The sequence below is a fragment of the Mesorhizobium sp. WSM4904 genome (assembly GCF_029674545.1).
In the GTDB taxonomy this organism is placed as follows: Bacteria; Pseudomonadota; Alphaproteobacteria; order Rhizobiales; family Rhizobiaceae; genus Mesorhizobium.
Genome location: NZ_CP121354.1, coordinates 3409090 through 3635572 on the forward strand (window position 1 = coordinate 3409090; position 226483 = coordinate 3635572).

At 64.3% G+C, this 226483-nt stretch carries 213 protein-coding genes, 2 tRNA genes, 2 other RNA genes, 1 pseudogene and 2 riboswitches (2 of these 220 running past the window's edge); of the genes and pseudogenes, 137 read left to right on the plus strand and 81 right to left on the minus strand.

Features of this window, described 5'->3' with window-relative positions; genetic code table 11:
* The 4 genes from QAZ47_RS16220 to QAZ47_RS16235 all read left to right on the plus strand — a co-directional run.
* Positions 1–6, plus strand: partial view of an ABC transporter permease gene (locus QAZ47_RS16220; protein WP_278201746.1) — the 3' end only. It extends 873 nt beyond the left edge of the window; the window shows 6 of its 879 coding nt (coding positions 874–879); its start codon lies off the left edge, out of view; the stop codon is at positions 4–6.
* Positions 3–1157 carry an ABC transporter permease gene (locus QAZ47_RS16225; protein WP_278201747.1) on the plus strand — a complete coding sequence of 385 codons (1155 nt, stop codon included), beginning with the start codon at positions 3–5 and terminating at the stop codon, positions 1155–1157. Before QAZ47_RS16220 ends, QAZ47_RS16225 begins: the two co-directional genes overlap by 4 nt.
* 39 nt (positions 1158–1196) lie before the next feature.
* On the plus strand, positions 1197–2168 hold the full coding sequence (locus QAZ47_RS16230) for an ABC transporter substrate-binding protein (protein WP_192243255.1): 972 nt from the start codon (positions 1197–1199) through the stop codon (positions 2166–2168).
* Positions 2169–2337: 169 nt separating this feature from the next.
* Positions 2338–2787, plus strand: a complete 450-nt coding sequence (locus QAZ47_RS16235; protein WP_278230021.1) for a CHRD domain-containing protein — start codon at positions 2338–2340, stop codon at positions 2785–2787.
* Positions 2788–2893: 106 nt separating this feature from the next.
* Here the strand turns inward: QAZ47_RS16235 and QAZ47_RS16240 are convergent, their stop codons facing one another.
* From QAZ47_RS16240 to QAZ47_RS16250, 3 genes are all read right to left on the minus strand, one after another.
* Positions 2894–4543, minus strand: a complete 1650-nt coding sequence (locus tag QAZ47_RS16240; protein ID WP_278230022.1) for a thiamine pyrophosphate-binding protein — start codon at positions 4541–4543, stop codon at positions 2894–2896.
* Positions 4540–5715, minus strand: a complete 1176-nt coding sequence (locus QAZ47_RS16245) for a CaiB/BaiF CoA-transferase family protein (protein WP_278230023.1) — start codon at positions 5713–5715, stop codon at positions 4540–4542. Before QAZ47_RS16245 ends, QAZ47_RS16240 begins: the two co-directional genes overlap by 4 nt.
* An 80-nt stretch (positions 5716–5795) precedes the next feature.
* A complete protein-coding gene (locus QAZ47_RS16250) occupies positions 5796–6728 on the minus strand; it encodes an alpha/beta hydrolase (RefSeq protein WP_278230024.1) in 933 nt (310 codons plus the stop codon).
* A gap of 195 nt (positions 6729–6923) precedes the next feature.
* Here QAZ47_RS16250 and QAZ47_RS16255 point away from each other — a divergent pair, with 195 nt between their 5' ends.
* Positions 6924–7934 carry a ribonuclease gene (locus QAZ47_RS16255; RefSeq protein ID WP_278230025.1) on the plus strand — a complete coding sequence of 337 codons (1011 nt, stop codon included), beginning with the start codon at positions 6924–6926 and terminating at the stop codon, positions 7932–7934.
* A gap of 31 nt (positions 7935–7965) precedes the next feature.
* Here QAZ47_RS16255 and QAZ47_RS16260 read toward each other — a convergent pair whose 3' ends face one another.
* A complete protein-coding gene (locus QAZ47_RS16260) occupies positions 7966–9243 on the minus strand; it encodes a GGDEF domain-containing protein (RefSeq protein ID WP_278230026.1) in 1278 nt (425 codons plus the stop codon).
* A gap of 262 nt (positions 9244–9505) precedes the next feature.
* On the opposite strand from QAZ47_RS16260, the gene ettA reads away from it, so the two are divergent.
* From ettA to QAZ47_RS16275, 3 genes are all read left to right on the plus strand, one after another.
* The gene (gene ettA, locus QAZ47_RS16265) at positions 9506–11155 is read left to right on the plus strand and encodes an energy-dependent translational throttle protein EttA (protein WP_278201755.1); all 1650 of its coding nucleotides are present in this window, start codon (positions 9506–9508) and stop codon (positions 11153–11155) included.
* Between the two features lie 38 nt (positions 11156–11193).
* Complete coding sequence (tam, locus tag QAZ47_RS16270) at positions 11194–11961, plus strand: trans-aconitate 2-methyltransferase (RefSeq protein ID WP_278230027.1); 768 nt, start codon at positions 11194–11196, stop codon at positions 11959–11961.
* A gap of 129 nt (positions 11962–12090) precedes the next feature.
* The gene (locus tag QAZ47_RS16275) at positions 12091–13212 is read left to right on the plus strand and encodes a beta-ketoacyl-ACP synthase III (RefSeq protein WP_278230028.1); all 1122 of its coding nucleotides are present in this window, start codon (positions 12091–12093) and stop codon (positions 13210–13212) included.
* Here the strand turns inward: QAZ47_RS16275 and QAZ47_RS16280 are convergent.
* The 3 genes from QAZ47_RS16280 to QAZ47_RS16290 form a co-directional block, all read right to left on the minus strand.
* Positions 13199–13780 (minus strand): isoprenylcysteine carboxylmethyltransferase family protein, encoded by a 582-nt coding sequence (locus QAZ47_RS16280; RefSeq protein ID WP_278230029.1) that lies wholly within the window; start codon positions 13778–13780, stop codon positions 13199–13201. The two genes, QAZ47_RS16275 and QAZ47_RS16280, sit on opposite strands and share 14 nt — an antisense overlap.
* Positions 13781–13891: 111 nt before the next feature.
* Positions 13892–14290, minus strand: coding sequence for a glyoxalase/bleomycin resistance/extradiol dioxygenase family protein (locus QAZ47_RS16285; protein WP_278207862.1), 399 nt, complete (start codon positions 14288–14290; stop codon positions 13892–13894).
* A 29-nt stretch (positions 14291–14319) separates the two neighbouring features.
* On the minus strand, positions 14320–14541 hold the full coding sequence (locus tag QAZ47_RS16290) for a hypothetical protein (RefSeq protein ID WP_278201759.1): 222 nt from the start codon (positions 14539–14541) through the stop codon (positions 14320–14322).
* A gap of 51 nt (positions 14542–14592) precedes the next feature.
* On the opposite strand from QAZ47_RS16290, the gene QAZ47_RS16295 reads away from it, so the two are divergent.
* Positions 14593–15531, plus strand: a complete 939-nt coding sequence (locus tag QAZ47_RS16295) for a TetR/AcrR family transcriptional regulator (RefSeq protein WP_278230030.1) — start codon at positions 14593–14595, stop codon at positions 15529–15531.
* Complete coding sequence (locus tag QAZ47_RS16300; protein WP_278230031.1) at positions 15506–16123, plus strand: MOSC domain-containing protein; 618 nt, start codon at positions 15506–15508, stop codon at positions 16121–16123. Before QAZ47_RS16295 ends, QAZ47_RS16300 begins: the two co-directional genes overlap by 26 nt.
* 97 nt (positions 16124–16220) lie before the next feature.
* Here the strand turns inward: QAZ47_RS16300 and QAZ47_RS16305 are convergent, their stop codons facing one another.
* The 3 genes from QAZ47_RS16305 to tsaA form a co-directional block, all read right to left on the minus strand.
* Positions 16221–17177: an aminotransferase class IV gene (locus tag QAZ47_RS16305; protein ID WP_278230033.1), complete on the minus strand. Its 957-nt coding sequence runs from the start codon at positions 17175–17177 to the stop codon at positions 16221–16223.
* Between the two features lie 105 nt (positions 17178–17282).
* Complete coding sequence (locus tag QAZ47_RS16310; RefSeq protein ID WP_278230034.1) at positions 17283–17597, minus strand: DUF2293 domain-containing protein; 315 nt, start codon at positions 17595–17597, stop codon at positions 17283–17285.
* The gene (gene tsaA, locus QAZ47_RS16315) at positions 17594–18100 is read right to left on the minus strand and encodes a tRNA (N6-threonylcarbamoyladenosine(37)-N6)-methyltransferase TrmO (protein ID WP_278230035.1); all 507 of its coding nucleotides are present in this window, start codon (positions 18098–18100) and stop codon (positions 17594–17596) included. Before tsaA ends, QAZ47_RS16310 begins: the two co-directional genes overlap by 4 nt.
* A gap of 136 nt (positions 18101–18236) precedes the next feature.
* Here tsaA and QAZ47_RS16320 point away from each other — a divergent pair, with 136 nt between their 5' ends.
* Both QAZ47_RS16320 and metF read left to right on the plus strand, forming a co-directional pair.
* Complete coding sequence (locus QAZ47_RS16320) at positions 18237–19244, plus strand: metalloregulator ArsR/SmtB family transcription factor (protein ID WP_278072707.1); 1008 nt, start codon at positions 18237–18239, stop codon at positions 19242–19244.
* Positions 19244–20161, plus strand: coding sequence for a methylenetetrahydrofolate reductase [NAD(P)H] (gene metF, locus QAZ47_RS16325; protein ID WP_278230036.1), 918 nt, complete (start codon positions 19244–19246; stop codon positions 20159–20161). The genes QAZ47_RS16320 and metF overlap by 1 nt, the downstream gene beginning before the upstream one ends.
* 360 nt (positions 20162–20521) lie before the next feature.
* On the opposite strand, the gene QAZ47_RS16330 is transcribed toward metF, so the two are convergent.
* Positions 20522–21442: a DMT family transporter gene (locus QAZ47_RS16330; protein WP_278230037.1), complete on the minus strand. Its 921-nt coding sequence runs from the start codon at positions 21440–21442 to the stop codon at positions 20522–20524.
* A gap of 212 nt (positions 21443–21654) precedes the next feature.
* On the opposite strand from QAZ47_RS16330, the gene QAZ47_RS16335 reads away from it, so the two are divergent.
* Positions 21655–22875, plus strand: coding sequence for an alanine racemase (locus tag QAZ47_RS16335; protein WP_278230038.1), 1221 nt, complete (start codon positions 21655–21657; stop codon positions 22873–22875).
* On the opposite strand, the gene QAZ47_RS16340 is transcribed toward QAZ47_RS16335, so the two are convergent.
* A complete protein-coding gene (locus QAZ47_RS16340; RefSeq protein ID WP_278230039.1) occupies positions 22872–23603 on the minus strand; it encodes an SDR family oxidoreductase in 732 nt (243 codons plus the stop codon). The genes QAZ47_RS16335 and QAZ47_RS16340 overlap by 4 nt on opposite strands.
* A gap of 118 nt (positions 23604–23721) precedes the next feature.
* Between QAZ47_RS16340 and QAZ47_RS16345 the strand changes: the two genes are divergently transcribed.
* Positions 23722–24618, plus strand: a complete 897-nt coding sequence (locus QAZ47_RS16345) for a LysR family transcriptional regulator (protein WP_278230040.1) — start codon at positions 23722–23724, stop codon at positions 24616–24618.
* 17 nt (positions 24619–24635) lie between these two features.
* Here the strand turns inward: QAZ47_RS16345 and QAZ47_RS16350 are convergent, their stop codons facing one another.
* The 3 genes from QAZ47_RS16350 to QAZ47_RS16360 all read right to left on the minus strand — a co-directional run bounded on the left by QAZ47_RS16350 (position 24636) and on the right by QAZ47_RS16360 (position 27090).
* Complete coding sequence (locus tag QAZ47_RS16350) at positions 24636–25814, minus strand: lytic murein transglycosylase (RefSeq protein WP_278230041.1); 1179 nt, start codon at positions 25812–25814, stop codon at positions 24636–24638.
* A gap of 181 nt (positions 25815–25995) precedes the next feature.
* Positions 25996–26787, minus strand: coding sequence for a GH25 family lysozyme (locus QAZ47_RS16355; protein WP_278201770.1), 792 nt, complete (start codon positions 26785–26787; stop codon positions 25996–25998).
* 42 nt (positions 26788–26829) lie between these two features.
* Positions 26830–27090 (minus strand): hypothetical protein, encoded by a 261-nt coding sequence (locus QAZ47_RS16360; protein ID WP_278230042.1) that lies wholly within the window; start codon positions 27088–27090, stop codon positions 26830–26832.
* Between QAZ47_RS16360 and QAZ47_RS16365 the strand changes: the two genes are divergently transcribed.
* The gene (locus QAZ47_RS16365; RefSeq protein ID WP_278230043.1) at positions 27068–28456 is read left to right on the plus strand and encodes a serine hydrolase; all 1389 of its coding nucleotides are present in this window, start codon (positions 27068–27070) and stop codon (positions 28454–28456) included. The two genes, QAZ47_RS16360 and QAZ47_RS16365, sit on opposite strands and share 23 nt — an antisense overlap.
* 7 nt (positions 28457–28463) lie before the next feature.
* Here QAZ47_RS16365 and QAZ47_RS16370 read toward each other — a convergent pair whose 3' ends face one another.
* From QAZ47_RS16370 to QAZ47_RS16380, 3 genes are read right to left on the minus strand one after another with little or no spacing between them, the layout of a single operon-like run.
* Positions 28464–29129, minus strand: a complete 666-nt coding sequence (locus tag QAZ47_RS16370) for a class I SAM-dependent methyltransferase (RefSeq protein WP_278201772.1) — start codon at positions 29127–29129, stop codon at positions 28464–28466.
* Entirely contained in the window at positions 29126–30424 is a 1299-nt protein-coding gene (locus QAZ47_RS16375) for a DUF3419 family protein (protein ID WP_278230044.1), read from the minus strand. Before QAZ47_RS16375 ends, QAZ47_RS16370 begins: the two co-directional genes overlap by 4 nt.
* A 43-nt stretch (positions 30425–30467) precedes the next feature.
* Entirely contained in the window at positions 30468–34217 is a 3750-nt protein-coding gene (locus QAZ47_RS16380) for a hydantoinase B/oxoprolinase family protein (RefSeq protein WP_278230045.1), read from the minus strand.
* A 174-nt stretch (positions 34218–34391) separates the two neighbouring features.
* Between QAZ47_RS16380 and QAZ47_RS16385 the strand changes: the two genes are divergently transcribed.
* From QAZ47_RS16385 to QAZ47_RS16415, 7 genes are all read left to right on the plus strand, one after another.
* Positions 34392–34595, plus strand: a complete 204-nt coding sequence (locus QAZ47_RS16385; protein WP_278201775.1) for a hypothetical protein — start codon at positions 34392–34394, stop codon at positions 34593–34595.
* Positions 34596–34728: 133 nt separating this feature from the next.
* Positions 34729–35448: a DnaJ family molecular chaperone gene (locus QAZ47_RS16390; RefSeq protein ID WP_278201776.1), complete on the plus strand. Its 720-nt coding sequence runs from the start codon at positions 34729–34731 to the stop codon at positions 35446–35448.
* The gene (locus QAZ47_RS16395; RefSeq protein WP_278201777.1) at positions 35445–36212 is read left to right on the plus strand and encodes an N-acetylmuramoyl-L-alanine amidase; all 768 of its coding nucleotides are present in this window, start codon (positions 35445–35447) and stop codon (positions 36210–36212) included. Before QAZ47_RS16390 ends, QAZ47_RS16395 begins: the two co-directional genes overlap by 4 nt.
* A gap of 186 nt (positions 36213–36398) precedes the next feature.
* A complete protein-coding gene (locus QAZ47_RS16400; RefSeq protein WP_278230046.1) occupies positions 36399–37109 on the plus strand; it encodes a lytic transglycosylase domain-containing protein in 711 nt (236 codons plus the stop codon).
* Between the two features lie 161 nt (positions 37110–37270).
* An RNA gene (gene rnpB / locus QAZ47_RS16405) (RNase P RNA component class A) lies at positions 37271–37671 on the plus strand.
* A 165-nt stretch (positions 37672–37836) separates the two neighbouring features.
* Positions 37837–38121: a type II toxin-antitoxin system ParD family antitoxin gene (locus QAZ47_RS16410; protein ID WP_278201779.1), complete on the plus strand. Its 285-nt coding sequence runs from the start codon at positions 37837–37839 to the stop codon at positions 38119–38121.
* On the plus strand, positions 38118–38411 hold the full coding sequence (locus QAZ47_RS16415; RefSeq protein WP_278230047.1) for a type II toxin-antitoxin system RelE/ParE family toxin: 294 nt from the start codon (positions 38118–38120) through the stop codon (positions 38409–38411). Before QAZ47_RS16410 ends, QAZ47_RS16415 begins: the two co-directional genes overlap by 4 nt.
* A gap of 20 nt (positions 38412–38431) precedes the next feature.
* Here QAZ47_RS16415 and QAZ47_RS16420 read toward each other — a convergent pair whose 3' ends face one another.
* A complete protein-coding gene (locus QAZ47_RS16420) occupies positions 38432–39547 on the minus strand; it encodes a cystathionine gamma-lyase (RefSeq protein ID WP_278230048.1) in 1116 nt (371 codons plus the stop codon).
* A gap of 398 nt (positions 39548–39945) precedes the next feature.
* On the opposite strand from QAZ47_RS16420, the gene mraZ reads away from it, so the two are divergent.
* From mraZ to QAZ47_RS16535, 23 genes are all read left to right on the plus strand, one after another.
* Positions 39946–40404, plus strand: a complete 459-nt coding sequence (gene mraZ / locus QAZ47_RS16425) for a division/cell wall cluster transcriptional repressor MraZ (RefSeq protein ID WP_278207863.1) — start codon at positions 39946–39948, stop codon at positions 40402–40404.
* Entirely contained in the window at positions 40401–41417 is a 1017-nt protein-coding gene (gene rsmH, locus QAZ47_RS16430; RefSeq protein ID WP_278230049.1) for a 16S rRNA (cytosine(1402)-N(4))-methyltransferase RsmH, read from the plus strand. The genes mraZ and rsmH overlap by 4 nt, the downstream gene beginning before the upstream one ends.
* Positions 41418–41421: 4 nt before the next feature.
* Positions 41422–41817 (plus strand): hypothetical protein, encoded by a 396-nt coding sequence (locus QAZ47_RS16435; RefSeq protein ID WP_278230050.1) that lies wholly within the window; start codon positions 41422–41424, stop codon positions 41815–41817.
* Positions 41814–43538 carry a penicillin-binding protein 2 gene (locus tag QAZ47_RS16440; protein WP_278230051.1) on the plus strand — a complete coding sequence of 575 codons (1725 nt, stop codon included), beginning with the start codon at positions 41814–41816 and terminating at the stop codon, positions 43536–43538. Before QAZ47_RS16435 ends, QAZ47_RS16440 begins: the two co-directional genes overlap by 4 nt.
* A gap of 54 nt (positions 43539–43592) precedes the next feature.
* Entirely contained in the window at positions 43593–45047 is a 1455-nt protein-coding gene (locus QAZ47_RS16445) for a UDP-N-acetylmuramoyl-L-alanyl-D-glutamate--2,6-diaminopimelate ligase (RefSeq protein WP_278230052.1), read from the plus strand.
* Positions 45044–46477, plus strand: coding sequence for a UDP-N-acetylmuramoylalanyl-D-glutamyl-2,6-diaminopimelate--D-alanyl-D-alanine ligase (locus tag QAZ47_RS16450; protein ID WP_278230053.1), 1434 nt, complete (start codon positions 45044–45046; stop codon positions 46475–46477). Before QAZ47_RS16445 ends, QAZ47_RS16450 begins: the two co-directional genes overlap by 4 nt.
* A gap of 19 nt (positions 46478–46496) precedes the next feature.
* Positions 46497–47579, plus strand: coding sequence for a phospho-N-acetylmuramoyl-pentapeptide-transferase (gene mraY, locus QAZ47_RS16455; RefSeq protein ID WP_278230055.1), 1083 nt, complete (start codon positions 46497–46499; stop codon positions 47577–47579).
* An 8-nt stretch (positions 47580–47587) separates the two neighbouring features.
* Positions 47588–48988 (plus strand): UDP-N-acetylmuramoyl-L-alanine--D-glutamate ligase, encoded by a 1401-nt coding sequence (gene murD / locus QAZ47_RS16460; RefSeq protein ID WP_278230056.1) that lies wholly within the window; start codon positions 47588–47590, stop codon positions 48986–48988.
* Positions 48988–50139 (plus strand): putative lipid II flippase FtsW, encoded by a 1152-nt coding sequence (ftsW, locus tag QAZ47_RS16465; protein WP_278230057.1) that lies wholly within the window; start codon positions 48988–48990, stop codon positions 50137–50139. The genes murD and ftsW overlap by 1 nt, the downstream gene beginning before the upstream one ends.
* Before the next feature lie 6 nt (positions 50140–50145).
* Entirely contained in the window at positions 50146–51270 is a 1125-nt protein-coding gene (murG, locus tag QAZ47_RS16470; protein ID WP_278230058.1) for an undecaprenyldiphospho-muramoylpentapeptide beta-N-acetylglucosaminyltransferase, read from the plus strand.
* Positions 51267–52673, plus strand: a complete 1407-nt coding sequence (gene murC / locus QAZ47_RS16475) for a UDP-N-acetylmuramate--L-alanine ligase (RefSeq protein WP_278230059.1) — start codon at positions 51267–51269, stop codon at positions 52671–52673. Before murG ends, murC begins: the two co-directional genes overlap by 4 nt.
* Positions 52670–53635, plus strand: coding sequence for a UDP-N-acetylmuramate dehydrogenase (gene murB, locus QAZ47_RS16480; protein ID WP_278230060.1), 966 nt, complete (start codon positions 52670–52672; stop codon positions 53633–53635). The genes murC and murB overlap by 4 nt, the downstream gene beginning before the upstream one ends.
* A gap of 310 nt (positions 53636–53945) precedes the next feature.
* On the plus strand, positions 53946–54872 hold the full coding sequence (locus tag QAZ47_RS16485; RefSeq protein WP_278230061.1) for a D-alanine--D-alanine ligase: 927 nt from the start codon (positions 53946–53948) through the stop codon (positions 54870–54872).
* Positions 54860–55801, plus strand: coding sequence for a cell division protein FtsQ/DivIB (locus QAZ47_RS16490; RefSeq protein ID WP_278230062.1), 942 nt, complete (start codon positions 54860–54862; stop codon positions 55799–55801). The genes QAZ47_RS16485 and QAZ47_RS16490 overlap by 13 nt, the downstream gene beginning before the upstream one ends.
* Positions 55798–57105, plus strand: coding sequence for a cell division protein FtsA (gene ftsA, locus QAZ47_RS16495; protein WP_278072738.1), 1308 nt, complete (start codon positions 55798–55800; stop codon positions 57103–57105). The genes QAZ47_RS16490 and ftsA overlap by 4 nt, the downstream gene beginning before the upstream one ends.
* Positions 57106–57172: 67 nt before the next feature.
* Positions 57173–58828, plus strand: coding sequence for a cell division protein FtsZ (gene ftsZ, locus QAZ47_RS16500; RefSeq protein ID WP_278230063.1), 1656 nt, complete (start codon positions 57173–57175; stop codon positions 58826–58828).
* Positions 58829–59186: 358 nt separating this feature from the next.
* Entirely contained in the window at positions 59187–60134 is a 948-nt protein-coding gene (gene lpxC / locus QAZ47_RS16505; protein WP_278230064.1) for a UDP-3-O-acyl-N-acetylglucosamine deacetylase, read from the plus strand.
* Between the two features lie 203 nt (positions 60135–60337).
* On the plus strand, positions 60338–61207 hold the full coding sequence (locus QAZ47_RS16510; RefSeq protein WP_278201795.1) for an outer membrane protein assembly factor BamD: 870 nt from the start codon (positions 60338–60340) through the stop codon (positions 61205–61207).
* 10 nt (positions 61208–61217) lie between these two features.
* A complete protein-coding gene (recN, locus tag QAZ47_RS16515; protein WP_278230065.1) occupies positions 61218–62891 on the plus strand; it encodes a DNA repair protein RecN in 1674 nt (557 codons plus the stop codon).
* A gap of 246 nt (positions 62892–63137) precedes the next feature.
* Positions 63138–65345, plus strand: a complete 2208-nt coding sequence (ligA, locus tag QAZ47_RS16520; protein WP_278230066.1) for an NAD-dependent DNA ligase LigA — start codon at positions 63138–63140, stop codon at positions 65343–65345.
* Entirely contained in the window at positions 65345–66031 is a 687-nt protein-coding gene (locus tag QAZ47_RS16525; RefSeq protein ID WP_278230067.1) for a TIGR02453 family protein, read from the plus strand. Before ligA ends, QAZ47_RS16525 begins: the two co-directional genes overlap by 1 nt.
* A 208-nt stretch (positions 66032–66239) precedes the next feature.
* Positions 66240–66968, plus strand: a complete 729-nt coding sequence (locus QAZ47_RS16530) for an AzlC family ABC transporter permease (protein WP_278230068.1) — start codon at positions 66240–66242, stop codon at positions 66966–66968.
* Positions 66965–67261: an AzlD family protein gene (locus QAZ47_RS16535; protein ID WP_278230069.1), complete on the plus strand. Its 297-nt coding sequence runs from the start codon at positions 66965–66967 to the stop codon at positions 67259–67261. Before QAZ47_RS16530 ends, QAZ47_RS16535 begins: the two co-directional genes overlap by 4 nt.
* Position 67262: 1 nt before the next feature.
* On the opposite strand, the gene QAZ47_RS16540 is transcribed toward QAZ47_RS16535, so the two are convergent.
* The 3 genes from QAZ47_RS16540 to QAZ47_RS16550 all read right to left on the minus strand — a co-directional run bounded on the left by QAZ47_RS16540 (position 67263) and on the right by QAZ47_RS16550 (position 70837).
* Positions 67263–69107, minus strand: coding sequence for an aminopeptidase P family protein (locus tag QAZ47_RS16540; RefSeq protein ID WP_278230070.1), 1845 nt, complete (start codon positions 69105–69107; stop codon positions 67263–67265).
* Positions 69108–69301: 194 nt separating this feature from the next.
* The gene (locus tag QAZ47_RS16545; protein ID WP_278230071.1) at positions 69302–70174 is read right to left on the minus strand and encodes a 50S ribosomal protein L11 methyltransferase; all 873 of its coding nucleotides are present in this window, start codon (positions 70172–70174) and stop codon (positions 69302–69304) included.
* Positions 70175–70252: 78 nt separating this feature from the next.
* The gene (locus QAZ47_RS16550; protein ID WP_278201803.1) at positions 70253–70837 is read right to left on the minus strand and encodes an SCO family protein; all 585 of its coding nucleotides are present in this window, start codon (positions 70835–70837) and stop codon (positions 70253–70255) included.
* Positions 70838–71060: 223 nt separating this feature from the next.
* Between QAZ47_RS16550 and QAZ47_RS16555 the strand changes: the two genes are divergently transcribed.
* The 3 genes from QAZ47_RS16555 to QAZ47_RS16565 all read left to right on the plus strand — a co-directional run bounded on the left by QAZ47_RS16555 (position 71061) and on the right by QAZ47_RS16565 (position 72973).
* A complete protein-coding gene (locus QAZ47_RS16555; protein WP_278201804.1) occupies positions 71061–71546 on the plus strand; it encodes a CreA family protein in 486 nt (161 codons plus the stop codon).
* Between the two features lie 52 nt (positions 71547–71598).
* Positions 71599–72240: a DapH/DapD/GlmU-related protein gene (locus QAZ47_RS16560; RefSeq protein WP_278201805.1), complete on the plus strand. Its 642-nt coding sequence runs from the start codon at positions 71599–71601 to the stop codon at positions 72238–72240.
* Between the two features lie 304 nt (positions 72241–72544).
* Positions 72545–72973: a low affinity iron permease family protein gene (locus QAZ47_RS16565; RefSeq protein WP_278207864.1), complete on the plus strand. Its 429-nt coding sequence runs from the start codon at positions 72545–72547 to the stop codon at positions 72971–72973.
* A 39-nt stretch (positions 72974–73012) separates the two neighbouring features.
* On the opposite strand, the gene QAZ47_RS16570 is transcribed toward QAZ47_RS16565, so the two are convergent.
* Complete coding sequence (locus QAZ47_RS16570; protein WP_278201806.1) at positions 73013–73879, minus strand: SDR family NAD(P)-dependent oxidoreductase; 867 nt, start codon at positions 73877–73879, stop codon at positions 73013–73015.
* Between the two features lie 196 nt (positions 73880–74075).
* Here QAZ47_RS16570 and QAZ47_RS16575 point away from each other — a divergent pair, with 196 nt between their 5' ends.
* Complete coding sequence (locus QAZ47_RS16575; protein WP_278201807.1) at positions 74076–74357, plus strand: hypothetical protein; 282 nt, start codon at positions 74076–74078, stop codon at positions 74355–74357.
* 63 nt (positions 74358–74420) lie between these two features.
* Here the strand turns inward: QAZ47_RS16575 and QAZ47_RS16580 are convergent, their stop codons facing one another.
* Positions 74421–74996 carry a TMEM175 family protein gene (locus QAZ47_RS16580; RefSeq protein ID WP_278201808.1) on the minus strand — a complete coding sequence of 192 codons (576 nt, stop codon included), beginning with the start codon at positions 74994–74996 and terminating at the stop codon, positions 74421–74423.
* A gap of 142 nt (positions 74997–75138) precedes the next feature.
* Here QAZ47_RS16580 and QAZ47_RS16585 point away from each other — a divergent pair, with 142 nt between their 5' ends.
* Complete coding sequence (locus tag QAZ47_RS16585; protein ID WP_278230072.1) at positions 75139–76347, plus strand: MFS transporter; 1209 nt, start codon at positions 75139–75141, stop codon at positions 76345–76347.
* Positions 76348–76369: 22 nt separating this feature from the next.
* Here the strand turns inward: QAZ47_RS16585 and QAZ47_RS16590 are convergent, their stop codons facing one another.
* The 3 genes from QAZ47_RS16590 to QAZ47_RS16600 all read right to left on the minus strand — a co-directional run bounded on the left by QAZ47_RS16590 (position 76370) and on the right by QAZ47_RS16600 (position 80626).
* Positions 76370–77842: an MATE family efflux transporter gene (locus tag QAZ47_RS16590; RefSeq protein ID WP_278230073.1), complete on the minus strand. Its 1473-nt coding sequence runs from the start codon at positions 77840–77842 to the stop codon at positions 76370–76372.
* A gap of 122 nt (positions 77843–77964) precedes the next feature.
* Positions 77965–79446: an esterase-like activity of phytase family protein gene (locus QAZ47_RS16595; protein ID WP_278230074.1), complete on the minus strand. Its 1482-nt coding sequence runs from the start codon at positions 79444–79446 to the stop codon at positions 77965–77967.
* Positions 79447–79600: 154 nt separating this feature from the next.
* Positions 79601–80626: a LacI family DNA-binding transcriptional regulator gene (locus QAZ47_RS16600; RefSeq protein WP_278230075.1), complete on the minus strand. Its 1026-nt coding sequence runs from the start codon at positions 80624–80626 to the stop codon at positions 79601–79603.
* Between the two features lie 193 nt (positions 80627–80819).
* Here QAZ47_RS16600 and QAZ47_RS16605 point away from each other — a divergent pair, with 193 nt between their 5' ends.
* The 5 genes from QAZ47_RS16605 (at position 80820) to QAZ47_RS16625 (ending at position 85791) form a co-directional block, all read left to right on the plus strand.
* Complete coding sequence (locus QAZ47_RS16605; protein ID WP_278230076.1) at positions 80820–81851, plus strand: Gfo/Idh/MocA family oxidoreductase; 1032 nt, start codon at positions 80820–80822, stop codon at positions 81849–81851.
* Positions 81851–82759: a sugar phosphate isomerase/epimerase gene (locus QAZ47_RS16610; protein WP_278230077.1), complete on the plus strand. Its 909-nt coding sequence runs from the start codon at positions 81851–81853 to the stop codon at positions 82757–82759. The genes QAZ47_RS16605 and QAZ47_RS16610 overlap by 1 nt, the downstream gene beginning before the upstream one ends.
* Positions 82760–82856: 97 nt before the next feature.
* Entirely contained in the window at positions 82857–83870 is a 1014-nt protein-coding gene (locus QAZ47_RS16615; RefSeq protein ID WP_278230078.1) for a substrate-binding domain-containing protein, read from the plus strand.
* An 86-nt stretch (positions 83871–83956) separates the two neighbouring features.
* Positions 83957–84745: an ATP-binding cassette domain-containing protein gene (locus tag QAZ47_RS16620; protein ID WP_278230079.1), complete on the plus strand. Its 789-nt coding sequence runs from the start codon at positions 83957–83959 to the stop codon at positions 84743–84745.
* On the plus strand, positions 84745–85791 hold the full coding sequence (locus QAZ47_RS16625; RefSeq protein WP_278201818.1) for an ABC transporter permease: 1047 nt from the start codon (positions 84745–84747) through the stop codon (positions 85789–85791). The genes QAZ47_RS16620 and QAZ47_RS16625 overlap by 1 nt, the downstream gene beginning before the upstream one ends.
* Before the next feature lie 9 nt (positions 85792–85800).
* Here QAZ47_RS16625 and QAZ47_RS16630 read toward each other — a convergent pair whose 3' ends face one another.
* Positions 85801–88437 (minus strand): UvrD-helicase domain-containing protein, encoded by a 2637-nt coding sequence (locus QAZ47_RS16630; protein ID WP_278230080.1) that lies wholly within the window; start codon positions 88435–88437, stop codon positions 85801–85803.
* A 179-nt stretch (positions 88438–88616) separates the two neighbouring features.
* Here QAZ47_RS16630 and QAZ47_RS16635 point away from each other — a divergent pair, with 179 nt between their 5' ends.
* Complete coding sequence (locus QAZ47_RS16635) at positions 88617–90935, plus strand: glucose/quinate/shikimate family membrane-bound PQQ-dependent dehydrogenase (RefSeq protein ID WP_278230081.1); 2319 nt, start codon at positions 88617–88619, stop codon at positions 90933–90935.
* Between the two features lie 227 nt (positions 90936–91162).
* Entirely contained in the window at positions 91163–92050 is an 888-nt protein-coding gene (locus tag QAZ47_RS16640; protein ID WP_278230082.1) for a dienelactone hydrolase family protein, read from the plus strand.
* A gap of 39 nt (positions 92051–92089) precedes the next feature.
* Here QAZ47_RS16640 and QAZ47_RS16645 read toward each other — a convergent pair whose 3' ends face one another.
* Positions 92090–93004: a DMT family transporter gene (locus tag QAZ47_RS16645; protein WP_278230083.1), complete on the minus strand. Its 915-nt coding sequence runs from the start codon at positions 93002–93004 to the stop codon at positions 92090–92092.
* Between the two features lie 88 nt (positions 93005–93092).
* On the opposite strand from QAZ47_RS16645, the gene QAZ47_RS16650 reads away from it, so the two are divergent.
* A complete protein-coding gene (locus QAZ47_RS16650) occupies positions 93093–93587 on the plus strand; it encodes an Lrp/AsnC family transcriptional regulator (RefSeq protein ID WP_278201823.1) in 495 nt (164 codons plus the stop codon).
* A gap of 69 nt (positions 93588–93656) precedes the next feature.
* On the opposite strand, the gene QAZ47_RS16655 is transcribed toward QAZ47_RS16650, so the two are convergent.
* Both QAZ47_RS16655 and QAZ47_RS16660 read right to left on the minus strand, forming a co-directional pair.
* Entirely contained in the window at positions 93657–93872 is a 216-nt protein-coding gene (locus QAZ47_RS16655; RefSeq protein ID WP_278201824.1) for a hypothetical protein, read from the minus strand.
* Positions 93873–94016: 144 nt separating this feature from the next.
* Positions 94017–94502, minus strand: coding sequence for a thioesterase family protein (locus tag QAZ47_RS16660; protein ID WP_278230084.1), 486 nt, complete (start codon positions 94500–94502; stop codon positions 94017–94019).
* A 164-nt stretch (positions 94503–94666) separates the two neighbouring features.
* On the opposite strand from QAZ47_RS16660, the gene QAZ47_RS16665 reads away from it, so the two are divergent.
* Positions 94667–96082 (plus strand): FAD-linked oxidase C-terminal domain-containing protein, encoded by a 1416-nt coding sequence (locus QAZ47_RS16665; RefSeq protein WP_278230085.1) that lies wholly within the window; start codon positions 94667–94669, stop codon positions 96080–96082.
* 13 nt (positions 96083–96095) lie between these two features.
* On the opposite strand, the gene QAZ47_RS16670 is transcribed toward QAZ47_RS16665, so the two are convergent.
* Positions 96096–97064, minus strand: a complete 969-nt coding sequence (locus tag QAZ47_RS16670; RefSeq protein ID WP_278230086.1) for a Dyp-type peroxidase — start codon at positions 97062–97064, stop codon at positions 96096–96098.
* Between the two features lie 203 nt (positions 97065–97267).
* Here QAZ47_RS16670 and QAZ47_RS16675 point away from each other — a divergent pair, with 203 nt between their 5' ends.
* The gene (locus QAZ47_RS16675; protein ID WP_278230087.1) at positions 97268–101338 is read left to right on the plus strand and encodes an AsmA family protein; all 4071 of its coding nucleotides are present in this window, start codon (positions 97268–97270) and stop codon (positions 101336–101338) included.
* A gap of 50 nt (positions 101339–101388) precedes the next feature.
* Here QAZ47_RS16675 and QAZ47_RS16680 read toward each other — a convergent pair whose 3' ends face one another.
* The 5 genes from QAZ47_RS16680 to QAZ47_RS16700 form a co-directional block, all read right to left on the minus strand.
* Positions 101389–101820: a helix-turn-helix domain-containing protein gene (locus tag QAZ47_RS16680; protein WP_278201832.1), complete on the minus strand. Its 432-nt coding sequence runs from the start codon at positions 101818–101820 to the stop codon at positions 101389–101391.
* A gap of 210 nt (positions 101821–102030) precedes the next feature.
* Positions 102031–102258, minus strand: a complete 228-nt coding sequence (locus tag QAZ47_RS16685; protein ID WP_278230088.1) for a ribbon-helix-helix domain-containing protein — start codon at positions 102256–102258, stop codon at positions 102031–102033.
* A gap of 9 nt (positions 102259–102267) precedes the next feature.
* Positions 102268–102465, minus strand: coding sequence for a DUF4169 family protein (locus QAZ47_RS16690; protein ID WP_278230089.1), 198 nt, complete (start codon positions 102463–102465; stop codon positions 102268–102270).
* Positions 102466–102473: 8 nt separating this feature from the next.
* On the minus strand, positions 102474–103007 hold the full coding sequence (locus QAZ47_RS16695; RefSeq protein ID WP_278201834.1) for an SspB family protein: 534 nt from the start codon (positions 103005–103007) through the stop codon (positions 102474–102476).
* Positions 103008–103124: 117 nt separating this feature from the next.
* Positions 103125–103808, minus strand: a complete 684-nt coding sequence (locus QAZ47_RS16700) for a TetR/AcrR family transcriptional regulator (protein ID WP_278230090.1) — start codon at positions 103806–103808, stop codon at positions 103125–103127.
* A gap of 208 nt (positions 103809–104016) precedes the next feature.
* Here QAZ47_RS16700 and QAZ47_RS16705 point away from each other — a divergent pair, with 208 nt between their 5' ends.
* The gene (locus QAZ47_RS16705; protein WP_278201836.1) at positions 104017–105222 is read left to right on the plus strand and encodes a multidrug effflux MFS transporter; all 1206 of its coding nucleotides are present in this window, start codon (positions 104017–104019) and stop codon (positions 105220–105222) included.
* 46 nt (positions 105223–105268) lie between these two features.
* On the opposite strand, the gene QAZ47_RS16710 is transcribed toward QAZ47_RS16705, so the two are convergent.
* Positions 105269–105826, minus strand: a complete 558-nt coding sequence (locus tag QAZ47_RS16710) for an AAA family ATPase (RefSeq protein WP_278201837.1) — start codon at positions 105824–105826, stop codon at positions 105269–105271.
* A 95-nt stretch (positions 105827–105921) separates the two neighbouring features.
* Positions 105922–106282, minus strand: a transfer-messenger RNA (tmRNA) gene (gene ssrA, locus QAZ47_RS16715).
* 168 nt (positions 106283–106450) lie between these two features.
* On the opposite strand from ssrA, the gene QAZ47_RS16720 reads away from it, so the two are divergent.
* The gene (locus QAZ47_RS16720) at positions 106451–106762 is read left to right on the plus strand and encodes a DUF2853 family protein (protein WP_278072782.1); all 312 of its coding nucleotides are present in this window, start codon (positions 106451–106453) and stop codon (positions 106760–106762) included.
* Between the two features lie 139 nt (positions 106763–106901).
* The gene (locus tag QAZ47_RS16725; RefSeq protein ID WP_278201838.1) at positions 106902–107696 is read left to right on the plus strand and encodes a thymidylate synthase; all 795 of its coding nucleotides are present in this window, start codon (positions 106902–106904) and stop codon (positions 107694–107696) included.
* A 178-nt stretch (positions 107697–107874) separates the two neighbouring features.
* Here the strand turns inward: QAZ47_RS16725 and QAZ47_RS16730 are convergent, their stop codons facing one another.
* Positions 107875–108081 (minus strand): molybdopterin-binding protein, encoded by a 207-nt coding sequence (locus QAZ47_RS16730; RefSeq protein ID WP_278201839.1) that lies wholly within the window; start codon positions 108079–108081, stop codon positions 107875–107877.
* Positions 108082–108246: 165 nt separating this feature from the next.
* On the opposite strand from QAZ47_RS16730, the gene modA reads away from it, so the two are divergent.
* From modA to QAZ47_RS16750, 4 genes are all read left to right on the plus strand, one after another.
* Complete coding sequence (gene modA, locus QAZ47_RS16735; RefSeq protein WP_278230091.1) at positions 108247–109041, plus strand: molybdate ABC transporter substrate-binding protein; 795 nt, start codon at positions 108247–108249, stop codon at positions 109039–109041.
* Positions 109042–109060: 19 nt separating this feature from the next.
* Positions 109061–109765: a molybdate ABC transporter permease subunit gene (gene modB, locus QAZ47_RS16740; protein ID WP_278230092.1), complete on the plus strand. Its 705-nt coding sequence runs from the start codon at positions 109061–109063 to the stop codon at positions 109763–109765.
* Positions 109762–110874: a molybdenum ABC transporter ATP-binding protein gene (gene modC, locus QAZ47_RS16745; protein WP_278201841.1), complete on the plus strand. Its 1113-nt coding sequence runs from the start codon at positions 109762–109764 to the stop codon at positions 110872–110874. The genes modB and modC overlap by 4 nt, the downstream gene beginning before the upstream one ends.
* A gap of 84 nt (positions 110875–110958) precedes the next feature.
* The gene (locus QAZ47_RS16750) at positions 110959–111300 is read left to right on the plus strand and encodes a winged helix-turn-helix domain-containing protein (RefSeq protein ID WP_278072787.1); all 342 of its coding nucleotides are present in this window, start codon (positions 110959–110961) and stop codon (positions 111298–111300) included.
* Between the two features lie 150 nt (positions 111301–111450).
* Here the strand turns inward: QAZ47_RS16750 and cobF are convergent, their stop codons facing one another.
* Positions 111451–112215: a precorrin-6A synthase (deacetylating) gene (gene cobF / locus QAZ47_RS16755; RefSeq protein ID WP_278230093.1), complete on the minus strand. Its 765-nt coding sequence runs from the start codon at positions 112213–112215 to the stop codon at positions 111451–111453.
* Between the two features lie 249 nt (positions 112216–112464).
* Between cobF and QAZ47_RS16760 the strand changes: the two genes are divergently transcribed.
* The 8 genes from QAZ47_RS16760 to QAZ47_RS16795 all read left to right on the plus strand — a co-directional run bounded on the left by QAZ47_RS16760 (position 112465) and on the right by QAZ47_RS16795 (position 118905).
* Complete coding sequence (locus QAZ47_RS16760) at positions 112465–113478, plus strand: DUF4424 domain-containing protein (protein ID WP_278230094.1); 1014 nt, start codon at positions 112465–112467, stop codon at positions 113476–113478.
* Complete coding sequence (locus QAZ47_RS16765) at positions 113478–113996, plus strand: dihydrofolate reductase (protein ID WP_278230095.1); 519 nt, start codon at positions 113478–113480, stop codon at positions 113994–113996. The genes QAZ47_RS16760 and QAZ47_RS16765 overlap by 1 nt, the downstream gene beginning before the upstream one ends.
* A gap of 246 nt (positions 113997–114242) precedes the next feature.
* Positions 114243–115340 carry an FtsH protease activity modulator HflK gene (gene hflK / locus QAZ47_RS16770; protein WP_278201845.1) on the plus strand — a complete coding sequence of 366 codons (1098 nt, stop codon included), beginning with the start codon at positions 114243–114245 and terminating at the stop codon, positions 115338–115340.
* Positions 115340–116314, plus strand: coding sequence for a protease modulator HflC (locus tag QAZ47_RS16775; protein WP_278233815.1), 975 nt, complete (start codon positions 115340–115342; stop codon positions 116312–116314). Before hflK ends, QAZ47_RS16775 begins: the two co-directional genes overlap by 1 nt.
* A gap of 5 nt (positions 116315–116319) precedes the next feature.
* Positions 116320–116505, plus strand: a complete 186-nt coding sequence (locus QAZ47_RS16780; protein ID WP_278201846.1) for a DUF2065 domain-containing protein — start codon at positions 116320–116322, stop codon at positions 116503–116505.
* Between the two features lie 147 nt (positions 116506–116652).
* Entirely contained in the window at positions 116653–118167 is a 1515-nt protein-coding gene (locus tag QAZ47_RS16785) for a DegQ family serine endoprotease (protein ID WP_278230096.1), read from the plus strand.
* Between the two features lie 67 nt (positions 118168–118234).
* Positions 118235–118648, plus strand: a complete 414-nt coding sequence (locus tag QAZ47_RS16790; protein WP_278201848.1) for a putative toxin-antitoxin system toxin component, PIN family — start codon at positions 118235–118237, stop codon at positions 118646–118648.
* Entirely contained in the window at positions 118645–118905 is a 261-nt protein-coding gene (locus QAZ47_RS16795) for a pilus assembly protein HicB (protein WP_278201849.1), read from the plus strand. The genes QAZ47_RS16790 and QAZ47_RS16795 overlap by 4 nt, the downstream gene beginning before the upstream one ends.
* Here QAZ47_RS16795 and QAZ47_RS16800 read toward each other — a convergent pair whose 3' ends face one another.
* Positions 118906–119469, minus strand: coding sequence for a GNAT family N-acetyltransferase (locus tag QAZ47_RS16800; RefSeq protein WP_278230097.1), 564 nt, complete (start codon positions 119467–119469; stop codon positions 118906–118908).
* Positions 119466–120353, minus strand: a complete 888-nt coding sequence (gene serB / locus QAZ47_RS16805; protein WP_278230098.1) for a phosphoserine phosphatase SerB — start codon at positions 120351–120353, stop codon at positions 119466–119468. Before serB ends, QAZ47_RS16800 begins: the two co-directional genes overlap by 4 nt.
* On the opposite strand from serB, the gene miaA reads away from it, so the two are divergent.
* Both miaA and QAZ47_RS16815 read left to right on the plus strand, forming a co-directional pair.
* Positions 120343–121290, plus strand: coding sequence for a tRNA (adenosine(37)-N6)-dimethylallyltransferase MiaA (gene miaA, locus QAZ47_RS16810; RefSeq protein WP_278233816.1), 948 nt, complete (start codon positions 120343–120345; stop codon positions 121288–121290). The two genes, serB and miaA, sit on opposite strands and share 11 nt — an antisense overlap.
* A 120-nt stretch (positions 121291–121410) precedes the next feature.
* Complete coding sequence (locus QAZ47_RS16815) at positions 121411–122202, plus strand: GGDEF domain-containing protein (RefSeq protein WP_278201852.1); 792 nt, start codon at positions 121411–121413, stop codon at positions 122200–122202.
* Between the two features lie 236 nt (positions 122203–122438).
* Here the strand turns inward: QAZ47_RS16815 and QAZ47_RS16820 are convergent, their stop codons facing one another.
* Positions 122439–124268 carry an ATP-binding protein gene (locus QAZ47_RS16820; protein ID WP_278201853.1) on the minus strand — a complete coding sequence of 610 codons (1830 nt, stop codon included), beginning with the start codon at positions 124266–124268 and terminating at the stop codon, positions 122439–122441.
* 152 nt (positions 124269–124420) lie between these two features.
* On the opposite strand from QAZ47_RS16820, the gene QAZ47_RS16825 reads away from it, so the two are divergent.
* The 3 genes from QAZ47_RS16825 to QAZ47_RS16835 are packed head-to-tail and all read left to right on the plus strand — an operon-like array spanning position 124421 to position 125857.
* On the plus strand, positions 124421–124987 hold the full coding sequence (locus QAZ47_RS16825; protein WP_278201854.1) for an XRE family transcriptional regulator: 567 nt from the start codon (positions 124421–124423) through the stop codon (positions 124985–124987).
* Positions 124988–124991: 4 nt separating this feature from the next.
* Positions 124992–125300: a hypothetical protein gene (locus tag QAZ47_RS16830; RefSeq protein WP_278201855.1), complete on the plus strand. Its 309-nt coding sequence runs from the start codon at positions 124992–124994 to the stop codon at positions 125298–125300.
* A 32-nt stretch (positions 125301–125332) separates the two neighbouring features.
* A complete protein-coding gene (locus tag QAZ47_RS16835) occupies positions 125333–125857 on the plus strand; it encodes a GNAT family N-acetyltransferase (RefSeq protein WP_278201856.1) in 525 nt (174 codons plus the stop codon).
* Between the two features lie 123 nt (positions 125858–125980).
* Here QAZ47_RS16835 and QAZ47_RS16840 read toward each other — a convergent pair whose 3' ends face one another.
* Together QAZ47_RS16840 and QAZ47_RS16845 are read right to left on the minus strand one after the other, a co-directional pair.
* The gene (locus QAZ47_RS16840) at positions 125981–127789 is read right to left on the minus strand and encodes an NAD(P)/FAD-dependent oxidoreductase (RefSeq protein WP_278230099.1); all 1809 of its coding nucleotides are present in this window, start codon (positions 127787–127789) and stop codon (positions 125981–125983) included.
* Positions 127790–128061: 272 nt separating this feature from the next.
* Positions 128062–129984 (minus strand): sigma-54-dependent Fis family transcriptional regulator, encoded by a 1923-nt coding sequence (locus QAZ47_RS16845; RefSeq protein ID WP_278230100.1) that lies wholly within the window; start codon positions 129982–129984, stop codon positions 128062–128064.
* Positions 129985–130320: 336 nt separating this feature from the next.
* Between QAZ47_RS16845 and QAZ47_RS16850 the strand changes: the two genes are divergently transcribed.
* From QAZ47_RS16850 to QAZ47_RS16890, 9 genes are all read left to right on the plus strand, one after another.
* The gene (locus tag QAZ47_RS16850) at positions 130321–132102 is read left to right on the plus strand and encodes an acetolactate synthase 3 large subunit (protein WP_278230101.1); all 1782 of its coding nucleotides are present in this window, start codon (positions 130321–130323) and stop codon (positions 132100–132102) included.
* Between the two features lie 79 nt (positions 132103–132181).
* The gene (gene ilvN / locus QAZ47_RS16855; protein WP_059185300.1) at positions 132182–132754 is read left to right on the plus strand and encodes an acetolactate synthase small subunit; all 573 of its coding nucleotides are present in this window, start codon (positions 132182–132184) and stop codon (positions 132752–132754) included.
* Between the two features lie 121 nt (positions 132755–132875).
* Positions 132876–133472 carry a LysE family translocator gene (locus tag QAZ47_RS16860; RefSeq protein ID WP_278230102.1) on the plus strand — a complete coding sequence of 199 codons (597 nt, stop codon included), beginning with the start codon at positions 132876–132878 and terminating at the stop codon, positions 133470–133472.
* A gap of 214 nt (positions 133473–133686) precedes the next feature.
* Positions 133687–134979: an efflux RND transporter periplasmic adaptor subunit gene (locus QAZ47_RS16865; RefSeq protein ID WP_278230103.1), complete on the plus strand. Its 1293-nt coding sequence runs from the start codon at positions 133687–133689 to the stop codon at positions 134977–134979.
* Positions 134976–138134 carry an efflux RND transporter permease subunit gene (locus tag QAZ47_RS16870; RefSeq protein ID WP_278230104.1) on the plus strand — a complete coding sequence of 1053 codons (3159 nt, stop codon included), beginning with the start codon at positions 134976–134978 and terminating at the stop codon, positions 138132–138134. Before QAZ47_RS16865 ends, QAZ47_RS16870 begins: the two co-directional genes overlap by 4 nt.
* 64 nt (positions 138135–138198) lie before the next feature.
* Complete coding sequence (nthA, locus tag QAZ47_RS16875) at positions 138199–138804, plus strand: nitrile hydratase subunit alpha (protein ID WP_278230105.1); 606 nt, start codon at positions 138199–138201, stop codon at positions 138802–138804.
* A 13-nt stretch (positions 138805–138817) separates the two neighbouring features.
* Positions 138818–139477 (plus strand): nitrile hydratase subunit beta, encoded by a 660-nt coding sequence (gene nthB / locus QAZ47_RS16880; RefSeq protein WP_278230106.1) that lies wholly within the window; start codon positions 138818–138820, stop codon positions 139475–139477.
* Entirely contained in the window at positions 139446–139814 is a 369-nt protein-coding gene (locus QAZ47_RS16885; protein WP_278230107.1) for a nitrile hydratase accessory protein, read from the plus strand. Before nthB ends, QAZ47_RS16885 begins: the two co-directional genes overlap by 32 nt.
* 147 nt (positions 139815–139961) lie before the next feature.
* The gene (locus tag QAZ47_RS16890) at positions 139962–141089 is read left to right on the plus strand and encodes an ATP-dependent RecD-like DNA helicase (RefSeq protein ID WP_278201866.1); all 1128 of its coding nucleotides are present in this window, start codon (positions 139962–139964) and stop codon (positions 141087–141089) included.
* A 9-nt stretch (positions 141090–141098) separates the two neighbouring features.
* Here QAZ47_RS16890 and QAZ47_RS16895 read toward each other — a convergent pair whose 3' ends face one another.
* Positions 141099–141494: an STAS/SEC14 domain-containing protein gene (locus QAZ47_RS16895; protein ID WP_278230108.1), complete on the minus strand. Its 396-nt coding sequence runs from the start codon at positions 141492–141494 to the stop codon at positions 141099–141101.
* Between the two features lie 160 nt (positions 141495–141654).
* Here QAZ47_RS16895 and QAZ47_RS16900 point away from each other — a divergent pair, with 160 nt between their 5' ends.
* From QAZ47_RS16900 to QAZ47_RS16915, 4 genes are all read left to right on the plus strand, one after another.
* The gene (locus QAZ47_RS16900) at positions 141655–142395 is read left to right on the plus strand and encodes a pyridoxine 5'-phosphate synthase (RefSeq protein WP_278230109.1); all 741 of its coding nucleotides are present in this window, start codon (positions 141655–141657) and stop codon (positions 142393–142395) included.
* Positions 142396–142486: 91 nt separating this feature from the next.
* A complete protein-coding gene (locus tag QAZ47_RS16905; protein WP_278201869.1) occupies positions 142487–144403 on the plus strand; it encodes a potassium transporter Kup in 1917 nt (638 codons plus the stop codon).
* A gap of 149 nt (positions 144404–144552) precedes the next feature.
* Positions 144553–146469 carry a potassium transporter Kup gene (locus QAZ47_RS16910; RefSeq protein WP_278072816.1) on the plus strand — a complete coding sequence of 639 codons (1917 nt, stop codon included), beginning with the start codon at positions 144553–144555 and terminating at the stop codon, positions 146467–146469.
* A 34-nt stretch (positions 146470–146503) separates the two neighbouring features.
* Positions 146504–147544: an aldehyde reductase gene (locus tag QAZ47_RS16915; protein ID WP_278230110.1), complete on the plus strand. Its 1041-nt coding sequence runs from the start codon at positions 146504–146506 to the stop codon at positions 147542–147544.
* A 37-nt stretch (positions 147545–147581) separates the two neighbouring features.
* Here the strand turns inward: QAZ47_RS16915 and QAZ47_RS16920 are convergent, their stop codons facing one another.
* Positions 147582–148475, minus strand: a complete 894-nt coding sequence (locus QAZ47_RS16920; RefSeq protein ID WP_278230111.1) for an SDR family oxidoreductase — start codon at positions 148473–148475, stop codon at positions 147582–147584.
* A 165-nt stretch (positions 148476–148640) separates the two neighbouring features.
* Between QAZ47_RS16920 and QAZ47_RS16925 the strand changes: the two genes are divergently transcribed.
* Entirely contained in the window at positions 148641–149051 is a 411-nt protein-coding gene (locus tag QAZ47_RS16925) for a helix-turn-helix domain-containing protein (protein WP_278201872.1), read from the plus strand.
* Positions 149052–149102: 51 nt separating this feature from the next.
* On the opposite strand, the gene QAZ47_RS16930 is transcribed toward QAZ47_RS16925, so the two are convergent.
* Together QAZ47_RS16930 and QAZ47_RS16935 are read right to left on the minus strand one after the other, a co-directional pair.
* Positions 149103–149822 carry a glutathione S-transferase family protein gene (locus tag QAZ47_RS16930; protein WP_278230112.1) on the minus strand — a complete coding sequence of 240 codons (720 nt, stop codon included), beginning with the start codon at positions 149820–149822 and terminating at the stop codon, positions 149103–149105.
* Position 149823: 1 nt separating this feature from the next.
* A complete protein-coding gene (locus QAZ47_RS16935) occupies positions 149824–150129 on the minus strand; it encodes a Rieske (2Fe-2S) protein (RefSeq protein ID WP_278230113.1) in 306 nt (101 codons plus the stop codon).
* A gap of 96 nt (positions 150130–150225) precedes the next feature.
* Here QAZ47_RS16935 and QAZ47_RS16940 point away from each other — a divergent pair, with 96 nt between their 5' ends.
* Positions 150226–150681 carry a MarR family winged helix-turn-helix transcriptional regulator gene (locus QAZ47_RS16940; RefSeq protein ID WP_278230114.1) on the plus strand — a complete coding sequence of 152 codons (456 nt, stop codon included), beginning with the start codon at positions 150226–150228 and terminating at the stop codon, positions 150679–150681.
* Between the two features lie 21 nt (positions 150682–150702).
* On the opposite strand, the gene QAZ47_RS16945 is transcribed toward QAZ47_RS16940, so the two are convergent.
* On the minus strand, positions 150703–151137 hold the full coding sequence (locus QAZ47_RS16945; RefSeq protein ID WP_278230115.1) for a DUF1772 domain-containing protein: 435 nt from the start codon (positions 151135–151137) through the stop codon (positions 150703–150705).
* 126 nt (positions 151138–151263) lie between these two features.
* Here QAZ47_RS16945 and QAZ47_RS16950 point away from each other — a divergent pair, with 126 nt between their 5' ends.
* Together QAZ47_RS16950 and ilvC are read left to right on the plus strand one after the other, a co-directional pair.
* The gene (locus tag QAZ47_RS16950; protein WP_278230116.1) at positions 151264–151941 is read left to right on the plus strand and encodes a TetR/AcrR family transcriptional regulator; all 678 of its coding nucleotides are present in this window, start codon (positions 151264–151266) and stop codon (positions 151939–151941) included.
* A gap of 129 nt (positions 151942–152070) precedes the next feature.
* Positions 152071–153090: a ketol-acid reductoisomerase gene (ilvC, locus tag QAZ47_RS16955; protein WP_278201878.1), complete on the plus strand. Its 1020-nt coding sequence runs from the start codon at positions 152071–152073 to the stop codon at positions 153088–153090.
* 318 nt (positions 153091–153408) lie between these two features.
* On the opposite strand, the gene QAZ47_RS16960 is transcribed toward ilvC, so the two are convergent.
* Positions 153409–153693 carry a PilZ domain-containing protein gene (locus QAZ47_RS16960; protein WP_278230117.1) on the minus strand — a complete coding sequence of 95 codons (285 nt, stop codon included), beginning with the start codon at positions 153691–153693 and terminating at the stop codon, positions 153409–153411.
* 176 nt (positions 153694–153869) lie between these two features.
* Positions 153870–154442, minus strand: coding sequence for a BA14K family protein (locus tag QAZ47_RS16965; protein WP_278230118.1), 573 nt, complete (start codon positions 154440–154442; stop codon positions 153870–153872).
* A gap of 165 nt (positions 154443–154607) precedes the next feature.
* On the opposite strand from QAZ47_RS16965, the gene QAZ47_RS16970 reads away from it, so the two are divergent.
* Both QAZ47_RS16970 and QAZ47_RS16975 read left to right on the plus strand, forming a co-directional pair.
* Positions 154608–155720 carry an endonuclease/exonuclease/phosphatase family protein gene (locus tag QAZ47_RS16970; protein WP_278230119.1) on the plus strand — a complete coding sequence of 371 codons (1113 nt, stop codon included), beginning with the start codon at positions 154608–154610 and terminating at the stop codon, positions 155718–155720.
* A gap of 4 nt (positions 155721–155724) precedes the next feature.
* Positions 155725–156444: a hypothetical protein gene (locus tag QAZ47_RS16975; RefSeq protein WP_278201883.1), complete on the plus strand. Its 720-nt coding sequence runs from the start codon at positions 155725–155727 to the stop codon at positions 156442–156444.
* A 33-nt stretch (positions 156445–156477) separates the two neighbouring features.
* On the opposite strand, the gene QAZ47_RS16980 is transcribed toward QAZ47_RS16975, so the two are convergent.
* The 3 genes and pseudogenes from QAZ47_RS16980 to QAZ47_RS16990 all read right to left on the minus strand — a co-directional run bounded on the left by QAZ47_RS16980 (position 156478) and on the right by QAZ47_RS16990 (position 159685).
* Entirely contained in the window at positions 156478–157695 is a 1218-nt protein-coding gene (locus QAZ47_RS16980) for an ABC transporter permease (protein ID WP_278230120.1), read from the minus strand.
* Positions 157692–158396: an ABC transporter ATP-binding protein gene (locus QAZ47_RS16985; RefSeq protein WP_278230121.1), complete on the minus strand. Its 705-nt coding sequence runs from the start codon at positions 158394–158396 to the stop codon at positions 157692–157694. Before QAZ47_RS16985 ends, QAZ47_RS16980 begins: the two co-directional genes overlap by 4 nt.
* Positions 158397–158399: 3 nt before the next feature.
* Positions 158400–159685, minus strand: a pseudogene (locus QAZ47_RS16990) (efflux RND transporter periplasmic adaptor subunit).
* A gap of 134 nt (positions 159686–159819) precedes the next feature.
* Between QAZ47_RS16990 and QAZ47_RS16995 the strand changes: the two are divergent.
* From QAZ47_RS16995 to QAZ47_RS17015, 5 genes are all read left to right on the plus strand, one after another.
* A complete protein-coding gene (locus tag QAZ47_RS16995) occupies positions 159820–160722 on the plus strand; it encodes a PhzF family phenazine biosynthesis protein (protein WP_278230123.1) in 903 nt (300 codons plus the stop codon).
* 106 nt (positions 160723–160828) lie between these two features.
* Positions 160829–160904, plus strand: a tRNA-Lys gene (locus QAZ47_RS17000).
* A 467-nt stretch (positions 160905–161371) separates the two neighbouring features.
* Positions 161372–162601: an HlyD family efflux transporter periplasmic adaptor subunit gene (locus QAZ47_RS17005; protein WP_278201888.1), complete on the plus strand. Its 1230-nt coding sequence runs from the start codon at positions 161372–161374 to the stop codon at positions 162599–162601.
* The gene (locus QAZ47_RS17010; protein WP_278233817.1) at positions 162583–164583 is read left to right on the plus strand and encodes a glycosyltransferase; all 2001 of its coding nucleotides are present in this window, start codon (positions 162583–162585) and stop codon (positions 164581–164583) included. Before QAZ47_RS17005 ends, QAZ47_RS17010 begins: the two co-directional genes overlap by 19 nt.
* Positions 164584–164616: 33 nt before the next feature.
* Positions 164617–165867 (plus strand): diguanylate cyclase, encoded by a 1251-nt coding sequence (locus QAZ47_RS17015; RefSeq protein ID WP_278230124.1) that lies wholly within the window; start codon positions 164617–164619, stop codon positions 165865–165867.
* 311 nt (positions 165868–166178) lie between these two features.
* Here the strand turns inward: QAZ47_RS17015 and cobT are convergent, their stop codons facing one another.
* The 7 genes from cobT to cbiE are packed head-to-tail and all read right to left on the minus strand — an operon-like array spanning position 166179 to position 172491.
* Positions 166179–167189 (minus strand): nicotinate-nucleotide--dimethylbenzimidazole phosphoribosyltransferase, encoded by a 1011-nt coding sequence (gene cobT, locus QAZ47_RS17020; RefSeq protein WP_278230125.1) that lies wholly within the window; start codon positions 167187–167189, stop codon positions 166179–166181.
* A 24-nt stretch (positions 167190–167213) separates the two neighbouring features.
* Entirely contained in the window at positions 167214–167984 is a 771-nt protein-coding gene (locus QAZ47_RS17025; protein WP_278230126.1) for an adenosylcobinamide-GDP ribazoletransferase, read from the minus strand.
* A complete protein-coding gene (locus QAZ47_RS17030) occupies positions 167981–169297 on the minus strand; it encodes a cobyrinate a,c-diamide synthase (protein WP_278230127.1) in 1317 nt (438 codons plus the stop codon). The genes QAZ47_RS17025 and QAZ47_RS17030 overlap by 4 nt, the downstream gene beginning before the upstream one ends.
* Positions 169294–170109: a uroporphyrinogen-III C-methyltransferase gene (gene cobA / locus QAZ47_RS17035; protein WP_278230128.1), complete on the minus strand. Its 816-nt coding sequence runs from the start codon at positions 170107–170109 to the stop codon at positions 169294–169296. The genes QAZ47_RS17030 and cobA overlap by 4 nt, the downstream gene beginning before the upstream one ends.
* Positions 170106–170870, minus strand: a complete 765-nt coding sequence (gene cobM / locus QAZ47_RS17040; RefSeq protein WP_278230129.1) for a precorrin-4 C(11)-methyltransferase — start codon at positions 170868–170870, stop codon at positions 170106–170108. The genes cobA and cobM overlap by 4 nt, the downstream gene beginning before the upstream one ends.
* Entirely contained in the window at positions 170867–171253 is a 387-nt protein-coding gene (locus tag QAZ47_RS17045; RefSeq protein WP_278230130.1) for a cobalamin biosynthesis protein, read from the minus strand. Before QAZ47_RS17045 ends, cobM begins: the two co-directional genes overlap by 4 nt.
* Positions 171250–172491 (minus strand): precorrin-6y C5,15-methyltransferase (decarboxylating) subunit CbiE, encoded by a 1242-nt coding sequence (gene cbiE, locus QAZ47_RS17050; RefSeq protein ID WP_278230131.1) that lies wholly within the window; start codon positions 172489–172491, stop codon positions 171250–171252. Before cbiE ends, QAZ47_RS17045 begins: the two co-directional genes overlap by 4 nt.
* Before the next feature lies 1 nt (position 172492).
* Here cbiE and QAZ47_RS17055 point away from each other — a divergent pair, with 1 nt between their 5' ends.
* Positions 172493–173260: a cobalt-precorrin-6A reductase gene (locus tag QAZ47_RS17055; RefSeq protein ID WP_278230132.1), complete on the plus strand. Its 768-nt coding sequence runs from the start codon at positions 172493–172495 to the stop codon at positions 173258–173260.
* Here the strand turns inward: QAZ47_RS17055 and QAZ47_RS17060 are convergent.
* The 8 genes from QAZ47_RS17060 to QAZ47_RS17095 form a co-directional block, all read right to left on the minus strand.
* Positions 173224–173988, minus strand: a complete 765-nt coding sequence (locus QAZ47_RS17060) for a precorrin-3B C(17)-methyltransferase (RefSeq protein ID WP_278230133.1) — start codon at positions 173986–173988, stop codon at positions 173224–173226. The two genes, QAZ47_RS17055 and QAZ47_RS17060, sit on opposite strands and share 37 nt — an antisense overlap.
* The gene (locus tag QAZ47_RS17065) at positions 173985–174743 is read right to left on the minus strand and encodes a precorrin-2 C(20)-methyltransferase (protein WP_278201899.1); all 759 of its coding nucleotides are present in this window, start codon (positions 174741–174743) and stop codon (positions 173985–173987) included. Before QAZ47_RS17065 ends, QAZ47_RS17060 begins: the two co-directional genes overlap by 4 nt.
* Positions 174740–175372 carry a precorrin-8X methylmutase gene (locus QAZ47_RS17070; protein ID WP_278230134.1) on the minus strand — a complete coding sequence of 211 codons (633 nt, stop codon included), beginning with the start codon at positions 175370–175372 and terminating at the stop codon, positions 174740–174742. Before QAZ47_RS17070 ends, QAZ47_RS17065 begins: the two co-directional genes overlap by 4 nt.
* 2 nt (positions 175373–175374) lie before the next feature.
* Positions 175375–176865, minus strand: a complete 1491-nt coding sequence (gene cobG, locus QAZ47_RS17075) for a precorrin-3B synthase (protein WP_278230135.1) — start codon at positions 176863–176865, stop codon at positions 175375–175377.
* Positions 176862–180626, minus strand: coding sequence for a cobaltochelatase subunit CobN (gene cobN / locus QAZ47_RS17080; protein WP_278230136.1), 3765 nt, complete (start codon positions 180624–180626; stop codon positions 176862–176864). Before cobN ends, cobG begins: the two co-directional genes overlap by 4 nt.
* A gap of 31 nt (positions 180627–180657) precedes the next feature.
* Positions 180658–181695 carry a cobalamin biosynthesis protein CobW gene (gene cobW / locus QAZ47_RS17085; protein ID WP_278230137.1) on the minus strand — a complete coding sequence of 346 codons (1038 nt, stop codon included), beginning with the start codon at positions 181693–181695 and terminating at the stop codon, positions 180658–180660.
* 2 nt (positions 181696–181697) lie between these two features.
* The gene (locus tag QAZ47_RS17090) at positions 181698–182123 is read right to left on the minus strand and encodes a DUF1636 family protein (RefSeq protein ID WP_278230138.1); all 426 of its coding nucleotides are present in this window, start codon (positions 182121–182123) and stop codon (positions 181698–181700) included.
* A gap of 39 nt (positions 182124–182162) precedes the next feature.
* Positions 182163–182371, minus strand: a riboswitch (cobalamin riboswitch).
* A 30-nt stretch (positions 182372–182401) separates the two neighbouring features.
* Positions 182402–183601, minus strand: a complete 1200-nt coding sequence (locus QAZ47_RS17095) for a winged helix-turn-helix domain-containing protein (RefSeq protein WP_278230139.1) — start codon at positions 183599–183601, stop codon at positions 182402–182404.
* A gap of 335 nt (positions 183602–183936) precedes the next feature.
* On the opposite strand from QAZ47_RS17095, the gene QAZ47_RS17100 reads away from it, so the two are divergent.
* The 23 genes from QAZ47_RS17100 to QAZ47_RS17210 all read left to right on the plus strand — a co-directional run bounded on the left by QAZ47_RS17100 (position 183937) and on the right by QAZ47_RS17210 (position 209109).
* Positions 183937–184302, plus strand: a complete 366-nt coding sequence (locus tag QAZ47_RS17100) for an NADH-quinone oxidoreductase subunit A (RefSeq protein ID WP_149791214.1) — start codon at positions 183937–183939, stop codon at positions 184300–184302.
* Positions 184293–184874 carry an NADH-quinone oxidoreductase subunit B gene (locus QAZ47_RS17105; protein WP_013531090.1) on the plus strand — a complete coding sequence of 194 codons (582 nt, stop codon included), beginning with the start codon at positions 184293–184295 and terminating at the stop codon, positions 184872–184874. Before QAZ47_RS17100 ends, QAZ47_RS17105 begins: the two co-directional genes overlap by 10 nt.
* Positions 184875–184878: 4 nt before the next feature.
* Positions 184879–185484, plus strand: a complete 606-nt coding sequence (locus tag QAZ47_RS17110) for an NADH-quinone oxidoreductase subunit C (protein ID WP_278201906.1) — start codon at positions 184879–184881, stop codon at positions 185482–185484.
* Between the two features lie 9 nt (positions 185485–185493).
* Positions 185494–186684: an NADH-quinone oxidoreductase subunit D gene (locus tag QAZ47_RS17115; protein ID WP_278072853.1), complete on the plus strand. Its 1191-nt coding sequence runs from the start codon at positions 185494–185496 to the stop codon at positions 186682–186684.
* A complete protein-coding gene (locus tag QAZ47_RS17120; protein WP_278230140.1) occupies positions 186685–188004 on the plus strand; it encodes an NADH-quinone oxidoreductase subunit E in 1320 nt (439 codons plus the stop codon). It abuts the gene before it with no gap.
* Positions 188005–188014: 10 nt separating this feature from the next.
* Entirely contained in the window at positions 188015–189319 is a 1305-nt protein-coding gene (gene nuoF, locus QAZ47_RS17125; protein ID WP_278201909.1) for an NADH-quinone oxidoreductase subunit NuoF, read from the plus strand.
* A gap of 76 nt (positions 189320–189395) precedes the next feature.
* Positions 189396–190076 carry an NADH-ubiquinone dehydrogenase gene (locus QAZ47_RS17130; protein WP_278230141.1) on the plus strand — a complete coding sequence of 227 codons (681 nt, stop codon included), beginning with the start codon at positions 189396–189398 and terminating at the stop codon, positions 190074–190076.
* Positions 190077–190154: 78 nt separating this feature from the next.
* The gene (nuoG, locus tag QAZ47_RS17135) at positions 190155–192236 is read left to right on the plus strand and encodes an NADH-quinone oxidoreductase subunit NuoG (RefSeq protein WP_278230142.1); all 2082 of its coding nucleotides are present in this window, start codon (positions 190155–190157) and stop codon (positions 192234–192236) included.
* A 2-nt stretch (positions 192237–192238) separates the two neighbouring features.
* Complete coding sequence (nuoH, locus tag QAZ47_RS17140) at positions 192239–193282, plus strand: NADH-quinone oxidoreductase subunit NuoH (protein WP_278230143.1); 1044 nt, start codon at positions 192239–192241, stop codon at positions 193280–193282.
* On the plus strand, positions 193282–193773 hold the full coding sequence (nuoI, locus tag QAZ47_RS17145; protein WP_278201916.1) for an NADH-quinone oxidoreductase subunit NuoI: 492 nt from the start codon (positions 193282–193284) through the stop codon (positions 193771–193773). The genes nuoH and nuoI overlap by 1 nt, the downstream gene beginning before the upstream one ends.
* Before the next feature lie 239 nt (positions 193774–194012).
* Positions 194013–194633 carry an NADH-quinone oxidoreductase subunit J gene (locus QAZ47_RS17150; RefSeq protein WP_278072859.1) on the plus strand — a complete coding sequence of 207 codons (621 nt, stop codon included), beginning with the start codon at positions 194013–194015 and terminating at the stop codon, positions 194631–194633.
* A gap of 1 nt (position 194634) precedes the next feature.
* A complete protein-coding gene (nuoK, locus tag QAZ47_RS17155) occupies positions 194635–194943 on the plus strand; it encodes an NADH-quinone oxidoreductase subunit NuoK (RefSeq protein ID WP_066998791.1) in 309 nt (102 codons plus the stop codon).
* Positions 194944–194954: 11 nt separating this feature from the next.
* Positions 194955–196928: an NADH-quinone oxidoreductase subunit L gene (gene nuoL, locus QAZ47_RS17160; RefSeq protein ID WP_278230144.1), complete on the plus strand. Its 1974-nt coding sequence runs from the start codon at positions 194955–194957 to the stop codon at positions 196926–196928.
* Complete coding sequence (locus QAZ47_RS17165; RefSeq protein WP_278230145.1) at positions 196928–198433, plus strand: NADH-quinone oxidoreductase subunit M; 1506 nt, start codon at positions 196928–196930, stop codon at positions 198431–198433. Before nuoL ends, QAZ47_RS17165 begins: the two co-directional genes overlap by 1 nt.
* 13 nt (positions 198434–198446) lie before the next feature.
* The gene (nuoN, locus tag QAZ47_RS17170) at positions 198447–199880 is read left to right on the plus strand and encodes an NADH-quinone oxidoreductase subunit NuoN (protein ID WP_278230146.1); all 1434 of its coding nucleotides are present in this window, start codon (positions 198447–198449) and stop codon (positions 199878–199880) included.
* A gap of 4 nt (positions 199881–199884) precedes the next feature.
* On the plus strand, positions 199885–200706 hold the full coding sequence (locus QAZ47_RS17175; protein WP_278230147.1) for a biotin--[acetyl-CoA-carboxylase] ligase: 822 nt from the start codon (positions 199885–199887) through the stop codon (positions 200704–200706).
* A gap of 94 nt (positions 200707–200800) precedes the next feature.
* Positions 200801–202471 (plus strand): ribonuclease J, encoded by a 1671-nt coding sequence (locus tag QAZ47_RS17180; RefSeq protein WP_278201922.1) that lies wholly within the window; start codon positions 200801–200803, stop codon positions 202469–202471.
* 113 nt (positions 202472–202584) lie between these two features.
* Positions 202585–202989: a methylmalonyl-CoA epimerase gene (gene mce, locus QAZ47_RS17185; protein WP_278201923.1), complete on the plus strand. Its 405-nt coding sequence runs from the start codon at positions 202585–202587 to the stop codon at positions 202987–202989.
* Positions 202986–203270, plus strand: a complete 285-nt coding sequence (locus QAZ47_RS17190; protein WP_278230148.1) for a DUF1467 family protein — start codon at positions 202986–202988, stop codon at positions 203268–203270. Before mce ends, QAZ47_RS17190 begins: the two co-directional genes overlap by 4 nt.
* Positions 203271–203916: 646 nt before the next feature.
* Complete coding sequence (proS, locus tag QAZ47_RS17195; RefSeq protein WP_278230149.1) at positions 203917–205242, plus strand: proline--tRNA ligase; 1326 nt, start codon at positions 203917–203919, stop codon at positions 205240–205242.
* Positions 205242–206525: a lipoprotein-releasing ABC transporter permease subunit gene (locus tag QAZ47_RS17200; protein ID WP_278230150.1), complete on the plus strand. Its 1284-nt coding sequence runs from the start codon at positions 205242–205244 to the stop codon at positions 206523–206525. The genes proS and QAZ47_RS17200 overlap by 1 nt, the downstream gene beginning before the upstream one ends.
* Positions 206522–207205 (plus strand): ABC transporter ATP-binding protein, encoded by a 684-nt coding sequence (locus QAZ47_RS17205; RefSeq protein ID WP_278072869.1) that lies wholly within the window; start codon positions 206522–206524, stop codon positions 207203–207205. The genes QAZ47_RS17200 and QAZ47_RS17205 overlap by 4 nt, the downstream gene beginning before the upstream one ends.
* 653 nt (positions 207206–207858) lie before the next feature.
* A complete protein-coding gene (locus tag QAZ47_RS17210) occupies positions 207859–209109 on the plus strand; it encodes an SRPBCC family protein (RefSeq protein ID WP_278230151.1) in 1251 nt (416 codons plus the stop codon).
* 6 nt (positions 209110–209115) lie between these two features.
* On the opposite strand, the gene lipB is transcribed toward QAZ47_RS17210, so the two are convergent.
* Positions 209116–209859, minus strand: a complete 744-nt coding sequence (lipB, locus tag QAZ47_RS17215) for a lipoyl(octanoyl) transferase LipB (protein ID WP_278230152.1) — start codon at positions 209857–209859, stop codon at positions 209116–209118.
* A gap of 330 nt (positions 209860–210189) precedes the next feature.
* Here lipB and QAZ47_RS17220 point away from each other — a divergent pair.
* Positions 210190–210274 (plus strand) — tRNA-Leu (locus tag QAZ47_RS17220).
* Positions 210275–210428: 154 nt separating this feature from the next.
* Here the strand turns inward: QAZ47_RS17220 and sucD are convergent.
* The 5 genes from sucD to QAZ47_RS17245 all read right to left on the minus strand — a co-directional run bounded on the left by sucD (position 210429) and on the right by QAZ47_RS17245 (position 215457).
* Entirely contained in the window at positions 210429–211328 is a 900-nt protein-coding gene (gene sucD / locus QAZ47_RS17225; RefSeq protein WP_095814361.1) for a succinate--CoA ligase subunit alpha, read from the minus strand.
* Between the two features lie 13 nt (positions 211329–211341).
* Positions 211342–212529, minus strand: a complete 1188-nt coding sequence (locus QAZ47_RS17230; protein ID WP_278230153.1) for a malate--CoA ligase subunit beta — start codon at positions 212527–212529, stop codon at positions 211342–211344.
* A gap of 20 nt (positions 212530–212549) precedes the next feature.
* Positions 212550–213512, minus strand: coding sequence for a CoA ester lyase (locus QAZ47_RS17235; RefSeq protein WP_278230154.1), 963 nt, complete (start codon positions 213510–213512; stop codon positions 212550–212552).
* 10 nt (positions 213513–213522) lie between these two features.
* Complete coding sequence (locus QAZ47_RS17240) at positions 213523–214713, minus strand: aminotransferase class V-fold PLP-dependent enzyme (protein ID WP_278230155.1); 1191 nt, start codon at positions 214711–214713, stop codon at positions 213523–213525.
* A gap of 120 nt (positions 214714–214833) precedes the next feature.
* A complete protein-coding gene (locus QAZ47_RS17245; RefSeq protein ID WP_278201937.1) occupies positions 214834–215457 on the minus strand; it encodes a response regulator transcription factor in 624 nt (207 codons plus the stop codon).
* Between the two features lie 395 nt (positions 215458–215852).
* On the opposite strand from QAZ47_RS17245, the gene mgtE reads away from it, so the two are divergent.
* Both mgtE and QAZ47_RS17255 read left to right on the plus strand, forming a co-directional pair.
* Positions 215853–217271 (plus strand): magnesium transporter, encoded by a 1419-nt coding sequence (gene mgtE, locus QAZ47_RS17250; RefSeq protein WP_278201938.1) that lies wholly within the window; start codon positions 215853–215855, stop codon positions 217269–217271.
* A 152-nt stretch (positions 217272–217423) separates the two neighbouring features.
* A complete protein-coding gene (locus QAZ47_RS17255; protein WP_126088626.1) occupies positions 217424–217810 on the plus strand; it encodes a MerR family DNA-binding transcriptional regulator in 387 nt (128 codons plus the stop codon).
* A 324-nt stretch (positions 217811–218134) separates the two neighbouring features.
* On the opposite strand, the gene QAZ47_RS17260 is transcribed toward QAZ47_RS17255, so the two are convergent.
* Both QAZ47_RS17260 and QAZ47_RS17265 read right to left on the minus strand, forming a co-directional pair.
* A complete protein-coding gene (locus QAZ47_RS17260; protein WP_278201939.1) occupies positions 218135–218611 on the minus strand; it encodes an isoprenylcysteine carboxylmethyltransferase family protein in 477 nt (158 codons plus the stop codon).
* Positions 218608–219609 carry a DUF1624 domain-containing protein gene (locus QAZ47_RS17265; RefSeq protein WP_278207869.1) on the minus strand — a complete coding sequence of 334 codons (1002 nt, stop codon included), beginning with the start codon at positions 219607–219609 and terminating at the stop codon, positions 218608–218610. Before QAZ47_RS17265 ends, QAZ47_RS17260 begins: the two co-directional genes overlap by 4 nt.
* A 215-nt stretch (positions 219610–219824) precedes the next feature.
* Between QAZ47_RS17265 and QAZ47_RS17270 the strand changes: the two genes are divergently transcribed.
* Positions 219825–221024 carry an MFS transporter gene (locus QAZ47_RS17270; protein WP_278201940.1) on the plus strand — a complete coding sequence of 400 codons (1200 nt, stop codon included), beginning with the start codon at positions 219825–219827 and terminating at the stop codon, positions 221022–221024.
* Here QAZ47_RS17270 and QAZ47_RS17275 read toward each other — a convergent pair.
* Positions 220993–222195 (minus strand): aromatic ring-hydroxylating dioxygenase subunit alpha, encoded by a 1203-nt coding sequence (locus QAZ47_RS17275; protein ID WP_278201942.1) that lies wholly within the window; start codon positions 222193–222195, stop codon positions 220993–220995. The genes QAZ47_RS17270 and QAZ47_RS17275 overlap by 32 nt on opposite strands.
* A gap of 133 nt (positions 222196–222328) precedes the next feature.
* On the opposite strand from QAZ47_RS17275, the gene QAZ47_RS17280 reads away from it, so the two are divergent.
* From QAZ47_RS17280 to cobO, 5 genes are all read left to right on the plus strand, one after another.
* On the plus strand, positions 222329–223015 hold the full coding sequence (locus QAZ47_RS17280) for a gamma-glutamylcyclotransferase (RefSeq protein ID WP_278201943.1): 687 nt from the start codon (positions 222329–222331) through the stop codon (positions 223013–223015).
* Positions 223016–223143: 128 nt separating this feature from the next.
* Positions 223144–223342, plus strand: a riboswitch (cobalamin riboswitch).
* Between the two features lie 36 nt (positions 223343–223378).
* A complete protein-coding gene (locus tag QAZ47_RS17285) occupies positions 223379–223558 on the plus strand; it encodes a CbtB domain-containing protein (protein ID WP_095780832.1) in 180 nt (59 codons plus the stop codon).
* A 15-nt stretch (positions 223559–223573) separates the two neighbouring features.
* Positions 223574–224371: a CbtA family protein gene (locus QAZ47_RS17290; RefSeq protein WP_278201945.1), complete on the plus strand. Its 798-nt coding sequence runs from the start codon at positions 223574–223576 to the stop codon at positions 224369–224371.
* Positions 224364–224885, plus strand: a complete 522-nt coding sequence (gene cobU, locus QAZ47_RS17295) for a bifunctional adenosylcobinamide kinase/adenosylcobinamide-phosphate guanylyltransferase (protein WP_278230156.1) — start codon at positions 224364–224366, stop codon at positions 224883–224885. The genes QAZ47_RS17290 and cobU overlap by 8 nt, the downstream gene beginning before the upstream one ends.
* Before the next feature lies 1 nt (position 224886).
* Positions 224887–225531, plus strand: a complete 645-nt coding sequence (cobO, locus tag QAZ47_RS17300) for a cob(I)yrinic acid a,c-diamide adenosyltransferase (protein WP_278201948.1) — start codon at positions 224887–224889, stop codon at positions 225529–225531.
* On the opposite strand, the gene cbiB is transcribed toward cobO, so the two are convergent.
* Positions 225528–226483: the 3' portion of an adenosylcobinamide-phosphate synthase CbiB gene (gene cbiB, locus QAZ47_RS17305; protein ID WP_278201950.1), read on the minus strand. Its footprint extends 34 nt past the window's final position; only the last 956 of its 990 coding nucleotides appear in the window; its start codon lies off the right edge, out of view — the gene reads right to left on this strand; the stop codon is at positions 225528–225530. The two genes, cobO and cbiB, sit on opposite strands and share 4 nt — an antisense overlap.

The window sequence follows — 226483 nt, forward strand, 5'->3', positions numbered from 1 at the left end:
GCATGACCAGGCTGAAACCGTCCTGGCAATCGGTGCTGGCGATCCTCTTTTGCCTCATTGCCTTCGCGCTTGGCGCAATGTCGAAACCGGAAGCGGCCGCGCTCGCGCAGCCCACGGCAACGATCGCCTACCCGTATATGGGCACGAAGGGGCTGATCCTCGGCTTGCTGCTGATCGCGGCGCTGGTATCGGCGGTCAGGCTCGCGCCTATCGTCGAGGCTGTGATCCTGTTCATCGGCGCCCATGTCGCCGCCTGGCTTCTGATCAAAGGCATCGCCGGTTTCGAGGGCACGGCGTTGGCGCCCTATTTCCTGGCTCTCGCCGCGGCCTGGCTGCTCGCCTGGCGCTGCGCGGCCCTGTTATCCTCCCTGCGACCCACTGCGAGTGGGGCGAAGACTGGACTGCGCCTGATCATCCCGGCGATCTTTGGCGCCTGGATCCTGATCATCTGGGAGGCGGTGACACGCGGCGCCGGTATCCCCTTCATTCTGCTGCCGCCGCCGAGCGCCATTGGCGCGCGCATTGCCAACGCGCTGCCGATCCTGGGCGAGGATGTGCGGCAGACGATCTTCAAGGCGGTTCTGGTCGGCTATATCGTCGGCAACCTCGCCGGCTTCGTCGTCGCCATCCTTGCCGACCGCGTACCGTTCCTCAGGCGCGGGCTGCTGCCGATCGGCAACATGGTTTCGGCACTGCCGATCATCGGCGTCGCGCCGATCATGGTGATGTGGTTCGGCTTCGACTGGCCGTCCAAGGCGGCGGTCGTCATTATCATGACCTTCTTCCCGATGCTGGTGAACACGGTCGCCGGGCTTGCCGCATCCGGCCACATGGAGCGCGACTTGATGCGCACTTATGCCTCGGGTTATTGGCCGACGCTTCTGAAGCTCAGGCTGCCGGCGGCGATGCCGTTCATCTTCAACGCGCTGAAGATCAATTCGACGCTGGCGCTGATCGGCGCCATCGTCGCGGAGTTCTTCGGCACGCCTGTCGTCGGCATGGGATTCCGCATTTCGACCGAAGTCGGACGGATGAACATCGACATGGTTTGGGCCGAAATCGCAGTTGCAGCACTGGCGGGTTCGGTCTTTTATGGCGTGGTCGCTCTTATCGAGAGAGCCGTCACGTTTTGGCATCCCTCTGTCCGTGGTGGATAGGGGCGGTGGGTTTGGGTGCTAACTTCAGAGGGTAAAAATATGAAAAGACTGGTAATTTCTGCTCTAGCCGGCGCGATGTCGCTGGCCGCTTTCCAGGCTATGGCCGCCGACAAGGTGACGCTGCAGCTGAAATGGGTCACGCAGGCGCAGTTCGCCGGTTACTATGTCGCCAAGGCCAAGGGCTTCTATGATGCCGAGGGCCTCGATGTCGACATCAAGCCGGGCGGTCCGGACATCGCGCCGGAGCAGGTGATCGCCGGCGGCGGCGCCGATGTCATCGTCGACTGGATGGGTGGCGCGCTGGCGGCTCGCGAAAAGGGCGTGCCGCTGGTCAACATCGCGCAGCCGTTCAAGAAGGCCGGCATGGAGCTGGTCTGCCCGAAGGACGGCCCGATCAAGACCGAAGCCGACTTCAAGGGTCATACGCTCGGCGTCTGGTTCTTCGGCAACGAATATCCATTCTACGCCTGGATGAACAAACTCGGCCTCAAGACCGACGGCGGCAAGGACGGCGTCACCGTGCTGAAGCAGAGCTTCGACGTGCAGCCGTTGATCCAGAAGCAGGCGGACTGCATCTCGGTCATGACCTATAACGAGTACTGGCAGCTGATCGACGCCGGCTACAAGCCGGAGCAGCTCACCGTCTTCAACTATTCGGCCATGGGCAACGACCTGCTCGAGGACGGGCTCTACGCGCTTGAGGACAAGCTGAAGGACCCGGCCTTCGAGGACAAGATGGTGCGTTTCGTGCGCGCCTCGATGAAGGGCTGGAAATACGCCGTCGACAATTCGGACGAAGCGGCCGGTATCGTCATGGACAATGGCGGCCAGGACGAGAACCACCAGAAGCGCATGATGGGCGAGGTCGCCAAGCTGATCGACAATGCCGACGGCAAGCTCGACCCGGCGACCTACGAGCGCACTGCCAAGGCGCTGCTCGACCAGAAGATCATCGCCAAGGAGCCTTCGGGCGCCTACACGACCGCGATCACCGACAAGGCGATCAAGTAAAGGTCAGGCTTCTGCAACGGAGTTGAAAGGGGCGGGCGACCGCCCCTTTTTGGTTGGCGCCGGTAAAATATGCGTGCGCAGGGATACAAAGCGCCGGCCAACCGTTGCTGTAAGTGCATCCGCGCGCCGGGGGAGCCGTGGCGGACGCGTCAGCAAACGGAGGTCCTCAATGCGTATCTACTCCTTGCCGCTGCTTTCGGCGCTCGCGGTTTCGACCGCCTTCCTGCTCGCCTCGCCGGCCATGGCCGAGACGATGAAATTCAAGGCGACGCTCGATGGCAGCCAGCAGAACCCGCCCGTCACGACCAAGGGCAAGGGAACTGCCACGCTCACATTCAACACCACCAGCAAGAAGCTCAGCTGGAACGTCAAATATTCCGGTCTCAGCGGGCCGGCGTCGGCCGGTCACATTCACGGTCCGGCGGCAAAGGGTGAAAACGCGGATCCCGTAATCCCGTTCAAGAAGGTCAAGAGCCCGATCAAGGGCTCGGCGACGCTGACGGATGCCCAGGCCACCGACCTGGACGCCGGCAAATACTACGTCAACATCCACACCGCCGCTAACCCGGACGGCGAGATCCGAGGACAGATCGAGAAATCAACAGGCGCATCGATGTAGCAGCCTTCCGCAGCAGAAACGAGGCGGGCAACCGCCTCTTTTCCTGTTTGTGTTTTGCATGTCGTTTTCCCAAAAATTGCTCTGCCTTTTTGGGCGACGTCGTTGATCACGACTTGTGGCGGATCTGCGTCAGCGTGCGGGTCGGCGTGATCGCTTCGGGGTCGAGCCTGATCTCGACGATCGCGGGCTTGCCGCTGCCGCGCGCGCTTTCGAAGGCGGCAGCGAAATCCCCGGTCTTTTCGACCGTCTCGCCATGGCCGCCATAGGCGCGGGCGAGAGCGGCGAAGTCCGGGTTCTTGAGGTCGGTGGCGACGACGCGGTTCGGATACTCCCGCTCCTGATGCATGCGGATCGTGCCGTAGATGCCATTGTTGACCACCACGACGATGATCGGCAGGCCGTATTGCACGGCGGTCGCGAATTCCTGCCCGTTCATCAGGAAGCAGCCGTCGCCGGCAAAGGCGACAATGGTGCGATCCGGGAACAACGCCTTGGCGGCAACGGCCGCCGGTGTGCCATAGCCCATCGAGCCGGAGGTCGGGGCGGCCTGCGTGGCGAAGCGGCGGAAGCGGTGGAAGCGGTGCACCCAGGTGGCGTAATTACCGGCGCCGTTGGTGAGGATGGCGTCCTCCGGCAGCACCTTTTCCAGATAGTTCATGATCGGCCCCATCTGGACGGCGCCGGGCCCGGTCTCGGGCGGCGTCGACCACTCGAGGTAGGCGGCGTGAGCTTTCGCCGTCTCGTCCGCCCATGACGGCGTGCCGGCCGGCTTGCGCTTGGCGAAAGCCTCGACGAAAGCCGCGGGCGAGGCGTTGATCGCCAGCGTCGGCCGGTAGACGCGGCCGAGCTCGCCGGCATCGGCGTGGACATGCACCAGCGCCTGGTCGGGGTAGGGGCTCTTCAGCAGCGTGTAATCCGAGGACGGCATCTCGCCCAGGCGACCGCCGATCAGCAATACGACATCGGCCTGCTTGATCTGCGCCGCCAGCTTCGGATTGATGCCGATCCCGACATCGCCGGCGTAGTTCGGGTGCAAATGATCGAACAGCATCTGGCGGCGGAAGGAGCAGCCGACGGGCAGTGCCCATGCCTCGGCGATCAAGCGCATATGCGCCACCGCTTCTTCATTCCAGCGCGTGCCGCCGAGGATGACAAATGGGCGCTTCGCGTTGCTCAACAGCATTTCAAGCGCGTCGAGCTCGGTCTCGCCGGGATGCGTCTCGACCGGCGTGTGCGGAAGCGCCTCCGGCGCCTCGACCTCGCTGGTCAGCATGTCCTCGGGCAGCGAGATGACGACCGGGCCGGGGCGGCCGGATGTCGCGACGGCAAAGGCGCGGGTGACGAATTCCGGGATGCGCGCGGCATCGTCGATCTCGACCACCCATTTGGCGATGTCGCCGAAGAAGCGCTTGTAGTCGACCTCCTGAAAAGCCTCGCGCTCCTTGGCGTGACTGGCGACCTGGCCGATGAACAGGATCAGCGGCACCGAATCCTGCATGGCGATGTGGATGCCGGCGGAAGCGTTGGTGGCGCCGGGGCCGCGGGTGACGAAGCAGATGCCGGGCTTGCCGGTCAGGCGCCCCTGACAGTCGGCCATCATCGCTGCACCCCCTTCCTGGCGGCAGACGATGGTGCGGATCGAGGAGTCGTGCAGCGCGTCGAGCACAGCCAGATAAGATTCGCCGGGCACGCAGAAGATGCGGTCGGTGCCGTTCGCTTCGAGCGCCTCGACGATCAGTTGTCCGCCGGTCTTCATTTTGCTGATCTCTCCAGTTCGGCAAGGATTTCTGCAGTGTGCTCGCCAAGACGCGGCGAGGGGCGCTCGTAGACGAGCGGCGTGCCCGACATCACCATCGGTGCGCGCACGGAAGGCAGCAAATTGCCATGCCCGTCGTCGAGGTCGAGCCGCATGCCGCGCGCGATCGTCTGCGGATCGGCGAACATCTGGCCGATCGTGTTGATCGGGCTCGCCGGAACGCCGGCCGCTTCGAGCTTGGCCAAAAGCGGATCGCGATCCCAGGTGCTCAATACCTCGATGATCAGCTCGCGCAGTTTCGCGCGGTTGGCGACGCGGGCGGGATTGGTGGCGAAATCCGGATTGGCGGGCAGGTCGGTGAGGCCAACTACCGCACAGAACTTGGCGAACTGGCCGTCATTGCCGACGGCAAGGATGATATGGCCATCCTTCACCGGCAGCACCTCGTAAGGCGCTATATTCATATGCGCGTTGCCCATCTGCACCGGCGATTTGCCGGAAACCAGATAGTTGAGGTTCTGGTTGCCGAGCGCCGAGATCTGGCTGTCGTAGAGCGCCATGTCGATGTGCTGGCCTTCGCCGGTCTTCTCGGCATGGCGCAGCGCCGCCTGGATGGCGATCACGGAATAGAGGCCGGTGAACAGGTCGGAGATGGCGACGCCAGCCTTCTGCGGCTCGCGGCCGGCCTCGCCGGTGATCGACATCATGCCGGCCATCGCCTGGATGATGAAGTCGTAGCCGGCGCGTGGCGCATACGGGCCATCCTGGCCGAAGCCGGTGATCGAGCAATAGACGAGGCGCGGGTTGGTCTTCTTCAGGCTCTCGTAATCGAGGCCGTATTTCTTCAACCCGCCGAGCTTGAAGTTCTCGATCAGCACGTCGGCCGTGGCGATGAGGCGGCGCAGCGGGTCGGCGCCCTCGGGCTTGGAGAAATCGATGGCGATCGAGCGCTTGCCGCGATTGCAGGAATGATAATAGGCGGCCGACAGGTTCTCGCCGTCATGGCTCATGACGAAGGGCGGCCCCCATTTGCGGGTGTCGTCGCCGCCGTCCGGGCTCTCGACCTTGATGACATCGGCGCCGAGGTCGGCGAGCAACTGGCCGGCCCAAGGTCCCGCCAGGATGCGGGCCAGTTCGATAACGCGGATGCCTTTCAGCGGAGGTTCAGCCATGGATCACCGTGGTTTGACGAAGCGCAGCCTCTATCAATCGTAGCAGGCTGTGTCACGACTCATGCTGTAGGCCACGCCGATCACGACTTCAGCACGTTGTCTGCCCAGGCGGAGAAATCGTTCATGACGAGATCTCGATTGACCTCGTTCAGGCTTTCGTGCCGCGTCTCCGCGTAAACCTTTGAAACCAGATTCGAAAAGCCCATTCGGTCCATGCGCCGGGCGAGGTGGCTAACCGCCTTACCATAGTCCGAAGCCGGGTCCCTCTCGCCGCCGACCAGGTTGACGGGAAGGTCGCGCCGCACGCCGGTAAAGCTGGAATCCTTGCCGGCGTAAAGCGCCATCTCGACAACATCGCGCCACATCGAGATGGAGGCATCCCAGCCGCAGAGCGGATCGGCGATGTATTTGTCGACCTCGACCGGATCGCGCGACAGCCAGTCGAACAGGGTCCTGTGGTTGGGCACGGCCTTGCCCCAGGCCTGGAAGGTGAGCCTCGGCAGCAGGCGCGACGGCACGTCCGATCCCAGCCGCATCCGCTCCCAGCCGAGGATGCCCAGCGCCAGCTGGCCGAGCAGGCCTTGCGAGAAATTGCCGTTCCAGATCGCGGCGGCATGGATGCGCCCGGAATGGCGCAGGATGAAATTCAGCGCGATCGAGGCGCCGAGCGAATGTCCAAAAGCGATCACCGGCAATCCTGGATGCTCTGCGGCGATCAGATCATGCACCGCGCCGACATCGGCGATCACCTTGGCGATGCCGTCGACGTCGGCGAACCTGCCGAGCGGCGCGTCGGGCGCCTTTGTCGCGCCATGGCCGCGATGGTCATGGGCGTAAACATGAAAGCCGCGTTCGGCGAGGAAATCGGCAAAGCGGGCGTAACGCGCCGCATGCTCGGCCAGGCCGTGATTGATCTGGATGACGGCGCGCGGAGATGTCCGCGCTTGTCTCACATAGAGGTTGAGGTCGGCCCCGGTCGGTGAGGCCAGCCTGGTCTTCCTGTCAAATGGCATGTCTCGCTCCCTTCGCGACTGATGGGCGAGGGTTTCGACGGCGTCAAGAGAGCGCGGTCCTTTCGACCGGATCGGGCGCGCCCATCGCTCTCCTGGGGATTATTTTCGCGCGACGAAAAAGATCGTAATTCTGACACTTCGCCTGTTCTAGTGTGACGAATTCAATACGGTTCAATGATCGCCGGGAGAGCGGGAATGCGGGCTTGGGCATTGTGGGGTTCGGTTGTTCTGGCTCTGGTTGGCGCCGACGCGGCGCATGCCGATGTGAAGATGAGCGGCACCTTCGTGGCCGACAGCGCCTGTCCTGCGACGCAAGCCATCAAGAGCGGCAAGAATCCCGGCGACGTGTCCACTCAAACAGGACAGAGCTACCAGCTTTTGGCCGGCAACAAGGACGAACCCACCCACTACCTCATCCAGGTTCCGGGAGCCGATCCGGAACGGCGTTGGGTGAGGATCGGCTGCGGCCATGTCACCGGCGGCGGCGCCGCGGCCGCACCGGCATCCGCCGGCCAGGCCAAGCCGTCGCAGCCCGCCTCCGGCAAGCCTGAATATGTCTTCGCTCTGAGCTGGCAGCCCGCCTTCTGCGAGACCAAGGGCAGCAAGCCCGAATGCAAGGCACAGAGCCCCAGCGAGTTCGATGCTTCCCACTTCACCCTGCATGGGCTGTGGCCGCAGCCGAACGGCAATTTCTATTGCCAGGTGTCGGCCGGCGACAAGGCCAACGACAACCCCGCGCATTGGGGGGACCTGCCGCCCGTCAATCTCGATGCCGGCACGCGCGCCGAGCTCGACCAGGTTATGCCGGGCACGGCTTCCAAGCTCGAACGCCATGAGTGGATCAAGCACGGCACCTGCTACGGCAAGAGCCAGCAGGACTATTTCTCCGACGCGCTCAATCTGATGCGCGCGGTGAATGCCTCGCCGGTGCGCGACCTCTTCACCAAGAACATCGGCAAGCAGTTGACGTCGGAGCAGATCCGCAATGCCTTCGACAAGGCCTTCGGCGCCGGCGCCGGCGACCGGGTGCGCGTTTCCTGCCTGGTCGATCCGTCGAGCGGCCGGCGGCTGATCGGCGAGCTGACGCTCGGCCTCTCCGGCCCGATCGGTCCCGACAGCAAGCTCGCCGACCTGCTCATGGCTTCGGCGCCGACGGGCAAGGCCGGTTGCCCGAAGGGCACGGTCGACGCGATCGGGTTTCAGTAAGAGCTCGGCAGCCGGGTTTTGGCTGTCGAAGTCAGGCGGTCTTCGGAGCTGCCCGTCGGTTGTTGGCGTCGCTGCCCGGCTCGCCGACCACCCTGTCGCGGCCGCTCGACTTGGCCTTGTAGAGGCGCTGGTCGGCCAATGCGAAAATGTCGGCCAGGCAGCGCGTCGTCTCGCCGACCGTCGAGACGCCGGCGCTGACGGTTATGTTGAAACGGCTGGTATGGCCTGAGGTCTTGACTGCGTTCCTGATGCTTTCGCCGAGCAGCTTTGCCAGCGAATGCGGCCGAGGGCACAGGATCGCGAACTCCTCGCCACCGATCCTGAACACCTGGTCCTCGCTTCCGACAGTCTCGATCAGCGCGGCGGTTATCGATTTCAGCACCTTGTCGCCCTCGGCATGGCCGAACCGGTCGTTGATCGATTTGAAATGGTCGACATCGACGATCAGCAGACTGAGCGGCTTGGCGGTCCGGATGCACGCCGCGACAGCCGCCTCGCCGTCGGCATCGAAGCTGCCGCGATGCAGCAGTCCTGTCAGGCCGTCGCGGCCGACATGCTTGACCAGCGCCTCGTAGCGTTCGCGATAGGTGAGGGTGTCGAAAATGTCGGAGAGGCCGCGCGGCACGGCAATCTCGTGGTCTTCCACCCATTCGAGGTAGGCGACAAGCATGCCGCTGTAGACGAGTGCCGCGGCCATCTTGGCGAACCAGCCGCCGAAGAAGACCTCGATCGGCGCACCGGCGACGAAATGCAGCGCCGTGAAGAAGCCGGCCTGGTCGAATGTCAGCACGCAGGCGACCGAAGCCAGGATGCGTGCAAGAGGCAAATGGCGCAGATAGGCGCCGAGCTTTTCGTAGAGCAGGATGATCAGGATGGCGTCGACGAAGAGCAGCGAGGTGCCCCACGCCATCAGCCAGCCCATCTCGTCGATGAAGCCGATATCCGGCATCTTGCCGTCCGGAAGCGGCGAGATCGCGTGCAAACGCAGGACGAGCACGAGAGCGATCATCAGCGCATTGCCGAGCAGCAGGCCGTAGATCGGCTGGCGGACGGTCGCGGCGTCCTCCTTCATATACAGAAGAAGCAGCATCACCAGCTTGCCGGAGAACATCACGGCGGAGCCGGGCGAGACCATGCCGAAGGGCAGCGCGACATAGAAGGTGCTGGCGAGGTAGGTTTCGAGGAAATGCATGACGCCGAGCGCGCAGATGAACACGCCGAGCCCGATGCGGCGCCGGAAGCGGAAGAGCGTCACCATGGCGCCGAAGTACAGAACCGCTTCGGCAAGCAGCAAGGAACCGTTCAGCACGTCGTCGATCCGATCTCTCCCGAAAATCGCGGCCTTGCCGCGATTCCCCAACCTTCTTCGTTCTGAAGGGGAATGGTTAACCGCTGCTTTCACCGGCTCGGGCCGTGCAAGGATTTGATCGACTACGCATGGCTGCCTCCAACCCAGCGAAAGCCTCAGGAAGGTCCGGGATGCTGAAAGCGATTGCCGTTAGGCGCTTCATCGCCTACATAGCGCGCAACCCCCATCCAATGTGACACCTCAGTTTCCAGGGAAAGCGCGCGTGGCTCGCCAGTTCATCTATCACATGTCCGGCCTGTCGAAGGCCTACGGCACCAAGAAGGTGCTCGACAACATCCACCTGTCCTTCTACCCGGATGCCAAGATCGGCATCCTCGGCCCCAACGGTTCGGGTAAGTCGACGATCCTGCGCATCATGGCCGGGCTCGACAAGGAGTATCAGGGCGAGGCGTGGCTGGCCGAGGGCGCGACCGTGGGCTACCTCGCGCAGGAGCCGCAGCTCGACCCCAGCAAGACCGTGCGTGAAAACGTCATGGACGGCGTCGCCAGGAAGACCGCCATCATCGAGCGCTACAACGAGCTGATGATGAACTATTCCGACGAGACGGCCGACGAGTCCGCCAAGCTGCAGGACGAGATGGATCGCCTCAACCTGTGGGATCTCGAGCAGCAGGTCGAGATGGCGATGGACGCGCTGCAGTGCCCGCCCGCAGATTCCGAGGTGACCAACCTGTCGGGCGGCGAGCGCCGCCGCGTGGCGCTCTGCCGGCTGCTGCTCGAGCAGCCCGACCTGCTGCTGCTCGACGAGCCGACCAACCACCTCGACGCCGAGACCACGCAATGGCTGGAAAAGCACCTGCGCGACTATCCGGGCTCGGTGCTGATCATCACCCACGACCGCTACTTTCTCGACAATGTCACCGGCTGGATCCTCGAGCTCGACCGCGGCCGCGGCATTCCGTACGAGGGCAACTACACCAAGTATCTCGACGCCAAGGCCAAGCGCCTGATCCAGGAAGGCCGCGAGGACGATGCCCGCCAGAAGGCGATCTGGCGCGAGCGCGAGTGGATCCAGTCCTCGCCGAAGGCGCGCCAGACCAAGTCCAAGGCGCGCATCAAGGCCTATGAGGAGCTGGTCGAGCAGTCGCAGAACCGCAGGCCTACCGACACGCAGATCGTCATCCCGTCGAGCGAGCGCCTCGGCAATGTCGTCATCGAGGTCGAGGGCCTCAACAAGGGCTTCGGCGACGAGCTTCTGATCGAGGACCTGTCGTTCAAGCTGCCGCCGGGCGGCATCGTCGGCGTCATCGGCCCGAACGGCGCCGGCAAGACGACGCTGTTCAAGATGATCACCGGCCAGGAAACGCCGGATGCGGGCTCGATCCGCAAGGGCGAAACCGTGAGGCTCGGCTATGTCGACCAGAGCCGCGACGCGCTCGACCCGAACAAGACGGTCTGGGAAGAGATCTCCGGCGGCGCCGAGGTCATCAAGCTCGGCAAGCACGAGGTCAACAGCCGCGCCTACTGCTCGTCGTTCAACTTCCGCGGCGGCGACCAGCAGCAGAAGGTCGGCAACCTCTCGGGCGGCCAGCGCAACCGCGTGCATCTGGCCAAGATGCTGAAGGGCGGCGGCAATGTGCTGCTGCTCGACGAACCGACCAACGACCTCGACACCGAGACGCTGAGCGCGCTGGAAGATGCGCTCGAAGCCTATGCCGGCTGCGCCGTCATCATCAGCCACGACCGCATGTTCCTCGACCGCATGGCGACCCACATGCTCGCCTTCGAGGGGGACGCGCATGTCGAATGGTTCGAAGGCAATTTCGAGGAATATGAGAAGGACAAGCTGCGCCGCCTGGGCGCCGAAGCGGCAACCCCGCACCGCATGACGCACAAGCGGCTGACGCGGTAGGACAGTCCACGGGCGGCGAACAAATACGAGGTTCTGAAATGGCTGACTGGTCCGCCGCCCAATATCTGAAATTCGAGGACGAGCGCACGCGGCCGGCGCGGGACTTGGCGGCACAAGTTCCCGTCGACTTTCCGCGCCGCGTCGTCGATATCGGCTGCGGTCCGGGCAACTCGACGGAGCTTCTGGTCGAGCGCTGGCCGGATGCCGAAGTCCGCGGCTTCGACACTTCGCCCGACATGATCGAGAAGGCGCGGGCGCGGCTGCCCAACGTCAATTTCGAACTTGCGGATGCTTCCACCTGGCAGCCGCAGAAGCCGGTCGACGTGATCTTCGCCAACGCCGTTTTCCAGTGGCTGCCAGAGCATCCGGCGGTGTTCCAGCGGCTGATGGGACTGCTTGCGCCCGGCGGCGCTCTGGCCATCCAGATGCCCGACAATCTCGCCGAACCCTCGCATCAGCTGATGCGCGACACGGCGGCCGAGATGCCGTTCTCGGCGAAGCTGAAAGGCGCCGCGCGCGCGCCGCTGCCGCCGGTTTCCTTCTACTACGATCTCCTGTCGCCGCTCGCGGATCGGGTGGATATCTGGCACACGATCTACAACCATCCGCTGGCCGATGCTGAAGCAATCGTGGAGTGGGTCAAGTCAACGGGGCTGAAGCCCTTCCTCGATCCGCTCGACGGGGACGAGAAGAAGACTTTCCTCGAAAGCTATACCGCCAAGATCGCAAAGGCCTATCCGAAGACGGCGAACGGCAAGGTGCTGCTGCGCTTCCCGCGCATCTTCATCATCGCCAAGCGCGCCTGACCGCGTCCGGTCAACTCATCGCGATAGCCGCGCGCAACAGAGATTTAAGCTGGCATAAACCGGCCAAATGCGACAAGGGTGGCCCGCCCCGCTTCGGCACCAAAAGGTTGCGCCTCGGACGGATTGGACATGCATCGCGTCATCATCAGCGGCATCGGCGCCGAAATCCCCGAGCCAGTCATCACCAATGAAGAGCTGGTCGGAAGCTTCAACAGCTGGGTCGATACCGAAAATGCGCGCCGTGCCGTCACCGGCGAGACGCTGCTGCAGAAGTCGGACAGCGACTTCATCGTCCATGCATCGGGGGTGCAGACCCGCCATGTGATCGAGCGCGAAGGCATCCTCGATCCCACCCGCATGGCGCCACGGATTCCGGCGCGGCCGGATGACGCGCTGTCGCTGCAGGCGGAGTTCGGCATCGCATCCGCCAGGAAAGCGATCGCTCATGCCGGCGTGAAAGCGTCGGATATCGATCTGGTGATCTGCTCGGCCTCGCATCACCAGCGGCCTTATCCGGCGATCGCCATCGAGATGCAGGAGGCGCTGGGCACCAAGGGCGCCGGCTTCGACATGGGGCTGGGCTGCTCTTCCGCCGCGGCGGCGCTGCACATCGCGGTCAACCTGGTCAGGGCAGGGGCGCACAGGCGCATTCTGGTGTCGACGCCGGAAATCATCACCGGCCATCTCAATTTTCGCGACCGGCAGACGCATTTCATCTTCGGCGACGCTTCGGTCGCGATGATCGTCGAAGGGCTCAACCAGGGCGAGAAGCGGCCGGGGCGCTTCGAGGTGCTGGACACGCGCACCTGGACGCAGATGTCGAACAACATCCGCACCAATCTCGGCTACCACACCCGCACCGCCCAGGACGATCCCTACCAGATCAAGCTCGAAGGCAACCTGATCAAGCAGGTCGGCAACAAGGTGTTCAAGGAAGTCACCGTCGCGGGCCATAAATTCATCGTCGAGTTCCTGGCCGAGCATGGGCTGACGCCGAAAGGCATCCGCCGCTTCTGGCTGCATCAGGCCAATGCGCGCATGAACGCGATGATCCTGAAACTCGCCTTCGGCCACGATGTCGACCATGACCGCGCGCCGATGGTGCTGGAGCGGCTCGGCAACACGGCGGGCGCCGGCGCGATCGTGGCGCTGTCCGAAAACCATGCGGACATGAAGGCCGGCGATTTCGGCCTGCTCTGCGCCTTCGGCGCCGGCTATTCGATCGGTGGCGCGCTGCTCAGGATGCTCTGAAAGCCACGGGCGCGAAGGGCACCAGCATCGGCACGCGCCTGGCATAGTCGTCATAGGCGGGGCCGAGCTCGCCGCGCAGGAAGCTCTCTTCCAGTCGCGCCTTGACGACGATGCCGACAAGCAGAAGGCCGGCGCCGGCGATGCCCCAGACCGTGCCCTTCGCAGCCATGGTGGCCAGGATCGACAGCAGCAGGCCCGTGTAGATCGGGTGGCGGACCAGCCGATAGGGACCGGTCTCGACCACGCGATGATCGGCCTTGGCTGTGATGGTGCCGGACCACAGCCTGCCGAGATGCAGGCGCGCCCACCAGGCGAAGGCGATGCCGATGGCGATCAGGGCGACGCAGATCCACGCCTCGGCAAGCGTCGGCGTCCACAGCCGCAGCCTGCCGGCATAGCCGTGCGCCGGCACGAACAGCAGGATGGTGCCGGCGAGCCACAGTACCCGATATTGCGCCTCAGCCCTGAAGCCTGCGCGCTTTTGCGCGGGGTCGGCCCAGAAGGAGGCCAAAGCCCAGGATACGATCCAAGCCAGCCACAAGGCAGCGATTGCGGGTCCGGGATGCATGATCAACCTTTCGTCTTGGCGCCGCCATGAAAGCGACGCCGCGGGGCCAAAGATAGTGGCGGCCAGTAAGAACGTCGTGATCGCAAGGCGGGCGGCGGGCAGACACCGCTCCTATTCGCTCGAACAGCTAAACATCCACTGTACGCCAAAGGCATCGACGAGCATCCCGAAGCTCGTCCCCCAATATCGACGCGCCAGAGGCACGGTGATCCCGCCGCCCTCGGCCATGTTACCGAACAGCGCCCGCATCGTGATGAGGTCGTCGAACTCCAACATCAGCGCCGAGCCTTTCATGGGCTCGGCGTCGTCATTGTCGGATGCGTGAAAAAGGATGCCCGGCCCCTCGAAACGGGCATGCAGCACTTTCCCTCGCATGGCCTCGGTTCGCACGGGCATATTGTTTTCACCCCAGCGCAGCAGGACTGTTCCCCGGCCGAGGCCGCAACATTCGTAAAAGGCGAGAGCCTCCTCGCAGTTGGTCGTGAAGAACAGCGAGGGAGAAAACCGCATCCCGTGTCCTTGCTTCTGAACCGTGGTCGTCATGCGGCGGCCATCGCCGCCGCGACCAGCGCCTCGCCTGAATATTGCCGGCCGCCGATACCCCAGCCGCCGTCGGGCGCATTGAGAATGTTGATCCAGGTATTTTCGGGCCTGTGACCCGGCACGCAAAGGTCGGTGACGATGCTTGCGGCGGCCATGATGAATGCCTCTCGTGCCTCGATGGAGGCAAGGCCTATGTTCGGCAGTTTCAATTCCACCATGACGACAGGCCGGTTGGCACCGCCCGCATAGATGCGATGATTCGGCAGGACATGGACCGTTCCGCCGACGATTGCAGTGAAAAATGCATTCCCGGTGGCTCCGGAGGCCTCGATGAGCGCGGCGCTCAGGCGGGGAAGGATTTCGCGCTCTCCAGCGGCTGTCAGCACGCCTTCGGGCGCGGTCACGGTGATCGGCATGATGGTTTTCCCTTGCTTGCTGCGGATGGCCCTGACGGCTCTGGTGCTTTGCGCTTGTCAGGTTACGTATTGATTGTTACGTTACATCAAATCGGCAAGTCAATAGGTTTCGTATCGATCACTATGGAAAATCTCGAGAAGTCACGCGGCGGCAGGCCGCGTGCATTCGACCCGGAGGTTGCGCTCGACGCCGCGATGCATTTGTTCTGGGAGCATGGCTATGAAGCGACCTCGCTTGCCATGTTGCGCGAGGCCATGGGCCTGACGCCGCCGCAGATCTACAACGCCTTCACCGACAAGGAGACGCTGTTCCGTCGGGCGCTGGCGCGCTACCACGAAAGGGAGATCGGCTTTGCGCTCGACGCGCTTAGCGCGGCGGTGCCCGTCAAGGAGGCGATCCGTTTGCTTCTGATGGGCGCGGCTGAGACCTACACGCGGCCGGGCAAGCCCGGCGGCTGCCTTTTCATTAGCGGTGCGCTGGCGACCTCGCCGCAGGCGCAAGCCGTCGCGGACGAGCTCAAGACATATCGCAAGGCGACCGAAGCGGCGATCGCGGCGCGGCTGGGTACGGGCCAAGAGGCCGGCGAATTGCCGGCGAATCTGTCCGTCGAGCGATTGGCCAAATACCTGACCGGCGTCATGCACGGAATGTCGATCCAGGCGCGCGACGGCGCTTCGGCGGAAGACCTCAGGGCTATGGCCGAGATCGCTCTTGCCGCTTGGGCAGCCGAAGTGCGAAAAGCGGCCGACTCAAATGGCGAAACCGATGCCGGACCTGTTCTTCACGACTGAAACGCCCGTCGAGATCGTGCCGGGCCGCAAGCTCGCGGCGATGGCCGCGGCGCTTTACACGGCGCCTTCCGATCATTTCGAGACAAGACGGGTGGAGGAATTGCGGCTCGGCTTCGACGGCATCGAGGGCGATTTCCATGCCGGCGCGACGCGGCGTTCGGGCGGGCGCGAGCCCTGGTATCCGCGTGGCACCGAGATGCGCAACGAGCGGCAGTTGTCTCTGGTCGCCGCCGACGAACTGGCCATCGTCGCCGAGCGCATGGGCATCGCGGAGATCAAGCCGGAGTGGATCGGCGCCAACCTGCTTATCGAAGGCGTGCCGCATCTTTCCATGCTGCCGGCGGGATCGCTGCTGTTTTTCAAGGGCGGCGTGACCGTCAAGGTCGACGCCCAGAACGGGCCCTGCCGCTTTTCCGGCCGCTCGGTGGCCGAGCATGCCGGCATGACTGATCACGAGGCTGGGGCATTGCTGTTTCCGAAAGCAGCCAAGCGCCTGCGCGGTCTCGTCGCCTGGGTCGAGAAGCCGGGCGTCATCAGGACAGGCGAGGAGATATCGGTACGGGTGCCGGAGCAGTGGATCTATCGCGCCTAAAGCGCATCGCGCTGAAGCGGATTCAGGCGACGCGCTTCAAGTCTTTGTTTGATGCATGCCGTTCTCCCAAACCGCCGCGCACTGTGGGCGACATGCATTAGTAGCGCACCGGGCTCGACCAGGCCGGATCGTCGTGCTTGTTCCAATAGAGTGCCATCAGACGCTCAGTGATCACCCCGACCTTGCCGTCGGCGACAGGCGCGCCGTCGATCGTCGTGACGGGCATGATGCCGCCGGCAGTCGAGGTGATGAAGACTTCGTCGGCTGTCTTGAGCGCGGCCACGCTGACATCCGCCGCCACCGCAGGGAGCTCCGCCTCGGCGCATAAGTCAAACACGGTGCGGCGCGTGATGCCGGGCAGAACGCCAACGGCGGGCGTCGACAGTTTGCCCGCCTTGACGCAGAACACGTTAAAGCCCGGACCTTCGGCGACGTTGCCGTTGAAGTCGAGGATCAGCGCGGTGTCGGCGCGGCGATCATAGGCGTCGTAGAGCCCACGCACCAGGTCCAGCCAATGGTAGTTCTTGATCGAGGGATCGATCGAGGCGGGTGGGATGCGGACCTTGTCGCTGATCGCGACATGCAGGCCGCGACGCAGCTGCTCGGCATTGGCGACGGAGCCAAAGGGGACGGCGAAAGCCATGAACCGGTTGACCGCCTGACGCGGATCGCGACTGAAGGTCGGCGATGCACCGCGCGTGCACAGCATCTCGACATAGGCTGCTCGATGGCCGGACAGCGCAACGCAGTTGTGAAGGATTTCGGCGACGCCGTCGCGGTCGAACGGGATCGCCATGCGGAGCTTTTCCAACCCGCCGAAGAAACGCTCGAGATGCAGATCGAGACGGAAAAAGTGGCCATCCCAGACATGGACCGTGTCGTAGGTGGCGTCGGAGTGCAGAAAGCCCCAGTCGAGCACCGAGACCTTGGCCTGCGACATCGGCAGGTATTGTCCGTCTAGGTAGGCGACGCCGTCCGGATAGGCGTGCGGGTCGACATGACGATCTGAAAGAATGGGCAGCGGCGCAGCGGGCTTGGGGGCGGCCTGGCTCATTTCATTCCTCCTTCGTCGTTCCGGGAAGGCAGGCTAGCGTCCGGCCCCGAATGAAGTAGAGCCAGGCCGCTGGCGCTGCTTGGCCGATCGGGTGGCTGGACGACCTCATTCGTCCTCGTCGTCCTCTTCCAACAAGCGCGTCGCGCGCCAGCGGGTCAGCACCTCATTGGTCTGCTCGATGACGAAGAAGCGCGCCGAATCCCGGTCATAGCCTTCGGCCAGCAGCTTCTCGTAGTCGGTATGGGCGTGGCGGACATGGGCGATGGTTGCCAGCCACACCGCGATCGTCGGCGGCAAGGTCTTCATATGCACGGCCCCAGCATCGGCGCGGATCTTTTCCATGTCCGCGTAAGGGCCGAGCGGCAAGAGCGCGGTCAGCGCCTTGGCAATGGCGCGGCGGCGGCCGGTCGGCGTGCTCATTTCTCGTCACGCCCGGCAATGGTCGCTTCCGGGAAGGCGTCGATCGAGGCGTAGTAGGGCTTGACGTCGATGACCGGCGTGCCATCGAGCACGTCGATAGCATCGATCTCGATCCGGCCTTCCTCGATATCGAGCGCGACGAGCTTCGCGACATGCAGCCCGACGGGGTTTGGCCGGGCAGGGGAGCGTAGCGAGAAAACGCCTTTCGGTTCAGCGGCATGGCGCGGTTTCTGCACAATCAGATTCCGCGGCGCATGATCGAGCCAGGACAGGATGACGATGTGGCTGGCGCGGTCGAGATTCTGCAGCCCCGGACGATAGCGCTCGTCGATCAGGACGGCTGCCGTCCGTCCGGTGTCGCGGGCAGCGCGCATGTTCTTCGGACAGTCCTCGCGGCTCGTCCAGGGCGAGACTATGCGGCCGATGAAGACGACATGGCCGTCGGGCGGCATATCCGCCGGGTCGGTTTCAAGGAGCTTCTCACCCTCGCGTGGCTCGAACATCGCCTTCGTCCGCTCAATCGTTCGCGGCGCGAGGGTCACGGCTGCGCCATTTTCTTGTCCGGAAGCGACATAGTGCTTGCCAGGGTTTCAAATTCGACATAAACATATCTTTATATCTTTCAGCGAGTACCCGTTCATGCATGTCACGCTCGACACGATGGTAGATACATTGAAGGCGGCAGCCGAATCCAGCCGCCTGCGCATCCTGGTGCTGCTGTCGCGTGGGGATCTCACGGTCTCCGACCTCACTGAAATCCTTGGCCAGTCGCAGCCGCGCGTCTCGCGACATCTGAAGCTCCTGCTCGACGCGGGGCTGATCGGCCGCTACCAGGAAGGGTCCTGGGCCTTCTTCAGGCTGTCCGATACGGACAGCTCGCGCGATTTCGTGCAACGTCTGGTTTCTGGCGTGCGCGAGGCCGATGCGCAGGTGGTGCGCGATCTGGAGCGGCTGACCGCGGTCAAGCGCAAGCGGCAGGACCGGGCCGCCGAGTATTTTTCCGTGAACGCCGCGAGCTGGGACCGCATTCGCTCGCTGCATGTGCCCGATCGAGCGGTGGAAGCCGCATTGCTCAAGCTCGTCGGCAAACGGCCGTTCCAGTCGATGCTCGACCTCGGTACGGGCACGGGCAGGCTGCTGGAAATCTTCGCGCCGCTCTACAGGCGCGGCGTCGGCATCGACATGTCACGCGAGATGCTGACGGTGGCGCGCGCCAATCTCGACAGAGCGGGGGTCGCCAATGCGCAGGTGCGCCAGGGCGACATCTTTTCGCCGCCCGTCGAACGCAACGCCTTCGATCTCGTCACCATCCACCAGGTGCTGCACTATCTCGACGATCCGGCACGGGCCATCGGCGAGGCGGCGAGGCTGCTGCGTCCGGCGGGCAGGCTGGTCATCGTCGACTTCGCGCCCCATAATCTGGAGTTCCTGCGCGACCAGCACGCCCATATGCGGCTCGGCTTCTCCGATCGGCAGATCGCCGACTGGTTCGAGGAGGCAGGGCTCGATCTCGAGGACAGCCAGGAATTCGAGCCGCGCGGCCAGGCCGAGGCAAAACTCACCGTCAAGCTCTGGCTCGGCCGCGATCGCCGGCTGCTGATCGCCGACCCGTCCAATGATGCGCTACCAGCAAGGGAAACAGCCTGATGAACCAATTCCGCTTTTCCCGCCGCCCCGACATTGGCGACAAGGTCCGGGTCTCGTTCGAGTTCTTCCCGCCGAAGACGGACGAGATGGAGGCAAGGTTGTGGGACACTGTCACCCGGCTGGAGCCGCTCAAGCCGAAATTCGTCTCGGTGACCTACGGCGCCGGCGGTTCGACGCGGGAGCGCACGGCGCGGACGGTGAAGCGCATCCTCAACGAGACGACGCTGACGCCGGCGGCGCATATGACCTGTGTCGACGCGGCCCGCCATCAGGTCGACGCCGTCATCCGGGAATTCGCCGGCTTCGGCGTGACCCGTTTCGTCGCCCTGCGCGGCGACCCGGCGGCGGGGGTGGGAACCGCGTACCGCCCGCATCCCGATGGCTATGCCAACGGCGCCGAACTGGTCGGAGCGCTGAAGAGCGTCGGCGATTTCGACATCTCGGTTTCGGCCTATCCGGAAAAGCATCCGGAAAGCCCGGATTTCGCCACCGACATCGACATGCTGAAGCGCAAGGTCGACAATGGCGCGACGCGGGCGATCACCCAGTTCTTCTTCGACAATGATCTCTACGAGCGCTATGTCGAGCGGGCGCGCCGCGCCGGCATCTATATCCCGATCGTGCCCGGCATACTGCCGGTGCATAATTTCACGCAGGTCGCCAATTTCTCCTTGCGCTGCGGCGCGCTGGTGCCGGCATGGCTGGCCGAGCGCTTCGAGGGGCTGGAGAACGATGCGCAGACGCATGCGCTGGTGGCGTCAGCCGTAGCGGCCGAGCAGGTGCACGATCTCGTCGAGCGCGGCGTCGGCGATTTTCATTTCTACACGATGAACCGCGCCGATCTGGTCTTTGCCGTCTGCCACATGATCGGCATCCGCTCGCATGAATCGGAGGCTGCTGGGTCGGCTGCAGCCTGAATGGAAAAGGCCGGGTGGAACCCGGCCTTCTCGAATTGATTTGGACTATTTGCGGTGCTGGTCTTCCCGGCTTTGGCGGGTCAGGGAAGAACGCCTATGATAAGGGCACCGATGAATGCGAATGCGGCACAAATCATCAAAGCGTTGATTGGCCTCGTCAGTCCCATGCCATAGCCTCCTCTTCAGAGCTATGGCCGGAATCTAGAGTCATTTGGGTCACAGGCAAGCGGAAAATATGCTGCATTGCGACGTGATTGTGGAATTTGCGACCGCTGATTTGTCGTTAGCCGTTGAAACTCTTCGGCAAAAATCGATCCAAAAGTTGTGAAAAAATTATGGCGAAGCCGTGGCATGGCACCGCTACCATCGGCCGAACAGGCGGCCGTCGATGGTGATCAGGCCGAGTCCGATCAGCGCCATGCCGCCGATCTCGAAAGCCGCCAACCTCTCGCCGAGGAACAGGAATCCGAGCAGCACGGCGCTGACAGGCACGATCAAAGTGACCAGCGAGGCGTTGGTGGCGCCGGCCGAGGCGACGAGGTTGAAATAGAGAATGTAGGCAAAGGCGGTGGAAAGCAGCGCCAGTCCGAGCACCGCGGCCCAGACCGGCGACGAGACCGAAAACAGCCCGGCCGGGCCGTAGGTGAGGAGCACGACGGGGATCATGATGATGGTCGACGCCGTCAACTGCCCGGTGGCGATCACCGGCGAGGGGACACCCTTGAAGCGGCGCGCGATCATCAGGGCGACCGCGTATGATAGCGAGGCGCCGATCAGCGCGAACTTGGCCCAGACCGGCCCGCCGAGGCCGGCAATCAAACCCGGACCGATCATGACAGCCGTTCCAGCAACGCCGAGCGCGATGCCGGCCAGCTTGTTCCAGGAGAGCTTTTCGTCCGTGGTGAGCGCATTGGCGAGGATCAGCGTCCAGAACGGCGTCGTGGCGTTGAGCACGGAGGCGACGCCGGCGCCAAGCTCGGTCTGGCCGGCGAAGATGAGTGAAAAGGGAACGACATTGTTGGTCAGCGCCAGCAGGAAGAACAGCCCGGCATAGGGAAAGGCGAAGCGGAAAGACGGACCGCGGACCGCCAGATAGAGCTGAAGCGCTGCCGCGGCGATCGCGACGCGAAACAGCACCAGCGCCAGCGGATGGATCTCGGACACGGCGATGCGGGCAAAGAAGAACGAGCCGCCCCAGATTGCGCCGAGCAAAAGCAGCTGAGTCCAGTCCTTGAGCGTCATCGGTCCGCGCGTCGCGGTGGCGCCAGCCGTAATCGTCATCTCGTCAACCCTCCCAGGCCGGTCGCAATCTCAAGCCCGCCGAACAGCTGCAACCGATATCCGGTCTGGCGGCAAGGGCCACCCGAAACCTGACCAGTGGTTTAGCGTTGGCGAAAGGGTGCGGCCGGCCGCGCGGGAAGGCGAGACACAGAACTGTTTTCTTTGGCGGCTAGCTAGGATTAATTGTGCGCGGCCAGATCAAGGATTCGTCCATGCAACTATTCGAAAATGCCCGCGAGGCGGCACTGGCGCTTCGCCCGGACGATCCGGTCTACTGCTTCCGCCCGCAGGTGCTGAAGGCCGATGCCTTACAGTTCATGGGCATGTTTCCCGGCAAGACCGCCTACGCGGTCAAGACCAACGGCGAGCAGATCGTGCTGAGGACGCTGGTCGAGGCTGGCGTCAGCGCCTTCGACGTCGCTTCGCCCGGCGAGTTCGCCGCCGTGCGCGCCGTCTCGCCGGATGCCGAGATGCTCTACATGCATCCGGTCAAGGCGCAGTCGGACATCAAGCTGGCGCTGGAGAAATACGGCATCAGGGTGATCTCGCTCGACCATGAGGACGAGATCACCAAGCTGACGCGCGTGGTGCGGGCGCTCGATATCGACCCCGGCGCGCTCACCGTGTTCGTGCGCATCCAGACCAAGGGGCACGCCGCCTATGAGCTGTCGAAGAAGTTCGGCGCCGGGCCTGCCAATGCGGTCGAGCTTGCCGAGCGGCTCAACCGCACCGGCTACAAGGTCGGCCTTTGCTTTCATGTCGGCAGCCAGATCGAGGACCCCGACACTTATGAGCGGGCGCTGGCCTCGGCCGACTGGGTGCGCAACCGGCTGACCTTCGACATTGCCGGGCTCGACGTCGGCGGCGGCTTTCCCGCCGAATACGGCCACGACCCCAATCGCAGGCACATCGAGATGCCGTCGCTCGGCCAGCTGATGTCGCGGCTGGCCGGCGACCTCAAGGAATACCAATTCGACGAGATGCCGCTGGTCGCCGAGCCCGGCCGCGTGATCGTGGCGCGCAGCCTGTCGCTGATCGTGCGCGTGCTCTTGCGCAAGGGCAAAAGGCTCTACATCAATGACGGCATTTGGGCGTCGCTCTCCGATTCATGGACCGGCAAGATCACGCTGCCGGCGCGCTTCATCCCCGACCCCGCGATCCGCACGCGCAACGGCAGCGAGAAGACCATCGTGCCGTTCAAGGTCTGCGGCGCGACCTGCGATTCCGTCGACATCCTGTCCAGGCCGTTCTGGCTGCCGGAAACGGTCGACACCGGCGACTGGATCGAGATCGGCCATATCGGCGCCTATTCGCTGTCGCTGAGGACCCGCTTCAACGGCTTCTTTCCCGATACGTTTGTGGAAGTGACGACGCCGTTCGACGAAGGCGACGCTCCGCAGGGGTTTGCAAGCCTGGAGACGATGGCGGATTAGGCAACTCCGCCGCCGGCCTGGATGTTCTCGCCGGTAAGCCAGCGGGCTGCGTCGCTGGCCAGGAAGACTGCAACATCGGCAACATCGCGTGGCGCGCCTATCCGGCCGAACGGCGACATGCCGGCGGCCACCGCGCGATCGCGCTCCGGCAGCAGGTCGGTGTCGGTGAAGCCCGGCGACAGCGCATTCACGGTGACGCCGCGCGGCCCTAGCTCGCGCGAGAGCACGCGAACGAATTGTTCGACCGCACCTTTGCTGCCGAGATAGAGCGCCGTCTGTGTGAAGAACATCTTGGTGCCGCCGGTCGAGACGGCGATGATGCGACCGCCGTCGCGAACACGCTTGGCCGCTTCCTGAAGCGTGAAGAACGTGCCTTTGGCGTTGGTGCAGAAGACGAGGTCGAAATCGACCTCGCTTGCTTCGGCGAGCGGTTTGATGACGGCGACGCCGACATTGGCAACGACAATGTCGATGGCGCCCAATTGGTCCTCGGTTTCGTCGAATAGCCTGCGGACATTGGCTGGAATGGAGATATCGGCCTGAATTGCCACCGCTTTGCCGCCGTTGGCCGAAATGGCGGCCACCACGTCATCGGCGGCTTTCCTGTTGCCGACATAGTTGACGACGACCGAAGCGCCTTTGGCGGCGAGACCCTCGGCAATGGCACGGCCGATACCGCGTGAACTGCCTGTAATGATTGCGGTTTTGCCCTGCAGCGATTGAGACATGGTCGATTTCCTTCAACTCTTCACGGCTGCGCCGATGTGACCGGTTGAGAAATAGCGACATGCAATTGATCGGATAATTACCTGTTATCTAACTGTCTTGTTAATCTAGGAATACATAATGCGCGGGTCTGAATTCACCGAGCTCAAAGCGTTCGCGGCCATCGTGGAAGAGGGCAGTTTCGTACGTGCGGCCGCGCGGTTGCGGGTATCGCCGCCGGCGCTCAGCCAATCGATCCGACTGTTGGAGGCGCGGATCGGCGTGAGATTGCTCAACCGCACGACGCGCAGTGTCTCGCCGACCGTGGCTGGCGAGACACTGTTCGCGCGCCTTGGTGTTGCGTTCGGAGAGCTGGATGACGCTATCGCCGAGGTGCAGGCCGCGCGTGACAGTCCGGCCGGTTCGCTGCGCATCAATGCTCCGCGCATCGCCGCGATGCGCTTCATCGCGCCGATCCTTGGCGATTTCCAGCGCGCCTATCCCGACGTCGCGCTGACAGTCATCGTCGATGACCTGTTGACCGACATTGTCGGGGGTCGTTTCGACGCCGGTATCCGCCTTGGCGAGCGGCTGGAAAAAGACATGGTCGCGGTGAAGCTCAGCGACGATCTGCAAATGGCAGCCGTGGCTGCTCCTGCTTATCTGGAGGGCCGCGCAGTCCCACGTCATCCACAGGACTTGCACCGGCAACGCTGCATCAACTTCCAATGGCCCGGCGGCGGCAACGTCTACCGATGGGAGTTTTCGCGAGGCAAGCGATCGCTGGAAATCGCGGTCGAGGGAAGTCTTACCGTCAATGACACGGAGCTGATGCTCAAGGCGGCACTGGATGGGGCCGGTGTGGCCTACATGATGGATTATCAGGTCCAGCCATGGATCGAGAGGGGCAGGCTGGTCCGCTTTCTCGAAACCTGGTCGCCCCGCTTTCCGGGTTTCTATCTATACCATCCGAGCCGCCGCCTCGTGCCGCCGGCGTTGCGTGCATTCATCGATTTCGTGCGGTCGAGGCGAGGTTAGCGGAATCGCGCCGCCATTCACAATTTCGCCAGCAGCTCCGGCGTCGGCCAGCCGTCCACCGGAAGACCGAGCCGCATCTGCTCCTTGCGGATCGCTTCGCGTGTGTTGGTGCCCAGGATGCCGTCGACGGTGCCGACATCGTAGCCCTTGGCTTCGAGCTTGGTCTGCAGCGCCTTCATCTGGTCGCCGTTGAGGCCGGGCTCCGGCGTTCGCGGATCGAATTGCGGCGCGCCGGCCAGACGGGTCGCGAGCACCGCTGCAGTGAGCGCGTAGGTGAAGGACTGGTTCCATTCCAGATAAACGTCGAAATTGTCGTAGGTCAGGAAGGCGGGGCCCTTGCGGCCCATCGGCAAGGCCAGACCGGCCTTCAAGCCGTTGTCGACCAGCGGCGTGCCGTTCGGATTGGTGACGCCCCACGCGGCCCATTGCGACAATGGCAGCTTGTTGGTGCGGCCGGTCTGGTCCCACGGCATTTCGTCAGGAACGCGCACCTCCTCGACCCAGGGCTGGTCGCGCTTCCAGCCGCGCGACACGATCTTGTCGGCCGTGGTCATAATGACGTCCGGCGCACTGTTCCTGAGATCGACCTTGCCGTCGCCGTCGCCGTCGACACCGCGGGCGAGGTAGTCGGTGGGCAGGATCTGCGTCTGGCCGATCTCGCCGGCCCAGGCGCCCTTGACGTCGGCCGGCAGCACGCCGCGGTCGATCAAGGTCAACAGCGGTATCAGCTGCGGCCGGAAGAGCTGGGGCCGGCGGCAATCGTGCGAGAGCGTGACCAGCGCATCGAGCGTATGGAAATCGCCCTGAACGGCGCCGAAATCGGTCTCAAGTCCCCAGAAAGCGGTGATGACGGCCGGCTGGACGCCGAACTCCGTTTCGGCGCGCGCGAAGACGTCGGCATATTTCTTCAGATTGGCCGCGCCCTGCTTCAGGCGGTAGCCGGAGATCATGCGGTTCGAGAATTCGGTGAAGGTCTGGGTGAACACACCCTGGGCGCGGTCGCGCGCCAGCACCTTCTGGTCGATCGTGGCATCTTCCAGCGCATCCAGGCCAACGTCTCCGACGCCGGCCGCCTTGGCTTCGGCCGCGACGCCCTGTTTCCAGTTTTCGAAATCGCCGCCGCATTCCTGCGCCGCCACAGGCCAGGCCAGAGCGCCGAGAACCAGCGCCGCCAAGATATCAACGCGCAATCGCATCGCTTCCCTTTCGAGACCGCCGCATGATCGCCAGCACCCGGCCGGGTTTGAATAGGATCATGCGTAGATTTCAAAGCCCAGGAGCGCCATTCGGCACCCTGGTGGGGTGCGCCGCTCCGCATCACCAGCGGTTGCAACTATCGCCGCCCGCCGTGTCGAAAAGCAGGCACGGGGGCCGATGTCAACGGGTGTTCTGCCGCAGCCACTTGTTCCAGGCGGCTTCCGAGCCGTTGAAAACGTTGATGTCGGACTTGCCGGTCATGCCGGGTACGATGCCGGTGCCGGTGTATTGCCAGAAGGTGAAGGGATGGCTGCCATACTTCTGACGCGGATGACCGGCGACCGAGCGCAGCCAATAGGGATAGCCGCGGAATGTCGCCAGTTGGTTGTCGTCGAAGAAGTCGAGCGAGGTGTAGATGATCGGCTTCTTGCCGTAATGGCGCTCGACGATCTCGAGGAAGGTGGTCATCTCGGTGCGCACGGTCGCGGGATCTGGGCGCAGCCTGCAGGTCGGCGACTTGGGGTTCCATTCCATGTCGAGCACCGGCGGCATTGCCGACGCATCTCTTGGAACGTTGGCGATGAACCATCTCGCCTGGGTGGCGGCCGGCGTGCAGAAATAGAAGAAATGATAGGCCGCGCGCGGGATTCCGGCGGCCTTGGTGCGTGCCCAGTGTTCGTTGAAATAGTCGTCGAACCGGTCGCCGCCCTCGGTCGCCTTGATGAAGGCGAAGGAAATACCGTTGGCCTTGGCCGTCGGCCAGTCGACCGAGGTCTGGTATTTGGAGACGTCGGTGCCGTGGATGGCATAGTTCCATGGCGCGCCGCTGTCCCATTCATGCGGCTTAGAATCTTCGAAGCGCGGCGCGCGCACCGCGACTGCCTGCGACGACGGCGACAGCGGCGAAAGATCGTCGACGGTCGAGCAGGCGCCCAACAGCGTAAGCATCAGGATGGCCGCAAGACGGCGCATGGTATCCCCCGAGCCGGGATCAGCCGGCCGCTGATGGGTCCTTCACTGATGGTGGTCGCTTACGCGGGCCCCCTCCGGACGATCGCCCCACAGGACCGCCCTTCTTTCATGCATGTCGGTGTCCCAAAGCAGCTTGGCGCTTTTGGGCGTCATCCCTCCGTGTTCGCCGAACATGGTTGATAATCCATTGACGGCGCTCGACATCGGTCGTGATTTTGCGGAAGCAATGGCGGCAAATCGATGACATAAAGCGTGCCGGAAATCCAAGGGCGGGAAAAAGATGCGGGCTGTCGTGAAATTCATCAAGTGGCTGCTGGGCCTCGTGGTGCTGGCGGTGGTCGCGCTCTTCGCCTGGCTTTATCTTGCGCCGCCCGAATTGATCCGCGTCGGCTCCGGCTATTCGGCCAAGATCGTCTGCTCGAACGTGTTCATCGCCGGCCGCGACCCGAATGAAGTGCTGGCGGTCGACGTTCAGGCGCCAGGCCATCCGCTGCTTCGCCTGATGAAGGTTTCGGTCGACAAGGAAAGAGGGCTGGTTTCGGCTGGTCTGTTCTGGGTGCTGGGCAAGAGCGTCGCCGTCGAGCGCGACGGAGTCGGCTGCGCGTCGGTTCCCGATGGCGACACCGGCAAGGCAAGGCAGGCCGTCCTGCATGTGGCGCCGGCCGCTCCGACGACGCTGCCAGATGCGCTCTGGCCCGATGGCGAGCGCGTGGATGCGTCGCAAAATCCGGAGGTTTCAAAGATCATCGACGATGCCGCCATGGCCGGGACCGGCATGCGTGCGGTCGTGGTGGTGAAAAACGGCCGCGTCGTCGCGGAACGCTATGGCGACGGCTTTTCGCTCAAGACGCCGCTGCTCGGATGGTCGATGACCAAGACGGTGAATGCGGCGATCGTCGGCACGCTGGTGAAGGACGGCAAGATGGCGCTCGGCAACAAGGGCCTGTTCGCGCCGTGGAAGGCCGATGGGCGGGCGGCGATCAGCCTTGCCGACATGATGGCGATGTCGAGCGGGCTGGAGTTCAACGAGGACTACGGCGATGTCGCCGACGTGACGCGTATGCTCTATCTCGAGCCGGACATGGCGGGCTTCGCGGATGCCAAACCGCTCAGCGGCGAAGTGGGCAAGGTGTTTTCCTATTCGAGCGGCACGGCCGTCATGCTCTCGCGGCTGTGGCAGGACGCGATCGGCGACAAGGCGAAGGCGCTGGCATGGCCGCGGACCGCGCTGTTCGAGCCGCTCGGCATGCACAGCGCCGTGCTCGAGACCGACGAGCAGGGCACCTTCGTCGGCTCGTCCTACCTCTACGCCACGGCGCATGACTGGGCGCGCTTCGGCCAGTTCCTGCTGCAGGGCGGCGTCTGGAACGGCGCACAGATCCTGCCGGCTGGCTTCGTCGATTGGATGCGGCAACCCGCGCCGGCATCGAAAGTCTACGGCAAGGGCCAGGTCTGGATCGAGGGTCCGGGCGACGAGGGTAGTCCCGGCGCGGGCGCCGCGGCCGGGCTGCCCAAAGACACCTATTGGATGGAAGGCCATGACGGCCAGACAGCGGCCATCATCCCATCGGAGCAATTGGTGGTGGTGCGTCTTGGGCTGACGCCGGCCAAGCTCGGCTACCGGCCGCAGACGATGGTGGCCGCATTGGTGAAGGCCCTGCATCAGTGAGGGCAGGCTACTTTCGGGGGCCGATCACGCCAAGCCAGGCATAGCCGCGATAAAGCGTTCTGAAATGGAAGGTTGCGCCGATCCGTTCGGATTCCGATACAAGCACGTCGCGCAACGAGGCGCGCGGCTCGACATGGAATTTCCGCAGCCAGCCGCGGAGCAAGGTCCTGAACCAGCGCGGCAGGCCTTCCTGCTGGCCGAAATCGACGACATGCAGCGAACCGCCGGGTGCAAGCGCGGCGAGCGCCGCCGAAACCGTCTTTTCCCAGCCGGGGATCATCGACAGCGAATAGGATACGAAGACGCGGTCGAAATGCGAGGTGCCGAAAAGCGCCCTGGCATCGAAATCCGTGGCGTCGCCGCGCGCCAGGTCGACCCTTGCCGCAAGTCCTTCGCGGGCCATTGCGGCCTTGGCCGTTTCCAGCATTTCGGCCGAGATATCGAGGCCGAAGAATCGGGCGTCCGGATAGCGGCGGGCGGCAAGAACGATGTTGCGGCCGGTGCCGCAGCCGAGCTCGAGCACGGTGCCGCCTCGCGGCACGTCGAGCCCCGCGATCAGCCGATCGCGGCCGAGCAGGTAGTATTTACGGGTGAGGTCGTAGATGTGGCGCTGCCAGCGATAGACGCCATCCATCAGCTCGGCATGGCTGGCCGGCAGCTCCGTCGTACTCATGCGTCGCGCTTCACGTAGAGATGGAAGCCGCCATAGATTGCCGAGCGGTCCTTGGCCGAGAATTCGCGCGAGGCCTCGCTGTCATAGCGCCACTGGTCGAGCAGGGAGTTGGAGACGCGGCCGGGCAGCAGGCTGGGCTCGGCCGCGGTGCGGAAGATCACGCGCGCGCCAACCGAGGCCGTGCGGGTGATCTCTGTCCACAGATCGTTGAGCAGGTCGTCTGTCATCCAGTCCTGCGCGTCGAGCAGGACGAAACGGTCGACCGAGCCCGCATCCTTGCCGGCCAGGAATTTGATCAGGTTGGCATGATGGATGGCGACGCGATCGATGTTGGCGCGGATCGTCTCGTAATTGCGCTTTTCCAGATAGGCGGGAAGCGCAGCCTCGCCGGGTTCCGGGTAGCGGCGAGCAAAGGCCTGCCAGGCGAAATAGTTGTTCTTCAGCGGGAAATCGCAGGCGAGCTTTTCCAGCCGCGCCTTCAGGACGCTCGCCATCGAGCCGTCGCCGGAGGTGATCAGCGAATCGTACTGTGCCGGCGGGATGCCGAGGCCGAACAGCGAGGCCTTGCGCGACATCGCCCAGCGCAGGAGCTTCTTGTCGAAGATCGGCGCCAACTCCTCGTTGAAGAAGCGGCGCTGCTCGCCGATGTTTTCGGCCCTCATGATGCCGGCCGGATCGACGCCGAACAGCTTGCCGACGCGATGGCCCATGGCGATAAACAGGCCAAGCAGGCCAGTTTGGTAGAAGTTGCGGTCGAAGACCGAGATGCGGCGTCGGCCGCGCCAGTTCCTACGCTCCCAGTAGTGGCGGCTGACCGGATCGAGATGCGGCGCGATGAAACGGTCGTAGGCTTCAGAATTGTGGCTGGTGTCGGCGGCGCCGAAGAAGCGGAACAGGTCACCCTGCGATGGCAGATGGCGCACGGCTTCCAGCTTCATGCGGTTCAGCGCGATATGCGCGGCGTTGAGGTCGACGGCGTCGACCCGGGCCGGCGAGCGGGTCAGGTAAGCCAGAATGTTGCAGCCGCCTGACGCGATTGTGACGATGCGATGGCCGGCCCCGAGCTGCATGGCCTCGATGTCGACATCCGGGTCCTCCCAGATCTGCGGATAGACGAGGCCGGAAAACAGGAAGGCGAAGAGCCGCTCGGAAATGCCGTCCTTCGACAATGCCCGGTTCTGGTAGACCGCTTTCCCAACCTCCTTGCCGCGCCGAAAAACGAGTTCTCCCGAAACATCCGACATGGCAAGGTGATTCCCCGTTTGCGTTGGCGCAAGCGGGTAGCGCAGCGTCATGACAGACAGGTGACAGCCTGTTGACGTTAAGTTCACGCTTCCCTCACGCCTTGCCGAATCCGCCGGGCGTCGGCGTGACGACGATGACGGCCTCGCCGGCATCGAGCGTGGTCTGGTCGCAGGCCTTCAGCACATCGACCGACCCATCGTTGCGCCTGATCTTGGTCGAGCCGGCCTCGCCGTCGCCGCCGCCGTTCAGACCCTGGGGCGGGCGGTTGCGGTGCGAGGAGAGGATCGCGCATTCCATTCTTTCAAGGAAGCGGATGGTGCGCTTGGTGCCGTCTCCGGCGTTCCACTTGCCCTTGCCGCCGGAGCCCCCGCGGATGTGGAAATCCTCCAGCACGACCGGGAAGCGCAGTTCCAGCACTTCGGGGTCGGTGAGCCGCGAATTGGTCATGTGCGTGTGGACGCCGGAGGTGCCGGCGAAGCCGCGGCCCGAATTCATCCGGCCGGCCGGGGAGCCCGAGCAGATCGTCTCGTAGTACTGGTATTGCTTGTTGCCGAAGGTGAGGTTGTTCATCGTGCCTTGCGCGTTGGCCATCGCGCCCATGGCGCCGAACAGCGCATTGGTGACGTGCTGCGAGGTCTCGACATTGCCGGCGACGACGGCGGCAGGGTAGGACGGTTTGAGCATGCAGCCGTCGGGAATGACGATGTTGATCGGCCGCAGACATCCGGCATTCATTGGGATCATGTCCTCGACCATGACGCGGAAGGCGTAGAGCACGGCGGCCCGGGCGACCGGCTCCGGCGCGTTGAAATTGTTCTTCTCGACCTTCGAGGTGCCGGTGAAGTCGACCGTCGCCTCGCGCTTTTCCCGGTCGACGGTAATCCTGACCTTGATCACCTGGCCGGTGTCGGTCAGGTATTCGTAGTCGGAGCTGTCGGGCAGCCGTTCCAGCACGCGGCGCACGCTCTCGGCGGCATTGTCCTGGACATGGCCCATATAGGCCTCAACGACATCAAGGCCGAAATGCGCGACCATCTTGCGCAGCTCCGCCACGCCCTTTTCGTTGGCGGCGATCTGCGCCTTGAGGTCGGCGATGTTCTGGGCGGGATTGCGGGCTGGGTAGGGATGGTCGGTCAGCAGCGTTTCCAGCTCCTTCTCGCGGAAACGGCCGCGATCGACGATGCGGAAATTGTCGAACAGCACGCCTTCCTCGTCGACGGTGGTAGCCAAAGGCGTCATCGAGCCGGGCGCCGTGCCGCCGACATCGGCGTGGTGGCCGCGGGAGGCGACGTAGAACAATATCTCCTCCCCCCTTGAGGGGGAGGTGCCGCCGAAGGCGGCGGAGGGGGTCGTTGCGGCAGTGCTCGACGCTTCGGCTGTGCCTTCTGAGGCGACCCCACCCGACCGCTTCGCGGCCACCCTCCCCTCAAGGGGGAGGGAAAAAACCGGCGTCACCACGGTGATATCGGGCAAATGCGTGCCGCCATTGTAAGGCGCATTGAGCGCGAAGACGTCGCCCGGGTGGATGTCGCCTGAGTTCAGGCGGATGACGGTTTCGACCGAGCGGTCCATGGACCCGAGATGCACCGGCATGTGCGGCGCGTTGGCGACCAGCGCGCCGTTGCGGTCGAACACGGCGCAGGAAAAGTCCAGCCGTTCCTTGATGTTGACCGAATAGGCGGTGTTCTGCAGCGTCACGCCCATCTGCTCGGCGATCGACATGAAAAGGTTGTTGAAGACCTCCAGCATCACGGGATCGGCTTCGGTGCCGAGCGCCGCTTGCCGGCGCTTCCTTTCGACACGACGCAGGAGCACATGGTTCCTGGCCGTGATCTCGGCCTGCCAGCCCGGCTCGACGACGATGGTCTGGTTCGGCTCGATGACGAGCGCGGGGCCGGCCACCTTATGGCCGGGCTTCAGATCCTCGCGCCGGAAGATGCCGGCATCGCGCCAGGCGCCGTCGGCGAAGAATTGTCGGTTCTGGCAGGGACTTGCCGTTCTGTCTTCGAGTTCTGATTCACTTTCTCCGCGTCTGTCGGTTCCGGCATCACTGCCTTCGACGCCGACCGCCTCGACGATCATCGGCTTGTTCTCGTAGACGAAGCCGAACTGTGCCTTGTGGGCTGCTTCGAAATCGCCTCTCGCGCGGAAGATCGAGCCATGCTCGAAATTCACCGGCAACGCCGTATCGGTGCCGTCATAGCGGATTTGCAGGATCGACTTGGAGGCGATGGCGGCTTCCGCAATGCCTTGCGCGGCAAGCTCGGCGATGACGTCTTGGCGCAGTGTCGCAATCAGGTCCTCGATCGAGGAGCGGGACTCTTCGGCGAGCGGTTTGAGCAAGGCCTGCTGGCGCGAGGCGAAAACCGTCGACAGCCCGATGCCGTAAGCCGAAAGCAGGCCCGAGAACGGGTGGATGAGCACCGCTTCCATGCCGAGCGCATCTGCGACCAGGCAGGCATGCTGGCCGCCGGCGCCGCCAAAGCAGTTCAAGAGGTATTCGGTGACATCGTAGCCGCGCTGCACCGAGATCTTCTTGATGGCGTTGGCCATGTTCTCGACGGCGATGGTGACGAAGCCCTCAGCTGCCGCTTCCGGCGAGCGCCCATCGCCGATCTCGGCGGCCAAAGCCGTGAATTTTTCGCGCACGGCGTCGACGTCGAGCGGCTGGTCCTGGCTGGGGCCGAAGATCGCCGGGAAGACATCGGGCTGCAGCTTGCCGAGCATGACATTGGCGTCGGTGACGGCGAGCGGCCCACCACGTCGGTAGGCGGCGGGGCCAGGATTGGCGCCGGCGGAGTCAGGGCCGACGCGAAAGCGGCCGGCCTCATAATGCAGGATCGAGCCGCCGCCTGCAGCGACGGTGTGGATGCGCATCATCGGCGCGCGGATGCGCACGCCGGCGACTTCGGTGTCGAAGGCGCGCTCGTATTCGCCGTCATAATGGGCGACGTCGGTCGAGGTGCCGCCCATGTCGAAGCCGATGACCTTGTCGAAGCCGGCGAGCTTCGCCGTCTCAACCATGCCGACGACGCCGCCTGCCGGACCCGACAGCAGCGCGTCCTTGCCCTGGAACATGTCGGCGGCGGTCAGCCCGCCCGACGACATCATGAACGTCAGGCGGGGGCCGGCACCCAACTCTCCCGCAACCTTCTGCACGTAGCGCGACAGGATCGGCGACAGATAGGCATCGACCACCGTGGTGTCGCCGCGGCCGACCAGCTTGATGAGCGGCGAGACCTCGTGGCTGACCGAGATCTGGCTGAAGCCGACCTTGCGGCAGACCTTGGCCACGGCCTTTTCGTGGTCCGGGTATTTCCAGGCATGCATGAAGACGATGGCGACCGCGTCGATGCCGTCGACCTTGGCCTGCTCGATCGCCGGGCGGCAGGCGGCGATGTCGAGCAGGTGCTCGACGCAGCCATCGGCGCGCACACGTTCGTCGATCTCGATGACGCGCTCGTAGAGCTGCTCCGGCAGGATGATTTCCTTGGCGAAAATATCTGGTCGCGCCTGATAGGCGATGCGCAGCGCGTCGCGAAAACCCTTGGTGGTGAGCAGGAGCACGCGGTCGCCCTTGCGCTCGAGCAGCGCGTTGGTGGCGACAGTGGTACCCATCTTGACGTCGCCGATCCGGTCCGCGGGAATGGCGCCGCCGGATTTGAGCCCAAGCAGATCGCGGATGCCCTGGATGGCGGCATCGGCATAGGCTTCAGGATTCTCAGACAGGAGCTTGCGCGGATGCAATTGGCCGTGCGGATCGCGGCCGATGATGTCGGTGAAGGTACCGCCCCGGTCGACCCAGAAATCCCATTTCTCATTGGTGGCTGCGGCGTCCGACATCTGACTATCCAATGTATGCGAGCTAAGGCCTTGTTAGTTCGCCTTTTTAGCCCCGGCAATCGCCCGTTGATGTTACATATGGAAACGCAACGTTACGAAACCCGTGGGGCGCCTGATGCATTTCTTCTGCGACCCGTTCACCGAAACGTGAACGTTTACTGAAGGAGAGATACCATGAAGAAGCTCATTCTGGCGTCTGTTTCGGCGGTCGCCCTGCTGGGGGTCGCGGCTTGTAGCAACAGTGGTACCGGTACAGACAATACAACCACCCAGAGCACCAATCCGCCGGCTGCCGAGCAGCCGATGAAGCCGGCTACGCCTGATGCTACAAAGCCCGCCGAACCGGCTCCGGCAAAACCTGCTGCACCCGCGCAGTAAACGTCAATCTGCTCAAATCGGGAGGCCGGCCAAAGGCCGGCCTTCTTTTTGTCGGTACTGCGGCCAGCAATCTGCGGACCTGCGGCATCGTCCCGGCTTGATAGCGGTGGCCGGTTCGCACTAAGAAGCCGGCATGTCGATTTGGGACCGCCTCGGCGACTTCATCGCTCGTGTTTCGTCGTCGGCGTCCTCGGGCGTCGCCGATGTCGTCGAGGCCGTGCGGACAGTGTTCTCCGGCGATGCGGATCTGCGCCGGCGCGTTGCCTTCTCGGTGGCGATGATCGCGCTCTCGGCCAAGATGGCCAAGGCCGACGGCATCGTCACCCAGGACGAGGTGCGCGCCTTCCAGGAAATCTTCGAGGTGCCGCCGAGCGAAACGCGCAACGTGGCGCGTCTCTACGATCTCGCCAAGCGCGATGTTGCCGGATTCGAAATCTATGCCCAGCGCATGGCGCAGCTTTGTGGTTCGGGTCATCCGAATTGCATGATGCTGGAGGACATACTCGACGGGCTGTTCCACATCGCCAAGGCGGACGGGCTGATCCACGAGCGGGAAGGGCAATTCCTGCATCGCATCGCCGAGATTTTCCGGATCGACGAGGCGCATTACCAGGCGATCCTGTCGCGTCACGTCAATCTCGGTGCCGCAGATCCTTATGTCGTTCTCGGCATCGAGCGCGGCAAGCCGCTCGAGGAGGTCAGGAAGCGCTACCGCAAGCTGATCTCCGACAATCACCCGGACAGGCTGATCGCCCGCGGCCTGCCGCAGGAGTTCATCAAGATCGCCACGACAAGGGTCGCCGCGATCAATGCCGCCTATGAGATGATCGAACGGGGTCTCAGGCACGTATGAGCGGTTTCCTGCCCGACCAGCCGGGTGCCGAGGTCAGGGTGTCGCCGAATTTCGGCCCGCGACGCGAGACGTTCAGACCCGACATGATCGTACTGCACTATACCGGCATGGCAACAGGCGCCGGCGCCGAGGCTTGGCTGTGCGATCCGGCGAGCGAGGTGTCCTCGCACTATCTTGTCCATGAGGACGGCCGGATCGTGCAGATGGTGCGCGAGAGCGACCGCGCCTGGCATGCCGGCAAGAGCTCGTGGTTCGGGCGTACCGACATCAACTCCTGCTCGGTCGGTATCGAGATCGTCAATCCCGGGCATTCGCTCGGCTACAAAGCCTTTCCGAAGCGGCAGATCGATGCCGTCATCGGCCTATGCGCGGGGATCTCCGACCGGCATTCCATTGCGCCGCAAAGGGTGCTGGCACACTCTGATGTGGCGCCGGGGCGCAAGGTCGATCCGGGCGAGAAGTTTCCCTGGAAAGCGCTTTTCGCGGCCGGCGTCGGCCATCTCGTTCCCGCGGCTCCGATCAGGCAGGGAGCGGCGCTGAAGGCGGGTGACACCGGCGCCGAAGTCGAGGCACTGCAGTCGATGCTGGCGCTCTATGGCTATGGCGTCGAGATAACGGGGGTCTTCGATCGCCAGACGGAAATCGTCGTGGCGGCGTTTCAGCGGCATTTCCGGAGGCGGCTCGTTGATGGCGTGGCGGATGGCTCGACGATCCGCACGCTGCAACGGTTGCTGGCTGCCGTAAAGGCAACCTCATCCAAATAGTCTGGCCAGGCTGCCTAAATTACAATTTGTCATACAAAGTGAATTGCCTCGCCTTCATTGGCGCCAAATCGCTCTCCAAACGCATCTCCCGCAAGTTGTCGGACATCTATCCCCCAATGATGCTCCGATGTTGAATTGGCCAAGCTGCGCGAAGTTCTTCGCGCGGTTCTAACAGAACAGGACTACATGCAGAGATTGACCGTTTTAGCGGCAGCCGTTGCTGCCGGAGTGATGACTTTTGCCTTCAGCCCGGCGAATGGCGCGCCCCTTAGCCTGCGGGCGGCCGACAACGGGTTCGCGGCAACCCCCGCGACGCCGAAGGCGACCCAAGATCGCAAAACCGCAAAATCCGACAAAGCTGCCGAGGCAAAAGTGCAGAAAGCCGCCACATCGAAGCCGGCGAAATCGACGGCCAAACGCAGTGCAAGGCGCGGCAGGCAAACGATCGATCTGACGGCGACAGCCTCCATCCGTCCCGAAAAGACCGCCCTTTCGTCCCCCGCTCCCGGCGACGACCAGTATTCGGCAATCATCGCCCGTTATGCGGCGAGCTATGGCGTTCCGGTGTCGCTCGCCAAGGCCGTCATCAAGATCGAGAGCAACTACCGCCCGAACATGGTCGGCAGCGCCGGCGAGATCGGCCTGATGCAGATCAAGCCGGCGACGGCGCGGATGATGGGCTATACCGGTTCGGCCAAGGGACTGTTCGATCCCGACACCAACATCAAATACGGCATGAAGTACCTCGCCATGGCGCAGGGCCTCGGCGGCGGCACGACCTGCGGCACGATCCTCAAATACAATGCAGGCCATGGCGCGAGGCGGATGAACCCGGTTTCCGCCGCCTATTGCAGCAAGGTGAAGGTGCAGATGGCGGCGCTCGGTTCGCCTGCCTAACGTATGTCGCCCAAAAGTGCGCAGCGGTTTTGGGAGAACGACATGCATAAATACAAGACTTAAAGCGCGTGGCCCGAATTCGCTTCGGCGCGACGCGCTTTAAAAGCGGACAGCTGCTTTTTTGTTTGCGTTTTCAGGTGCGAACCCCTTTATACGCGCTGCCAGCTGGCCGGGCGGCCGCGCCCGCGAGAGCCGAAAGGCTGCGGGTGAGGAAAGTCCGGGCTCCATGGAGACACGGTGCCGGCTAACGGCCGGCGGGGGAAACCCCAGGGAAAGTGCCACAGAAAGCAAACCGCCGCGGCATTTGCCGCGGCAAGGGTGAAAGGGTGGGGTAAGAGCCCACCGCGCGACTGGCAACAGGAGCGGCACGGCAAACCCCACCGGGAGCAAGACCGAATAGGGGCGGTGCGAGGGGAAACCTTCGAGGGCTGTTTCCGGCCCACCGCCCGGGTAGGTTGCGTGAGGCGCGTGGCAACACGCGCCCAAGATGAATGGCCGCCACGTTCTCGCGCCGCAAGGCGCGAGGGCCATACAGAACCCGGCTTACAGGCCAGCTGGCATTTTCCGATATCGACAATGCCCTTGATATCAACAGGTTGCAGCCATGGGCGTGCCTGCTGATTCAAGCGCCTGGAGTTGGCTCGGTTCCACGGCTCTACCGATGCGTTCCTTGAAACCGGTACGATTAAATCGTACCTTGGTTACAGGGAAGGCATCGGAGCGCGTCATGGGCCAGGTCGACAAACGCAGCATCACACTTTCGCCCGAGCTGGCGCGGGCGGTCGACGACGTGGTCGCCGCCGGCGAGTACGCTTCGGCGAGCGAAGTGATCCGGGATGCGCTCAGGCAATGGAAGGACCGGCGCGACCTGCTCGGCTATACGGTCGAGGAACTGCGCAAGCTGGTGCAAGAGGGGATCGACAGCGGGCCGGGCCGGGACGGCCAGCCAATCATGGAGCGTTTGCGCGCCAAATATGCAAAGATGGCCGACGCCCGAGGCTTCGAGGAGTGAAATACCGGCTGCTTCCCCGGGCAGAATCCGACGTTGAAGCTATCGGCGACTATATCGCCGAACGAAATCCCAGTGCTGCGGTCCGCCTCGTCCACGCGCTGGAGAGGCGATGGGATTTGTTGACCTTGCATCCTTTCTCCGGCGCTCCCCGTGACGAGATCGGGCCAGGCATCCGCCACCTGATCGTGGGCGAATATCTTACTCTTTATCGCGTTACCGAGGATGCGATCGAAATCATCCGCGTGCCGCACGGGCGGCGTACCATAGAAGCTGGCGACGTGAGTTTGTAATCGACTGGACTGGGCGACAGTCAACCGCCAAGCCGGTCCAGAGACGCCTCGATCGCCTGCCACAATACCTCCACCGGCTCGCAGCCGATGGCCAGCCTTACGAAGCCGGGCGGCACGGCATCGCCGCGCTTCGATCGCCGTTCGGCCGATGTATGCACGCCGCCGAAGGACGTCGCCGATTCAATCAGCGGGCAGTTGTCGATGAAATCCTCGGCCTTTTGCTCGGAGGCCAGCTCGAACGAGATGAGGAAGCCGAAGCGTTCCATCTGCGCTCGCGCCAGATTGTGCGAGGGGTCGCCCTCGAGGCCCGGAAAGCGCAGGCCGCTCACGGCGCGATGCCCCTTGAGACGACGGGCGATCGTTTCCGCCGAAGAGCACATGCGGTCGAAGCGCACCTCCAGTGTTTCGAGGCCGCGATGCACGAGCCAGGCCTCGAACGGGCCGGGGATGCCGCCAGCCGTCTCGCGCCAGTCCTTGACCCTCGCGACGATATCCGGATCGCGGCTGGCGACATGGCCGAACAGCACATCCGAGTGACCATTGATCGCCTTGGTATCGGCCGACACGACGATGTCGGCGCCGAGGTCGAGCGGGCGCTGGCCGAAGGGCGTCATCGTGGTGTTGTCGACGATGAGGAGCGCGCCTTGCTCGTGGGCGGCCTTGGCGACGGCGGCGATGTCGCAGATGTCCAGCCGCGGGTTGGACGGGGTTTCGACGAAGACCAGCCGGTAGCCGGCGAAACCGCTGTCTAACATGTTGGACGTCGCTCTCACGTCATAGGTGACGCCGAGCGGTTTCAGGAAACGCTCCGCCAGCGCGCGTGTCGTGTGGTAGCCGTCCGAGGGCAGGAGGATGCGGTCGCCCGATTTGACGAGCGCGAAAAATGCCGCCGAAATCGCGGCCATTCCTGATGGAAAGGCGACGCACTGAGCATCTTCGAGGTGGGCCAACATATGCTCGACAGCATGCCAGGTCGGATTGCTGAAGCGGCCATATTGATCGAAGCCGGTCGCGTCGCCCGGCGAATGAAAGATCGAGGCCATGATCAGCGGCAAGGGGATCGGATCGCCCTTGGCGAAATCGCCGCTGCGCAGATGGGCAAGTGTCGCGGCGCGTGACTTCGCGGTTTCGGACATGGGCTCATTCCTTCGCTGAACTGGGGTTCGACGCTAGGCGCGTCGGCTGTTCCCAGCAAGCCGCGTCTTTTTGGGCCAGATCGTTCTAAACGCTTCGTTAGGCTTAATGGACGATAAAGACGGGACGTGCCGTCAGCCTGCTCCTTCTGGTTGTGGCGCGTGCGTTTGTGATGCCTCTTCCCGTTGACGCCCATAGTGCCCCATGATATCCCATTCGCATCATCAAGCCTTCGTTCCGCGTCAGGGTGAAGCGTGCGCCAATCGGGCAGTCGCGGCGGCTGCGCGTTTGCCGGTTTTCGCCTTGGTGAATGAAGCGATTTGTCGCGAGGCGATGCGCGGCGGCGGCGCGGAGAAAAACATGGGAAGGGGTGCGGCGGCGACAGCGGCTGTAACGTGTGGTGGACCGATTTCTGTCGAACGCAGTGAACAGGATCGATGCGAAGGGGCGGGTGTCCGTCCCGGCGCATTTCCGCGCGGTCGTGCAGAAACGTGGCTATGCGGAGCTCTATGCGCTACGCTGCCTGGACCTTCCGGCGATGGACGTCGGCGGGCTCGATCTGCTCGACCGCTACGAGCAGCGGATCGCGCTCGAGGATCCCTTCCTGCAGACGGCGGACGATATGTCCTTCTTCTGCCATGGCGACGGGACGTTCCTGAAACTCGACCAGGACGGCCGCATCACGATGACCGATTTCATCCGCGAGCACACGGGCATCTCGAACGAGGTGGCGTTTGTCGGCCGCGGCAATTTCTTTCAGATCTGGGAACCGGGCCGGCTTGCCGCCTATGGCGCGCAGGCGCGGGCCAGGCTTTTGCAGCTTCGGCAGGGGACGAAGCCTGGGGAGCGACCGGAATGATGGCTGGCCACGGCGATGATCCTCACGCCGTTGGCGGACTGGTCCGTCACATTCCGGTCCTCCTTGCCGAAGTGCTGGAGGCGCTTCAGCCCAAGGCGGGCGAGACGATCATCGACGGGACGTTCGGCGCCGGCGGTTACACCGGCGCCATCCTCGATCGCGGCGCCTCGGTCGTGGCCATCGACCGCGACCCGGATGCGATTGCCGCGGGCAGGGCTCTTGAGCGGCAGGCCGGCGGCAGGCTGACGCTCGTGCAGGCGCCGTTCTCGACGCTGGACGAAGACGTCGATAGCGCTGACGGCGTCGTGCTCGACATCGGCGTTTCTTCCATGCAGCTCGACCAGGCCGAGCGCGGCTTTTCCTTTCGCGCCGACGGACCGCTCGACATGCGCATGGCGCAGGCGGGCCTGAGCGCCGCCGACGTCGTCAACACATTCAAGGCGGGTGACCTTGCCCGCATCTTCGGTTTTCTCGGCGAGGAGCGGCATGCCGGCCGCATCGCCCGCATGATCGAGAGCCGGCGCGAGAAGCGGCCTTTCGAGCGCACGCTCGACCTCGCGGACGCCATCGCCACCCATATCGGCCGAGCGCCGAAGGACAAGATCCATCCGGCCACACGCGTCTTCCAGGCGCTGCGCATCTTCGTCAACGACGAGCTTGGCGAGCTGGCGAGCGCGCTGTTTGCCGCCGAGCGCGTGCTCAAGCCTGGCGGGCGGCTTGCGGTGGTCACCTTCCACTCGCTGGAGGACCGCATCGTCAAGCGCTTCATCGCCGATCGCGCCGATGCGGCATCGGGCTCGCGCCACATGCCCGACGCGCCGGCGCGGCTGGCAACCTTCCGCAAATCCGGCGGCGGGGTCACGCCGGGAGAGGCCGAGATCGCCGCCAATCCGCGGGCGCGCTCGGCCAGGCTGCGCGCGGCGATCCGCACCGACGTGCCGGCGCGCGCCGGCGATTTTTCGATTTTCGGCCTTCCAAAGCTTCCCGCCGTCGAGCGGCCGGGGGAGAGGTAAGCACGTGTTTCGTACCAGCGACATAGTCCTGATCGCCGTCATGGTCTCGGCGGCGGCGTTGACCTACAAGACCAAGCGCGAAGCCGAGAACCAGCTGGCTGCGGTGCAGAAGATCCAGGCGTCGATCCGCTACGAGGAAGACACGATCGATCTTCTGAAGGCCGACTGGAGCCTGCTCACCCAGCCGGCGCGGCTGCAGAAGCTTGCCGAAATTTACAAGTCGCAGCTCGGGCTCGAGCCGCTCAATGCCCGCCAGATCGGCGGCCTCGACGACGTGCCCGTGAAGCCGGTCAACATCGAGGACCTGTCCTCGCAGCGGCTTGGCGGCATGGCCGACAATTCCGGCAAAGGGCCCTCGGGCGGCAAGGATCCGGTGGTGACGGGGAGCACCGTTCAATGATCAGCAGGCTTCCAAGGATCGGTAACCTGCTGAAACGTCGAAAGAAGGTGGCTGAGGACGGCTCGATCGTCGTCGACGCCGCCCGTAAGGCGACTGGCGGCAAGGCCAAAACCCGCATCGTCATGACGATGGCGGTGTTCTTCACCATCTATTCGACGATTGCCGGCCGGCTGGTCTATCTCGGCCTGCAGAATCCGGACATGTCCGGCGGCCCGCAAAGCCGCGTCACGGCCTCACGGCCGGATATCGTCGATCGCAATGGCGAGGTGCTGGCGACCGACATCAAGACCGCATCGCTGTTCGCCGAGCCGCGCCGCATCGTCGATGCCGACGAGGCGATCGAGAAGCTCTCGACGGTGCTTCCCGAGATCGACTATGAGCAGACCTATCACAAGCTCAAGAGCGGCGCCGGCTTCGTCTGGTTGCAGCGGCAGCTGACGCCGAAGCAGCAGGCCGACATCATGGCGCTCGGCATTCCCGGCCTTGGCTTCCGCACCGAAAAGCGCCGCTTCTATCCGAGCGGCGAGACGTCTTCCTACGTTGTCGGGCTCACCAACATCGACAATCAGGGCATCTCCGGCATGGAGAAATATATCGACGACCAGGGTCTGACCGACCTGCAGGCGTCGGGACTGGCGGTGGCCAGAGACCTGAAGCCGGTGAAGCTGTCGATCGATCTGCGCGTCCAGCACGTGGTGCGCGACGAGGTAGCGACCGGCATGGAGCGGTTCCACGCGATAGCTGCGGGCGCGGTCGTCCTCAACATCAAGACCGGCGAAGTGCTGGCCATGGCCTCGGTGCCGGATTTCGATCCCAACAATCCCTACAACGCCCAGGACAAGGACCGGCTGAACCGCATGTCGGCCGGCCTCTACGAGATGGGCTCGACCTTCAAGAGCTTCACCACAGGCATGGCGCTCGACTCGGGCAAGGTGACGCTGGAGAGCCGCTTCGACGCGTCGCGTCCGATCAGGATCGGCCGGCAGACCATCCATGACTTCCACAGCAAGGGCCGTGTGCTTTCGGTGCCTGAAGTGTTCATCTATTCGTCCAACATCGGCTCGGCCAAGGAAGCCGAGGCTGTCGGCATCGAAGGGCATCGCGAGTTCCTGCATCGGCTTGGCGTGCTCGAAAAGATGCAGACGGAATTGCCGGAAGTGGCGCGCCCGACCGAGCCAAAAGTCTGGAAGCAGGTCAATTCGATCACCATCGCCTTCGGCCATGGCGTCTCGACGACGCCGCTGCAGACCGCCGTCGGCTGCGCCGCGCTGATGAGCGGCTACCTGATCGAGCCGACCTTCTTGCCGCGCACGGCAGAACAGGCGATGGAAGTGGCCAAAAGGGTGGTCAAGGACAAGACCGTCGAAGGGATGCGCTATCTCTACGCGCTCAACGCCGAGAAGGGTTCCGGCAAGAACGCCAGGGTTCCGGGCTACCGTGTCGGCGGCAAGACCGGCACAGCGGAGAAGGTCGTCAACGGACGCTACTCGAAGGACAAGAACTTCAATGCCTTCGTCGCCGCTTTCCCGATGGACGATCCACAATATATCGTGCTGACGATCGCCGACGAGCCGAAGCCGGAAAAGCCCGGCATGGGGGCCACCGCCGCCTCGAACGCGGGCATCATGGCAGCCAACATCATCAGGCGTGCGGCTTCCATGCTTGGCGTGAAGCCAGATTTCAGCCATGAAAATGGTGCAACGCTGGTTTCCTATCAGTGATTCTTGGGGCGCGCCGGCAACTGCGCGCTATTTTGTTGCGATGAACGGGACTCGATGCATCTGAAAGATCTAGCCGGTATCCTGCCTGTCGAGGGGACAGCTTCCCGCGATCTGGAGGTTACCGGAATTTCCTCCGATTCCCGCCAGGTAAGACCGGGCGTCGTCTTCTTCGCGCTTGCCGGCAGCAAGGCCGATGGCGCGGCCTACGCGGCTGACGCCGCCGGCCGCGGTGCTGCGGCGATCGTCGCCGGCCGCGGCAACGCGATCTCGGCACTGCCGATTCCGGTTCTTGCCGTGGACGATCCGCGCCTGGCATTGGCGCTGAGCGCCGCGCGCTTCTTCGGCAAGCAACCCGGGACGATGGTCGCCGTCACCGGCACCAGCGGCAAGACGTCGGTTGCCGCGTTCACCCGTCAGATCTGGGAGCAGGCGGGTTTTGCCGCCGCGTCGATCGGGACGACGGGCGTGGTGGCGCCAGGGCGCAACGAGTATGGTTCTCTGACCACGCCGGATCCGGTGGCGCTGCACAGACTGCTCAAGGAATTGGCGGATGCAGGCGTCACCCACGCTTCGATGGAAGCCTCCAGTCACGGCCTCGATCAGCGCCGTCTCGACGGCGTAAAACTGGCAGCCGGGGGTTTCACCAATCTCGGTCGCGACCACATGGACTACCATCCGACGGTCGAGGACTATCATCGCGCCAAGCTGCGGCTGTTCGACACGCTGCTGCCGAAGGGCGCGCCGGCAGTGATCTTCGCCGACGATCCCTGGTCGGAGCCGACGATTCATGCCGCGCGAACATCTGGCCTGAACGTGCTGACCGTCGGCCGCCATGGCGAATTCCTCACGCTCAAGCGCGTCGAGCATGAGCGGCGGCGCCAGCGTGCCGAGGTCGAGGCCGACGGCGTGCTTTACGAGATCGACCTGCCACTGGCCGGCGATTTCCAGATCGCCAATGCGCTGGTTTCGGCCGGTCTTGCGATCTCGACTGGAACATCGGCCGGCAAAGCCTTGGCAGCATTGGAGAAACTGAAAGGCGCGCCCGGCCGGCTCGACCTTGTCGGTACGACGGCAGCCGGCGCTCCGGTCTATGTCGACTACGCGCATAAGCCCGACGCGCTGGAGAACGTGCTCTCTTCGGTGCGTCCCTTCACCACGGGCCGCGTCGTCGTCGTGTTCGGCTGCGGCGGCGATCGCGACCGCGGCAAGCGGCCGATCATGGGCGAGATCGCCACCCGGCTCGCCGACGTCGTTATCGTCACCGACGACAATCCGCGCACCGAAATTCCGGAAACCATTCGCGCGGCAATCCTTGCCGCCGCTCCCGGCGCCATCGAGATCGGCGACCGCCGCAAGGCGATCCATGAGGCGGTCGCCATGCTTCATGCCGGCGACACGCTGATCGTTGCCGGCAAGGGGCATGAAGAAGGCCAGACGATCGGCACCGAGACTTTCCACTTCTCCGACCATGAGGAAGTGCGCGAGGCGCTCCAGGAGCGCGTCGCATGAGCTTGCTCTGGACGTCGGAGGCACTCGTCGAGGCCATGGGAGGCAGGCCGATAGGCTCGCTGCCGGCATGCATCACCGGCATCTCCATCGACAGTCGCAGCCTCGAGCCCGGGAACGCCTTCTTCGCCATCAAGGGCGAGACGATGGACGGCCACGATTTCGCGACCGCAGCGGTGAAGGCGGGTGCTGCCGTGCTGGTCGTCGCCGAGGGCAAGCTGCCTTCGCTCGGAAGGCTTACGGCACCGATGATCGTGGTGCAGGACGTACTCGCAGCCCTTGAAAAGCTCGGCGTTGCGGCTCGCGCGCGGTCACGGTCCAAGATCATCGCGGTGACCGGTTCCGCCGGCAAGACGACGACGAAGGAAGCGCTGCGCCATGTGCTGTCGGCGGTCGGCAAAGTGCATGCCTCCGCGCAATCATTCAACAACCACTGGGGCGTGCCGCTGACCTTGGCGCGCATGCCGCAAGACTGCGACTACGCGGTTTTCGAGATCGGCATGAACCATCCGGGCGAGATCAGGCCGCTCGTCAGGATGGTCAGACCGCATGTCGCGATCGTGACGCTGATTGCCGCCGCGCATCTCGGCTTCTTCAAGAATCTCGACGAGATCGCCATGGCCAAGGCCGAGATTTTCGAGGGCATAGAGCCCGGCGGCGCAGCACTGCTCAACCGCGACGATCCGCGCTGGAAGCTGCTCGGGAAAATGGCGAGAGAGGCCGGCGTCGAGCATGTCTTCGGCTTCGGCGAAAACGTCCGCTCGGCCTTCCGCCTTGTCGGCTGCGAGCTTCATGCCGACCATTCCGACATCGCCGTCAAAATCGGCAAGAAGGACGTGACGGCCCGTGTCGGGGCGCCTGGCCGACACATCGTACAGAATGTGCTGGCCGTGTTGGGGGCCGCGCAACTGGTCGGCGCCAACCTCGACAAGGTGGCAGCAGCGCTTGCCGACCTCTCTGCCGAGCGCGGGCGCGGCAGGCGCCACATATTGCGTCATCCGAACGGCCCGATCACGCTGATCGACGAGAGCTACAATGCCAACCCGGCGTCGATGGCGGCAGCCATGGCGCTGCTGAACGCCACGCCTGTCTCAGGCGAGGGCAGGCGCATCGCCGTGCTTGGCGACATGCTGGAACTCGGCAGCCATTCGGCGAAACTCCATGCGGCACTGGCCGAGCTCATCGTCGGTACCGGGACGCGCAACGTCTTTCTCGGCGGTCCGGAGATGCGGGCGCTGGCCGACGTTCTGCCCTCCGATGTCGAAACCGAATACCGGTCAGGCGCGGAAGAGCTGAAACCGGTCGTGATGTCGGCAATCAGGCCGGGCGACGTGGTCATGGTCAAGTCGTCGAAAGGCATCGGATTTTCAAAGCTGGTCGAGGCATTGCTCGGCAAATTTCCGGCGGAAGCCACAACCATCGAACCGACCTGAGGTCGGATCCGGGGGACGGATGCTCACTTTACTCGTTGATTTCGCGGACAAGATCTCGGCCTTCAATGTCTTCCGCTACATCACTTTTCGCACCGGCGGCGCGCTGATCACGTCGGCGCTGATCGTCTTCATATTCGGGCCGACGATCATCAATTCGCTGCGGCTTCGCCAAGGCAAGGGCCAGCCGATCCGCGCCGACGGACCGCAGACGCATTTCAAGAAGGCGGGAACGCCGACCATGGGCGGGCTGATGATCCTGTCCGGCATCATCGGCTCTTCGCTCCTGTGGGCGAACCTTTCCAGCATCTATGTCTGGGTGGTGCTTCTGGTCACCGTCGGCTTCGGCTCGATCGGCTTCTACGACGATTATCTCAAGGTCACCAAGCAGTCGCATCTGGGCTTTTCCGGCAAGGCGCGGCTGGCGATCGAATTCGTCGTCGCCGGCATCGCCGCCTGGGTGATCATGCATAATGGTCAGGCGCCGTTCTCGTCCTCGCTGACCTTCCCCTTCGCCAAGGAATTCCTGATCAATCTCGGCTGGTTCTTCGTGCCGTTCTCCTGCTTCGTCATCGTCGGCGCGGGCAATGCGGTGAACCTGACCGACGGCCTCGACGGCCTGGCGATCGTGCCCATCATGATCGCGGCGGCATCCTTCGGCGTCATCGCCTATCTTTCCGGTAACGCGGTCTTCGCCGAATACCTGCAGATCCACTTCGTTCCCGGCACCGGCGAACTCGCCGTCGTGCTCGGCGCGGTGATCGGCGCCGGCCTCGGCTTCCTGTGGTTCAACGCCCCGCCGGCCGCGATCTTCATGGGCGACACCGGCTCGCTGGCGATGGGTGGCCTGATCGGCACCATCGCGGTCGCCACCAAGCACGAGATCGTGCTGGTCATCGTCGGCGGCCTGTTCGTGGTGGAGATCTTGTCGGTCATCGTCCAGGTCGGCTACTTCAAGATGACCGGCAAGCGCGTCTTCCTGATGGCGCCAATCCATCACCATTTCGAAAAGCTGGGCTGGACCGAGAGCCAGGTGGTGATCCGCTTCTGGATCATCGCCGTCATCCTGGCGCTGGTCGGCCTCTCCACCCTCAAGCTCAGATAGGATACCGCTTGATCGCCGCCGCTTCCTTCGCAGGCAAACGCGTTTCGCTCTTCGGGCTCGGCGGTTCGGGGATTGCCACCGCGCATGCGCTGATCGCCGGCGGCGCCGAGATCCTCGCCTGGGACGACAATCCCGACAGCGTCGCCAAGGCGGCCGCCGCCGGCATTGCGACCGGCGACCTGCGCGCCGCCGACTGGTCGCGCTTCGCGGCCTTCGTCCTGTCCCCCGGCGTGCCGCTCACGCATCCGAAGCCGCATTGGGCGGTGGAGCTGGCGCGCGGCGCCGGCGTCGAGGTGATCGGCGACATCGAGCTGTTCTGCCGCGAGCGCATCCAGCGCGCGCCGAGCGCGCCCTTCATCGCCATCACCGGCACCAACGGCAAATCGACGACAACGGCGCTGACGGCGCACATCCTGAGGTCGGCCGGACGTGATACCCAAATGGGCGGCAATATCGGCCGCGCCATCATGACGCTCGATCCACCGGAACCCGAGCGGCACTATGTGGTGGAGTGCTCCTCCTACCAGATCGATCTCGCGCCCTCGATCAATCCGACTGCCGGCATCCTGCTCAACCTGACGCCCGACCATCTCGACCGTCACGGCACGATGGCGCATTACGCCTCGATCAAGGAAAGGCTGGTCGCCGGCAGCGACGCCGCGATCATCGGCGTCGACGATTCCTGGTGCGCCCAGATCGCCGACCGGCTGGAACGAGCCGGAAAGCAAGTGATCCGCATCTCCAAGCGCCTGCCGCTGACCGACGGCTATTTCGCCGACGGCACCAATCTGATGGAGGCCGTGAACGGCCGTTACAGCCGTGTCGCTTTCCTCGAAGGCATCGGCTCGCTGCGCGGCCAGCACAATGCGCAGAACGCGCTCGCCGCGGTCGCGGCCTGCCTCAGGGTCGGTCTCGAGCTCGGCGAGATCCAGGCGGGGCTGGAAAGCTTCCCCGGGTTGGCGCACCGCATGGAGCAGGTAGGCCGCAAGGACCATGTTCTGTTCGTCAACGATTCCAAGGCGACCAATGCCGACGCGGCGGCACCCGCGCTGTCGAGCTTCAACCGCATCTACTGGATCGCCGGCGGCCTGCCCAAGGAAGGCGGCATCGAGCCGCTGCGCGGCTTCTTCCCGCGCATCGCCAAGGCTTATCTGATCGGCGAGGCAGCACCTGCTTTCTCCGCCACTCTCGGCGAGGCGGTGCCTTACGAAATCTCCGGAACGCTGGCGGCCGCGGTCGAGCACGCCGCCCATGACGCCGCGGGCGACACCGGTGGCGAAGCGGTGGTGCTGCTTTCGCCGGCCTGCGCCAGTTTCGACCAGTTCAAGAATTTCGAGGTTCGCGGCGAAGCCTTCAGGCAAGCTGCGACTGCTATTGATGGAGTGAAACCCATCGGAGGGCCACGTTGATGCAAAGCCGTCTCGACAAAAGTCCAGTCGCAACCTGGTGGTGGACGATCGATCGCTGGTTCCTGGCGGCATTCCTGTCGCTGATGGGGCTGGGCATCGTCCTGTCCTTCGCGGCAAGCCCAGCGGTCGCCGAGCGCATCGGCCTCGACAGCTTCCACTTCGCCACAAGGCAGATCATCTTCACCATCCCGGCGCTTGTCGTGATGTTGGCCGTTTCCTTCCTGGAAGCGCGGCAAATCAGGCGCATGTCGCTGGTGATGATCTGCATCATGCTGGTGCTGATGGTGGCGGTGCTCTATATCGGCGTCGAGGTGAAGGGTGCGCGGCGCTGGGTGTCGCTGGCCGGGCTTTCGATCCAGCCATCCGAATTCCTGAAGCCTGCCTTCGTCATCATCTGCGCCTGGCTGTTCGCCGAGCACAAGCGCCAGCCCGACATCCCCGGCAATCTCTTCGCCATGCTCTTGCTTGCGCTGGTGATCTCACTGCTCGTGGCACAGCCCGATCTCGGCCAGACGATGCTGGTGCTGGGCACGTGGGGTGTGATGTTCTTCATGGCCGGCTTGCCCTGGTTCTGGATCGTCGCACTGGGTGCCGCCGGCGTCGGCGGCGTGTTCGCTGCCTATACCGTCTTCCCGCACGTCGCCGCCCGCATCGACAAGTTCCTCACCGGCGAAGGCGACACATTCCAGGTCGACATGGGCCGCGAAGCGCTGATCAATGGCGGCTGGTTCGGCGTCGGCCCGGGCGAGGGCACGGTGAAGCGGGTCATTCCGGACAGTCACGCCGACTTCGTCTTCTCGGTCGCGGGCGAGGAATTCGGGCTGATCATGTGCTTCTTCATCATGTCGATCTTCGCCTTCATTGTGCTGCGCGGATTGAGCATCGCGCTCAAGGAGCATGACGATTTCACCCGCTACGCCGTTGGTGGGCTGGTCACCGTCTTCGGCCTGCAATCGGCCATCAACATGTGCGTGAACCTGCAGCTGATGCCCGCCAAAGGCATGACGCTGCCCTTCATCTCCTATGGCGGCTCCTCGCAGATCGCGATTGCCGTCTCGATGGGCATGGTGCTGGCGCTGACGCGCAGACATCCCGAAAAGCGCAAGCAGATGGGCTATGCTTTCTCGCAGCGCACTATCGCGGCGGAATGAGGCTGGATGTCGAAGGGTGTTATCCTGCTTGCGGCCGGCGGAACGGGCGGGCATCTGTTCCCGGCCGAGGCGCTTGCGCACGAACTGATCGAGCGCGGCTGGAAGGTGCATCTTGCCACCGACCACCGCGCCGAACGCTATTCGCGCCAGTTTCCCGCCGTCGAAGTCCACTCGATCGCGTCGGCGACATTAGGCTCGAAAAATCCGATTGCCATGCTCTCGGCCTTCTGGCGCATCTGGCAAGGCGTGCGGCAAGCGGGGCGGGTGATCGCCAGGATCAAGCCCGAGGCCGTCGTCGGCTTCGGCGGCTATCCGACGCTGCCGCCGCTCTATGCGGCGACCCGGCGCAAGGTGCCGACGCTGATCCATGAGCAGAACGCCGTCATGGGCCGCGCCAACAAGGCGTTGTCGAGCCGGGTCGACGCGATTGCCGGCGGCTTCCTGCCGGAAGGGGCAAGTGCCGCCGGCGCCAAGACGGTGACCACAGGCAACCCGGTCAGGCCGCAGATCCTCCAAGCGGCGAAAACTCTTTACGCAGCGCCGAGCGACGGCGAACCGTTCCGCTTCCTGGTGTTCGGCGGCAGCCAGGGCGCGCAGTTCTTTTCCGACGCCGTGCCGGCGGCGATCGCGCTCCTGCCCGAAGCGCAGCGCAAACGGCTGGCGATCACGCAGCAAGCGCGCGCCGAAGACGTGGCGCGGGTAAAGGCGGCGTACGCCAGTCTCGGCGTCGACGCGCAGGTCTCGCCCTTCTTCACCGACATGGCGGCGCGCATGACGGCGGCGCATCTGGTGATGTCGCGCTCCGGCGCCTCGACCGTGTCGGAAATCGCCGTCATTGGCCGCCCGGCGCTGCTGGTGCCGTATCCGCATGCCCTCGATCACGACCAGGCGGCGAATGCCGCGGCACTCGCTGCCGCCGGCGGCGCCGAGCTCCATTCGCAGTCGACGCTCTCGGCCGAGCGGATTGCCGAGCTGGTCAGCGGGCTGATGCAGGACCCCGGCCGGCTGACGGCGATGGCCGCGGCCGCCCGTTCGGCCGGAAAACCGGACGCAGCGCGGTTGCTCGCCGATCTGACAGAGGCTATTGCGTCCGGCAAAACGGTTTCGGACTATAGGAGGACGCGCGCATGAAGATGCCGCAGACGATCGGCCTCGTGCATTTCATCGGCATCGGCGGCATCGGCATGAGCGGCATCGCCGAGGTGCTGCACAATCTCGGCTACAAGGTGCAGGGCTCCGACCAGGCGGACGGCGCCAATGTGCAGCGGCTGCGCGACAAAGGTATCGAATGCTTCGTCGGCCACAAGGCCGAGAATATAGGCGACGCCGAGGTGGTCGTCGTGTCGACGGCCATCAAGAAGTCCAATCCCGAGCTCAAGGCGGCGCGCGAAAAACTGCTGCCGATCGTGCGGCGTGCGGAAATGCTCGCCGAGCTGATGCGCTTCCGCCAGGCGGTCGCCATCGGCGGCACGCATGGCAAGACGACGACCACTTCGATGGTGGCGACGCTGCTCGAGGCCGGCGGGCTCGATCCGACCGTCATCAATGGCGGCATCATCAACGCCTATGGCACCAATGCGCGCATGGGCGACGGCGAATGGATGGTGGTCGAAGCCGACGAGAGCGACGGCACCTTCCTGAAGCTGCCGGCCGACATCGCGGTCGTCACCAACATCGATCCCGAGCACCTTGACCACTATGGCAGCTTCGACAAGGTGCGCGAGGCCTTCCGCCAGTTCGTCGAGAACGTGCCGTTCTACGGCTTCGGCGTGATGTGCACCGACCATCCGGAGGTGCAAGCGCTGGTCGGCCGCATCGAGGATCGGCGCGTCATCACCTATGGCGAGAACGCCCAGGCCGACGTGCGCTTCACCAATCACCGCATGGACGGAGCGGCGTCGGAGTTCGACGTGGTGATCCGCGACCGCAAGGGCCGCGGCTCGACGACGATCAAGGACCTGCGGCTGCCGATGCCTGGCCGGCACAATGTCTCCAACGCGACGGCGGCGATTGCGGTCGCGCATGAGCTTGGCCTGTCGGCCGAGGCGATCAAGAAGGGCCTGTCGTCCTTTGCCGGCGTCAAGCGGCGCTTCACCCACACCGGCTCCTGGAACGGGGTCGAGGTTTTCGACGACTACGGCCACCATCCGGTCGAGATCGCGGCGGTGCTCAAGGCCGCACGCGGTGCCACCAAGGGCCGCGTCATCGCGATCGCGCAGCCGCACCGTTTCACCCGGCTGCACGACCTGTTCAACGAGTTTTCCGTCTGCTTCAACGACGCCGACACGGTGATGGTGGCGCCGGTCTACCCGGCCGGCGAGGAGCCGATCGAAGGTGTCTCCTCGGACGCGCTGGTGTCGCGTATCCGCGCCGGCGGCCACCGCGACGCGCGCTATATCGAAGGCCCGGCGGCGATCGCGTCGGCCATCCGCGACCTGGCCAAGCCCGGCGACTTCGTCGTCTTCCTCGGCGCGGGCAACATCACGCAGTGGGCTTATGCGCTGCCCAAGGAACTTGGGGGAACGCCCTCATGATGCGCGGCCAGGCCCTGATAGACAAACTCGGCGACAAGCTTACCGGCCTGCGCGGCCGCATCACGCCCAACGCCGAGATGGACAAGATCACCTGGTTCCGTGCCGGCGGACAGGCGGAAGCGCTGTTCCAGCCGGCTGACGAGGAGGATCTCGCCGCCTTCCTGCGCGCCGTGCCGGAAGAGGTGCCGATCACGGTCGTCGGCGTCGGCTCGAACCTTCTGGTGCGCGACGGCGGCATCCCCGGCTTCGTGGTCAGGCTGTCGGCCAAGGGCTTTGGCGAGGCCGAAGTCACTGGACCGACCACCATCGAGGCCGGCGCCGCGACACCGGACAAGCGCCTGGCGGCGGTGGCTTACGAAGCCGGCATCGGCGGGTTCCATTTCTATCACGGGATTCCAGGCGCCGTCGGCGGGGCACTGCGGATGAATGCCGGCGCCAATGGCGTCGAGACGCGCGAGCGCGTGGTCGAGGTGCGGGCGCTCGACCGCGCGGGCAATGTCCATACGCTGAGCAATGCCGACATGGGCTATGCCTATCGTCATTCGTCGGCGCCTGGCGGACTGATCTTCACCTCCGCCATCTTCGAGGGCATCCCGGAAGACAAGGCGGTCATCAAGGCGGCGATGGATGCCGTGCAGAACCATCGCGAGACGGTGCAGCCGATCCGCGAGAAGACCGGCGGCTCTACCTTCAAGAATCCCGAGGGCACTTCCGCCTGGAAGGAGATCGACAAGGCCGGCTGCCGCGGACTGATGATCGGCGGCGCGCAGATGTCGCCGATGCACTGCAACTTCATGATCAACACCGGCACCGCGACCGGCTACGACCTCGAATATCTCGGCGAGACGGTGCGAGCAAGGGTGCTGGAGAATTCCGGCATCCGGCTGCACTGGGAGATCAAGCGGCTGGGCGATTTTCGCCCCGGCCATGCCGTGCAGGAATTCCTGGGGCAGCTTCTTTAGCTCGCTGCGATCTTCAAGTAATGCTTGAACATGCGCGGTCGGCGACGACGTCAAGCGTTGCTGCAAAGACTCAACAACACACTTTTTTCGCCCGTTTTCGCGGAAAGTGAATCTCTCGGAATCATAGGCACTTGTCAGGGAATCAACTCTCTGATTCTCTGCCCTAAAGCGTTTCCTGATTTGAGTCGTTTGACGCGTTACCCGCGTTTTCCGTCTGGGGGGCAACCTGCCGGAAGACTCGGACTCAATGTGCGGAAATGTTGCGTGCGGAAATAGCGGTTGCGGACCCGGCGTGAGAGGGAATGACGGGATGAAGAAGAAGCATGTGGCTGTTCTTCTGGGGGGATTCTCCTCGGAGCGGCCCGTGTCTCTGTCCTCGGGGAAGGCATGTGCGGATGCGCTCGAGAATGAAGGCTATCAGGTCACCCGTGTCGATGTTTCGCGCGATGTCGGGACTGTGCTTGCCGAGCTCAGGCCCGATGTCGCCTTCAATGCGCTGCATGGCCCGTTCGGTGAGGATGGCACCATCCAGGGAATTCTCGAATATCTCGGAATTCCCTACACCCATTCGGGCGTGCTCGCTTCGGCGCTGGCCATGAACAAGGAACAGGCCAAGAAAGTCGCCAAGGCGTCCGGCATCCCGGTCGCGGAATCGAAGGTGGTCAACCGTTTTGCAGTCCAGAACAAGCATCCGATGAAGCCGCCTTACGTGGTGAAGCCGGTCAACGAGGGTTCGAGCTTCGGCGTCGTCATCGTGCATGAGGGGCAGTCGCATCCTCCGCAGGTGATCGGTTCGTCCGAGTGGCAATATGGCGAGATCGTCATGGTCGAGCGCTACGTCCATGGGCGCGAACTGACCTGCGCGGTGATGGGCGACGTGGCGCTCGGGGTCTGCGAGATCATTCCGACCGGCCATTCCTTCTACGACTACGATTCAAAGTACGTGCCCGGCGGATCAAAACACGAAACCCCTGCAAAAATTTCACCGAATATTTACCAAAAAATACAGACACTGGCCCTCAAGGCTCATCTTGCTATCGGTTGCCGGGGCGTTTCCCGGTCGGACTTCCGTTACGACGACCGTCACTCCGAAAACGGCGAGGTTGTCTGGCTCGAGATCAACACCCAGCCGGGCATGACGCCGACGTCTCTGGTGCCTGAAATCGCCGCGCAAGCGGGACACTCGTTCGGCGATTTGTTGAGTTGGATGGTGGAGGACGCTTCGTGTCTGCGTTGAGGTGGGGACAGGGCAAAGGCGGCGGGGCTGGGCCTGCGCTGTTTGGTGTGTCGCTGTCGTTCGACCATTTCGTCTTGCCGCGCCAGCTTCGCCGGCCGGTGCGCTTGCTTGCTCGCCTCTGTGATGGCGAGTATGAGGCGCCGCGCTTTTCCGCCGCGATCCTCTCGGCTGCCTTGCTGGCTTCGGCTGGAGCCTATGGCGCTTATCTCGGCGGCTATAGCGACACCATCGTGCAGGGTGTGACCGCCCGGACCGGGTTCGCCGTCGACCAGATCAAGGTCGTCGGCAATCGCCAGACTTCGGAGATCGACATACTGGGCCAGCTCGGCCTCGACGGCTGGACGTCGCTGATCGGCTTCGATGCCGAGGCCGCGCGCGAGCGCATCGCGACCTTGCCTTGGGTCGAGGTTGCCGCGGTGCGCAAGATCTATCCGCACACGCTGGAAGTGCGTGTCGAGGAGCGCGAGCCTTTCGCGCTCTGGCAGCAGGGCAATTCGGTTTCGGTCATCGAGCGCTCGGGCGAGGTGATCGCGCCGTTCTCGGGTGGCAAGGAGGCTTTGCTGCCGCTGATCATCGGCACCGGCGCGCCGGCCAAGGCGCCGGAGTTTCTCGGCAAGATCAAGCGCTATCCCGAGCTTGCGGCTCGGGTCAAAGGCTATGTCCGTGTCGGCGAGCGGCGCTGGGATCTCAAGCTCGAGAACGGCATCACGGTGAAGCTGCCGGAAGACGGTGAGGATCAGGCGGTCGCCGAGCTCGTGAAGCTCGACCACGACAATGGGCTTTTGACGCGCGACATCGCCGCCGTCGACATGCGGCTCTCCGACCGGCTGGTGGTGGAGCTTTCGCCAGAAGCCGCGAGCCAGCGCGAAGCCGCTCTTAGCGAAAAGCCGAAGAGCCTGACGAAGCGCAAGCCGGAGACGAAGATATGAGCTGGCTTGGCGGCAGCGGTGATGCATCTTCGCGCCGGTCGGGCACGCTTACGGTGCTCGATGTCGGCTCGAGCAAGGTTTGCTGCGTGGTGGCGAAGCTGAAGCCGCGCGAGGACGGCAAGCTTCTGCGCGGGCGCTCGCATCGCATCCAGGTGATCGGCATCGGCCATCAGAAATCGCAAGGCGTGAAGTCGGGTGTCGTCGTCGATCTCGACCGAGCCGAGCATGCCATTCGCCTCGCCGTCGACGCGGCCGAGCGCATGGCGGGGCTCACCGTCGATTCCCTCATCGTCAACATGACGGCCGGCCGGCTGAAGAGCGAAGCCTTCTCGGCGACCATCAATCTCGGCGGCCATCAGGTCGAGGAAGCCGACATCAAGCGCGTGCTCGCCGCCGGCGCCAAGCAGGCGCTGCGGGCCGAGCGGGAAGTGGTCCATTCGCTTCCCGTGGGCTTTTCGCTCGACGCCGAACGCGGTGTGCGCGATCCGCGCGGCATGGTCGGCGATGCGCTCGGCGTCGACATGCATGTGCTGACCGGCGACGCCGCGCCTATGCGCAATCTGGAGCTTTGCATCAACCGCTCGCATCTGTCGGTCGAGCGCATGGTGGCGACGCCTTATGCGAGCGGTCTCGCGGCGCTGGTCGACGACGAGCTCGAAATGGGCGCTGCCTGCATCGACATGGGCGGCGGCACCACGACGATCTCCGTGTTCGCGGAGGGCAAGTTCGTGCATGGCGACGCCATCGCCATCGGCGGCAACCATGTGACGCTCGACATGGCCAAGGGCCTGTCGACCTCGCTCGACGCCGCCGAACGGCTGAAGGTGATGCATGGCTCGGCGCTGCCCGGCAGCGCCGACGACCGCGACCTGGTCTCCATCCAGCCGATCGGCGAGGAAGGCGAGTTGCCGCTGCAGATCCCGCGCTCGATGATGACGCGCATCATCCGCGCGCGCATCGACGAGACGCTGGAGCTCTTGCGCGACCGGTTGAACAAATCGGGCTATGGCAACGCCGTCGGCAAGCGTGTCGTTCTCACCGGCGGTGCCAGCCAACTGGCTGGCCTGCCGGAGGCGGCGCGCCGCATCCTCGGACGCAATGTGCGCATCGGCCGGCCCCTCGGCGTGGCTGGCTTGCCGGAAGCGGCCAAGGGCCCGGCGTTTTCGACCCCGGTCGGACTTCTGATCTATCCGCAGATGGCGAGCTTCGAGAGCCATTCGGCGAAGGGACTTTCCGGTTTCAGGATGACCGGAACGGGCGGAAAACTGCATCGCATGAGTCAGTGGTTGAGAGACAGTTTTTAATTTGACGGGGACAGCCCCATAGGCGGCCGCAGCGGCGAGGCGGCGGGAAAGGCAAAGGACGGAGACAATGACGATCAATCTGCAAAAGCCGGACATCACCGAGCTGAAGCCACGCATCACCGTGTTCGGTGTCGGCGGCGGCGGCGGCAATGCCGTCAACAACATGATCACAGCCGGCTTGCGCGGCGTCGAGTTCGTGGTGGCCAACACCGACGCGCAGGCGCTGACGATGTCGAAGGCCGAGCGGCTGATCCAGCTCGGCGCGCATGTCACCGAAGGCCTCGGCGCCGGCTCGCAGCCGGAAGTCGGCCGCGCGGCGGCGGAAGAGTGCATCGACGAGATCATCGATCATCTCTCCAACACGCATATGTGCTTCGTCACCGCCGGCATGGGCGGCGGCACCGGCACGGGTGCTGCTCCGGTCGTTGCCCGCGCCGCGCGCGAGAAGGGCATCCTTACGGTCGGCGTCGTCACCAAGCCGTTCCATTTCGAAGGTCAGCGCCGCATGAAGACGGCCGACATGGGCATCGAGGAACTGCAGAAATGCGTCGATACCCTCATCGTCATCCCGAACCAGAACCTGTTCCGGCTGGCCAATGACAAGACCACCTTCGCCGATGCCTTCGCCATGGCCGACCAGGTGCTCTACTCGGGCGTTGCCTGCATCACCGACCTGATGGTCAAGGAAGGCCTGATCAACCTCGACTTCGCCGACGTCCGTTCGGTGATGCGCGAGATGGGCAAGGCGATGATGGGCACCGGCGAGGCTTCGGGCGAGGGCCGCGCGATGGCCGCCGCCGAAGCGGCGATCGCCAACCCGCTGCTCGACGAAACCTCGATGAAGGGCGCCAAGGGCCTGCTGATCTCGATCACAGGTGGCCGCGACCTCACCCTGTTCGAGGTCGATGAAGCGGCGACCCGCATCCGCGAGGAGGTCGACCAGGACGCCAACATCATCCTCGGCGCCACCTTCGACGAGGAGCTGGAAGGCGTGATCCGCGTTTCGGTGGTCGCCACCGGCATCGACAAGTCGGCGGCCGAAATCGCCGCGGCGCCGATTTCGATCCGCGCGCCGCAGAAGCCGGTCGCCCGTCCGGCGGCGCCTGTTCAGGAAAGCCGTCCTGCGCCGGTTCAGCAGCAGGCTTACGAGCCGCGCGCGGTCGATCCGGTCGCCGAGGCGATCCAGCTTGCCGAGGCAAACGCCGCCGCGATGGCGCAGCCGCGCCAGGCGCCGGTCGACGACTTCCGTCCGCAGAGCAAGATCTTCCAGGCCCCGCCGGCGCAGCCGCAGCCTCAACCGGTGGTGCAGCAGCAGGTCGTGCAGCCCGCGCCGCAGCGTGAGATGCCGCAGCCGGTGGCGGCGGCACCGCAGCGCATGCCACGCGTTGAGGACTTTCCGCCGGTTGTGAGGGCGGAAGTGGAAGCCAAGACCCGCCCTGCCGATCATGAGAACAGCGGACCGATGGGGCTGATCAAGCGGCTGACGAACGGCCTGACCCGCCGCGAGGAAGAACCGGCCCGGCTGCAGCCGGCACAGCCGCGCGAGCCGAAACTGCGCCAGGCGGCACCGGAAATGCGCCGTCTTGCCAGCCAGGACCCGCAGCTTTACGCACCGCGTCGCGGCCAGCTCGACGACCAGGGCCGACTCACGCCGCAGAGCCGCACGGTCCAGGAAGACGACCAGCTGGAGATTCCGGCATTCCTGCGCCGCCAGGCCAACTGATCGATACAGCGGGTCGCTGATCGTTAACGATATATAACGGTTGTTAACAGGCAGACGAGAGATCGTCTGCCTGTTGGCGTTAAAAAATGCCTGTAAAACAGAGTGTTATAAGCGCCTTCTCGTTCAGGGTAGCGGTTACATGGGGTAAGAAACCGTGATTTGGAGTCTCCCGGACGGGTCATTATCTTCGCGTCGGACTAAGTCGGTTAGCCGGGATTCGGGGAGTTAGCCCTGCCTGCCGATCATATCAGAGCCGCATGCCTTGTTCATTTTGCCGCATTTGCTGCGGACGTCAGGTGATCCATCTGGCTGAAAATGCTCAAGAGTCTGACAAAGCGGACGCTGGCAGCTAGGGCTTATGGGGTTTGTCTTGCACGACTATCAGACGACAGTTAAAGCGCGCGTGACGTTGACCGGCACGGGCGTGCACAGCGGCAGGCCCGTCACCGTTCATTTCCTGCCCGCAGACGCCGACACCGGCATCGTGTTCCACCTTTCCACGGGCGATCAAAGCCGTGAATTCCGCGCGTTGGTCTCCGAGGTCGGCGCCACCGACCTTTGCACCATGCTCGGCGATCCGGACGGCGAGCACATCGGAACCATCGAGCACCTGATGGCGACGGTGTTCGGACTTGGCATCGACAACCTCATCATCGAGATCGACGGCTCGGAAGTCCCCATTCTCGACGGCAGCGCCATGGCCTTTGTCGAGGCGTTCGATCAGGCGGGCATCGAGACGCTTTCGGTCAGGCGTCGCTATATACGCGTGGTCAAGCCGGTTCGCATCGAGGCCGGCGCATCATGGGCGGAGTTCCGCCCCTATGACGGCACGCGCTTCGAGGTCGAGATCGATTTCGAGAGCCCGGCCATCGGCCGCCAGCTCTTTGCCTCCGACATCAACCCCGACATCTTCCGCCACGACATCGCGCGGGCCCGCACCTTCGGCTTCATGAAAGATGTCGAGCGGCTGTGGGCCGCAGGCTACGCGCTCGGCTCGTCGCTGGAAAACTCGCTGGTCATCGGCGACGATAACCGCGTCATCAATGTCGGCGGGCTGCGCTATCCGAACGAATTCGCCCGCCACAAGACGCTCGACGCCATGGGCGACCTGGCGCTGGCCGGCGCGCGCTTCATCGGCTGCTTCCGCTCCTATCGCGGCGGCCACCGGATGAATGCTGCGGCTCTGCGCCGCCTGCTGTCCGACCGCACGGCCTTCGAGATTGTCGAGACGCGACGCCGCGAGCGTGGTCGCGCCGCCGAGATGATCGCCGTCAGCGGGCCGGTCTACGCGCCCTGGGTGATCTGATTCTTAACGGTTTTCTGGCTTTGTAGGCGGAGCTTGTGTTGCATGGTTGCATCACAAGCCCGTGAAATCGCGCAGCTTTGGGCACGGCGCCAAACCGCCACAAAAATGCGCGATTGGCCGCAGATAGCGTTGCCGCATTAGGCAGTTATGGTTTATGGCTGCTGCCCCAGATCGAAATGACGCCGAAAGGGCGGAAATCAATCATGTTGCTTAAGCGAGTTGGTCAATCGAATGCGCCGCGTAGGGCTGTTTTCCTGGCGTTTTCGTTGATCGCCCCTTCGCTCGTGCTGTCAGCCTGCATGTCGTCCGAGAAGGATGTCAACCTGGCGACCTATGTCGACCAGACTGAGCCGGCCGACGTTCTTTACAACCAGGGCTTGGCCAACATGAACGCCGGCCGCCTCGACGAGGCGAGCAAGAAGTTCGACGCCGTCGACCGCCAGCATCCCTATTCGGAATTCGCCCGCAAATCGATGGTGATGGGTGCTTTCGCCGACTATCGTGCCGGCAACTATGACGAGGCGATCGGCACCGCCAAGCGCTATCTCACGCTCTACCCGTCGACCGACGATGCCGCCTATGCCCAGTATATAATCGGGTTGAGCTACTACCGGCAGATCAAGGACGTCACCCAGGACCAGAAGGAAGCGCGCCAGACGGTGCAGACCATGCAGGACCTGGTGACGCGCTGGCCGACCTCCGAATATGTCGACGACGCCAAGGACAAGATTCGCTTCGCCACCGACCAGCTCGCCGGCAAGGAGATGCAGATCGGCCGCTATTATCTCGAACGGCGCGAATATATCGCCGCCGTCAAGCGCTTCCGTACAGTGGTCGAGACCTACTCCAACACACGCCATGTCGAGGAGGCGCTCGCGCGCCTGACCGAAGCTTATTATGCGATGGGCCTGACCTCGGAAGCGCAGACGGCCGCGGCGGTGCTCGGCCACAACTATCCAGACAGCCAGTGGTACAAGGATTCCTACAAGCTCCTGCAGAGCAATGGGCTTGAACCACGCGAGAATGCCGGGTCGTGGATCTCCAAGGCCGGGAAGCTGATCACCGGCGCCTGAAGCTTCCCTGATGCTGTCCAGACTGTCGATCCGCGATATCGTCCTGATCGAGAAGCTGGACATCGACTTCCTGCCTGGGCTCTCCGTGCTGACCGGCGAGACCGGGGCCGGCAAATCGATCCTGCTCGATGCACTGTCGCTGGCGCTTGGCGCGCGCGGCGACGCTTCGCTGGTCCGTCATGGCGCGGCACAGGGCCAGGTCATTGCCGTGTTCGACGTGCCGCGCAACCATCCGGCGCGCGCGCTGCTCGCCGAAAACGACATCGAGGACGATGGTGACGTCATCCTGCGGCGCGTGCAGACCGCCGATGGCCGCACGCGCGTCTTCGTCAACGACCAGCCGTCCAGCGTGACCCTGATGCGCGACGTCGGCCGCGCCTTGGTCGAGATTCATGGCCAGCATGACGAGCGCGCGCTTGTCGATCCCGGCGCGCATCGCGAGTTGCTTGACAGCTTTGGCGGTCATCTTGGCGCCGTGCGCGGCACCGGCGAGGCTTGGCGCTACTGGCGAAACTGCGAGCAGGAGCTTTCCCGGCATCGCGCCAAGGTCGAGGCGGCGGCGCGCGAGGCGGATTATCTCAGAGCGTCCGTCGCCGAGCTGGCGAAGCTCGATCCGCAGCCGGGCGAGGAAACCGAGCTGGCAGAACTGCGCGCCCAGATGATGCGCGCCGAAAAGATCGCTTCCGAGATCCACGATGCGCAGGACGTGTTGTCGGGGCCGTCCTCGCCCTTGCCGCAGCTCGCCAGCCTGCTGCGCAGGCTGCAGCGCAAGTCGGGCGAAGTGCCGGGCCTGCTCGACGAGGTGGTGAAGTCGCTGGACGAGGCGATGATCTCGCTCGACGCGGCGCAGTCCGGCGTCGAGACGGCACTTCGCGCCACCGAATATGATCCGCAGCGCCTGGAAAAGGCCGAGGAGCGGTTGTTCTCGCTGCGCGCGGCCTCGCGCAAGCACAATGTCGCGGTCGACGACCTGGCGCAACTGCGCGACACGATGGCGGCCGACCTCGCCGACCTCGACGCCGGCGAGGAGCGGCTGCACGGACTGGAGAAGCAAGCCGCCGCCGCGCGCGAGGCTTACGACATTTCCGCGGCGCAACTCTCTTCGCTGCGCCACGCGGCGGCGGCCGGGCTGACCAAGGCGGTGATGGCGGAACTGCCGGCGCTCAAGCTCGAGCGGGCCGAGTTCATCGTCGAGATGGTGAGCGACGCCGAAAGTCGCATGGAAGAAGGCATAGACCAGGTCGAGTTCTGGGTGCGCACCAATCCGGGTACAAGGCCGGGACCGATGATGAAGGTCGCGTCGGGCGGCGAGCTGTCGCGCTTCCTTCTGGCGCTGAAAGTGGCGCTGGCCGACCGCGGCTCGGCGCCGACCCTGGTTTTCGACGAGATCGACACCGGTGTCGGCGGCGCGGTGGCCGACGCCATCGGCCAGCGGCTGGCCAGGCTGTCGAAGCGGGTGCAGGTGCTTTCGGTCACGCATGCGCCGCAGGTGGCGGCGCGCGCCGCCACCCACTTCCTCATCTCGAAATCCGGCGGCAAGGACCGTGTCGCCACCGGCATCGCCGAAATGGACCGCGCGGCGCGCCAGGAAGAGATCGCGCGTATGCTGGCCGGCGCCATCATCACGGATGAAGCGCGCGCCGCGGCGGAACGCCTGCTGCGCGAGAACACGGCGGCAGCCTAAAGCGCGTCGCGATCTTTCAGATTCGCGCCATGCGCTTTAGGTTTCTGATTTCACGCATGTCTTTGTCCCGAAACCGGTTCCCACTTTCGGGTGACATGCTTTAGGCGGCTTGAATTCTTTCACGTTCGGAAGATGAGTCAGCAGATGGCTGCATCCTGCTGTTCAGGAATGATTTTTGCGCAAGCCGACTCCCTGCCGACGATTCCTGATTTATAGTGGCCCGCCATAATTCGAGGACCGCACTTCATGTCGGAAAAACCAGTCGAATCGCTGAGCGAAAGCGAGGCCGCGGATGAGTTGAAGCGGCTGGCCACGGAGATCGCCGAGCACGACCGGCGCTACCACACAGAAGACGCGCCGACGATTTCGGACGCCGAGTATGACGCGCTGGCGCGGCGCAACCTCGCGATAGAGGAACGCTTTCCCGATCTCGTGCGCGAGGATTCGCCGTCGCGGCGGGTCGGCGCACCGCCTGCGGAAGGCTTTACCAAGGTGCGCCACGCGGTGCCGATGCTGAGCCTCGCCAAAGCCTATACCGACCAGGACGTCGCCGATTTCATCGAGCGCGGCCGGCGCTTCTTCGACCGCGACAAGGACCTCGACATCGCCTTCACCGCGGAGCCCAAGATCGACGGGTTGTCGGCCTCGCTGCGCTATGAAAACGGCGTGTTCGTGCAGGGCGCGACGCGCGGCGACGGCGCCGTCGGCGAGGACATCACCGCCAATCTGAAGACGATTGCCGATATTCCGAAGAAGCTGCACGGCTCGGGCTGGCCGGAGGTCATCGAGATCCGCGGCGAGGTGTACATGACCTATGCGGAGTTCGAGGCGCTGAAGGAACGCTCGGCGGCCGTCGGCGGCCAGGACTATGTCAATCCGCGCAACACGGCGGCCGGATCGCTGCGCCAGAAGGATCCCTCGGTCACCGCCAGCCGCAACCTGAAATTCTTCGCCTATGCCTGGGGCTATACGACGGCGGATCCGGCTCCGACCCAGTACGATTCCGTGCAGAAGTTCAAGGAGTGGGGGTTCAAGGTCAGCCCGCTGATGGTGCGCGCGAAGTCGATAGACGAACTCATTGCCCACTACCATCGCATCGAGGAGCAGCGCTCCTCGCTCGGCTACGACATCGACGGCGTCGTCTACAAGATCGACCAGCTCGAGCTGCAGCGCCGCTGGGGGTTCGTCACGGGTGAGCCGCGCTGGGCGGTCGCCCACAAATTTCCAGCCGAACAGGCGATGACGACGGTACAGAGGATCGACATCCAGGTTGGACGCACCGGCACGCTGGCGCCGGTGGCGCGGCTTGCGCCCGTGACGGTCGGCGGCGTGGTGGTCGAGAACGTGACGCTGCACAATGAAGACTACATCAAGGGCTTCGACAGCAACGGCCAGCCGATCCGCGACGGCATCGACGTGCGTATCGGCGACACGGTGGTGATCCAGCGGGCGGGCGACGTCATTCCGCAGATCGTCAGCGTCGTCATCGACAAGCGGCCGGCCGCCGCGGTGCCTTACGAGTTCCCGCATACCTGCCCGGTCTGCGGCTCGCCGGCGACGCGCGAGATCAACGAGAAGACCGGCAAGGAGGATTCCCGCCGGCGCTGCACCGGCGAGTTGATCTGCGCCGCGCAAGCGGTGGAAGGATTGCGCCATTTCGTGTCGCGCGGCGCGCTCGATATCGAAGGCCTGGGCGCTGAAAACATCGACCTCTTCTTCAATGCCGGGCTGGTCAAGACGGCGGCCGATATCTTCACGCTGAAGGACCGCCGGCCGTCCGTCACCAAGGCGCTGGCCGAGCGGCGCGAAGAGCAGGCGAGGCTGCGCGAGGAGGCATCGGGCAAGACGCGCAAGAATGTGCGCAGCATCGAGGAGCGCAACTACGAAGGGCTGGACAAGCTGTTTGCCGCTATCGACGCGCGCCGCGAGCCGGAGCTCGACCGCTTCATCTTCGCGCTCGGCATTCGTCATATCGGCGAGACGACGGCCGCCGTGCTTGCCCGCCAGTTCTCGACAATCGAAGAACTGATCCGTGTCGGCAAGAAGACGGCAAAGGCGGAGGATCCGCACGACGTCTTCCCGTCGATCAACGGCATCGGCGACACGGTGATCAACGCGCTGCGCGATTTCTTCGGCAACGAGCGCAACGACGATGTGCTCGATGCGCTACTCGCGCAAGTCCATCCGAAGCCGTATGTCATGGAGATCTCGGCCGGCAGCGAGGTCTCTGGCAAGACGGTGGTGTTCACCGGCACGCTGGAAAAGATGACGCGCTCCGAGGCCAAGGCGATGGCCGAGCGCCTTGGCGCCAAGGTCGCGGGCTCCGTATCGGCCAAGACCGACCTGGTGGTCGCAGGTCCCGGCGCCGGCTCCAAGCTCAAAACGGCGACCGATCTCGGCATCGAGGTGATCGACGAGGATACCTGGCTGCAGCGCATCGGCAGGGGCGGCTGATGGCGGGCGCGTTCAAAGGTTTTGGCGAGAAGGCCATCCCGTTCCTGAAGGCGCTCGATTTCCACCAGAGCCGCGAGTGGTTCCAGGAAAATCGCGACCTCTACGAGAGCCAATTGCACGAGCCGTTCTGTGATCTCGTCGAGACGCTCAGCGAGCGTTTTGCGGCGGCGAGACTTGGCCTGCGCGGCGACCGCAAGAAATCGCTGTTCCGCATCAATCGCGACGTGCGCTTTTCCAAGGACAAGCGGCCCTACAACCGGCATCTATCGGCCATCCTTTCGCCGGACGGCACCAAGATGGAGCAGGGCGTGTTCTACGTGCATATCGGACTGGAGCGCTGCTTTGCCGGCGTCGCTTGGTGGCAGCCGGGGCCTGAACTGCTGCAGGCGATGCGCAAGGCGATCGTGACGAAGCCGGCGGCGTTCCGTGGCACGGTGGCGGCGTTGAAGAAGGGCGGCCTCGCGCTCGATTCGGAAGATCGCCTGAAGCGCGCGCCGCGCGGCTTCGAGGACGTCACCGATGACGATCTCGCCCAGGCGGTGCGCAACCGGCATTTCGTGGTCCGGCACGACATCGATCCGCCGACGATATATTCGGCCGGGCTGGTCGACGATCTCGTCGATTTCACCTCGCGCGCCAGGCCGCTGCTCGATTGGGGCAGGGCGATCCAAGGTACGGCCGCGTAGCCGGAAATCCGCTTCGCGATCAGTTCCGCTGATCGTCGGCTCAAGCGAATTGGTGTGACAAGCAAGGCGACGCTCCCTACATCAAACCACCTGAAGCGCGTCACCTGAAACGGGTTCAGGCGACGCGCTTCAAGTCCTTGTTTTGATGCATGTCGTTATCCCAGAACCGCTGCGCACTTCTAGGCGACATGCAAAAGGGAGCAGTTGGATGTCAGCGGAAGCAATCTCCGAAGGCCGTGCGCAGAGCGATTTCTGGGACGGCGTGCGGCTGTCGATGCCGGTGGTCGTCGCCTCGGCGCCGTTCGCGGTGCTGTTCGGCGCTTTAGCCGTCGACAACGGCCTTTCCGTTCTCGAGGCCTTTCTGATGAGCGCCATGATCTATGGCGGCGCCAGCCAGATGGTGGGCATCGAACTGTTCGGCCAGCATGTCGCGCCGTGGCTGGTCGTGCTGTCGATCTTCGCGGTGAATTTCCGCCACGTGCTCTATTCCGCCGGCATCGGCCGGCGTATCACGCATTGGCCGGTGCTGCAGCAGGCGCTCGGCTACTTCATCCTGACCGATCCGCAATATGCCATCGCCGAGGCGAAGGCAGAGTCCGGCCGGCCTGTCGGCTTCGTCTGGTATCTGGGACTCGGCCTGCCGGTCTATGTGTTCTGGGTGATCGAGAGCGGCCTGGGTGCGGTGTTCGGCAAGATGATCCCGGATACCCATGCGCTGGGCATCGATTTCCTGCTGCCGATCTATTTCCTCGGCCTCGTCATGGGCTTCCGCAAGCGGCCGCTCTGGCTGCCGGTGGTCACCGCGAGCGCGGCCGCCTCGATCGTCGCCTACAGGACGGTCGGCTCGCCCTGGCATGTCTCGATCGGCGCGATCGCAGGCGTGCTCCTGGCGGTGATCCTGCCACCGCATCACAGCGGCGTGGGGGAGCGGCCATGAGCACGACCTTCTGGATCATCCTTGCCGGCGCCGTCGCCACCTATCTCACGCGCGTCGGGGGGCACCTCGTCATCTCGCGCTTCGAAAACGTCCATCCACGCGTCGAGGCGGGCTTGAATGCTGTGCCGGCCGCCGTGCTGACGACGCTGGTGGCGCCTGAACTCCTGCATGCCGGACCCGCCGAATGGGCGGCGCTGATCGTCACCGCGCTGGTGTCGTTGCGCGGCGGCCTGATGGCGATGTTTTTGGCGGGCACTGCCGCACTGATATTGGCGCGGCAGTTCGTGGCATAGGTCAGATCTTCGCGTCGTGCGGAAGCGGCGCGGTCGCCTTCTCCAGCCAAGCCAGCGTCTCGCCATCCACCATCGGACCGATCTCGGCCAGGACCCGCGCGTGATACTGGTCGAGCCAGTGCAGTTCGTCGCGGGTCAGCAGATCGCTGCGGATAAGGCGCTTGTCGATCGGCGCCAGCGTCAGCGTCTCGAAGCCGTGCATGGCGATGTCGCCGCCCTCGATCTGCTCGGCGGGCATGACCAGGATAAGGTTCTCGATGCGGATGCCGTAGGAGCCTTCCTTGTAGTAGCCCGGCTCGTTGGACAGCATCATACCGGCAAGCAGCTTCTCGGTGCCGGTGCGGGCGATGCGCTGCGGGCCTTCATGTACGGCAAGATAGGAGCCGACACCGTGGCCGGTGCCATGGGCGAAGTCGCAGCCATGCTTCCATAGCGCCATGCGGGCGACGGCATCGATTTCCGAGCCGCGCGTGCCGGCAGGGAAGCGCAGCGTCGAGATGCCGATCATGCCTTTCAGCACCAGCGTGAAGCGTTCGCGCATCTCCTCGGTCGGCTGGCCGATCGGCACGGTGCGGGTAATGTCGGTGGTGCCGTCCTGATATTGTCCGCCGGAATCGAGCAGGAACAGCTCACCGGTTTGAAGCTTGCGGCTGGTGGCGCGCGAGACGCGATAGTGCATGATGGCGCCGTTCGGGCCGGCGCCGGAAATGGTGTCGAAGGAGACGTCGCGCAGCGGCATCTGCGTTTCCTCGCCGGTCTGCCGGCGGACTTCTTCGAGCTTGGTCACAACGTCGATCTCGTCGAGCGTGTCCGGCTTCTGCCGGTCGAGCCAGCAGAGCAGCTTGGCGACCGCGGCACCGTCGCGACGATGCGCGGCGCGGCTGCCCGCGATCTCGGCCTGGTTCTTGGTGGCGCGCGGGATGCGGGCCGGATCGGCGGCGGATATCACCTTGCCACCATTGCTCTCGACCAGCATCTTCAGCTTTTCCGCAGTCAGCACCGGATCGAGCGCGATTTTTGCACCATCGTCGGCAAGCCCAGCGACGGCTGCTTCGAACTCGCCCGGATCGTGCAGGTCGGCGAGCTGGGTGAGATAGGCCGCGACCTGGCGCGAGAATTTGCGCGGGTCCATGAAGAGCTGGTGCTTGCCGTCGGCGGCCAGGATGGCGAAGCCTAAGGCCAGCGGCGTGTGCGCGACGTCACCGCCACGGATGTTGAAGGCCCAGGCGATGGAAGAGGGGTCGGTCAGCACGGCGTGCGTCGCGCCGTCCTTTTCAATCGTGCCGGCCAGCCGCGCCAGCTTGTCCTTGGCGAGCTCGCCGGCAAAGGCGATCGGGTGGAGCTCCACCGGCGCGCGCGGCGGCTCCGGCTGGTCCCTCCAGATGAGGTCGATCGGGTTCTTGTCGAGCGGCACCAGCGTCGCGCCGGACTGCTCGGCCGATGCCCTCAGTGCCTTGACCTCACCGATCGTATGCAGCCACGGATCGAAACCGAGCCTGGCGCCCTTGCCGAGATTGTCCTTGATCCAGGAGGCCGGCGGATTGTCGATAAGGCTTTCGATGGTGAAGATGGAAAGGTCGACTTCGCCCCGCACCTGTAGTGTATAGCGGCCGTCGACGAAGACGAAGGCTCGATCACGCAGGATGATGGCGACGCCGGCCGAGCCGGAAAAGCCGGTCAGCCATTTCAGCCGCGCCGAGCGATCGGCGACATATTCGCCTTGGTGTTCGTCGGCACGCGGCACCATGAAGCCGTCCAGGCCGTTCTCCGTCAGCCACTGGCGCAGCATCGCCACGCGCGGCTTGCCGACAGCCGGATCGCCGGCGGAATCAAACGTCTGGAACATTGTGGCATCTCCCTCGAATGGCTTGCCGCGACCCTAGAGCGGTTCACCGTTTCATGGAAACGGCGAACCGCCCTATCTCTTTGTTTTGATGCAATTCCGGGCGGAAAACCGTTTCGCACTTTTCCTGGAATTGCTCTAGCGCATACCCCTGGCAACCGGAATCGATTTCGGCAGGGCCAGATGGCGGCTGTGTCTCAGCGCTTGAGGTGGATCGTCACCCAGCCCTCGCGATGCAAGGTGCGGACGTGGCGGAAGCTCTGGCCGACATAGGCCGAGATTACCGCATCGCGCTGGCGGTCGAGGATGCCCGACAGCACCAGCGACCCGCCCAGCTTGACGTGCCTTGCCATCTCGGGAGCCAGCCGCATCAGCGGCCGCGCCAGTATATTGGCGGCGATCAGGTCGAAGGGCGCGCGCCTGGCGAAGATCGGGTGATGGAAGCCAGGCGCCGCCACCGTCTCGACCAGCGCCTTGACATGATTGAGGCGCGCATTGGCGGCGGCGACGCGAACCGCGACCGGGTCGATGTCGGTCGCCAGCACGGGGATATGCGCGAGCTTCGCCAGCGCTATCGCCAGCACGGCACTGCCGGTGCCGAGATCGAGCGCGTTGCGCGGCCGTTCGCGCAGCACCACCTGCTCCAGCATTTCGAGGCAGCCGGCGGTTGTGCCGTGATGGCCGGTGCCGAAGGCAAGGCCCGCCTCGATCTCGATAGCGAGATCGCTGCTGTGGCGCTTGCCGCGATCATGCGCGCCGTGGACGAAGAAACGTCCGGCGCGGACCGGCTTCAATCCTTCGAGCGAGCGCGCCACCCAGTCGATGTCGGGGAGCGTTTCGCGTTCGACCTGCTTCGGCAGGGCGAGTCCAGCGAGGATGTCGTTGATCCGGGCTTCGACGGCATCGACATCGCCATCGGCATAAAGCGACACTTCATGGATGTCGTTGGCCTCGTCGACCTCCAGCACGGCGAGCGGCAAGCCGTCATCCTCGAAAGCAGCGTCGAGCGCCGCGAAGATGCGGTCGGCCTCGGCCTTGCCCGCGGTGAAATGGAGCCTGGTCTGCCCCATCAGGGCGACTCATGTTCGAGCATGATCATTTTCGAGAACCGGTTCCCACTTCTTGCTACGCCGACCTTCGGTTCGGGATCATGCCTGGCCGCCCGCCGCAAGCCGCTTCAGCTTGGCAATCGCGGTGTCGGCGCTTTCGCCATAGGCGATGGTGCCGGCGAACTCGCCCTTGGCGTTGAGCAGCAGAACCGAGGCCGTGTGGTCCATCGTGTAGTCGCCGTCGCCGGTGTCGACCTTCCTCCAGTAGATGCCGAAGGCCTTTGCCATGGCGTGCACCTTGTCCGGATCGCCGGTGATGCCGGTGATGCGGTCGGAGAAATTGCTGACGTAGGAATTCATGATCTCCGGCGTGTCGCGCTCAGGATCCACCGTGACGAAGTAGGCGTTGAGGTTCTTGCCGTCGTCGCCCATCGTCTTCAGCCAGCCGGCCAGTTCGAAGAGCGTGGTAGGGCAGACTTCCGGGCAGTGGGTGAAGCCGAAGAAGACGACGCTCGGATGACCCCGGAACGCGGCCTCGGTGATCGGCGCTTTCTTCTGGTCGATCAACGTGAACGGCGCGCCGTACGGCTCGCCGCCGTAGTGGCCGCGGTACCAGTCGAAGGTGAGCCAGCCGATGCCCGCCGCCATCAGGACGAGAATGCCGACCAGGATTGAGCGCATCATCAGAAATTATCCGTCGTGATTGCCATGGCGTGCCGGATCGGGCGCGGGCCTGTTTCGACAGACAGTTCTAGCGGTTCGTCGCCACGGGCGCAAAGATGTCGCGTTGCCGCAACCGTGACGACCCGAATGGTGCACGAGGCCCAGCGCCGTGATCGAACGGCTTGCAAATGCCTCGGTCTTATCCCACCTGACATCGGCTAAACGCGAACCCGAGGAGGTCTCCTTGCGAAAACTGATCGGCTTATTCGCCGCATGTCTTGCCCTGAGCGCCGGCGCAGCGGTGGCGGACGAAGTCGGCAAAGTCGGCGTCGACTGGGTCGGCAACGACATCATGATCGACGCGATCAAGGACCCGAAAGTCGACGGCGTCACCTGCCATGTCGCCTATTTCGACCGCAGCATCATCGATCGATTGCACAAGGGCAATTGGTTCGAAGACCCGTCGGATTCGTCGATCTCATGCCGCCAGACCGGGCCGATCACCGTCGGCGACATCGACATGAGCGAAGGCGGCGAGGAGGTGTTCAAGCAGGGCCTCAGCCTGATCTGGAAGAAGCAGGTGGTGAACCGCATCTACGACAGGAAGAACGAGACGCTGATCTATCTGTCGCATTCGCGTCAGGTGCAGAACGGTTCGGCGAAGATGTCGGTCACCACCGTGCCTCTCTATGGCCAGAACGTCGTGTGGACGAAGGGCAAGCCGCAATAGGCTCCGACTGCTCCCGCTTGCGGGACCAATCGCTCGGGCGTAAAGCCGCGCCATGGACCGCCCCGAACACCTCGTCCTGAAAGACCCTGAACCGCGCATCCATCCGACGGCGGAGCTGAAGGGATGCAAGCTCGGTCGCTATGCCTCGATCGGCGAGCGGGTGATCCTGCGCGAGGTGACTGTCGGCGACTTTTCCTATTTCGAGCGCCACTCGGAAGCGATCTACACGACGATCGGCAAGTTCTGCTCGATCGCCGCCAACAGCCGCATCAACGCGCTCGAGCACCCGATCGAGCGGCTGACCCAGCACAAGGTCAGCTACCGGCCGAACGAGTATTTCCGCTGGCTCGGCGTCGATGCGGCGTTCCGCGAGCGGCGGCAGGCGAGGTCGGTCAGCATCGGCCACGATGTCTGGATCGGCCACGGCGCCGTGATCATGCCTGGCGTGACGATCGGCAACGGTGCCGTCATCGGTGCTAACGCCGTGGTGACGCATGACGTGCCGCCTTACGCGATCGTCGCCGGCGTTCCGGCCAAACCCCTGCGTCAGCGGTTCGCCGCCGACGTTGCGGTACGCATCGAGAGCCTCGCCTGGTGGGACTGGGCGCCAGAAAGACTCGCCAGGGCGATCCCGGACATGCAGTCGTTGCCGATCGAGGCCTTCCTCGATCGTTGGGAAGACGAAGCCTCCTGATCCGTCACGATTTCAGGAATCAGTGCCCCTTCCGCCATGCGGGGGTGGCGCGGCGGAAGGGGCTGGAGGTAAACCCGCTGTGAAGCGGAGCAGCAGGCTTCTTCACCTGCACCGAAACTATCGCAACAAACCCATAAGGTGGTTTTTCCTGAAGCTGCCCTTTTGGCGTGTGCTCAATTGTACAGGATACAGTCGCAAAAATACTGCCGGCAGGGAACCGGGAGCGGCTGCCGCCTGTTTTTGATCAGGATCTGTATTCAGCCCTCGGCCGAATCCAGAACGCTTGGCCATTCAAGGATTTTCGATGATTGAAAAGTTTTTCACCAGGATCGCCAATGCCGTGGCGCATCTCGCGGGGATGCCGCCGACATTTGCCTTGTGCGGGTTGGTCATTGTCGTTTGGGCTTTGAGCGGACCGGTCTTCGGCTTTTCGGATACTTGGCAGCTGGTCATCAACACCGGGACGACGATCGTCACCTTTCTGATGGTGTTCCTCATCCAAAACACGCAGAACCGCGATAGCGCCGCGATCCAGACCAAGCTCGACGAGCTGATCCGCGTCAGCCGCGCTCATAACACCTTCATTGGCATCGAGCATCTGACCGAATCCGAGGTCGAGGAGATCCGCGAAAAATGCGAAAAAGCCGCAAAGCGGCATGACCGGGAGGTTGCCGCCGTGACCGTCAAGAAGGCCGCCGGGCAAAAGCACGCCCCCAAAAAACACGCCGCTTGAGCGCCGCCTTATCGTTCGGGATGCGGCTCGTTCGGTGGCTCAGCCGTCCATAAAGGCCGCGAACGCATCCTTGTGATCGGGATGCCAGCGCGACAGGGCAGGGCGGTTTTCGATGATGTCGCCAATCGCCCAGGCCATGCGCTTTTCATCCGTGGGCCGCGCAACCTCGTTGTCCGGGCAAAGGATGTAGAAGTCGCCCTGCTTGAGCGACGCCAGCATGAAATCGATCACCTGCTCGCCCGTCCAGGCGCCGGCCGGCTTTTCCGTCGCGCCCTCGGTCAAGCCGGTATAGGTGAAGCCCGGGATGAGCAAATGCGCGGAAACCTTTGCTCCGGGTTCGTTGCGCAGCGCATGGGCCAGGCCTTCGGTGAATGTCTTCACGCCAGCCTTGGAGACGTTGTAGGCGAGATTGCCGGGCGGCGTCGTGATGCCCTGCTTGGAGCCTGTATTGATGATCAGGCTAGGCTTGTCCCCGGCCAGCATGCGCGGCGCGAAGGCCTCGACGCCGTGCACGACGCCCCAGAAATTGATGTCCAGCAGCCGCTTCCAGGCGTCGCGGTTTTCCCACGGCTTGCCCGGATTGTTGCCGACGCCGGCATTGTTCATCAGGACCGAGACGGCGCCGAATGCACCGTAAGCGAGTTCGGCCAGGCGGTCGACCTCGTCGGCCTTCGAGACGTCGGTTGGAATTGGGAGAACGGCATCGTCCCCGGCAATGTCGGCGACCGCCTGCCGGGCCTGGTCGAGGCGCACGCCGCCGATATCGGCAATGACCGTCTTCATGCCCATGGCCGCAAATCGTTTCACGGCGGCAAGGCCGATGCCGCTCGCGCCGCCGGTGACGACGGCGACATTGCCGGAAGCGAAAGCGGGCAGGGCGGTCTGGATTTCGGCGTCGCTGGTCATGGTCGATGTCCTTGTTCCGGGTCGAGCCGAACTTAACGCCAGTCGGGGCCGAGACAAGCCTCGATCGCCGCAGTAATTGACCGCGACAGCGGCAACGGGTTGACCGCGACAGCGGCAACGGGTTGACCGCGACAGCGGCAACGGGTTGACCGCGACAGCTGCCGGCGCGCATGCTGCCGCAAAAAGGAGTTGGGTATTGACCGATTGGATCGGCATCCTGAAGGAGCAGACCGCCACCGGCGAGCAGATGGGCCGCGACGTGCCGAAAATGCTTGCCAATCCCGATATCAGCGAGACACAGGTAAAGACGTTGTTCGCGGCGCTGGAGGAACAGGCTGACTTCGCCGAGAAGCTGCGTCTGGCGCTGGAGAAGTTCGGCCACGACTTTCCCGTCATCAAGGCGGCCGAGCGGCTGGAGGAGCGCTACGCCGACCTTGCCGCCTCGGCGGCCGAGAAGCTGAAGGCGATGAGGAAGTAGCGCGGTTTTTTCGCAATTTCCGAACAGGAAACCGCTACGCACTTTTTCCTGGAATCGCCCTGGCTATTTTTCGATTAGACGTTCGAAACGTTTGTCGGGCGCAAACCAGATGGTGGCCACCAGCACATAGATGGCCACGCCGATCCATTGGCTGACGAAGGTCAGCGCTATCCCGGCCAGATAAAGGGCCAGCGAAATCTTGCCCTTGCGGTCCTGGCCCAAGGCCCGGGCAAAGGTCGTCTCGGCGCCGTGCAGATGGCGCAGTTTGATGGCCAGGATGTTGTAGGCAACGGCGCAGAGCGCCAGATCGACGCCGTAGACGGCAACCGGCACCGGGGCGAAATGATTTTCGCCCATGAAGGCCGTGGTCACCGGCATCAGCGACAGCCAGAACAGAAGGTTGAGGTTGGCCCACAGGACACGGCCGTCGACGCGCTGCACGGTGTGGAACATGTTGTGCAGATTGTTCCAGTAGATGCCGACATTGATGAAGGACAGCACGTAGCAGAAGAAGACCGGCCAAAGCGGCACCAGCGCGGCCAGGTCCTCGCCGTGCGGCACCTTCAATTCCAGCACCATGATGGTGATGATGATGGCGACGACGCCATCGGTGAATGCCTCGACCCGTCCCTTGCCCATGGTTCCTCCTTCGTCGGTTGACAGACGTTACGCAAGGATTTCGCACAAGGCCATACTGCCAGAATTGTCAGGAGGGCGTTCGGAATGCGGGACGGCCGCCACTACATGGGTGTCGGGGCTTGCAAACTGGCCGGAGGTTCCGATGACCAGCTACGCTCAGATAATCACGCGCGACAATGAACTCAGCGGCGGCGGCGCGATGGCTGCCGTCGCCGCCATGATTGCAGCGCTCTTTGCCGGGAGCACGGCTTTGACGCCGCTCTATGTGATCTACAAACAGGCCTTCGGATTCTCGCAGATCACCCTGACATTGGTCTATGCCGTGTATGTGGTCGGGAATCTGGCGGCGCTGCTGTTTTTCGGCCGATTGTCGGATGTCATCGGCCGCCGCCCGGCGGCGATGGCGGCAATGGGCGTCGCCGTGATCAGCGCGCTGTTTTTCCTCTTTGCCGAAAACCTGGCTTGGCTCGACATCGCCCGTATCCTCAGCGGGCTCGGCATCGGGATCGGCGCGGGAACCGGAACTGCCTGGCTCGCCGAACTGATCGAAGGCGAGGACAAGTCGCGCGCCGCCATCATTGCCACCAGCACCAACTTCGTCGGCCTCGGGGCCGGTGCGTTGGCGTCGGGGCTGCTCGCCGAATACGCGCCCTGGCCGCTCAGGCTGACGTTCGCAGTCTATCTCGGCTTGCTTCTGCTGGTGACCCTCATGCTCTGGCGCACGCGAGAAACCGTGCCGCAAACCAGGCGGCTCGTCGAAATTTCGATGCGGCCGCGGCTTTCGGTTCCCGCCGGCATTCGCGCGCAATTCGTGGCGCCGGCGGTCACCGGCTTCGGTGCCATGGCGCTGGTCGGCTTCTATGCGGCGCTGGCGCCGAGCATCCTGGCGCAGCAGCTTCACGTGACCAACCACGCCGAGGCCGGCGGGCTGTTCTTCGAACTGTCGATCGTGGCGGCCGCGACGATCCTGGCGACGGCACGACTGTCGAGCCGCTTCACGATGCTTGCCGCGCTCGTGTCGATGATCCCGACCGTGGCGCTGATCGTCGCGGCCCAGGTCTTCGCCTCCACGGCAATCATGGTCATCGGCACGGCGCTGTGCGGCGTTGCCGCCGCCTTCGGCTATCGTGGCGGCCTGCAAGTGGTGAACCACATAGCGCCGGCCGACCGCCGCGCCGAGGTGGTTTCGGCCTTCTTCGTCTGCTGCTTCTGCGGCAATGCGCTGCCGGTCATCGGCATCGGCGTGCTGTCGAGCCTGACCAGTGCTATCGTCGCAAGCCTGGCCTTTGCCGGCATGATCACGATCTTCGCGCTGGTGGCGCTGGGGTTCGGCCTGCGCTACGCGAGGTGATCTCGAACAGCGCAGCGATGCCTCAGCCGTTCGGCGTTTCGGGCGAAAGGTGCGCGCGCTGGCGCGGCACGCCGAGGCCGGTGTCCGGAGGCTCGCCCGCGGCCGGCCGCCCCTCGATCATTTGCACGACCCGCCAACGGCCGAAACGATAATAGGCGGCGGCCAGCATGAGCGAAGTTATCGAGCCAGCCGGGAAACTCCACCAAAGCGCCTCCTGGCCGATCACGCTCCTGAAGGAATAGGCGAAGCCGGTGCGAACGATCAGCACCGAGATGATCAGGATGATGAGCGGCGGCATGACGGCGCCGGTAGCGCGCACCGTGGCGAACAGCACGATGGTGATGCCGAACAGGATGAAGGACCAGGACGCGACCTTGTTGATGTGGGCGGCGATGTCGATCGCAATGCTGTCGCCGGTCAAGAACAGGCTGAGCACCGCGCGATCGAAAACGAACAGCAGTGCCACCAGCGCGCCGGTAAGCACGAGGTTGAACCCGACGCCCGAAGCGGCGACCCTGCCGATGCGATCCCAGCGCCCGGCGCCGACATTCTGCGCCGCCATCGAGGAGACTGCGGCGCCGATGGCCAGAGCCGGCATCTGGATATAGGTCCAGAGCTGCGCCGCGATGCCGTAGGCCGCTGCGACCTGCGAGCCGTAGGAATTGACGATCCCCATCACGGTCAGCGCCGCGGCCGAGATGACGATCATCTGCAGGCCCATCGGCACGCCCTTGAAGACGACGATGCGCAAAAGCGCCGGGTCCGGTTTGAGCAGGGCGAGGTCGCCGCCCGCCAGCCGCAGCGGATTCTTGCGCGCATAGAGCACGATCAGGATGGCGACCACGCTCACCGTCTGGCCGATCAGCGTCGAGGTGGCTGAACCGGCAATGCCAAGCTCTGGGAAGGGGCCGATGCCGCGGATCAGCAGCGGGTTCAAAACGACGTCGAGCACGACCGCCAGCGCCATGAAGACAAACGGCGTGCGCGAATCGCCAGCGCCGCGCAGCACGGTCATGACAAAGGACAACAGGTTCATCATCGGCACGGCGACGAAGATGATGCGCAGATAGGCGCGCGCCAGCGGCAAGGCGTCCGCCGGCGTGCCGAGCCCGGTGAGGATGGCGTCGACCCAGATCCAGCCGCAGACCGCGAACACCATCGAGACGAGGAAGAAGAAGGTCGCGCTGGTGCCGACGATGCGCCGTGCCTCGGCCAAGTCGCGGGCGCCGACGGACTGCGCGACCAGGATGGTCGCCGCCATGCCGATGCCGAACACCGTGCCGAGGATCAGGAACAGCACCAGATTGGCGTTCGAGGTCGCGGTCAGCGCCGCCTCGCCGAGGAAGCGCCCGACCCAGACGGCGTTGATCGAGCCGTTGAGCGACTGCAGCACGTTGGAGCCGAGCACCGGCAAGGCAAACAAAAGCAGCGTGCGCGGAATCGGGCCGCTGGTCAGGTCGCCGGTCCGCCGGCGAGCGGGCTTGTTGTCATCCATGTTGTTATCCATGGTGGGGCGGGCACCGAAAATGAATCAGGCCCGCGATGCTATCGCAGGCCTGACGGTGATGCATCCCTTGCGGGCTGGATGCCTCGTGGCACCCGACACGATGAACGGTTTTAGTTCGCGGCGAGGCTATTTCCAGACAGGCCGGGGATCGTGACCTGATAGACAAGGAAGGTGGTGTCGACATCGGCGCCATCCTCGGCCTTGTAGGGCGCGCCGACCTGGAAACCGTCCTGGGTCAGGAAGTCGTTGTCGTTGGCAACGAACAGGAAATAGTCGTCGGGCAGCTTCGGATCGAGCACGCTCACCAGCGACATCGCTTCCCACTTCTCCGAGAGGTTGTTCTTGTCGTTCGGCGCGCCATTGTGCAGGCCGAAGCGGCCGAGCTCACTCTTGTCGTTGATATCGACGAAGGCGGTGAGCTTGGCCGGCGTCACCGACGGGTCGAGCACGCCCTTCGGCGCGACCGGCTTGTTGGCGGCGTCGAACGGACCATTGGCGATATCGGTCGCGCCCGTCAGGTCGACAATGTTGATCTTGCGGTAGACAGACTCGGCGTCCTTCAGGCCCTGGCCGTTGCCGCTGTCACGCGACAGCATCAGGAAGCTCTTGTCGGACAGCGCCACGATCTCGCTCTGCGCGGCCACCTTGGTCCTGCCTTTGGCGTCCTTGAACACCGGCAGCGGCACGACATATTCGTGCGCCAGCTTGAGGTGGGCGAGGTCGGAGGCGTCATAGACGAGCGCGCGGGTGTTCTGGCGCGTCGAACCGGAATCGCCGCCATCCTGGCGCGGCGCCGACTGCAGCACCGCGATCAGGAACTTGCCGTCCGGCGTCATCGACATGCCTTCGAGGCCCTGGTTGTTCTGACGGCCGGTCTCGGGATCCTTCGGATCGGGCTCGGCCGCGCCCGGGCCGGGATTATTCGAGGCGAAGTTCGGCTTGCCGTGGCGCATCGGCACAAGGGCCGCCGGCGGCTGGGTGGCCGACATCAGCCGGCCGTCGGCCGAGAAGCGGTAGATGTTGGGGCCATATTCGTCGGAGATGAACATGGTGCCGTCGGGCAGGCGCACGATCGCCTCGTCGTCCAGCGCCAGCTTGCCGTTGTCGGCCTGCGGCAGGATCGGCATGTCGCCGGCGGCCGGGCGCACGCCGTTGAGCGGATCAAGACCGGTGGCGTCGGCGCCCTTGTCGTCGGTCAAGAGCATGGTGTCGGCTAGCGTCGCCTTGACGCCCGACTGTTCCTGGCTGGCGGCGGGCGCGGCGCCCGGAGCGGTCGGCGTCAGCTCGATCGAAATGGTGTTGAGGCGCGGGCGGTAGTCTGTGGTGCCGACGACGTTGTAGCCGCGGTCCGGCAGCAGCCACAGCGAGCCCTTGTAGCCGGCGCCGTCACGCGTCCAGGACTTGGTGTCGATCGACATGCCGGAGCCCGAACCGAAGGTCTCGCCGAACTTGTCCTTCTGGCTGGCCGGAATGCGGCCGATCCCGACAAGCCCCTTGTTGACATAGGCGACGCCGTCGGCGAGCGCCGGGGTCAGGGTGGTGAACAGGGCAAGCGCGATGCCGAGCGAGACAGTGCGGTTCAAACGTTTCATGGATATCCCCTTCTTGACGAACAGATCGGCCAATGCCTGGAAGGGCGCGGCATCGAAGATGCGGCGAGCCGGTTTCCGTCGAGCGGTCTAGGACTTGAACGTGATGGTTGCGTGACAGTTTCCCTTCTCCCACAAGGGGAGAAGGGAAAAGCGCTCAATCGCTTTCCCGCGCGATCAGCTCCAGCGGCCAGACCTCGCGGATGGTACGCGGTCCCTCCGGGCCGGCGAAGGCAGGGAGCGAGGCGAGCAGCATCTCGGCCAGTCGCCGGCCCATGGGCTCCAGCGACGGACGGAAGGCGGTCAACGCCGGCGAGAAGTAGCGGCAAAGCGGCGTGTCGACGATGACGATCACCGCTATGTCGTGGCCGGGCCTGATGCCCATCTCGGCCAGCGCCTTGCAGCCGCCGAGAGCCATGGCGTCATTGTTGAAGATGATCGCTGTCGGCCGGTCCTTGGAGAGCATCACGCGCGGCGTCACCTGGTAGCCGCCGGACTCGTTGATGAAGCCGTCGGCGATCAGGCCGGGGTCGACTTCGATGCCGTGCCTCTTCAGCGCCTTGCGGTAGCCGTCGAGGAACAGGTAGCCGAAGTTGAGATCAAGCGAAGGGCGGATGGCGGCAATGCGGCGGTGGCCGCGCGCGACCAGCCGGTCGACGGCTTCATCACCCGCCCTCTCGAAATCGATATCGAGCGAAGGATAGGTATCCCCGCCGGATTGACTTCGGCCAAGCGTGGCGAAGGGAAAGCCGGCCTTGCTGAGGTAGTCGATCCGATCGTCTTCCCGCCGTGTATTGGCCAACACGACCGCGTCGGCCCGGCGCGTCTCAACCACGCGGCGCAGCCTCTCCTGCTGATATTGGCCTGGCTCACCCATGACGACCATCAGATCTAGGTCATACTCGGCGAGCCGCGCCTGCAGCCCGGTCAGGAAGGGAATGAAGAACGGCTCGCCATATTGCTGGTCGCCCGGATGCGGCTGCAGCATGAAGGCGATCGAGCGGGTGGCGCCCTGGCGCAGGCTGCGGCCGGACTGGTTGGGCGAATAGTTCAGCTTCCTGGCCGCCTCCAGCACGCGCTGGCGGGTCTCGGCATTGACGTCGGCGCGACCGTTCAAGGCGCGCGACACGGTGCCGATCGAAATGTTCAGGTGACGCGCGAGATCGTGGATGCTGGACGCCAAGGCAGGTTCTCCCCCTTCTTCGCTAGCACCGGCCGGCGCTCAGGCCAAGCAGCCGATGACGATTTTCGCGAGTGGGTGATTGACATTCTACGCCATCGGGTGTGTTGTCGTAAACGTTTACGGGAAAACGTTTACGGTACGCCGTGGATGCCGTGACGGTCGGCCTGGAGGGGCCGAACGGGAGGAGTGCTGGATGATGAAGGTCGTCCTGGTCGGGTGCGGAGCCATGAGCAGGCACTGGCTCGATGCCGCAAGGCAGATCGACGGGCTTGCCGTCGTCGGTCTCGTCGATCTCGATGCCGAGCGGGCGAAGGCGAGGGCGCGCGAATACGGGCTTGCCGCAGCCGTCATCGGCACCAGCGTCGACGCCGTTCTCGACCAGACGAAGCCCCACGCCGTGTTCGACGTCGTGGTTCCCGCGGCCCGGCGCGAAGTGGCCTTCTCCGCTTTCGCCCATCATTGCCATCTGCTCACCGAAAAGCCGCTCGCCGACAGTCCGCAAAATGCCCGCGCCATCATCGAGGCTGCCCGTCGCGCCGGACGCGTCCACGCCGTCGTCCAGAACCGCCGCTATGTCGCCAATGTCAGGCGGATCCGGCGGTTTCTGGACTCCGGCGCCATCGGCAAGCCGACCAGCATCCATGCCGACTTCTTCGTCGCGCCGCATTTCGGCGGCTTTCGCGAGGAGATGGCCCATGTGCTGCTGCTCGACATGGCGATCCACACTTTCGATGCCGCGCGCTACATGGTCGCCGGCGAGCCTGCCGGCGTCTACTGCCAGGAATGGGAGCCGGCCAATTCCTGGTACCGGCAGGGATCGTCCGCCAGCGCCGTCTTCGACTTTGGCGGCGGCAAGGTCTTCACCTACGCCGGCTCGTGGTGCGCCGACGGCTTTCGCACCAGCTGGGAGGGCAGCTGGCGCATCGTCGCTGAGCGCGGCAGCCTGTTGTGGGACGGCCATGAGGAGCTGAGGGCGGAGGTGGTTGCGCCCGGCCGCGACGGTATCATCGACAAGACCCAGCTGATCGAGGTGCCGGCGCTCGACCCCGCCGATCAGGTGGGCGGCCATCTCGGCATCATCAAGGATTTCATGCACGCGGTCGAAACCGGGACCGAGCCCGAAACGCGCGGCGCCGACAACATCAAGAGCCTGGCCATGGTCTTCGGCGCCATCGAAAGCGCGGAGACCGGACGGCGCGTGGCGATCGCGACCCAGGAAGGATGATGATGCCAAACCCGCTTCTCGACATCAGGATCGGCACCATGGTGCGGGCCAATCTCGACGATCCGGCCGCCTATGTCAGACAGATCCTGCCGCTTGGCTTCGAAAGCATACAGCCCTTCTTCTGGCAGACGCTGGGCGGCAAGGACCTGCCGCGGTTGGCCGGCGAGATCCGTGAGGCGATCGGCGATGCCGACGTGACCGTGTCCTCGATCGGGGTGTTCGGCAATCCGCTGGAGAATGGCGATACCGATCGCGGCGTGCTCGCGGCCTGGGAGACGGTGATCGACAATGCGCATCTGTTCGGCGCTTCCACGGTCAGCGGCTTCACCGGCCGCATCCGCGGCAAACCGCTGACCGACAGCCTGCCGCGCTTCCGCGAGGTGTGGGGGCGATTGGCGAAGCGCGCCGCCGACAAGGGTGTACGCATCGCCTTCGAGAATTGCGCCATGGACGGCAACTGGGCGAGCGGCGACTGGAACATCGCCCACAATCCCGACGCCTGGGAGCTGATGTTCAACGAATTGCCCAACGACAATCTCGGCCTCGAATGGGAGCCGTGCCATCAGCTCGTCTATCTGATCGACCCGATCCCGCAGATCCGCAAATGGGCGCCGCGCATCTTCCATGTCCACGGCAAGGACGCGACGGTGCGCTGGGACGTGATCCGCGAGCATGGCGTGTTCGGCCGCCTGCCATTCGTGCAGATGCGCACGCCGGGCTTCGGCGATAGCGACTGGACGCGGGTGATCAGCGAATTGCGGCTCGCCGGCTATCGCGGTGCGATCGACATCGAAGGCTGGCACGATCCGGTCTATCGCGGCGACCTCGAGATCACCGGTCAGGTGCGGGCGCTCGACCATCTCAAGCAATGCCGGGGAGGCAGGACTTATCTGCAGAACCCGGCGTGAGAACGGCCGGCTGGAGGAGCCGGCCCGAACGCTCGCGGCCAAGCGCCGAAACAAGGTCAAAACCCTCGATGTGCGAGGACAAAAGGGAGGAACGTGCATGAGCATCGCGATGAGAACGACACTTTTGCGCACGACCGTGGTGGCGGCCGCCACGGCGCTGGCCGCCGTCATCTCCACCTTGCCGGCGCAGGCGCTCGACGCCCAATGGTGCAAGGACGTCCATATCCGCTTCTTCGTCGGCGGCGCCGAGGGCGATGCCTTCGGCACCATCGTCTATAACGGCGCCAGGCAGGCGGCGGCTGATCTCGGACCGAAGGTCGACTACATCTTCTCCCAGTGGGACGTCGAGAAGATGGTGCAGCAACTGCGCGAGGCGGTGGCGGTCAAGCCGAACGGCATCGCCATGATGGGCCATCCGGGCGATGCCGCGATCATGCCGCTGGCCGAGCAGGCGCATAAGGACGGCATCAAGATGATGTACCAGAACGTGCCGGTGCCGAAGGTGGTGGCGGCGTTCGGCGGCGGTTATGTCGGCGCGCAGCAGGAGCAGCAGGGCCGCGCGCTCGGCGCCGAGGCCTTCAAGCTCGGCAAGCTCAAGGCCGGCGACAAGGCGATCATGATCGGCCCGTTCGAGAACGAGAACCGCGGCGCGCGCGAGCGCGGCACGGTCGCGGCGCTGAAGGAAGCGGGTGTCGAAGTGATCCAGCTCTCCTCGCCGCCGAGCGGCGAATGGGCGTCCGATCCCAATCTCGCCATTCCGGTGATCACGGCGGCGCTGCTCAACCACCCCGACGTCAAGGCGGTCGGCTATCCCGGCGGCCAGATGCTCGGCAATGTCGCCACCTATATGCAGGCGGCCGGACGCAAGCCGGGCGATATCTTCAATTTCGGCTTCGACACCAGCCCGCAGATCGTCGAGGGCTTCAAGGGCGGCTGGGTGCAGCTCACGGCCGACCAGCAGCCGTTCCTGCAGGGCTATCTGCCGATCCTGAGCCTCTGCCAGCAAGTGGTGCTCGGCCTTGCACCCATGAATGTCGACACCGGCGCCGGCTTCGTCACGCCGCAGAACTACGAGATCGTCTCCGAGCTTGCCAAGCAGGCGCTGCGTTGACCTCCCAGGCGGTCGGCCGGGATCAACCCGGCCGACCGGACCGCCGGCGAAAAGGCCGGCAGACGGACAATTCAAGCGAGGATCGCATGGGCGAACGCATCATCGAACTGCGCGACATCAAGAAATCCTATGGCCAGGTCTATGCGCTGGGCGGCGTCAACCTTAGCGTCGACCGCGGCGAAGTGGTCGGCCTGATCGGCGACAATGGTGCCGGCAAGTCGACGCTGATCAAGATCCTGTCCGGTGTGGTCAAGCCGACCAGCGGCGAGATCCTCGTGCGCGGCAAGCCTGTGACCGGATGGAGCGCCGCCCGCTCGCGCGACGCCGGCATCGAGACGGTGTTCCAGGACCGGGCTTTGGCCGTGCAGCAGACGATCGTGCGCAACATCTTCATGGGCCGGGAGCTGACGGGCTTTCTCGGCTGGCTGAAGGTCAACAAGGAGATCGAGGAAGCGAGCCGGCTGATGCGCGAGATCGGCTTCACCTCGAAAGTGTTCACGCCGCAGTCGATCGTCGGCCAGCTTTCGGGCGGCGAGCGCCAGGGCGTGGCGATCGCGCGCGCCATCTACAAGCAGGCGGAGCTGATCATCCTCGACGAGCCGACGACGGCGCTGTCGCTGACCGAGACCGCCAAGGTCTTCCATTTCGTGCGCCAGGTGCGGGCGAGCGGTCGCTCGATCCTGTTCATCGGTCACAACATCCACCACGTCTTCGACATCGCCGACCGCTTCGTCGTGCTCGACCGCGGCAAGGTGGCGCTCACAGCCGACCGCAGCGAGGTGAAGTCGGCCGAGGACCTGATCAACTTCATGGAAGACGTGGCGCATCCCGACGGCTTGCCGGGGTTGCACGAGGATGCGGAGCAGAGAGCGTGATGAGCAAGGCCATGGAACCCGATCTGCAAACTCCTCTCGGGAGAACAAGCGGCCAGGCAGCTAAGGAATGGAGCCATCCGTCCAATCACTGGCTGCGCGGTTTCGTCCTCGACAATCGCGCATCTCTGGGCACGCTTGCCGTGTTCATCGTCATGATGGCGGTGTTCATCATCGCCAACCCGACCGTCTTCACGACCTGGTATCTCTACAGCTCGGTGCTGACGACGCTGCCCGTTGCGCTGTTCGTGGTCGTGCCTCTGGTCTTCGTCGTAACCTGCGGCGAGATCGACCTGTCGTTCCCGGCGACCATGGGCTTCGCCTCCTGGGTCTTCGCGCTGGTGGTGCAGGCCGGCTACGATCCGTTCCTCGGCATCGTGGCGGCGCTCGTCACCGGCACGCTGCTCGGCTTCCTGGTCGGCTCGCTGGTGGTCTATGGCGGTCTGTCGTCGCTGATAGCGACGCTCGGCATGAATTTCCTGCTGCGCGGGCTGATCCAGATCATCAACGAAGGCAAGTCGACGGCGCTGACCAGCCTTGCTGACAGCTCAGCCTACACGATCTTCTCCAGCCAGATCTGGGGCATTCCGGTGCAGATCTTCTGGGCGATCGCCTTCGTCGTCTTTTCGGCGCTGCTCTACAACCGCCATCGCTTCGGCGCGCAGGTGAAGGTGGTCGGCGACAATCCGGACAGCGCCAAGCAGATGGGCATCGACGTCAAGCGTGTGCGGGTGAAAGTGTTCGTCTTCGTCGGCATCGGCGCCGCGATCGCCGGCACCTTCTCGGTGATGATCAACTTCACCTGGTGGCCGACGGCGGGCGACGGCTATCTTCTGCCGGTGCTGGCATCGGTGTTCGTCGGCGGCACGCCGACCTGGGGCGGCATCGGCACGGTGGTCGGCGGCGCGATCGGCGCGGTCACGGTTTCCTTCATTCAGACCGGCGTGGTGGCGGCCGGCTTGAGCGGCTTCTACGTGCAGTTCTTCAACGGGCTGATCATCATCCTGTCGCTGCTCGGTCATAAGTGGAACCAGGCACGGTATCGGTGAAGGGGTTGCTCAAACTCCTGTGACAAACCCGTCGAGCACGCGTTTCTGGCCGGCCTTGTCGAAGTCGATGGTGAGCTTGTTGCCGTCGATCGCGGCGATGTTGCCGTTGCCGAATTTCTGGTGGAACACGCGGTCGCCGACGCTGAAGGCGGAAGGCGTGTCGGCGACGGATTTCGCAACCAGCTCGCCCTCGATGGTGCGGCCCTTCACCGAGGTGCGGCCGGCGCCGTAACCGCTATCGGTCTCGCCATAGCCGATGCGCTCGACCTGGTGGCCGGAGCGGGTGCCCCAGTTGCGGTCGGTCGCCTCGGTGCGGTTGGCCTGCGCGCGCTGCCAGCCGGGCGTCGCATAGGTATTGGAGAAGCTGCCCTGATCCTTGGCGCCGATATTGTCGAAGCGCGAGGCGCCATAGGGATTTTGCCGGCCGCCGCCGCGACCGGAGGCGAATGAGCCGCCGCCATAGGGATTGCCGTAGCCGCCGTAGGAGTTGCCGCCGTCGGCGACGTCGACATGGGTTTCCGGCAATTCGTCGAGGAAGCGCGACGGGATCGTCGATTGCCACAGCCCGTGGATCAGACGGTTGGAGACGAACCAGATATGCAGGTTCTTCTTGGCGCGCGTCAGGCCGACATAGGCAAGGCGGCGTTCCTCCTCCAGGCCCGACCGGCCGCCTTCGTCCAGCGCGCGCTGGTGGGGAAAGAGGCCTTCCTCCCAGCCGGGCAGGAAAACGGTCTCGAATTCGAGACCCTTGGCCGAGTGCAGCGTCATGATCGAGACCGCATCGAGCGACTCGCCTTGCTCGGCCTCCATGACCAGCGCGACATGCTCGAGGAAGGAACGCAGCGATTCATACTCCTCCATGGAGCGGATCAGTTCCTTGAGGTTCTCCAGCCGCCCGGGCGCTTCCGCCGAACGGTCGTTCTTCCACATGTCGGTGTAGCCGCTTTCCTCCAGGATGGTCTCGGCGAGCTCGGTGTGGGGCGTGGTCTCCAGCGCCTTCTGCCAGCGCTCGAAATTGGCCGCGACCTCGCGAAGTGCTGCACGCGGCTTCGGCTTCAGCTCGTCGCTTTCGGCGAGCGTCGCCGCGGCCTCCAGCATCGGGGTGCGCATGGCGCGCGCCGTGTCGTGGATCTGGCGAATGGTCGCTTCGCCAAGGCCGCGCTTCGGCACGTTGACGATGCGCTCGAAAGCGAGGTCGTCGCCGCTGTTGGCGACGACGCGGAAGAAAGCCAGCGCATCGCGGATTTCCAGCCGCTCGTAGAAACGCGGGCCGCCGATGACGCGGTAGTTCAAGCCCAGCGTGATGAAGCGGTCTTCGAAGGAGCGCATCTGGAAGGAGGCGCGCACCAGGATCGCCATGTCGTTGAGGTTGTGCTTCTGCCGCTGATAGGCCTCGATCGCCTCGCCGATGGCTCTAGCCTCTTCCTCCGAGTCCCAGGCGGCATGGACATGCACCTTATCGTCCTCGGGATCGTCGCGGTCGGTGAACAGCGTCTTGCCGAAGCGGCCCTCATTGTGGGCGATGAGGTGCGAGGCGGCGCCCAGGATATGCGCGGTGGAACGGTAGTTGCGCTCCAGCCTGATGATGGTCGCGCCCGGAAAATCCTTGTCGAAGCGCAGGATGTTGTCGACCTCGGCGCCGCGCCAGCCATAGATCGACTGGTCGTCGTCGCCGACGCAGCAGATGTTTACTTTGTTTTCGCTCACGGCCGCGCGCTCGCTTCTCTCGCTGGCCTCCGCGGGGGCGGCCTGACCGGCCGACGCCCGGTCGGGCTTGCGGCCTTCGGCCGACGGCGAACGTCCGGCGTTTGGCCGCTGCGCCAACAAGCGCAGCCACATGTATTGCGCGGTGTTGGTGTCCTGGTACTCGTCGACCAGGATGTATTTGAACTTGCGGTGATAATCCTTCAGCACGTCCGGATAGGCGCGGAAGATGCGGATCGGATGATAGAGCAGGTCGCCGAAATCGCAGGAATTCAGTGTCTGCAGCCGCTCCTGATAGGCCTTGTAGAGCTGGCGGCCCTTGCCGTTGCCGAAGCTGCGCGCATCGCCTTCCGGAATCTCGTCGGGACCGAGGCCCTTGTTCTTCCAATTGTCGATCATCTGGGCGAACTGCTTGGCCGGCCAGCGCTTGTCGTCCAGCCCCTCGGCCTGGATGAGCTGCTTGATCAGCCGCACCACGTCGTCGGTGTCGAGGATGGTGAAATCGGATTTCAGCCCGGCAAGCTCGGCATGGCGGCGCAAAAGCTTGACGCCGATGGAGTGGAAGGTGCCGAGCCAGGGCATGCCCTCGACATTCTCCTCGCCGATCAGGAAGCCGATGCGCTGCTTCATCTCGCGCGCGGCCTTGTTGGTGAAGGTGACGGCGAGAATCTGCGACGGGAAGGCCCTGCCGGTGGCAAGGATGTGGGCGATGCGCGTGGTCAGGACCCGCGTCTTGCCGGTGCCAGCGCCGGCCAGCACCAGAACCGGCCCCTCCGTTGTTTCGACGGCTAGCCGCTGCTCGGGATTGAGGCCGTTGAGATAATCGGGCGCACGGCTCTGCGCGCTGCGCGCGGCCATGGCGCGCGCAGCAATGCCGGACGGGGCCGCGGGCCGCGCATTCGGTTCATCGAAAAAAGGCATGTCTTCGGAAAAGCCCGACATCGCTCCCGAATGTAGTGATTCGGGAGCGAAAGACCAGAACTGTCTACGTTTTGTTCTATTTTCGCGTGCCGCCGACCAACTTGACAGCCGGAGCGGGCAGGGGAAAGCTGCCGGCAGGGCAAGGGCGGCGTGCCGTCGCCTGGAAGGCGCGCAAGCGCAACAGTCGAAGGAGCACCGTCTTGGCTGTCACCATCACCTCCCTCGTCCTCTTCCTTATCGGTTTGGTTCTCGGCGGCGGCGGCATCTGGTTGGTTTCGCTGGGCGGCAGCTGGTACTATGCGATTGCCGGTCTCGCTTTCCTGATCACCGCCTGGCTCGTTTTTCGCCGCAGATCGACAGGGCTCTGGCTCTATGCGGCGATCGTGCTCGCCTCGCTGTGCTGGGCGGTATGGGAAATCGGCTTCGACTGGTGGCAGCTCGGTCCGCGCGGCGGCATCATCGTTCTCGTCGCGCTGTGGCTGCTGACGCCATGGGCAAGGCGAGGGTTCGCCGGTCCGGACGGGCGCGCCCCTCTCATCCTGGCGGTGCTCGCCTCGCTTGCGGTGGCCGGCTATTCGATGACCACCGACGCCACCGACATCGGCGGCATGCTCGACACCGACAAAGTAACGCCGACGGCCAATCTCGGCGGCGACATGCCGGCCGGCGAATGGCATTTCTACGGCCGCACGCCATTCGGCCAACGTTATTCGCCGCTCGATCAGATCACGCCGGACAATGTCGCCAAGCTCCAGCCCGCCTGGACCTACCGCACCGGCGACGTCAAAGGCCCCGACGACATCGGCGAGACGACCTATCAGGTGACGCCACTGAAGGTGGGCGACGCGCTGTTCATCTGCACGCCGCACAATTTCGCCATCGCCATCGATGCCGCGACCGGCAAGGAGAAGTGGCGCTACGATCCGAAGGTCAAGCTCGATCCCAACCGCCAGCACCAGACCTGCCGCGGCGTGTCCTACTATGCCGACCCGAAGATCGCGGCCGGGCAGCCTTGTGCTGGGCGCATCTATCTGCCGACCTCCGATGCCAGGCTTATCGCGCTCGATGCCGCCAGCGGCCAGGTGTGTTCGTCCTTCGCCGAAAGCGGCACGCTCAATCTCATGGCCAACATGCCCTATCCGAAGTCGGGCTATTATTATTCGACCTCGGCGCCGCTGATCGTCGCCGGCAAGATCATCGTCGGCGGCGCGGTCAACGACAATTATTCGACCGAGGAGCCATCGGGCGTCATCCGCGCCTACGATGTCGGTACGGGTGCCCTTCTGTGGAACTGGGACTCCGGCAATCCGGACCAGACGGCGCCGCTGCCGGCGGAGCAGAAATACACGAACAACTCGCCCAACATGTGGTCGACGGCGAGCGCCGACGAGAAGCTCGGCCTGCTCTACCTGCCGCTCGGCAACCAGACACCGGACCAGCTTGGCATGGGCCGCAGCGCCAATACCGAAAAATTCTCCTCCTCGATCACCGCGCTCGACCTCAACAGCGGAAAATTGCGCTGGGTTCGGCAACTGGTGCATCACGATCTGTGGGACATGGACGTGCCGGCCCAGCCGACGCTGGTCGACATCACCTCGGTCAACGGCACGGTCGTGCCGGCGCTGGTCGTGCCGACCAAGCAGGGCGACCTCTATGTGCTCGACCGGAGCACCGGCGAACCGATCATCCCTGTGAAGGAGATGCCGGCGCCGGGCGGCGCGATCGAAGGCGACCATGCCTCGCCGACACAGCCGGAATCGGGGCTTTCGTTCAATCCCAAGCGGCTGACCGGCGCGGACATGTGGGGCATCACCATGTTCGACCAGCTGGCATGCCGGATCGCGCTCAGGAAATTGCGCTACGAGGGACGCTACACGCCGCCCTCGCTGCAGGGCTCGCTGATCTATCCCGGCAATTTCGGCGTCTTCAATTGGGGCGGCGTCGCGGTCGACCCGGTGCGGCAGGTGATGTTCGGCATGCCGACCTATCTCGCCTTCACATCGACGCTCATTCCGCGCGCGGACGTGCCGCCGCCGGGCGATGCCACGAAAGGCAGCGAGCAAGGGCTCAACCGCAACGAGGGCGCGCCTTACGCGGTGGTGCTGAAACCGTTCCTGTCGCCGCTCGGCATCCCTTGCCAGGCGCCGCCCTGGGGCTATGTCGCCGGCGTCGACCTCAGGACCGGCCAGATCGCCTACAGGCATCGCAACGGCACCGTCTACGACATGACGCCGCTGCCCCTGCCGTTCAAGGTCGGCGTTCCGGGCATCGGCGGGCCGATGATCACCGCCGGCGGCGTTGCCTTCCTGGGCGCGGCGGTCGACGATTATCTGCGCGCCTACGATCTCACCACCGGCAGGCAGCTCTGGCAGGCGAGGCTGCCGGCCGGCGGGCAGTCGACACCGATGACCTACACGGTCGCCGACGGCCGCCAGTTCGTGGTCATCGTCGCCGGCGGCCACGGCTCGGTCGGCACCAAGCCGGGCGATTATGTGATGGCCTACACGCTGCCGAAATAGGCAGCCTTAGAGTCCGAGACAGCTCCTCGGGCAGGGCACCTGGTTGGCGAGATCCGGGCCGGCGGCTGCTTCGGCCAAAATGCGATGATGCGACATGACAGGCATCACAGCCCGGCGGGGCGCGTTGCCAATGAGCGAACGGTCCGGCCAAACGGTCACTGGTCCGTGACTGGACCCTGCGAGCTTCAACCCTATCTTGCGCATCAAACAGCCGTCGAGGGAGAGCCATGACCGAACCTGTCGCCAAGCCCGTGATCACCCAGGCGATGATCGATGCCTATGACGAGTACACGCATCTGACGCTTGACCGGCGGCGCTTCATGGAGCGCCTGACAAGGCTCGCCGGATCGGGCGCGGCGGCCGCCGCGATCGCGCCGATGCTGGCGGCGAATTCGGCCCAGGCGGCGATCGTCGCCGAGGACGATCCGCGCGTGAAGGGCGAGGACATCACCTATCCCGGCAGCAGCGGCGAGATGAAGGGCTATCTGGTCAAGCCGGCCGGTCAGTCCGGCAAGATGGGAACCGTCATCGTCGTCCATGAGAACCGAGGTCTCAACCCGCATATCCGCGATGTCGCGCGGCGCGTGGCGCTGGAAGGCTTCATTGTGCTGGCGCCGGACTTCCTGTCGCCGCTGGGCGGCACGCCGTCCGACGAGGACAAGGCGCGCGACATGTTCACCAAGCTCGACGCCGCCCAAGTCGCGGCCGACGGCGTCGCGACAATTGCCTATCTCAAGGGCCTGAAGGACGGCAACGGCAAGGTCGGCGCGGTCGGATTCTGCTGGGGCGGCGGCACGGTGAATGCGCTCGCCGTGAATGCACCCGATCTCAACGCCGGCGTCGCCTATTACGGCATGCAGCCGAAAGCCGAGGACGTGCCGAAGATCAAGGCGGCGCTGCTGTTGCACTATGCCGGACTGGACGAGCGCATCGACGCCGGCATCGATGCCTACAAGAAGGCGCTCGACGCCGCGCATGTCGAATACACGGTCTATGTCTATGACGGCGTCAACCATGCCTTCAACAACGACACTTCGGCCGCGCGCTACGACAAGAAGGCGGCCGACCTCGCCTGGGGGAGGACGGTCGCGTTTCTGAAACAGAAGCTGGCCTGAGCTGGATCTCGACACACCTCACCGGTGCTGTCCGGGGGATCACTCCCGCGCCGGCTTGTGCATGGCCACGCCCGCCACGACCAGCGCAATGCCGAGGCAATCGGTGAGGCTGGGAACCTGGCGCAGCACGACGACGCCGATCAGCGTCGCGGTGAGCGGCAGGAGCGAGAGCATCAGCGCGAAGCTGGCGCGTGGCAGCCGCGCCATGGCGAGCTGGTCGCATATATAGGGAATCACCGAGGAGCAGACGCCGACGCCGATGGCGGCGAGCAACAGTTGCGGCGCCGTGACGGCGGGCAGCGCCTCGCTGAAGCCGACCGGCAGCACGACGAGGAAGGCGATCGCCATGGCGGTGCCGAGGCCCGCGATGCCGATGCCCGTCTGCGCGATGCGGTGACCCAGCACGATGTAGCCGACGAACAGCGCGCCGTTGAGAAAGGCCCAGAACAGGCCGACCGGATCGCTGGACCATTTGATGTCGATCAGCAGCAAGGTGCCGGCGACGGCGATGGCGAGCGCCACGAAATTGCGCCGGCTCCTGAGGCCGACGAGGGCGACGCCGATCGTGCCAACGAATTCGATGGCGGCGACCAGCGAGATCGGCAGGCGGTCGAGCGCCAGATAGAACGCGCAGTTCATCACCGCCAGGCAGGCGCCGAAGGCCAGCAGCAGGAGCCGTGCCGAGCGGTCGGCCCGCGCGAACACCGTCCATGGCCTGGTGAGCGGCGCGAAGACGAGCGCGGCCGTGGCGATGCGCAGCCAGGCCATGCCGAGCACGCCGACCTGAGCGAACAGCAGCACGGCGAAAGCCGGCCCAAGATAGTGGAAGATGGCGCTGACGCAGAACCAGACATGCGGCGGCAGCGCATTGGCCAGTCCGGCGAGGGCGGGGCCTGCAGCGTGGGTGTCGCCGGTGGTCTGGTTTGCCGTACGAACTTGCGCTTCGGAATTCATGCGATCATTATCGCAGGCGAATTTCGCTATTTATATAGGCACTAAACGGCTTTTTGGGCCGTTCACTTTCTGAAGAAAGAGAATTCTCTTGAAACGCCTTCGAAATGAAAATGCCGATCTGGATGCGGCGGACCTGAAGATCCTGCGGCTGCTGGAAAAGGATGCACGCACGAGCACGGCAGAGCTGGCGCGTGCCGTCGGGCTCTCGGCGCCAAGCGTCGCGGAGCGCATCCGCAAGCTGCAGGAGAACGGCGTGATCGAGGCCTATACGGTCAGAATCAATCCGGCGGCGCTCGGCCTGAAGCTGTCGGCATGGCTCAGGATCAGGCCGGTGCCCGGGCAGCTCGCCGTCGTTGCCGAGATCATCCGCGAGCTGCCGGAAATCGCGCAGTGCGACCGGGTGACCGGCGAGGACTGCTTCATCGCTTTGGCGCATGTCGGCTCGGTGACCGAGCTGGAACGGGTGATCGACAGGATCATCCCCTATGCGATGACCAACACCGCCATCATCCAGTCGTCGCCGGTCGAGCCGCGCTCGCCGCTTCGCGGGCTAGAGCAGTTCATCGTTTCACGGAAACGCTGAACTGCTCTAACTATTTGTTTTTACGCAATTCCGGACGGAAAACCGTTACACACTTTTCCTGGAATTGCTCTAAGGGAGCGCTGACGGCTCAGTGTAACCGCGCCGCATGCGCGCCTGCTTGAGAATCGCGCGCCAGCGGATCATGTCGAAGGGGATGGGCTCGTTGTTGTTGGCGATGTGAAAAATCTCGTTGTTGACGTTCTTCAAAGATCGCCAGAAATCATAGTCGGTGATGCGCGGATCGGCCGCCAACCGCTCCACTTCCACCTTGATGTCGGTCTTCATGCACTATCCTCGCACCGCATTCCGCCTGCCACCTGCGCGCAACCCGGCAGGGTCGTTGTCGAACGCGCCACTGAGTCGTTCAACGGACTCAAGCGACTTGTTCACGTTAAAACCTTGGTAAGGTTAACGCGGGCGGGCGGGTTTTCAAGCGCTCTTGCGTTTGATGCCGATCGAGCGGCCGGCACGCTCCGGCATGGGCAGCGCGGCATGGGCAGCGCGCATGGCTTCGATCTGCGCCATCACATCGGCCGGGAAGGGGGCGACCTTCGGCCCTGCCATATCGACGTGCAACGACAGCGATTCGGACGTCGCCGCCAGCCAGCCGTCGACATGACGGATCTCCTGATAGGCTCTCAGCCGCTTCTCGTCGTGGTCGATGAGCTGGAAGGAGACGTTCACCTTGTGGTCGAGGTGAAGCTCCTGCACGTAGCAGACGTGGACTTCGGCCGTGTAGATGGTGAGGCGACGCTCCTTGGCATAGTTCGGCCCCATGCCCATCAGCTCGAACGCTTCGTCCGAGCAGCGGTCGAACAGCACGTTGTAGTAGGCCATGTTGAGATGGCCGTTGTAGTCGATCCAGTCCTTCTCGATGGCCATCGGCTTGGAGATGATTGGCGCGGGCATCGTCATCTGGTTTTCCTTGATCGTCGCTGGACAGGGTGTGGCTGGTGCGGTTCTGGTTGTTTGGAGCAATTCCGGACGGAAAACCGCTTCACACTTTTCCTGGAATTGCTTTAGGCATCATCCATAGCTGCATTACAAGAGTGGCCACTGGTCCATTCGCGGAGGAAATCATGGCTTTGAGCGACCTCAATCCCGTCGAGCGCAACGAGGAAGGCATCGCCACAGTGCTCGGCATCCTCAAGCAACAGTTCGGCGAGCGTTTTCAGACCGGTGAGGCGATCCGCAGCCAGCACGCGCACACCACCACCTATATCCCGACCCAGGCGCCGGACGGCGTCGTCTTCGCCGAATCGACTCCGGAGGTGCAGGAGATCGTGCGCGCCTGCGCCGCGCACCGCGTGCCGGTCATCGCCTTCGGCGTCGGCTCCTCGCTCGAAGGCCACACCAATGCGCCGGGCGGCGGCATCTCGATCGACACCTCGCGCATGAACCGCATCCTTTCGGTCAATCCGCAGGATCTCGACTGCACGGTCGAGCCCGGCGTGACGCGCGAGGACCTCAACCGGCATTTGCGCGACACCGGTCTGTTCTTCCCGATCGATCCCGGCGCCAACGCCTCGCTCGGGGGCATGGCGGCGACGCGCGCCTCCGGCACCAACGCCGTGCGCTACGGCACCATGCGCGAGAACGTGCTGTCGCTGACGGCGGTGATGGCCGATGGCGAAGCGGTGACGACCGGCAAGCGGGCGAAGAAGAGCTCGGCCGGCTACGACCTGACGCGGCTGCTGGTCGGCTCGGAAGGCACGCTCGGCATCATCACGTCGCTGACGCTGAGACTCCAGGGCATCCCGCAGGCGATCTCGGGCGGCGTCTGTCCGTTTCCCAGCCTGGAGGCGGCCTGCAACACGGTGATCGCGACCATTCAGATGGGCATCCCGGTGGCGCGTATCGAACTGGTCAACGCGCTGCAGATGCGGGCAATGAAGAACTATTCGAAGCTCGACTACCCCGAGAGCCCGTGCCTGTTCGTCGAGTTCCATGGCAGCGATGCCGGCGTCGCCGAACAGGCAGAGACGTTCGGCATGATCGCCGAGGAAAATGGCGGCGGGCCGTTCCTGTGGACCAGCGTCGCGGAAGAGCGGACGAAGCTCTGGAAGGCGCGGCACGACGCCTATTGGTCGTCGCTGACCTTGCGCCCCGGCGCCAAGGGGCTGTCGACCGATGTCTGCGTGCCGATCTCGCGACTCGCCGAATGCGTCACCGAAACCGAGGCCGACATCGCCGAGATGGGGCTGGTAGCACCCATCGTCGGCCATGCCGGCGACGGCAATTTCCATGTGCTGGTGCTGATGGACGTCGACAGCCCAAAAGAGATCGCGCTTGCGGAAAAATTCGTCGCCAGGCTCAACATGCGCGCCATCGCCATGGATGGGACCTGCACCGGCGAGCATGGCATCGGTCAGGGCAAGGTCGGTTTCCTGCGCCACGAGCTCGGCCACGGCGTCGACGTCATGCGCACGATCAAGCAGGCGCTCGATCCGCTGAACATCATGAACCCGGGCAAGATCCTGCCGGCGACCGGGTGACCAGCCGCCAGCTCTACTCCTGCGCCCCCTCGACGAGCTTCTGCAGCATCGGCCGGGTCGGCGCGAAAAAGGTCGTGCCGGTATGCGGTGTCGAGAAGTCGAGCAGCCGGTCGTAGGCGCCCGGCGGCTCGCCGACATACATGCGCTGCAGCATTTTCTCGATCACCCATAGATAACGGGTGTAGCCGATAAAATAGGTCCCGAACTCCTTCTGCCCCGGCCGCCCGAAAGGCATGTTGTCGCGCAGGATGTCGTATTCGTTGCCGGCGTCGTCCTCGATGGTGGCCAGTGACTTGTGCGACTTGCGCGGCTTGTCGCCGTCATCGATCTCGATGTTGTCGATCTTGGTGCGGCCGATGATCTCCTCCTGGAGATGCGTTGGCGTTTCCGCCCAGGCGGCCATGTCGTGCAAATATTTCTGGACGACGACATAGCTGCCGCCGGCAAAGTCGGCGTCCTCGTCGCCGACAAGGGCAGAGGTCGGCAGGTCGAGACCGGTCGGGTTGGCGGTGCCGTCGACGAAGCCGAGCAGGTCGCGCGCGTCGAAGTAGCGAAAGCCGGCAACTTCGTCGACGACGGTCACGCTGCCGCCCAGGCTGTCCAGCAGGATGCGCTCGAACTCGAAGCACATGTCGGAGCGTTCGGCACGGATGTGGAAGAGGAGATCGCCCGGCGTCGACGGCGCCGAATGGACCGGTCCCCTGACCGGCGCAAAGGCTTTCAGCTCGCGCGGCCGCCGGTCCGGGGAAAGACGCGCCCACAGGTCGGCGCCGATGCCGGCGATGCACGACAAACGGCCGGACAGGTCGCGGAAGCCGACATTCTTGACGAGATCGTCAAGCGCGCCGAGCACCGAAGCCACCTTCGCGAGGGCCGCATGATCGCTGCCGACCGTAACGACGAGGAAGACCGCGGCGAGCGACAGTGGAGCGTCGACGCTCTGCGCGTCGATCGGCACCCTGTCCCAGTTCTTGCCTGACATCGGGAACGCTCCGCTTCTAGGTTGGCTCAAGGATCGCGGCAAGCCGCTCGGGCAGGATGCCGAAACGATATCGCGACCGCAGGCGATCGCGCAACAGCCGGCGGAGCTTGCGTTTTGACAGGATGGCGAAGGCGAATTGCCTCTTTATCGACACGCGGATGCGGGTAGAGTGCGGCTGACTTTAATCCTACGTTCTGGAGCAGATGCTCGCTCGCCTGTTCGTGATCTTCGGTGGCCTGTTCGTGCTGGTGCTGTGCGCGGCGCTGGTGGTGCCGTATTTCATCGACTGGACCGGCTACCGCGCCGATTTCGAGCGCGAGGCGAGCACCATCCTCGGCCGCAAGGTGACGGTGAAGGGCGATGCGACCGCGCGGCTTTTGCCGTTCCCCTCGGTGACCTTCTCGAACGTGGAGGTCGCAGGCGGTCCTGGGGGCCAGCCGGCGATGACGGTCGAGACCTTCTCCATGGATGCCGAGCTTGCGCCATTCCTGCGTGGCGAGCTGCTGATCTTCGACATGCGGCTGGTGCATCCAAAGGCGACCATCGACGTCGCCGGCGACGGCACGGTCGACTGGGCTATCCGGCCGTCGACGCCATTCAATCCGAGCCAGATCGCGATCGAGAAGCTGACGGTGACCGAAGGGCAGATCGAGCTGCGCCATGCTGCCGGCGGGCGCAGTCACCTGATTAGCGAGATCGACACGACGATTTCCGCCAAGTCGCTCGCTGGTCCATGGCGGATGGATGGCAGGCTGCGCTTCGATGGCATGCGCACGGAGGTCTCTGCCTCCACCGGCAAGGTGGAGGCAGGCGGCCAGATGCGGCTACGGGTGAAGGCCGATCCAGACGCCTACCCTTTGGCCTTCGAGACCGACGGCAATGCCGGCATCGTCAAGGGCGCGGCCGTCTATTCCGGCCAGTTCAAGATCGCAAACGCAGACAGGGCCGAAGCGGACTCGGTCAAACCGCGCGGCGCGGAACCGGTCAAGGCCAGCGCCGGCAAGCCCAATCCGGGCTTCCGGCTGAACGGCAAGTTCGCGCTCGACCACCAGAAGCTTAACGTCGACGAATTCCGCTTCGAAACCGGGCCGCTCGACGATCCCTACACCGCCGACGGCAAGGCCTCGGTCGATCTCGGCCTCAGGCCGCATTTCTCGATCGAGGCCAGCGGCGCGCAGGTGCAGTTCGACGAGGCGGTGGGCGCGTCCGCCGGAACCGGGCTGACGCTCGACCAGCGCATCGCGGCGTTCGAGCAGACGCTTCAGCACATGCCGAAGCCGACGATACCGGGCAGGGTCGAAGTCAGGCTGCCGGCGGTGGTGGCAGGCGACACGACGGTGCGCGACGTGCGGCTTTCGGCGGAGCCGGTCGAGGGCGGCTGGTCGGTGAAGTCGCTTGCCGCGACGCTGCCGGGCCGGGCAACGCTGGAGGCCGACGGCATGCTGAGCGTCGAGGACCATTTCGGCTTCACCGGCTCCTTGCTGCTTGCCGTGGGGCAGCCATCCGGTTTCGCCGCCTGGCTGTCGAAGGATGTCGACGAGGCAATCCGGCGTCTGCCGGCGGCGGGCTTCAAGGCCAAGGTCGATCTCAGCGAGAACCGGCAGTCCTTCAGCGACCTCGAGCTCATCCTTGGCAAGGCCAAATTTTCCGGCCGCATCGATTCCAGCCAGCCCGACGGCGCAAGGCCCTCCGTGCTGATGCAACTGGCGGGCGGCGAGCTCGACGTCGACGGGCTGGCGGCCTTCGCCTCGATCTTCGTCAGCGACAAGGGCGCCAACCGCTTCGCCGACCGCGACCTCGATTTCCAGATCAAGGCGGGTCCGGTCAGCGCCGCCGGACTGACGGCCGACACTGTGGATACGGCGTTGCGGCTACGCCAAGGCCTGCTCGAGATCGACCGGCTCTCGATCGGCGGGCTTGCCGGCGCATCGATCAGCGCCACGGGGCGTATCAAGGACTTTCCGGAAAGCCCGACGGGCAAGCTCGACGCATCCGTCGTGGCCGTCGATCTCAAGCCGCTCATCGACGTCGCGGCGCAGCATTATCCGGACAATCAGGTTCTGAAAGGCCTGGCCGCCCGAGCGGCCGCCTATCCGGAACTGTTCCAGGATGCCCGTATCGACCTGGTGACAAGCGCCGCCGACAATGGCGACGGCACCACCGGGCTCGCGCTGTCGGCGCAGGGCAAGGCCGGCGGTTCCGCCTTCTCGGCCTCGCTCTCGGGCAGGGGAACGCCGGACCGGCTTCTCGACGCGCCGGTGTCGATCACCTTCAATGCCAGGAACCAGAATGCCGCCACGCTGCTCGCGCTTTACGGCCTGCCGGCGCTGCCGCTCGGCATGCTTGGACAGGCAACCACCGATGTCACGGCGAAAGGCTCGCTGGGCGGCGGGCTGGCGACCAGCTTCAATCTGACGGCCGACGATTTCAGGGCGAGCTTTGACGGGACAGTCGCCGAGACGGAGCAAGGCGCCACCGCCAAGGGCAATGTCAACCTCGACGCCGCCGATATCGAGCCATGGCTGATGACGACCGGTGTCGGGCTGCCCGGCATGGGAACCGGCACCTCGACAACGCTCGCCGCCGACGCCGATTTCGGCAATGGGCTTTTGGTGCTGAGCGGGCTGAGCGGCGCCATCAACAAGGCGGCGGTGTCCGGCGACGTCAATGTCGACAGCAAGGACGGGCTGCCGCATATTGCCGGCGCGCTGGCGGTCGAAGAGCTCGACCTCGACCCGCTGGCGGTGTCGCTGTTCGGCGACCAGTCCTTCCTTGCCGCGAAAGGCGGTGGCTGGCCGACGGCGCCGTTCAGCCAGAAGTCGACGCTGCCTTTCAGTGCCGATCTCGACCTCAACGCGGCGGCTCTTGCCGCCGGACCGTTTGCCACGGCGCATGATGCGGCGCTGTCGCTGAAGCTCGACCGGGAAGGCATCCATGTCTCGGACCTCAAGGCCAAACTCTACGGCGGCGCGCTGACCGGCCTGTTCGAGCTCAAGAACACGGACGGCACCGGCTTGTTGTCGGGTCAATTGAAGCTTGCGGGCAGCGATCTTACCGCAGTGCTGCCGGATGCCGGCATCAGCGGCAGCGGCGACATTTCGGCGGCGCTGTCGACCAGCGGCAAGTCCGTGGATGCCATGATTGCCGCTTTGTCGGGGTCCGGCACCGCGGCGCTGAAAGGACTGACCATTGCCGGCATCAATCCCGACGCCTTTGCCGCCATCATCGCCAAGGCCGATGCGATCGGGCGCGACATCGATGCCGCCAAGACCGGCGGCTTCGCGCCACAGATCGCCGGGCAGGGAAGTTTTGCGGCCGGCGACACCGATATCGCCTTCACCGTCGCCAACGGCATGCTGCGAGCACCGCCGATCAGCCTCGACAATCCGGCGGCGACACTGTCGGCGGACGTCACCGCCAACCTCGATGCGAGCAGCGTGGCGGCCAGCGGCTCGATCACCTACCGACCGGGCGACGAGGCGCTGGTCGGCTCCGAACCGGCCGTGAATTTCAGTCTCGCCGGCCCGCTCGGGGCAACGGCGCTTCAGTTCGACAGCGCGCCACTGGCGCAGTTCCTGACTCAGCGCGCGCTGGAGAAGGAACAGCAGCGGGTCGAAGCGATGCAGGCGGAATTGCTCGAGAAGCAGAGGCTGCGGCGCGAGGTGCGCTATTACGCTGCGCTGCAGACCGAGCGCGACCGGGCGGCCGAGGAATTGCGCCGGCAGGAGGAAGAGGCTCGGCAGAAAGCCGAGGCCAGGGCGAAAGCCGAAGCGGAGGCGCAAGCAGAAGCCGAGGCGCAAGCGAAGGTGGAAGCGGAGGCCCAAGCGAAGGCGGAAGAGGAGGCAAGAGCCAAAGCCGAGGCTGATGCCAAGGCTCAGGCCGAGGCCGAGGCGCGCGCCAAGGCGGAGGCCGACGCGAAGGCCCAGGCCGAAGCCGTCGCGAAGGCCCGGGCCGAACAGCAGGCAGCCGATGAAGCGGCAAAGGCGCAGGCTGAGGCCGACGCGAAGGCAAAGGCCGAACAGCAGGCGGCCGATGAAGCAGCAAAGGCCCAGGCCGAGGCCGACCGCAAGAGAGCGGAACAGGCGAGGCTGGAAGCCGATCGCAAGAAGGCCGAGCAGGCGAGACTGGAAGCCGAGCGCAAGGCGGCTGAGCAGGCGCCGAAGGTCGACCGGTCGCTTCCGGGCGTCAACGAGAATTCCGCTCCATTGCCAGCGAAGCCCAAGGCCAACCCCTTCACCATCGAGAATCTGCTGAAATCGCTGGACGGCGGTTAAGGCTCATCCACCAGGAAGCCGCAGGTCTGGCATCCGGCCACGTTCGTCGTTCAGGACGGCTCCTGACGAAAGAGCAGGCGCTTGAGCATGGGCTCGATCCGCGAAAGTTCGTCGAGATGGGCAGCCGACAATTCGGCTAGGCGATCGTCGGCAAGAGGGGTGAGATGCAGGAGCACGCGGCGGTGGTCGGCCTTGTCCTGATCCCTTGTGACCAATCCCGCCTCACTCAGGCGGTTTACCAGTTCGACGGCGCTGTGATGGCGGATGCGCAGCCGCTCCGCCAGATCGCCGACCGCCACGGGTCCGCCGCCGGGATAGCCCTTGATCGCCAGCAGCGCCTGGTGCTGGCGCGGCGTCAGGCCTGCCTCATTCGCTTGCAACTGGCTGAATTCCAGGAAACGGCGGATCAGGTAGCGGAATTCGGAAAGCCGCTGGTAGTCGGCCTGGCTGATGGCGGGGCGCGGTTTTTGCGGATGCGTCATTCCTCGACTTATGGGCCTTTCCTGCGAAAGCTCAGCTCCTCCCACGAAAGTCAGGGCGGCCTGACGCGATCAAAATGACGCGCACTGCGGTCGAAAACAGTCTTGAAGAATTATATCGTGTTGCGATATGTCGCCGCCCGACAACCGGACGGCTCTGCCGCCAAGCGCAGGGCACAGCAAAGCATCGGCAATATCGCGGCGTAAGGCCTTTCAAGGCGACTTGCCGCCGCGCTTCGCCCAGGCCAGCACATAGAGCCTCAGCGCGGAGGAAAGGTTGGCGTCGCGCGTTCGCGTTTCGTCGATGTCGGCGACGAGGGCCGCGAGCGAGATCGAGCGTTGCGCCGCGATCGTGACGAGATCATCGTAGAAAGGCTGTTCCAGGGAAAAGCTGGTGCGGTGGCCGCGGATCGTCACCGAGCGCTTTTCGACCGCGGCCATCGGAGGCGCTCAGCGTCCGTCCGGATCGCCGGACTTTTCGCGGCGATGGCCGTCCATGAATCTTTCCGCCCGGTCGGACGTCAGCCGGTCGCGCTCGCGGTCGGCCTTGGTTCGACCGTGCAATGCGCGGTTCTCGTCGGCCAGGCGTTCCTTCTCGCTGCGCGCTTTCTGCTTGCGGGCCTGGCGGAGATTGACGACCTCGCCCATGTCCCCGGTCACTTCTTGCGGAAGGCGTCGAGCGAAACCACGTCGGCGCTTTTGCCGCCGGTATCAGCCACGGCAGGCTTCTTTTCGGTCTCGGCGGCCTTCTTCTTCGATTCCGTTTTCTTTTCGGTCACGACCGCGATCGGCTCCGCGGCCGGCGTGGCAGCGTCGTCTTCCGCAATACCCTCGGCCTTGACGTCGAATTCGAGCTCGAAATTCACCGAAGGATCGTAGAAACCGCGTACGGCGGAGAAGGGGATCTCGAGCTTTTCAGGCACGTCGGAGAAGGAGAGTCCAACCTCGAAACCGGTGTCAGTCACCTTCAGATCCCAATACTGGAATTGGATGACGATGGTCATCTGTTCCGGATAGCGCTCGCGCAGCCGTGAGGAAATGCGCACGCCGGGCGCGCCGGTGAGGAAGGTGATGAAGAAATGATGATTGCCGGGAAGGCCGGTGCGCGCGACTTCGGCCAGGACCTTGCGCATGACACCGCGCAATGCCTCCTGGGCCAGAATGTCGTAGCGGATGTGGTCGTCGGCCATTTGAAGGTCGGGTTCCGTTGAATCGTCCGCATAGCTGTAATCAAGCTTGGGCGCGGCGTAAACCGCATATAGGTGCCTAACGCCGAGGCCAAGAGGGGATGGCTGTGATTTGATCGCTCAGGCGTGGGCGAGGGCCGCCTGCCTGACGGACGCTGGTTTCCGCCGGCCGAAGGCGCTGAGGAAGGTCCGCACGCCGTTGGTGGCGGAGCGCAATACCTCTTCCTCTGTCGGCATGCCGCCGAGCATGAAAGTTATCTGCAGTTCGGCGTTGACCAGGGCGAGGAACTGGCGCGCCGCCACGTCCGGATCGTCGATCGACAGGTGCCCGGCATAGGCAAGCCGCGCGAAGCGGGCGGCAAGCGCCGACCAGGTGCGGCCCGGTCCCTGTTCGCGCCACTCGGCGAAAAGCTCCGGATAACGCTCGCCTTCGGCCTGGATCAGCTTGCGCAGGAAGCGGCCGTCGCGATTGCAGATGCAGTTGCGGTTCATGCGCACGGCGAAAGCGACCAGATCGGATTCGAGATCGGTGGGCTGGTCGGGGAAGGTGGCTATGGTCGCGAAGATGCCGGCATTGCAGCGCTCGGTCAGGTCGCGCACGACGGCCATGAAGAGCTTTTCCTTGTCGCCATGGTGATTGTAGACCGTCTGGCGCGAAACGCCGGCCTCGGCCGCGATCAGGTCGATATTGGCGCCGGCATAGCCTTGCCGGCAGAAAACCGAAGCGGCAGCGTCCACCACCGATATGCGCTTGGCCTCATGGCTGCGTGGCGGGAAAGTGTCAGGAGAAACGCCGGGCTTCATGAAAATCTATATAGCGGTGATTGACGAATTGGACAAGCCTGTCTAAATTTGTGGACACGATAAAGGGAAGCCGCTCTCCGGCAGACGGATGAATTCGCTCTGATAAAGACGAACAAGTTTGCTCTCGGATGTCGGATTTCCCCGGGATGGAACGTCCTTGGGTAGACGCCGGACCACGGCGGCAACCAGATCCGAAAGAAGCCCTATCATGAGTCCCAAATTCCTCCGCATTGCGGTCGTGCTCGGCTTGTTGTCTGCAATCGGCCCCTTCGCCATCGATATGTATCTTCCCGCGCTGCCCTCGATCGGTGAGGATCTCAATGCCGGCACCGCCGCCGTGCAGATGAGCCTCTTGATCTTCTTCCTGTCGATGGGTTTCGGCCAGATCGTGGTCGGACCGATCTCCGACATGATCGGGCGCAAGCTGCCGCTCTATGCCGGCCTCGCGCTGTTCATGGTCGGCGGCGTCGGCTCGGCGATGGCGCCCAACATCGAATGGCTTATCGCCTTCCGCTTCCTGCAAGGGCTCGGCGCCAGCGCCGGCATGGCGGTGCCGCGCGCGATCGTGCGCGACCTGCACACCGGCAACGAGGCGGCTAAGCTGATGTCGCTCTTGATGCTGGTGTTCTCGGTGTCGCCGATTCTGGCGCCGCTGACCGGGAGCCAGATCATCGAAAGCTTCGGCTGGCGCGCCGTGTTCTGGACCGTGACGGGCGCCGCGGCACTTGCCACCGTCCTGCTCGCCACCGCGCTCAAGGAGACGCGGTCGGTCGACGAGCGCGCCAACTCGTCCTTCGGCACGGCGCTGGCGGGCTACCGCTACCTGATGGGTGATCGCAACTTCCTCGGCCTGACGGCGATCGCCGGCTTCGGCATCGCGAGCTTCTTCGTCTATCTGTCGAGCTCGTCCTTCATCCTGATCAACCATTACGGTCTGTCGCCGTCGGTCTACAGCGTGTTCTTCTCGATCAATGCGGTCGCCTTCATCGGCATGTCGCAGCTGACCGGGATGCTGGCCGACCGCTTCGGCTTGAAGCGTGTCGTCTGGGTGGCGGTGACCGGCTACGCCACGGTGATGGTGGCGCTGTTCGCGATCATGGCGTCTGGCGTCGACCGGCTCGACGTGATGGCGGCGCTGCTCTTCGTCGGCTACGGCTTCCTCGGGCTGGTCATCCCGACCACCTCGGTGCTGGCTATGGAAGAGCATGGCGAGATCGCCGGCACGGCCTCGGCCCTGATGGGCACGCTGCACTTCGCCATCGGCGCGCTGGCGATGGGTGTGGCGGGTCTCTTCTTCGACGGCACGCCGTTGCCGATGGTGGCCGGCATCACGCTCTGCGCGGTGATTTCCTTCACGCTGGCGAAGGTCACACTCGGCAGGGCGCGGGAAGCGGCGGAAGCGCCTGCCGAATAAGAGACTCGACAAAAGATCGAAAAAGGCCGGGCTTGCCCGGCTTTTTTCAGGTCCCAGGCAGGCCGACCGCATCGAGGACGAAGCGCACCCGCTCCTCCACCGTCGCGAGCGGCAAGGGCACCAGCTCGTAGCCAAGTTCGGCATAGACGCCCGCTACCGATTGAAAGGTGCGCTCGGCCTCGTCGAGTGTCTGTTTCCGCTCTTCGTCCTGGGTGAAGATTTCCGGCCATGGCGGCGCGATGAAGACGCGATGCGCGTAGCGGAATGCCGTTGCCGCACGTTTGACGTGATCGGGCACCGGCGAGCCGCAAAGCCTGAGATAGCCGATCGTGTCCGGCACGCCGCGGTCGAAGAAGACCGGACCGGGCTCGGCATGCGCCGCATGCCAGGAGCGCAGCTCCCAGGACAGCATCAGCTCGGCAAAGAGCGCCCGGTCCTGCCAGGGAAGGGCAGGGCCGCCGATCGCCACCTGGTCGCGGATGATGCCGCGCCCCGCCTCGGGCGCCGTCGCGAAGCCAGCCGTCTTCAGTGCCTCGATGAGCGTGGTTTTGCCGGAACCGGGACCGCCGGTCAGCACGAAGAATCGATCGGAATCGTTCTGCATGATTTTTCCATGGATTGAGGAACGGCGGGCAGGACGACGCGTGCGCGCCGGGCGAGCCTTGGCGTTCAATTGATTTGCAGGGAAAGAGGGGAGAAGGTGGAGGTTTCTGTTGCCAGGTACCTCCGAACCCCGCCTAGAAGTGCGAACCCCTAGGGCTTGATTTGAAGCGTTCGCACCGCATTAAGCGGCGAGACGAGCTTCCGCATAGTTGTCGTTGGCAACTATAAGTTTAGCCCGATGACGGTGGTACAATGCCGGGCGAAAGTACGATCTTTACACCTTCGTCGATCCTATTTCGCCCCCAGCAAAAGCCGCTCCGTCATCCAGAGCGGTTTTTGGTGGAGGCGCCGGGTACCGCCCCCGGGTCCGAACGGCTTATTTCATCGCCTGTTTATCGCCATAGTCGGTCAAGCCGACGAAGCGAATATAGGCATCGATGGTGGAAAATGAAAGACCAAACCGGCACTTGTTCCCGGCGCCAAACTCGACAGCCGAGGGTTGACTTGCGCCCCTACACAATCGAAGCTCCGCCGGCGATGAGGAATCTCTGACCTAGCGCACAGGTTGCGCGGCGCGCCACATGCCTCATCGATCGGATCTGTGGCGCCGACGAGGGGAAGTTCGATGGCCGACTATCTTGCGGATGTGAAGAAATACGATGCCGGCGCCAGCGCCGACGCGGTCGAGAAGATCGTCAAGCATCTGGGCATCGCGCTCAGGAACCGCGATTCTTCGCTGGTCTCCTGCACGGACCCTAAGGAGCTCGAGCGCGTCCGGGAGAATTGGGTCGGCAAGAAGCTCGGCGTCGCCGACGCCAAGAAGGCCGACGCCTCGATCGAGAAGACCTGCAAGGCGATGGCCGCAGACAACACCAAGAGCCGCGTGACCTTCTATTACCTGGTTGCCAAGGATCTGGGCAAACTGGGTTCTCTCTGAAGATTCTCCGCAGGCGGATCGGCACGAGTCGTGCCGGTGCCGGCCTCTGGCGCACGAATCCACTTGTAGCAGGCTTTACGGTGTTCGACCGACGGCCAGTCGGTTATGATCGCCTGTCACCCGAATCGAGGCGAAGCCGATGCGCCAATATCTCGACCTTTTGAAGCATGTGCTGGAAAACGGCGCCGACCGTGGCGACCGCACCGGTACCGGCACGCGCTCGGTGTTCGGCTATCAGATGCGCTTCGACCTTTCGCGCGGCTTCCCGGTCACCACCACCAAGAAGCTGCACCTGAAGTCGATCATCCACGAGCTGCTGTGGTTCCTGGCCGGCGACACCAACATCAAATATCTCAACAACAACGGCGTCACCATCTGGGACGAATGGGCGGACGAGAACGGCGATCTCGGCCCCGTCTATGGCAAGCAGTGGCGCTCATGGCCGGACGGGCATGGCGGCGAGATCGACCAGATCGCCGGACTTCTCAAGGAAATACGCAAGAATCCCAATTCGCGCCGGCTGATCGTCTCGGCCTGGAACCCGGCCGAAGTGGAGGCGATGGCGCTGCCGCCTTGCCACTGCCTGTTCCAGTTCTATGTCTCGGAAGGTCGGCTTTCCTGCCAGCTTTACCAGCGCTCGGCCGACATCTTCCTGGGCGTGCCGTTCAACATCGCGTCCTATGCCCTGCTGACCATGATGGTGGCGCAGGTCACCGGGCTGAAGCCGGGCGACTTCGTGCACACGCTCGGCGATGCGCATCTTTACTCGAACCATTTCGAGCAGGCGCGCGAGCAGATGCGGCGCACGCCGAAGCCGCTGCCGACGATGTGGATCAACCCGGAGGTGAAGGATCTTTTCGCCTTCCGCTTCGAGGATTTCCGCCTCGAGAATTATTTCGCGGATGCGAGCATCAAGGCGCCGATAGCAGTTTGAGGTGTGTTGAGATTCAGGTCAGGCCGAGCCGAAAATGGCGGCTTCCTGCGCTTCCGGTGCTCACGTACTTTGAGTACGCTCCGCTCCGGTTCTCGGAAACCACCATTTTCGGCTCGACCTGACCTGAATCTCAACACACCTCAGGTGCTAGGTCCGGGACTTCCTGAGCCCAACCCATTCAGTCGATCCCGACCATGACGTCGGAGGCCTTGATCACCGCATAGGCCTGCTTGCCTTTCTCGAGCTGCAGATCGGCAACCGCTTCGTTGGTGATCGAAGCGGTGACGAGGACGCCGCCGATATCGATCCTGACATGCGAGGTGGTCGCTCCCTTGGTGATCTCGGTGACCTTGCCCTTCAGGATGTTGCGGGCGCTGATCTTCATCTGCCTCTCCTTGGTCTTCGCTGTATAGAGCTGACTTCATCGTAGGCTGGGATGACCTCGCCGTACAACGGCGCTGTAGGTAAAAAGCCTTCCCTTGTTATGTTCACCCGGATATATCGATCAAAGGCATTCGGCCGAACGGATTGCAAAGCAGGGAGAGGTTTCATGACGGGCATGGGATTTGGGTTGAAGGCGATCGCGGTTGGCGGTCTGACGGCGCTGTTGATGGCGGCCGTGCCGGCGGCCCATGCCGACGACAAGGTGATCGTGTTCGCCGCCGCCAGCCTCAAGGACGCGCTCGATGCGGTCAACAAGGCCTGCGAGCCCGAAGTCGGCGAAGCGGCGACCATTTCCTATGCGGCAAGCTCGGCACTTGCCAAGCAGATCGAAGGCGGCGCGCCGGCCGACATTTTCGTCTCGGCCGACCTCGACTGGATGAAGTATCTCTCCGACAAGAAGCTGACCAAACCGGACACCGAGGTGAAGCTGCTCGGCAACCAGATCGTGCTGGTGGCGCCGAAGGATTCCACGGTCGAGGCCAAGGTCGAAAAGGGCTTCGACCTCGCCAAGCTCATCGGCGACGGCAGGCTCGCCATGGGCGACGTCAAGGCCGTTCCGGCCGGCAAATACGGCAAGGCGGCGTTGGAATCCCTGGGCGTCTGGTCCTCGGTCGAAGGCAAGGTCGCGCAGGCCGAGAATGTGCGCGCGGCGCTGAAGCTGGTGTCGACGGGCGAAGCCCCTCTCGGCATCGTCTACGCCACCGACGCGCATGCCGAGAAGGGCGTGAAGGTCGTCGGAACCTTCCCCGAGGATTCGCACCCGCCCATCATCTACCCGATTGCCCAGACGGCGGATTCGAAGGACAAGGATACGGCTGCCTTCCTGAAATGCGTCGAGTCGGCCAAGGCCGCGGCGCTCTTCAAGGAACAGGGTTTTACGGTGCTCGCGCCGAGCAACTGAGAAAGACCTTACACCGCATATGAATTGGCTGCTGGACCTCACTCCCGACGAATGGAATGCGGTCCGGCTGTCGGTCAAGGTGGCAACTGTGGCGATGGTCGCCAGCCTGCCACCCGGCATATTGATCGCGCTCGTGCTGGCCAGGGGGCGGTTTTGGGGCAAGACCCTGCTCAACGGGCTGGTGCATCTGCCGCTGATCCTGCCGCCGGTGGTGACCGGCTATCTGCTCCTGCTCACCTTCGGCCGGCGCGGGCCGGCCGGCGCCTTTCTCGCCGAACATTTCGGCATCGTCTTTTCGTTCCGCTGGACAGGCGCGGCACTCGCCTGCGGCGTCATGGGCTTTCCGCTGATGGTGCGGGCGATTCGGCTGTCGATCGAGGCGGTCGACCGCAAGATGGAGGCGGCCGCCGGCACGCTCGGCGCCAATCCGATCTGGGTGTTCGCCACGATCACGCTGCCGCTGATCCTGCCCGGGCTGATTGCCGGCGCGATCCTCTCCTTCGCCAAGGCGATGGGCGAGTTCGGCGCGACGATCACCTTCGTCTCCAACATCCCCAACGAGACGCAGACGCTGCCCTCTGCGATCTACACTTTCACGCAGGTGCCGGGCGGCGACGCCGGGGCACTGCGGCTGACGCTGATTTCGGTCGTCATCTCGATGGTGGCGCTGGTGGCTTCCGAGGTCCTTGCGCGGCGGGTCGGCCGGCGGATGGACATCGAATGACGCTGTTCGTCGACATCAATCATCGCCTCGGCGATTTCTCCATCGAAGCGGATTTCGAAAGCGCCGGCCGGCTGACGGCGCTGTTCGGGCCTTCGGGTTCGGGCAAGACGACGCTGATCAACCTGATTGCCGGACTGATCAGGCCGCAGAAGGGGCGCATCGCGGTCGAAGGTCGCGTGCTGGTGGACACCGCCGCCGGCATCTTCGTGCCGATGCACAAGCGGCGGATCGGAATGGTGTTCCAGGACGCGCGCCTGTTCCCGCATATGAGCGTCGCCGGCAATCTGCGTTATGGCCGCTGGTTCACGCCGCCTGCCGAGCGCTACGCCAATGTGGATGCGGTGGTCGATCTGCTCGGCATCGGTCCTCTGCTCGACCGGCGGCCGGCGAAACTATCCGGCGGCGAAAAGCAGCGGGTGGCGATCGGCCGGGCTCTGCTTGCCAGTCCAAGACTCCTCTTGATGGACGAGCCGCTCGCCTCGCTGGACGAGGCGCGCAAGGCCGAGATCCTGCCCTATATCGAGCGGCTGCGCGACGAGACGAAGATCCCGATCGCCTATGTCAGTCATTCCATTGCCGAGGTGGCGCGGCTGGCGAGCGACGTGGTGGTGCTTTCGCAAGGCAAGGTCGCGGCCTTCGGCCCGACAGAAGCGATCATGCAGCGGCTAGACCTTTTGCCGGCCGAGGAGCGCGGCGAGGGCGGCGCGGTGCTCGACACCAGCGTGCTGCGCCACGACGAGGCTTTCGGCATGACGGTGCTTGGCTCGCCGGCCGGCGAGATCCGCGTGCCACACCTCCCACTGGCAGCTGGAGCTCTAGTGCGGCTGCGCATCCGGGCCCGAGACGTCATGATCGCGACCGAGCAACCGGCGGGCCTCAGCGCGCTCAACATACTGGCGGGGACGATCGCCGCGGTCAGGCCAGGCGTCGGGCCTACGGTGGAGATCGCCATCGACTGCAATGGCGCAATCGTGCTGGCGAGCATCACCGAGCAGTCGAAACAAACCTTACGCCTTGCGCTTGGCCGCAAGGTCTTCGCGGTGATCAAGACCGTGAGCTTCGACGGTACGACGACTGGCCCCGGGCTGCCGGTCGAGGCCGACGGATGACGGAAGAGCATGGCGCTATGTTGCATTGGAATAGCGATTTGCCTGCAAAGGGGGTAATCTGGACGTGACTGCAAAGGACAAGGAATGCCATCGCTGAGCCTGCGGATAAACCTCGATCCCGACGGACGAATTGGTCCGGGCAAGATCGAGCTTCTCGAGCAGATCGCCGCCTTCGGCTCGATCTCGGCCGCGGCGCGCGGCATGGAGATGTCCTACAAGCACGCCTGGGATCTGGTCGAGGACATGAACCGGGTGTTCGGCAAGCCGCTGGTTGCCGCGCAGACCGGCGGCAGGAAGGGCGGCGGCGCGCAATTGACCGCAGTGGGCCTCGCCGTCGTCAGCCGCTTCAGGGCCATAGAACGCGCGGCCACTTCTGCCGCCGCGGTGCACATGCAGGCTTTGCAGGCGGAGATCGACGCTGGGTAGGGGGGAGTAGGGGAGTAGGGCAGTAGGGCAGCAGGGGAGTAGGGTAGGATATGATGTTCTGGAGTTGCTCAACGCAAAGGCAATCGACGACTCCCTATTGCCCTACTGCCCTACTCCCCTACTCCCCTACTCCCCTACTCCCCTATTCCCTTACTCCCCTGACTTCCTCAGCAGATAAGTGTCCATGATCCAGCCCTTTTTCCGCCGGGCTTCCTCACGGGTCCTTTCGATCTCGGCGCCGACATCGGCGAGCCGGCCGGAGACGATGATCTCGTCCGGCGTGCCGAGATAGGCGCCCCACTGGATGAAGACATCCTGATCGGCCAACGTGTTGAAGGCGCATTTGCCGTCGAGCATGACAACCGTCGTTGCAGCGTTTGCCGGCAGGCCTTCGTCGGTCAACCGGCGTCCGGTGGTGATGAGAATCGAGTCACCGATACGGTTGAGCGCGGTCGCGTGAGCGGCGGCCAGCGCCTGGATCGCGGTGATGCCCGGAACGACCTCGAGGTCGAAACCGACATTGCCCCTGAGGCGCACGCGCTCCAGGATGCGCAGCGCGCTGTCATAAAGCGAGGGGTCGCCCCAGATCAGGAAGGCGCCGCAGCCGTTTTCACCCAGCTCGTCGCTGATCAGCCTCTCATAGATCTCGGCGATCGCCTCGTGCCAGTCGTCGACGGTCACGCGATAGGATGATGTCGGCTCGGCCCGAACCGGTACGTCGAACTCGACGCGGCGCGACTTCGGATTGGTGACGAAGCGGTCGCAGATCTGCCGGCGCAGTTCCGCCAGATCGGTCTTGCTTGCGCCCTTGTCGGGAATGAACAGCACATCGGCGCGGTTCAGGCCGTTGATGGCCTGAACCGTCATGTGTTCGGGGTTGCCGGCGCCGATGCCGATGACGAGAAGCTTGCGCATGCGGGTTCTCCTGCCCGATCAGGCGGCCGGTGTCCAGACAGGCGCAGGCAGCCATGCGCGATCGCAAGGGCTTTGAAACGCCGAATTGAAACGGGTAGAGCGGTCCGCCGTTTGGCAGAAACGCCGAACCGCTCTAGCTATCTGTTTACGCAATTCCGGACGGAAAACCGTTACACACTTTTCCTGGAATTGCTCTAGATGGAAGCACGCATCGGGGTGGTCCCGGTATTGCCGTCGAGAGGGGGATCCATGTTACGCACTATCCTCGCCGCAGCGCTGGCGTTTTTAGCCGCACCGGCCTTTGCCAACGATTCCGTCGCCGAGCTCGGCACAGGCGGGCTGATCCTGTCGCGCAGCGACGCCGTCGCCATGGAAAGCGAGGACCTTTTCATCTCGCCGGAGAAGGTGACGGTCGACTATGTCTTCCGCAACAACACCGACAAGGACGTCAGCGCCATCGTTGCGTTCCCAATGCCCGACATCGAGGGCGATCCGAACGAGATGCCGGCCATTCCGGACGCGCAGAGCGACAATTTCCTCGGCTTCGAGGTGACGATCGACGGCGTCGACGCGAAGCCGCAACTCGAGCAAAGGGCGTTTGCGCTGGGCATCGACATCACCGCCGATCTCAAGGCGCAGAACGTGCCGCTCTATCCATTCGGCGACGCCGCCAAGGCGGCGTTGGCGAAGCTCCCCAAAGACGTCGCCGAGGATTGGGAAAACCGCGGCATCATCATCGAGGATACCGCCGATGACGGTTCGGGCATGCAAACCGCCTATGCGCCGTTCTGGCAGTTGCGCTCGACCTATTGGTGGCGTTCGACCTTCCCGGCCAACAAGGAAGTCCATGTCTCGCACCGCTACAAACCGAGCGTCGGCGGCACGTCCTCGGTCAGCTTCTACTATGACGGCAAGTTCCAGGGGCAGTATGACGCCTACAAGACCCGGTACTGCATGGACGGAGCGTTCGAGAACGCGGTGCGCAAGGCGGCGAAGGAAAATCCCGACGGCTATCCGAAATATTTCGAGAGCCGTATCGCCTATATCCTGACCACGGGCGGCAACTGGGCGTCCGGCAGTATCGGCAATTTCAAGCTCACCATCGACAAGGGCAGCGCCAAGAACCTGGTTTCATTCTGCGGCGACAACGTCCGCAAGATCGGCCCAACCACGTACGAGATGACGGCCAAGGATTTTTACCCCGAGCACGACATCGACATCCTGCTGCTCGAGCCGTCGGACAATGGCGGGAACGGCGGCTGATGGACATCGCGATCTATGTCGCCATCGCCGAGAGCGGGGTGATCGGGCGCGAAGGCGGGCTGCCGTGGCGGCTTTCCAGCGATCTCAAGCGTTTCAAGGCCGATACGATGGGCAAGCCGATCATCATGGGCCGCAAGACCTATGAAGGCATCGGCCGGCCGCTGCCCGGAAGGCTCAACATCGTGGTGACACGAGACAAGGGCTGGCGCGCCGACGGTATCGAAGTCGCGCATTCGCTCGACGAGGCGATCACGCTGGCCAAGGTGCGCGGCCGCTGCATGGCAGGCGCCGAGGAGATCTGCGTGGTCGGCGGCGGCGAAATCTATGCCCAGGCCTTGCCGCTTGCCGACCGCCTCCATGTTACCCATGTGCTTGCCAAGGTCGATGGCGACGCCCATTTCCCGCCGATCGACCCGGCCATCTGGCGGATCGCCCGTTCCGAGGATTTTCCGGCAGGCGAGAAGGACAGCCATGCGACGCGCTACACGGTCTACGAGCGCCGCGGCGACGGTCATTGACGACGACAAAGGGTCGCTGCCGGCCCAAATCGGACGGCGCGAGCGGCAGACCGCGTTGAAAGCGCGTCAAGGCGTCCCTATAGAAGAACGACAGTACAGCGCCGCGCGTCCAACCGGATGCGCAAGAGGCCGCTGTAAAACTTTGATTTGGCGCATGATTCCTTTCCGAAAACCGATTCCGGTTTTCGGTGTCATGCGCTAGGATCATGCCGCAAGGCCTGAGGGAACCGAAGCGAAAGGACATTCATGCCCTGGAACGACAAGAGCGGTGGCGGCGGCCCTTGGGGCGGCGGCGGCAATCAGGGACCCTGGGGGCAGGGGCCCAAAGGGCCAAGCGGACCACAGGGTTCCCCTCCTGACCTCGAGGACATCATTCGCCGCGGCCAGGACAGACTGCGGCGCGCGCTTCCGGGAGGCGGCGGCGCCAGCCCGGCCGTCTTCGGGCTGATCGCGCTCGCGCTCGTCGTGCTTTGGGCCTTCAAGGCAATCTATACCGTGCAGCCTGACGAGGTTGCCGTCGAATTGCGCTTCGGCAAACCTAAGGCTGAGCTTTCGCAGCCAGGCCTGCATTTCCACTGGTGGCCGATCGAAACGGTCGAGACGGCCAAGATATCCGAGCAGCTCGTCAGCATTGGTGGCGGATCGGCCAGCGGCTCCGGGCTGATGCTCTCCGGCGACCAGAACATCGTCAACGTGCAGTTCTCGGTCGCCTATCAGGTTTCCGACCCCAGAGCCTACCTCTTCGATGTCTCGGATCCCGACGGCATGCTGACGCAAGTGGCCGAAAGCGCCATGCGCGAGGCTGTCGGCCGCCGGCCGGCGCAGGATATCTTCCGCGACGACCGCCAGGGCATCGCCGCCTCGGTGCGCGAGATCATCCAGACGACGCTGGACGGCTACAAGGCCGGCTTGCAGGTCAATGCGATCTCGATCGAGGACGCCGCACCCCCGCGCGAAGTGGCCGATGCCTTCGACGAGGTGCAGCGCGCCGAGCAGGACGAAGACAAGTTCGTCGAGCAGGCCAATCAGTATTCCAACCAGAAGCTCGGCCAGGCGCGCGGCGAGGCGGCCCAGGTCCGCGAGGACGCCGCTGCCTACAAGAACCGCGTCGTGCAGGAAGCGGAAGGTGAAGCCCAGCGCTTCATCTCCGTCTACAACGAATACGCCAAGGCGCCCGACGTGACGCGCAAGCGGCTTTATCTGGAAACGATGGAGAGGGTCCTGAAGGACTCGAACAAGGTCGTCGTCGAGCAGGGCAACGGGCAAGGTGTGCTTCCCTATCTGCCGCTGCCGGCACTGCAGCCGAAAGCGCCGCCGGCGCCGGTGCTGGGAGGCAACCAATGATGGCCAACCGTCTTCCAGTCATCGCCGTCATCGCGGCGGTTCTTCTGTTCCTGCTCTACTCGGCCGTCTTCGTGGTCAATGCGGGCCAGCAGGCGATCGTGCTCAGGTTCGGCGAGATCATCGACGTCAAGAGCGAGCCCGGCATCTACTTCAAGGCGCCGTTCGCTTTCTTCGACGCCGACAGCGTCCAGATGATCGAGAAGAGAGTGATGCGGTTCGATCTCGACAACATCCGCGTCCAGGTTTCGGGCGGCAAGTTCTACGAGGTCGACGCCTTCATCGCCTACCGCATCTCGGATCCGCGCACCTTCCGAGCGGCGGTGTCGGGGCAGGTGGAGCTCGCCGAGGCTCGCCTGAAGACGCGTCTCGATGCAGCGCTGCGCCGCGTCTACGGCCTGCGCGACTTCGAGGCGGCGCTCTCAGAGGAGCGCGCCGTCATGATGCGCGAGGTGCGTGACCAACTCCGCCCGGACGCGACATCGCTCGGCCTCGACATCGAGGACGTGCGCATCCGCCGGACGGATCTGACCGCGGAAGTCTCGCAGCAGACCTATGACCGCATGAAGGCCGAACGTCTGGCGGAAGCCGAGCGACTGAGGGCGCGCGGCAACGAGGCAGCGCAGCGCATCAGGGCCAGGGCCGACCGCGAGGTCGTCGAGATCATCGCCGAGGCGCAGAAGGAATCGGAAATCCTGCGCGGTGAAGGCGACGCACAGCGCAGCGCCACCTTTGCAGACGCGTACAAGCGAGATCCGGCTTTCTTCGATTTCTATCGTTCGATGAATGCCTATGGCACCGCGCTGGACAACACCGGAACGACCATGGTGCTGTCGCCCGAGTCCGAGTTCTTCCGTTATTTCCGCGATCCGGAAAGCAAGCCCGTGCCTGGACAACCGGCCGCGCCTGCGACGGCACCTGCCGCGCCTGCGACGGCACCTGCCGCGCCTGCGACGCAACCCAGCACCGCCCAGTAGCGGCGGTGCAGGATTTCCTGGCGGCAATCGGCCTGGTTCTCGTCATCGAAGGCCTGGTCTATGGCGGGTTTCCGGCTTTGGCCCGGAAACTGGCTACGGAAGTGCTGTCGATGCCGGAAAATGTGTTGCGAATCGGCGGATTGGTCGCAATCGCAATCGGCGTCGGCATCGTTTGGCTGGTCCGCGGCTGATGAAATTCCTTGGTGCCGAAGCGATTGACGATTTATCCTTCGCCGATAGCTATAGCCGCAAACGTGCCTTATTTCTTGCCAACATGAAATTGGACGGGCGCCTTTAGCGGAAGCCTTTTCCCTTTCTAGAAACACCGGGAGGCCACGATGATATCCGACACCCTGTTGCGCGCGGCACGGCGCACGCTTTTCGCCGGCGCCACCGCATTCGTCGTCGGCATGATTGCCGTCCCGTCTTTCGTCACGCCAACGATCGCTTCCGACGGACCTCCCTCGGTCGCGGATCTCGCCGAGCGTCTGCTCGGCGCGGTGGTCAACATCTCGACCTCGCAAACCGTGAAAGGCACTGAAGGGCCAGGCGCGGTGCCGATGCCGCAGCTTCCCGAAGGCTCGCCCTTCCAGGACTTTTTCGACGACTTCTTCAAGAACCGCGGCGGCGACAAGGGCGGCGGTGGGCAGAAGGTGCAGTCGCTGGGCTCCGGCTTCGTCGTCGACGCCGAGCAGGGCATCGTGGTGACCAACAATCACGTCATCGCCGATGCCGACGACATCGAGGTGAATTTCTCCGACGGTGTGACGCTGAAGGCGACGCTGGTCGGCACCGACACCAAAACCGACGTCGCGGTGCTGAAGGTCGATCCGAAGGGCCACAAATTGACGGCCGTGAAATTCGGCGATTCCACCAAGATGCGTGTCGGCGACTGGGTGATGGCGATCGGCAACCCGTTCGGCCTCGGCGGAACCGTCACTGTCGGCATCGTCTCGGCGCGCAACCGCGACATCAATTCCGGCCCCTATGACGACTTCATCCAGACGGACGCCGCCATCAATCGCGGCAATTCCGGCGGTCCTCTGTTCAATGCCGAGGGCGAGGTCATCGGCATCAACACGGCGATCATCTCGCCGTCGGGTGGCTCGATCGGCATCGGCTTCTCCATTCCCTCGCAGCTTGCGGCGGGCGTCGTCGACCAGCTTCGCCAGTATGGCGAGACGCGGCGCGGCTGGCTTGGCGTGCGCATCCAGCCGGTGACCGACGACATCGCCGAAAGCCTCGGCATGGCGACCGCCAAGGGCGCGCTGGTGGCCGGCGTCATCAAGGGCGGACCGGTCGACAACGGTTCGGTTCAGGCCGGCGACGTCATCATCAAATTCGATGGCAAGGACATCCACGAGATGCGCGACCTGCCGCGCGTCGTCGCCGAAAGCCCGGTCGGCAAAGCGGTCGACGTCGTCATCGTGCGCAAGGGCGTCGAGCAGACGGTGAAGGTTACGCTTGGCCGGCTCGAGGACGGCGAGAAGCTGGCCAGCGGTGAGAACGGCAACGCCGACCAGGACAAGGGCGATAAGGCGGCTCCGGTGTCCACGGCTGCGGTGCTCGGCATGACCGTCGGCGAGCTCAACGATCAGACGCGGCAGAAATTCGGCATCGCGGCCGACGTGTCGGGCGTGGTGATCACCGACGTTGCCAAGGATTCGGCCGCCGCCGAGCGTGGCATCCAGCCCGGCGAGGTGATCACTGAGATCGCGCAGGAATCGGTGGGAACGCCGAAGGACGTCATGGACCGGATCGGCGCGCTGAAGGAGCAGGGTCGCAAGAACGCTCTGCTGATGCTGGCCTCGAAAACCGGCGAGTTGCGCTTCGTGACGATCCGGATGGATTGAGTCCAGCGGCCCACAGGCTCATTGAAACATCCCATGGGATGTACTATTTAGGCTTGTGAAGCGAATAGTGCTGGATACAAACGTTCTGACGGCAGGCTTGCGAAGCAGGAATGGTGCTTCGTTCGCAGTCCTGAGGATGATCGCCGACAGGCAACTTCGTCCCCTGGTGACAACAGCGCTGTTTCTTGAGTATGAAGCAGTGCTGACGCGGCCTGAGCAGACCACTGTCCATGGGCTGTCCGCAATGGAGTTGGATCGTCTGCTGGCTGGTTTTGCTGCGTTGGCGGAGCCTGTAGAGCCGCACTTCCTCTGGCGTCCGCAACTAGCTGATCCGAAGGACGAAATGGTACTCGAGGCCGCCGTCAATGGCAGGGCAGACGCGTTGGTCACGCACAATCGCCGAGATTTTGCCGTCGCGTCCAGTCGCTTCGACGTGCCGGTCGTCAGCCCGGCTGAGCTGTTGGAAGGATTTCGAACATGAGCAAGGCAACTTATCCATTGAAGCTGCCACTCTCGGTCAAGGAAGCAGCGGCGCGGCTGGCAAAGGCGGATGGAGTTTCGCTCAATCAGTGGATTGCCTCGGCGGTGGCACAAAAAGTTGGGGCCATGGAAACCGCAGCTGATTTCCTGCGCCAACGGGCTGGTGACGCATCCGGTGAGGATTTTGCAAGAATTCTTGATCGGGTCGCAGCCGGTCCGCCACAGGCTGGCGACGAGCGATCTTCTGAAAAGCACTGATCAGCGCTGTCGCGCTCGCCAATCTTCGCGCGGCAGCCTGTAGAGGACATGTCGCTTCAGATGAAGATGGCTGTCCGGCACGGAGGGATGGTCGAAGTCGGCGCCTGGATCGGCGCGCATGCCGAGCCGCTTCATGACGGCAATGGAGCGGTGGTTTTCGGCGACGGCGAAGGAGACGATCTCCTCCAGCCTCAGCGTTTCGAAGCCGAAGGCGAGCCAGGCTTCCGCTGACTCGGTGACATAGCCCTTGCCCCAGAATTCCGGAGCCAGCCGCCAGCCGATCTCGATCGTGCCGTCCGGCAGCGATGGCACATCATCCGTATCCAGGAGACCGACGAAGCCGATGCATTCGCCGGTGGCCGCGATCTCGGCGGCCGCGAAGCCGTAGCCATCCTCCTCGATCCAGCCGCGGAATTCGTCCATCTTGGCGTCCGCCGCGGCGCGGTCGCGACGGAACGGAAAGAACTCCATGACGCGCTCGTCGGAGTTGATGCGGTGGAAGAGCGGGCGATCGCGCTCTTCCCAGTTGCGCAGGATGAGGCGTTCGGTGCGGATCGGCTTCACTGCACGAACTCCTCGCTCCTGTAGCCCTGGAGATAGAGCAGCGCGGTCAGGTCGCCATGATCGATGCGGATTCTTGCCTGCTCCGCCACCGCCGGCTTGGCGTGGAGGGCGACGCCGGTGCCGGCCAGTCGGATCATGTCGAGATCGTTGGCGCCGTCGCCGACGGCAACGGCATCCTCGGTCGACAGGCCAAGCCTGGCCGCAATGTCGAGCAGTGCTTCGGCCTTGGCGGCGCGGCCGAGGATCGGCTCGGTCACCGTGCCGGTGAACCTGCCGTCTTCCTCGACAAGCCGGTTGGCGCGGTTCTCCTGGAAGCCGAGCAGCGTGGCGATGCGGCTGGTGAAGACGTCGAAGCCGCCGGAAACCAGCGCCGTCCAGGCGCCGTTGACGCGCATCGTGCGCACCAGCGCGCGGCCGCCGGCGGCGAGCGTCAGACGGTTGGCGATGATGCGGTCGACCACCGCCGTGTCGAGTCCCTTCAGCAAGGCGACGCGCTCGCGCAAGGCCGGCTCGAAAGCGATCTCGCCATTCATCGAGCGCGCCGTGATCGCGGCGACATGCTCCTTGACGCCGATCTCGTCAGCCAATTCGTCGATGCATTCCTGGTCGATCATGGTCGAATCCATGTCGGCGAGCAGGATCTTCTTCTTCCTGCCTTCGGCCGGCTGGACGACGATGTCGACCGGATCGGAGGCCAATGCGGCGCGCAGATTGGCCGTCAGTTCGCCGACGTCGGGCGTCTCCGGCAAAACCAGATCGCAGGCGACATCTTCGGCCAGCCAGTGAAGGGCGCTTGCGCCGGCCGTCCGCGAGGCCATATTCGCAAGCGAGGCCGACACTGCGCGGTCTTCGGGACGGGATACAAGCGTGGCGATCAGCGGCATCGAAAATTCCGGCAGGCAGGCGGGCAAGGGCCGCGTGAAGAACGCGATCCTGATAGCGGGACCGACTGCCAGCGGCAAGTCGGCGTTGGCGCTCGATCTTGCCGAACGGCTGGGCGGTGTCATCGTCAACACCGATTCCATGCAGGGCTATTCGGTGCTCGATGTGCTGACGGCGCGTCCAAGCGCGGCCGAAATGGCGCGCGTGCCGCATTTCCTCTACGGCCATGTGCATCCTTCGACAGCCTACTCCACCGGCGCCTGGCTGCGCGACGTCACCCGGCTGATCGAGCAAGGCGTTTTATCGGGGCGGCCTGCGGCCTTCGTCGGCGGCACCGGGCTCTATTTCCGCGCCTTGGCCGAAGGCATCTCCGAGATGCCCGACATTCCGCCATCGGTGCGCGAGCGCTGGCGCTACGAGCTCAAGGAACAAGGGGCAGAAAGGCTGCACCGCATCCTGATGCGTGAGGACTCGGCCGTCGCCATGCAGCTCAGGCCGACCGACGGCCAGCGCATCGTGCGGGCGCTGGAGGTGCTCGACACGTCGGGACGGTCGATCCTTGACTGGCAAGCGGCGCGCGGCCAGCCGCTCATCGACCGCGACAGTGCACGCTTCCTGGTGATCGAGCCGGATCGCGGCGAGCTCGTCGCGCGCATCGAGGCGCGATTCGACCAGATGCTCGACAAAGGCGCGCTGGACGAGGTCAGGCAGCTGATGGCGCTCGACCTTGCTCCGAACCTGCCGGCGATGAAGGCGATCGGAGTTCGAGAGTTGCAGGCCGCTCTAGCCGGGCAAATGAGTTTCCCCGAGGCGATAGAGCGCGCCAAGATTGCGACGCGCCAATATGCCAAGCGTCAGACGACCTGGTTCAGACATCAGCTCGGACCAGAGTGGCAAAGGCTCCGGCCGGGCGAGGAATCGGCGATTCCGGACCGATAGATAGCGATTTCAATCAGAGGCTTGGAATCGTGGCACAGCCTCCGCCACGGTTGTCCGGGTTAACCGTCCGTAAGGCCGAGCGTGCCATAACTTCGATGGCTCGTAGTGCCGCGGGGATTTATGCGTTTTCACAAGGCGGAATCCGCATTTTTCGTCTTTATTTTCGTGATCCTGGCCGCCGGCCTGGTGACTTTCCACGGCTATGGCCAATTGCAGGACATTGCGACCGATCTCGACACCGCATCGCGTCTCCATAGGATCATCTATCTCAACAAACTGCTGTTCGTGACCGGCGCGCTGCTCGCCGCCGCCTTGTTCTTCGGGACCTTTTTCATCTATCCGCTGATCCGCGGCCAGGTGCGGGAAGAGGGCAAGCTGCGCGCCATGACGGTTTCGCTGAGCGCCCGCTCACAGACGCTCGAGCAGGCGGCGCTCACCGACGGCCTGACCGGCATGCAGAACCGCCGCTATTTCGACGACGCGCTGCGGGAATATCTCGACGAGTTCGGCCGCATCGATAAGCCAGTGGGCTTGATGATCCTCGACCTCGATCATTTCAAGCAGGTCAACGACACGCATGGTCACGATGTCGGCGATGAGGTGCTGAGGGCCGTCGCGCAATGCGTGCGAGGCATGACGCGCTATCACGACGTGGTGGCGCGGCTTGGCGGCGAGGAGTTTGCCGTGGTCACGCCCAACATGGATGCGGAGCTGCTCGCCCGATTCGCCGAGCGCATCCGCAAGGCGATCGCCAACCTGTCGATCCTGTCGGGCAATGTGCGGCTGAAGGTCACCACCAGCGTCGGTCTTGCCGTCTGGGATCGCAGGGAGAGCGCGGAGGACTTCTACCGCCGCGCGGACCGCCAGCTCTACGAGGCGAAGAAGCAGGGCCGCAATCGCGTCTGCGCCTGAAATTCCGTCACTAAATTCGTGATGCCGGCCGCCTGAAGCCGCTTTCTGCGCTTCCGGCCTTCGCCGGCCGAAGCACTCATGAGTGGTGCTGCAGGTAAGGCTATGGCCGGCGTAGGCCGGTTCTCGAAAGCGACATCAGTCGACTCAGCCTGACGAATTTCCTGACGGAATTTGCCAATCCCAGTCGACGAAGCAGAGCCTTGGTAAGTCGTGTCAGTTGACGGGAGGACGCAAGTTCAATCGTTCTGCTGGCGCATGCCGAAGGTCGAGGGCTTCAGGCCGTAGCGCAGGTCGAAATCGTCGTCCGGCTGGACGCGCGGCGCGGCGGGCTTTCGATAATCTGGATCACCGGCCTGGCGGCCCGAGTCCACCGCCTCGGCGAAGGCCATGGCCTGCTGCGGTTTCGGTACGTTGCGCAGCCGCTCGACGATCCCGGCGAGGTCGACGTCGTCGCCGGCTTCCGCCGGCAGGGTCTGCTCGCGCTTCGCCGTTCCCGGAATGAATTCCCGCGACAGTTTTTCGAATTTGAGCCGCATTGTCGTCGCCACGCCTTCGCCGAAGGCGATCGCCTCGCGCTGACCCATCGAAGACAGGAAGGCGAGCGTCGAGGCAGAGGAATCGGCGATCGCCGACCGGATGATCGCCTGGTCCTGCTCGTTGGCGAGCCGCATGGCGAAGAAGGTCGAGCATTGCGACAGGATCGTCGGATCGAGCTCGCCTGGGCGCTGGGTCACGACGCCCAGGTAGCAGCCATATTTGCGACCTTCCTTGGCGATGCGCGACAGAGCGTGCCTGGTCGGCGCGAAGCCGAGGCGCGGATCGGCCGGCATGTAGCGATGCGCCTCTTCGCACAACAAAAGCAGCCGCAGCCGCCCCTCGCTCCAGAGCGCAAGATCGAAGGCGAGGCGCGCCAGCACCGAGCAGACGGAATTGACGACCTCGGACGGCATGCCCGCCATCTCGAAGCAGGTCACCGGACGACCGTGGTTTGGCACGCGGAAGATGTTGCCGATCGTCTCGTGGATGGTGTCCTCGATCAGCCGCGAATTGAACATGAAGCGGTAGCGCGGGTCGGCAGCGGCCGATTCGATGCGCGTCCTCAATGACTTCAGTGTCGGACGGTCGTTCTTGCTTTCAAGCAGACCCATGCGCTCGTCGATCTGCTTGAGGAGGTCGGCGATGCGGTAAGGCACCGGCGTGTCCGCCGTCAGGGCGTCGCTGCCGCGCCTGATATAGGAGCCGGAGCTCGGATTGCGGTAGAGGTTCTTGGCGGCCGGGATGAGGTCGCGCAGGACGTCGACTTCCTCCGGAACGGTCTCGCGCCCGCGAAACAGGACCTCGGCGAATTCCTCCAGCCTGAACATCCAGAACGGCAGGTCGAGCGTCTTGGAATCGACCTTCACGCAATATTCCGGAAGCGAGGCGGCAAACTCGTTGTGCGGGTCGAGTATCAGCACGCGCAGGTCCGGCCGCGCCTCGATCGACTTGCGCAACAGCAGCGAGACGGCCGTGGATTTGCCGACGCCGGTCGTGCCGACAACGGCGAAATGGCGCGCCAGCGTGTCGTCGATGGCGATGTTGGCATCGATCGCCTCGTCCTGGGACAGCGTGCCGATGGTGATCGAGTGCCGGCCGGCGAGATCGTAGACGGCCTGCAGGTCGCGACTGCGGATACGGTGGGCAATAGCGCCGATATGCGGATAGGTGGTGATGCCGCGGTCGAAGACCGGCTTGGCGCCAGGCTCGGCGCCGTCGCGCACCTCGCCGATCAGCTCGATGCTGACTTCGATGGCATTCTGACCCTCGTTGCTCCAGACGCGGTCTGACTTGCCGATCGCATAGACGAGGCCGACGGTGCGCGTCGAACCAAGGTTGATGGAAATCATCTTGCCGACGGTCCACAGGCCGGTCACCGTGCCCTCGGCATCCTCGGCATAGGCGCTGATGGTGGCGCGCGCTCCGTCGCACTGCACGACATTGCCCAGAATACGCTTGTCGTTCTGTTGGGCGTTGCGGCGCTCCTGCGAGGTCGGCTCCCCGACGGAGCCTTCGCGTTCAACAAACATCGGTGACCTGTCCCATTCCCCTCAACGTCAAACCTATCCCAATCGGGGTTAAGGGCGCGTGAGGTCGGATGGTGTAGGGCCTGTTAAGGTGGCGGCAAAAATTCGATCGAATAGGCCCTTCCGTCACGCTTGCATTTCGATATATTGGATGAATGGATGATATATCGAACAACATCACATCCACGATCGGCAGGCGGATACGCTCCGAGCGTGATTTACGAGGCTGGTCGCTGACCGAACTGGCCGAGCGCTCGGGTGTTTCCAAGGCGATGCTGAGCGCCATGGAGCGCGGCATGACAAGCCCGACCGCGGCGCTCCTGGTGCGCATCGCTTCGGCTCTCGGCATGACGCTCTCGACTTTGATCGCCCGAGCCGAAATGCAGGGCGGCGGTGTGTCCCGCAAGGACGAGCAACAGGTCTGGCAGGACCCTGCCACCGGCTATGTCAGACGGCACCTGTCGCCGGCATCGCAAATGCCGCTCGAACTGATCCGGGTCAGTCTGCCGGCAGGCGCCAAGGTCAACTTCCCGGCGGCCTCCTATGCCTTCATCAAGCAGCAGATCTGGCTTATCGGCGGCCGCCTGGACTTCACCGAAGGCGATGTCGTGCACCAACTCGAGCCGGGTGACTGCCTGGCGCTGGGCGCGCCGTCGGATTGCACGTTCCATGCTCCCGGGCCGGAAGGCGCCGAGTATCTGGTGGCGCTGGTCAGGGGCTGACCGCATGGCACGCCGGCCGAAGCGCTCGCACAATGGCGGGCCGCCTCTCGACGATTACGAAGGCCCGCCCTGGGGCAAGGGCGACGCCTACATCTTCCTGGCCTGGCGCGCCGCTCACGACACGGCCTGGAAGGCGCCGAGCCAGACCGTCATGCTGATGCGGCTGGAAAGGGCCGAGCGGCTGGGCCTGACCTATGAGGAATACACCCTCGAGATCCTGGAGCGCGGACGGCACCTCAGCGAGGACGACGCCGAGCGCATCGCGGAAATCCGCCGCGCGCGCCGCCGAAGACGGACCAGTCATTTCGGATGAGCGCGACCCGACACTACCCGGAGAGCACCGACATGAATTCCTTCGAAATCAGGGCGTTGGATGATGACGCAAAAACCAGGGGGCTGCTGGCCGCCCTGCTGATCGAGACGGTGGCCGCCGGCGGATCGGTGAGCTTCATGCATCCGCTGTCGACCGATGCGGCCCATGAGTTCTGGCGCAAATCGCTGGATGCGGCGGCGCGCGGAGAAAGAGCGGTGCTGGGCGCATGGGACGGCGGGACGCTTGTCGGCACCGTCACGCTGCTTCTCGACTGCCCGCCCAACCAGCCGCACCGCGCCGAGATCGCCAAGCTGATGACCGGTCGCGACCATCGCGGCAGAGGTGTCGCGACCCGCCTGATGCGGGCCGCCGAGGAACTGGCCGTGAAGAAGGGACGCACCTTGCTGGTGCTCGACACAGCAAGCGAAGAGGGCGCGGCAGGTCTTTACGAGAAGCTCGGCTTCACGCTGACCGGCGAGATTCCGGACTATGCGCTCAAGCCGCATGGCGGGCTCACCGGCACGCTCATCTACTGGAAACGGACAGGGCGTTCGTAAGGCAATTGGCCGTCGGAGGAACGCTGAGCCAAGGCGAGAGGCCTGGTAGCTGATGGCGCGAGCCGTAGCTGAGTTTGACAGGAAGGCGCGGCGCAGGCCGACGCCTTCCTGCACCAAGGGGCGCTAGCTCTTGTGATAGACCTCCTGCAGCCCATAGACGGGCGTCGGCATGCCGACCTGCCGGGCTTTCAGCTGCAGCGACAGATATTGCGAGTAGTGGCGGGACTGGTGCAGATTGCCACCATGGAACCACAGCGCTTCCTGCTGCGTCGGCTTCCACATGTTGCGCTGCTCGCCTTCCCACGGACCAGGATCCTTGGTGGTGTTGGAGCCGAGACCCCAGACCTTGCCGACGTTGTCCGCCACTTCCTGCGAGATGAGGTCCGCCGCCCATCCGTTCATCGAGCCGTAGCCGGTGGCATAGATCACGAGGTCGGCCGGCAGTTCGGTGCCGTCGACGAATTTGACGCCGGTTTCCGTGAGTTCTTGCACCGCCGCGCCTGGGCCGCTCTTCAGCTTGATCGAGCCGTCGATGACGAGATCGCAGGCGCCGACATCGATATAGTAGCCGGAGCCGCGGCGCAGATACTTCATGAATAGGCCCGAGCCATCGTCGCCCCAGTCGAGCATGAAGCCGGCTTTTTCCAGATCCTCGTAGAACTTGGCGTCGCGCTCCTTCATCTGCTGGTAAAGCGGAATCTGGAACTCGTGCAGGATGCGGTAGGGCAGGGAGGCGAAGATCATGTCCGCCTTTCGCGTCGTCATGCCGTTCTCGACCGCCTGCTCCGAGTAGAGCGCGCCGAGACCGATATCCATCAGCGTGTCGGATTTGACGATGTGCGTGGACGAGCGCTGCACCATGGTCACGTCCGCGCCTGCTTCCCACAGCGCCGCGCAGATGTCGTGTGCGGAGTTGTTCGAGCCGATGACGACGACCTTCTTGCCGACATATTTGTCCGGACCGGGATGCGTCGAGGAATGCTGCTGCTCGCCTTTGAAGATGTCCTGGCCTTTGTATTTCGGCCAATTCGCCTTGCCGGACATGCCCGTCGCCAGCACCAGCTGCTTCGGCTTCAGCTCGATTTCCTTGCCGTCGCGTTCGACGACAACGGTCCATTCCTTGGTCTTCTCGTCATATCTCGCGGATTTCGCGGTGGTGGAGTTCCAGTAGTTCAGCTCCATCACCTTGGTGTACATCTCCAGCCAGTCGCCGATCTTGTCCTTCGGCGCGAAGACCGGCCAGTTCTTCGGAAAGTCGATATAGGGCAGGTGATCGTACCAGACCGGGTCGTGCAGGCAGAGCGACTTGTAGCGCTTGCGCCAGGAATCGCCCGGACGCTCGTTCTTCTCGACGATGATGGCCGGAACGCCGAGCTGCTTCAGCCTGGCGCCAAGAGCAATCCCGCCCTGGCCGCCACCGACGATGACGACATAGGGCTGCCGGGTGTGACCGAGTTCGGCGATCTCGTCGTCGCGCTCCTCTCGCCATGTCTTGCGGCCCTTGCCGTGGCCGTGCTTGGCGCCGAGCGGGCGGGTGAAGCCGGCCTTCTCCTCATGGCCTTTCAGCTCGGCGATGGTGGTCAGCAGCGTCCAGATCAGGTCGCCTTTGAAGCGCACGAGACCAAAGCCGCGCGCGGCGCCGGTCTCGAAGGTGATCCAGGCGGTGGTGATGCCGCCGTCCTCGGTCGCTTCCTCGCCCTCGGCCACCGTCCAGCCGGTCGGCCTGGTGTTGCTGAGCGTCGCCTGCAGCATGTCGCGGATCTGGTCGCGGCCCTCCATCGTCTTCAGGTTCCAGGTGAACGCGACGAGATCGCGCCAGTAGCAGTCTTCCTGGAAGCAATTGACGGCAGTATCGATGTCGCCGGCTTCCAGCGCCTTGCCGAATTTATCGAGCAGCGCCTGCGCCTTGGTGGTGGGTGTCCTCTCGAGCATGTGTTCTCCTCCGCTTGCTAGAGTCCGGAAATGAACTGCAAATGACGTGCCAGCCGCAATGCCAAACGAGAAATTATAATGCGATCAATCAGTTAGAATGACCCCTTGGGTATCTCACCTGTTGCGCTGGTGCTGCACGCGCCACAGCGCGCCACAGGCATCGCAACACTGGAGCGGTTCACCGTTTCACGGAAATGCAGAACCGCTCTATCTCTTTCGTCTTCACGCAAATTCCGGGCGGAAGACCGCTTCACACTTTTCCTGGAATTGCTCTAGTTCGGCGCTTCCAGCCGCAGTCGCTTCATGCGGCGATGCACGGTGGTGCGATCGACGCCGAGGCGCCGCGCGGCCTCGGAAATGTTCCAGCCCGTCGCCGCCAGGACGTCCAGCAGCGCCGTGCGCTCTTCGTCAGGCGAGGGGACACGCAGCGCGACCAGGGGAGCAACCGGAGCCGACGACGCCAAGTGGGGCATTGCGAAGTCGGGCAGGTCAGCGGGCTGGATCGTGCCGTCGTCGCAAAGCGCCACCGCCAGATCGATGGCGTTGACGAGCTCGCGTATATTGCCGGGCCAGGCATGACGGATCAGCGCCAGCCGCGCCGCCGGCGACAGCTTCGCCGCCCGACCGGCAAGGCGTGCGCGTTCGCTGACCAGCCGGTCCAACAGCCATTCGAAATCGGTGCGCTCGCGCAGCGCCGGCAAGGTCAGCGAAGCGGCGTTCAGCCGATAGAACAGGTCCTCGCGGAAACGGCCCTCGGCGACCAGCTTGCGCAGGTCATGATGCGAGGCCGAGATGACCTTGATATCCACGGATCGCGGCTCAATGCCGCCGACCGGGATCAATTCGCGCTCGGCGATGACCCTCAAGAGCCGCGATTGCAGCGCGTAGGGCATGTCGCCGATCTCGTCGAGGAACAGCGTGCCGCCGTCTGCACTCTCGATCAGCCCCTTGCGCCCCTTGGCCGCGGCCCCGGTGAAGGCGCCCGCCGTGTGGCCGAAAAGTTCGCTCTCGATCAGATGCTCGGGGATGGCCGCGCAATTTATGGCCACGAACGGGCCCGTGCGTTCCGAGCTGTCATGGATCGCGCGGGCGAGAACCTCCTTGCCGGAGCCGGTCTCGCCATGGATCAGGGTCGGAATTGATGTTCGCGCCAGCTTGGCGGCTTTGAGCTGCATAGCCGCCATTGCCGGGTCGCCGCCCGAAAGCTCCGCGATCGGCTTCGGCAGCAGTTCGACGGGAACGCGGCGTCCGGTCGGCGGCTGCGGTTCGATGGCGTGCGCGAAGAGGGCGCCGCCGTTTCGGCCGAACACAAGCCGCTCCTCGGTCGGGCGGCCGCGCGTCAGGCTCGGCAGATCGTCGATGCCCATGTCGAGATAGCGCGAGATCGGCTGGCCGATCGGGGAGGGCGAATGCCTCCAGTCGACGCCGCCGGCCTGCGCCAAAAGCAGTGCTGCGCCACGCGTCGTGCCGAGGATGCGGCCCGATGCGTCGAGCGCGATCGCCGCCTCCGGATCGACGTCGAGGAATTCGGGCGAGCGCGAAAAGCGCAACACCCATTCGGAATGCATCTGCGCCATCAGATTGGCGAGCTCGATGCGGCGAGCGGAAGCCGTCACCAGGTGCAGAGCGAGGTTCTGGCTGACCTTCGGCTGCGGCGAACGCAGCAGCGAAATGTCGAGCACGGCGGTCAGCTCGCCCTTGGTGTCGAAGATCGGCGCGGCGGTGCAGGAAAGCGGCGTGTGGGTGGTATCGAAATGGTCGGTCTGATGAATGGTCATCGCCTCGCCGGTAACGATGCAGGAGCCGACGCCGCAAGTTCCGGTGCGGCTCTCCGACCATTCGGAGCCGAGATAGAGCCCTGCCTTGCGCAGCTGGTCCATGAACAGCGGGTCGCCGAGGAAGTCGACGGTCACGCCCTTGGCGTCGGCCAGGAGCAGGACGTAGTTCTGGCCGGCCACCTGCTTGAACAACGTTTCAAGGCCGCTGCGGGCAATCGCAATCAGCCGCTCGGATTGCTCGCGGTGCTCGCGCAGCTGGGTGTCTGGAACGATATAGGCTTCGGTCGGCCGGGCGGGGTCGAGCCGGTGCTTGTCGACGCAGCGCAGCCAGGACTGCACCACGACGTCGTCGCGGCCCGACCGCGCGCCCGACAGGACCTGCTCGATCTCGCGAATATGCTCCCGTTCGCCAGCCATGCGTCCTCCTCGCAGCCAACGTCGCTTGCGGCCGCATAGTGGTGCCTCGGAGACACGCGCTCAACTGTACTATGGTAGCGCGCGACGGTGCCGATCTCCCCGGCCGCGAATTCGCGCGCTACCCCCATTGACGAGCCCGCGTTTTCGCCCTTATTGTCCGCGCCCATGAAAACAGCACTCATTCTCGTAGGCTGGCGCGTGGGCAAGGCGGTGTAACCGCCGGGCGAAAACCTCCCATGCGCATCCCACAGGCTCCCTCGGGGGCCTTTTTTATTGCCCAAAACCCAACTAAACGACCAGCAATCGCCAGATGGCGACCAGTACGGGACCAGACCGATGAGCAACGGACAGAACGAGCGGCGCGAAATGACGGGTGCCGAAATGGTGGTGCAGGCGCTGAAGGACAACGGCGTCAAGCATGTCTTCGGCTATCCGGGCGGCGCGGTCCTTCCGATCTATGACGAGATATTCCAGCAGGACGAGGTCGAGCACATCCTGGTCAGGCATGAGCAGGGGGCCGGCCATGCGGCCGAAGGCTACGCCCGCTCGACCGGCAAGGCCGGCGTGCTCCTGGTGACGTCCGGCCCCGGTGCGACCAATGCGGTGACGCCGTTGCAGGACGCGCTGATGGATTCCATTCCGCTGGTCTGTCTCACCGGCCAGGTGCCGACTTCGCTGATCGGCTCCGACGCCTTCCAGGAATGCGACACGGTCGGCATCACGCGGCCCTGCACCAAGCACAATTGGCTAGTGAAGGACGTCAACGATCTCGCCGCAACCATCCACGAAGCCTTCCATGTGGCGACCACCGGGCGTCCTGGTCCCGTCGTGGTCGATATTCCGAAGGACGTGCAGTTCGCCAAGGGCATCTACGTGCCGCCGCAGACGGCGCCGCGCACCAGCTACCAGCCGAAGGTCCAGGGTGACCTCGAGAAGGTGAAGGCCGCCGTCGAACTGATGGCCGCCGCCAAGAAGCCGATCATCTACAGTGGCGGCGGCGTCATCAATTCCGGTCCGGAAGCCAGCCATCTGCTGCGCGAGCTGGTCGACCTCACCGGCTTCCCGATCACCTCGACACTGATGGGGCTCGGCGCCTATCCGGCTTCCGGCAGGAACTGGGTCGGCATGCTGGGCATGCACGGCACCTACGAGGCCAACATGGCCATGCACGACTGCGACGTGATGGTCTGCATCGGCGCGCGTTTCGACGACCGCATCACCGGCCGGCTCAATGCCTTCTCGCCGAACTCGAAGAAGATCCATATCGACATCGATCCGTCCTCGATCAACAAGAACGTTCATGCGGACGTGCCGATCCTGGGCGATGTCGGCCGGGTGCTGGAGGATCTGGTGCGGCTGTGGCGGGCGACCGCCAAGGCCGACAAGAAGGCGCTCTATCCGTGGTGGGAGCAGATCGCGAAATGGCGCGCGCGGGACTCGCTCGCCTATAAGATGAACAGCGACGTGATCATGCCGCAATATGCGATCCAGCGGCTCTATGCGCTGACCAAGGATATGGACACCTACATCACCACCGAGGTCGGCCAGCACCAGATGTGGGCGGCACAGCACTATCATTTCGACAAGCCGAACCGCTGGATGACCTCGGGCGGGCTGGGCACGATGGGCTACGGTTTGCCGGCGGCGCTCGGCGTGCAGATCGCGCACCCGGATGCGCTGGTCATCGATATCGCCGGCGACGCTTCGGTGCAGATGACGATGCAGGAGATGAGCTCGGCTGTGCAGTATGAGGCGCCGATCAAGATCTTCATCCTCAACAACCAGTATATGGGCATGGTGCGCCAGTGGCAGCAGCTGCTGCACGGCAACCGTCTGTCGCATTCCTACACCGAGGCGATGCCGGATTTCGTCAAGCTGGCGGAAGCCTATGGCGGCCATGGCATCCGCTGCGACAAGCCGGACGAGCTGGACGATGCGATCCGCGAGATGATCTCGGTGAAGAAGCCGGTGCTCTTCGACTGCCGCGTGGCGACTTTGGCCAACTGCTTCCCGATGATCCCGTCGGGCAAGGCGCACAACGAGATGCTCCTGCCCGACGAGGCGACCGACGAAGCGGTGGCCAACGCCATCGACGCCAAGGGCAGGGAACTGGTGTAGCCGCGAGCTAACGTCGCGGCTGGAAGGCCGTGTGGAAACAGAGTGTTAGATCCAAAAGATTGAAGTCGAGATTCACGTCATGAACGCACAGCTCCAGCCGACGGGCTCCGCCTATTTCATCGCCAAGGAAACCGAGAAGCCGGAAACGCACACGCTTTCCGTGCTGGTCGACAACGAACCGGGCGTGCTTGCCCGGGTCATCGGCCTTTTCTCGGGGCGCGGCTACAACATCGAAAGCCTGACCGTCTCGGAGACAGAACACGAGAAGCATCTGTCGCGCATCACCATCGTGACGCGCGGCACGCCGCATGTGCTTGAGCAGATCAAGCATCAGCTCGAGCGCATCGTGCCGGTGCATCGCGTGGTCGACCTTACCGTTCGCTCGCACGAGCTCGGCCAGGAGCGGCCGCTGGAGCGCGAGCTTGCCTTGGTCAAGGTCGCCGGAACGGGCGACGCCCGCGTCGAGGCGCTGAGGCTGGCGGATGCCTTCCGGGCCAGCGTCATCGACGCCAACACCGAGCATTTCATCTTCGAGATCACCGGCAAGGGCTCGAAGCTTGATCAGTTCATCGCCATCATGAAGCCGCTCGGCCTGGTCGAAATCTGCCGCACCGGCGTGGCGGCGATGAACCGCGGCCCGCAGGGCATGTGAGCGCGCCGGCAACTCTCCGCTCGCACTGCTTCAACCTCTCTGGTCCGGCAGTCGCCCATCCGTGGCTTTTGCGCGTCCGCTAAAAAAGGACAATAAGACTGACATATCCAGGGAGGATATGATGTCCCTCAACGCGTTCCTTGCTCTGTTGGTCTACGCCTTCGTGACTTCGATCACGCCGGGACCGAACAACCTCATGCTGCTCGCCTCTGGCGTCAATTTCGGCATCGTCAGAACCGTTCCGCACATGCTGGGCATCAGCATCGGCTTTCTGGTGCTGCTGCTGGCCGTCGGTTTCGGGCTCGGCGCGGTGCTGACGGCGGTTCCCGCGCTGCACACGGCGCTGAAAATCGCGGGCGCCGCCTACCTGCTCTACCTCGCCTGGAAGATCGCCATGTCACGCTCGATGAGCGACAAAAAAGGGGCGGAGGCGCGGCCGATGCGCTTCATCGACGCCGCGGCGTTCCAGTGGGTCAATCCCAAGGCGTGGGTGATGGCGATCACCGCCATGGCCGTCTACACCGATGCGGACCACCCGTTCGTCTCGGTGGCGCTGATCGCGGTCGCGTTCACCATCGTCAATCTGCCAAGCGTGTCCGTGTGGGCCGGATTCGGCACTGCGCTGCGCGGCTTCCTGTCGAATCCCGTGCGGCTGAAATGGTTCAACATCGCCATGGGTCTGCTCTTGGCGGCAACGCTCTGGCCGATGCTGCGCTGAGCACATTCGCAGGCCGGTGAAAGGGTCCGCCACGGCACATTAGCCGGCTGCACAGCGATTGTGCAGTGCACATTAAATCTTCGTAATGCCGCGTTTTGGCCCTTTTCCGCCAAAGCCTTGTCCTATCTATTCGGCGAAAATCGCGGCGAGGCGCCGTGAAACGAGCTAGAATGGACCACCGAGATCGGCGTGTCGGGTAGAGGGCTCATTGTCGATGCGCGGAAAAATCGCCACTACCGTCGTTGCGCTGGCCTGTCTTGCAGGTGCCGGCCTTTATCTTTCGCCTGCCACGATGGGCAAGGTCCGGCAGCTGATCTCGGGCCAGCAGGCCGACGCAGCCAGCGCAGACAAGACGGCCAAGGCATCGGGCGACCAGAAGGGCGGGGGTGGTCCGCGTTCGGCCTCGATCGTTTCGGCAACCGCGACGACCGCCGATTTTCCGATCCGCCGCTACGCCATCGGATTCGTCTCCTCACCGTCGGTGGTCAGCGTGAACGCCCGTGTCTCCAGCCAGATCGTGTCGATCGCAGTGAAGGACGGGCAAATGGTCAAGGCCGGCGACCTCCTCTTCGCGCTCGATGATCGCGCGCTGAAGGCGCAGCTTGCCAAGGACCAGGCGACGCTCGCCAAGGACCAGGCGCTGTTGGTGAGCGCCCAGGCCGATCTGCAGCGCGCCAAGGATCTCGTCGCCAGGCAGGCCGGCACGCAGCAGACCTACGATCAGGCGCTAGCAGCGCAGAAGTCCGCGGCCGCGACCATAGACGCCGACAAGGCGACGATCGATTTCGATACGGTCCAGCTCAGCTATGCGACGATCACAGCGCCGATCGCCGGCAGGCTCGGCGCCGTCAATGTCGCAGTCGGCGATCTGGTCACCACCAGCAACGGCAACTCAAGCAGCACGACGCCGCTCGTCACCATCACGCAGATGGACCCGCTGCAGGTGAATTTCACGCTGCCGGAAGGCGACCTTGCCTTGTTGCACAAGGAGTTGGCGAACCCGCAGCAAGGGGACGTGACGCTGACCAAGGACGGCAATCCGACGCCGATCGGCAAGGGCACGCTCGACTTCGTCGATTCCAGCGTCGACACCGCCTCCGGCACCATCGCCACGCGGGCGAGCATACCGAACTCCGATCTTTCGCTTTGGCCGGGCCAATATGTGAACGTCGTGCTCGACGCCGGCACGATGCCGCAGATGACCTCGGTGCCGACGGTCGCGGTGCAGCCCAGTCAGAAGGGCTCCTTCGTCTATGTCGTCAAGCCCGACAACACAGTCGAGATGCGGCCGGTGCAAGTGGCGCTGACGGAAGGCGAAAACAGCGCCATCAGCCAGGGGCTGAAGAGCGGTGAGAAAGTCGTCGTCGAAGGTCAGACCAGGCTGAAGGACGGCGCCGCCGTCCACGAAGGCAAGACCGCCGGCAACGGCGCCGATCAAGCCACTCCCAAGGTCGCGGAAGCCGACAAGGCGAGTGGTGCTGACAAGGCGGGCGGGGCGCGGCCATGATCTCCGAATTCTGCATACGCAGACCCGTCGCCACGCTGCTGATGTCGTTCGCCCTCGTGCTGGGCGGTATCTTTGCCTACAAGTTCCTGCCGGTCGCGGCGCTGCCGAGCGCCGAATTTCCGGTGGTCAACGTCTCGGCCCAGCTGCCCGGCGCTTCGCCGGAGACGATGGCGACGTCCGTTGCGACGCCGCTCATCAAACAGTTCTCCACGATCGCCGGCATCGATTCGATCTCGACCACCAACTCGCTCGGCCAGACCTCGATCGCCATTCAGTTCGTGCTCAACCGCAACATCGACGCGGCGGCCGCGGATGTGCAGGCGGCGATCGCGCGCACGCAAAGATCGCTGCCGCCGGAAATGACCGCGCCGCCGAGCTATCGCAAGGTCAATCCGGCCGACGCGCCGATCCTGCTGATGTCGCTGGTCAGCGACACGGTCCCGCTGACCGATCTCGACGCCTTCGCCGAAAACGTCATCTCGCCGTCGCTGTCGACCATCGACGGCGTGGCGCAGGTCTCGATCTTCGGCCAGCAGAAATATGCGGTGCGCATCCAGATCGATCCGACCGCGCTTGCCGCGCGCGGCATCTCGATCGATCAGCTGCAGGCGGCTATCGCGTCGGCCAACAGCAACACACCGCTCGGCGTGCTGCAGAACAACAAGCAGCAGCTCACCATCACCGCCAACACCCAACTCGACAACGCCGCCGGGTTCTCCGACCTGATCATCGCCACCAAGAACGGCCACCCGGTGCGGCTGGGCGAGGTGACCCGCGTCGTCAATTCGGTGCAGACCACGACCACCGCAAGCTGGTACGATGGTACCCGCGCGATCATCATGGCCGTGCAGCGCCAGCCCGACGCCAACACCGTCGACGTCGTCGACAAGGTCAAGGCGATGCTGCCGTCCTTCCAGGACCAGATGCCGGCCGCCGCCAGCATCAAGCTGCTCAACGATCGTTCGACCTCGATCCGCCAGGCTGTCGACGACGTGCAGTTCACACTGCTTTTGACCGTCGCCCTGGTGGTGATGGTGATATTCGTCTTCCTGCGCCGGCTGACCGCGACGATCATCCCGGCCGTGGCCGTGCCGATCTCGCTGATCGCCACGCTGGGCGCGATGTTCCTGTTCGGCTTCTCGATCGACAACATCTCGCTGATGGGTCTCACGCTCGCCGTCGGCCTCGTCGTGGACGATGCCATCGTCATGCTCGAAAACATCTTCCGTCACATGGAAGACGATGGGCTGTCGGCCTTCGACGCTTCGCTGAAGGGAGCGCGCGAGATCGGCTTCACCATCATCTCGATCTCGATCTCGCTGGTGGCGGTGTTCATCCCCGTGCTTCTGATGGGCGGCGTCATCGGCCGCATCTTCAATGAATTCGCGGTCGTGGTGACGGTCGCCATCCTGGCGTCGATGTTCGTGTCGCTGACGCTGACGCCGATGCTGTGCTCGCGGCTGCTGTCGGTGACCAAAGCCGACCGCGAGGCGCATGGTGAAGGCCACGGCCGTGACCTCTTCACGCGCGGCTACGACTGGCTGCTCAGCTTCTGCCTGCGGCACACCTTCTTCGTGTTCCTCGTCTTCATCGGCACGGCGGCGGCGTCGGTCTGGCTGATCCAAGCCTCGCCGAAGGGCTTCTTCCCGCAGGAGGACATCGGCCAGATTTCGGTGACGACGATGGCCCGGCAGGACATTTCCTTCGACGCCATGGTGAAGCTGCAGGGCCAGGTGGCGAATGTCTTCGCGCATTCGCCTTACGTGGCGCATGTGGCCTGGTCGGCCGGCAGCGGCAACAACGCGCTGAACCAGGGCCAGCTCTATGTGCAGCTGAAGGACAAGGACCAGAGGCCCAATATCGAGAAGGTGCTCTCGGACTTGCGGCGGCAACTGGCCGGCGTCGCCGGCATCGAGACCTATATGCAGCCGGTTCAGAATCTCCGGCTGGGTTCGCGCTCTTCCGCCAGCGCCTACCAGCTCGTGGTTCAGGGCCTCGATACCGGCCAGACCGATATCTGGGCGCAGAAGCTCAACGATGCGATGGCGGCGGACCACACGACATTCACCGACGTCACCAGCGATCTGCAGAACAACGCCCTGCAGGCGACGCTGGTGGTCGACCGCGACAAGGCCGCCCAGCTCGGCGTCGACACCAGCACGCTGCGATCAGCCCTCTATGGCGGTTTCGGTACCGATCAGGTTTCAACCATTTTCGGTTCGGCCGACAGCTATGAGGTGATCACAGAGCTCGATCCGAACATCGAGTGGTCGCCAGAGCGCATGCTGGCCATCCAGGTGAGGACGGCGAGCGGCAGCCTGGTGCCGCTCGGCGCCTTCGCCCATGTCGATCGCACGGCAGGCGCGCTGACTGTCAACCAGCTCGGCCAGCTGCCGGCGGTGACGATCTCCTACAACCTGCCGCAGGGCGTGTCGCTCGGCGACACAGTGACCCGCATCGACCAGCTGAAAGAGCAGATCGGCATGCCGAAGGCGATCTCGACCAGCTTCGCCGGCACGGCAAAGACTTTCCAGGATTCGCTCGCCAATCAGGGCCTGCTGATCGGCGGCGCGATCCTGACGATCTATATCGTACTCGGCATGCTCTATGAGAGCTTCATCCATCCGCTCACCATCCTCACCGGCCTGCCGTCGGCGGTGCTTGGCGCGGTGCTGGCTCTGCGCTTCGCCGGCATGGACCTGTCGGTCATCGCGGTGATCGGCATCCTGATGCTGATAGGCATCGTCAAGAAGAACGGCATCATGATGGTCGACGTGGCGCTGGAACTCAGACGGCAAGGCATGTCGGCCACGGATTCCATCCACAGGGCATGCCTGATGCGTTTCCGGCCGATCATGATGACGACGCTGGCCGCCTTGATGGGCACGTTCCCGATCGCGCTCGGCACCGGCGCCAGCGCCGAGCTGCGCCAGCCGCTCGGCATCGCCGTCGTCGGCGGCCTGCTCGCCTCGCAGGCGCTCACGCTGTTCGTCACGCCGGTGATCTACGTCTATTTCGAAAACTTCTCCGGCTGGCTGCTCGGCTTCTCGTCGAAGAAGAGCCGGCCGGCGCTGCACGCGGTCGAGCCTGTCGAGCAGCGTTCGCTGTTCGACTCCGACGAAGAAGCCGAGCCGAAAAAGGTGGCTGCAGAGTAGGCCACCGCTTCTGGCCCAAGGCGTGGTGCTTGCGGCGGCTTGTCGGCGATCCTAGTCTGGTGCCATGTCCCATGATCACGACCACGACAACGAGCTCGACCCGTTCGCGGCGCGCGTGCGCGCGCTCGAGACGATCCTGACCCAGAAAGGCCTGATCGACCCGGCGGCCATCGACGTCATCGTCGATACCTACGAGACGAAGATCGGCCCGCGCAACGGCGCAAGGGTGGTGGCCAAGGCCTGGAGCGATCCCGCCTATGCCGAATGGCTGAAGCGCGACGCGACGGCGGCGATCGAATCGCTCTCCTATAGCGGCCGCCAGGGTGAGCACATGCAGGCCGTTTTCAACACCGAGGAGACGCACAACCTCGTCGTCTGCACGCTCTGCTCCTGCTACCCGTGGTCGGTGCTCGGCCTGCCGCCGGTCTGGTACAAGGCGCCGCCTTACCGCTCGCGAGCCGTCATCGATCCGCGCAGCGTGTTGGAGGAGTTCGGGCTGACGCTGCCCAAGGATAAGAAGATCCGCGTCTGGGATTCGACCGCCGAGCTGCGCTATCTGGTGGTGCCGATGCGCCCTGAAGGCACCGAGAGCTGGAGCGAGGAACAGCTTGCCGGGCTGGTCAGCCGCGACGCGATGATCGGCACGGCACTCGCCAAAGAGCCGGGATGAGGGAGGAGCCGGCATGAACGGGCCGCAGGATCTCGGCGGGCAGATGGGGTTCGGACCGGTCGCGCCCGAAAAGGACGAGCCCTATTTCCACGCCGAATGGGAAAAGCGCGCGCTCGGCGTGACGCTCACCGCCGGCGCCATGGGCGCCTGGAACATAGACGAGAGCCGGCATGCGCGGGAATCGCTGCATCCGGCCGACTATTACGCCTCGAGCTACTACCAGATCTGGATCAAGGCGCTGGAGACGCTCTTGAAGCGTCACGGCTTTGTTAGCGAGGGCGACCTCGCGGCCGGCAAGGGGGTCGATCCGGCCGCGACGCCCAAGCGCGTGCTGAAGGCGGCGGACGTGCCGGCGGTGCTCGCCAAGGGCGGGCCGTGCGACCGACCGGTCGCCGCGCCGGCGCGATTCCGAGCAGGCGATCGCGTGCGGACGAAGAATTTCAACCCCACCGGGCATACGCGCCTGCCGCGCTACGCGCGCGGCAAGAACGGAACGGTCGAGGCGGTGCGCGACGGCTTCGTGTTCCCCGACAGCAATGCGCATGGCATGGGCGAGAACCCGCAATGGGTCTATACGGTGGCTTTCGACGGCGCGGAGATCTGGGGCGAGGGCGCCGATCCGACTTTGATCGTCTCCATCGATGCCTGGGAGAGCTATCTTGAGCCGGCCTAAGAGCGAACGGCCGACGGTTTTCGACGATCCGGTGTTTGCGGAGCCATGGCAGGCGGAAGCTTTCGCCATGACGGTCGCGCTGCACGACAAGGGCCTGTTTTCGTGGAGCGAGTGGGCGGATGCATTGTCGGCCGAGGTGAAGAAACCGGACGCCGCAAGCGACGGCCACGACTATTACGAGCACTGGCTGGCGGCGCTGGAAAAGCTGCTGTCGTCAAAAGGCATCGCCGGCAAGGGCGAGGTCGACGAACTCGCCGCCGCCTGGGAACGCGCCGCACACGCCACCCCGCACGGCAAGCCGATCCTGCTGGAAAACGATCCGGGGCCTAGCAGGTAGCATGGACTCCAACAGGCTTGTTCCCTTTACGTTCTTGTTTGCTGCTGATAGCGTGCCGGGCCGGTAGCAAATGAGATCATCGCCGGCGATACTGGTGATGGGACGTCCAATCTTGTATTTCGCTCGCGAATCCGGTCTGTCGGGCTGATGGAATTCTCTCCCCAACAGGACGAGGCTCTGAAGGCGGTCGGGCGCTGGCTGAAGGACGGCCGGCCGCAGGTCTTTCGCCTGTTCGGCTATGCCGGCACCGGCAAGACGACGCTGGCGCGCTATTTCGCCGAGCATGTCGACGGGCAGGTGCAGTTCGCCGCCTTCACCGGCAAGGCTGCCCAGGTGCTGCGCTCCAAGGGTGCGATCAACGCGCGCACCATCCACTCGCTGATCTACCGGCCGAGGGGCGAGGAATCGGTCGAGGACGAAGTGACCGGCAAGACCTCGATCTCGCCGACCTTCGCGCTCAACCGGCAAAGTCCGATCGCGCGCGCCAAGCTGGTCGTCATCGACGAGTGCTCGATGGTCGACGAGCAGCTTGGCCGCGACCTGATGAGCTTCGGCACGCCGATCCTCGTTCTGGGCGACCCCGCGCAGCTGCCGCCGATCTCGGGCGGCGGCTTCTTCACCGAGCACGAGCCGGATGTGCTGCTCACCGAAATCCATCGCCAGGCACGCGACAATCCGATCATCCGGCTGGCGCTCGACGTGCGCGAGGGCCGCGAGTTCATGCATGGCGACTATGGCACTGCGCAGGTGATCGGCAGAGAAGGCGTCAACCAGGAGCTCGTGCTGAAGGCGGACCAGGTGCTGGTCGGCACCAACCGCACGCGGCGCCGCTATAACCAGCGGCTGCGCGAGCTGAAGGGTTTCAATGCCGACTATCCGCAGGCCGGCGACAAGCTGGTGTGTCTGCGCAACGATCCGGCCAAGGGGCTGCTCAACGGCTCGCTGTGGAAGGTGATGACCTCGTCGCGCGAGACGGTGAAGCCCGGCATCAACCTGCTGGTCTCGCCGGAGGAGGACGATCCCGACCGCGGCGTCGCCAAGATCAAGCTTTTGAAGGCGGCGTTCGAGGATCCGGACGCCGAAATCCCCTGGCAGCAGAAGAAGCGCTTCGATGATTTCGACTACGGCTATGCGCTGACGGTGCACAAGGCGCAGGGCTCGCAATGGAACGACGTCGTGCTGTTCGACGAGAGCTGGGCGTTCAAGGAGACAAGGCAGCGCTGGCTCTATACGGCGATCACCCGCGCGGCCGAGCGGCTGACAATCGTGCGATGACGTGGCTGGTCACGCCGACCTGGCGCCGAGCCACTGCCACGCCGACGGCTCGTCGTCGCTGTCGAAGTGCCTGAATTCGAAAGGCAAGGTCCTCGGGAAAAAGGCCTGGACATAGGATGCCCAAGCCGGATCGCCGATCGCGGCGCAGCGCACCACATGTTCGAGCACATGGGCCGCGCCCTGCCGGAGGGTCTCCTGCGATATGCTGGTCCAGTCGATGCTTCCGTGATCGGTCAGCCGCACCAGCACGTCGATCCTCGGATGCAGCGCATAGGCCGCTTCCAGCAGGCCGAACAGATTTTCGGCGTCGGCCGGCGAAACATCCCCGACCACGTCGATGGCGAAAAGTGCGTCTCGGTTGGTGTCGATGCGGCGTATCGCCGGCACAGCATCGAGGGAATTCACTGGCAAATCCTTGCGTTGGCCACCATCTCGTCCTCTGGAACACCGGAAACCCTCTATCTGTTCCCTGCAAAGGCGCTATAGATGCGCGCCAGCACAGCGGTTCAGTGTTTGACAAGATCGCCGAGCCGCTCTGAGTATTTGTTCAACTGGACGCCGGATCATGCCCGCAAAGCTTTCAGTCAACCTCAACGCCGTCGCCATGCTGCGCAACCGTCGCGATCTGCCGTGGCCGAGCGTTACCGGAATTGGCCGCATCGCGCTTGCCGCCGGCGCGCATGGACTGACTGTCCATCCGCGTCCCGACGAGCGGCATACCAGGCATTCCGACCTGCCGGAAATCAGGGCGCTGATCGACGATGAGTTCCCCAAGGCGGAATTCAACATCGAAGGCTATCCGACCGAGGATTTCCTGGCGCTTGTCGAGAAGAACCAGCCGGAACAGGTGACGCTGGTGCCGGACGATCCGGCGCAGGCGACGTCGGACCATGGCTGGAATTTCGTCGCCCAGGCCGCGTTCCTGACGCCGATCGTCAAGCGGCTGAAGAAGGGCGGGTTTCGCGTGTCGCTGTTTTCCGACGCCGATCCGGCCGGCGTGAATGCCGCGCGCGATACCGGCGCCGACAGGATAGAGCTCTATACCGGGCCCTATGGCGGTTACCATTCCGATACCGCCAAGGCGGCCAAGGAGTTGGAAAGACTGGGAAAGACCGCGGATGCGGCCCATGCGGCGGGGCTTGAGGTCAATGCCGGCCACGACCTGACCGTGAACAACCTGCCAGCGCTCGCCAAGCGTATCCCGGCATTGGCCGAAGTATCGATTGGACATGGGTTGACAGCGGATGCGCTGGAGTATGGCATGGCCGGCACGGTTGGGCGGTTCTTGAAGGCCTGCGGATGGTAGGGCGAGGAAGCCTTGCGTAGTCCCGGCGATTGTCGCGGCTCCAGCGTGTTGCGTGGCCTTCGAGTACCGCGAATCCGATAAAGTGGGGTCAATGGTGCTAGCCAACGCCAGCGGCGAGTCGGAAATCCTCGAACACTCGCACCATGCCGAAGCCGAACGGCAGCACAGCACCAAGGTGCTCATGCTCGGCGCGCTCGGCGTGGTCTATGGCGATATCGGCACCAGCCCGATCTACGCCTTTCGGGAGGCGCTTCATGCCTCGTCGGGGGCGGTTGCCCGTCACGACGTGCTTGGCGTGCTGTCGCTGATCGTGTGGGCGCTGACGATCATCGTCACGATCAAATATGTCGCCTTCGTGCTGAGGGCGGACAACAAGGGCGAGGGCGGCACGCTGTCGCTGATGTCGCTCGCGCGCAGCGCCTATCCACAGGGCTCACGCCTCATCCTGGCGATCGGCCTTTGCGGCGCGGCGTTGTTCTTCGGAGATTCGATCATTACCCCGGCCATTTCCGTGCTTTCCGCGGTCGAGGGCTTGGAGGTCGTGACACCGGCGCTCGATGCCTATGTCGTCCCGATCACGCTGGTGATCCTGGCGGTCCTTTTTGCCGTGCAACGTTTTGGAACAGGCAAAGTGGCGGCCGTCTTCGGCCCGGTGACGGCGACGTGGTTCCTGGCAATCGGCGTTGCCGGCCTCTATCACATCGTGGACGATCCCTCCGTTCTTCTGGCGGTCAATCCGTACTATGCGGTCTATTACCTGGCCACGACCCCGACGGGTGCTTTCGTCACCGTCGGCGCGGTTTTTCTGGCGGTCACCGGTGCCGAGGCGCTCTATGTCGACCTTGGCCATTTCGGCCGCAAGCCGATCGTGCTGGCGTGGTTCTCGGTGGTTTTCCCTTGCCTATTGCTGAACTATTTCGGGCAGGGCGCCTTCGTGCTCTCGCATGGCGGCAAGCCGACCAACCCGTTCTTCCAGATGCTTCCCGAATGGGCGCTGATGCCGATGGTCGGCCTGGCGACGGCAGCGACGGTCATCGCCAGCCAGGCGGTGATTTCCGGCGCGTTCTCGCTGACCAGGCAGGCCGTGCAGCTCAACCTCTTGCCGCGCATCGAGGTGCAGCACACCTCCGAGATGCAAAGCGGCCAGATCTACATGCCGAGGGTCAATCTCCTGGTCGCGCTCGGCGTGATGCTTCTGGTCGTCGGCTTCGGCAGCTCGAGCGCTCTGGCCTCCGCCTACGGCATCTCGGTGACCGGCGAGATGCTGATGACGACAGTCCTCTTGTTCGTGGTGATGCGCTGGCTCTGGAAATGGCAGCTGGCGGCTGCCGTGGTGCTGGCGCTGCTCTTCGGCGTCATCGATCTCGGCTTCTTCTCGGCCAATGTGGTCAAGATCGTCGAAGGCGGCTGGGTGTCGATCACGGTTGCCTCGATCATGGGGCTGATCATGTGGACCTGGATCCGTGGCAGCCGCTACCTGTTCGACAAAACGCGCCGCAACGAGATCCCGCTCGACTTCCTGGCGATAAATCTCCTGAAGAAGAAGCCGCAACTCGTGTCGGGCACCGCCGTGTTCCTGACCAGCGATCCGCTGAGCGCGCCGACCGCGCTGATGCACAGCCTCAAGCACTACAAGGTGCTGCACGAGAAAAACGTCATCCTTTCCGTGGTGACTGCGCCGCAGCCGGTGGTGCCGGACAGCGAGCGCGTGAAGCTGGAAACCGTCAACGAGCTGTTCATGCGGGTGTCGTTGACCTTCGGCTACATGGAGCAGCCGAACATCCCGCGCGCGCTGGCGATCTGCCGCAAGCAGGGCTGGAAGTTCGATATCATGACGACGTCCTTCTTCTTGTCGCGGCGTTCGCTGAAGGCCTCGCCCAACTCCGGCATGCCGGTCTGGCAGGACCGACTGTTCATCGGCCTAGCGCGCACGGCGGCGGATGCGACGGAGTATTTCCAGATCCCCACCGGGCGCGTGGTCGAGATCGGCACTCAGGTCGCGATCTGACCCTTCAAGCCGGCGCTTTGTGCAATAGATTTGAATGGACCGACGCAGGTGGAGCCCTGCATTGGTGGCATGGGAGCCCTAACGCCAGGGCACTTGATATTGCACCGCAGCAAGCGTAGAGCACCGCGCATTTTATCGGAGTATCGTCCATGGCCCTTGCCAATGGTGCTGAGGCGGAACCCGTCGACCAAACGGGGCATCCGGAAATAGAGCAACACAGCACCAAGGTGCTGATGCTGGGCGCGCTGGGCGTGGTCTACGGCGATATCGGAACCAGCCCGATCTACGCGTTCCGTGAGGCGTTGCACGCCTCGTCGGGTGGCGACGTCGCCAACCGGGCCGATATTCTCGGCGTGCTGTCGCTGATCATCTGGTCTCTCACCATCACGGTCACCATAAAATACATCATGTTCGTGCTGCGCGCCGACAACCGCGGCGAAGGCGGCGTGCTCTCGCTGATGGCGCTGGTGCGCGGCAGTTTCCCCACGCGCTCGGCGATCATCCTCGGCATCGGCATCATCGGGGCGTCGCTGTTCTTCGGCGACGCGGTGATCACGCCTGCGATCTCGGTGCTTTCGGCGGTCGAAGGCCTGGAGGTCGTGACGCCGGCCTTCCAGCCTTATGTCGTGCCGCTGACACTGCTCGTCCTCGCCATCCTGTTTGCCGTGCAGCGCTTCGGCACGGGTGGCGTCGGCCTGGTGTTCGGCCCGGTCACAGCGATATGGTTCCTGGCCATCGGGCTTTCCGGCATCAATCACATCGTCGACGACCCCGAGATCCTGTGGGCTATCAGCCCGCATTACATTGTCGCCTTCCTGATCAATTCGCCCGATGTGTCCTTCGTGACCATCGGCGCAGTGTTTCTGGCGGTGACCGGCGCCGAGGCGCTTTATGCCGATCTTGGCCATTTCGGCCGCAAGCCGATCGTGCTGGCGTGGCTGGCGATCGTGTTTCCGTGCCTGCTCTTGAACTATGCCGGGCAGGGAGCCTTTGTGCTCGCCAAGGGCGGCACGGTCGGCCATCCGTTCTTCGAAATGAACGAGGGCTGGGCGCTCATCCCCATGGTGGCGCTGGCGACGGCGGCGACGGTGATCGCCAGCCAGGCAGTGATTTCCGGCGCCTATTCGCTGACCAGGCAGGCGGTGCAGCTCAACATGCTGCCGCGTCTCGAGATACTGCATACGTCGGAGAAACAGTCCGGCCAGATCTACATGCCGCGCGTCAACATGCTGCTGGCGCTCGTGGTGATGCTGCTGGTGGTCGGCTTTGGCGCGTCCAGCAGACTTGCCTCGGCCTACGGCATCTCGGTGACCGGCAACATGCTGGTGACGACGACGCTGCTCTTCGTCGTGATGACGCGCATCTGGAAGTGGAACATCTGGCCGGCGGTCGCGCTGACGGCAATGTTCGCGCTCATCGACATCGGTTTCTTCGCCTCCAACATCGTCAAGGTCTTCGAGGGCGGCTGGTCTTCTCTGGCCGTTGCCTTTGCCATCATCCTCGGCATGTGGACCTGGGTGCGCGGCAGCCGTTATCTCTTCGACAAGACCCGCCGCAACGAGATCCCGCTCGACTTCCTGGCGGCGAACCTTTTGAAGAAGAAGCCGCAACTGGTATCGGGCACGGCCGTGTTCCTGACCAGCGATCCGCTGAGCGCGCCGACCGCGCTGATGCATAGCCTGAAGCACTACAAGGTGCTGCACGAACAGAACGTCATCCTTTCGGTGGTGACGGCGCCGCAGCCGGTGGTGCCCGATAGCGAGCGGGTGAAGATGGAGACGGTAAACGAGCTGTTCATGCGGGTGACACTGACCTTCGGCTACATGGAGCAGCCGAACATCCCGCGCGCGCTGGCGATCTGCCGCAAGCAGGGCTGGAAGTTCGACATCATGACGACGTCCTTCTTCCTGTCCCGCCGCTCGCTGAAGGCTTCGCCCAATTCCGGCATGCCGATATGGCAGGACAGGCTGTTCATCGGTCTTGCGAAGACGGCGGCGGATGCGACAGAGTATTTCCAGATTCCCACGGGACGCGTCGTCGAGATCGGCACGCAGGTCGCCATTTGAGGGCCTGCAAGGCATAGAGTGACCGGAGGCGGGTATGAGCGGCGAATTGGTGCTCGTCACCGGCGGGTCCGGCTTCCTCGGCGCTCACTGCATTCTGGCGCTTTTGCAGGCAGGCTACCGGGTTCGCACCACCGTCCGCTCCGCCAGGCGCGAAGCCGATGTTCTCGCGATGCTGAAAGTGGGCGGCGCCGAGCCCGGTGACGCGCTTTCCTTCGCCCATGCCGATCTCATAACTGACGCAGGCTGGCCGGAAGCGGTCGCCGGCTGCGACCATATCCTTCACGTGGCTTCGCCTTTCCCGCCCGGCGTGCCCAAGCACGAAGACGAGCTGATCGTTCCGGCGCGTGAAGGAGCGCTGCGCGTGCTGCGGGCCGCGCGCGACGCGAAGGTGAAACGGGTGGTGCTCACCTCGTCCTTCGCCGCCATTGGCTACGGCCAGACGCCAGTTCACGGCCGCCCGTTCACGGAAGAGAACTGGACCAATCTTTCGGAGCAGGTGAGCGCCTATGTGAAGTCGAAGACGCTTGCCGAGCGGGCTGCCTGGGACTTTGTTGGCCGCGAAGGCGGCGCATCGGAGCTGGCCGTCGTCAATCCGGTCGGGATTTTCGGGCCGGTCCTGGGCCCGGACCATTCGACCTCGACCGACTTCATAAGACGCCTGATGGATGACGAGATGCCGGGTCTGCCGCGCATGGTGTTCGGCGTCGTCGACGTGCGGGACGTGGCGGATTTGCATCTCCGAGCCATGACCAATCCTGCTGCCAAGGGCCAGCGGTTCCTGGCCATCAGCGGCGATTTCATGACGACGCTGGAAATCGCGCAGGCGCTGAAAGCGCGACTGGGCAATGCGGCGGCGCGCGTTACCACGCGAGTGCTGCCCGACTGGCTGGTGAGGTTTGTCGGGCTGTTCGACGGGCAGGCGGCCCAGATCGTGACGGAACTCGGCAAGGCGAAGAATGCCACGGGCACGAAGGCGATGCGTATGCTCGGCTGGGCGCCGCGATCGCGCGAAGACGCGCTCGTCGCGACCGGCGAAAGCCTGATCCGGCTCGGGTTGCTCAAAAGAGCGAAATAGCGCGCCCCGGGGGCGAGACATCCGAGGCGCGCCGATTTCAGCCGAGCAGGGCGGCCTTGTTCGCTTCCAGGAATTGCTTCAACGTTTGCGGCTTCCGCCGCGACAGCGTCTCGACCGCGTCAGTCACCATGCCGATGCGGCCGGAGCGGGTGTTGGCGTCGAACGACACGATGATGCGGGCAAAGTCCTCGGGAAGCCCCGCCGCCTTGACGCCCTCGGTCAGAGCCTCGTCCGGCACCTGGATGACTTCGAGCGGCTTGCCGGTGACTTCGGTCACCAGGGCAGCGATCTCGCCGACCGTGTGGGCCTGCGGACCGGTCAGCGTGTAGGTGGCGCTCTCCTTCGAGCCGGAGGCGAGACTGGCGGCGATGGCAGCGGCCATGTCGTCGCGCGCGCCATGGGCGATGCGGCCATCGGCGGCAGAGGTGTACCACTTGCCGGACGCAATGGCGTGCGGCAGGGCCAGGAACAGGTTCTCCTGATACCAGCCGTTGCGGAAGATGGTGTAGGGAATCCCGCTCGCCTTGATCGCCTGTTCGGTGCCGTAGTGATCGCCGGCGAACAGCACCGGCGAGACGGGCTCGGGATTTGGCATCGAGGTGTAGAGCAGGTGCGAAACGCCGGCCGCCTTGGCCGCGGCGACCGCCGCCTGATGCTGCCTCAGGCGCCGGTCGCTCTTCAGGTCGAGCTCGCCGGTCGAGACGATCAGCACCCGGTCGGCGCCTTTGAACGCGTTCTCGAGCGATGCCGGATCGTCGAAATCGGCTGCCCTGACGGTGACGCCGCGGGTCGCGAGGTCGGCGAGGTTTTCGGGGTTGCGCGTGGTGGCGATGATGTTTGCCGGCGCGACCTTCTGCGCATCCAGCAGATGGTTGACCACGGCACGGCCGAGATGGCCGGAAGCGCCGGTGACGAGGAGGGTTTCGGTCATGGGAGGTTTCCTGAAATAGCGCCAAGGGGCGGGTGCTGTTGGTGGTCTCAAAAAGAGACCAGCGCTAAAATAGGTATTGACCCAAGGCCGTAAAGAAGGCAGTTTTTCGGGAGGTAGGCACAGCCAGGGAACCAGTGGCCGGCCGCCGCCTCAATGGATGCCGCGATGGACAGCAAGATCTTCAATCTGAAATCGAAGCTCGAGGTCTACAAGGCCATGACCGGCGGCGGCAATTTCGCCGATTGCCCGGTTCGCGACGTGATCCAGGGCATCAGCGGCAAATGGAGCTCACTGTTGGTGATGGCCCTGGCCGAGAAGCCTTACCGGTTCGGGGAGCTGCGCCGCCTTGTGCCCGACATCTCGCAGCGTATGCTCACCCAGACGCTCTACGAGCTGCAGCGCGACGGCTATGTGCATCGCGAGGTGTTTCCGACCAAGCCGCCGAGCGTCGAGTACAGCCTCACCGATCTCGGCCGATCGATGTTCGCGCCGTTGCAGATGCTCATCCAATGGGCCGAGCTCAACCACGATGCCGTGCGCGATGCGCGCGCCGCATTCGATGCCGCGCACGCCTGAGATATCCGCAATCGGCGACAAGCATCGAAGCGCCAGCGGTGATCGACCCGTTCAGGCCGATCGGGCTTGTGGGGTTTCAATGGCCTGCAGCCGGATGATCTCGGACAGATAAGATCCCTTTGCCCGCAGGAAGGCGTGCAGGCGCCGCGGATAGTCGGCGCCGACCGCTTCCTTGACCGATTGCCGCTTGCTCAAGGCCTCGCGCCAGGCGTGGATCAGAGGCTTGCCGTCGAGAATGCCGAAATCGTCGATATGGTCGAACGTGCCGAAATAGCGGAAAATCGGCCCGTAGACGGCATCGACCAGCGAGAAGCGGTCGCCGGCGAACCACGGACCGCTCCGCCTTTCCGACAGTTCCGCCTCCACGCGGGCAAACATTTGCGCCAGAGCCTTGCTTTCATGGGAAAAAGCGGCCTCATCGGCAGCGGAATAGAAGCGGCCGATCGCATTGAGGATGGCCGAGCCGAATTCGATCCAGGCGCGGTGCCGCGCCCGCATGAGCGGATCGGCCGGATGCAGCGGATTGGTCTCGGTCTCCTCGAGGAATTCGAGGATGACGGCGGATTCGAAAATAACCTCTTCCCCGCCGCCGCGTCGAACGCGGAGCAGCGGCACCTTGCCGAGCGGCGAGATGGCCTTGAACCAGTCGGGCTTGTTCGAAAGGTCAACATTGACCCGTTCGAACGACACGCCTTTCTCGGCGAGCGCAATCGCCGCGCGCTGGACGTAGGGACAAAGGTGATGGCTGACCAGTGTTAGCCTTGCGGTCATCTCAATCTCCCCAGACATAGTTCAGCGCACCGTCCTCGACGCGGGTCGACAGGAACATCAGGCGCGAGCCCTTCGGCGCCGGGCCTTCGAGGCGCTCGCCGCTTTCCATGTCGAAGCGGGCGCCGTGCCACTGGCAGACGAAGGCGCCGTCCTTGCAGTCGAGCGGTCCGCCGAAATGCAGGCAGGCATTGGCCGCGGCGCGGATGCGCTCTCCGCTGCGCCAGACATGGATCTCGCGGCCGAAGAAGGGCACGACCATGCTGCCGGTCCGCGGGACATCGGCCACTTTACAGATTTCATGTTTCATCGAAGTTCTCCTTGTCGATGCAATTGCATCTATATGGATGCATCTGCATCGATCGTCAAGCTTGATGCAATTGCATCTATCGAGTAAAGTCGCTCGATGACGAGAAAATCTCCTGCGCCCGAAGCCATCAAAGCTTGGGGCCGCCTTATGCGCGTGTCGCGCCAGCTGGTCGAAAAGACGGAGGATGCCCTGAAAGCCGGCGGCCTGCCGCCGCTCGCCTGGTACGACGTGCTGCACGAGCTTGCCGAGGCGGGCGAGGGCGGCTTGCGGCCTTTCGAGCTGATCGATCGGGTCTTGCTGGCGCAGTACAACGTCTCGCGGCTGCTCGCCCGGCTGGAAGCGGATGGCCTGGTGGAAAAGCTGCCCGTCTCGGACGATGGCCGCGGCCAGACCGTGCGCATCACGCCGGCGGGGCGCGAGACGCGCCGCCGCATCTGGGCGGTCTACGGAAAAGCCATATCGGAGCTAATGGGCGACAAGCTTTCGGCCAAGGAGCTAGCGATGCTGGCTGGTTTGCTCGGGCGGCTGCGCGATCCGCCATTCACGGAATGACAGCGCCGCCCGACCGGGCTTTCAGGACGGATGCGAGGCCCAAACAAACGCGATCGTCGCCAGCGCGCCAAGCGCGACGCGGACCAGATGCATCTTGCCCCATTTGACGATCATCGATCTTGCCTGCGGATTGTCGGCCTCCACCTTCATCGCTTCCAGCAAGCGGTTGGTCGGCATCATCACCAGCAGTGTCCATGGCCAGGGCAGGATGATCGCCACCGCGCCGGCCAGAAAGCCAGCCACGCCGGTTTGCCACCAGGCAATCAGCCCGAGAGCGCAGGCGACTACGGCGATGGAGGCCTGCATGGCGGCGCCGCGCTTGTAGGAAGGCTGCCATTCCCGCAGCAATGCCTTGTCGTCCAAGGCCAGCCGTGCGGGTTGCTCAGCGACGCTGACATAGACGGCGGCGCCCGTGAAGGCGGCAGCCACGGCCAAGGCAAGCAGACCGGCCGGCATCCTGTCCTCCAGCAAGAGAAGCCATCGGCGGAAAATAGCGCTTGCATGGCTGCCGGCAATACGGCATAGAAGCCGAACCGTAACGTACGGTACGTCTACGTGGCGGTGGAGATATCCGAGGGAAGCGTGTTGCACAGCGTGCCAGACATCGACAACAGCGAAGCACTCACCGAACGGCAGCAAGCCGTTCTGGACGCGGCGCTGCGCCTGCTTGTCGAGGAGGGCGACAACCTGACCATGACAGCGGTGGCGCGGCGGGCAAGCTGCTCCAAGGAAACGCTCTACAAATGGTTTGGCGACCGCGACGGGCTGCTGACGGCGACGGTGCAATGGCAGGCTTCGAAAGTGCGAGTGGCGCCTGTCGATCGCAAGGGCCTCGACCTCGCTTCGCTGACGGCAAGTCTCGAACGCTTCGCCTCCGACTGGCTGAGGGTGATTTCCAGCGATACGTCCATCGCGCTCAATCGCGTGGCGGTCGGCCATGCCGGCTCCGGCAAAGATGACCTTGGCGCGATCGTGCTGCAGAATGGGCGTTTCGCGCTGGCCAGGCGCCTGAAGCCGGTGTTGGAAGCAGGGCGCGAGGCCGGGCTGCTCGACTTCGACGATGCCGAAACGGCGTTCCGGACCTTCTTCGGGCTGGTCGCCCGCGACGTGCAGATCCGGCTTCTGCTCGGCGACCGGCTGCAATTGACCGAGGCGGCAATCGGTGACGACGCCGCCCGCGCGACGCAGCAGTTTCTCGCTCTCCACGGGTCGAAGACCAGGAGAGCAAACAACCGGCCGCAAGGCCCCGGAGCCGGATGATTTCAGGTCAAGTCGACCTGAAATCTGAATCCGGCTCCAAATCAAAGAGATAGAGCATGATGTCGTCCGAAAACCGCTTCACAGTTTTCGGCATCATGCTCTGATCTTCAAAACGGGAAGGAAGACGAAATGCGTGTCTATTATGATCGTGACGCCGATCTCAATCTGATCAAGGGCAAGAAGGTCGCCATCATCGGCTATGGCAGCCAGGGCCGGGCGCATGCGCTCAACCTCAAGGATTCCGGCGTCAAGGAGATCGCCATCGGGCTGAAGGCCGGCTCGGCGACCGCCAAGAAGGTCGAGGCCGACGGGCTCAAGGTGATGAGCGTGTCGGACGCCGCCAAATGGGCCGACCTGATGATGATGGCGACGCCCGACGAATTGCAGGCCGACATCTACAAGAACGAGATCGCGCCGAACATCCGCGACGGCGCCGCGATCGCCTTCGCGCACGGCCTCAACGTGCATTTCGGCCTGATCGAGCCGAAGGCCTCGGTCGACGTCGTCATGATCGCGCCGAAAGGCCCCGGCCACACGGTGCGCGGCGAATACCAGAAGGGCGGCGGCGTGCCGTGCCTGGTCGCCGTCAACCAAGACGCTTCGGGCAACGCGCTCGACCTCGCGCTTTCCTATGCCTGCGGCGTCGGCGGCGGCCGTTCCGGCATCATCGAGACCAATTTCCGCGAGGAATGCGAGACCGACCTGTTCGGCGAGCAGGTTGTGCTGTGCGGCGGCCTGGTCGAACTGATCCGCGCCGGTTTCGAGACGCTGGTGGAAGCCGGCTATGCGCCGGAAATGGCCTATTTCGAGTGCCTGCACGAGGTCAAGCTGATCGTCGACCTGATCTATGAGGGCGGCATCGCCAACATGAATTACTCGATCTCGAACACCGCCGAATGGGGCGAATATGTCTCAGGTCCGCGTATCATCACCGCCGAGACCAAGGCCGAGATGAAGCGCATCCTGAAGGATATCCAGACCGGCAAGTTCACCTCCGAGTGGATGCAGGAGTACCGCGCCGGTCTGTCGCGCTTCAAGGGCATCCGCCGCATGAACGACGGCCATCAGATCGAGGAAGTCGGCGCGAAGCTGCGCGCGATGATGCCGTGGATCGCCAAGAACAAGCTGGTCGACAAGGCGAAGAACTAAGCGATCCACATTCGTTTGCCTTGCGCGTCCTCGGGCTTCGCCCTGCGGTCGCGCGGGGAGATCGCCAAGAACAAGCTGGTCGACAAGGCGAAGAACTGGGAAGCTTGCGCCAATTCTACCCTGCCCGCCATCTGCCGCAGGTTTCTGCGCTTCCGGCCTTCGCCGGCCGAAGCCCTCGTAGTGTCTTCGCTCTATGAAGGCTACGCCGGCGCAGGCCGGTTCTCGAAACCCGCACCAGCTGGCTCGGGAGGGCGAATTGTCATCAAGCACCGGTCGTGAAACATGGAGCCGGCGGAGCGATCCGCCGGCTTTTCACGCTCACCCATAGTGCCAATGCGGCTTCGGTTCCGTGCCGTTGAACTCGACGCCGATGCGGTCCTCGCGGCGCCAGCGGACGATCGCCTTGTAGCCGATGCCGTCGATCGGCACATAGAGAAGAAATTCGTCCGGCACGCGCGCCTCGATCGGCACCTTCAATTCTGCGCCGCTGGGATGCATGTTGCGCACGGTGCACTTGACCTCGGAATTGTTGATGCCGGTCAGGATCGCCGCGCCTTTCAGCACGCGTTGCCTGTGCTTGCCTCTCAACTCGTTCTCAGCCATGGGACGGCACGATCCTAGCGAATCGCGATACGGCGATCGTCATGTGGGGGCACCGGCACCACTGATAGACGCCCTTGCTAAATTTAGGGTTATTGCTTCCACCGCCGATTTCTTTTTTTGCCGAAACAGAAACGGCGCCGCGATGGGGCGCCGTTTCATTCTTGCCGTAGACAGGATCAGATATAGGGCGAAATGCACTGCCGACGCGGGCCGTAATTAGGCTGGAACGTGTTGTCCCAGGCACGATAGGACCGGTAGCGGTCGTAGCACCATTGGACATGTGCTCTCGAGAGCCGCTCCGTCCGGTAGATGCGCCGCGGTTGGTAATAGCGCGGATAGGGATCATAATAGTTGTCGTAGGCGAGGGCGCCTAAACCCAAGCCGAGGCCGAGTCCCAAAAGCGCCGCATCGCCGCTGCTGAAATGCCGATGATGGTGATGCCGCCAACGCCAGTCGCCGCCATCCCATCCACCACCGTCCCAGTTGCGGGAGAAATGACGGCCGCGGAAATCACCGCCACGCCATCTGAAGTCGCCGCCGCGCCGCCAGCGCCAGTCATACATCTGCGGCGAGTAGTTGTTGCCGCCGGCCCAGCTGTCGCGGACAGGTATGACCGTAGGCGCCGCCGTGCCGGCAGCCGTCGAGAGATCGGGCTGCAGGATCGGGCCGGCGATCGACGGCGCGGTCAGGCCCGCCATGAGGCTCAGGGCCATCAGCCCGGAGCCGAGAGAAGACAAGAGCGGTTTCATTTCACTCTCCAAGGAGTAAAGGCCCCACGCCCAGAACACCCCGGGAAGAAGCCTATTGATGGGACTTTTCGTCTGAACGGAGGATGAACGGAAAGGTTCCGTCAACCATGACGGGTATCGCGTTGCTCTTGTTTTCAGCCCCGCTTGCGGGCAAAGGTCTCGGCCATGTCGCTGCGCCTCGCCACCTTCAACGTCGAGAACCTGATGAACAGGTTCGATTTCTCGGGCTACCGCAACCAGCTCAACGAGGACCGGACGCTGGCGCTGTTCGATATCCAGAACGAGGCTGAATACAGGCTGCTCGAACAGGCGCGCACCATCGCCCAGTCAGACGACACCCGCCAGCTTACCGCGCTCGCCATAGCCGCAACCCGCGCCGACATCATCTGCATGCAGGAGGTCGACAATATCGAGGCGCTGAAGGCCTTCGAATATGGCTATCTCTTCAAGATGATCGGGCAGGGCTATCGCCAGAAATACACCACCGCCGGCAATGATGCCCGCGGCATCGATGTCGCCGTGATGATGCGCAGCGAGACCGCGCAGGGGCAGCCGATCGAGTTCGTGCGCATGACCAGCCATGCCTATGTCACGTTCGAGCAATTCGGCCTGTTCACGCCCGAGCTAGCGGCGCTTGGGTTCCTGGCCAACGAGCGCATCTTCCGGCGCGACTGCCTGGAAATCGACGTGACGGTCGGCGGCGTGCCGCTGACGCTCTATCTGGTGCACTTCAAATCGATGGGCTCGCCGCGCAACGGGCTCGACGGCCGCGAGGCGACGATGCCGCTGCGCATGGCCGAGGCGCAGGCCGTGCGCCGCATCATCGAGGAGCGTTTCGGCCGGGACCATGCGGCCGACAAGCGCTGGGCGATCTGCGGCGACATGAACGACTACCGGCAGCGCGTGAAGATCGAAGGCGACAGTTTCGATGGCTACCGTTTCGAGGTGGTCGACGAAGCCCGGTCCTCGATCAATGTGCTCATCGCCGGCGGCTTCTGCGAGAACGTCGTCGAGCGGCGGCCGGAGATGGATCGCTGGAGCTTTTATCACACGCGGGGGCCGGAGGAACGGCACCTGTGCCAGTTGGATTATATCCTGCTGTCGAAGGCGCTGGCGGCGAAGAACGCCACCGCGGTGCCGGAGATCATCCGCAACGGCCAGCCCTGGCGCACCATCTTTCCGTCAGGCCAGGAAGTCGAGCGTTTCCCGCGCGCCGGGTGGGACAGGCCGAAGGCTTCGGACCATTGCCCGGTGGTGATCAATCTGGACATGGCCTGAGCCCGTGAGTTTCGACCTGCCGCGCAACGTCATCCTGCCCGTCGACGAGGTCGACGTACGGCTCGACCCAAATCCTCATCCTTTTGAGTGCGACAACCAGGTGGCGATCGCCGAAAACTGGCGACGCGAGATGGACGCAAAGCCGGCGCTCTACGACGGCACGGTGGTGCTGCTTTCGACGCTCGCCTATCGCGACAACCGGCTTGTCGGCCGCTGCCATGCGGTGAGGTATTCGACCTTCATGCTTTGGCGCAAGAACCGCGAGCTGAGCGGCGCCGAGCATGCCTATGCGCATGCCGTGCTGGTGGCCGGCGACAACGCGCTGGTGGCGATCCGCATGGGCTCGCACACGGTGAACGCCGGCCGCGTCTACTTCGCCGCTGGCTCCTTCGAGCCGATCGATTTCCGCGACGGTATCGTCGATGTCGACTTCAACATGATCCGCGAGGTGGGCGAGGAGACCGGCATCGACCTGTCGGCGGCTCGACGCGGACGGCGCTATCATGCGCTATCCACGCCGAGCGGCACGGTGATCTTCCGCCGTTACCATGTCGCCGAGCCGGCCGAAGAAGTGGCGCGCCGCATCAGCGCCTACGTTGCCGCCGAGAGCGAGCCGGAGATCGATGGTCCGGTGGTCATTCGCAATGCCGTGGACCTTCCCGATGGGCTGATGGGCCATATGAAGCCGCTCATCGAGTGGCATTTTTCCGGAGAGCAGGACTGACGCGATCGCGGCCTGCCGAGCCCAAACGGCGGTCTATTCATGCCTCAGCGCATCGATCGGGTCGAGCCTGGCGCCGCGCAGCGCCGGGAAAAAGCCGAACACCATGCCGATCAGCGCCGAGAAGCCGACGGCAAGCAGGATGACGGCCGGGCTCGGCGAAAAGGGTATCGTCAGCGTCGCCGAGGCTAGGCCGGCAAGCGCCAGTCCGATCAGGATGCCGATGATGCCGCCGAGCAGCGACAGCACCGTCGCCTCGACCAGGAACTGGATCAAGATGTGCTTCTCATGCGCGCCGATCGCCAGCCTGATGCCGATCTCGCGCGTGCGTTCGGTGACCGAGACCAGCATGATGTTCATGATGCCGATGCCGCCGACCAGGAGGCTGACGCCGGCGACGGCGCCCAGCATGCCGGTCATGGTGGTGGTGGCGCTGGCCATGGCGTCGGCGATCTGGGTCATGTCGCGGATCGAGAAATCGGGATCGCGGTCCGGCGTGATGCGACGCGTGTCGCGCAAGATGTCCTCGACGCGCGGCTGCAGTTCGGTGGTCGGCGTCCTGTCGTCGGCGGCGATATAGATATTGTCGATGTCGCGATTGCCGGCGATGCGCCGCTGGTAGGCGGCTAAAGGCATGAGCACGACATTGTCCTGGTCCTGGCCGAAGCCGGTGTAGCCCTTGGGCTCCAGCAGGCCGATGATCCTGCAGGAGGTGCGGTTGACGCGGATCGTCTCGCCTTCCGGATCGCCGGCGCCGAAGAATTGCTGGCGCACCGTCTCGCCGATAAGGCAAACACCGGCGCCGGCGCGCGCCTCGGAATCGCTGAAGGGGCGGCCGGAAACCAGCTTCCAGTCGCGCGCGTCGAGATAGGCGCTGTCGGTGCCGGTGACGCCCGACGTCAGGCTCTCGGTGCCGAAGATGACGCGCACCTGCTTCTGCGAAGCCGGCGCGATGGCGCGGGCGCCGCTGAGGTGGGCGACCAGCGCTTCAACATCCTTGGCGGCCAGCGGTGGGGTGACCTGGTCGAGCCCGCCCGGACCGCCGGGCCCGGCGGGACGGCCTGCGCGGACGACGAGAAGATTGCTGCCGAGCTTCGAGATATCGGCCTTGACCTTCTCGGTGGTGCCGGAGCCGATGGTGAGCATGGCGATGACGGCGGCAACGCCGATGACGATGCCGAGCAAGGTCAGGAACGAGCGCAGCACGTTCCGGCGGATCGAAATCAGCGAAAGGCGGACGGTCTCCCAGATCATGCGGCCTCGGCTTTCGTTGTGTCCGAGGCGACGTGGCCGTCGAGGAAGCGCACGGTGCGCTCGGCATAGTCCGCGACGTCGGCCTCGTGTGTGACCATGACGATGGTGAGGCCGAGCTCGGCGTTCAGCCTGGTCAGCAATTCCATGATCTCGTGCGTGCGCGCCGTGTCCAGATTTCCCGTCGGCTCGTCGGCGACGAGCAGCGTCGGTTTGGTGACGATGGCGCGCGCGATCGCAACGCGCTGCTGCTGACCGCCCGAAAGCTCGGCTGGCGTGTGGTGCTCGCGCCCGACCAGCCCGACCTGGGCAAGCGCCTGCATGGCGCGATCACGGCGCTCGCGGGCGGAAACGCCACGATAGATCAGCGGCAGCTCGACATTTTCCGCCGCCGTGGTGCGGGGCAGCAGATTGTGGCCCTGGAAGACGAAGCCGACATAAAGGTTGCGCAGCAGGGCGCGACGGTTGCGGTCTAGGCGACCGGCATCGATGCCCATGAAGCGGTAGGTTCCGGCCGTCGGCGTGTCGAGACAGCCGACGATGTTCATGGCGGTCGACTTGCCTGAGCCGGACGGACCCATGATGGCGACGAATTCACCTCTGCGGATCGCAAGATCGACGCCGGCAAGCGCATGCACGCGTGCCTCGCCCGAGCCATAACTCTTCCAGACCTTGTCGAAAGTGATGAGCAGGGGGGCGGGCACGGATCAGCTCCGCTGCTGCGAGCCGGTGATGACCTCGGCGCCTTCCTCGAGGCCGGACGTGATCTCGGTCAGTTCGCCGTCGGTCGAGCCGATCCTGACGTTGACGGCATGCGGCCGGCCTTTTTCCAGCACATAGAGCGTGCGCGAGCCGTCGGTCGGCGCCTTCGCCACCTCGCGCTGCCGGTTGGGACGGCCCATGCGGCCGGTGAACAGGTCGCTCAGGCTCCAGCCGCGGGCCGCCGGTTGCGCCGGGCGGTAACGGAAGGCCGTGACCGGCACGGTGAGCACGCCCTTGGCCTGCCTTGTCACCACCGCGACGGTTGCCGTCATGCCGGGCCTCAGCAGAAGCTCGCCGTTGTCGACTTCGAGCCGCGCGTTGTAGGTGACGACGCCATCGGTGGTGACCGAGGCGTAGGAGATGTCGCGGATCTCGGCGTTGAAGGGGCGGTCCGGGAATGCATCGACGGTGAAGCGGGCATGCTGGCCGGGTTTGACCTGGCCGATATCGGCCTCGTCCACCGCCGCCTGCAGCTCCATATTCCGCAGATCGGCGGCGATGACGAACAGCACCGGCGCCTGCAGCGAAGAGGCGACCGTCTGTCCGGGATCGACCGAGCGCGTGAGCACGATGCCATCGATCGGCGCGTAGATGGTGCTCTTGGCAAGATCAGTCTGCTGCGCCTTGAGATCCGCCTCGGCAATAGCGAGATTGGCCTCGGCGCTGTCGAGCGCGGCCTTGGAGCGATCGCGCGTCGCGGTCGCGGCCTCGAGCGACTGGTCCGTCGCCATGCCGCGCTTGGTGAGCGCGCTTGCGCGGACCACCGCGTTCTCGTTTTCCTGCAACGTGACCTTGGCGTTCTCGACGCTAGCTGCTGCCGCCTTGGCCGAGGCGGTGGCGCGCTCAATCTGGACCTCGAGCTTGGCGGTGTCGAGCTTCGCCAGGACGTCGCCCTTCCTCACCTGCTGGTTCTCGTTGACGGCGACGGAGCGGACGATGCCGGAAAGCTCGCTGGAGATGTCGACCTGCGTCAGCGGCTGCAGCGTGCCGGTCGCCGACACCTGCACGGTCAGGTCGGCGACCGTCGCCGGAGCGGTCGTGTATTCGATTCGGGGCGGCGCGGCGGCGTTCCACCGGTAGACGCCGATCGCGGCCCCACGACCGCCAGCGCCAGCAGCGCATAGAGCCAGCCGCGCCGGCGCTTGCGGCTCATCCCTTTGCGGTCGAGCCCGAGAGCGGCTTCGATGGAAGTGTCGGATTCTGCGTTTGGCGGATTGACAACCTGGTCCACCCCAGACCCCTATAGCGAAAAATTGCTGTCCCTATTGGTGCACAAATCATGCCTTAAGGTTCGAATTTCAAATTAAATTTCCCTCATGTTGGGATTGAGGCGGAAAATTCGGGACGAGGCGGAAGGTTTTCTCGATGGCACGCAGCTACCTGCTTTACGATGTGTTCACGACCGAGCGGCTGGCGGGGAATCCGCTCGCCGTGGTGCTCGACAGCGAGGGGCTGGACAGCACCGCCATGCAGGCGATCGCGCGCGAATTCAACCTGTCCGAGACGGTTTTCGTGCTGCCGCCCGACAATCCCAAGCACCGCAATCGGATTCGCATCTTCACGCCCGATTATGAGATGCCGTTCGCCGGCCATCCGACGGTCGGGTCGGCGATCGCGCTTGCGGAATTGGCGGGCGAGGCGGCTGGGGTCTTCGTTTTGGAGGAGAATATCGGCCCTGTGCGCTGCGCGGTCAGCAAGCATGACGGCGCCATTTACGCCGAATTCGATCTGGCGAAACTGCCGGATCGCCTCGAACTCGCCGCCGACCCGGAAATGATCGGCGCAGCGCTCGGCCTTGCGCCGCACGAGATCGGCTTCGAGAATCACCGCGTCTCCTTCTGGTCGGCCGGCGTGCCCTATGTCGCCATTCCGGTCTCCGGCCTCGATGCGGCGGCAAAAATCAGGCTGGACAACCAGGCCTGGTCGGAGCTCGCGCCGCGCAAGAGCGAATGGGCTTTTGCCAGCCCCTATGTCTATTGCCGCGAGACAGTGCATCATGACAGCGCCTTCCATGTCCGCATGATCGTGCCCGGGACGCCCTCCTACGAAGACCCGGCGACCGGCTCGGCGGCGGCCGCCTTTGCCGGCGCGATCATGCATTTCGATGGTCCGACGGACGGAATCACGCAGCTATGGATCGAGCAGGGGCTGGAGATGGGCCGGCCCTCGCGCATCCGGCTCGAGCTCAATGTCGACGGCGGAAAACTGGCGTCCGCGCGCATCGGCGGTCACGCTATCAAGGTGGCCGAAGGCAACCTTTTTGTCTGACGGGTGCGGCACTTAGGCGATTTGTCGGGAAATGATCCCGGCGGGGCTGGACATCACCGAAAGCGGCGGCTATATGCGCCGCCGACGCTGGGTTTTCCGGCGGTGTGGGTGTGTAGCTCAGTTGGTAGAGCAGCTGACTCTTAATCAGCGGGTCCACAGTTCGATCCTGTGCACACCCACCAAATTTTCCAGTCAAATCAATGACATGAGCAAACATGGCAATCAACTAGATTGTCACATTGTCACGCCGTAGTCACCGCGTGCAATCCGTTACCTACAAGGAATGGTCAACATTCTTGATGGAAGTCGGAAAGAGAGGTTTACAGTCGTCATTAGGATCGACGGTCTGAACGAAAACCCGTTCGGTCCACCCGAATGAAATGGCCATGTAGATGTTAGCTCCTCCGCACGTCGCTGCGCCAACGACGGCGCGCGCGGAAACCATGGCTCGGGACGAGGAGACGGCGGCCATCCGCTCGAGCTAGCTAGGAGATGGGGAATGAAGAACAAAAACAAAAACAGGCTTGACGGCAATCCGCCCCATACAAGCAATTACGGTGTGTTATTGTTAACAGTTGCGCGCTAAGGTAGCGATCGGGCGTGGGGTGTCGTCACCAATGACGACTGTTAGATCGCTTTGCGGGCGCCCATGTTCTGGAACAAACGCTTTGTTCGAGTTGCAGTAGGAGTCCTGCTGCTGGTTGCCGCAGTTCTTGCTCTCTTGCCTGGACTCACGGGATATACCAGCCTCGACGGCACCATCAATGCGCGTTTCGCCGAGATCTCGGCCCCGATCGAGGGCACCGTGCTGCAGACGCCGCCGAAAACCGGCACGCACCTGCCGGAAAATGCAGTATTGCTGACGATCCGGAACGAGCGAGTGAATCGCGCCGTCGAGACATCCCTGGCCGCGGAACTGGAGACCACGCGGAACAGGGTGCAGGCGCTCGAAAATCAGCGCAGCGAGCTGGTAGCGCTGCGTGCCAGATTGGGCCGACGCTTCGATGCCTATAGCAAGGCAATGATCAACAGCATCGAACAGCAGATTGCGATTTCGCGTCAACGCATCACGATGCTGGCTGCCCGGCGATCGGCGAGTGCGGCGGAACTCAAGCGCAACTCCACGCTGATCGTGAGGGGTGTCGTTTCGCAAGCCAGTGTCGACGAGGCGCAAGCGACAGAGATCGCGGCCTCGGCAGAGGTCGAAGTCGAAAACCTGACCCTGAAACGGCTGGAGCGGCAACTGGAAGCGATGCGGCAAGGCGTTTTTCTCGAGGACGGGCAAAACGACGTTCCTTACTCGCACCAGCGGCAGGACGAGTTGGCGATCCAGATCGCCGATCTCGATGCGCGTGCCGCAGAAAGCCGCACCCGTCTGGCAGAGCTTTCAAAGCAACTGGCAGAGGAGGCGCGACGGGTCGACAGCCTCGAACACGCGGTCATGACAATGCCCTTCAACGGCGTAATCTGGCGTAACAACGTCGTTGCGGGAGCCAATGTCGTCGCCGGAAACGAACTGCTGCGCGTGCTCGATTGCCGCGACCTCTTCGTGGATATTCTGGTTCCCGAGGTCGATTTCGACCAGATCTATCCGCGCCGCGCCGCGGAGGTCCGCATCCTCGGGACGGATAATGTCATTGACGGTGAGGTCATTTCGGTTCGTGGCAATTCCGCGGTGGTAGAGGAGCCGACACTCGCGGCGATGCCTCCAAGCGGCAGAGGGCGCAACGCCCGGATCAGGGTGGCGCTCGCAAACTCGTCTCTCAACACCGACTACAGCAATTTCTGCCATGTTGGGCGGTCGGTCCAGGTCCGCTTCCACACGCGCAGCTTCACGATGGCCCAGTGGCTGACAAGGCTATGGTTCAGTATCTGGTAGCGCTGGCCCCGACCTTCCTGGTCGCGGCTTTCTTCGTCATCCTCGTCCAAGGCTGGTCGCGGTACCAGACCTGGACGCGCACCGTCACCTGTGCAGTCGTTTTCGCGGTCGCTGTCCGGTATCTCTGGTGGCGTCTCACCGATACCGTGCTGCCCTATCCCAATGATGGCCTCGATTTCTACTGGGTGTGGTTTCTCTATGGCATCGAACTGCTCGCATTCTTCGACATAACGCTCTTCCTCATCATCATGAGCCGGTATGTCGACCGCAGCGCCCAAGCGGACGCGCTCGCAAGCGGTTTCTTCCGCCGGCCTCGGCAAGAGCTTCCGACAGTCGACGTTTTCATCCCGACCTACAACGAACCGTTGGATGTGCTCGAGCGAACCATCATTGGCGCGCTCGGCCTCCATTATCCCGGGGAAAAGCTGAAGGTATACGTCCTAGACGACCAGCGCCGGGATTGGCTTCGGCGGTTCTGCGAAGAAAAGGGCGCAGTCCACGTTACCCGACGGGATAATGCCCACGCCAAGGCCGGCAACATGAACAACGGCCTTACGGTGAGCGACGGCGAGTTCGTTGCAGTGTTCGACGCGGATTTCGTGGCACACCGGAACTTTCTTCGCCGCACACTGCCTTTCTTCACCGATCCCAGCATCGGCATCGTGCAGACGCCGCAGCATTTCTTCAACAGGGATCCCGTCCAGATCAATCTCGGACTGGAGCGGTCGTGGCCTGACGAACAGCGCCTTTTTTTCGACGAGATGGCGGCCAGCAGGGATGCTTGGGACATAAGCTTCTGTTGTGGTTCGTGCTCGATCGCGCGTCGCGCGGCACTGGAGGCGATCGGCGGCTTTCCGACGGAGTCGATCACCGAGGATCTGCTGACCACCCTGACGATGCTGAACAAGGGGTACAAGACGCGCTATCTCAACGAGCGGCTCTCCATCGGGCTCGCCGCGGAAAACCTGAAGGGCTATTTCGTGCAGCGGCAACGCTGGTGCCAAGGCGGGATCCAGACTCTTTTCGTGCACAACGGACCCCTTCGCGGTCCGGGTCTCAGCCTGTTCCAGCGCATCATGTTCCTGCCTGTGAGCTGGCTCGTGCAGTATTTCGTGCGCCTGGCGATCCTCATCGTCCCTGCCATGTATTTCTGGACGGGGTATCCTCCGCTCTTCTTCACGGAAGCAGCCGATCTGGTGAGCCACCAACTGCCTGTTCTCGTCGCCTATTTCCTGCTGATGCACTGGATCACGCCAACGCGCTATCTGCCGGTGGTTTCGAGCGCTGTCGGCGCCTTCTCCACCTTCCGGATGCTGCCGACTGTGATTTCGAGCCTGATCCGGCCATTTGGACGGCCGTTTCGGGTGACACCCAAGGGAAGCTCGAATGTCGACAACAAATTCGACGGCTACACCTTTGCCTGCCTGGCAATATTGATCGCGGCCACTGCGCTCGGACTTGTGATCAACGTCATTCCGGAATGGGCGCGCATTCCTCCGGGGGAATTCTCGCCAGTCGCAATCTATTGGGCGCTGGTGAACATTGTGGTGCTCATGATTGCAGTGCTGATCTGTTTCGAGAAGACGAATCCCGCCTCCGAGAGCCTCCGTGCGGACGAGCCGGCGCGGTTCGGCGGCATCGCCGGGCGGGCTGTCAGCCTGACGCTCAGCAAAGCCGTGGTCGAAATCCCCATCGGGACCGACGTCGAGACCGGCAAGGTCGCCGAAGTAGCGCTGCACGGCGTCGAGCCCTTCGAAGCGGAACTCAGGGTTGTCACGAGGCGCACACAAGGGAGGCGCCGGGATACCGGCCCGTTCAAATATGGCCACCTCCATTACGATCTGACTGGAGCGGCGCGCGACCAGATGATCATCAAGCTCTACACCGGCGATTACTCGCAGGATATCGAGGAGCTTCGACGGCGGACCGTGGCCGCCGGCCTGTTCTCTCGGACGTTCGGGCCGGACTATCAACGCGCATAGCCAAAATAAGGTTCGTCGATTGTGTCAGATCGAATGCACCTCGATACGCAGGACAGTCCAGCGATCACCGCGGAAGTTGAGCGACTTCTGGCGCGCCGCACGCGCGACATCCGCCTGAAGGGCGACATCCAACGCCTGTTTCGGGCGCGTATCTGGTCGCAAACGGCGAAGATCATCCGCGCCTGGATGATCTGGGTGGCCTTCCTGGATGTGTTGACCCTCGCGCTCAACATGTTGATGCTTCCGAAGGCGATCGCGCTGTCCATGCTCTTGCCGGGAGCCATCATCCCGCCCGTCGTTGTGGCCGTCGTCCTCGTCTGGCGAAAGCCTCGCGCCCCCTGGCTCCAAGGGGCAACGTTGATCGCGGGCATGTTGCTCATCCTGTTGTCGGTTGCTCTGGTCGGCGTGAGCGCCGGGGGCGAATTCTACGAACGGCACCTGAACATCATGCTGTTCGTCGCGATCACAGCTATCATCATCTTCGGCATTCCACTCGCCTGGACGGTCACGATCGCCGCTTTGGCTCTTAGCCTCTATCTCGTTTTTCAGCTACAGAACCCGAGGCTCGAAATCGGGAGCGCCGTGGCCGCGACGCTGTTCTTCGCCAGCGGCATTTTTGCGACGGTCGCCGCGCGGCGCACCATGACAATTCTCGCTCAGAAGACTTTCCTGTTTGAGCTTCGCGACCGGCGCAGAGTTGCCGAACTGGCGCAAGCAAACGATCAGCTGAAGCTTCTGGCAAGGACAGATCCCTTAACCGGCCTCTCCAACCGGCGCTGGATGACGGAAACGCTCGACCATCTGTGGAGTAGCGGCAGAAAAGGCCCAGCCGCCGTCGGCATGCTGATGTGCGACATCGACGACTTCAAGAGGCTGAACGATCGCCTCGGCCATGCCGAGGGCGATCGCTGTCTGGTCAGAGTCGCCGGCATTATCCGGGACAACGTGAGGCATGATCGAGATCATGTAGCCCGCTACGGCGGTGAAGAATTCCTGGTGCTCCTTCCGGAGGTAAACGAGCAGGAGGCTGTCGCAGTGGCGGAGCGCATCCGCGAGAGTGTCGAAGCCGCCGCGTTTCCCAATCCTGCATCCCGCGTATCTCGCCACGTCACCATCAGCATCGGAGTTGCAGTTCAGGCGCAGGCTGACGAGGCAAGGTCGCCGGAGCAACTTCAGCGTCAGGCGGACGCGGCACTTTACCTAGCCAAGCAAACCGGTCGCAACCGAGTGCTGCTCCACAGCCCTGAATCAACCGTGCGCAAGAACATTCGATCGACACGGTGAAGTCGTCGGGTGGCCGGCGACATTAGCCTTTCAATTTCCTCGACGAAGACTTCTTCGCTGAGGAGTAAGCCACTCATAGGCCTCCACCATGAGCCAAAGGCGACCGGGACAGGATTGATCCGTCGCGGCCCCAAACGGTGAATTCCCGCAGGCGCGCAAGTCTGCTTTGTCTCGCGGCTGGTGCCTGACGGCGAAATCGTAAGCAGAAGGTTAGGAGCGATCCGTGCCGCAAGCCGGTTGCCGTTTGCGAGCCAAGGGAGCAGCGATGGGGCCTAATGCTCCGCATGCATCGGCAATTTCGCTCGCGGCATTTACTTCTCCGACACGCCGGCCTCGGCAAAGCTCGCCATCTTCGCATGGCACTCCAGCGCCGAGCGAACGATGTTGACGGCGAGGCAGGCGCCGGAGCCTTCGCCGAGCCGCATGCCGAGATCGAGCAGCGGCGGCAGGCCGAGCGCTTCGAGCAGGCGGCGGTGGCCGGCTTCGGCCGAGACGTGGGCGGCGATCGTGTGGGCGAGGCCGGTCGGATGCAGCCTCGCCAGCGGCGCCACGGCGGCGGTGCAGACGAAGCCGTCGAGCAGCACAGGCACGTTGTTGCGGCGCGCGGCGAGCGTGGCGCCGAGGATGGCGGCGAGCTCACGCCCGCCCAGAGCTGCGGCGACCTTCAGCGGATCGGACAGCGAATCGGCATGGTGCTTCAGGCCGGCCTCGATGGCGGTGATCTTGCGAATGAGGCCAGCGTCGTCGACGCCGGTGCCGCGTCCGGTCCATTTCTCGGCGCCGCCGCCAAAAAGGGCGGCCGAGATCGCAGCCGCCGGCGTGGTGTTGCCGATGCCCATCTCGCCGAAGCAGACGAGGTCGAGATCCCTGGTCACGGCGCCATAGCCGGCCGAGACCGCGGCGAGGAAGGCCTGCTCGTCCATGGCCGGCGCTTGCGTGAAATCGCCGGTTGGATGCTCGAGATCGAGCGGAATGACGTCGAGCCCGGCCCCGGCGATGCGAGCGAGCTGGTTGATGGCCGCGCCGCCGCCAGCGAAATTCGCCACCATCTGTACCGTGACTTCCGAAGGATAGGCCGACACGCCCTGCGCGGTAACGCCGTGATTGCCGGCAAAGACGAAGACTTTCACCGCGTCGAGCTTCGGCATGTCACGGCCCTGCCAGCGGCCCAGCCAGGCGGCGATCGTTTCCAGCCGGCCGAGGCTGCCCTGCGGCTTGGTCAGCGTGTCCTGACGGCGGGCGACCGCATTCACCGCGGCGTCGCTGCCGGCGGGGAGATCGAGGCAGGCGGCGCGAAGGTCTTCGAGCGATTTGAACGACATGGGGGCAATGTCTCCGATTGAGGGTCAGGGGGATAGGGAAGCTGAGGCAACGAGCAGGACCGCGATTTCGGCGAGCTGCTGCAGCGCGCCGATCGTGTCGCCGGTCTGGCCGCCGATCTGGCTGAGGCATAGCGAGCGGAAGGCGGCGAACAAAAGACCGAGCAGGATGAACGCGACAATGGCGCCGCCGAGGCCGAGCGCCAGCAGCGCTACGGCGCCGAGTGCTGCTCCGACGACGGCTGTCTCGGCGCTGACGGCGCCTGCACCGGCTGAGAGGCCGTCGGCGCGAGCGGGCGGCAGAAGATGCATGAAGGCGCCGAACAGACCGCGAGAGGCGGCATGCGCGGCCAGCAGCGCCAGGAAGACATGTCCCGGTCCGGCCAGTTCCGAAAGCGCGCTCCAGCGGATGAGCAGCGAGATGCCGAGCGCCGCGGCGCCATAGGCGCCAATACGACTGTCGCGCATGATCTCCAGCTTCTTCTCGCGCGTCCTGCCGCCGCCGAAGCCATCGGCAATATCGGAAAGTCCGTCCTCATGCAGGCAACCTGTAGCAAGCATCGTCGCTGCGAGTGTGAGCGCCGCGGCCGGGCCGGCGGCAAGACTCAGGCCCGCAGCAATGGCGTGGACGAGCGCGCCGATGATCGCTGCGGCGAGGCCGGCAAAGGGTGCGGCCCAGATGGCATCGGCGAGGCTGCGGCCGCCGAAATCGCTCGACGGAAGCCTCAACCTGGTGAAGAAGACGAGGCTCAGGCCGATATCGTCAAGCAATTGCCGAGGCGCGGAAGGGCCGCTCATGCACCCCTCGCAATGGCGTGGAAGAAGGTGCCGCTGACATGGCCGCGCCGGTAGCCCGACGCGCCAAGCGGATTGCCCTGACCGTCGGCGAGGTCGGCGAGCGGCTCGTCGTTGCCGGTGGCGGTCATTTGCGCGTAGTGGAACTCATGGCCGCGGATCAGCGTGCCCTCGGCGCCGAGCGGGCAGGCGGCGCGCAGCCGCGCCTCGCGGTAGCCGAGATTCATCTTGCGCCTGGCAAAGCTGGTCGAATGGCCGAGCAGGCCAAGCATTTCATGGCTCACGCCATCCGCGTCTTCCAGCGATTCACCCAGCACCATGAAGCCGCCGCACTCGCCATGCACGGGCTTAGTCGCCGCAAAGCGCGCCATTCCGGCTCGGAAGTCTGCAGCTTGCGCCAGCTCGTCGGCATGCAGCTCCGGATAGCCGCCGGGCAGCCAGCAGACATCGCAGTCTTCGGCCGGCGCCTCATCGGCAAGCGGCGAGAACGGGACGATCTCGGCGCCGGCCTTGCGCCAGTGCGTGATGACATGCGGGTAGAGGAAAGTGAAGGCGGCGTCCTCGGCCAGCGCGATGCGCTGTCCGGGCGGCTGCAACGCATCGCCGAAATTGCCGGACGCCGGTTCCAGCGGTGTCGCCAGCTTCAGGATTGCGTCGATGTCGAGCGATTTCTCGACCATGTCGGCCAGTCGGTCGAGATGCGTCATCAGGTTTTCGTACTCGCCGGCCTGGACGAGGCCGAGATGCCGTTCCGGCAGGTTGAGCGTGGTATCGCGCATGATGGCGCCGACCACCGGCAGGCCGATCGCCTCGATCGCGTCGCCCGACAAGCGCCGATGGCGCTCGCTGCCCAAGCGGTTGAGCACGACGCCGGCCATGCGAACGTCCGGATCGTAGGTGGCAAAACCCTTGGCGACGGCGGCCGCCGTGGTCGACTGCCCCGAAACGTCGAGCACCAGAAGCACGGGCAGGCCGTAGAGCCGGGCGAGATCGGCGGCCGAGCCCGAGCGGCCTTCAGGCGCGGGAATGCCGTCGAACAGGCCCATCGCGCTTTCGAGGATGACGTATTCGGCGTCGTCCGCTGCCTGTGCGGCCAGAGCGTTGAGCAGGGAAGGGGACATCGCCCAGCTGTCGAGATTGATGCCTGACAGGCCGGTCGCGGCGGTGTGGAAGCCGGGGTCGATATAGTCCGGTCCGGACTTCGCGCCGCGCACCTTAAGGCCGCGGCGAGCGAGCGCGCGCAGCAGGCCGATGGTGACGCTGGTCTTGCCCGAGCCGGAGCGCGGCGCGCCGATGATGATCGCGCGGGCGGTCACAATCCACCTGCCAGGGCCGCGCGCATGGCGACGATCTCGCCGACGACGATCAGCGCCGGCGAGGCGAGCCCTGCGACGGCGGCCTCGTCGGCAATCGTAGCGAGCGTGGCGACGACGATGCGCTCCTGTGGCGTGGTCGCCGCTACGATCACGGCCGCCGGGGTCGAAGGCGCGAGGCCACCCTCGAGCAGGGCGTCGGCAATAATCGGCAGGTTGGCCATGCCCATATAGACGACGATCGCCTGGCCGGTGCGCGCGATCGCGGCCCAGTCGATATCATCATCCGTGCCCGCCGCATGGCCGGTGGCGAGAATGACGGCCTTATTGATGCCGCGCATGGTGGCGGGGATGCCGGTGGCAGCCAAGGCGCTCAGACCGGAAGTCAGGCCGGACAGCACCCGGAACGGGATCCCTTCGCGGGCGAGTGCCAGCGCCTCTTCTCCGCCGCGGCCGAAAATATAAGGATCGCCGCCTTTGAGGCGCACGACACGGCGCCCCTCGCGTGCCAGCCGCACTAGCAGGGCGTTGATGTCGTCCTGCTTCATCGAGGGTTTGCCGCCGCGTTTGCCCGCATAGAAGAGCTCGGCGCCTTCGGCGACGGCCACAACGTCGGGCGAAACCAGCGCGTCATAGACCAGCGCGTCGCATTGCCCGAGTGCGGCCAGCACCTCGAGCGTCAGGCAGCCGGGATCGCCCGGACCGGCGCCGGCCAGCCAGATATGGCCAGCCTCGAGCGCACGCGGCTTGAAGTTCAGCCGCGCCAGCGCCTGCTCCACCGAGGTCTGCCTGTTTCTGCTGGCGATGTCGTTCACAATCCGTCCCGTCCGCGAAAACGCCGCTGGTAATGGGCGTCGTAAAGTGAGCTCTCGCCGAAATCCTGCGCGGCCAAGGCACTGCCGACGAAGATGATCGCCGTGCGCTCCATCGGGTTTTCTGCCAATTGCGCTTCAATGGTGCCCAGCGTGCCGGTCAGGATCCGCTCGTCCGGCCAGGAGGCGCGGAAGACGACCGCGACGGGACATTCGGCGCCATAGAGCGGCGTGAGTTCCGCCACGATACGATCGATGGCGTGGATGGCGAGATGGATGGCGAGCGTGGCGCCGGTGCGGCCGAAGCCGGCAAGCGTCTCGCCGGGCGGCATTTTCGAGGCACGGCCGGAGACGCGGGTCAGCACCAGGCTTTGGGCGAGTTCGGGGATGGTGAGCTCGCGGCGCAGCGCCGCGGCGGCGGCGGCGAAGGAGGGGACACCGGGCGTCAGCGTGTAGGGGATGCCGTGCTTTTCCAGCCGCCTGATCTGCTCGGCCACCGCGCTCCACACCGAAAGATCGCCGGAATGCAGGCGCGCGACATCCTGGCCGGCTCTGTGGGCAGCGACATACTCGGCCTCGATCTCGTCGAGCGACATCGGCGCGGTGTCGATCAGCCTGGTGCCGGGCGCGCAATGCTCGAGCAGTTCCGGCGCGACGATCGAGCCGGCATAGAGGCAGACCGGGCAACTGGCCAGCAGCCGGCTGCCGCGCAAGGTGATGAGGTCGGCCGCACCAGGGCCGGCGCCGATGAAGTGGACGGTCATTCAGCACCTCCGCCATGCGCGATGGCGCAGGTCACCGGGCCGAGCACGGTGCGCGGCCCGAGCAGTTTTGCACCCTTACCCGCCGCGACCAGGGCCGAGGCTTCCGAAACCGAAGGCGTGCCGGCATGCGCCTGCGACACTTCGGATCGGCTGATCGTGCCTACGGACACGGCCTGCAACGCATCGTCAGCGACGACGATCACCGGAAGCGAGAGATCACGACCTGCGCGGAAGATCGCCTCCTCCTCGCGTTTGATTTCGCCGGTCGCCAGCGCCGAAAGCGCGGTCATCGACAGCCCATGTGCTTCGAGCGCGGTTTCGATCGCGGCGCGCACGTCGCGCGCCGTCACGCCTTTCCGGCTGCCGATGCCAGCGATCATCATGGCTTCACCCAGCTCCACTGCATGACGGGCATTGCCGGACGCCAGGCCTGCATGGACCCGACGGGCGAGGCGCGCGAAAGCGCGATGCGGGTGAGATCGCCGCCGCGCTTGTTGTGCTCACCGAGAAGCAGTGCCTCCATCTCCAGCGTGACCGCGTTGGCAACGAGCCGGCCGCCGGCGCGCAGCGCCTTGATCGCCTTCTCCAGCACGCCGGCATCGCTGCCTCCGCCGCCGATGAAGATGGCGTCGGGCGTCTCCAGTTTGGCCAAGGCCTTGGGGGCCTTGCCTTCGATCACGACAAGGCCGGGCACGCCGCAATGCGCCGCGTTACGGTGGATGCGTGCGGCGCGCTCGCTGTCGGCCTCGACAGCAATGGCGCGCATCGAGGGATGGGCCAGCATCCACTCGATGCCGATCGACCCCGAGCCGGCGCCGATATCCCACAACAGCTCGCCGCGCCGCGGCGCCAGCGCCGACAGCGTGATGGCGCGGATCTCGCGCTTGGTGATCTGGCCGTCATGCTCGAACAGATGGTCGGCAAGGCCGACGGTCAAGGGCAGGATGCGCGCGTCCGGCGTCGATTCAATTTCGAGCGCCAGCACGTTGAGCGGATTGATGTTTTCGAGATCGAAGGCGTCGGCGCAAGCGGTTCGATGTGCTTCATCCGGACCGCCGAGCACTTCGAGGACCGTCAATCGCGACGGCCCGAAGCCGAGTTCTTCCAGCAGTCCGGCAATGGCGGCCGGTGCGTCGCCGTCGGATGTGAGCGCAAGAATACGCGCGCCAGCGTGGAGCAGGGGTCGGATCAGGTCAATCGAATGGCCGTGCAGCGAGATGGTCTCGACATCCTGCAGCGCCCAGCCGAGACGGGATGCCGCCAGCGACAGCGACGACGGCGCCGGCAGGACCATCATCTCATCCGGCTTGACCTTGCGCGCCAGCGTGACGCCGACGCCGTGGAAGAAAGGATCGCCCGAGGCGAGCACGCAGACGTTTTTGCCCGCGAGCGCCAGCACGTCGCGCATTGCGGCGTCGAAGGGTGACGGCCACGCGCGCACCTCGCCCTTGGCCAAACCTGAGACGAGCCCGAGATGCCGCTTGCCGCCAAAGACGACCGCGGCCTCGGCAATCCGCTGCTTGGCCTCGTCGCCGAGACCCGCTACACCGTCCTCGCCGATGCCGACCACGGTCAGCCATCTCGAGACCGGCTTGGCAATGCGCGGACCTTTAGCAGGCATGATGACCCACCGCATTCTGATCCTCGGCGGAACCACGGAGGCCCGGCAGCTGGCGGGCAAGCTGGCTCGCCGGGAGGATTTCTCGATCACGCTGTCGCTTGCCGGCCGTACCGAAAGTCCCGTGCCGCAGGGCGTGCCCGTTCGTACCGGCGGCTTTGGCGGCGCGGAAGGGCTGGCAGGCTATCTCCGTGAAGAACACATCGATCTGCTGATCGACGCGACGCATCCTTACGCTGCGCGCATTTCGGCCAATGCCGCTGAAGCGGCCAGGCAAACCGGTTTGCCGATTCTCGCCCTGCGTCGCCCAGGCTGGGAGCCGGTCGCGGGCGATCGCTGGACGCTCGTCGACAGCGTCACCGAAGCGGCCAGCGCGCTTGGCACGGTCCCGCGCCGTGTCTTCCTGGCGATCGGCCGGCAGGAAGCCGGCGCTTTCGAGACCGCGCAGCAGCACCGCTATCTGATCCGCAGCGTCGACCCGGTCGAGCCGAGGCTGGCTGTTCCCGATGCGCTGTATCTGCTGGCGCGCGGGCCGTTTGTGGAAGCCAACGAACGGACGCTGTTCGAGCGGTACGGCATCGATGCCGTCGTGTCGAAGAACAGCGGTGGTGACGCGACCTACGGCAAGATCGCCGCGGCGCGGGCGCTCGGCATCGAGGTGATCATGGTCCGCCGACCGCCCTTGCCGGACGTTGCCTCGGCTGAAACCGTCAATCAACTGGCCGAGATGGTCGATCATTTTTTCGACCCTGTTGCCGACCGCGGCGTGTAGACCAGCGCGGGCTGTTCGCCGCGCTTGATGATGCGGGTTTCGGGCGAGCCGATGATGATGCAGGTGGCCATGTCGGCCTTCGCCGTATCGGCATCCGCCAGCAGAAACACCTCGATCCGCTCGTCCGGCCGGCCAGCGGCGCGGCCGAAGATCACCGGCGTGGTCCCTGGCAGGATGGCCTTCAGGCATTCGAAGGCTCGGCCGAGTTGCCAGGGCCGCGCCTTGCTGATCGGATTGTAGAGGGCGATGACGAAGCCCGCGCCGGCAGCCGCCAGCAGGCGAAGCTCGATCAGGTCCCACGGCTTTAGATTGTCCGAGAGCGATATGGCGCAGAAATCGTGGCCGAGCGGCGCGCCGATGCGAGCGGCTACCGCGAGCATCGCCGTGATGCCGGGCACCACCGCAAGATCGATCGCGCGCCATTCTTGCGGCCCGGCTTCGATCGCCTCGCAGACGGCTGCCGCCATGGCGAACACCCCGGGATCGCCGCCGGAAACGACGGCGACATTGTGGCCTTCGGCGGCCTTGGCCAGCGCCTCGTTGGAGCGAGCGAGCTCCTCGCGGTTATCGGAGGCGACGCGGGTCTGGTCCTCTCGCAGCTCGAGCCGGTCGAGATAAGGCTTGTAGCCATAGAAGAAGGAAGCCTCGGCCACGGCGCGGCTTGCCTCAGGCGTGACCTGGTCGGCATTGCCGGGACCGAGGCCGATAACGGTGATACGGCCGCTCATGGCTTTGCTCCGCAGGCCCCGGGGCGGGCGGACCAGCCGGCGACCAGAACGATGGCGAAATAGGGCGCCTTGTCGTCCGGCTTTTCGGCAAGCCGCATGGAGACGCTGCCCAGCATCGTGCCGCGCTCGACATAGACGGCTTTTGCCAGCTTGCCCGTCGCTTCCAGCGCGCGGCGGATCTTCGGCAGGTTGCGGCCGACCTTCATGATCACGGCGGCATCGGTGTCGGCCAGCCGGCGGGTCAGCTCGAACTCGCTCATCGTGCCGGGAAGCACGGTCAGCACGTCGTCGCCCTGGACGATCGGCAGGCCGGTGGCCGACCAGCAGCCGGACATGGCGGTGATGCCGGGGATGACCTCGGTCGGGAAGCGATGCGCCAACCGGACATGCAGGTGCATGTAGGAGCCGTAGAAGAGCGGATCGCCCTCCGACAGCACCGCAACCATCCTGCCAGCGCCGAGATGCCCGGCGACCTGTTCGGCCGACTGCTCGTAGAAATCGGCGATCTGCGAGCGGTAGTCGTCGTGATCCTTGTCGATCTCGGTCGTCACCGGATAAAGCAGCGGCAGCTCGATCATGTCCGGACGGAAGCGCGTCTCGACGATGGTCCGCGCATTGCTGTTGTTGCCGCGTTTGGCGAAATAGGCGACGACGTCGGCCTCGGCCAATGCCCGCGCGGCCTTCAGCGTCAAAAGTTCCGGATCGCCGGGGCCGGTGCCGACGCCGACAAGCCGGCCTTTTACAATCGCGTTCACAGGCCCGGCCTCGCCAATGCGTTGAGCGCCGCAGCGGTCATGGCGCTGCCGCCGAGCCTGCCACGCACGATGGCGTAGGGCACGCCGTAGGAATTCTCGGCCAGCGCATCCTTCGATTCGGCGGCTCCGACGAAGCCGACCGGCATGCCGATGATCGCGGCGGGCTTAGGCGCGCCATCGCGCAGCTTTTCCAGCAGATAGAAGAGCGCGGTCGGCGCATTGCCGATGGCGACGACCGATCCGGCCATACGCTCGCCCCAAAGATCGATGGCCGCGGCCGAGCGGGTGTTGCCGATTGCCTTGGCGATCTCGGCGGTGCGCGGGTCGCGCAGCGTGCAGATCACCTCATTGCCGGCAGGCAGGCGGGCACGGGTGACGCCGTGCGCGACCATTTCGGCATCGCAGAAGATCGGCGCGCCGGCGGCGAGCGCGGTCCGGGCGGCGGCAACGAAATCGCCGGAGAAGACGAAATGGCTGGCGGCTTCGACCTGGCCGCAGGCGTGGATCATGCGGATCGCGACATCCGCTTCGGTCTCGGAGAAGCGCGACAGGTCGGCCTCGGCGCGGATGATGGCAAAAGAGCGCTCGTAGATCGCCATCCCGTCATGAATATAGTCGTAGGCGGCCATTTTCAGTTCCGTCGATAGAGTTCGGCGACGCCGGCCGCGCCAAGCCTTGCCAGGCAGGCGGCGGCGGTCTCGCCGGGATGTCGTGCGCTGCGAATTGCAGCGGCAATGCCGGCAACCCCGCGCGCGGCGTCATAGCCCGGCCTGTATCCGGCAGGAAGGGCCTTTGCCGTCCCGTCCACGACAAGTCCGGCTCCGTTTTCGTCGCCGACAAGGGTGAGCGCCGCCGGGCCGGGATGGGCGCAGCCCTTGGCGCAGCCGGAGACGTGCAGGGTGATGGAGGTATCGAAGACGTCGGCGCTTTCGGTCGCGATCGTCTCGGCGATGGCGCGGGCGGCAATGCGGCCGGAAGCGCAAGCCGGCGCGCCAGGACAAGCGGCGATGCGGGTGCGCGGGTCGGCGGGGGAGGTGACGAAGCCGAGGGTAGCGGCGGAGGTTTGCAGCGAAGCGCAGGCTGATGAGGAGAGGCCGAGGAAGAGCAGGGCGCGGCCGGGCGCCAAGCGGATTTCGGTGGAGCCGCGTTGCAGGACTTGCCCCACGAGTTCGATGAGAGGCTGCGCCGGCATGCTGCCGAAGGGCAGGCCGATGCCAAGGGCGTGCGCTGCGTTCAGGTCGAAAAGGCCAATCGGCGCGCGATGGCGCTCTACGGCGCCCCCCTCTGTCCTGCCGGACATCTCCCCCTCTAGGGGGGAGATCAGGCCGGCGCGGCCGCTTTCGCCAATCGCCGAGGTCGGAACATGCGGGTTGGCTGCAGAGAGGGAGCCGGCGGCGAAGCTGCCAATCTCCCCCCTTGTGGGGGAGATGTCCGGCAGGACAGAGGGGGGCGCGAAGGAATGCCAGCCTGCGAGCGAGACCAACTGCCGCTCTGTCAAATCCTGCGTGTGTGCCTCACGTCCTTTTTCGGCAACCATCCTCAGCGCCGCAACAGCGATGTCGCGCGCGGCATCCGCATCGACCGTCGCGAGTGGCTTCGCACCAAGCGCGTCGCCGGCAACCGACACGCTCCACTGGACGCCCGCCGTGGTCTGCACCGCCTTCAGCCGCACATCGGCCGTAAGCGCTTCCAAACCCAACTGCCCGCCGCCGTCGACAACCACCGAAACCTTCGGTCCCAGCCTTGCCGTCAGCCCAGCCTCCTCGATAGCCGCCCTGATCCGCTGGGCCAGCGGGCGCGGGTCGGCCACCTCTTGGGGATCGATGCCTGCCAGCGGTCCAAGCTCGACCGGAACGCCCGTGCGCACCGCAATGCCAAGCGCATCCACCTCCGCCGCCAGCAGCCGCGCGCTTTCCGCCGTCAGCCCGCGGATCTGCAAGCTGCCGCGCGCGGTCACTTCCATGATGCCGTTGCCGTGGCGCAAGGCGGATTCGCCGAGGCCGATCAGTGATCCGGGCGAAAGTCCTCCAGCGACCGGGTTGAGCCGCACCAGCAGCCCGTCGCCGGTCTGCATCGGCGCACTGAGGGCAGGGCAGGCGCCGCGCCGTGAAAACGCGTTCATGCCGCTACCTCGCTTGCCTGCGCCTTGGCGATCAAGGCCGCGAGATCGTCGTCGATCGAATTGCGGAGCGGATGCCAAAGCCCGCGCCGCCGCGCCGACAGGAACCGCTCGGCGATGACTTTTGCTGCGGCTGGGTTCTCGCGCAGCAGGAAGGCGCGGACGTCAGGGTTGCCAACATAGGCGTCATGCACCGCCTCGATCAGCGCGCCCGAAATGGCGTGCGTCGTCTCGGCGAAGCCGACGAGACGGTCGACCGTCTCGGCGAATTCGGAGGCGCCGCGCGGGCCGTGGCGCATCTGGCCGGCGATGAAGCGCGGGTTGATGGCACGCGCCCGCACCACGCGGGACACCGCTTCACTGACCGAGCGCGGCTTCGGCTTCTTCGGATCGGTCGTGTCGAGCACGATGACGTCGGCATTCCTGCCAAGGGCAGCAAGCGCGGCCGAAAATCCGCCGATAAAGGCGACGTCGGCCGAGCCTTCGAGGATGTCGCGCCCCGGATCATCGCCGGTATGGACGAGAAGATCGGCCTCGGCGATGCGGCCCTCGAAAGCGCCGGGTGCCGCAACCGCTTCGCCGTCGGCGCCGCCATAGGCGTGCGAGGTGGCCTCGAGATAGGCGCGGCCGATCTCCTCGCGCGCCCCCCATTCGCCGCGCGACAGCAATTCCTCGACGCCCGCGCCGTAGGTTCCTGGCGAGGTGCCGAAAATGCGCGGGCCGACCTTGCCCCGAGCGCGGGTCGTTGCAGCGAGGGGATTTTCGGTATCGTCCTCGTCGCGGCTCGCAACCGCGTTGGCGGCGGCGTCTATCAGCGCGATCTGGGTCGGGAACATGTCACGGAACAGGCCTGAAATGCGCCAAGTGACGTCGACGCGCGGGCGGCCGAGCGTCGCCGGCGGCAGCACCTCGATACCGGTGACGCGCCCGGTCGCGGCATCCCATTGCGGCCGGCAGCCCATCAGCGCCAGGCCTTGCGCGATCTCCTCGCCGCCCGTGCGCAAAGAGGCCGAGCCCCAGAGGTCGATGACCAGCGAACGGGGCCAGTCGCCATGGCTCTGCATGTAGCTCCGCACGACTTCTTCCGCCGCCGCCTGGCCAAGATCATAGGCGGTCGGCGTCGGCATGGTGCGCGGGTCGGAGGTGAAGAGGTTGCGGCCGGTGGGCAGCACGTCGGAACGGCCGCGCGCCGGCGCGCCGGCCGGGCCTGCCCTGACGTGGCGGCCGTCGAGAGCGGCGAGCAAGGCAGCCTTTTCGGCCGCCGCGCTTTGCTGGCGCAGCGGATCTGCTTCGTCTTGCGGCGCGCGGCCGTAGACATGCAGCCCGTCCTTCACCGCGAAATCCTTGAGGTCGCAAAGCCAGGCGTCGATGCGGCGCAGCGCTTCGTCCGGCGCATCAGTGCCGGCAACGCCAGCCTCCGCCGCAAGACCGGACTTCTGTGCGGTCTCGACGATCAGCTTCGCCAGCCGATCGCGGCGGCGACGGTCGAGCCCGTCGGCCTGGGCGTATTCGTCGACAAGACGCTCGAGGCGCTGCTGTGCTTCGTCCAGACCGGCGCCGGTGAGCGGCGGCGGCAGATGGCCGAGCGTGACGGCCGAGATGCGGCGCTTGGCCTGTGCCGCCTCGCCGGGATTGGAGACGATGAAGGGATAGACGACCGGCAGCGAGCCGGTGACGATCTCCGGAAAGCAGGTGTCGGAGAGCGCGACCGTCTTGCCCGGCAGCCACTCCAGCGTGCCGTGCGCGCCGACATGGACGATTGCGTGCACGCCGAGCGATTTCTGCAGCCAGAGGCCAAAGGCGATGAGCTCGTGGCGCGGGGGCAGCGTCGGGTCGTGGTAATCGGCGCGGCGGTCGGCGGAACGGCCGCGGTCGGGGGCGAGAGCGACGGTGACGTTGCCGAAGGTCGCGGCGCGGAAGGGGAAGCCTGGCGAGGTGCCTGCCTGCAAAGCACGGCGTTCTGTCGCGCCCCCCTCTGTCCTGCCGGACATCTCCCCCACACCGGGGGAGATCAGCAGTTCGGACGCTGGCTTCCCCCTTGCAACGTTTGTGATTGGCGAAAGCGCAGGCGATAGCTCAATCTCCCCCCTCGTGAGGGAGATGTCCGGCAGGACAGAGGGGGGCGCATTGACGTGATCTTCGTCGTTGGCCTTTCCCCATGCCGCCTCCAGCGTATCGCGCGCCGGCTCCGGCAGTTCGACCGAAAAGGCTAGGTATTCCTCCAAAGAAACGCCGTGCCCACCCACCTCCAGCGCATCCAGCAACGCGCGCGGCGATTGCGGAATCCCATCAACCGCATAGCCTTGTTCCTTCAGGTCATGCAGCATGGCGAGCACGCTCGACGGCACGTCAAGCCCGACGGCATAGCCTGTACGCCCGGGTGCGCTCGGGTAGTCCGGGATCAGGATCACCAGCTTGCGCTCGGCCCGCTCAGTCTGCCGCAGGCGAACGAAGGCCGCGACGCGCTTGGCGACCTGCGCGACCCGATCGGCCTCCGGCCGGTTGGCGAAGGCGCGGAAGGCGAGCGCCGGATCGGTTTCAACCTCGCCCTTGAAGGCGATCGCGCCGGCCAGGATGCGGCCGTCGAGCTCCGGCAGCACGACATGCATGGCAAGGTCGGCGGGCGCCAGGCCGCGCTGGTTCTTCTCCCAGATCTCGCGCCTCGTCGTGGCGACGATGACCTGGAATACAGGCACGCCGGCGCGGTCGAAGAGCGTTTCTGCGCCCGGCTCGGCGCCGGAGGCGAAGGCGGTGGCGGTGATGATGGCGGCAGGGTTCAGCGAGGTGAAAGCGGTTTCGACAAAGGCCAAGGACGCCGGATCCTTGAGGCTGGAAACGAAGATCGGCGCTGGAGTCATGCCTTGCAGCCTCAACGCTTCCGCGAGAGCGTCGATCGGCGCGACGTCGGCTGCCAGCAGCATCGAGCGGTAGAAGAGGATGGGGACAACAGGAGCGTTGACGCTGTCGGCGTCGCGTTCCGTCACACCCCCCTCTGTCCTGCCGGACATCTCCCCCGCAAGGGGGGAGATTGAGCTGTCGTCGACGATTTCGCCAATCGCAGATGCTGCCAAAGATTCTGTTGTTGAGTTAGCAGAAGAGGCGCCGGGGCTGGTGACGGCTGATCTCCCCCCTTGCGGGGGAGATGTCCGGCAGGACAGAGGGGGGTGCGAAGGAACGCCGACATCAATGAACTCAGGCTTCTCCACAACCCCCAATCCAGCTCGATAATACCCCGCCTTCGGCACCTTAACCGGCTCGGTCACCACCGCATCCGACCCAGCCAGTCGGGCCAATCTCCGCACCAACACAGCCATATTGGTCGGGCCGCCTTCGCGGAAATAGCCGAGTAAGGCGTCGAGCTCGGCGCGCGGCAGCGTCGAGCCTTCGATCAGGCGCTGATCCTTGTCATGGCTTTCGCCCGGCAGCAGCGCCAGCTTGATGTTTCGTTCGCGTGCGACCGCCGCAAGCTGGTCGCAGCCGTAGCGCCACCAGTCGTAACCGCCGAGAATGCGGACCAGGACGATCTTGGCATGGCGGGCGACGCTGTCGATCCAGAGATCGACCGACATCGGGTGGCGCAGGTCGCGAAGGGCAGCAAGCCGCATCGAGGGCAGTCTTTCAGCGTCCGCCTTCCAGGCGGCGGCGAGGCCGGCAAGGTCGCTGTCGGTGAAGGACAGCGCCACGACATCCGCAGGCGTCTGCCTGAGGTCGATCGGCTCGGCGAGATCGTCGAGCGAGGCGGATGTCGTGGTGAGGATATGCATCGCTTTTCGTGTTGGGCTTTTCGTGCTTGCCTCAGCCGGCGAGGATACGCTCGACCGCTGGGCGATTCAGCCCCTTGAGGCCGATGACGACGAGCCGCGAGCGGCGATCGTCCGCAGCCGTCCAGGCGCGGTCGTAATAGTGATTGACGCGCGGGCCGACGGCCTGCAGCAGCAGCCGCATCGGCTTGCCGCCGACCTCGACGAAGCCTTTCACGCGCAGCACGTTTTCCTGCTCGGCGGCGAGGGCGACGCGTTTTGCCAGCTCGTCCGGATGCGAGATCGACGGGATATCAATGACGAAGGAGTCGAAATCGTCATGCTCGTGGTCGAGCTCGTCGTCGTGATGCGTCTTGCGGTTCTCGATGTCGTCCTCGACGGCAAGGCCGAGGCCGAGCAGGACCGACGGATCGACCTTGCCGTGCGTCGTCGGCACCACCTTCACGGCACGCGCCACATGCTCGCCGATGACGGCGTTGGCGCGCTCCGAGCCCGCCGCGTCCATCAGGTCGCTCTTCGACAGGATGATCAGGTCGGCGCAGGCGATCTGGTCCTCGAACACCTCCTCGACCGGATCGTCATGATCGAGGGAATCGTCGGCGGCGCGCTGCGCCTGGAGCGCGTCCATGTCGGAGGCGACGCGGCCACCGGCCAACGCCGGGCCGTCGACCACGGCAATGACGCCGTCGACGGTGACGCGGCTCTTGACCGTCGGCCACTGAAAGGCCTGAACCAGCGGCTTCGGCAGCGCCAGGCCGGAGGTTTCGATCAGGATGTGGTCGACCTTCGGCGAGCGCGACAGGATCTGGTCGAGCGCCGGCACGAAATCGTCCGCCACGGTGCAGCAGATGCAGCCATTGGCGAGCTCGACGATGTTCTCCTCCGGGCAGGTGTCGATGCCGCAGCCCTTCAGGATCTCGCCGTCGATGCCGACTTCGCCGAACTCGTTGACGATGATCGCCAGCCGCTTGCCCTTGGCGTTTTCGAGCAGGTTGCGGATCAGCGTCGTCTTGCCGGCGCCGAGGAAGCCGGTGACGACGGTGCACGGAACACGGGAAACGGAAGCGTTCATGGTCAGTCCTTCAGGAGATCGAGAGGCGGGATACGAGCAACCAGGCCGCGTTTGAGGGAATCAGGCCGGCCGCGCCACGGGATGAGGCCATCGGTCGACGTGGCGAAGAGCTTCGCGCCGGCGACGAGGTCGGCGCCGCTGGTCGTTTCCAGGTCGCCGAAGACATAGCTCCAGCAGCCGTCGCGCAAAAGCGCGGCGCTCAGGCGGCGCTTGCAATTGCCGAGGCATTCGACAGTGCGGATGCGGATATCCTGGCCCGACGCTGCGCTGCGCGTGTCCTCGGCCAGCAGGGCGCCGGCGCGCGGATGCGCGTCCGAACCGCTCTCGCCGCGGCAGGACGAGCAGACGATGACGGTCACGCCGGCCAACGCGTCGGACTCGGACGAAATGTCCGCACTGCTTGCCGGGAAACTGCCGTTGCGATCCAAAACCAGGCTCCTTGCCCGGAAAACCCGCCGGGCGTTCGGATACTTAAAGTCTCAGACGGCAGGTCTCCTGGCTCGCGGGTCATCGCCTTCTCGTGCCGCCTTCCCGGGGACATCCCAGTGGTTTTCGGCTGAGGCTCGTCGCTCACAGTTGCGGGGACAGCCGCGGATTTGGAATTTTTCAACTCCGCACCGCATTCCCTCTTGGCTCCTCCCTTTGCCGGGAGGAGACCGTCTGGGTCAGGATTTAGGCTTACGACTATGCGCCTGTCAACGCGCGGCTACGACACCCGGATGTCGGCCAGCGCCGGTCCAAGGTCGCCGGCTGGCGTCACCTCGATCGCCTCCAGGCCGAGCCAGGATTGCATCTGCTTCAGCTCTTCGAGCAATTGGGCAGCCGTTTCGGGCGGAGCGCCGGCTTCAGCATAGGCGGCGTGGACGCGCAGCACGCTGGCCGGGCGATCGGCCCGCAAGTCGACACGCGCGACGATCCGGTCGCCGAGCAGGAAGGGCAGCACGTAATAGCCGTATTGGCGCTTTTCGGCCGGCGTGTAGATCTCGATGCGGTAGCGGAAGTCGAAGAGCTTTTCCGTCCGCGTGCGCTCGAAGACGACGGGGTCGAACGGGGCGAGCAGCGCGCGCGCCTCGACCCTGCGCGGGAGGCGGGCGTCCTTGTGGAGATAGGCGATCTTGTCCCAGCCTTCGACCCGCACCGGCAGCAACTCGCCGGCCTCGACCAATTCCTCGATCCTGTCTTTGGTGTCGCCGGGTGCCAGACGAAAGTAGTCGCGCAGGTCGCCATAGGTGGCGATGCCATGGGCGCGGGCGGAAATGCGCAGCAATTCGCGATGCGCGTCCTCGACCGAGGGTACAGGCAGGTCGAGCACGGCCTGCGGCAAAACGCGCGCGGGCAGGTCGTAGTAGCGCTCGAAGCCGCGCCGGTAAGCGGTGGTGATGCGTCCGGCCCAGAACAGCCATTCGAAGGCGTGCTTGGCCTCGCTCCAGCCCCACCAGCCGCCATTGCCCTTGTGGCCCTCGATGTCGGAGGCGGCGATCGGCCCGCGTTCTGCGACTTCTTTATAGATCTCGTCGATCATCGTCTTGCGCTCACGACCCCATTTGGCGAGGCCGAGATACATTTCCTCGCCGCGTTCGGCGCGCTGCATGCGCCAGCGCAGGAGCGGATAGGTCTCGACCGGCAGGAACGACGCCTCGTGCGCCCAATATTCGAAGATGGCGCGCTTGCGGGTCACGGCTGCATTGTCCAGCAGCGCAAGCGGGTAGGGGCCGAGGCGCGAATAGAGCGGCATGTAATGGGCGCGCACCACCGCGCTGACGGAATCGATCTGCAGCAGGCCGGTCCGGGAGAGCACGCGGGCGAGGTGCCGGCGGTTGGGCTCGCCGCCCGGACGAGGGTCCGTAAAACCCTGCGCGCCGAGCGCGATGCGCCTTGCCATGCGAAGAGAGATTTTTTCCTTCATCAGGTGCCTTTGCCTCGATCCGTTTACCTGATTTCCAGCCGGTGATTCCAGCCATGCTAGCAGGCAAATGGCGGGAGATATGTCAGGAGAGAAAAGTGGAGTAAAAAGTGAAGGAAATCAAACAGGAGCGGATCGGACCAGTTTCTTCCGATATGGCGTCCAGCGCCGGATTTTGAACAAGGTTTGACTTGCGTCGCCGAAACCGCTGCGCTAACCCTCGCCGCGTTGCAGCATGGGCCCCTTTAAAACGGTTCAGCGGTTAAACTGTCACGCTTCCGCATTAGAGTCCGTTGCTGTAATCAAAGTGAACTGGCCCGCCAAAGGAAAGTCGCCGCATGAGCGCACTCCTAAGTTCGTATCTGCCCATCGTCCTCTTCATCGCAGTGGCGATGGTCGTCGGTCTCGCGCTGATCATCGCGCCGTTCTTGGTGGCCTACCGCAATCCCGACCCGGAAAAGCTTTCCGCCTATGAATGCGGGTTCAACTCCTTCGACGACGCCCGCATGAAATTCGACATCCGCTTCTACCTAGTGTCGATCCTGTTCATCATCTTCGATCTCGAGGTCGCCTTCCTGTTCCCATGGGCGGTGTCCTTCTCGAAGGTCGGCATGCTCGGCTTCTGGTCGATGATGGTGTTCCTGGCGGTGCTGACCATCGGCTTTGCCTATGAATGGAAAAAAGGAGCGCTGGAATGGGATTGAACGACAGTTCAGGCACCCTCGTCGCGCCGAAGCCCAAGGGCATCATCGACCCCAACACCGGCAGGCCGGTGGGGGAGGACGATCCCTTCTTCCTGGAAATCAACAATGAGCTGGCCGACAAGGGCTTCCTCGTCACTTCGACCGAAGCGCTGATCACCTGGGCGCGCAGCGGCTCGCTGATGTTCATGACCTTCGGCCTCGCCTGCTGCGCGGTCGAGATGATCCACACCTCGATGCCGCGCTACGACAGCGAGCGCTTCGGCGTCGCGCCGCGCGCGTCTCCGCGCCAGTCCGACATCATGATCGTGGCCGGCACGCTGACCAACAAGATGGCGCCGGCGCTGCGCAAGGTCTACGACCAGATGCCGGAGCCGCGCTACGTCATCTCGATGGGCTCTTGCGCCAATGGCGGCGGTTACTACCATTATTCCTATTCGGTGGTGCGCGGCTGCGACCGCATCGTGCCGGTCGACATCTATGTCCCCGGCTGCCCGCCGAGCGCGGAAGCGCTGCTCTACGGCATTCTTCTGTTGCAGAAGAAGATCCGCCGCACCGGCACGATCGAACGGTGAACCAATGGCCTTGGCGTTGAACGAACTCTCCACCTATCTCGGCGAGAAGCTCTCCGGCCGTATCGGCGAAGCCGTGCTTGCCTATGGCGAGCTGACGGTTTCCGTCGAGCCGGGCAATCTGATCGAGGTGGCGACCTTCCTGCGCGACGATCCGCGCTGCCAGTTCATCTCGATCATCGACATCTGCGGGGCCGACTACCCGTCGCGGGCCAAGCGCTTCGACGTCGTCTACCACTTATTGTCGCCCAAGCAGAATGGGCGCATCCGCCTCAAGGTCCAGGCCGACGAAGAGACGCTGGTGCCGTCGCTGACCTCAGTCTACCCCGGCGCCGACTGGTACGAGCGCGAGACCTACGATCTCTACGGCGTGCTGTTCTCCGGCCATCCGGACCTGCGGCGCATCCTCACCGACTACGGCTTTGACGGCCATCCGCTGCGCAAGGATTTTCCGCTGACCGGCTTCGTCGAGGTGCGTTACGACGACGAGGCGAAGCGCGTGATCTACGAGCCGGTCGAGCTCAAGCAGGAATTCCGCAATTTCGATTTTCTTTCTCCCTGGGAAGGGACGGACTACGTCCTGCCGGGGGATGAAAAAGCCAAGACGAATTGAGGCGCCAGAATGGCTGAGACCTCCGTCCGCAATTTCAACATTAACTTTGGGCCTCAACACCCTGCAGCGCACGGTGTTTTGCGGTTGGTTCTTGAGCTCGACGGCGAGGTTGTCGACCGCGTCGATCCGCATATCGGCCTGCTCCATCGCGGCACCGAGAAGCTGATCGAGGCCAAGACCTACCTGCAGGCCGTGCCCTACCTCGACCGGCTCGACTATTGCGCGCCGATGAACCAGGAGCATGCCTTCGCTTTGGCCGCCGAGCGGCTGCTCGGTATCGAGGTGCCGAAGCGCGGCCAGCTGATCCGCGTGCTCTATTCCGAAATGGGCCGCATCATGTCGCACATCCTCAATGTGACGACGCAGGCGATGGACGTCGGAGCGCTCACCCCGCCGCTATGGGGCTTCGTCGAACGCGAAAAGCTGATGGTGTTCTACGAGCGCGCCTCCGGCTCGCGCATGCATGCGGCCTATTTCCGGCCGGGCGGCGTGCACCAGGACCTGCCGCAGAAGCTGATCGAGGATATCGGCAAGTGGATCGACCCGTTCCTGAAGTCGATCGACGACCTCGACGCGCTGCTCACGCCCAACCGCATCTTCAAGCAGCGCAATGTCGATATCGGCACGGTGTCGCTGGCCGACGCCTGGGCCTGGGGTTTTTCCGGCGTGATGGTGCGCGGCTCGGGCGCTGCCTGGGACCTGCGCAAGGCGCAGCCCTATGAATGCTATTCCGAGATGGATTTCGACATCCCGGTCGGCAAGAACGGCGACTGCTTCGACCGCTATCTCGTGCGCATGGAAGAGATGCGCCAGTCGGCGAAGATCATGCGCCAGTGCGTCGACCTGCTGCTCGGCAAGGAAAGCGCCGGTCCGGTCTCGAACCTCGACGGCAAGGTGGTGCCGCCGAAGCGCGCGGCGATGAAGCGCTCGATGGAAGCGCTGATCCATCACTTCAAGCTCTATACCGAGGGCTACCGCGTGCCGGCAGGCGAGGTCTATGCTGCCGTCGAGGCGCCGAAAGGCGAGTTCGGCGTCTATCTCGTCTCCGACGGCACCAACAAGCCCTATCGCTGCAAGCTGCGGGCGCCAGGCTTCGCGCATCTGCAGGCCATGGATTTCCTGTGCCGCGGCCACATGCTGGCCGACGTCACCGCCGTGCTTGGCTCCCTCGACATCGTGTTTGGTGAGGTCGATCGCTAAATGTCAGTCCGCCGTCTCGCAGAAGCCAGCGTCCAGCCAGCGTCCTTCACCTTCAACAAGGAGAATGCGGCGGCGGCCAAGCAGTGGATCGCCAAATATCCCAAGGGACGCGAGCAATCGGCCATCATCCCCTTGCTGATGCTGGCGCAGGAACAGGAAGGCTGGGTCACCAAGGCGGCGATCGAGACGATCTGCGACATGCTCGGCATGCCGCGCATCCGCGGCCTCGAGGTCGCGACCTTCTACACGCAGTACCAGCTCAATCCGGTCGGCACCCGCGCCCATATCCAGGTCTGCGGCACCACGCCCTGCATGCTGCGCGGCTCGGAAGCGCTGATGGATGTCTGCCGGTCGAAGATCCATCACGATCAGTTCCACACCAACGAAAAGGGCACACTGTCGTGGGAGGAGGTCGAATGCCTCGGCGCCTGTGTCAACGCGCCGATGGTCATGATCTTCAAGGATACGTTCGAGGACCTGACGCCGGAACGCCTCGCCGAGATCATCGATCTCTATGAAGCGGGCAAGGGCGCCGAAGTTAAGCCGGGTCCTCAGAATGGCCGCAACGGCTCAGAACCGGCGTCCGGGCTGACGACGCTGAAGAGCGAGAAGGCGATCCTGAAGTCGACCCGCGACAAGGAAGCCAAGGCAGCGGCGAAGGCGGCCAAGGAGGCTGCGGCCTCGGCGCCGGCTGCCGCGCCGGCCGCCGTCGTCTCGCAGGAGCCTGCCGCGCCATCGGCTCCGGTCGGACCTTCGAAAACCAGCAAGCCGAAGACGGATGCGCCCGAAACAAGCCCGGCATTGACGACGCCGTCGCCGGTCAAGGTTTCGCCGGCCACCGAAAAGGCGGCCAGCGTCAGGGCGCCGCGTCACTCCGCGGCAAACGCCAACCAGGCTTCTCCGGAAGTCGAAGGGGTTTCGAAGCCGCGCAGCGGGCCGATCACAAAGGCCGAGCCGGCCGCGGCGTTCAAATCGCCGGAAACCAAGCAGCCCGCCGCCAAGGCAGATGCCAGCTCAAAGACGGGCAAGCCCTCGCTTGAGGACAAGAACCGCCCGGCCGGCATCGAGCGGCCGGCAGCGGTCGACGATCTGAAGCTGATTTCCGGCGTCGGTCCGAAGATCGAGGGCACCTTGCATTCGCTCGGCATCTACACTTTCGCGCAGGTTGCCTCGTGGAAGAAGGCCGAGCGCGAATGGGTCGACGGCTATCTCAATTTCCGCGGCCGCATCGAGCGCGACGACTGGGTGAAGCAGGCCAAGGCGCTCGCCAAGGGCGGCGTCGCCGAATACATCCGCGTCTTCGGCAAGAAGCCGGTCTGAGGGACGAGAAATGCTCCAGGACAAAGACCGCATCTTCACCAACATCTACGGCCTCTTCGACAAGTCGCTGGCCGGAGCGCAGGCGCGCGGCATCTGGGACGACACGCCCGGCCTCATCGCCAAGGGGCGCGACTGGATCATCAACGAGATGAAGGCGAGCGGCCTGCGTGGCCGCGGCGGCGCCGGTTTCCCGACCGGCCTGAAATGGTCGTTCATGCCCAAGCAAAGCGACGGCAGGCCGGCCTATCTGGTCATCAACGCCGACGAATCCGAGCCGGGCACCTGCAAGGACCGCGACATCCTGCGCAACGATCCGCATACGCTGGTCGAGGGCGCGCTGGTCGCCGGCTTCGCCATGGGTGCGGTCGCCGCTTATATCTATGTGCGCGGCGAGTTCATTCGCGAGCGCGAGGCGCTGCAGCGGGCCATCGACGAGGCCTATGCGGCGAAGCTCATCGGCAAGAACAACACGTCCGGCTACGACTTCGACGTCTACATGCACCATGGCGCCGGCGCCTATATCTGCGGCGAGGAGACGGCGCTGCTCGAAAGCCTGGAAGGCAAGAAGGGCCAGCCGCGGCTGAAGCCGCCATTCCCGGCCAATGTCGGCCTCTATGGCTGCCCGACCACGGTCAACAACGTCGAATCGATCGCCGTTGCGCCGACCATCCTGCGCCGGGGAGCCGCTTGGTTCTCGTCCTTCGGCCGGCCGAACAATGCCGGCACCAAGCTGTTTTGCGTCTCCGGCCACGTCAACAACCCGTGCACCGTCGAAGAGGCGATGTCGATCCCGTTCCGCGAGCTGATCGAGACGCATTGCGGCGGCATTCGCGGCGGCTGGGACAATCTGCTGGCGGTCATACCCGGCGGCGCCTCGGTGCCGTTGGTGCCGGCCGAGCAGATCATGGACGCGCCGATGGATTTCGACGCGCTGCGCGATCTCAAATCCGGCCTCGGCACGGCGGCCGTCATCGTCATGGACAAGTCGACCGATATCGTGAAGGCGATCGCCAGGCTTTCCTACTTCTACAAGCATGAGAGCTGCGGCCAGTGCACGCCGTGCCGCGAAGGCACCGGCTGGATGTGGCGGGTGATGGAGCGGCTGGTGCGCGGCGAAGCGCAGAAGCGCGAGATCGACATGCTGCTCGACGTCACCAAGCAGGTCGAGGGCCACACGATTTGCGCGCTGGGCGACGCGGCGGCCTGGCCGATCCAGGGCCTGATGCGGCACTTCCGCGGCGAGGTGGAACGCCGCATCGACGAGTTTTCGCGCAACGCGCACCGGGTCGAGCCGGTGATGGCGGCGGCGGAATAGTATTTGTGAAGACGGGCAATTGCCCGGGACGGAAAAGCAGGGGCGGGGCGTACGAAGAAACGACCAGGAGATGTCTATGGCGCCGTATTCGATAGCCTACCCGCTGATGCCTTATTGGGACCAACTCGAGAAGATGAACCAGGACCTGACAAAGATGATGCCGAGGGAGATGGCCAGCGCCGTCAATCTCATGGCGCATCCCGTCGCGGGCGCGGCCGCGATGTCGGCGCTGGGCATCGGATTTGCCAACCAGGCCCTCGGCGTATGGATGGGTGCGCTCTCCGGCGCGGTCGAAGCCTCGCAGCGCATGTTCCAGCCGTTCCTCGATGATCTCGAGGCACGGACCGAAGCCGCCAACAATTCGTCCAAGGCGCGCAAGGCGACCGAGACGCTGATCGCCGAGGCGCAGACCTTTGCCAGAGACATGACCGACATCGCGGCCAACGCCACCGAGAAGGCGCTCGACACGGCAGGTGCCGACACGGTTGCCGGAACGGCCGCGACCGGGCTGATGCCGGAGGATTTCAGGCAGCCCAAGGCGATCGACAAGCCGGGGAAGCCTTCCGACCTGAAGGCGATTTCGGGCATCGGGCCGAAGCTCGAGAAGGTGCTGAACGGTCTTGGCATCTGGACTTATGGCCAGATCGCTGCCTGGACGTCGGAAGAGATCGCCTGGGTCGAGGATTACCTGTCGCTTGCGGGCCGCATCGGCCGCGACGACTGGACCGGTCAGGCGGCGGCGCTGGCCGCCAAGTAGCGAGATGAAATGCCGGGCGCGGCATCAGCTGCGCCCGGAAAGAGAGATTGCGGGAAAATCCGCGAGGGTTTGAGGCGAATGGCAAAGCTCAAGGTCGACGGGAAAGAGATCACGGTACCCGACCACTACACGCTGCTGCAGGCGGCCGAGGACGCCGGCGCGGAAGTGCCGCGCTTCTGCTTCCACGAGCGGCTGTCGATCGCCGGCAATTGCCGCATGTGCCTGATCGAGGTGAAGGGCGGCCCGCCCAAGCCGCAGGCCTCCTGCGCCATGGGCGTGCGCGACCTGCGCCCCGGTCCGAATGGCGAGCCGCCGGAGATCTTCACCAACACGCCGATGGTCAAGAAGGCCCGCGAAGGCGTGATGGAGTTCCTGCTGATCAACCATCCGCTGGATTGCCCGATCTGCGACCAGGGCGGCGAGTGCGACCTGCAGGACCAGGCGATGGCTTTCGGCGTCGATTCCTCGCGCTATCACGAGAACAAGCGCGCGGTGGAAGACAAGTATATCGGCCCGCTGGTCAAGACGGTGATGAACCGCTGCATCCATTGCACGCGCTGCGTCCGCTTCACCACCGAGGTCGCCGGCATTTCCGAGCTCGGCCTGATTGGCCGCGGCGAGGATGCCGAGATCACCACCTATCTCGAACAGGCGATGACGTCGGAATTGCAGGGCAACGTCATCGACCTCTGCCCGGTCGGCGCACTGACCTCCAAGCCGTTCGCCTTCCAGGCGCGGCCGTGGGAACTGACCAAGACGGAATCGATCGACGTCATGGATGCCGTCGGCTCGGCGATCCGCGTCGATTCCAGAGGCCGTGAAGTGATGCGCATCCTGCCGCGCGTCAACGAGGCGGTGAACGAGGAGTGGATCTCCGACAAGACCCGTTTCATCTGGGACGGCCTGCGCACGCAGCGCCTCGATCGCCCCTATGTGCGTAAGGATGGCAAGCTCGCCCCGGCAAGCTGGGCGGAAGCTTTCGCGGCGATCAAGGACGAGGTGTCGAAGACCGCACCCGAGCGCATCGGCGCCATTGCCGGCGACCTCGCCGCGGTCGAGGAGATCTATGCGCTCAAGCTTCTGATGGCGGCGCTCAGCTCCAAGAACATCGACTGCCGCCAGGACGGCGCTGCGCTCGATCCGTCGCTCGGCCGCGCCAGCTACATCTTCAATCCGACCATCGAAGGCATCGAGCAGGCCGATGCGGTGCTGATCGTCGGCGCCAATCCGCGCTTCGAGGCCTCGGTGCTCAACGCCCGTATCCGCAAGCGCTGGCGCGTCGGCAACCTGCCGGTCGGCGTCATCGGCGAGATCGGCGACACGCGCTATGACTACGAGCTCATCGGCGCCGGGCCGGAGTCCTTGAAGGACCTGGCCGACGGCAACGGCAAGTTCTTCGAGGTGCTGAAGAATGCAACTCATCCGCTGATCATCATCGGCCAGGGCGCCTTGGCGCGCTCGGACGGCGCGGCGGTGCTCGGCCAGGCGGCAAGGCTGGCGACGGCCGTCAATGCCGTCACGGCCGATTGGAACGGCTTTGCGGTGCTGCACAACGCTGCGGCCCGAGTCGGCGGGCTCGACGTCGGCTTCGTGCCGGGCGAGGGCGGCAAGAATGTCGCCGGCATGCTGGGCGAAACGGATCTCCTGTTCCTGCTTGGCGCCGACGAGATCGACATGGCCAAGACCGGCGGCGCCTTCGTCGTCTATATCGGCACGCATGGCGATGCCGGCGCGCACCGCGCCAACGTCATCCTGCCGGCTGCCGCCTACACCGAAAAGTCCGGCACCTACGTCAACACGGAAGGCCGCGTGCAGCAGACCAACCGCGCCGGCTTCGCCCCGGGCGAAGCGCGCGAGGACTGGGCGATTCTCAGGGCGCTGTCGGATGTGCTCGGCAAGAAACTGCCGTTCGATTCGCTGGCGCAGCTGCGTGCCAAGCTCTACGGCGAACATCCGCATCTCGCCCGCGTCGATCAGGTTCTGGCCGGCAGCGCCGAAGACATCGCCAGGGCGGCGAAGCTCGGCGGACGCCTGAACAAGGGCACTTTCACCTCGCCGGTGAAGGATTTCTATCTGACCAACCCGATCGCGCGGGCCTCGGCCGTGATGGCTGAATGTTCGGCGCTGGCCAAGAGCGGCTTCAAGCAGGCGGCGGAATAAGCATGGATACCTTCTTCTCTTTCTACGTGCTGCCTGCGCTGCTGATCCTGTTGAAGTCGGTGGTGCTGATCGTCGTTCTTTTGATCTTCGTGGCCTATGTACTTTACGCCGACCGCAAGATCTGGGCAGCCGTGCAGCTGCGCCGCGGCCCGAACGTCGTCGGCCCCTGGGGCACGCTGCAGGCCTTCGCCGACCTGTTGAAGTTCGTGTTCAAGGAGCCGGTGATCCCGTCCGGTGCCAACAAGGGCGTTTTCCTGCTGGCGCCGCTGGTCTCGGCGGTGCTCGCAATCTCGGCCTGGGCCGTCATTCCGGTCAGTCAGGGCTGGGCGATCGCCAACATCAATGTTGGCGTCCTCTATGTCTTCGCCATCTCCTCGCTCGAGGTCTATGGCGTGATCATGGGCGGCTGGGCGTCCAATTCGAAATATCCGTTCCTCGGCGCGCTGCGCTCGGCCGCGCAGATGGTGTCCTACGAAGTCTCGATCGGCTTCGTCATCGTTACGGTGCTGCTTACCGTCGGTTCGCTCAACCTCTCCGACATCGTGCTCTCGCAGCAAGACGGCCTCGGCACCAGGCTCGGCCTGCCCAACACGTTCCTCGACTGGCACTGGCTGTCGCTGTTCCCGATGTTCATCGTGTTCTTCATCTCGGCGCTGGCGGAGACGAACCGTCCGCCTTTCGATCTCGTCGAGGCGGAATCGGAACTGGTTGCCGGCCATATGGTTGAATATTCGTCGACGCCGTTCCTGCTCTTCTTCCTGGGCGAGTACGTCGCCGTCGTGCTGATGTGCGCGTTGGCTACCATCCTCTTCCTTGGCGGCTGGCTGCCACCGTTCGATTTCGCGCCTTTCACCTGGGTGCCGGGCTTGATCTGGTTCGTGCTCAAGGTCTGCCTGGTATTCTTCATGTTCTCGATGGTGAAGGCGTTCGTGCCGCGCTACCGCTACGACCAGCTGATGCGACTGGGCTGGAAGGTCTTCCTGCCGATTTCGCTCTTCATGGTCGTCGCCACTGCGGCCTTCCTCAAGATCACGGGGTTTGCGTGATGTCCGCTCTGGCCCAAGCCGCAAAGGCGCTTCTGCTGAAGGATTTCGTCAGCGCCTTCTTCCTGTCGATGCGCCAGTTCGTGGCGCCGAAGGAAACGATCAACTATCCGCACGAGAAGGGGCCGCTGAGCCCACGCTTCCGCGGCGAGCATGCGCTGCGCCGCTATCCTAACGGCGAGGAACGCTGCATTGCCTGCAAGCTCTGCGAAGCGATCTGCCCGGCGCAGGCGATCACCATCGAGGCCGGCCCGCGCCGCAACGACGGCACGCGCCGCACGGTGCGCTACGACATCGACATGGTGAAATGCATCTATTGCGGTTATTGCCAGGAAGCCTGCCCGGTCGACGCCATCGTCGAGGGGCCGAATTTTGAATTCGCGACCGAGACGCGCGAGGAGCTTTACTACAACAAGGAAAAGCTGCTCGCGAACGGCGATCGCTGGGAGCGGGAATTGGCGCGCAACATCGCGCTGGACGCGCCCTATCGCTGACATTTGACGCATGGACGGGGCGCAGGGGCCCTGTCCAGAGGATGATCCCGAAAAGGTGCAGACTTTTCGGATCAGATCATCCTCCGGAATGAAAGAGTGGCGCATGTTTCTTTCGACTGGGGTCTTTGAACCCGATCGGAACATGCGCTAGGAACACGCGGCTTCGCACCGGAGGCGGGACGAAGCCAGAGACAACGGAGAGGATGAATGTCCGATCCGACAGGAACCCGGGGGAACCCATGCTGAGTGGATTAGAGGCGGTCTTTTTCTACCTCTTCGCCTTTATTGCCGTGGCGTCGGCCTTCATGGTCATCTCGTCGCGCAACCCCGTGCATTCGGTGCTGTTCCTCATCCTCACCTTCTTCAATGCCGCCGGGCTGTTCCTGCTGACCGGCGCCGAGTTCCTGGCCCTGATCCTGCTCGTGGTTTATGTCGGCGCGGTGATGGTGCTGTTCCTGTTCGTCGTCATGATGCTCGATGTCGACTTCGCCGAGATGAAGCAGGGCGCACTGCAATACGCGCCGATCGGCGCGCTGGTGGGGCTTATCCTGGCGGCTGAGCTGATCGTCGTGCTAGGCGGCTACAGCTTCGCGCCGCAGCTCGCCTCCACGGTCGCGAAGCAGACGCCGGATCTCGCCGCACGCTCGAATACGGCCGCGCTCGGCGACATCCTCTATACGGACTACCTTTATTACTTCCAGATCGCCGGCCTCGTGCTCCTGGTCGCCATGATCGGCGCCATCGTCCTGACGCTGCGCCACAAGGAAGGCGTCAAGCGGCAGTCGATCGCCGCCCAGGTCGGCCGCACGCCGGCCACGGGCATGGAAATCCGCAAGGTCAAGTCGGGCGAGGGTATCTGAGATGGTCGTCGGCATCGCGCATTATCTGACGGTTTCGGCGATCCTGTTCACGCTCGGCGTGTTCGGCATCTTCTTGAACCGCCGCAACATCATCGTCATCCTCATGTCGATCGAGCTGATCCTGCTCGCGGTCAACATCAACTTCGTCGCCTTCTCGGCGGCGCTGCATGACCTCGTCGGACAGGTCTTCGCCCTGTTCGTGCTGACGGTGGCCGCGGCCGAGGCCGCGATCGGACTTGCCATCCTTGTCGTCTTCTTCCGCAACCGCGGCTCGATCGCGGTCGAAGACGTGAACCAGATGAAGGGTTGACGGGAACCACCATGTACCAGGCCATCGTCTTCCTTCCGCTGCTCGGCTTCCTGATTGTCGGCCTGTTCGGCAATTCGCTCGGCGCCAAGGCATCCGAATACATAACCTCCGGCTTCCTGGTGATCTCGGGGGTGCTGTCGTGGATCGTCTTCTTCACCGTCGGCTTCGGCCATGGCGAGGTGTTCACCGTGCCGGTGCTGCGCTGGATCCAGGCCGGGGGCCTCGATGCCGCCTGGGCGCTGAGGATCGATACGCTCACGGTCGTGATGCTGGTCGTCGTCAACACGGTGTCGGCGCTGGTCCATATCTATTCGATCGGCTACATGCACCACGATCCGGACCGGCCGCGCTTCTTCGCCTACCTGTCGCTGTTCACCTTCGCGATGCTCATGCTGGTGACGGCCGACAACCTGGTGCAGATGTTCTTCGGCTGGGAAGGTGTCGGCCTCGCCTCCTACCTGCTGATCGGCTTCTGGTACAAGAAGCCGTCCGCCAACGCCGCCGCGATCAAGGCTTTCGTCGTCAACCGTGTCGGCGACTTCGGATTCGCGCTCGGCATCTTCGGCGTTTTCGTGCTGTTCGGCTCGGTCAATCTCGGCACCGTCTTTGCCAATGCGGCCTCCTTCCTTCCGGCCGAAGGCGCGCCGGAAGGGGCCGCCGTGCTCACCTTCCTCGGCCATGCGCTCGACAAGCACACGGCGCTGACGGTGGTCTGCTTGTTGCTCTTCATGGGCGCCATGGGCAAGTCGGCGCAGGTGCCGCTGCACACCTGGCTGCCCGACGCCATGGAAGGCCCGACGCCGGTCTCGGCGCTGATCCATGCCGCGACCATGGTGACGGCCGGCGTGTTCATGCTGGCGAGGCTTTCGCCGCTGTTCGAGCTGTCGCATTCGGCGCTCACCGTTGTCACCTTCATCGGCGCCTTCACGGCCTTCTTCGCGGCGACCGTCGGTCTGGTCCAGAACGACATCAAGCGCGTCATCGCCTATTCGACCTGCTCGCAGCTCGGCTACATGTTCGTGGCGCTCGGCGTCGGCGCCTATGGCGCGGCGATCTTCCACCTGTTCACGCACGCTTTCTTCAAGGCGCTGCTCTTCCTCGGCTCGGGCTCGGTCATCCACGCCGTCTCCGACGAGCAGGACATGCGCAAGATGGGAGGCTTGAGGACGCTCATCCCGAAGACCTACTGGATGATGGTGATCGGCACGCTGGCGCTGACCGGCGTCGGCATCCCCGCGACGGTGATCGGCACCGCCGGCTTCTTCTCGAAGGACGCCATCATCGCGACGTCCTTCGCCAGCCACAACGCGGTCGCGGGCTTCGCCTTCGTGCTGCTCGTGATCGCCGCCTGCTTCACCAGCTTCTATTCCTGGCGGCTGATCTTCATGACCTTCCACGGCGAGCCGCGCGCCAGCCACGAGGTTATGCACCACGTCCATGAATCGCCGCCGGTGATGCTGGTGCCGCTCTATGTTCTGGCCGCCGGCGCGCTGTTTGCCGGCATCATCTTCCACGGCGCCTTCATCGGCGAGGGCTATGCCGAATTCTGGAAGGCGTCGCTGTTCACTCTGCCTGAGAACCAGATCCTGCACGAGATCCACGAACTGCCGCTGTGGGTGGAACTGGCGCCGTTCATCGCCATGCTGATCGGCCTGGCGGTCGCCTGGAAGTTCTACATCAGTTCGCCGGAACTGCCGCGAAGCGTCGCCGCCAACCATCGCCTGCTCTACGGCTTCCTGCTCAACAAGTGGTACTTCGACGAACTCTACGACTTCCTGTTCGTGCGGCCGGCGAAGCGCCTCGGCCGGTTCCTGTGGAAGACCGGTGACGGCGCCATCATCGACGGGCTTGGTCCCGATGGCATCTCTGCGCGCGTCGTCGACGTCACCAACCGCGTCGTCAAATTGCAGACCGGCTATCTCTACCACTATGCTTTCGCCATGCTGATCGGCGTGGCCGCTCTCGTCACCTGGATGATGCTCTGATGACCGACTGGCCAATCCTCTCGCTGGTCACCTTCCTGCCGCTGGTTGGTGTTCTGCTCATTCTGCCGATCAGCGACGACAGCGAAAACGCGCGGCGCAACATCCGCTCGATCGCCTTCATCACGACGGCATTCACCTTCGTGGTCTCGCTGTTCATCTGGAAGGGCTTCGACAATTCGCAGGCCGGCTTCCAATTCGTCGAGAAGCACGCCTGGCTGGATTCGGGCATCTCCTACCATATGGGCGTCGACGGCATCTCGATGCTGTTCGTCATCCTGACCACCTTCCTGATGCCGCTTTCAATCCTCGCCTCCTGGGAGGCGATCGAGAAGCGGGTCAAGGCCTACATGATCGCCTTCCTGATCCTCGAGACGCTGATGATCGGCGTGTTCTGCGCGCTCGACATCGTGCTGTTCTATGTCTTCTTCGAGGGCGGCCTGATCCCGATGTTCATCATCATCGGCGTGTGGGGCGGAAAGCGGCGCGTCTACGCCTCGTTCAAGTTCTTCCTCTATACGCTCGCCGGCTCGGTGCTGATGCTGCTCGCCATCATGGCGATGTTCTTCCAATCCGGCACGACCGACATCACCACACTCTTGACGCATAATTTCCCGGCCAACATGCAGACCTGGCTGTGGCTCGCCTTCTTCGCCTCCTTCGCGGTGAAGATGCCGATGTGGCCGGTGCATACCTGGCTGCCGGACGCGCATGTCGAGGCGCCGACCGCTGGCTCGGTCATCCTCGCCGCCATCCTCTTGAAGATGGGCGGATACGGCTTCCTGCGCTTCTCGCTGCCGATGTTCCCGCTGGCGTCGGAGACGTTCGCGCCGCTGATCTTCACGCTCTCCGTCGTCGCCATCATCTACACCTCGCTGGTGGCGCTGATGCAGGAGGACATGAAGAAGCTGATCGCCTATTCGTCGGTCGCCCATATGGGCTTTGTCACCATGGGCATCTTCGCGATGAACCAGGAGGGCGTGCAGGGCGCGATGTTCCAGATGCTCAGCCACGGCCTGGTCTCGGGCGCGCTGTTCCTGTGCGTCGGCGTCATCTACGACCGCATGCATACGCGCGAGATCGACGCTTATGGCGGTCTGGTCAACAACATGCCGAAATACGCCACCGTGTTCATGATCTTTACCATGGCCAATGTCGGCCTGCCTGGCACCAGCGGCTTCGTCGGCGAGTTCCTGACCATGCTCGGCGTGTTCCGGGTCAACACATGGGTGGCCTTCTTCGCCGCCACCGGCGTGATCCTGTCGGCCGCCTACGCGCTCTGGCTCTACCGCCGCGTGATCTTCGGCGCGCTGACCAAGGAAAGCCTGAAGAACCTGCTCGACCTGTCGCCGCGCGAGAAGGCGATCATCTACCCGCTGGTGGTGCTGGTCATCTTCTTCGGCGTCTATCCGGCGCCGGTGTTCGACGCCACGGCGCAGTCGGTCAAGGCGCTCGTCACCAACGTCACCGCATCCATCAATTCCGCGCAGACCGCGGCGGCGAACTGACTGGGGAAACACCATGACGCCGGACCTTCTCTCCAGCCTTTCGCTCTCGACGCCGGAGCTGATCCTCGCCATCGGCGCGCTGGCGCTTTTGATGGTGGGCGCCTATTCGCGCTCCAACAACACGATGACGGTGACCGGGCTTGCGGTCGTGGTGCTGGTCGTCGCCGGCCTGTGGCTGGCCTTCTCCGGCGAGGGATCTGCCTATGGCAGCGCCTTCGTCCAGGATTCCTTCGGCCGCTTCATGAAAATGCTGGCGCTGATCGGCTCGGCGGTGACGCTCGTCATGTCGATGCGCTTCGCCAGGCAGGAGCATTTCGACAAGTTCGAATATCCGGTGCTGATCGTGCTCTGCACGCTCGGCATGATGCTGATGATCTCGGCCAACGGCATGATCGGGCTCTATCTCGGCCTCGAGCTGCAGTCGCTGGCGATCTATGTGCTGGCGGCGATCAATCGCGACAATCTCCGCTCGACCGAAGCGGGCCTCAAATACTTCGTCCTCGGCGCGCTGTCGTCCGGCATGCTGCTCTACGGCATCAGCCTCGTCTACGGCTATACCGGCAACACCGGCTTCCACGAGATCGCGACAGCGCTGGGCGGCGGCGAGCGGCAGCTAGGCCTCGTCTTCGGCCTGGTCTTCGTGCTCGCCGGCCTCGCCTTCAAGATCTCCGCCGTGCCCTTCCACATGTGGACGCCGGACGTCTATGAGGGTGCGCCGACCCCGATCACCGCTTTCCTCGCCGCCGCGCCGAAGATGGCGGCGATGGCGCTGATCGTGCGCGTCACCATGGGCGCCTTCAAGCCGATCGCCGCCGACTGGCAGCAGATCGTCGTCTTCATCTCGATCGCCTCGATGGCGCTCGGCGCCTTCGCCGCGATCGGCCAGACCAACATCAAGCGGCTGATGGCCTATTCCTCGATCGGCCATATGGGCTACGCGCTGGTCGGCCTTGCCGCCAACAGCCAGGCCGGCGTGCGCGGCGTCGTCATCTACATGCTGATCTATCTGGTGATGACACTCGGCACCTTCGCCTTCATCCTCGCCATGCGGCGCAAGGAGGGCAATGTCGAGCAGATCGGCGATCTCGCCGGCCTTGCCTCGACCAACCCGATCATGTCCACCATTCTCACCATCCTGATGTTCTCGCTGGCCGGCATTCCGCCGCTCGCCGGGTTCTGGGGGAAGTGGTACGTGTTCCTCGCTGCCATCAACGCGCATCTCTACGCGCTGGCGATCATCGGCGTGCTGGCCTCTGTGGTGGGTGCCTATTATTACCTGCGCATCATCAAGATCATGTGGTTCGATGAGCCTGTCGGCGGCTTCGTGCCGATGGCCAGCGAATTGCGCCTCGTGCTCGGCGTCAGCGGCGCCTTCGTGCTGTTCTACGTGCTGATCGGCGGGCCGATCGGCAGCTATGCCGAAGCCGCCGCCAAGACCTTCTTCTGACAGGATGGCATTTCGGCTGGCTCCAACCGCGGCGTCGGAGGGGTTCCGGCTCGAGGCCCATGACAGTGTCGGCTCGACCAACGCGCTGGCGCTGGAGCATGCGCGCGCCGGCGATCCCGGCAAGCTATGGGTGGTCTCGAAGAAGCAGGAAAGCGGACGCGGCCGGCGCGGCCGCGCCTGGGCGACGCCCGAAGGCAACCTGGCGGCAACATTGCTCCTGGTTCCGGGCGGCGAGCTCAAGCTTGCCGCGACGCTCGGCTTCGTCGCGGGGCTTGCCCTGGCGGACGCGCTCGATGCCATCGTCCCGCGAGGCCGGATCGCCGTCGGCCTCGATGGTGCCAGCGAAGGGCGCAACCGCTTCGAGCTGAAATGGCCGAACGACGTGCTCGCCTCCGGCGCCAAGCTCGCCGGCATCCTGCTGGAATCGGCGATGCTCGAAGGCGGCCGCTTTGCGGTAGCCGTCGGCATCGGCGTCAATGTCGTGGCGTATCCGGAGGATTTGCCTTATCCGGCGACGTCGCTGCAGGCGCTGGGCGCCAATTGCGACGCCGAGATGCTGTTCCTGGCGCTTTCGGACGCCTGGAGCGAGAATTTCAAATTGTGGGACGACGGGCGCGGCCTCGCCGCGATCAGGAAGCGCTGGCTGGCGCGCGCCGCCGGGCTCGGCGGCGAGGTTGCCGTCAGAATTGACGGCAATGTGGTGCGCGGCGTCTTCGAGACCATTGACGAGGACTGCCGTTTCGTGATCCGCGACGATGACGGATCTGTTCTGACGATCGCGGCCGGCGACGTACATTTCGGCGCGGTCGCCTCGGCGCGGGTGTAGTTTTGTTTTGCGCAATTTCGGACGGAAAATCGTGACACACTTTTCCTGGAATTGCGCTAACGGCTTGGCTTGAGCGGCCAGGAAGGAAAGATGCATGGCGAATAGAGAAAACGCCGAACTCGTGTTTGCGCCGCTTGGCGGTGTCGGCGAGATCGGCATGAACTTCGCCCTTTATGGCTACGGGCCGGCCGACGCGCGTGAGTGGATCGTCGTTGATGTCGGCGTCACCTTTCCCGATACCGCGCATCCGGGTGTCGATCTCATCCTGCCCGACACGCGCTTCATCGAGGAGAATCTCGACGGCCTGCGCGGCATCGTCATCACGCATGCGCATGAGGACCACTACGGCGCGCTGCTCGACATCTGGCCGAAGCTCAAGGTCCCGGTCTGGATGACGCCCTTCACCGCCGGCCTTCTCGAGGCCAAGCGGCAGGGCGAGCAGAATGCGCCAAAAATCCCAGCGACCGTCTACCGGGCTGGCGAGAAGTTCACGATAGGGCCGTTCGAGATCGAGGCCATTCCGGTGGCGCACTCGATCCCCGAGCCGATGTCGCTGGCGATCACCACACCGGCCGGCACGGTGATCCACACCGGCGACTGGAAGATCGACCCGGCGCCGACGATCGGCCCGAAGACCGACGAGGCGCGCTTCCGCGCCTATGGCGACAAGGGTGTGCTGGCGCTGATTTGCGATTCCACCAATGCGCTGAGGGAAGGGGAGTCGCCGTCGGAAGTGGCGGTCGGCGAGGGCCTCAAGGGCGTCATAGAGAAGGCCAAGGGCCGCGTCGCGGTCACCACCTTTTCCTCCAATGTCGGGCGCATCATCTCGATCGCCAGGGCGGCGCGCGATACCGGCCGGCAATGCCTGGTGCTCGGCCGCTCGCTGAAGCGCGTCATCGATGTCGCGACCGAGCTCGGCTACATGGACGGCCTGCCGGAATTCATTGCCGAGGAGGATTACGGCTACATCCCGCGCGAGAACCTGGTGATCATCTGCACAGGCAGCCAGGGCGAGCCGCTGGCGGCGCTGGCAAAGCTGTCGCGCGACGAAATGAAGTCGGTGGCGCTGACGGCCGGCGACACGGTGGTGTTTTCCTCGCGGACCATTCCCGGCAACGAGAAGGGGATCCTCGAGATCAAGAACCGGCTGATCGACCTCGGCATGAAGATCGTCGAAGACGGCGATGCGCTGGTGCACGTCTCCGGCCACCCGCGCCGCAGCGAATTGCGCAAGATGTATGAATGGGTGCGGCCGCAGATCGGTGTGCCGGTGCATGGCGAGGCGGCGCATCTGGTCGCGCAGGGCTCGTTGATGTCGATGTCGGGCATCGGCCAGGTGGCACAGGTGCGCGACGGCGATATGCTGAGGCTCTGGCCCGGTCCCGCCACGATCATCGACCAGGTGCCGTTCGGCCGCCTCTACAAGGATGGGCTCTTGATCGGCTCCGACCAGGCGATGGGCATACGCGACCGGCGCAAGCTGTCCTATGCCGGCCACGTCGCGGTCAATGTCGTGCTCGACGAGAAATACGAGCTCGCGGGCGATCCGGACCTTGTGGCGATCGGCGTCGCCGAGGCCGATGCCAGCGGCGAGACGCTGGAGGACCTGATGCTCGATGCGGCAATCGGCGCGGTGGACTCCATCCCCCGCCAGCGCCGAAAAGACCTCGATCTTGTGCAGGAAGCGGTACGCCGCGCCGTACGCGGCGCCGCCAACGAAGCCTGGGGCAAGAAGCCGCTGGTGACGGTATTCGTCACGCGGTGACGAATAAGGGAATAGGGGAGTAGGGCAGTAGGGAAGCACGAGTTTTCTTCAGTCTTGTTTTTCCCTACTCCCTTACTGCCCTACTCCCTTACTTCCCTAAAGCGGAGCGCTTTATGCTCGGACGCCTGAACCATGTCGCGCTTGCCGTGCCGGACCTGACCGCGGCGGCAGCCGCGTATCGCGATAGGCTGGGCGCCAGGCTCAGCGAACCGCAGGCGTTGCCGGAGCATGGCGTGACGGTGGTGTTCGTCGATGTCGGCAACACCAAGATAGAGTTGCTCGAGCCGCTGGGCGATGCTTCGCCCATTGCCGCATTCCTGGAGAAGAATCCTTCGGGCGGCATGCATCACGTCTGCTACGAGGTGGACGACATCCTCGCCGCGCGCGATCATCTCAAGGCGAGCGGCGCGCGTGTGCTCGGCGACGGCAATCCCAAGACCGGCGCCCATGGCAAGCCGGTGCTGTTCCTGCATCCCAAGGACTTCTTCGGCACGCTGGTCGAACTGGAGCAGGCATGAACTGGATTTCGTTTGTCGCGTTGTTCTTCGTCACCTGGTGGCTGGTGCTGTTTGCGGTGCTGCCGTTCAGCCTGCGCACGCAGGACGAGGACCATGATGTCACGCTCGGCACCGTTTCGAGCGCGCCGCGCGGGCCTCATATGCTGCGCGCGGCGATCCGAACGACGATCGTCACGGCGATCGTCCTCGGCATTTTCTACGGCCTGACGAGAGGACTGGGCCTGAGCCTCGACGATATCCCGCACATCGTGCCGGACTTTAGTCATACTGCCGGCCGCTAAAGTCCTATTCAGTTTCCGCAAGTATTGATCAGCCGACACGCGCTTTGGTTGAAATCGGAAGCCGGCTTCCGATTTTGGCGGCTAGCTGTGAGTAATGCTGTTTGGCAGGTCGCGCTGCTAAGCAGATGATTGCACAAAAAAAATGCAAGGCACGAGGCCTTGCAATTTAAACGCGTCCGATCTGTTTCCGGTGTCCGGCGGCAGCGAGTTACCGCGCCTAGATCGCATCCTCCCAAGACTTTGACCGCGTAGGAGAGCAGATTTTTCTCCGCCCTCTCGGTTATCGGCGCACACTAGACCAAGGCAGGTGAAAATGTCACGAAGAATTTTGCCTCCAAACGGGCAATATCGTGCTGCACTGCACAATAGTGCGGCAGGGCTTGCTTGTGAATCGATCAAATTGAAGGAATCGGCATTTTGCGGCCTAAAGCGCGTCGCGGCGGGACAGATTCAGGCGACGCGCTCCCAAAACCGCTGCGCACTTTTGGGCGACATGCATTAAGCAGCCTTTTTTGGTCAGGTGCAGAAGGCCCAACACTTTGGAGCGCTCGGGTTTCCATTCCGTCATGAAATGGCTATGAAGCCCGGGCAAGCAGCCTCGGTTGCACCGATTCCGGCGCCGCCATCCTCACTTACGGACCATTCCATGCGTTTGTCGCGCTATTTCCTGCCCATTCTGAAAGAAAATCCTCGCGAGGCCGAGATCGTCTCGCATCGGCTGATGCTGCGCGCCGGCATGATCCGCCAGCAAGGGCAGGGCAGCTTCTCCTGGCTGCCGCTCGGCAAGCGCGTGCTTGACAAGGTCTGCCAGATCATCCGCGAGGAGCAGAACCGGGCGGGCGCGCTGGAGATCCTGATGCCGACCATCCAGTCGGCGGACCTCTGGCGTGAGAGCGGCCGTTACAACGACTACGGCAAGGAGATGCTGCGCATCAAGGATCGCCAGGACCGCGACATGCTCTACGGTCCGACCAACGAGGAAATGGTCACCGAGATCTTCCGCGCCTACGTCAAGTCCTACAAGGACCTGCCGCTCAATCTCTACCACATCCAGTGGAAGTTCCGCGACGAGGTGCGTCCCCGCTTCGGCGTCATGCGCAGCAGAGAGTTCCTGATGAAGGATGCCTACTCCTTCGATCTCGATTTCGAAGGCGCGAGGGCCGCATACAACCGCATGTTCGTGTCCTACCTCAGGACGTTCACGCGCATGGGACTGCAGGCCATTCCGATGCGCGCCGACACCGGCCCGATCGGCGGCGACCTCAGCCACGAGTTCATCATCCTGGCCGAGACTGGCGAGAGCCAAGTGTTCTGCGACCGCGCCTATCTATCGCTCGACGTGCCCGGCGCGGACACGAACTTTTCCAACGATGCCGAGATCGACGGCATCGTGAAGAAATGGACGACGCCTTACGCCGCCACCGACGAGATGCATGACGAAGCCGCCTGGGCGAACGTCCCCGATGGCGACAGGCTCTCGGCGCGCGGCATCGAGGTCGGCCATATCTTCCATTTCGGCGAGAAATATTCGAAGCCGATGGGCGCCAAAGTGACCGGGCCTGACGGCAAGGACCATTTCGCCTCGGGCGGCTCCTATGGCATCGGCCCGTCGCGACTGGTCGCGGCGATCATCGAGGCCAGCCATGACGAGAACGGCATCGTCTGGCCGGAAGCGGTGGCGCCGTTCGATATCGGCCTGATCAACATGAAGGTGGGCGACGCCGAGTGCGATCGCGTCTGCGACGAGCTTTACTCGGCGCTGAGTGCTGCCGGCAAGGACGTGCTCTATGACGACACCGAACAGCGGCCCGGCGGCAAGTTCGCCACCGCGGACCTGATCGGCCTTCCCTGGCAGGTGATCGTCGGCCCGCGCGGCGTGGCCGCCGGCGAAGTCGAGATCAAGAACCGCCGGAGCGGCGAGCGCGAAACGCTGCCGATCGCGGAAGCCAAGAAGCGCCTGGGTATCGCCTGATGAGCGAGGCGGCTGCAGCCCGATCGCCGGCAGGCGCCTTTTCAGGCTTCGAGCGTATGGTGGCATGGCGCTACCTGCGCTCGCGCCGCAAGGAGACGGTGATCTCGGTCATCGCCTCGATCTCCTTCCTCGGCATCATGCTGGGCGTGGCGACGCTGATCGTCGTCATGGCGGTGATGAATGGTTTTCGCGCCGAGCTTCTTACACGCATTCTCGGTGTCAACGGCCATCTGATCGCGCAGCCGCTCGATTCGCCGCTGGAGGACTACGCCCAGGTGGCGAGCCGTATCAACGGTGTTGCCGGTGTCAAATACGCCATACCGCTGATCGACGGGCAGGTGCTGGCGCAAGGCAATGTCGGCGGCGGCGCCGGCGCGCTGGTGCGCGGCATTCGCGCGGAAGACCTCGGCAAGATCTCGATCGTTTCCAGCAACATCAAGCAGGGCACGCTCGACGGTTTCGACACCGGCGATGGCGTGGCGATCGGCAAGCGCATGGCCGAGAATCTGGGGCTGGTGCTCGGCGACACCATCACGCTGATCTCGCCGGAAGGCGACGTCACGCCGCTCGGCACGACGCCGCGCATGAAGGGCTACAAGGTGGCGGCGATCTTCGAGGTCGGCATGTCGGAGTATGACAGCTCGATCGTCTATATGCCGTTCTCGGAAGCGCAGCTCTATTTCAACATGGACGGGCGGGCGCAGACGGTCGAGATCTATGTCGACAATCCCGACAATGTCGATGCGCTGAAGCCGCAGGTGGAACAGGCGGCGCAACGGCCGATCGAGCTCGTCGACTGGCGCCAGCGCAACGAGACCTTCTTCTCGGCGCTGCAGGTCGAGCGCAACGTCATGTTCATGATCCTGACGCTGATCGTGCTGGTGGCGGCGCTCAACATCATCTCCGGCCTCGTCATGCTGGTGAAGGACAAGGGCCACGACATCGCCATCCTGCGCACGATGGGCGCCTCGCGCGGCGCGATCCTGCGCATCTTCCTGATGACGGGCGCGGCGATCGGCGTCACCGGCACCATCGCCGGCGTGCTGCTCGGCGTCGTCATCTGCCTCAACATCGAATCGATCCGCCAGTTCTTCTCCTGGATGACGGGTAGGATCCTGTTCAACCCCGAGCTCTATTTCCTCAGCCAGCTGCCGGCGAAAATGGATGCGCGCGAGACCACCTATGTCGTCATCATGGCGCTCGGCCTATCCTTCATCGCGACCGTGTTTCCGGCCTGGCGGGCGGCCCGGCTCGATCCGGTCGAAGCCCTGAGGTACGAGTGATGGCCGAAGCCATTATCGAGCTCAAGGGCGTCGAGCGGCACTATGTCCAGGGGCCGCGCAAGCTCACCATTCTGAACGGCGCCGACTTCTCGCTCAGACGCGGCGAGATGGTGGCGCTGGTGGCGCCGTCGGGCAGCGGCAAGTCGACGCTCCTGCATACTGCGGGACTGCTGGAGCGTCCGGACGCCGGCGACGTGATCCTCAGCGGCCGGGCCTGCGGCAGGCTCTCCGACGAGGAACGCACAGCGATCCGCCGCAACGATATCGGCTTCGTCTATCAGTTCCATCATCTGCTGCCGGAATTCTCGGCGCTCGAAAACATCATGATGCCGCAACTGATCAAGGGACTTCCTCCCAAGGAGGCGTCGGAGCGGGCGGCACAGCTGCTCGATTACATGCAGATCGGCAAGCGCGCGCAGCACCGTCCGGCCGAGCTCTCGGGCGGCGAGCAGCAGCGCGTGGCAATAGCGCGCGCCGTCGCCAATGCGCCGCTGGTGCTTCTCGCCGACGAGCCGACGGGCAACCTCGATCCGACGACCGCCTCCTATGTCTTCGACGCGCTGGAGGCGCTGGTCAGGCAGTCGGGGCTGGCGGCGTTGATCGTCACGCACAATCACGAACTCGCCTCGCGCATGGACCGGCGGGTGACGCTGGCCGAGGGGAAGGTCGTGCCGCTTTAGGGTGTGTGTCTCCCGACGTCGTCATCCTAGGGCGGAGCGACGCGAAGCGGAGCGAAGACCCTAGGATCCATGCCGTTACCTCTGCCGAAGAATGCAACGCTGCAGAATGGGGCAGAGGTTGGCTCCTTGGGAGCCTTTTTCTGCATCGCAGTATCGCCTCTATATCACGGCATGGATTCTAGGGTCTGCGCGCGTCGCTTCGCTCCTTGCTCCGCCCTAGAATGACAAAGCGGTGGGTGTGTTGGCCAATCGCAAAGGGCCGTGTTCTGCCCGCGTAGCAACCTCATCAACCTTTCCTTAACCGTGCCCAAACGGATCGCCGGGATTCGCCCGGCGCGTCGCTCCCTGATCGTTGACATTCGAACAAAATTAGAACAAATTACGAACATATCAACAACAGGAGAGAGTTATGGCCGATCTGGTTCAGGATGTCGTCTCGCTGGTTTGCATGAGCACCTTCCTCATTTCCATGGCGATCTGGATTGGCGCCATGTGATCGGGCGGCTCGCCGCCGCTTGCCCCGGGGGCAAGGGTCCGCCCTCTGTTTGGAGCAGGCAAGAGCCCGCCCTGGGACGGGCAAGAGCCCACCCCTTGTTAAGTCTTTCTTGGCCGCGCCGCCGCTAGGCTGGTTTCCGAAACTGGAGCCAAAGGCAGTGTCGGTCATCGTCACGGTCACCCTCGTGGCCGGAAATCTCGGACTGATCTTTCTTTTGATGACGGCGCCGCTCGGGCGGCGCACGGTTCGCGTCAGCCGTCTTGTGGCGGCTGACGTGAACCGCCTCTGGCAGGCGCTTTGGCCGTTCGGCAGCGATGCCGGCTGGTCGGGTGAAATCCTCTCCGCCGAACCGCTGGACGGCGAGGGGACGGCACTGATCAAACTGTCCTGGGAAGGGCGCGATGGCCGGCCGATCGAGCGCAAGGCACGGTTCGACGACGTGGTGGAAGGCAGGCGCTTCTCGATGCGGGTCATCGAGGACACGGCGCTCGATTCCTCGTTCTGGGCCAATTATCGCGAAACCGCCGAGCTCGTCCCAGAAGGGGATGGAACGCGGGTCACGCTTACACAAACCGATCGCTATCGCGGGTTCGCCTTCCTGATCTTCCGCTTCTTCGCCATGCGCCGCGAGCTCGCCAAGCTGCAAGTCTGGGCGAGAACCGGAACCTATCGCAAGGGCGGCTGGTTCGAGCATCCGGTGAGCCAGATCGGTTTCGCTCTGCTTTCGGCCTTCATCCTGTGGCCGTTCTTCGGGCTCAATCCCGGCGGGCTGGCGCTGGCCGCCATCCTGACCTCGGTGGTCGCCCTGCACGAGCTTGGCCATATGGCGGCGTTCCGCCTCACCGGGCATCGCCAGGCGCGGATGATCTTCATCCCGCTGCTCGGCGGCATCGCCATGGGCGGCAGGCCCTATGACAGTCGCTTCGAGGTCGCCTTCGTGGCGTTGATGGGCGCGGGCTTCTCCGCCTTCCTGGTGCCTCCCCTGATCGCCGCCAGCGGCCTTGCCGGCAGCGAAGGGCATCGCCTTGCGGCAATGCTGCTGGCGACGCTTGCCGGCTGCGCCTCGCTGTTCAACATCGCCAATCTGGTGCCGGTGTGGAAGTTCGACGGCGGCCAGGTGCTGCGCCAGATCTGTCCGGGGCCGCTCGCGCTGGCGCTGGCGTCCTTCCTGCTCTTGTCCGCGCTGCTGGCGCTCGGCTGGCGCGCCGGTTTCTCGCCCAGCTTCCTGCTCATTGCCGGCGCGGTGTTTTCGATGCTGAGCCTGCTCACCGTCGGAAGCGGCGTGAAGCCGCGTCATGAGCTGAAGCCGATCCGGACCTTCGACCGCTTGGCCATGGCCGGCGCGCTGCTCGCGGTCTTTGCCATTCACGGCTATGGCGTGCTCTGGGCCTCCGCGCAACTGATGTAGTTGTGGTCAGCCCGTCTTTCGGTCCAGATCGGCGACTGGGACCGCTGCAGGGCCGAACACGTCCTCGAAGGCGGATTTCAGCGCGACGTCGAGGTCGGCCATGGTCACCGGCAGGCCGAGGTCGACAAGGCTGGTGACGCCGTGGTCCGAGACGCCGCAAGGCACGATGCCGCTGAAATGACCGAGCTCCGGCTCGACATTGATGGCGATGCCGTGAAAACTCACCCAGCGCCTGAGCCTGATGCCTATTGCCGCGATCTTGTCCTCGGCGGGCGAGCCGTCCGGCAGGGCGGGGCGATCCGGCCGCACCACCCAGACGCCGACCCGGTCCTCGCGCCGCTCGCCGCGCACGTTGAAGGCGGCGAGCGTGCCGATGATCCATTCTTCGAGCGCCGCCACGAAGGCGCGGACATCCTCGCGCCGGCGCTTCAAGTCCAACATCACATAGGCCACACGCTGGCCGGGGCCGTGATAGGTGTATTCGCCGCCTCGGCCCGCGGCGAATACCGGGAAACGGTCGGGCTCGATCAGGTCCTCGATGCGCGCGCTGGTTCCGGCCGTATAGAGCGGCGGATGCTCGACCAGCCAGACCATCTCGCCGGCGGCGCCGCTGCGGATCGCCTCGGCGCGCGCTTCCATGAAGGCGAGCGCATCAGGATAGGGGGTCAAGCCGGGCTCGATCACCCATTCGACCGGCGCCGAACCGGGAAGGGGCAGAAACGACGTGGCGATCTGGCTGCGGTCTGTCATGGCGCGTCTCTTCTGAGGCGCGCCATGGTTGGAACCGGATCCAGGCGGGCTCAGATTATGTGTTTGCACCCCAAAAATCCGTCAGCGGCTTCGGGCGATGTGCAATTGCCCCTCATATGGCGGCAATCGACAAAAACGTCCAGTTCCGCCGGCTCGCGGCAAGGCTGTGAGGCATTGTGCCAGATGCTTTGTCCGATGCATGTCGTCCTCCCAAAACCGCACCGCACTTTTGGGCGACATACATTAGCGAATATTCCGCACGGCGCACTTGTTTCGCCGGAAACGATTTGCTACAGGCCCCGGGCCGGACGGTTCCGGCTCCTACCACGTGCGGTCGTGGCGGAATTGGTAGACGCGCAGCGTTGAGGTCGCTGTGGGGCAACCCGTGGAAGTTCGAGTCTTCTCGACCGCACCAAGTTCTTCCGACAAGACCGTTTCTGATCCGCCGGCAGGACCTGCGCCAGCGATCAATATCGCGGGCTTCCGACTGCTTTTGGAGGCTGAAACGGTAACGGCGGCGTGTCATGCAGACCTCGCCGCCGCACTCGCAATCCTGCTCGATCAGAGCGTCAGGCCGCCTTCTTCGTCCGCGCCAGCGTATCGGCCACGACCTCGCCGAACGAGGCCGGAGTCGGCACGATCACGACGCCGGCATCCTTCAGGATCTCGACCTTTTCCTGCGCCGACTCGCCGAAGGCCGAGATGATCGCGCCGGCATGGCCCATGCGGCGGCCCTTCGGCGCCGAAAGGCCGGCGATGTAGGCGATCAGCGGCTTCCTCATATTGTCGCGCGCCCAGATCGCGGCTTCGGCTTCCTGCGGTCCGCCAATCTCGCCGATCATCACCACGGCGTCGGTGTCCTCGTCGCGCTCGAAGAGCTGGAGGATGTCCTTGAAGGACGAGCCGTTGATCGGATCGCCGCCGATGCCGACGCTGGTCGACACGCCGATGCCGAGCGCCTTCATCTGCGAGGCCGCCTCGTAGCCCAGAGTGCCGGAGCGCCCGACGATGCCGACGCGGCCGGGCAGATAGATGCTGCCCGGCATGATGCCCATCAGCGCCTGTCCGGGCGTGATGACGCCGGCGCAGTTCGGCCCGACCAGCCGCATGCGGTCCTCGAAGCGATAGCGGCGCATGTAGCGCTTGACCTGCATCATGTCCTGCGAGGGGATGCCGTCGGTGATGCAGACGCAGAGCTTTATGCCGGCGTCGGCCGCTTCCATGATCGAATCGGCGGCGAAGGGCGGCGGCACGAAGACGATGCTGGCTTCGGCGCGGGTCTCGCGCACCGCGCCCTTGACGGTGTTGAAGACAGGCAGGCCGAGATGCGTCTGGCCGCCCTTGCCGGGGGTAACGCCGCCGACCAGCTTGGTGCCGTAGCGCTTCATGTCCTCGGCGTGGAAGCTGCCGATCTTGCCGGTGAACCCTTGCACGATGACGCGCGTGCTGCGGTTGAGCAGGATTGCCATTTCTCGACCTCCCTCAGGCTGCTTTTTTGTTCTTGGCGGCCGCGCGCCAGGCGGCGACGGCTTTCTCTGCGGCTTCGGCCAGCGTGTCGGCGACGATCACCTTCTCGCCGGAATCGGCCAGGATGCGGCGTCCTTCCTCAACCTTGGTGCCGGAGAGCCGCACCACCAGCGGCACATCGACGCCGACCTCGCGGATCGCCTTGATGACGCCCTCGGCCACCCAGTCGCAGCGGTTGATGCCGGCAAAGATGTTGACCAGGATGGTCTCGACCTGTCTGTCGCCGAGCACGGCGCGGAAGGATTTCGCCACACGCTCGGGGGAGGCGCCGCCGCCGATGTCGAGGAAGTTGGCCGGCTCGCCACCGGCGATCTTGATCATGTCCATCGTCGCCATGGCGAGGCCGGCGCCGTTGATGATGCAGCCGATATTGCCGTCCAGCCCGACATAGGAGAGGCCGCGGTCGCTGGCGAAAGTCTCACGCGGGTCTTCCTGGCTCTTGTCGCGCAGCTCGGAAATTTCCGGGCGGCGGAACAGCGCGTTCTCGTCGAAGGACATTTTGGCGTCGAGCGCGACGAGGCTGCCGTCGCGGGTCACCACCAGCGGATTGATCTCCAGCATCGAGGCGTCATAGTCGCGGAACACCTGGTAGCAGCCGAGGATGGTTTCGGTGGCCTTGCCGATCAAGTTGCTCTCAAGGCCGAGGCCGAAAGCGATCTCGCGCGCCTGGAACCCCTGCATGCCGACGCCGGGATCGACGGTGGCGCGGATGATGGAATCCGGCTTCTTTTCGGAAATGTCCTCGATCTCCATGCCGCCGGCGGCCGACGCCACGATCATGACGCGCTCCTCCTTTCGGTCGAGCACGAAGCCGAGATAGAGTTCCTGCGCGATGTCGACCGCTTCCTCGAGATAGAGGCGCGAGATCAGCTTGCCGCGTGGGCCGGTCTGCTGGGTCACCAGCTTGCGGCCGAGCATGGCTTCCGCCGCGCTGGAGATCTCCTCGTCGTTGGAGCACAGCTTGATGCCGCCGGCCTTGCCGCGCGCGCCGGAATGAACCTGCGCCTTCAGCACCCATCTCGAGCCGCCGATCTCGCGCGCCCGGTAGGTCGCCTGCTCGGGGCTGTAGGCAAGCCCGCCGCGAGGCACATGCACGCCGTGACGGGCGAGCAGTTCCTTGGCCTGGTATTCGTGAATGTCCATCTTGTCCTCCCGGTAATTCTTTAATGCGCCGCGCCATGCGCCTGGCCGGCGCGCTCGATCGCCTCGCTCACCACCAGCACGTTGCGCGCCATGCGCTCGGACGCGGCGTCGATCATCTTGCCGTCGAGCGCGGCGGCACCCTTGCCGAGCGCCTCCGCCTCCTTCAGCACCTCGAGGATGCGCCGGGCGCGCGTCACCTCCTTTTCCGGCGGCGAGAACACATCGTTGGCCAAAGCGATCTGCGAGGGATGGATCGCCCATTTGCCTTCGATGCCGAGTGCCGCGGCACGCCTGGCGGCGGCCGTGTAGCCTTCGGGATCGGAGAAATCGCCGAACGGCCCGTCGATGGCGCGCAAGCCATAGGCCCGGCAGGCGACCGTCATCCGCGACAGCGCGAAATGCCACTGGTCGCCGGGGTAGTCGGGGTTCAAGCCGCCGATGTTGACGGTGCGCGCCTTGTTGCTGGCGGCATAGTCGGCGACGCCGAAATGCATCGCCTCCAGGCGGCCGGGCGTGGCGGCGATCGCCTCGACATTGGCCATGCCGAGCGCCGTCTCGATCAAGGCTTCGAGGCCGACGCGGGTCTTATAACCCTTGGCCATCTCGATCTGGTTGACCATGGCCTCGACCATATAGAGGTCGGCCGGAACGCCTACCTTCGGCACCAGGATGGTGTCCAGACGGTCGCCGGCCTGTTCCATGACATCGACCACGTCGCGGTACATGTAATGGGTGTCGAGGCCGTTGATGCGCACCGAGACGGTCTTGCCCTTGGCGCGCCAGTCGATGTCGTTCAGCGCCTGGATGATGTTCTTGCGGGCGCGCTCCTTGTCCGGCGGCGCGACGGCGTCCTCGATGTCGAGGAAGACGAAGTCGGCGGCGCTGCTCGCCGCCTTGTCGATCATTTCCGGGCTGGAGCCTGGAACCGCCAGCTCGCTGCGCTGGAGCCTGAGCTTCTTGAGGTGGTTGATGGTGTGGCTCATCGTCCGCTCCTCACGCCGCCTCGGCGACCGGCATTGCGGCGGTGCGCCGGAAGTGGTCGATCGCGGCCGCCACGCCGGAGCCCGGCGCCAGGCGCACGCCGCAATCGAGCAGCGCCATTTCGGCCGCCGACAGCGAGGCGCAGACCATCACCTCGTTCAGCCAGCCGAGATGGCCGATGCGGAAGACCTTGCCGAACACCTTGTTGAGGCCACCGCCGAGCGATGTCTGGTAGGTGCGGTAGGCGCGCTTGACGACGTCGCCGCTGTCGATGCCTTCCGGCACCAGGATCGCGCTCACCGTGTCGGAGTGCCATTGCGGCGCCTTGGCGCAGAGCTTCAGCCCCCAGGCGTCGACCGCCTTGCGCACGCCCTCGGCCAGGCGATGGTGGCGGGCGAAGATGTTGTCCAGCCCTTCCTCGGCGATGAGGTCGAGCGAGGCGCGCAGGCCGCGCAGCAACTGCGTGGCGGGCGTGTAGGGGAAGTAGCCGGCGTCATTGGCGCGGATCATGTCCTCGAAGGAGAAGTAGCAGCGCTGGTGGGTCGCAACCCGCGACGCGGCCAGCGCCTTGTTGCTGACCGACAGGAAGCCGAGGCCGGCCGGCAGCATGAAGCCTTTCTGCGAACCGCTCACCGCGCAGTCGACACGCCATTCCTCCTGGCGGAAGTCGATCGAGCCGATCGAGGACACGCCGTCGACGAAGAGAAGCGCAGGGTGGTTCACGGCGTCGAGCGCGGCGCGGCAGCCGGCGACGTCGCTGGTGACGCCGGTCGCGGTTTCGTTCTGCGTGCAGAACACCGCCTTGATGCGGTGCGCCTTGTCCGCCCGCAGTCTCTCGGCATAGAGGTCGAGCGGGACGCCCGTTCCCCATTCGCAGTCGATGACGTCGACGTCGAAGCCGAGGCGCTCGGCCATGTCGACCCACAGATGCGAGAACTGGCCGAAGCGCGACATCAGCACCCGGTCGCCGGGGTTGAGCACGTTGGTCATCGCCGCCTCCCAGGCGCCGGTGCCTGACGATGGATAGATGAAGACGCGGCCGGTCTCGTTCTTGAAAACTCGCTTGATGTCCTCGAACAGCGGCAGCGTGAGATTGGGGAAGGAGGCGGCGCGCATGTCCTCCATCGGCAGGTTCATGGCCTGCCGGACCTCTTCGGGAATATTGGTGGGTCCTGGGATGAAAAGATGGGTGAACCCAGCCATGCGCGAACTCCTCCGATCGTTGGGATTGTTCGGGGAGTGTCGTTGGGGCGGCGTGTCGCAACAACACCTTGCCGGGTAAGTTGTCGCCGCGCGCGGGTAGGGCGGACCTACCCGGGCTCCCTACCCGAAAGGCGACTTGGAGGTGCGGCGCTTCTCGTTCGCATAGAGCGCGACCGCCATGGCGCGGTTGCGCACATCGAGCTTGTCGTAGAGATTCTTGAGGTGGTACTTCACCGTGTTTTCCGAGATCCCCGTCCGGGTCGCGATCTGGAGATTGGTCCAGCCATCGGAAAGCACCGCGAGCAGCTCGCGCTCACGCACGGTGAGCTGCGACAGCGGCGTGTCGTTGACCTTGTTGATGTCGATATAGGGGATGCAGATGCGCCCATGCGCGACCGCCAGGATCGTCTCGAAGATGATCGGCGGATCGTCGAACTGGAAGCAATAGCCCTGGGCACCGAGGCGCACGCACTGCTTCAGGATGCCGATGTCATGATCGTTGGAAAAGACCGTGATGCGCAGGTCGAGCTTGCGGTTCTGGACTTCCGCCAGGATATCGGCGCCATCCATGTCGGCGAGCCTCCAGCCGATGACGGCGACGTCGAAGCTGGTGTCCGCCGCCAGCTCGAGGAATTGCATGCCGCTCTGCACGGAACTCACCAGCTCGAAACGGCCATCGCATTCGAGCATCTCGCGGAGCGCCGACACGACGAGCGGATTGCGTTCGGCAACGACGACGCGCACGCGCCTCGAGCCAACTGCTTCGTTCGTTTTCCGGGACTTGAGGTCCAAGGCCTGCCGCTTGTCCTTTCGATCTTGCAACTTGCCGGCCACTCAGGACCTGGATCATGACAATTCTGCCGCAACCGCAGGGGCGCGCTCTTTCCGCTGCGACATGCGCTGTCGCGCCGGCTGAAGCCGAAAATTGTCCTGCCGTCAGATCGCTTGGAAGGCGTCACGGGACATATTTCACTGAATATTCCGCATGCTAGCGCAACGATTTCGCAAGACGAATCGCTTCACGGCTCTATCTGCCGCATTGGCATCGGATTTCCCCGAAAAGCGGTTTCCACTTTCGGGACTCATGCTCTAGACCTTGATTTTGCACCATTTCCGGATTCCTGTTGGCGGAGGCGCTGGTGGAAGCCCAGGACACAGAGACGACCGGCGCCAGGGCCGCCGACGAGCACCACGCCGACATCTACGGCGAGGACGGCGCCGTCCGCTCCTCTTTCCTTGCCCAGATCGGCGCGGCGATCGCGGACCGTGACACGCTCACTTTAAAGCGCGAGGTCGACGATCTGCACCAGTCGGAACTGGGCGATCTGCTGGAGGCGCTGCATCCCGAACAGCGCCGGGCCTTGGTCGAGCTGCTCGGCTCCGATTTCGACTTTTCCGCGCTGACCGAGGTCGATGAGGCGATCCGCCTCGACATCGTCGACAATTTGCCCAACGAGCAGATCGCGCAGGCGGTGCAGGAGCTCGATTCCGACGACGCCGTCTACATCCTCGAGGATCTCGACCAGGAGGACCAGGAAGAGATCCTCTCGCAACTGCCCTTCACCGAACGCATCAGGCTGAGGCGCTCGCTCGACTATCCGGAAGAGACGGCCGGCCGGCGCATGCAGACGGAGTTCGTCGCCGTGCCGCCGTTCTGGACGATCGGCCAGACCATCGACTACATGCGTGAGGACAAGAACCTTCCGGAGCGCTTCAGCCAGATCTTCGTCATCGACCCGAGCTTCAAGCTGCTCGGCGCCATCGACCTCGACCAGATCCTGCGCACCAAGCGGGCTGTAAAGGTCGAGGAGGTGATGCACGAGACCCGGCATGCCATCCCGGCCACCATGGACCAGGAAGAGGCGGCGCGGGAATTCGAGCAGTACGACCTGCTCTCTGCAGCCGTGGTCGACGAGAACGACCGGCTGGTCGGCGTGCTCACCATCGACGACGTCGTCGACGTCATCCAGCAGGAAGCGGAGGAAGACCTGCTGCGCATGGGCGGCGTCGGCGACGAAGAGCTGTCCGATACCGTGCTGGCGACATCGCGCTCGCGCGTGCCGTGGCTGCTCGTCAATCTGCTGACGGCGTTCCTGGCGGCGTCGGTGATCGGCCTGTTCGACCGCACGATCGAGCATATCGTGGCGCTGGCGGTGCTGATGCCGATCGTCGCCGGCATGGGCGGCAATGCCGGGTCGCAGACCATGACGGTGACCGTGCGCGCGCTGGCGACGCGGGATCTCGACATCTACAATGCAGCCCGCATCATCCGGCGCGAGGTGGGTGTGGGTTTCATCAACGGCATCGTGTTCGCCGTGCTGATCGGCATGGTCGCCGGGATCTGGTTCCATGACCCCAATCTCGGCGGCATCATCGCCGCAGCGATGATCATCAACATGTTCGCCGCGGCGCTGGCAGGCATCCTGATCCCGTTGCTGCTCGACCGCTTCAAGATCGATCCGGCGGTGGCCTCGGCCGTCTTCGTAACCACCGTCACCGACTGTGTCGGCTTCTTTGCTTTCCTTGGGCTGGCCACCTGGTGGTTCAGCATTCGCTAAAGCAATCGAGCGCCGTCAATTGACTTTTACGTAAATGCCGTGCGACGTTGCCTCGGGGTCAAGTGCCGATTCCAGCACATGACGGGGTTTGATCGGAGGAAGGGCGACGCTCCAGCTTGGCGATGCCTGGACGTTTGGGCGTGGGAGCGAGAATGCGGGAATATTACACGATCACCGAACTGACACGCGAGTTCGACGTGTCGACCCGGACGTTGCGGTTCTACGAGGATGAGGGGCTCGTGCAGCCGATCAGGCGTGGCCGCACCCGGCTGTTCCGCCCCTCCGACCGGCATCTCATCCGTCAGATCATGCGCGGCAAGCGGCTCGGCTTCTCGATCGCCGAGATCCGAGAGATCATCCAGATGTACAAGGAGCCGCCGGGCGAGGTCGGCCAGCTCAAGCTGATGATCAGGCGCATCGAGGAAAAGCGCGAGGACCTGCGGCAGAAGCGGCGCGATCTCGAGGAAACGCTCGCCGAGCTCGACCAGGCCGAGGAGTCCTGCGTGGAGCGGCTGGCGGAACTTGGTGTGAATACTTGAGGCTTAGAGCCGGCGATTGCAGGGCTACTATCGCAAGGATCCGAGATTAGCCGAAGCTTTTGAACTTCGTCATCCCAGGGTGGAGCAGCCGCGAAGCGGCGTCGCGGAGACCCTGGGATCCACGCCGTTACCTTGATCATGGAGCACAGCGGAGCAGAATTCTGAACCGTTGCAACGCCTTAGCGTCACGGCATGGATCCTAGGGTCTGCACTGCGTCGCTTCGCTCCTTGCTTCGCCCTAGGATGACGACGTCGCAGACGCTTCTGCTAATCACTAAGGTGTGCGACCTGCCTGCACCCGCAACCTTCATTGCGGACGCAGCCTCAAATCCAGCGCCGGACCCGCTTGGCGTAATCCCGATATTTCTTGCCGAACTTTGCCGTCAGCATCCTTTCCTCCTTCTCGATCGCCATCTTCTGCGTCGCGAAGGCGGCGAGGAAGGCGAAGATCAGGAACCAGGCGATACCGGTGATGAAGGCGACGCCGATCAACAGCAGCGTGTTGGCGAGATACATCGGATTGCGGGTGATGCCGAAGGGGCCGGACGTCACCAGATGGTCGGGCTCGGCATTGGGATTGAGCGTCGTTTTCGCGCGCACCATGGTGCGGATCGCCGTGACCCAAAGTGCTGCGACGCCGAAGAGCGCCACCCAGCCGGCGCCGACCAGTATGTCGCCGAAGATGTCGCCGATCCAGGGTAGCGGGTAGAGCATGCCGAGCACGACGCTGAGCGCGATCGCCACGACATAGATCACGGGCGGCCAGGGGATGATCCCATGCTTCGGCTGGGTGTCGGTCATTGCTGTCCTCCCTCCATCGTGCTTTCCGTCGCCGCGGTGCAGGTGCTCGCGAGATCGGCAAGATGCGACTTCCAGATGCTGGTCTGGTCGTTGCTGTAAAGCTTGTCGAGAGACCCTTCGTCCTTCAGCGTGTCCAGCATGCAGCCACAATAGCTGGAACAGAACGTCGTGTCCCGCTGCTGTTCGCAGGACGTCTGGCAGGCTTTCAGGAAGCCGGCGTCCTTGTCTTGCGGCGGTGCCGGCATGACCTGCGAAAGCAGCCAGACCGAGCCGAACAGTACCGGCTGGTGGATGAGGTAGAAGGCGAGGCTGTGTCGGCCGATGAAGGTGAAGGGGTTCGACCAGCGGCCGGGGATCCAGTTCCCCAGCCGGGCGAGAAGCCCGGAGGCCGAAGCGAGCTTGACGGCCGCGATGCCGGCAAGCACCGGGCCGAACCATGGAAACAGCGGCACATAGTCGTTCGAGCGCGGGTTGGTCGCCGACAGCCCGACCCACCACAGCGCCGGATGATCGAAGACTTCCGACCGCAGATAGTAGGGCGCCGCGATCACGGCCGCGGCGACAACGGCCGTCAGCAGCGCCGGTAGCCTGAGGAAGGCGAGGCCGAGCAGGCTCGCCAGCGCGATCTCATGCAGGATGCCGAAGAAGATGAAGCCGTCCGGCGTGGCGATGTAGGTGACGGCCGAGATGGCGATCGCCGCCACGGCAACCATGGCGAAGCGTTTCCAGAAGCTCGGCCAACGGATCTGCCTTCCATGGGCGAGAAACAGGCTGACGCCGACCAGGAACAGGAAGGTCGAGGCGATGCAGCGCGCATAGAGCTTCCACCAGCCGAAGGCGGTCAGGCCGGGCGTGGTGTAGCCGAAATTCTCGAGATCCCAGGTGAAGTGGTAGCTCGCCATCGCGATCAGCGCGATGCCGCGCAGGATGTCGATGGCGGCGATGCGGCTGTGTTTCGGCGCGTCCTGGACGGCTTCGCTTGTCGTTTGAAGGCTCATCATCTCGCAATCCGATTCAGTCGTGCCAAACGACTATCACGGTTCGCGCGAACAGCAGAGGGGCCGCTGCCGTTGGGGGAATGGCGCGCCGCTTTAGGCCAGCAGCGGAAAGCCTTTGGCCGGCTTCGCTTTTCGGCCTCTCGGAGTCGGTTTCCTGCTACCTGCCAGCCGGTAGTCCGGCCAGATTTGGCGAGCGATTCACTTTCGGAGGGCCGATGTCCACCCATGTGCGCCATCCGATCTGGCTTCCGGCTCTCAGGCCAGCCGATGCGCGCACCTTCGCCTCGCTCTATGCGGTCGAATCCTTTGCCCGCGCCACGATCTCCAGCGTCATCCCGATCCAGGCCTACGAGATCCTGCACAACGAACAGATCGTCTCGATCCTCTACACCATCGTCTCGCTGCTCGGGCTCTCGGTGACGCTGTTCATGCCGATGCTGATCCGCCGCTTCGCGCGCCGCTGGGTCTATACGGCCGGCTGCCTGATGCTGGCGATCGGCTCGGTGTTCTTCGTCACCCACACGCTGCCGGGACAACTCGCCGGCATGCTCTGCCGCGTCATGGGCGCGAGCGCGCTGTCCATCACGCTCAACCTCTACATCATGGATCACATCCGCAAGACCGACTTCATGCAGGCGGAGTCACTGCGCATGGCCTGGTCGATGTTTGCCTGGACGGGCGGACCGACGCTCGGCATCTTCCTCTACACGCGCTTCGGCATCTATGCCGCGCATGGCGCGGTCGTGGCTTTCGCGCTGGCACTGCTCGCGCTGTTCTGGGCCTACCGGCTGGGCGACAACCCGTCGATCCGTCCCGGCAAGAGCCGGCCGGCCAATCCGCTCGCCAATATTGGCCGCTTCGTCGCGCAGCCGCGGCTCAGGCTTGCCTGGCTGATCGCCTTCGGCCGCTCCTGCTTCTGGACGACCTTCTTCGTCTATGGTCCGCTGTTCATGGTGATCACCGGCGAGGGCAAGCTTGCCGGCGGGCTGCTGGTGTCGGCGGGCAACGCGCTGCTGTTCATGGCGATCTTCTGGGGCAAGGCGGGAAAGCGTTTTGGCGGCCGCCGCACCATGACCTTCGCCTATTTCGCCATGGCGACGATGCTTTTCGCGGCCGGCGGCGTCGGCGACGCCGCGCCACTGCTCACCGCCGCCTTCCTGCTTTGCGGCGCCTTGTTCACGATCGCGCTCGACGCGCTGGGCTCGACCGCCTTCATGCGCTCGGTGCGCTCTTACGAAAGGGCGCAGATGGCGGCGGTCTACCGCACCTATCTCGATTTTTCCGAGCTGACGCCGCCGCTGGTCTATTCGGTGGTGCTCTCTTTCTTCGGTCTCGGCTCGGTGTTCGTCACGCTCGGCCTGTTAGCCGCCTTTTGCGGCTTCTTCACCTGGCGCTATCTGCCGAAGTCGTTTTGACTGGGGACTGAAATGCCGCGTGGCGCCCGCGCACCCACTCGTGGAAGCGGCGCAAATCATATTCTTCGGGCATCAGCACGCCGGCTTCGTGACGGATAGAGCGCAGGCCCTTCTGGTTGACCTCGCAGATCGCGGCGTCCTCCTCCAGCACCTGGGTGCCGAAGGCGACGATGTTGTCGATATCGGTTTGTGCGAGCGCTTCCGGCGCGAAAAGCCATTCGGCGGTGAGCTCGGTCTGCTCGGGTCCGAGCGGCGCGAGCCGCACCGTGCGGACGTAGTCGACATGGCCAACGATGAACATCGAGGGCAGCGATGTGGCGTAGGTCTGGCCGGCGACGCGCTCGGCCGGCGTCAGGCCGGCAAAGACCGGTCCATGGACACGCCCGTCTTGCGACCAGGTTTCGGCGCCGGCGCGCAGACCGCCGGAAAACTCCGGCGCGTCGTTGTCGGCGTGGCGCGCCCATTCCGGATCGTCGTGCCTCGCCATCAGGCCGCGGCCGTAGATCGGCACCAGCCGCGACAGGTCCTTGTGCACGCCCGGGCAGTGCAGGCACTCGTTGAAGTTCTCCCAGAAAATCTTCCAGTTGCAGTTCATCACCTTGCTGAGCCGGTGGCCGGTGACGAGCGTCTCCAGCGGCCAGTTCGCAAGGTCGCCGGAAGCAGGATCGAAGGAGGCTTCCGACGAGCCGCCGGCATCCTCGGCAAGGTTGACGAAGACGAAGCCGCGCCAGACCGACAGCGCCACCCGGTAGAGCGGGAAATCGGCCTTGTCGAAGCCTTCGGGCAGCGATTTCGACGGCACCCGCACCAGGTCGCCGCGCAGCGAGTAGGACCAGGCGTGGTAGGGGCAGGTGAGAAGCCTGGCCTTCAGCCGCCCAGCGCTTTCCTGGCAAAGCTGCGAGCCGCGATGCCGGCAGGTGTTGTGGAAGGCTCGCAGGCTTCCGGTTTCGTCGCGCAGCACGACGACTTCCTGCGAGCCGATGCGGGACGTTCGAAAGGCGAGAGGTTCCGCGAGATCGGCCTCGCGGCAGACCATCAGCCAGCTCCGGTACCAGATCGCTTCGAGATCGCGCTGGTAGGCATCGGGTTCCCGATACGCCGTGGCGGGCAATGTCGGCTCGAGGCTGGTAAGACCATAGTAGCGATCGCGTCCGCTCGGATTCGGCTGCATCGGCTTCTCCTTCGCTGCCGACAGCCGACACCCGGGCCGGGCCGTTGTCAATTGCCGGGCATTGTGGCGTCCCGGCACCGCCCTTAAAGTCGTTTCCGACGCTGGCGCTTGCCGGCTGGTCGGGATCGCAAATATGCCTACAAGAACGATGTCGCTCACCGAGGAGCTGGTCGCTCGCTGTTTTCGAGTCGTCGAAGACAGCGGCCCCGATCCGCATGCCGCGCACCTTGATAACGCCGACTATGAGACGATGCTGGACGCCCTGGAGGCTGAACTCCCCGCTGACGAGCCACTCTGGCTGTTCGGCTATGGCTCGCTGATCTGGAAGCCCGAGATCGATCATGTCGAGGAGCGGGTTGCCGTGGCGCGCGGCTGGCACCGTTCCTTCTGCATGAACATGACGCGCTGGCGCGGTACCAAGGAGCAGCCGGGTCTGATGATGGCCCTGGATCGCGGCGGGCAGTGCAAAGGTGTCGCTTTCCGACTGAACGGCAACGACCGCCGGCAGGCATTGGACAAGCTTTTCCGGCGCGAGATGACGCTGAAGCCGACAAGCTATCATCCTCGGCTCCTCAACCTGACGGGCAACGCCGGACGCTTCCAGGCGCTGGCCTTTGTCATCAACCGCAAAGGCACGACCTATGCCGGTCCGATCGAGGAGAAGGTGGTGGTCGAGCGGCTGGCGACATCCTGCGGCCATTGGGGCTCGGGCGCGGACTATCTCTACAATACGGTGAAGAACCTCGAGCAGCGCGGCATTCACGACCGCCATTTGTGGCGATTGCAGCAGCTGGTTGCCGAGCGGATCGCCGCTTCTTAGAGCATGTCTCACGAAACAGGGAACCGGTTTCGGGACAAAGACATGCGTGGGATCAGAAACCCAAACCCGTGCCGCAATCACGCTGCGGCGTGACGGATTTTGGTTTGCCGGGCGCGACGATTCTGCCTATAGTCGATCGCGTCGTCGGTTCCGTTTTTGGAGCCAAGAGGGAATGCGGTGAGGGTGGAGTTTCCGCCCAAAGCCGTGGCTGCCCCCGCAACTGTGTGCGGTAGTCCTCTCCATAAACCACTGAGGATTTTCCTCGGGAAGGTGGGGAAGGGCGCGGATCCGCGAGCCAGGAGACCTGCCGGCGACGGGAAAGTTGACTTCGATGCCCTCGGGTGGAGGGCGAAAGGACAAGACATGAATACCGCTTCCGTCTCCCTCGGCGCCTCCGTCTCCTCGCAGTCGCGCATCATGCAGCTGGCCTTGGCCGCGCTGCTCGGCATTTTCGTCGTCGGTTTCGTCGGCTTCTCGCATATCGATGCGGTCCACAACGCCGCCCACGACTATCGCCATTCGATGGCTTTTCCCTGCCACTGAGCAAGGCCTGACATCATGAATCTGTTTCGCAACGTCGTGTTCATCGCGGCGATCGCGGGGCTAGTGGCGGGCATAGCGCTCGCCTGCATGCAGGCCTATGCGACCGTGCCGCTGATCCTGAAGGCGGAAGTCTATGAAAAGGCCGGCAGCGGTCATCACCACGATCACGCCGCCGCCAGCACAAGCAACAACGCAATGAGTTCGGCCGCTCCGGCGGACAACGCGATGAGCAGCGTGACTCCGGTGCCGGCGGAAGCGGCTGCTCCGGCCGAGGACGAGGGCTGGGCGCCGGCCGACGGCTTCGAGCGCTTCGCCTTCAACGTGGTCGCCAACATCGTCACCGGCATCGGCTTCGCGCTGATCCTGGTCGCGATCTCCGAATTCGCCGGCGGCATCGGCAACTGGCGCCAGGGCGTGTTCTGGGGCCTTGCCGGTTTCGCGGTTTTCACCCTGGCGCCTGGCCTCGGCCTGCCGCCCGAACTGCCGGCGATGCCCGCGGCCGACCTTTTGCCGCGCCAGATCTGGTGGATTTCGACAGTGGCCGCGACGGCCGCCGGGCTCGGTTTGATCGCTTTCCGAAAGTCGTTGCCGCTTGCGATCCTCGGTGTTGCGCTGATCGTGGCGCCGCACATTGTCGGTGCGCCGCAGCCGGAAAGTTTCGAAACGGCAATTCCGGAAGGTCTACATCACCAGTTCGTCGTTGCGGTGACGCTCACCGATCTGGTTTTCTGGCTGGTGCTGGGCGCAGTTGTCGGCGTGGTGCGCGGCCGCTTCACCGGCACGGCGACCAGCCTGCGCGGCAGCTTTGCCTGATCGCGCCAAGGGTCGTCTGACCTTCATCGTCGGCGGGGCGCGCTCGGGAAAGAGCGCGCATGCCGAAACCTTGGCGACGGCGAACCCATCGCCCTGGACCTACATTGCAACCGCACAAGCCTATGACGACGAGATGCGCGAGCGCATCGCGCTGCATCGCGCGCGCCGCGGCGAAGGCTGGGTCACCGTCGATGCGCCGCTCGATCTCACCGACGCGATCGAGGCCTTGCCCGATCACCAGCCGGTGCTCGTCGACTGCCTGACATTGTGGCTGACCAATCATATGCTGGCCGACCATGACATCGAGGCCGAGTGCCGGCGGCTGACCGATGCGCTGTCGCGGCCGCGCGGACCCTGGTTCGTGGTGTCGAACGAAGTCGGGCTCGGCATCGTGCCGGACAACGCGCTGGCGCGCCGGTTCCGCGACGCCGCCGGCCGGCTCAACCAGCAGGTCGCGGCGGTCGCCGATAGCGTGTTGATGATGGTGGCGGGGCTGCCGCTCAAGGTGAAATAACATGGCCGAAATCGACGACAAGACCATCGACGACAAGACCATCAACGAGGGGGACGCCGAACGCCATCGCGCCAAGATGGCCAAGCGCAAGGCGGTGCAGGATGCCGAGGTGGCCGGCAAGACGATCGAGAAGGGACTGCTGATCGTCAACACGGGGCCGGGCAAGGGCAAGACCACGGCTGCCTTCGGGCTGGCGCTGAGGATGCTGGGCTACGGCAAGCGCGTCGGCGTCGTCCAGTTCATCAAGGGCAAGTGGCATACGGGCGAAAAGGATGCCTTCGCCGCTTTCGGCGACCGCGTCGTCTGGCACGCGATGGGCGAAGGCTTCACCTGGGAAACCCAGGACCTGAAGCGCGACATCGCCGCCGCCGAAGCCGCCTGGGCGAAGGCGCTCGAGTTGATGGCCGACCCATCGATCAGCCTCGTGGTGCTCGACGAGCTCAACATCGCCCTGCGCTACGATTATCTTGATCTCGAGAAGGTGGTCGCGGCGCTGAAGGCGCGCCGCGAGGGCCTGCACGTCATCGTCACCGGCCGGAATGCCAAACCGCTGCTTGTGGAGGCGGCCGATCTCGTCACCGAAATGGGTCTTACCAAGCACCACTTCTCGGCCGGCGTGAAGGCGCAGCAGGGAATTGAGTTTTAGCCGCCGATCAAAATGGTCAGGTAGATCACGATCGCCGACAGAATCGCGAACAAGCCGATCAGCAGCCCGTCGGCGACGCGGTAGAGCTTCAGCGCCTGTCTTATGTCGGTGCTTTCCGCCTCGCGCCGGCCGCCTTCGCCCATGAAGGCGTCCTCGACGATCTCGCCGCCATAGCTGCGCGGCCCTGCCAGGGACAGCCCCAGCGCGCCGGCCATGGCGGCTTCCGGCCAGCCAGCGTTGGGCGAGCGATGCTTTTTCGCGTCGCGGCGCATGACCAGCCAAGCCTCGCGGGGATCGGCGCCTTTGACCAGGAAGGCCGCGAGCACGATCAACAGGCCGGTGAGCCGCGATGCCGGCAGGTTGATCCTGTCGTCGAAGAGCGCCGCGGCGCGGCCGAATGCCTCATATTTCGGCGTGCGGTGGCCGATCATCGAATCGGCGGTGTTGGCGGCCTTGTAGGCAGCGCCCCCGGCCAGCCCGCCGATACCGGTCCAGAAGGCAGGCGCGACGATGCCGTCGGAAAAATTCTCGGCCAGGCTTTCGATCGCGGCGCGGGCGACGCCCGCCTTGTCGAGCTTTTCGGGATCACGGCCGACGATGCGCGAAACGGCGATACGGCCAAGCGTCAGGCCGCCGGTCTCCAGCGCATCGGCGACATCCTCGACATGCTCCGCCAGGCTTTTCTGTGACAGCAGCGATGAGCCGATGATGGCTGCAATGACAACGCCGGACGGGAAGATCAGCCAAAGCAGGACATGCAGCGCCAGGCCGATGGCCGCCGGCACCAGCAGGATGACGAGCAGCGCCTGGACGCCGCGGCGACGACGCAATTCGTCGGAATCGGTCGCGCGGTTGAGCCTGCGATCGAGAAAGGATATCAGCCTGCCGATCCAGGTTACCGGATGGCCGATGGCGTTAAACAGCCAGTCGGGATAGCCAAGGGCACGTTCAA

Coding starts and splice junctions, on each gene's coding strand:
- QAZ47_RS16225 (WP_278201747.1), top strand. CDS start 3: ATGACCAGGCTGAAACCGTCCTGGCAATCGGTGCTGGCGATCCTCTTT.
- QAZ47_RS16230 (WP_192243255.1), top strand. CDS start 1,197: ATGAAAAGACTGGTAATTTCTGCTCTAGCCGGCGCGATGTCGCTGGCC.
- QAZ47_RS16235 (WP_278230021.1), top strand. CDS start 2,338: ATGCGTATCTACTCCTTGCCGCTGCTTTCGGCGCTCGCGGTTTCGACC.
- QAZ47_RS16240 (WP_278230022.1), bottom strand. CDS start 4,543: ATGAAGACCGGCGGACAACTGATCGTCGAGGCGCTCGAAGCGAACGGC.
- QAZ47_RS16245 (WP_278230023.1), bottom strand. CDS start 5,715: ATGGCTGAACCTCCGCTGAAAGGCATCCGCGTTATCGAACTGGCCCGC.
- QAZ47_RS16250 (WP_278230024.1), bottom strand. CDS start 6,728: ATGCCATTTGACAGGAAGACCAGGCTGGCCTCACCGACCGGGGCCGAC.
- QAZ47_RS16255 (WP_278230025.1), top strand. CDS start 6,924: ATGCGGGCTTGGGCATTGTGGGGTTCGGTTGTTCTGGCTCTGGTTGGC.
- tam (WP_278230027.1), top strand. CDS start 11,194: ATGGCTGACTGGTCCGCCGCCCAATATCTGAAATTCGAGGACGAGCGC.
- QAZ47_RS16275 (WP_278230028.1), top strand. CDS start 12,091: ATGCATCGCGTCATCATCAGCGGCATCGGCGCCGAAATCCCCGAGCCA.
- QAZ47_RS16280 (WP_278230029.1), bottom strand. CDS start 13,780: ATGCATCCCGGACCCGCAATCGCTGCCTTGTGGCTGGCTTGGATCGTA.
- QAZ47_RS16285 (WP_278207862.1), bottom strand. CDS start 14,290: ATGCGGTTTTCTCCCTCGCTGTTCTTCACGACCAACTGCGAGGAGGCT.
- QAZ47_RS16290 (WP_278201759.1), bottom strand. CDS start 14,541: ATGGTGGAATTGAAACTGCCGAACATAGGCCTTGCCTCCATCGAGGCA.
- QAZ47_RS16295 (WP_278230030.1), top strand. CDS start 14,593: ATGGACCGTTCCGCCGACGATTGCAGTGAAAAATGCATTCCCGGTGGC.
- QAZ47_RS16300 (WP_278230031.1), top strand. CDS start 15,506: ATGCCGGACCTGTTCTTCACGACTGAAACGCCCGTCGAGATCGTGCCG.
- QAZ47_RS16305 (WP_278230033.1), bottom strand. CDS start 17,177: ATGAGCCAGGCCGCCCCCAAGCCCGCTGCGCCGCTGCCCATTCTTTCA.
- QAZ47_RS16310 (WP_278230034.1), bottom strand. CDS start 17,597: ATGAGCACGCCGACCGGCCGCCGCCGCGCCATTGCCAAGGCGCTGACC.
- tsaA (WP_278230035.1), bottom strand. CDS start 18,100: ATGTTCGAGCCACGCGAGGGTGAGAAGCTCCTTGAAACCGACCCGGCG.
- QAZ47_RS16320 (WP_278072707.1), top strand. CDS start 18,237: ATGCATGTCACGCTCGACACGATGGTAGATACATTGAAGGCGGCAGCC.
- metF (WP_278230036.1), top strand. CDS start 19,244: ATGAACCAATTCCGCTTTTCCCGCCGCCCCGACATTGGCGACAAGGTC.
- QAZ47_RS16330 (WP_278230037.1), bottom strand. CDS start 21,442: ATGACGATTACGGCTGGCGCCACCGCGACGCGCGGACCGATGACGCTC.
- QAZ47_RS16335 (WP_278230038.1), top strand. CDS start 21,655: ATGCAACTATTCGAAAATGCCCGCGAGGCGGCACTGGCGCTTCGCCCG.
- QAZ47_RS16340 (WP_278230039.1), bottom strand. CDS start 23,603: ATGTCTCAATCGCTGCAGGGCAAAACCGCAATCATTACAGGCAGTTCA.
- QAZ47_RS16345 (WP_278230040.1), top strand. CDS start 23,722: ATGCGCGGGTCTGAATTCACCGAGCTCAAAGCGTTCGCGGCCATCGTG.
- QAZ47_RS16350 (WP_278230041.1), bottom strand. CDS start 25,814: ATGCGATTGCGCGTTGATATCTTGGCGGCGCTGGTTCTCGGCGCTCTG.
- QAZ47_RS16355 (WP_278201770.1), bottom strand. CDS start 26,787: ATGCGCCGTCTTGCGGCCATCCTGATGCTTACGCTGTTGGGCGCCTGC.
- QAZ47_RS16365 (WP_278230043.1), top strand. CDS start 27,068: ATGCGGGCTGTCGTGAAATTCATCAAGTGGCTGCTGGGCCTCGTGGTG.
- QAZ47_RS16360 (WP_278230042.1), bottom strand. CDS start 27,090: ATGAATTTCACGACAGCCCGCATCTTTTTCCCGCCCTTGGATTTCCGG.
- QAZ47_RS16370 (WP_278201772.1), bottom strand. CDS start 29,129: ATGAGTACGACGGAGCTGCCGGCCAGCCATGCCGAGCTGATGGATGGC.
- QAZ47_RS16375 (WP_278230044.1), bottom strand. CDS start 30,424: ATGACGCTGCGCTACCCGCTTGCGCCAACGCAAACGGGGAATCACCTT.
- QAZ47_RS16380 (WP_278230045.1), bottom strand. CDS start 34,217: ATGTCGGACGCCGCAGCCACCAATGAGAAATGGGATTTCTGGGTCGAC.
- QAZ47_RS16385 (WP_278201775.1), top strand. CDS start 34,392: ATGAAGAAGCTCATTCTGGCGTCTGTTTCGGCGGTCGCCCTGCTGGGG.
- QAZ47_RS16390 (WP_278201776.1), top strand. CDS start 34,729: ATGTCGATTTGGGACCGCCTCGGCGACTTCATCGCTCGTGTTTCGTCG.
- QAZ47_RS16395 (WP_278201777.1), top strand. CDS start 35,445: ATGAGCGGTTTCCTGCCCGACCAGCCGGGTGCCGAGGTCAGGGTGTCG.
- QAZ47_RS16400 (WP_278230046.1), top strand. CDS start 36,399: ATGCAGAGATTGACCGTTTTAGCGGCAGCCGTTGCTGCCGGAGTGATG.
- QAZ47_RS16410 (WP_278201779.1), top strand. CDS start 37,837: ATGGGCCAGGTCGACAAACGCAGCATCACACTTTCGCCCGAGCTGGCG.
- QAZ47_RS16420 (WP_278230048.1), bottom strand. CDS start 39,547: ATGTCCGAAACCGCGAAGTCACGCGCCGCGACACTTGCCCATCTGCGC.
- rsmH (WP_278230049.1), top strand. CDS start 40,401: ATGATGGCTGGCCACGGCGATGATCCTCACGCCGTTGGCGGACTGGTC.
- QAZ47_RS16440 (WP_278230051.1), top strand. CDS start 41,814: ATGATCAGCAGGCTTCCAAGGATCGGTAACCTGCTGAAACGTCGAAAG.
- QAZ47_RS16445 (WP_278230052.1), top strand. CDS start 43,593: ATGCATCTGAAAGATCTAGCCGGTATCCTGCCTGTCGAGGGGACAGCT.
- QAZ47_RS16450 (WP_278230053.1), top strand. CDS start 45,044: ATGAGCTTGCTCTGGACGTCGGAGGCACTCGTCGAGGCCATGGGAGGC.
- mraY (WP_278230055.1), top strand. CDS start 46,497: ATGCTCACTTTACTCGTTGATTTCGCGGACAAGATCTCGGCCTTCAAT.
- ftsW (WP_278230057.1), top strand. CDS start 48,988: ATGCAAAGCCGTCTCGACAAAAGTCCAGTCGCAACCTGGTGGTGGACG.
- murG (WP_278230058.1), top strand. CDS start 50,146: ATGTCGAAGGGTGTTATCCTGCTTGCGGCCGGCGGAACGGGCGGGCAT.
- murC (WP_278230059.1), top strand. CDS start 51,267: ATGAAGATGCCGCAGACGATCGGCCTCGTGCATTTCATCGGCATCGGC.
- murB (WP_278230060.1), top strand. CDS start 52,670: ATGATGCGCGGCCAGGCCCTGATAGACAAACTCGGCGACAAGCTTACC.
- QAZ47_RS16485 (WP_278230061.1), top strand. CDS start 53,946: ATGAAGAAGAAGCATGTGGCTGTTCTTCTGGGGGGATTCTCCTCGGAG.
- ftsA (WP_278072738.1), top strand. CDS start 55,798: ATGAGCTGGCTTGGCGGCAGCGGTGATGCATCTTCGCGCCGGTCGGGC.
- ftsZ (WP_278230063.1), top strand. CDS start 57,173: ATGACGATCAATCTGCAAAAGCCGGACATCACCGAGCTGAAGCCACGC.
- lpxC (WP_278230064.1), top strand. CDS start 59,187: ATGGGGTTTGTCTTGCACGACTATCAGACGACAGTTAAAGCGCGCGTG.
- QAZ47_RS16510 (WP_278201795.1), top strand. CDS start 60,338: ATGTTGCTTAAGCGAGTTGGTCAATCGAATGCGCCGCGTAGGGCTGTT.
- recN (WP_278230065.1), top strand. CDS start 61,218: ATGCTGTCCAGACTGTCGATCCGCGATATCGTCCTGATCGAGAAGCTG.
- ligA (WP_278230066.1), top strand. CDS start 63,138: ATGTCGGAAAAACCAGTCGAATCGCTGAGCGAAAGCGAGGCCGCGGAT.
- QAZ47_RS16525 (WP_278230067.1), top strand. CDS start 65,345: ATGGCGGGCGCGTTCAAAGGTTTTGGCGAGAAGGCCATCCCGTTCCTG.
- QAZ47_RS16530 (WP_278230068.1), top strand. CDS start 66,240: ATGTCAGCGGAAGCAATCTCCGAAGGCCGTGCGCAGAGCGATTTCTGG.
- QAZ47_RS16535 (WP_278230069.1), top strand. CDS start 66,965: ATGAGCACGACCTTCTGGATCATCCTTGCCGGCGCCGTCGCCACCTAT.
- QAZ47_RS16540 (WP_278230070.1), bottom strand. CDS start 69,107: ATGTTCCAGACGTTTGATTCCGCCGGCGATCCGGCTGTCGGCAAGCCG.
- QAZ47_RS16545 (WP_278230071.1), bottom strand. CDS start 70,174: ATGGGGCAGACCAGGCTCCATTTCACCGCGGGCAAGGCCGAGGCCGAC.
- QAZ47_RS16550 (WP_278201803.1), bottom strand. CDS start 70,837: ATGATGCGCTCAATCCTGGTCGGCATTCTCGTCCTGATGGCGGCGGGC.
- QAZ47_RS16560 (WP_278201805.1), top strand. CDS start 71,599: ATGGACCGCCCCGAACACCTCGTCCTGAAAGACCCTGAACCGCGCATC.
- QAZ47_RS16565 (WP_278207864.1), top strand. CDS start 72,545: ATGATTGAAAAGTTTTTCACCAGGATCGCCAATGCCGTGGCGCATCTC.
- QAZ47_RS16570 (WP_278201806.1), bottom strand. CDS start 73,879: ATGACCAGCGACGCCGAAATCCAGACCGCCCTGCCCGCTTTCGCTTCC.
- QAZ47_RS16580 (WP_278201808.1), bottom strand. CDS start 74,996: ATGGGCAAGGGACGGGTCGAGGCATTCACCGATGGCGTCGTCGCCATC.
- QAZ47_RS16585 (WP_278230072.1), top strand. CDS start 75,139: ATGACCAGCTACGCTCAGATAATCACGCGCGACAATGAACTCAGCGGC.
- QAZ47_RS16590 (WP_278230073.1), bottom strand. CDS start 77,842: ATGGATGACAACAAGCCCGCTCGCCGGCGGACCGGCGACCTGACCAGC.
- QAZ47_RS16595 (WP_278230074.1), bottom strand. CDS start 79,446: ATGAAACGTTTGAACCGCACTGTCTCGCTCGGCATCGCGCTTGCCCTG.
- QAZ47_RS16605 (WP_278230076.1), top strand. CDS start 80,820: ATGATGAAGGTCGTCCTGGTCGGGTGCGGAGCCATGAGCAGGCACTGG.
- QAZ47_RS16610 (WP_278230077.1), top strand. CDS start 81,851: ATGATGCCAAACCCGCTTCTCGACATCAGGATCGGCACCATGGTGCGG.
- QAZ47_RS16615 (WP_278230078.1), top strand. CDS start 82,857: ATGAGCATCGCGATGAGAACGACACTTTTGCGCACGACCGTGGTGGCG.
- QAZ47_RS16620 (WP_278230079.1), top strand. CDS start 83,957: ATGGGCGAACGCATCATCGAACTGCGCGACATCAAGAAATCCTATGGC.
- QAZ47_RS16625 (WP_278201818.1), top strand. CDS start 84,745: ATGAGCAAGGCCATGGAACCCGATCTGCAAACTCCTCTCGGGAGAACA.
- QAZ47_RS16630 (WP_278230080.1), bottom strand. CDS start 88,437: ATGTCGGGCTTTTCCGAAGACATGCCTTTTTTCGATGAACCGAATGCG.
- QAZ47_RS16640 (WP_278230082.1), top strand. CDS start 91,163: ATGACCGAACCTGTCGCCAAGCCCGTGATCACCCAGGCGATGATCGAT.
- QAZ47_RS16645 (WP_278230083.1), bottom strand. CDS start 93,004: ATGAATTCCGAAGCGCAAGTTCGTACGGCAAACCAGACCACCGGCGAC.
- QAZ47_RS16655 (WP_278201824.1), bottom strand. CDS start 93,872: ATGAAGACCGACATCAAGGTGGAAGTGGAGCGGTTGGCGGCCGATCCG.
- QAZ47_RS16660 (WP_278230084.1), bottom strand. CDS start 94,502: ATGACGATGCCCGCGCCAATCATCTCCAAGCCGATGGCCATCGAGAAG.
- QAZ47_RS16665 (WP_278230085.1), top strand. CDS start 94,667: ATGGCTTTGAGCGACCTCAATCCCGTCGAGCGCAACGAGGAAGGCATC.
- QAZ47_RS16670 (WP_278230086.1), bottom strand. CDS start 97,064: ATGTCAGGCAAGAACTGGGACAGGGTGCCGATCGACGCGCAGAGCGTC.
- QAZ47_RS16675 (WP_278230087.1), top strand. CDS start 97,268: ATGCTCGCTCGCCTGTTCGTGATCTTCGGTGGCCTGTTCGTGCTGGTG.
- QAZ47_RS16680 (WP_278201832.1), bottom strand. CDS start 101,820: ATGACGCATCCGCAAAAACCGCGCCCCGCCATCAGCCAGGCCGACTAC.
- QAZ47_RS16685 (WP_278230088.1), bottom strand. CDS start 102,258: ATGGCCGCGGTCGAAAAGCGCTCGGTGACGATCCGCGGCCACCGCACC.
- QAZ47_RS16690 (WP_278230089.1), bottom strand. CDS start 102,465: ATGGGCGAGGTCGTCAATCTCCGCCAGGCCCGCAAGCAGAAAGCGCGC.
- QAZ47_RS16695 (WP_278201834.1), bottom strand. CDS start 103,007: ATGGCCGACGACCACATCCGCTACGACATTCTGGCCCAGGAGGCATTG.
- QAZ47_RS16700 (WP_278230090.1), bottom strand. CDS start 103,808: ATGAAGCCCGGCGTTTCTCCTGACACTTTCCCGCCACGCAGCCATGAG.
- QAZ47_RS16705 (WP_278201836.1), top strand. CDS start 104,017: ATGAGTCCCAAATTCCTCCGCATTGCGGTCGTGCTCGGCTTGTTGTCT.
- QAZ47_RS16710 (WP_278201837.1), bottom strand. CDS start 105,826: ATGCAGAACGATTCCGATCGATTCTTCGTGCTGACCGGCGGTCCCGGT.
- QAZ47_RS16720 (WP_278072782.1), top strand. CDS start 106,451: ATGGCCGACTATCTTGCGGATGTGAAGAAATACGATGCCGGCGCCAGC.
- QAZ47_RS16725 (WP_278201838.1), top strand. CDS start 106,902: ATGCGCCAATATCTCGACCTTTTGAAGCATGTGCTGGAAAACGGCGCC.
- QAZ47_RS16730 (WP_278201839.1), bottom strand. CDS start 108,081: ATGAAGATCAGCGCCCGCAACATCCTGAAGGGCAAGGTCACCGAGATC.
- modA (WP_278230091.1), top strand. CDS start 108,247: ATGACGGGCATGGGATTTGGGTTGAAGGCGATCGCGGTTGGCGGTCTG.
- modB (WP_278230092.1), top strand. CDS start 109,061: ATGAATTGGCTGCTGGACCTCACTCCCGACGAATGGAATGCGGTCCGG.
- modC (WP_278201841.1), top strand. CDS start 109,762: ATGACGCTGTTCGTCGACATCAATCATCGCCTCGGCGATTTCTCCATC.
- QAZ47_RS16750 (WP_278072787.1), top strand. CDS start 110,959: ATGCCATCGCTGAGCCTGCGGATAAACCTCGATCCCGACGGACGAATT.
- cobF (WP_278230093.1), bottom strand. CDS start 112,215: ATGCGCAAGCTTCTCGTCATCGGCATCGGCGCCGGCAACCCCGAACAC.
- QAZ47_RS16760 (WP_278230094.1), top strand. CDS start 112,465: ATGTTACGCACTATCCTCGCCGCAGCGCTGGCGTTTTTAGCCGCACCG.
- QAZ47_RS16765 (WP_278230095.1), top strand. CDS start 113,478: ATGGACATCGCGATCTATGTCGCCATCGCCGAGAGCGGGGTGATCGGG.
- hflK (WP_278201845.1), top strand. CDS start 114,243: ATGCCCTGGAACGACAAGAGCGGTGGCGGCGGCCCTTGGGGCGGCGGC.
- QAZ47_RS16775 (WP_278233815.1), top strand. CDS start 115,340: ATGGCCAACCGTCTTCCAGTCATCGCCGTCATCGCGGCGGTTCTTCTG.
- QAZ47_RS16785 (WP_278230096.1), top strand. CDS start 116,653: ATGATATCCGACACCCTGTTGCGCGCGGCACGGCGCACGCTTTTCGCC.
- QAZ47_RS16795 (WP_278201849.1), top strand. CDS start 118,645: ATGAGCAAGGCAACTTATCCATTGAAGCTGCCACTCTCGGTCAAGGAA.
- serB (WP_278230098.1), bottom strand. CDS start 120,353: ATGCCGCTGATCGCCACGCTTGTATCCCGTCCCGAAGACCGCGCAGTG.
- QAZ47_RS16815 (WP_278201852.1), top strand. CDS start 121,411: ATGCGTTTTCACAAGGCGGAATCCGCATTTTTCGTCTTTATTTTCGTG.
- QAZ47_RS16820 (WP_278201853.1), bottom strand. CDS start 124,268: ATGTTTGTTGAACGCGAAGGCTCCGTCGGGGAGCCGACCTCGCAGGAG.
- QAZ47_RS16825 (WP_278201854.1), top strand. CDS start 124,421: ATGGATGATATATCGAACAACATCACATCCACGATCGGCAGGCGGATA.
- QAZ47_RS16830 (WP_278201855.1), top strand. CDS start 124,992: ATGGCACGCCGGCCGAAGCGCTCGCACAATGGCGGGCCGCCTCTCGAC.
- QAZ47_RS16835 (WP_278201856.1), top strand. CDS start 125,333: ATGAATTCCTTCGAAATCAGGGCGTTGGATGATGACGCAAAAACCAGG.
- QAZ47_RS16840 (WP_278230099.1), bottom strand. CDS start 127,789: ATGCTCGAGAGGACACCCACCACCAAGGCGCAGGCGCTGCTCGATAAA.
- QAZ47_RS16845 (WP_278230100.1), bottom strand. CDS start 129,984: ATGGCTGGCGAACGGGAGCATATTCGCGAGATCGAGCAGGTCCTGTCG.
- QAZ47_RS16850 (WP_278230101.1), top strand. CDS start 130,321: ATGAGCAACGGACAGAACGAGCGGCGCGAAATGACGGGTGCCGAAATG.
- ilvN (WP_059185300.1), top strand. CDS start 132,182: ATGAACGCACAGCTCCAGCCGACGGGCTCCGCCTATTTCATCGCCAAG.
- QAZ47_RS16860 (WP_278230102.1), top strand. CDS start 132,876: ATGTCCCTCAACGCGTTCCTTGCTCTGTTGGTCTACGCCTTCGTGACT.
- QAZ47_RS16865 (WP_278230103.1), top strand. CDS start 133,687: ATGCGCGGAAAAATCGCCACTACCGTCGTTGCGCTGGCCTGTCTTGCA.
- QAZ47_RS16870 (WP_278230104.1), top strand. CDS start 134,976: ATGATCTCCGAATTCTGCATACGCAGACCCGTCGCCACGCTGCTGATG.
- nthA (WP_278230105.1), top strand. CDS start 138,199: ATGTCCCATGATCACGACCACGACAACGAGCTCGACCCGTTCGCGGCG.
- nthB (WP_278230106.1), top strand. CDS start 138,818: ATGAACGGGCCGCAGGATCTCGGCGGGCAGATGGGGTTCGGACCGGTC.
- QAZ47_RS16885 (WP_278230107.1), top strand. CDS start 139,446: ATGCCTGGGAGAGCTATCTTGAGCCGGCCTAAGAGCGAACGGCCGACG.
- QAZ47_RS16890 (WP_278201866.1), top strand. CDS start 139,962: ATGGAATTCTCTCCCCAACAGGACGAGGCTCTGAAGGCGGTCGGGCGC.
- QAZ47_RS16900 (WP_278230109.1), top strand. CDS start 141,655: ATGCCCGCAAAGCTTTCAGTCAACCTCAACGCCGTCGCCATGCTGCGC.
- QAZ47_RS16905 (WP_278201869.1), top strand. CDS start 142,487: ATGGTGCTAGCCAACGCCAGCGGCGAGTCGGAAATCCTCGAACACTCG.
- QAZ47_RS16910 (WP_278072816.1), top strand. CDS start 144,553: ATGGCCCTTGCCAATGGTGCTGAGGCGGAACCCGTCGACCAAACGGGG.
- QAZ47_RS16915 (WP_278230110.1), top strand. CDS start 146,504: ATGAGCGGCGAATTGGTGCTCGTCACCGGCGGGTCCGGCTTCCTCGGC.
- QAZ47_RS16920 (WP_278230111.1), bottom strand. CDS start 148,475: ATGACCGAAACCCTCCTCGTCACCGGCGCTTCCGGCCATCTCGGCCGT.
- QAZ47_RS16925 (WP_278201872.1), top strand. CDS start 148,641: ATGGACAGCAAGATCTTCAATCTGAAATCGAAGCTCGAGGTCTACAAG.
- QAZ47_RS16930 (WP_278230112.1), bottom strand. CDS start 149,822: ATGACCGCAAGGCTAACACTGGTCAGCCATCACCTTTGTCCCTACGTC.
- QAZ47_RS16935 (WP_278230113.1), bottom strand. CDS start 150,129: ATGAAACATGAAATCTGTAAAGTGGCCGATGTCCCGCGGACCGGCAGC.
- QAZ47_RS16940 (WP_278230114.1), top strand. CDS start 150,226: ATGACGAGAAAATCTCCTGCGCCCGAAGCCATCAAAGCTTGGGGCCGC.
- QAZ47_RS16945 (WP_278230115.1), bottom strand. CDS start 151,137: ATGCCGGCCGGTCTGCTTGCCTTGGCCGTGGCTGCCGCCTTCACGGGC.
- ilvC (WP_278201878.1), top strand. CDS start 152,071: ATGCGTGTCTATTATGATCGTGACGCCGATCTCAATCTGATCAAGGGC.
- QAZ47_RS16960 (WP_278230117.1), bottom strand. CDS start 153,693: ATGGCTGAGAACGAGTTGAGAGGCAAGCACAGGCAACGCGTGCTGAAA.
- QAZ47_RS16965 (WP_278230118.1), bottom strand. CDS start 154,442: ATGAAACCGCTCTTGTCTTCTCTCGGCTCCGGGCTGATGGCCCTGAGC.
- QAZ47_RS16970 (WP_278230119.1), top strand. CDS start 154,608: ATGTCGCTGCGCCTCGCCACCTTCAACGTCGAGAACCTGATGAACAGG.
- QAZ47_RS16980 (WP_278230120.1), bottom strand. CDS start 157,695: ATGATCTGGGAGACCGTCCGCCTTTCGCTGATTTCGATCCGCCGGAAC.
- QAZ47_RS16995 (WP_278230123.1), top strand. CDS start 159,820: ATGGCACGCAGCTACCTGCTTTACGATGTGTTCACGACCGAGCGGCTG.
- QAZ47_RS17005 (WP_278201888.1), top strand. CDS start 161,372: ATGTTCTGGAACAAACGCTTTGTTCGAGTTGCAGTAGGAGTCCTGCTG.
- QAZ47_RS17010 (WP_278233817.1), top strand. CDS start 162,583: ATGGTTCAGTATCTGGTAGCGCTGGCCCCGACCTTCCTGGTCGCGGCT.
- QAZ47_RS17015 (WP_278230124.1), top strand. CDS start 164,617: ATGCACCTCGATACGCAGGACAGTCCAGCGATCACCGCGGAAGTTGAG.
- cobT (WP_278230125.1), bottom strand. CDS start 167,189: ATGTCGTTCAAATCGCTCGAAGACCTTCGCGCCGCCTGCCTCGATCTC.
- QAZ47_RS17025 (WP_278230126.1), bottom strand. CDS start 167,984: ATGAGCGGCCCTTCCGCGCCTCGGCAATTGCTTGACGATATCGGCCTG.
- cobM (WP_278230129.1), bottom strand. CDS start 170,870: ATGACCGTCCACTTCATCGGCGCCGGCCCTGGTGCGGCCGACCTCATC.
- QAZ47_RS17045 (WP_278230130.1), bottom strand. CDS start 171,253: ATGATGATCGCTGGCATCGGCAGCCGGAAAGGCGTGACGGCGCGCGAC.
- cbiE (WP_278230131.1), bottom strand. CDS start 172,491: ATGCCTGCTAAAGGTCCGCGCATTGCCAAGCCGGTCTCGAGATGGCTG.
- QAZ47_RS17055 (WP_278230132.1), top strand. CDS start 172,493: ATGACCCACCGCATTCTGATCCTCGGCGGAACCACGGAGGCCCGGCAG.
- QAZ47_RS17060 (WP_278230133.1), bottom strand. CDS start 173,988: ATGAGCGGCCGTATCACCGTTATCGGCCTCGGTCCCGGCAATGCCGAC.
- QAZ47_RS17070 (WP_278230134.1), bottom strand. CDS start 175,372: ATGGCCGCCTACGACTATATTCATGACGGGATGGCGATCTACGAGCGC.
- cobG (WP_278230135.1), bottom strand. CDS start 176,865: ATGAACGCGTTTTCACGGCGCGGCGCCTGCCCTGCCCTCAGTGCGCCG.
- cobN (WP_278230136.1), bottom strand. CDS start 180,626: ATGCATATCCTCACCACGACATCCGCCTCGCTCGACGATCTCGCCGAG.
- cobW (WP_278230137.1), bottom strand. CDS start 181,695: ATGAACGCTTCCGTTTCCCGTGTTCCGTGCACCGTCGTCACCGGCTTC.
- QAZ47_RS17095 (WP_278230139.1), bottom strand. CDS start 183,601: ATGAAGGAAAAAATCTCTCTTCGCATGGCAAGGCGCATCGCGCTCGGC.
- QAZ47_RS17100 (WP_149791214.1), top strand. CDS start 183,937: ATGAGCGCACTCCTAAGTTCGTATCTGCCCATCGTCCTCTTCATCGCA.
- QAZ47_RS17105 (WP_013531090.1), top strand. CDS start 184,293: ATGGGATTGAACGACAGTTCAGGCACCCTCGTCGCGCCGAAGCCCAAG.
- QAZ47_RS17110 (WP_278201906.1), top strand. CDS start 184,879: ATGGCCTTGGCGTTGAACGAACTCTCCACCTATCTCGGCGAGAAGCTC.
- QAZ47_RS17115 (WP_278072853.1), top strand. CDS start 185,494: ATGGCTGAGACCTCCGTCCGCAATTTCAACATTAACTTTGGGCCTCAA.
- QAZ47_RS17120 (WP_278230140.1), top strand. CDS start 186,685: ATGTCAGTCCGCCGTCTCGCAGAAGCCAGCGTCCAGCCAGCGTCCTTC.
- nuoF (WP_278201909.1), top strand. CDS start 188,015: ATGCTCCAGGACAAAGACCGCATCTTCACCAACATCTACGGCCTCTTC.
- QAZ47_RS17130 (WP_278230141.1), top strand. CDS start 189,396: ATGGCGCCGTATTCGATAGCCTACCCGCTGATGCCTTATTGGGACCAA.
- nuoG (WP_278230142.1), top strand. CDS start 190,155: ATGGCAAAGCTCAAGGTCGACGGGAAAGAGATCACGGTACCCGACCAC.
- nuoH (WP_278230143.1), top strand. CDS start 192,239: ATGGATACCTTCTTCTCTTTCTACGTGCTGCCTGCGCTGCTGATCCTG.
- nuoI (WP_278201916.1), top strand. CDS start 193,282: ATGTCCGCTCTGGCCCAAGCCGCAAAGGCGCTTCTGCTGAAGGATTTC.
- QAZ47_RS17150 (WP_278072859.1), top strand. CDS start 194,013: ATGCTGAGTGGATTAGAGGCGGTCTTTTTCTACCTCTTCGCCTTTATT.
- nuoK (WP_066998791.1), top strand. CDS start 194,635: ATGGTCGTCGGCATCGCGCATTATCTGACGGTTTCGGCGATCCTGTTC.
- nuoL (WP_278230144.1), top strand. CDS start 194,955: ATGTACCAGGCCATCGTCTTCCTTCCGCTGCTCGGCTTCCTGATTGTC.
- QAZ47_RS17165 (WP_278230145.1), top strand. CDS start 196,928: ATGACCGACTGGCCAATCCTCTCGCTGGTCACCTTCCTGCCGCTGGTT.
- nuoN (WP_278230146.1), top strand. CDS start 198,447: ATGACGCCGGACCTTCTCTCCAGCCTTTCGCTCTCGACGCCGGAGCTG.
- QAZ47_RS17175 (WP_278230147.1), top strand. CDS start 199,885: ATGGCATTTCGGCTGGCTCCAACCGCGGCGTCGGAGGGGTTCCGGCTC.
- QAZ47_RS17180 (WP_278201922.1), top strand. CDS start 200,801: ATGGCGAATAGAGAAAACGCCGAACTCGTGTTTGCGCCGCTTGGCGGT.
- mce (WP_278201923.1), top strand. CDS start 202,585: ATGCTCGGACGCCTGAACCATGTCGCGCTTGCCGTGCCGGACCTGACC.
- QAZ47_RS17190 (WP_278230148.1), top strand. CDS start 202,986: ATGAACTGGATTTCGTTTGTCGCGTTGTTCTTCGTCACCTGGTGGCTG.
- proS (WP_278230149.1), top strand. CDS start 203,917: ATGCGTTTGTCGCGCTATTTCCTGCCCATTCTGAAAGAAAATCCTCGC.
- QAZ47_RS17200 (WP_278230150.1), top strand. CDS start 205,242: ATGAGCGAGGCGGCTGCAGCCCGATCGCCGGCAGGCGCCTTTTCAGGC.
- lipB (WP_278230152.1), bottom strand. CDS start 209,859: ATGACAGACCGCAGCCAGATCGCCACGTCGTTTCTGCCCCTTCCCGGT.
- sucD (WP_095814361.1), bottom strand. CDS start 211,328: ATGGCAATCCTGCTCAACCGCAGCACGCGCGTCATCGTGCAAGGGTTC.
- QAZ47_RS17230 (WP_278230153.1), bottom strand. CDS start 212,529: ATGGACATTCACGAATACCAGGCCAAGGAACTGCTCGCCCGTCACGGC.
- QAZ47_RS17235 (WP_278230154.1), bottom strand. CDS start 213,512: ATGAGCCACACCATCAACCACCTCAAGAAGCTCAGGCTCCAGCGCAGC.
- QAZ47_RS17240 (WP_278230155.1), bottom strand. CDS start 214,713: ATGGCTGGGTTCACCCATCTTTTCATCCCAGGACCCACCAATATTCCC.
- QAZ47_RS17255 (WP_126088626.1), top strand. CDS start 217,424: ATGCGGGAATATTACACGATCACCGAACTGACACGCGAGTTCGACGTG.
- QAZ47_RS17260 (WP_278201939.1), bottom strand. CDS start 218,611: ATGACCGACACCCAGCCGAAGCATGGGATCATCCCCTGGCCGCCCGTG.
- QAZ47_RS17265 (WP_278207869.1), bottom strand. CDS start 219,609: ATGAGCCTTCAAACGACAAGCGAAGCCGTCCAGGACGCGCCGAAACAC.
- QAZ47_RS17270 (WP_278201940.1), top strand. CDS start 219,825: ATGTCCACCCATGTGCGCCATCCGATCTGGCTTCCGGCTCTCAGGCCA.
- QAZ47_RS17275 (WP_278201942.1), bottom strand. CDS start 222,195: ATGCAGCCGAATCCGAGCGGACGCGATCGCTACTATGGTCTTACCAGC.
- QAZ47_RS17280 (WP_278201943.1), top strand. CDS start 222,329: ATGCCTACAAGAACGATGTCGCTCACCGAGGAGCTGGTCGCTCGCTGT.
- QAZ47_RS17285 (WP_095780832.1), top strand. CDS start 223,379: ATGAATACCGCTTCCGTCTCCCTCGGCGCCTCCGTCTCCTCGCAGTCG.
- QAZ47_RS17290 (WP_278201945.1), top strand. CDS start 223,574: ATGAATCTGTTTCGCAACGTCGTGTTCATCGCGGCGATCGCGGGGCTA.
- cobO (WP_278201948.1), top strand. CDS start 224,887: ATGGCCGAAATCGACGACAAGACCATCGACGACAAGACCATCAACGAG.